The sequence below is a fragment of the Streptomyces sp. NBC_00012 genome, assembly GCF_045040875.1.
Classification (GTDB): Bacteria; Actinomycetota; Actinomycetes; order Streptomycetales; family Streptomycetaceae; genus Streptomyces.
This window is the reverse complement of record NZ_CP108309.1, coordinates 399,777-626,110: the sequence shown is the minus strand read 5'-3', so window position 1 is coordinate 626,110 and position 226,334 is coordinate 399,777. Positions and strand designations below refer to the sequence as shown.

The 226,334-nt window shown below is 69.2% G+C and carries 203 protein-coding genes, 31 pseudogenes, 1 riboswitch and 1 other annotated feature (1 of these 236 only partly in view); of the genes and pseudogenes, 120 read left to right on the top strand and 114 right to left on the bottom strand.

Annotated elements, in window-relative coordinates:
* From OHA19_RS03180 to OHA19_RS03170, 3 genes and pseudogenes are all read right to left on the bottom strand, one after another.
* Positions 1-312 carry the 5' portion of a TetR family transcriptional regulator gene (locus OHA19_RS03180; protein ID WP_405722210.1) on the bottom strand. It extends 243 nt beyond the left edge of the window, so the window shows 312 of its 555 coding nt (coding positions 1-312); its start codon is at positions 310-312; its stop codon lies beyond the left edge, outside the window.
* Positions 313-318: 6 nt separating this feature from the next.
* Positions 319-522: pseudogene (locus tag OHA19_RS03175) on the bottom strand (TetR family transcriptional regulator); the annotation flags it as partial.
* A 154-nt stretch (positions 523-676) separates the two neighbouring features.
* Positions 677-1,684: a GNAT family N-acetyltransferase gene (locus OHA19_RS03170; RefSeq protein WP_405720192.1), complete on the bottom strand. Its 1,008-nt coding sequence runs from the start codon at positions 1,682-1,684 to the stop codon at positions 677-679.
* A gap of 257 nt (positions 1,685-1,941) precedes the next feature.
* Between OHA19_RS03170 and OHA19_RS03165 the strand changes: the two genes are divergently transcribed.
* The 5 genes from OHA19_RS03165 to OHA19_RS03145 all read left to right on the top strand — a co-directional run bounded on the left by OHA19_RS03165 (position 1,942) and on the right by OHA19_RS03145 (position 6,548).
* Positions 1,942-3,114 (top strand): serine hydrolase domain-containing protein, encoded by a 1,173-nt coding sequence (locus OHA19_RS03165; RefSeq protein WP_405749318.1) that lies wholly within the window; start codon positions 1,942-1,944, stop codon positions 3,112-3,114.
* Positions 3,115-3,287: 173 nt separating this feature from the next.
* A complete protein-coding gene (locus tag OHA19_RS03160; RefSeq protein WP_405720196.1) occupies positions 3,288-3,764 on the top strand; it encodes a hypothetical protein in 477 nt (158 codons plus the stop codon).
* A 77-nt stretch (positions 3,765-3,841) separates the two neighbouring features.
* Positions 3,842-4,579: a class I SAM-dependent methyltransferase gene (locus OHA19_RS03155; RefSeq protein ID WP_405720198.1), complete on the top strand. Its 738-nt coding sequence runs from the start codon at positions 3,842-3,844 to the stop codon at positions 4,577-4,579.
* 244 nt (positions 4,580-4,823) lie between these two features.
* Positions 4,824-5,849: a hypothetical protein gene (locus tag OHA19_RS03150; protein ID WP_405720200.1), complete on the top strand. Its 1,026-nt coding sequence runs from the start codon at positions 4,824-4,826 to the stop codon at positions 5,847-5,849.
* Between the two features lie 240 nt (positions 5,850-6,089).
* Positions 6,090-6,548 carry a hypothetical protein gene (locus tag OHA19_RS03145; protein WP_405720202.1) on the top strand — a complete coding sequence of 153 codons (459 nt, stop codon included), beginning with the start codon at positions 6,090-6,092 and terminating at the stop codon, positions 6,546-6,548.
* 306 nt (positions 6,549-6,854) lie between these two features.
* Here OHA19_RS03145 and OHA19_RS03140 read toward each other — a convergent pair whose 3' ends face one another.
* The 5 genes from OHA19_RS03140 to OHA19_RS03120 all read right to left on the bottom strand — a co-directional run bounded on the left by OHA19_RS03140 (position 6,855) and on the right by OHA19_RS03120 (position 12,347).
* On the bottom strand, positions 6,855-7,040 hold the full coding sequence (locus OHA19_RS03140) for a hypothetical protein (protein WP_405720204.1): 186 nt from the start codon (positions 7,038-7,040) through the stop codon (positions 6,855-6,857).
* A gap of 469 nt (positions 7,041-7,509) precedes the next feature.
* The gene (locus tag OHA19_RS03135) at positions 7,510-8,658 is read right to left on the bottom strand and encodes an XdhC family protein (RefSeq protein ID WP_405720206.1); all 1,149 of its coding nucleotides are present in this window, start codon (positions 8,656-8,658) and stop codon (positions 7,510-7,512) included.
* The gene (locus OHA19_RS03130; RefSeq protein WP_405720208.1) at positions 8,651-10,813 is read right to left on the bottom strand and encodes a xanthine dehydrogenase family protein molybdopterin-binding subunit; all 2,163 of its coding nucleotides are present in this window, start codon (positions 10,811-10,813) and stop codon (positions 8,651-8,653) included. Before OHA19_RS03130 ends, OHA19_RS03135 begins: the two co-directional genes overlap by 8 nt.
* Positions 10,810-11,802, bottom strand: a complete 993-nt coding sequence (locus OHA19_RS03125; protein ID WP_405720210.1) for an FAD binding domain-containing protein — start codon at positions 11,800-11,802, stop codon at positions 10,810-10,812. Before OHA19_RS03125 ends, OHA19_RS03130 begins: the two co-directional genes overlap by 4 nt.
* Entirely contained in the window at positions 11,799-12,347 is a 549-nt protein-coding gene (locus tag OHA19_RS03120; RefSeq protein ID WP_405722084.1) for a (2Fe-2S)-binding protein, read from the bottom strand. The genes OHA19_RS03125 and OHA19_RS03120 overlap by 4 nt, the downstream gene beginning before the upstream one ends.
* Before the next feature lie 265 nt (positions 12,348-12,612).
* On the opposite strand from OHA19_RS03120, the gene OHA19_RS03115 reads away from it, so the two are divergent.
* From OHA19_RS03115 to OHA19_RS03095, 5 genes are all read left to right on the top strand, one after another.
* Positions 12,613-13,254, top strand: coding sequence for a TetR/AcrR family transcriptional regulator (locus OHA19_RS03115; protein ID WP_405722088.1), 642 nt, complete (start codon positions 12,613-12,615; stop codon positions 13,252-13,254).
* Between the two features lie 505 nt (positions 13,255-13,759).
* Positions 13,760-14,716, top strand: a complete 957-nt coding sequence (locus tag OHA19_RS03110) for an aminoglycoside phosphotransferase family protein (protein WP_405720212.1) — start codon at positions 13,760-13,762, stop codon at positions 14,714-14,716.
* Positions 14,679-14,891, top strand: coding sequence for a hypothetical protein (locus OHA19_RS03105; RefSeq protein WP_405720214.1), 213 nt, complete (start codon positions 14,679-14,681; stop codon positions 14,889-14,891). Before OHA19_RS03110 ends, OHA19_RS03105 begins: the two co-directional genes overlap by 38 nt.
* Positions 14,892-15,050: 159 nt before the next feature.
* Positions 15,051-15,584 carry a hypothetical protein gene (locus tag OHA19_RS03100; protein WP_405720216.1) on the top strand — a complete coding sequence of 178 codons (534 nt, stop codon included), beginning with the start codon at positions 15,051-15,053 and terminating at the stop codon, positions 15,582-15,584.
* A gap of 134 nt (positions 15,585-15,718) precedes the next feature.
* A complete protein-coding gene (locus OHA19_RS03095) occupies positions 15,719-16,060 on the top strand; it encodes a DUF5713 family protein (RefSeq protein WP_405720218.1) in 342 nt (113 codons plus the stop codon).
* Between the two features lie 169 nt (positions 16,061-16,229).
* On the opposite strand, the gene OHA19_RS03090 is transcribed toward OHA19_RS03095, so the two are convergent.
* Together OHA19_RS03090 and OHA19_RS03085 are read right to left on the bottom strand one after the other, a co-directional pair.
* Entirely contained in the window at positions 16,230-16,715 is a 486-nt protein-coding gene (locus tag OHA19_RS03090; protein WP_405720220.1) for an HIT family protein, read from the bottom strand.
* A 346-nt stretch (positions 16,716-17,061) separates the two neighbouring features.
* The gene (locus OHA19_RS03085; RefSeq protein ID WP_405720222.1) at positions 17,062-17,658 is read right to left on the bottom strand and encodes a CGNR zinc finger domain-containing protein; all 597 of its coding nucleotides are present in this window, start codon (positions 17,656-17,658) and stop codon (positions 17,062-17,064) included.
* Positions 17,659-17,696: 38 nt separating this feature from the next.
* On the opposite strand from OHA19_RS03085, the gene OHA19_RS03080 reads away from it, so the two are divergent.
* Positions 17,697-18,899 (top strand): MFS transporter, encoded by a 1,203-nt coding sequence (locus OHA19_RS03080; RefSeq protein ID WP_405722091.1) that lies wholly within the window; start codon positions 17,697-17,699, stop codon positions 18,897-18,899.
* A 186-nt stretch (positions 18,900-19,085) separates the two neighbouring features.
* Here the strand turns inward: OHA19_RS03080 and OHA19_RS03075 are convergent, their stop codons facing one another.
* The 3 genes from OHA19_RS03075 to OHA19_RS03065 form a co-directional block, all read right to left on the bottom strand.
* Entirely contained in the window at positions 19,086-19,889 is an 804-nt protein-coding gene (locus OHA19_RS03075) for a methyltransferase domain-containing protein (RefSeq protein ID WP_405720224.1), read from the bottom strand.
* A gap of 757 nt (positions 19,890-20,646) precedes the next feature.
* On the bottom strand, positions 20,647-20,817 hold the full coding sequence (locus OHA19_RS03070) for a hypothetical protein (RefSeq protein WP_405749316.1): 171 nt from the start codon (positions 20,815-20,817) through the stop codon (positions 20,647-20,649).
* A gap of 170 nt (positions 20,818-20,987) precedes the next feature.
* Positions 20,988-21,710, bottom strand: coding sequence for a helix-turn-helix transcriptional regulator (locus tag OHA19_RS03065; RefSeq protein ID WP_266366128.1), 723 nt, complete (start codon positions 21,708-21,710; stop codon positions 20,988-20,990).
* 109 nt (positions 21,711-21,819) lie between these two features.
* On the opposite strand from OHA19_RS03065, the gene OHA19_RS03060 reads away from it, so the two are divergent.
* Both OHA19_RS03060 and OHA19_RS03055 read left to right on the top strand, forming a co-directional pair.
* Positions 21,820-22,320, top strand: coding sequence for a GNAT family N-acetyltransferase (locus tag OHA19_RS03060; protein ID WP_266366130.1), 501 nt, complete (start codon positions 21,820-21,822; stop codon positions 22,318-22,320).
* Positions 22,321-22,327: 7 nt separating this feature from the next.
* The gene (locus OHA19_RS03055; protein WP_405720889.1) at positions 22,328-23,614 is read left to right on the top strand and encodes an ISAs1 family transposase; all 1,287 of its coding nucleotides are present in this window, start codon (positions 22,328-22,330) and stop codon (positions 23,612-23,614) included.
* Here the strand turns inward: OHA19_RS03055 and OHA19_RS03050 are convergent.
* On the bottom strand, positions 23,592-24,071 hold the full coding sequence (locus OHA19_RS03050) for a class I SAM-dependent methyltransferase (protein WP_405753209.1): 480 nt from the start codon (positions 24,069-24,071) through the stop codon (positions 23,592-23,594). The genes OHA19_RS03055 and OHA19_RS03050 overlap by 23 nt on opposite strands.
* Positions 24,072-24,374: 303 nt before the next feature.
* On the opposite strand from OHA19_RS03050, the gene OHA19_RS03045 reads away from it, so the two are divergent.
* Positions 24,375-25,019: a hypothetical protein gene (locus OHA19_RS03045; protein ID WP_405720228.1), complete on the top strand. Its 645-nt coding sequence runs from the start codon at positions 24,375-24,377 to the stop codon at positions 25,017-25,019.
* Positions 25,020-25,192: 173 nt separating this feature from the next.
* On the opposite strand, the gene OHA19_RS03040 is transcribed toward OHA19_RS03045, so the two are convergent.
* Entirely contained in the window at positions 25,193-25,771 is a 579-nt protein-coding gene (locus OHA19_RS03040) for a hypothetical protein (protein WP_405720230.1), read from the bottom strand.
* Positions 25,772-26,044: 273 nt separating this feature from the next.
* On the opposite strand from OHA19_RS03040, the gene OHA19_RS03035 reads away from it, so the two are divergent.
* Positions 26,045-26,644 (top strand): DinB family protein, encoded by a 600-nt coding sequence (locus OHA19_RS03035; RefSeq protein WP_405720232.1) that lies wholly within the window; start codon positions 26,045-26,047, stop codon positions 26,642-26,644.
* A gap of 153 nt (positions 26,645-26,797) precedes the next feature.
* Here the strand turns inward: OHA19_RS03035 and OHA19_RS03030 are convergent, their stop codons facing one another.
* The 4 genes from OHA19_RS03030 to OHA19_RS03015 form a co-directional block, all read right to left on the bottom strand.
* Complete coding sequence (locus OHA19_RS03030) at positions 26,798-29,209, bottom strand: glycoside hydrolase family 2 protein (protein ID WP_405720234.1); 2,412 nt, start codon at positions 29,207-29,209, stop codon at positions 26,798-26,800.
* A gap of 411 nt (positions 29,210-29,620) precedes the next feature.
* On the bottom strand, positions 29,621-30,655 hold the full coding sequence (locus OHA19_RS03025; RefSeq protein WP_405720236.1) for a LacI family DNA-binding transcriptional regulator: 1,035 nt from the start codon (positions 30,653-30,655) through the stop codon (positions 29,621-29,623).
* A 182-nt stretch (positions 30,656-30,837) separates the two neighbouring features.
* A complete protein-coding gene (locus tag OHA19_RS03020) occupies positions 30,838-32,109 on the bottom strand; it encodes a right-handed parallel beta-helix repeat-containing protein (RefSeq protein WP_405749314.1) in 1,272 nt (423 codons plus the stop codon).
* A gap of 611 nt (positions 32,110-32,720) precedes the next feature.
* The gene (locus tag OHA19_RS03015) at positions 32,721-33,518 is read right to left on the bottom strand and encodes an endonuclease/exonuclease/phosphatase family protein (protein WP_405749312.1); all 798 of its coding nucleotides are present in this window, start codon (positions 33,516-33,518) and stop codon (positions 32,721-32,723) included.
* A gap of 301 nt (positions 33,519-33,819) precedes the next feature.
* On the opposite strand from OHA19_RS03015, the gene OHA19_RS03010 reads away from it, so the two are divergent.
* The 5 genes from OHA19_RS03010 (at position 33,820) to OHA19_RS02990 (ending at position 39,950) form a co-directional block, all read left to right on the top strand.
* Positions 33,820-35,007, top strand: coding sequence for an ROK family transcriptional regulator (locus OHA19_RS03010; RefSeq protein ID WP_405720241.1), 1,188 nt, complete (start codon positions 33,820-33,822; stop codon positions 35,005-35,007).
* Positions 35,008-35,109: 102 nt separating this feature from the next.
* A complete protein-coding gene (locus OHA19_RS03005) occupies positions 35,110-36,447 on the top strand; it encodes an extracellular solute-binding protein (protein ID WP_405720243.1) in 1,338 nt (445 codons plus the stop codon).
* Complete coding sequence (locus tag OHA19_RS03000) at positions 36,434-37,453, top strand: carbohydrate ABC transporter permease (protein WP_405749310.1); 1,020 nt, start codon at positions 36,434-36,436, stop codon at positions 37,451-37,453. Before OHA19_RS03005 ends, OHA19_RS03000 begins: the two co-directional genes overlap by 14 nt.
* Before the next feature lie 2 nt (positions 37,454-37,455).
* Positions 37,456-38,310 (top strand): carbohydrate ABC transporter permease, encoded by an 855-nt coding sequence (locus OHA19_RS02995; protein WP_405720247.1) that lies wholly within the window; start codon positions 37,456-37,458, stop codon positions 38,308-38,310.
* Positions 38,311-38,318: 8 nt separating this feature from the next.
* Positions 38,319-39,950 (top strand): beta-N-acetylhexosaminidase, encoded by a 1,632-nt coding sequence (locus tag OHA19_RS02990; protein WP_405720249.1) that lies wholly within the window; start codon positions 38,319-38,321, stop codon positions 39,948-39,950.
* A gap of 130 nt (positions 39,951-40,080) precedes the next feature.
* Here the strand turns inward: OHA19_RS02990 and OHA19_RS02985 are convergent, their stop codons facing one another.
* The 3 genes from OHA19_RS02985 to OHA19_RS02975 form a co-directional block, all read right to left on the bottom strand.
* Positions 40,081-41,613, bottom strand: a complete 1,533-nt coding sequence (locus OHA19_RS02985) for an MFS transporter (protein ID WP_405720251.1) — start codon at positions 41,611-41,613, stop codon at positions 40,081-40,083.
* Positions 41,614-41,865: 252 nt separating this feature from the next.
* Positions 41,866-42,186, bottom strand: coding sequence for a hypothetical protein (locus OHA19_RS02980; RefSeq protein WP_405720253.1), 321 nt, complete (start codon positions 42,184-42,186; stop codon positions 41,866-41,868).
* A 27-nt stretch (positions 42,187-42,213) separates the two neighbouring features.
* On the bottom strand, positions 42,214-42,780 hold the full coding sequence (locus OHA19_RS02975) for a hypothetical protein (protein WP_405720255.1): 567 nt from the start codon (positions 42,778-42,780) through the stop codon (positions 42,214-42,216).
* Between the two features lie 253 nt (positions 42,781-43,033).
* Between OHA19_RS02975 and OHA19_RS02970 the strand changes: the two genes are divergently transcribed.
* Both OHA19_RS02970 and OHA19_RS02965 read left to right on the top strand, forming a co-directional pair.
* Positions 43,034-44,956 (top strand): serine/threonine protein kinase, encoded by a 1,923-nt coding sequence (locus OHA19_RS02970; RefSeq protein ID WP_405749308.1) that lies wholly within the window; start codon positions 43,034-43,036, stop codon positions 44,954-44,956.
* Between the two features lie 117 nt (positions 44,957-45,073).
* Positions 45,074-45,466 carry a VOC family protein gene (locus tag OHA19_RS02965; protein WP_405749306.1) on the top strand — a complete coding sequence of 131 codons (393 nt, stop codon included), beginning with the start codon at positions 45,074-45,076 and terminating at the stop codon, positions 45,464-45,466.
* A gap of 232 nt (positions 45,467-45,698) precedes the next feature.
* On the opposite strand, the gene OHA19_RS02960 is transcribed toward OHA19_RS02965, so the two are convergent.
* Positions 45,699-46,670, bottom strand: coding sequence for an SDR family NAD(P)-dependent oxidoreductase (locus OHA19_RS02960; RefSeq protein WP_405720261.1), 972 nt, complete (start codon positions 46,668-46,670; stop codon positions 45,699-45,701).
* A gap of 55 nt (positions 46,671-46,725) precedes the next feature.
* Here OHA19_RS02960 and OHA19_RS02955 point away from each other — a divergent pair, with 55 nt between their 5' ends.
* Positions 46,726-47,148 (top strand): MerR family transcriptional regulator, encoded by a 423-nt coding sequence (locus tag OHA19_RS02955; RefSeq protein ID WP_405720263.1) that lies wholly within the window; start codon positions 46,726-46,728, stop codon positions 47,146-47,148.
* A gap of 596 nt (positions 47,149-47,744) precedes the next feature.
* Here OHA19_RS02955 and OHA19_RS02950 read toward each other — a convergent pair.
* The 4 genes and pseudogenes from OHA19_RS02950 to OHA19_RS02935 all read right to left on the bottom strand — a co-directional run.
* Positions 47,745-48,589: pseudogene (locus tag OHA19_RS02950) on the bottom strand (PEP-utilizing enzyme); the annotation flags it as partial.
* Positions 48,590-49,003: 414 nt separating this feature from the next.
* Positions 49,004-49,747, bottom strand: coding sequence for a sulfite exporter TauE/SafE family protein (locus OHA19_RS02945; RefSeq protein WP_405720265.1), 744 nt, complete (start codon positions 49,745-49,747; stop codon positions 49,004-49,006).
* On the bottom strand, positions 49,744-50,109 hold the full coding sequence (locus tag OHA19_RS02940; protein ID WP_405720267.1) for a rhodanese-like domain-containing protein: 366 nt from the start codon (positions 50,107-50,109) through the stop codon (positions 49,744-49,746). Before OHA19_RS02940 ends, OHA19_RS02945 begins: the two co-directional genes overlap by 4 nt.
* 64 nt (positions 50,110-50,173) lie before the next feature.
* Positions 50,174-50,425: pseudogene (locus tag OHA19_RS02935) on the bottom strand (rhodanese-like domain-containing protein); the annotation flags it as partial.
* A gap of 173 nt (positions 50,426-50,598) precedes the next feature.
* Here OHA19_RS02935 and OHA19_RS02930 point away from each other — a divergent pair.
* The 6 genes and pseudogenes from OHA19_RS02930 to OHA19_RS02905 all read left to right on the top strand — a co-directional run bounded on the left by OHA19_RS02930 (position 50,599) and on the right by OHA19_RS02905 (position 57,339).
* Positions 50,599-50,998, top strand: a pseudogene (locus OHA19_RS02930) (DUF302 domain-containing protein).
* Between the two features lie 770 nt (positions 50,999-51,768).
* Positions 51,769-52,923, top strand: a complete 1,155-nt coding sequence (locus OHA19_RS02925; RefSeq protein WP_405720269.1) for an acyltransferase domain-containing protein — start codon at positions 51,769-51,771, stop codon at positions 52,921-52,923.
* A complete protein-coding gene (locus OHA19_RS02920) occupies positions 52,899-53,123 on the top strand; it encodes an acyl carrier protein (RefSeq protein WP_405720271.1) in 225 nt (74 codons plus the stop codon). The genes OHA19_RS02925 and OHA19_RS02920 overlap by 25 nt, the downstream gene beginning before the upstream one ends.
* Before the next feature lie 692 nt (positions 53,124-53,815).
* Positions 53,816-55,807: an SDR family NAD(P)-dependent oxidoreductase gene (locus OHA19_RS02915; protein ID WP_405753207.1), complete on the top strand. Its 1,992-nt coding sequence runs from the start codon at positions 53,816-53,818 to the stop codon at positions 55,805-55,807.
* Positions 55,780-56,552: pseudogene (locus OHA19_RS02910) on the top strand (SDR family NAD(P)-dependent oxidoreductase). Before OHA19_RS02915 ends, OHA19_RS02910 begins: the two are co-directional and overlap by 28 nt.
* Before the next feature lie 355 nt (positions 56,553-56,907).
* Positions 56,908-57,339, top strand: a complete 432-nt coding sequence (locus OHA19_RS02905) for a hypothetical protein (RefSeq protein WP_405749304.1) — start codon at positions 56,908-56,910, stop codon at positions 57,337-57,339.
* Between the two features lie 8 nt (positions 57,340-57,347).
* Here the strand turns inward: OHA19_RS02905 and OHA19_RS02900 are convergent.
* The 3 genes and pseudogenes from OHA19_RS02900 to OHA19_RS02890 form a co-directional block, all read right to left on the bottom strand.
* Positions 57,348-58,804: pseudogene (locus OHA19_RS02900) on the bottom strand (NF041680 family putative transposase).
* 140 nt (positions 58,805-58,944) lie between these two features.
* Positions 58,945-60,297 (bottom strand): MFS transporter, encoded by a 1,353-nt coding sequence (locus OHA19_RS02895; protein WP_405753205.1) that lies wholly within the window; start codon positions 60,295-60,297, stop codon positions 58,945-58,947.
* 100 nt (positions 60,298-60,397) lie between these two features.
* Positions 60,398-61,156, bottom strand: a complete 759-nt coding sequence (locus tag OHA19_RS02890) for a GntR family transcriptional regulator (protein ID WP_405720277.1) — start codon at positions 61,154-61,156, stop codon at positions 60,398-60,400.
* A gap of 609 nt (positions 61,157-61,765) precedes the next feature.
* Here OHA19_RS02890 and OHA19_RS02885 point away from each other — a divergent pair.
* The 4 genes from OHA19_RS02885 to OHA19_RS02870 all read left to right on the top strand — a co-directional run bounded on the left by OHA19_RS02885 (position 61,766) and on the right by OHA19_RS02870 (position 65,494).
* Positions 61,766-62,647 carry a GH25 family lysozyme gene (locus tag OHA19_RS02885; protein ID WP_405749302.1) on the top strand — a complete coding sequence of 294 codons (882 nt, stop codon included), beginning with the start codon at positions 61,766-61,768 and terminating at the stop codon, positions 62,645-62,647.
* A 163-nt stretch (positions 62,648-62,810) separates the two neighbouring features.
* Positions 62,811-63,953 carry a glycoside hydrolase family 3 N-terminal domain-containing protein gene (locus OHA19_RS02880; protein ID WP_405749300.1) on the top strand — a complete coding sequence of 381 codons (1,143 nt, stop codon included), beginning with the start codon at positions 62,811-62,813 and terminating at the stop codon, positions 63,951-63,953.
* 208 nt (positions 63,954-64,161) lie between these two features.
* The gene (locus OHA19_RS02875) at positions 64,162-64,698 is read left to right on the top strand and encodes a VOC family protein (protein WP_405720283.1); all 537 of its coding nucleotides are present in this window, start codon (positions 64,162-64,164) and stop codon (positions 64,696-64,698) included.
* A complete protein-coding gene (locus OHA19_RS02870; RefSeq protein ID WP_405749298.1) occupies positions 64,691-65,494 on the top strand; it encodes a MerR family transcriptional regulator in 804 nt (267 codons plus the stop codon). The genes OHA19_RS02875 and OHA19_RS02870 overlap by 8 nt, the downstream gene beginning before the upstream one ends.
* Positions 65,495-65,981: 487 nt before the next feature.
* Here OHA19_RS02870 and OHA19_RS02865 read toward each other — a convergent pair whose 3' ends face one another.
* Complete coding sequence (locus tag OHA19_RS02865; protein WP_405749296.1) at positions 65,982-67,226, bottom strand: MFS transporter; 1,245 nt, start codon at positions 67,224-67,226, stop codon at positions 65,982-65,984.
* A 126-nt stretch (positions 67,227-67,352) separates the two neighbouring features.
* Here OHA19_RS02865 and OHA19_RS02860 point away from each other — a divergent pair, with 126 nt between their 5' ends.
* The 3 genes from OHA19_RS02860 (at position 67,353) to OHA19_RS02850 (ending at position 70,347) form a co-directional block, all read left to right on the top strand.
* Entirely contained in the window at positions 67,353-68,288 is a 936-nt protein-coding gene (locus tag OHA19_RS02860) for a LysR family transcriptional regulator (RefSeq protein WP_405720289.1), read from the top strand.
* Positions 68,289-68,397: 109 nt separating this feature from the next.
* A complete protein-coding gene (locus OHA19_RS02855; RefSeq protein ID WP_405720291.1) occupies positions 68,398-69,036 on the top strand; it encodes a TetR/AcrR family transcriptional regulator in 639 nt (212 codons plus the stop codon).
* A 60-nt stretch (positions 69,037-69,096) separates the two neighbouring features.
* Positions 69,097-70,347 (top strand): NADH:flavin oxidoreductase/NADH oxidase family protein, encoded by a 1,251-nt coding sequence (locus OHA19_RS02850; RefSeq protein ID WP_405749292.1) that lies wholly within the window; start codon positions 69,097-69,099, stop codon positions 70,345-70,347.
* 451 nt (positions 70,348-70,798) lie between these two features.
* Here OHA19_RS02850 and OHA19_RS02845 read toward each other — a convergent pair whose 3' ends face one another.
* The 4 genes from OHA19_RS02845 to OHA19_RS02830 form a co-directional block, all read right to left on the bottom strand.
* Positions 70,799-71,371, bottom strand: a complete 573-nt coding sequence (locus OHA19_RS02845; RefSeq protein WP_405749290.1) for a GNAT family N-acetyltransferase — start codon at positions 71,369-71,371, stop codon at positions 70,799-70,801.
* 146 nt (positions 71,372-71,517) lie between these two features.
* On the bottom strand, positions 71,518-72,258 hold the full coding sequence (locus OHA19_RS02840; RefSeq protein ID WP_405720297.1) for a hypothetical protein: 741 nt from the start codon (positions 72,256-72,258) through the stop codon (positions 71,518-71,520).
* 255 nt (positions 72,259-72,513) lie between these two features.
* On the bottom strand, positions 72,514-72,705 hold the full coding sequence (locus tag OHA19_RS02835; RefSeq protein ID WP_405753203.1) for an RICIN domain-containing protein: 192 nt from the start codon (positions 72,703-72,705) through the stop codon (positions 72,514-72,516).
* Between the two features lie 614 nt (positions 72,706-73,319).
* The gene (locus OHA19_RS02830) at positions 73,320-73,577 is read right to left on the bottom strand and encodes a hypothetical protein (protein WP_405749288.1); all 258 of its coding nucleotides are present in this window, start codon (positions 73,575-73,577) and stop codon (positions 73,320-73,322) included.
* 287 nt (positions 73,578-73,864) lie between these two features.
* Here OHA19_RS02830 and OHA19_RS02825 point away from each other — a divergent pair, with 287 nt between their 5' ends.
* The gene (locus tag OHA19_RS02825; RefSeq protein WP_405720299.1) at positions 73,865-74,134 is read left to right on the top strand and encodes a hypothetical protein; all 270 of its coding nucleotides are present in this window, start codon (positions 73,865-73,867) and stop codon (positions 74,132-74,134) included.
* 83 nt (positions 74,135-74,217) lie between these two features.
* Here the strand turns inward: OHA19_RS02825 and OHA19_RS02820 are convergent, their stop codons facing one another.
* The 3 genes and pseudogenes from OHA19_RS02820 to OHA19_RS02810 all read right to left on the bottom strand — a co-directional run.
* Positions 74,218-74,724 (bottom strand): SMI1/KNR4 family protein, encoded by a 507-nt coding sequence (locus OHA19_RS02820; RefSeq protein ID WP_405720301.1) that lies wholly within the window; start codon positions 74,722-74,724, stop codon positions 74,218-74,220.
* Between the two features lie 83 nt (positions 74,725-74,807).
* On the bottom strand, positions 74,808-75,476 hold the full coding sequence (locus OHA19_RS02815; RefSeq protein WP_405720303.1) for a GDSL-type esterase/lipase family protein: 669 nt from the start codon (positions 75,474-75,476) through the stop codon (positions 74,808-74,810).
* A 202-nt stretch (positions 75,477-75,678) separates the two neighbouring features.
* A pseudogene (locus tag OHA19_RS02810) lies at positions 75,679-76,480 on the bottom strand (IS110 family transposase); the annotation flags it as partial.
* Positions 76,481-76,971: 491 nt separating this feature from the next.
* Between OHA19_RS02810 and OHA19_RS02805 the strand changes: the two are divergent.
* Both OHA19_RS02805 and OHA19_RS02800 read left to right on the top strand, forming a co-directional pair.
* A pseudogene (locus tag OHA19_RS02805) lies at positions 76,972-77,320 on the top strand (hypothetical protein); the annotation flags it as partial.
* Entirely contained in the window at positions 77,317-77,919 is a 603-nt protein-coding gene (locus tag OHA19_RS02800) for a GNAT family N-acetyltransferase (protein ID WP_405720305.1), read from the top strand. The pseudogene OHA19_RS02805 and the gene OHA19_RS02800, both read left to right, overlap by 4 nt.
* Positions 77,920-78,174: 255 nt before the next feature.
* Here OHA19_RS02800 and OHA19_RS02795 read toward each other — a convergent pair whose 3' ends face one another.
* Positions 78,175-78,978 carry an alpha/beta fold hydrolase gene (locus OHA19_RS02795; protein WP_405749285.1) on the bottom strand — a complete coding sequence of 268 codons (804 nt, stop codon included), beginning with the start codon at positions 78,976-78,978 and terminating at the stop codon, positions 78,175-78,177.
* Between the two features lie 589 nt (positions 78,979-79,567).
* Positions 79,568-80,527 (bottom strand): SDR family oxidoreductase, encoded by a 960-nt coding sequence (locus tag OHA19_RS02790; RefSeq protein ID WP_405749283.1) that lies wholly within the window; start codon positions 80,525-80,527, stop codon positions 79,568-79,570.
* Positions 80,528-80,598: 71 nt separating this feature from the next.
* On the opposite strand from OHA19_RS02790, the pseudogene OHA19_RS02785 reads away from it, so the two are divergent.
* A pseudogene (locus OHA19_RS02785) lies at positions 80,599-80,802 on the top strand (IS5/IS1182 family transposase); the annotation flags it as partial.
* A gap of 90 nt (positions 80,803-80,892) precedes the next feature.
* Here the strand turns inward: OHA19_RS02785 and OHA19_RS02780 are convergent.
* Positions 80,893-81,789, bottom strand: coding sequence for a hypothetical protein (locus tag OHA19_RS02780; protein WP_405720309.1), 897 nt, complete (start codon positions 81,787-81,789; stop codon positions 80,893-80,895).
* A gap of 200 nt (positions 81,790-81,989) precedes the next feature.
* On the opposite strand from OHA19_RS02780, the gene OHA19_RS02775 reads away from it, so the two are divergent.
* The 4 genes from OHA19_RS02775 (at position 81,990) to OHA19_RS02760 (ending at position 84,659) form a co-directional block, all read left to right on the top strand.
* On the top strand, positions 81,990-82,274 hold the full coding sequence (locus OHA19_RS02775; protein ID WP_405720311.1) for an epoxide hydrolase N-terminal domain-containing protein: 285 nt from the start codon (positions 81,990-81,992) through the stop codon (positions 82,272-82,274).
* A complete protein-coding gene (locus OHA19_RS02770; RefSeq protein WP_405749280.1) occupies positions 82,183-82,869 on the top strand; it encodes a hypothetical protein in 687 nt (228 codons plus the stop codon). Before OHA19_RS02775 ends, OHA19_RS02770 begins: the two co-directional genes overlap by 92 nt.
* A gap of 537 nt (positions 82,870-83,406) precedes the next feature.
* On the top strand, positions 83,407-83,973 hold the full coding sequence (locus OHA19_RS02765) for a YciI family protein (RefSeq protein WP_405749278.1): 567 nt from the start codon (positions 83,407-83,409) through the stop codon (positions 83,971-83,973).
* Positions 83,974-84,452: 479 nt separating this feature from the next.
* Positions 84,453-84,659 (top strand): hypothetical protein, encoded by a 207-nt coding sequence (locus OHA19_RS02760; protein WP_405720317.1) that lies wholly within the window; start codon positions 84,453-84,455, stop codon positions 84,657-84,659.
* Positions 84,660-84,906: 247 nt separating this feature from the next.
* On the opposite strand, the gene OHA19_RS02755 is transcribed toward OHA19_RS02760, so the two are convergent.
* From OHA19_RS02755 to OHA19_RS02745, 3 genes are all read right to left on the bottom strand, one after another.
* Complete coding sequence (locus OHA19_RS02755; RefSeq protein ID WP_405720319.1) at positions 84,907-85,572, bottom strand: nitroreductase; 666 nt, start codon at positions 85,570-85,572, stop codon at positions 84,907-84,909.
* Positions 85,573-86,138: 566 nt separating this feature from the next.
* The gene (locus OHA19_RS02750; RefSeq protein ID WP_405749275.1) at positions 86,139-86,480 is read right to left on the bottom strand and encodes a GNAT family N-acetyltransferase; all 342 of its coding nucleotides are present in this window, start codon (positions 86,478-86,480) and stop codon (positions 86,139-86,141) included.
* 38 nt (positions 86,481-86,518) lie between these two features.
* On the bottom strand, positions 86,519-87,508 hold the full coding sequence (locus tag OHA19_RS02745; protein ID WP_405749273.1) for a pirin family protein: 990 nt from the start codon (positions 87,506-87,508) through the stop codon (positions 86,519-86,521).
* A 134-nt stretch (positions 87,509-87,642) separates the two neighbouring features.
* On the opposite strand from OHA19_RS02745, the gene OHA19_RS02740 reads away from it, so the two are divergent.
* The 4 genes and pseudogenes from OHA19_RS02740 to OHA19_RS02725 all read left to right on the top strand — a co-directional run bounded on the left by OHA19_RS02740 (position 87,643) and on the right by OHA19_RS02725 (position 89,396).
* Positions 87,643-88,134: a carboxymuconolactone decarboxylase family protein gene (locus OHA19_RS02740; RefSeq protein ID WP_405722101.1), complete on the top strand. Its 492-nt coding sequence runs from the start codon at positions 87,643-87,645 to the stop codon at positions 88,132-88,134.
* A 269-nt stretch (positions 88,135-88,403) separates the two neighbouring features.
* On the top strand, positions 88,404-88,670 hold the full coding sequence (locus tag OHA19_RS02735; protein ID WP_405720325.1) for a transposase: 267 nt from the start codon (positions 88,404-88,406) through the stop codon (positions 88,668-88,670).
* 10 nt (positions 88,671-88,680) lie between these two features.
* Positions 88,681-88,809, top strand: a sequence feature (AL1L pseudoknot).
* Positions 88,717-89,016, top strand: a pseudogene (locus tag OHA19_RS02730) (IS3 family transposase); the annotation flags it as partial. Its footprint overlaps the feature before it by 93 nt.
* Entirely contained in the window at positions 88,971-89,396 is a 426-nt protein-coding gene (locus tag OHA19_RS02725) for a transposase (RefSeq protein ID WP_405753201.1), read from the top strand. The pseudogene OHA19_RS02730 and the gene OHA19_RS02725, both read left to right, overlap by 46 nt.
* Here the strand turns inward: OHA19_RS02725 and OHA19_RS02720 are convergent.
* Positions 89,344-90,117, bottom strand: a pseudogene (locus tag OHA19_RS02720) (IS30 family transposase); the annotation flags it as partial. The gene OHA19_RS02725 and the pseudogene OHA19_RS02720 sit on opposite strands and share 53 nt — an antisense overlap.
* Before the next feature lie 1,334 nt (positions 90,118-91,451).
* On the opposite strand from OHA19_RS02720, the gene OHA19_RS02715 reads away from it, so the two are divergent.
* Together OHA19_RS02715 and OHA19_RS02710 are read left to right on the top strand one after the other, a co-directional pair.
* Positions 91,452-94,046 carry an SdrD B-like domain-containing protein gene (locus tag OHA19_RS02715; RefSeq protein ID WP_405749269.1) on the top strand — a complete coding sequence of 865 codons (2,595 nt, stop codon included), beginning with the start codon at positions 91,452-91,454 and terminating at the stop codon, positions 94,044-94,046.
* A 123-nt stretch (positions 94,047-94,169) separates the two neighbouring features.
* Positions 94,170-94,994 (top strand): hypothetical protein, encoded by an 825-nt coding sequence (locus tag OHA19_RS02710; protein WP_405749266.1) that lies wholly within the window; start codon positions 94,170-94,172, stop codon positions 94,992-94,994.
* A gap of 108 nt (positions 94,995-95,102) precedes the next feature.
* On the opposite strand, the gene OHA19_RS02705 is transcribed toward OHA19_RS02710, so the two are convergent.
* Positions 95,103-96,470: a right-handed parallel beta-helix repeat-containing protein gene (locus tag OHA19_RS02705; RefSeq protein WP_405720331.1), complete on the bottom strand. Its 1,368-nt coding sequence runs from the start codon at positions 96,468-96,470 to the stop codon at positions 95,103-95,105.
* Between the two features lie 30 nt (positions 96,471-96,500).
* Between OHA19_RS02705 and OHA19_RS02700 the strand changes: the two genes are divergently transcribed.
* Positions 96,501-97,712: a Dyp-type peroxidase gene (locus OHA19_RS02700; RefSeq protein ID WP_405720333.1), complete on the top strand. Its 1,212-nt coding sequence runs from the start codon at positions 96,501-96,503 to the stop codon at positions 97,710-97,712.
* A 307-nt stretch (positions 97,713-98,019) separates the two neighbouring features.
* On the top strand, positions 98,020-99,699 hold the full coding sequence (locus tag OHA19_RS02695; protein ID WP_405753199.1) for a GAF domain-containing protein: 1,680 nt from the start codon (positions 98,020-98,022) through the stop codon (positions 99,697-99,699).
* A gap of 27 nt (positions 99,700-99,726) precedes the next feature.
* On the opposite strand, the gene OHA19_RS02690 is transcribed toward OHA19_RS02695, so the two are convergent.
* Positions 99,727-100,404 (bottom strand): response regulator, encoded by a 678-nt coding sequence (locus tag OHA19_RS02690; protein WP_405722110.1) that lies wholly within the window; start codon positions 100,402-100,404, stop codon positions 99,727-99,729.
* A 316-nt stretch (positions 100,405-100,720) separates the two neighbouring features.
* On the opposite strand from OHA19_RS02690, the gene OHA19_RS02685 reads away from it, so the two are divergent.
* Positions 100,721-102,052: a globin domain-containing protein gene (locus OHA19_RS02685; protein WP_405720335.1), complete on the top strand. Its 1,332-nt coding sequence runs from the start codon at positions 100,721-100,723 to the stop codon at positions 102,050-102,052.
* Here the strand turns inward: OHA19_RS02685 and OHA19_RS02680 are convergent.
* From OHA19_RS02680 to OHA19_RS02670, 3 genes are all read right to left on the bottom strand, one after another.
* Positions 102,003-102,647, bottom strand: coding sequence for a vitamin K epoxide reductase family protein (locus tag OHA19_RS02680; RefSeq protein ID WP_405749263.1), 645 nt, complete (start codon positions 102,645-102,647; stop codon positions 102,003-102,005). The genes OHA19_RS02685 and OHA19_RS02680 overlap by 50 nt on opposite strands.
* A complete protein-coding gene (locus OHA19_RS02675; protein WP_405722113.1) occupies positions 102,644-103,123 on the bottom strand; it encodes a hypothetical protein in 480 nt (159 codons plus the stop codon). Before OHA19_RS02675 ends, OHA19_RS02680 begins: the two co-directional genes overlap by 4 nt.
* 274 nt (positions 103,124-103,397) lie before the next feature.
* Positions 103,398-103,997: a TetR/AcrR family transcriptional regulator gene (locus OHA19_RS02670; protein ID WP_405720339.1), complete on the bottom strand. Its 600-nt coding sequence runs from the start codon at positions 103,995-103,997 to the stop codon at positions 103,398-103,400.
* Positions 103,998-104,108: 111 nt separating this feature from the next.
* Here OHA19_RS02670 and OHA19_RS02665 point away from each other — a divergent pair, with 111 nt between their 5' ends.
* Positions 104,109-105,161 (top strand): alpha/beta hydrolase, encoded by a 1,053-nt coding sequence (locus tag OHA19_RS02665; RefSeq protein ID WP_405749260.1) that lies wholly within the window; start codon positions 104,109-104,111, stop codon positions 105,159-105,161.
* Positions 105,162-105,190: 29 nt separating this feature from the next.
* On the opposite strand, the gene OHA19_RS02660 is transcribed toward OHA19_RS02665, so the two are convergent.
* From OHA19_RS02660 to OHA19_RS02625, 8 genes are all read right to left on the bottom strand, one after another.
* A complete protein-coding gene (locus tag OHA19_RS02660; RefSeq protein ID WP_405749257.1) occupies positions 105,191-105,349 on the bottom strand; it encodes a hypothetical protein in 159 nt (52 codons plus the stop codon).
* 393 nt (positions 105,350-105,742) lie between these two features.
* A complete protein-coding gene (locus OHA19_RS02655; RefSeq protein WP_405720345.1) occupies positions 105,743-106,609 on the bottom strand; it encodes an NAD-dependent epimerase/dehydratase family protein in 867 nt (288 codons plus the stop codon).
* 26 nt (positions 106,610-106,635) lie between these two features.
* A complete protein-coding gene (locus tag OHA19_RS02650) occupies positions 106,636-108,858 on the bottom strand; it encodes an FAD-dependent oxidoreductase (protein ID WP_405720347.1) in 2,223 nt (740 codons plus the stop codon).
* 12 nt (positions 108,859-108,870) lie between these two features.
* The gene (locus OHA19_RS02645; protein WP_405720349.1) at positions 108,871-111,162 is read right to left on the bottom strand and encodes a hypothetical protein; all 2,292 of its coding nucleotides are present in this window, start codon (positions 111,160-111,162) and stop codon (positions 108,871-108,873) included.
* Positions 111,163-111,266: 104 nt separating this feature from the next.
* Positions 111,267-112,145, bottom strand: coding sequence for a carbohydrate ABC transporter permease (locus OHA19_RS02640; protein ID WP_405749254.1), 879 nt, complete (start codon positions 112,143-112,145; stop codon positions 111,267-111,269).
* A complete protein-coding gene (locus tag OHA19_RS02635) occupies positions 112,142-113,089 on the bottom strand; it encodes a carbohydrate ABC transporter permease (RefSeq protein ID WP_405720353.1) in 948 nt (315 codons plus the stop codon). The genes OHA19_RS02640 and OHA19_RS02635 overlap by 4 nt, the downstream gene beginning before the upstream one ends.
* 7 nt (positions 113,090-113,096) lie before the next feature.
* The gene (locus OHA19_RS02630) at positions 113,097-114,437 is read right to left on the bottom strand and encodes an extracellular solute-binding protein (RefSeq protein ID WP_317865071.1); all 1,341 of its coding nucleotides are present in this window, start codon (positions 114,435-114,437) and stop codon (positions 113,097-113,099) included.
* A 123-nt stretch (positions 114,438-114,560) separates the two neighbouring features.
* A complete protein-coding gene (locus tag OHA19_RS02625) occupies positions 114,561-115,562 on the bottom strand; it encodes a LacI family DNA-binding transcriptional regulator (protein ID WP_329587198.1) in 1,002 nt (333 codons plus the stop codon).
* Positions 115,563-115,798: 236 nt separating this feature from the next.
* Between OHA19_RS02625 and OHA19_RS02620 the strand changes: the two genes are divergently transcribed.
* The 12 genes and pseudogenes from OHA19_RS02620 to OHA19_RS02565 form a co-directional block, all read left to right on the top strand.
* Entirely contained in the window at positions 115,799-116,941 is a 1,143-nt protein-coding gene (locus OHA19_RS02620; RefSeq protein ID WP_405720356.1) for a mandelate racemase/muconate lactonizing enzyme family protein, read from the top strand.
* A 239-nt stretch (positions 116,942-117,180) separates the two neighbouring features.
* Positions 117,181-119,331 (top strand): DUF6351 family protein, encoded by a 2,151-nt coding sequence (locus tag OHA19_RS02615; protein ID WP_405720358.1) that lies wholly within the window; start codon positions 117,181-117,183, stop codon positions 119,329-119,331.
* A gap of 290 nt (positions 119,332-119,621) precedes the next feature.
* Entirely contained in the window at positions 119,622-119,837 is a 216-nt protein-coding gene (locus OHA19_RS02610) for a hypothetical protein (RefSeq protein ID WP_405720360.1), read from the top strand.
* A gap of 463 nt (positions 119,838-120,300) precedes the next feature.
* Positions 120,301-121,167: a DUF4132 domain-containing protein gene (locus tag OHA19_RS02605; protein ID WP_405749252.1), complete on the top strand. Its 867-nt coding sequence runs from the start codon at positions 120,301-120,303 to the stop codon at positions 121,165-121,167.
* Positions 121,164-126,077, top strand: a complete 4,914-nt coding sequence (locus OHA19_RS02600; protein WP_405749250.1) for a DNA-binding protein — start codon at positions 121,164-121,166, stop codon at positions 126,075-126,077. The genes OHA19_RS02605 and OHA19_RS02600 overlap by 4 nt, the downstream gene beginning before the upstream one ends.
* A gap of 154 nt (positions 126,078-126,231) precedes the next feature.
* The gene (locus OHA19_RS02595; protein ID WP_405720366.1) at positions 126,232-127,386 is read left to right on the top strand and encodes an AAA family ATPase; all 1,155 of its coding nucleotides are present in this window, start codon (positions 126,232-126,234) and stop codon (positions 127,384-127,386) included.
* Positions 127,383-131,033: a DUF5682 family protein gene (locus OHA19_RS02590; protein ID WP_405720368.1), complete on the top strand. Its 3,651-nt coding sequence runs from the start codon at positions 127,383-127,385 to the stop codon at positions 131,031-131,033. The genes OHA19_RS02595 and OHA19_RS02590 overlap by 4 nt, the downstream gene beginning before the upstream one ends.
* A complete protein-coding gene (locus tag OHA19_RS02585) occupies positions 131,030-132,901 on the top strand; it encodes a hypothetical protein (protein WP_405749247.1) in 1,872 nt (623 codons plus the stop codon). The genes OHA19_RS02590 and OHA19_RS02585 overlap by 4 nt, the downstream gene beginning before the upstream one ends.
* 834 nt (positions 132,902-133,735) lie before the next feature.
* The gene (locus OHA19_RS02580) at positions 133,736-134,368 is read left to right on the top strand and encodes a dihydrofolate reductase family protein (RefSeq protein ID WP_405749244.1); all 633 of its coding nucleotides are present in this window, start codon (positions 133,736-133,738) and stop codon (positions 134,366-134,368) included.
* 743 nt (positions 134,369-135,111) lie between these two features.
* Positions 135,112-135,780, top strand: coding sequence for a DUF4232 domain-containing protein (locus tag OHA19_RS02575; RefSeq protein ID WP_405749241.1), 669 nt, complete (start codon positions 135,112-135,114; stop codon positions 135,778-135,780).
* A 205-nt stretch (positions 135,781-135,985) separates the two neighbouring features.
* On the top strand, positions 135,986-136,189 hold the full coding sequence (locus tag OHA19_RS02570) for a hypothetical protein (protein ID WP_405720376.1): 204 nt from the start codon (positions 135,986-135,988) through the stop codon (positions 136,187-136,189).
* Between the two features lie 226 nt (positions 136,190-136,415).
* A pseudogene (locus OHA19_RS02565) lies at positions 136,416-136,846 on the top strand (transposase); the annotation flags it as partial.
* Positions 136,847-137,808: 962 nt separating this feature from the next.
* Here the strand turns inward: OHA19_RS02565 and OHA19_RS02560 are convergent.
* Complete coding sequence (locus tag OHA19_RS02560) at positions 137,809-138,408, bottom strand: GPP34 family phosphoprotein (protein WP_405720378.1); 600 nt, start codon at positions 138,406-138,408, stop codon at positions 137,809-137,811.
* A 380-nt stretch (positions 138,409-138,788) separates the two neighbouring features.
* On the opposite strand from OHA19_RS02560, the gene OHA19_RS02555 reads away from it, so the two are divergent.
* Together OHA19_RS02555 and OHA19_RS02550 are read left to right on the top strand one after the other, a co-directional pair.
* Entirely contained in the window at positions 138,789-139,349 is a 561-nt protein-coding gene (locus OHA19_RS02555) for an NADPH-dependent FMN reductase (protein WP_405720380.1), read from the top strand.
* Positions 139,350-139,718: 369 nt separating this feature from the next.
* A complete protein-coding gene (locus OHA19_RS02550; RefSeq protein ID WP_405720382.1) occupies positions 139,719-139,934 on the top strand; it encodes an ester cyclase in 216 nt (71 codons plus the stop codon).
* Here OHA19_RS02550 and OHA19_RS02545 read toward each other — a convergent pair.
* Complete coding sequence (locus tag OHA19_RS02545; protein WP_405753197.1) at positions 139,907-140,395, bottom strand: hypothetical protein; 489 nt, start codon at positions 140,393-140,395, stop codon at positions 139,907-139,909. The two genes, OHA19_RS02550 and OHA19_RS02545, sit on opposite strands and share 28 nt — an antisense overlap.
* 424 nt (positions 140,396-140,819) lie before the next feature.
* Between OHA19_RS02545 and OHA19_RS02540 the strand changes: the two genes are divergently transcribed.
* Positions 140,820-141,548, top strand: coding sequence for an SDR family oxidoreductase (locus OHA19_RS02540; protein WP_405720384.1), 729 nt, complete (start codon positions 140,820-140,822; stop codon positions 141,546-141,548).
* Positions 141,549-141,897: 349 nt separating this feature from the next.
* A pseudogene (locus OHA19_RS02535) lies at positions 141,898-142,107 on the top strand (nitroreductase family protein); the annotation flags it as partial.
* Here the strand turns inward: OHA19_RS02535 and OHA19_RS02530 are convergent.
* Positions 142,076-142,251 (bottom strand): annotated as a pseudogene (locus OHA19_RS02530) (IS3 family transposase); the annotation flags it as partial. The pseudogenes OHA19_RS02535 and OHA19_RS02530 overlap by 32 nt on opposite strands.
* Before the next feature lie 770 nt (positions 142,252-143,021).
* Between OHA19_RS02530 and OHA19_RS02525 the strand changes: the two are divergent.
* The gene (locus OHA19_RS02525) at positions 143,022-143,453 is read left to right on the top strand and encodes a hypothetical protein (RefSeq protein ID WP_405749239.1); all 432 of its coding nucleotides are present in this window, start codon (positions 143,022-143,024) and stop codon (positions 143,451-143,453) included.
* Here the strand turns inward: OHA19_RS02525 and OHA19_RS02520 are convergent.
* Entirely contained in the window at positions 143,360-143,839 is a 480-nt protein-coding gene (locus OHA19_RS02520; protein WP_405753196.1) for a Pycsar system effector family protein, read from the bottom strand. The two genes, OHA19_RS02525 and OHA19_RS02520, sit on opposite strands and share 94 nt — an antisense overlap.
* A gap of 413 nt (positions 143,840-144,252) precedes the next feature.
* Positions 144,253-144,485: pseudogene (locus OHA19_RS02515) on the bottom strand (NAD(P)-binding protein); the annotation flags it as partial.
* 130 nt (positions 144,486-144,615) lie between these two features.
* On the opposite strand from OHA19_RS02515, the gene OHA19_RS02510 reads away from it, so the two are divergent.
* The 3 genes from OHA19_RS02510 to OHA19_RS02500 all read left to right on the top strand — a co-directional run bounded on the left by OHA19_RS02510 (position 144,616) and on the right by OHA19_RS02500 (position 147,465).
* Complete coding sequence (locus OHA19_RS02510) at positions 144,616-145,314, top strand: TetR/AcrR family transcriptional regulator (RefSeq protein ID WP_405720390.1); 699 nt, start codon at positions 144,616-144,618, stop codon at positions 145,312-145,314.
* A 55-nt stretch (positions 145,315-145,369) separates the two neighbouring features.
* Positions 145,370-146,893 carry an FAD-dependent monooxygenase gene (locus tag OHA19_RS02505; RefSeq protein WP_405720392.1) on the top strand — a complete coding sequence of 508 codons (1,524 nt, stop codon included), beginning with the start codon at positions 145,370-145,372 and terminating at the stop codon, positions 146,891-146,893.
* A 173-nt stretch (positions 146,894-147,066) separates the two neighbouring features.
* Positions 147,067-147,465, top strand: a complete 399-nt coding sequence (locus OHA19_RS02500) for a hypothetical protein (RefSeq protein ID WP_405720394.1) — start codon at positions 147,067-147,069, stop codon at positions 147,463-147,465.
* A gap of 125 nt (positions 147,466-147,590) precedes the next feature.
* On the opposite strand, the gene OHA19_RS02495 is transcribed toward OHA19_RS02500, so the two are convergent.
* The 4 genes from OHA19_RS02495 to OHA19_RS02480 all read right to left on the bottom strand — a co-directional run bounded on the left by OHA19_RS02495 (position 147,591) and on the right by OHA19_RS02480 (position 150,573).
* Positions 147,591-147,734 carry a hypothetical protein gene (locus tag OHA19_RS02495; protein ID WP_405720396.1) on the bottom strand — a complete coding sequence of 48 codons (144 nt, stop codon included), beginning with the start codon at positions 147,732-147,734 and terminating at the stop codon, positions 147,591-147,593.
* Entirely contained in the window at positions 147,731-147,877 is a 147-nt protein-coding gene (locus OHA19_RS02490; protein WP_405720398.1) for a hypothetical protein, read from the bottom strand. The genes OHA19_RS02495 and OHA19_RS02490 overlap by 4 nt, the downstream gene beginning before the upstream one ends.
* 483 nt (positions 147,878-148,360) lie before the next feature.
* A complete protein-coding gene (locus OHA19_RS02485) occupies positions 148,361-148,939 on the bottom strand; it encodes a hypothetical protein (protein ID WP_405749236.1) in 579 nt (192 codons plus the stop codon).
* Positions 148,940-149,568: 629 nt separating this feature from the next.
* A complete protein-coding gene (locus tag OHA19_RS02480; RefSeq protein WP_405749233.1) occupies positions 149,569-150,573 on the bottom strand; it encodes an SDR family NAD(P)-dependent oxidoreductase in 1,005 nt (334 codons plus the stop codon).
* A gap of 517 nt (positions 150,574-151,090) precedes the next feature.
* On the opposite strand from OHA19_RS02480, the gene OHA19_RS02475 reads away from it, so the two are divergent.
* The 4 genes from OHA19_RS02475 to OHA19_RS02460 all read left to right on the top strand — a co-directional run bounded on the left by OHA19_RS02475 (position 151,091) and on the right by OHA19_RS02460 (position 156,697).
* Positions 151,091-151,294, top strand: coding sequence for a hypothetical protein (locus tag OHA19_RS02475; RefSeq protein ID WP_405749230.1), 204 nt, complete (start codon positions 151,091-151,093; stop codon positions 151,292-151,294).
* A 389-nt stretch (positions 151,295-151,683) separates the two neighbouring features.
* Positions 151,684-152,898: an IS110 family transposase gene (locus OHA19_RS02470; RefSeq protein WP_405749227.1), complete on the top strand. Its 1,215-nt coding sequence runs from the start codon at positions 151,684-151,686 to the stop codon at positions 152,896-152,898.
* A 1,102-nt stretch (positions 152,899-154,000) separates the two neighbouring features.
* Positions 154,001-155,389: an alpha/beta hydrolase family protein gene (locus OHA19_RS02465; protein WP_405749224.1), complete on the top strand. Its 1,389-nt coding sequence runs from the start codon at positions 154,001-154,003 to the stop codon at positions 155,387-155,389.
* 333 nt (positions 155,390-155,722) lie between these two features.
* Positions 155,723-155,808, top strand: a riboswitch (ZMP/ZTP riboswitch).
* Positions 155,809-155,830: 22 nt separating this feature from the next.
* The gene (locus OHA19_RS02460) at positions 155,831-156,697 is read left to right on the top strand and encodes a bifunctional 5,10-methylenetetrahydrofolate dehydrogenase/5,10-methenyltetrahydrofolate cyclohydrolase (RefSeq protein ID WP_405722119.1); all 867 of its coding nucleotides are present in this window, start codon (positions 155,831-155,833) and stop codon (positions 156,695-156,697) included.
* 76 nt (positions 156,698-156,773) lie between these two features.
* Here the strand turns inward: OHA19_RS02460 and OHA19_RS02455 are convergent.
* Positions 156,774-156,923 (bottom strand): annotated as a pseudogene (locus OHA19_RS02455) (ATP-binding protein); the annotation flags it as partial.
* 145 nt (positions 156,924-157,068) lie between these two features.
* Here OHA19_RS02455 and OHA19_RS02450 point away from each other — a divergent pair.
* The 3 genes from OHA19_RS02450 to OHA19_RS02440 all read left to right on the top strand — a co-directional run bounded on the left by OHA19_RS02450 (position 157,069) and on the right by OHA19_RS02440 (position 159,461).
* Positions 157,069-158,133 (top strand): tyrosine-type recombinase/integrase, encoded by a 1,065-nt coding sequence (locus OHA19_RS02450; protein ID WP_405749222.1) that lies wholly within the window; start codon positions 157,069-157,071, stop codon positions 158,131-158,133.
* Positions 158,130-158,444: a helix-turn-helix transcriptional regulator gene (locus tag OHA19_RS02445; RefSeq protein WP_053706924.1), complete on the top strand. Its 315-nt coding sequence runs from the start codon at positions 158,130-158,132 to the stop codon at positions 158,442-158,444. The genes OHA19_RS02450 and OHA19_RS02445 overlap by 4 nt, the downstream gene beginning before the upstream one ends.
* A 579-nt stretch (positions 158,445-159,023) precedes the next feature.
* Complete coding sequence (locus OHA19_RS02440; protein WP_405720413.1) at positions 159,024-159,461, top strand: hypothetical protein; 438 nt, start codon at positions 159,024-159,026, stop codon at positions 159,459-159,461.
* Here the strand turns inward: OHA19_RS02440 and OHA19_RS02435 are convergent.
* Positions 159,409-159,528: pseudogene (locus tag OHA19_RS02435) on the bottom strand (ATP-binding protein); the annotation flags it as partial. The gene OHA19_RS02440 and the pseudogene OHA19_RS02435 overlap by 53 nt on opposite strands.
* Before the next feature lie 164 nt (positions 159,529-159,692).
* Here OHA19_RS02435 and OHA19_RS02430 point away from each other — a divergent pair.
* Complete coding sequence (locus OHA19_RS02430) at positions 159,693-160,178, top strand: hypothetical protein (RefSeq protein WP_405720416.1); 486 nt, start codon at positions 159,693-159,695, stop codon at positions 160,176-160,178.
* Between the two features lie 89 nt (positions 160,179-160,267).
* Here OHA19_RS02430 and OHA19_RS02425 read toward each other — a convergent pair whose 3' ends face one another.
* The 5 genes from OHA19_RS02425 to OHA19_RS02405 all read right to left on the bottom strand — a co-directional run bounded on the left by OHA19_RS02425 (position 160,268) and on the right by OHA19_RS02405 (position 164,907).
* Positions 160,268-160,651 carry a DUF6262 family protein gene (locus tag OHA19_RS02425; RefSeq protein ID WP_405749219.1) on the bottom strand — a complete coding sequence of 128 codons (384 nt, stop codon included), beginning with the start codon at positions 160,649-160,651 and terminating at the stop codon, positions 160,268-160,270.
* Positions 160,648-161,163, bottom strand: coding sequence for a hypothetical protein (locus tag OHA19_RS02420; RefSeq protein WP_405749216.1), 516 nt, complete (start codon positions 161,161-161,163; stop codon positions 160,648-160,650). Before OHA19_RS02420 ends, OHA19_RS02425 begins: the two co-directional genes overlap by 4 nt.
* Before the next feature lie 2 nt (positions 161,164-161,165).
* Positions 161,166-162,803, bottom strand: coding sequence for a hypothetical protein (locus OHA19_RS02415; RefSeq protein ID WP_405749214.1), 1,638 nt, complete (start codon positions 162,801-162,803; stop codon positions 161,166-161,168).
* Positions 162,800-164,149: a tyrosine-type recombinase/integrase gene (locus OHA19_RS02410; protein WP_405749211.1), complete on the bottom strand. Its 1,350-nt coding sequence runs from the start codon at positions 164,147-164,149 to the stop codon at positions 162,800-162,802. The genes OHA19_RS02415 and OHA19_RS02410 overlap by 4 nt, the downstream gene beginning before the upstream one ends.
* A gap of 77 nt (positions 164,150-164,226) precedes the next feature.
* On the bottom strand, positions 164,227-164,907 hold the full coding sequence (locus OHA19_RS02405; protein WP_405749208.1) for a GAP family protein: 681 nt from the start codon (positions 164,905-164,907) through the stop codon (positions 164,227-164,229).
* A gap of 380 nt (positions 164,908-165,287) precedes the next feature.
* On the opposite strand from OHA19_RS02405, the gene OHA19_RS02400 reads away from it, so the two are divergent.
* From OHA19_RS02400 to OHA19_RS02390, 3 genes are all read left to right on the top strand, one after another.
* Positions 165,288-165,878 (top strand): hypothetical protein, encoded by a 591-nt coding sequence (locus tag OHA19_RS02400; protein ID WP_405720430.1) that lies wholly within the window; start codon positions 165,288-165,290, stop codon positions 165,876-165,878.
* Between the two features lie 129 nt (positions 165,879-166,007).
* Complete coding sequence (locus OHA19_RS02395; RefSeq protein ID WP_405749206.1) at positions 166,008-167,357, top strand: Dyp-type peroxidase; 1,350 nt, start codon at positions 166,008-166,010, stop codon at positions 167,355-167,357.
* Positions 167,358-167,397: 40 nt separating this feature from the next.
* Positions 167,398-168,528, top strand: a complete 1,131-nt coding sequence (locus OHA19_RS02390; RefSeq protein ID WP_405720435.1) for a catalase family protein — start codon at positions 167,398-167,400, stop codon at positions 168,526-168,528.
* A gap of 221 nt (positions 168,529-168,749) precedes the next feature.
* Here the strand turns inward: OHA19_RS02390 and OHA19_RS02385 are convergent.
* Positions 168,750-168,821, bottom strand: a pseudogene (locus OHA19_RS02385) (ATP-binding protein); the annotation flags it as partial.
* Between the two features lie 126 nt (positions 168,822-168,947).
* On the opposite strand from OHA19_RS02385, the gene OHA19_RS02380 reads away from it, so the two are divergent.
* A complete protein-coding gene (locus tag OHA19_RS02380; protein ID WP_405749203.1) occupies positions 168,948-169,481 on the top strand; it encodes a GNAT family N-acetyltransferase in 534 nt (177 codons plus the stop codon).
* On the opposite strand, the gene OHA19_RS02375 is transcribed toward OHA19_RS02380, so the two are convergent.
* The 10 genes and pseudogenes from OHA19_RS02375 to OHA19_RS02330 form a co-directional block, all read right to left on the bottom strand.
* Positions 169,451-169,957 carry a DUF6262 family protein gene (locus OHA19_RS02375; protein ID WP_405749200.1) on the bottom strand — a complete coding sequence of 169 codons (507 nt, stop codon included), beginning with the start codon at positions 169,955-169,957 and terminating at the stop codon, positions 169,451-169,453. The two genes, OHA19_RS02380 and OHA19_RS02375, sit on opposite strands and share 31 nt — an antisense overlap.
* Complete coding sequence (locus OHA19_RS02370) at positions 169,954-170,691, bottom strand: tyrosine-type recombinase/integrase (protein WP_405753194.1); 738 nt, start codon at positions 170,689-170,691, stop codon at positions 169,954-169,956. The genes OHA19_RS02375 and OHA19_RS02370 overlap by 4 nt, the downstream gene beginning before the upstream one ends.
* Positions 170,692-171,478: 787 nt before the next feature.
* Complete coding sequence (locus OHA19_RS02365) at positions 171,479-171,619, bottom strand: hypothetical protein (RefSeq protein WP_405749197.1); 141 nt, start codon at positions 171,617-171,619, stop codon at positions 171,479-171,481.
* A gap of 296 nt (positions 171,620-171,915) precedes the next feature.
* Positions 171,916-173,196: a glycosyltransferase family 39 protein gene (locus OHA19_RS02360; protein ID WP_405720448.1), complete on the bottom strand. Its 1,281-nt coding sequence runs from the start codon at positions 173,194-173,196 to the stop codon at positions 171,916-171,918.
* On the bottom strand, positions 173,193-174,323 hold the full coding sequence (locus OHA19_RS02355; RefSeq protein ID WP_405753192.1) for a glycosyltransferase: 1,131 nt from the start codon (positions 174,321-174,323) through the stop codon (positions 173,193-173,195). The genes OHA19_RS02360 and OHA19_RS02355 overlap by 4 nt, the downstream gene beginning before the upstream one ends.
* A gap of 690 nt (positions 174,324-175,013) precedes the next feature.
* Positions 175,014-175,520 (bottom strand): SigE family RNA polymerase sigma factor, encoded by a 507-nt coding sequence (locus tag OHA19_RS02350; protein WP_405720451.1) that lies wholly within the window; start codon positions 175,518-175,520, stop codon positions 175,014-175,016.
* 286 nt (positions 175,521-175,806) lie between these two features.
* On the bottom strand, positions 175,807-176,322 hold the full coding sequence (locus tag OHA19_RS02345) for a hypothetical protein (RefSeq protein ID WP_405749195.1): 516 nt from the start codon (positions 176,320-176,322) through the stop codon (positions 175,807-175,809).
* A 163-nt stretch (positions 176,323-176,485) separates the two neighbouring features.
* A complete protein-coding gene (locus tag OHA19_RS02340) occupies positions 176,486-176,641 on the bottom strand; it encodes a hypothetical protein (protein WP_405720455.1) in 156 nt (51 codons plus the stop codon).
* Positions 176,638-176,757: pseudogene (locus tag OHA19_RS02335) on the bottom strand (DUF6207 family protein); the annotation flags it as partial. The gene OHA19_RS02340 and the pseudogene OHA19_RS02335, both read right to left, overlap by 4 nt.
* A gap of 395 nt (positions 176,758-177,152) precedes the next feature.
* Positions 177,153-177,794, bottom strand: a complete 642-nt coding sequence (locus OHA19_RS02330) for a TetR/AcrR family transcriptional regulator (RefSeq protein WP_405720458.1) — start codon at positions 177,792-177,794, stop codon at positions 177,153-177,155.
* A gap of 102 nt (positions 177,795-177,896) precedes the next feature.
* On the opposite strand from OHA19_RS02330, the gene OHA19_RS02325 reads away from it, so the two are divergent.
* Positions 177,897-178,565: a hypothetical protein gene (locus OHA19_RS02325; RefSeq protein WP_405720460.1), complete on the top strand. Its 669-nt coding sequence runs from the start codon at positions 177,897-177,899 to the stop codon at positions 178,563-178,565.
* A gap of 126 nt (positions 178,566-178,691) precedes the next feature.
* On the top strand, positions 178,692-179,462 hold the full coding sequence (locus OHA19_RS02320; protein ID WP_405720463.1) for an MIP/aquaporin family protein: 771 nt from the start codon (positions 178,692-178,694) through the stop codon (positions 179,460-179,462).
* Positions 179,463-179,647: 185 nt separating this feature from the next.
* Here OHA19_RS02320 and OHA19_RS02315 read toward each other — a convergent pair whose 3' ends face one another.
* From OHA19_RS02315 to OHA19_RS02300, 4 genes are all read right to left on the bottom strand, one after another.
* On the bottom strand, positions 179,648-180,133 hold the full coding sequence (locus OHA19_RS02315; RefSeq protein WP_405720466.1) for a hypothetical protein: 486 nt from the start codon (positions 180,131-180,133) through the stop codon (positions 179,648-179,650).
* Positions 180,134-180,298: 165 nt separating this feature from the next.
* Complete coding sequence (locus tag OHA19_RS02310; RefSeq protein ID WP_405720468.1) at positions 180,299-181,018, bottom strand: IS6 family transposase; 720 nt, start codon at positions 181,016-181,018, stop codon at positions 180,299-180,301.
* 239 nt (positions 181,019-181,257) lie between these two features.
* A complete protein-coding gene (locus tag OHA19_RS02305) occupies positions 181,258-182,745 on the bottom strand; it encodes a lipase family protein (RefSeq protein ID WP_405720471.1) in 1,488 nt (495 codons plus the stop codon).
* Between the two features lie 1,220 nt (positions 182,746-183,965).
* Positions 183,966-184,457: a hypothetical protein gene (locus OHA19_RS02300; RefSeq protein ID WP_405722213.1), complete on the bottom strand. Its 492-nt coding sequence runs from the start codon at positions 184,455-184,457 to the stop codon at positions 183,966-183,968.
* On the opposite strand from OHA19_RS02300, the gene OHA19_RS02295 reads away from it, so the two are divergent.
* The 3 genes and pseudogenes from OHA19_RS02295 to OHA19_RS02285 form a co-directional block, all read left to right on the top strand.
* Complete coding sequence (locus tag OHA19_RS02295; protein ID WP_405722125.1) at positions 184,449-184,865, top strand: diguanylate cyclase domain-containing protein; 417 nt, start codon at positions 184,449-184,451, stop codon at positions 184,863-184,865. The genes OHA19_RS02300 and OHA19_RS02295 overlap by 9 nt on opposite strands.
* Positions 184,862-185,011, top strand: coding sequence for a hypothetical protein (locus OHA19_RS02290; RefSeq protein WP_405722216.1), 150 nt, complete (start codon positions 184,862-184,864; stop codon positions 185,009-185,011). The genes OHA19_RS02295 and OHA19_RS02290 overlap by 4 nt, the downstream gene beginning before the upstream one ends.
* Positions 185,012-185,038: 27 nt before the next feature.
* Positions 185,039-185,163 (top strand): annotated as a pseudogene (locus tag OHA19_RS02285) (site-specific integrase); the annotation flags it as partial.
* A gap of 72 nt (positions 185,164-185,235) precedes the next feature.
* On the opposite strand, the gene OHA19_RS02280 reads toward OHA19_RS02285, so the two are convergent.
* Positions 185,236-185,871, bottom strand: a complete 636-nt coding sequence (locus tag OHA19_RS02280; RefSeq protein WP_405749192.1) for a TetR/AcrR family transcriptional regulator — start codon at positions 185,869-185,871, stop codon at positions 185,236-185,238.
* A gap of 124 nt (positions 185,872-185,995) precedes the next feature.
* Here OHA19_RS02280 and OHA19_RS02275 point away from each other — a divergent pair, with 124 nt between their 5' ends.
* From OHA19_RS02275 to OHA19_RS02265, 3 genes and pseudogenes are all read left to right on the top strand, one after another.
* Positions 185,996-187,426 carry an amidase gene (locus tag OHA19_RS02275; protein ID WP_405720476.1) on the top strand — a complete coding sequence of 477 codons (1,431 nt, stop codon included), beginning with the start codon at positions 185,996-185,998 and terminating at the stop codon, positions 187,424-187,426.
* Between the two features lie 180 nt (positions 187,427-187,606).
* Positions 187,607-187,744: a hypothetical protein gene (locus tag OHA19_RS02270; RefSeq protein ID WP_405753378.1), complete on the top strand. Its 138-nt coding sequence runs from the start codon at positions 187,607-187,609 to the stop codon at positions 187,742-187,744.
* Positions 187,726-188,169 (top strand): annotated as a pseudogene (locus tag OHA19_RS02265) (transcriptional regulator); the annotation flags it as partial. The gene OHA19_RS02270 and the pseudogene OHA19_RS02265, both read left to right, overlap by 19 nt.
* Positions 188,170-188,207: 38 nt before the next feature.
* Here OHA19_RS02265 and OHA19_RS02260 read toward each other — a convergent pair.
* Entirely contained in the window at positions 188,208-188,588 is a 381-nt protein-coding gene (locus OHA19_RS02260) for a hypothetical protein (protein ID WP_405749189.1), read from the bottom strand.
* Between the two features lie 213 nt (positions 188,589-188,801).
* Here OHA19_RS02260 and OHA19_RS02255 point away from each other — a divergent pair, with 213 nt between their 5' ends.
* Positions 188,802-189,659 (top strand): hypothetical protein, encoded by an 858-nt coding sequence (locus tag OHA19_RS02255; RefSeq protein ID WP_405720485.1) that lies wholly within the window; start codon positions 188,802-188,804, stop codon positions 189,657-189,659.
* 793 nt (positions 189,660-190,452) lie between these two features.
* On the opposite strand, the pseudogene OHA19_RS02250 reads toward OHA19_RS02255, so the two are convergent.
* Positions 190,453-190,926 (bottom strand): annotated as a pseudogene (locus tag OHA19_RS02250) (IS30 family transposase); the annotation flags it as partial.
* Between OHA19_RS02250 and OHA19_RS02245 the strand changes: the two are divergent.
* The 3 genes and pseudogenes from OHA19_RS02245 (at position 190,907) to OHA19_RS02235 (ending at position 192,526) form a co-directional block, all read left to right on the top strand.
* Positions 190,907-191,347, top strand: coding sequence for a YcaO-like family protein (locus OHA19_RS02245; protein WP_405749186.1), 441 nt, complete (start codon positions 190,907-190,909; stop codon positions 191,345-191,347). The pseudogene OHA19_RS02250 and the gene OHA19_RS02245 overlap by 20 nt on opposite strands.
* Positions 191,348-191,445: 98 nt before the next feature.
* Positions 191,446-191,777, top strand: a pseudogene (locus tag OHA19_RS02240) (TfuA-like protein); the annotation flags it as partial.
* A 611-nt stretch (positions 191,778-192,388) separates the two neighbouring features.
* Positions 192,389-192,526: a hypothetical protein gene (locus OHA19_RS02235; RefSeq protein ID WP_405722219.1), complete on the top strand. Its 138-nt coding sequence runs from the start codon at positions 192,389-192,391 to the stop codon at positions 192,524-192,526.
* A 136-nt stretch (positions 192,527-192,662) separates the two neighbouring features.
* Here OHA19_RS02235 and OHA19_RS02230 read toward each other — a convergent pair whose 3' ends face one another.
* Positions 192,663-193,862 (bottom strand): MFS transporter, encoded by a 1,200-nt coding sequence (locus OHA19_RS02230; RefSeq protein ID WP_405749184.1) that lies wholly within the window; start codon positions 193,860-193,862, stop codon positions 192,663-192,665.
* 358 nt (positions 193,863-194,220) lie between these two features.
* Positions 194,221-194,802, bottom strand: a complete 582-nt coding sequence (locus OHA19_RS02225) for a hypothetical protein (protein ID WP_405720490.1) — start codon at positions 194,800-194,802, stop codon at positions 194,221-194,223.
* A gap of 52 nt (positions 194,803-194,854) precedes the next feature.
* Between OHA19_RS02225 and OHA19_RS02220 the strand changes: the two genes are divergently transcribed.
* Positions 194,855-195,058: a hypothetical protein gene (locus OHA19_RS02220; protein ID WP_405722224.1), complete on the top strand. Its 204-nt coding sequence runs from the start codon at positions 194,855-194,857 to the stop codon at positions 195,056-195,058.
* Here OHA19_RS02220 and OHA19_RS02215 read toward each other — a convergent pair.
* A pseudogene (locus tag OHA19_RS02215) lies at positions 194,983-195,230 on the bottom strand (transposase family protein); the annotation flags it as partial. The gene OHA19_RS02220 and the pseudogene OHA19_RS02215 overlap by 76 nt on opposite strands.
* Before the next feature lie 99 nt (positions 195,231-195,329).
* Between OHA19_RS02215 and OHA19_RS02210 the strand changes: the two are divergent.
* Positions 195,330-195,761, top strand: a complete 432-nt coding sequence (locus OHA19_RS02210; protein WP_405720493.1) for a hypothetical protein — start codon at positions 195,330-195,332, stop codon at positions 195,759-195,761.
* Between the two features lie 7 nt (positions 195,762-195,768).
* On the opposite strand, the gene trxB is transcribed toward OHA19_RS02210, so the two are convergent.
* Together trxB and OHA19_RS02200 are read right to left on the bottom strand one after the other, a co-directional pair.
* Entirely contained in the window at positions 195,769-196,743 is a 975-nt protein-coding gene (trxB, locus tag OHA19_RS02205) for a thioredoxin-disulfide reductase (protein ID WP_405720496.1), read from the bottom strand.
* Positions 196,740-197,162, bottom strand: coding sequence for an arsenate reductase ArsC (locus OHA19_RS02200; protein WP_405722128.1), 423 nt, complete (start codon positions 197,160-197,162; stop codon positions 196,740-196,742). The genes trxB and OHA19_RS02200 overlap by 4 nt, the downstream gene beginning before the upstream one ends.
* A gap of 94 nt (positions 197,163-197,256) precedes the next feature.
* Between OHA19_RS02200 and OHA19_RS02195 the strand changes: the two genes are divergently transcribed.
* The 6 genes and pseudogenes from OHA19_RS02195 (at position 197,257) to OHA19_RS02170 (ending at position 200,297) form a co-directional block, all read left to right on the top strand.
* Complete coding sequence (locus OHA19_RS02195) at positions 197,257-197,565, top strand: ArsR/SmtB family transcription factor (RefSeq protein ID WP_405720499.1); 309 nt, start codon at positions 197,257-197,259, stop codon at positions 197,563-197,565.
* Positions 197,562-198,689: an ACR3 family arsenite efflux transporter gene (arsB, locus tag OHA19_RS02190; protein ID WP_405720502.1), complete on the top strand. Its 1,128-nt coding sequence runs from the start codon at positions 197,562-197,564 to the stop codon at positions 198,687-198,689. The genes OHA19_RS02195 and arsB overlap by 4 nt, the downstream gene beginning before the upstream one ends.
* Positions 198,689-198,910, top strand: coding sequence for a DUF2180 family protein (locus OHA19_RS02185; RefSeq protein WP_405720505.1), 222 nt, complete (start codon positions 198,689-198,691; stop codon positions 198,908-198,910). Before arsB ends, OHA19_RS02185 begins: the two co-directional genes overlap by 1 nt.
* Positions 198,911-198,915: 5 nt before the next feature.
* Positions 198,916-199,383: pseudogene (locus OHA19_RS02180) on the top strand (FAD-dependent oxidoreductase); the annotation flags it as partial.
* 271 nt (positions 199,384-199,654) lie between these two features.
* Positions 199,655-199,957 (top strand): annotated as a pseudogene (locus OHA19_RS02175) (pyridine nucleotide-disulfide oxidoreductase); the annotation flags it as partial.
* A gap of 22 nt (positions 199,958-199,979) precedes the next feature.
* A complete protein-coding gene (locus OHA19_RS02170) occupies positions 199,980-200,297 on the top strand; it encodes a hypothetical protein (RefSeq protein ID WP_405720508.1) in 318 nt (105 codons plus the stop codon).
* A gap of 192 nt (positions 200,298-200,489) precedes the next feature.
* On the opposite strand, the gene OHA19_RS02165 is transcribed toward OHA19_RS02170, so the two are convergent.
* Entirely contained in the window at positions 200,490-201,170 is a 681-nt protein-coding gene (locus OHA19_RS02165; protein WP_405720511.1) for an NAD(P)-binding domain-containing protein, read from the bottom strand.
* 60 nt (positions 201,171-201,230) lie between these two features.
* Complete coding sequence (locus OHA19_RS02160; RefSeq protein WP_405720514.1) at positions 201,231-201,377, bottom strand: NAD(P)-binding protein; 147 nt, start codon at positions 201,375-201,377, stop codon at positions 201,231-201,233.
* A gap of 145 nt (positions 201,378-201,522) precedes the next feature.
* On the opposite strand from OHA19_RS02160, the pseudogene OHA19_RS02155 reads away from it, so the two are divergent.
* Both OHA19_RS02155 and OHA19_RS02150 read left to right on the top strand, forming a co-directional pair.
* Positions 201,523-201,585: pseudogene (locus OHA19_RS02155) on the top strand (transcriptional regulator); the annotation flags it as partial.
* Positions 201,586-201,621: 36 nt separating this feature from the next.
* On the top strand, positions 201,622-201,744 hold the full coding sequence (locus tag OHA19_RS02150; RefSeq protein ID WP_405720517.1) for a hypothetical protein: 123 nt from the start codon (positions 201,622-201,624) through the stop codon (positions 201,742-201,744).
* 21 nt (positions 201,745-201,765) lie between these two features.
* On the opposite strand, the gene OHA19_RS02145 is transcribed toward OHA19_RS02150, so the two are convergent.
* Positions 201,766-202,131: an ArsR/SmtB family transcription factor gene (locus OHA19_RS02145; protein WP_405720520.1), complete on the bottom strand. Its 366-nt coding sequence runs from the start codon at positions 202,129-202,131 to the stop codon at positions 201,766-201,768.
* Positions 202,132-202,235: 104 nt separating this feature from the next.
* Between OHA19_RS02145 and OHA19_RS02140 the strand changes: the two genes are divergently transcribed.
* The 4 genes and pseudogenes from OHA19_RS02140 to OHA19_RS02125 all read left to right on the top strand — a co-directional run bounded on the left by OHA19_RS02140 (position 202,236) and on the right by OHA19_RS02125 (position 206,158).
* Positions 202,236-203,630 carry an FAD-dependent oxidoreductase gene (locus OHA19_RS02140; protein WP_405720522.1) on the top strand — a complete coding sequence of 465 codons (1,395 nt, stop codon included), beginning with the start codon at positions 202,236-202,238 and terminating at the stop codon, positions 203,628-203,630.
* Between the two features lie 64 nt (positions 203,631-203,694).
* Positions 203,695-203,837 (top strand): annotated as a pseudogene (locus OHA19_RS02135) (VOC family protein); the annotation flags it as partial.
* 28 nt (positions 203,838-203,865) lie between these two features.
* On the top strand, positions 203,866-205,215 hold the full coding sequence (locus OHA19_RS02130; RefSeq protein WP_405749182.1) for an IS630 family transposase: 1,350 nt from the start codon (positions 203,866-203,868) through the stop codon (positions 205,213-205,215).
* A 100-nt stretch (positions 205,216-205,315) separates the two neighbouring features.
* Positions 205,316-206,158, top strand: coding sequence for an IS5 family transposase (locus OHA19_RS02125; protein WP_405749179.1), 843 nt, complete (start codon positions 205,316-205,318; stop codon positions 206,156-206,158).
* A gap of 219 nt (positions 206,159-206,377) precedes the next feature.
* Here the strand turns inward: OHA19_RS02125 and OHA19_RS02120 are convergent, their stop codons facing one another.
* Complete coding sequence (locus OHA19_RS02120; RefSeq protein WP_405720534.1) at positions 206,378-207,079, bottom strand: hypothetical protein; 702 nt, start codon at positions 207,077-207,079, stop codon at positions 206,378-206,380.
* A gap of 278 nt (positions 207,080-207,357) precedes the next feature.
* The gene (locus OHA19_RS02115) at positions 207,358-208,080 is read right to left on the bottom strand and encodes a helix-turn-helix transcriptional regulator (protein ID WP_266366128.1); all 723 of its coding nucleotides are present in this window, start codon (positions 208,078-208,080) and stop codon (positions 207,358-207,360) included.
* Between the two features lie 109 nt (positions 208,081-208,189).
* Between OHA19_RS02115 and OHA19_RS02110 the strand changes: the two genes are divergently transcribed.
* The 3 genes and pseudogenes from OHA19_RS02110 to OHA19_RS02100 form a co-directional block, all read left to right on the top strand.
* Positions 208,190-208,690 carry a GNAT family N-acetyltransferase gene (locus OHA19_RS02110; RefSeq protein WP_266366130.1) on the top strand — a complete coding sequence of 167 codons (501 nt, stop codon included), beginning with the start codon at positions 208,190-208,192 and terminating at the stop codon, positions 208,688-208,690.
* Between the two features lie 7 nt (positions 208,691-208,697).
* Complete coding sequence (locus OHA19_RS02105) at positions 208,698-209,984, top strand: ISAs1 family transposase (protein WP_405720889.1); 1,287 nt, start codon at positions 208,698-208,700, stop codon at positions 209,982-209,984.
* 262 nt (positions 209,985-210,246) lie between these two features.
* Positions 210,247-210,678 (top strand): annotated as a pseudogene (locus OHA19_RS02100) (MFS transporter); the annotation flags it as partial.
* Positions 210,679-210,920: 242 nt separating this feature from the next.
* Here the strand turns inward: OHA19_RS02100 and OHA19_RS02095 are convergent.
* The 3 genes from OHA19_RS02095 to OHA19_RS02085 all read right to left on the bottom strand — a co-directional run bounded on the left by OHA19_RS02095 (position 210,921) and on the right by OHA19_RS02085 (position 213,602).
* Entirely contained in the window at positions 210,921-211,400 is a 480-nt protein-coding gene (locus OHA19_RS02095) for a hypothetical protein (RefSeq protein WP_405720537.1), read from the bottom strand.
* Positions 211,397-212,329 (bottom strand): hypothetical protein, encoded by a 933-nt coding sequence (locus tag OHA19_RS02090; RefSeq protein WP_405720540.1) that lies wholly within the window; start codon positions 212,327-212,329, stop codon positions 211,397-211,399. Before OHA19_RS02090 ends, OHA19_RS02095 begins: the two co-directional genes overlap by 4 nt.
* 439 nt (positions 212,330-212,768) lie before the next feature.
* On the bottom strand, positions 212,769-213,602 hold the full coding sequence (locus OHA19_RS02085) for a helix-turn-helix transcriptional regulator (RefSeq protein ID WP_405749176.1): 834 nt from the start codon (positions 213,600-213,602) through the stop codon (positions 212,769-212,771).
* 117 nt (positions 213,603-213,719) lie between these two features.
* Here OHA19_RS02085 and OHA19_RS02080 point away from each other — a divergent pair, with 117 nt between their 5' ends.
* Entirely contained in the window at positions 213,720-214,784 is a 1,065-nt protein-coding gene (locus tag OHA19_RS02080; protein ID WP_405720546.1) for an aldo/keto reductase, read from the top strand.
* A gap of 153 nt (positions 214,785-214,937) precedes the next feature.
* On the opposite strand, the gene OHA19_RS02075 is transcribed toward OHA19_RS02080, so the two are convergent.
* The 7 genes and pseudogenes from OHA19_RS02075 to OHA19_RS02045 all read right to left on the bottom strand — a co-directional run bounded on the left by OHA19_RS02075 (position 214,938) and on the right by OHA19_RS02045 (position 221,358).
* Entirely contained in the window at positions 214,938-215,366 is a 429-nt protein-coding gene (locus tag OHA19_RS02075) for a hypothetical protein (RefSeq protein WP_405749173.1), read from the bottom strand.
* Between the two features lie 32 nt (positions 215,367-215,398).
* Positions 215,399-215,785, bottom strand: a complete 387-nt coding sequence (locus OHA19_RS02070; RefSeq protein WP_405720552.1) for a hypothetical protein — start codon at positions 215,783-215,785, stop codon at positions 215,399-215,401.
* Positions 215,786-216,095: 310 nt separating this feature from the next.
* Positions 216,096-217,503 (bottom strand): annotated as a pseudogene (locus OHA19_RS02065) (IS1380 family transposase).
* A gap of 115 nt (positions 217,504-217,618) precedes the next feature.
* A complete protein-coding gene (locus tag OHA19_RS02060; RefSeq protein WP_405749171.1) occupies positions 217,619-218,194 on the bottom strand; it encodes a GNAT family N-acetyltransferase in 576 nt (191 codons plus the stop codon).
* Positions 218,195-218,528: 334 nt separating this feature from the next.
* Positions 218,529-219,248 carry an IS6 family transposase gene (locus OHA19_RS02055; protein WP_405720558.1) on the bottom strand — a complete coding sequence of 240 codons (720 nt, stop codon included), beginning with the start codon at positions 219,246-219,248 and terminating at the stop codon, positions 218,529-218,531.
* Positions 219,249-219,281: 33 nt separating this feature from the next.
* Positions 219,282-220,043: a dienelactone hydrolase family protein gene (locus OHA19_RS02050; RefSeq protein WP_405720561.1), complete on the bottom strand. Its 762-nt coding sequence runs from the start codon at positions 220,041-220,043 to the stop codon at positions 219,282-219,284.
* A 406-nt stretch (positions 220,044-220,449) separates the two neighbouring features.
* Positions 220,450-221,358: an NADP-dependent oxidoreductase gene (locus OHA19_RS02045; RefSeq protein WP_405720564.1), complete on the bottom strand. Its 909-nt coding sequence runs from the start codon at positions 221,356-221,358 to the stop codon at positions 220,450-220,452.
* A 70-nt stretch (positions 221,359-221,428) separates the two neighbouring features.
* Here OHA19_RS02045 and OHA19_RS02040 point away from each other — a divergent pair, with 70 nt between their 5' ends.
* Together OHA19_RS02040 and OHA19_RS02035 are read left to right on the top strand one after the other, a co-directional pair.
* Complete coding sequence (locus tag OHA19_RS02040; protein WP_405749168.1) at positions 221,429-222,019, top strand: TetR/AcrR family transcriptional regulator; 591 nt, start codon at positions 221,429-221,431, stop codon at positions 222,017-222,019.
* Positions 222,020-222,684: 665 nt separating this feature from the next.
* The gene (locus OHA19_RS02035; RefSeq protein WP_405720569.1) at positions 222,685-222,954 is read left to right on the top strand and encodes a hypothetical protein; all 270 of its coding nucleotides are present in this window, start codon (positions 222,685-222,687) and stop codon (positions 222,952-222,954) included.
* 198 nt (positions 222,955-223,152) lie between these two features.
* Here OHA19_RS02035 and OHA19_RS02030 read toward each other — a convergent pair whose 3' ends face one another.
* Positions 223,153-223,812 (bottom strand): transposase, encoded by a 660-nt coding sequence (locus OHA19_RS02030; RefSeq protein WP_405720572.1) that lies wholly within the window; start codon positions 223,810-223,812, stop codon positions 223,153-223,155.
* A gap of 364 nt (positions 223,813-224,176) precedes the next feature.
* Positions 224,177-224,560, bottom strand: a complete 384-nt coding sequence (locus OHA19_RS02025; RefSeq protein ID WP_266726502.1) for a hypothetical protein — start codon at positions 224,558-224,560, stop codon at positions 224,177-224,179.
* A 208-nt stretch (positions 224,561-224,768) separates the two neighbouring features.
* Between OHA19_RS02025 and OHA19_RS02020 the strand changes: the two genes are divergently transcribed.
* Positions 224,769-225,899, top strand: a complete 1,131-nt coding sequence (locus OHA19_RS02020; protein ID WP_405720575.1) for an IS110 family transposase — start codon at positions 224,769-224,771, stop codon at positions 225,897-225,899.
* A 46-nt stretch (positions 225,900-225,945) separates the two neighbouring features.
* Positions 225,946-226,080: pseudogene (locus tag OHA19_RS02015) on the top strand (IS30 family transposase); the annotation flags it as partial.
* Between the last annotated feature and the right edge of the window lie 254 nt (positions 226,081-226,334).

The window sequence follows — 226,334 nt, the reverse complement described above, 5'->3', positions numbered from 1 at the left end:
CAGGGACTTCGCCGCTGTCGAGATCACCGCGTACCGCGGGTCCGCCTGATCCGGCCACAGCTCCCGGATCTCTGGGTTGGTCGCGGTCGCGGCGCGGACCATCTCGTCGATGGCCGCGACGTGTTCGAGTGTCCGGCGGGTGGCGGTGGTCAGTGCGGTCAGTGCGTTCTCAGCGGTAGGCGCGGACATGACCTCCGCGAACCATGGTCGGTCCATGGTCGGCACGGGTTCGTCGTCGCCCGCGATCGCGACATCGACGAGTTCCTTGAGCAGCGAGGGCTTGTTCCGGAAGACGAAGTAGATCGTCTGCACCGCCACGCCTGCCCGGTCGGCGATCTCCTGCAGTTTGGGCGCCCCGTAGCCCTGTTCGACGAAGAGTGCGCCAGCCGCCTCGATGATCCGCCGCCGCGTCTCCTGTGCCTTCTTGCCCGGCGGCGAACAGGGGTGCGTTGAACGCCCAGCGCAAGTCCGACACCGGACGGAGGGCCCGGGGCCGCCCCGGGCCGGTCGAGAGCGAGGCACGCGCTCATGTCGGAATCCCGGCCGCCGGCACTCGGGTGCCCGCAGGGGGTGTCGGGACGGACGAGGAGTTGGACCAGGCTGTCCTGCGAGGTATCGCTGAAGAAGCCGGGCTGTCGACCGCTTTTGTGGTCCGGCAGGCCGCCGTGGAGGACAATCATGCCGGATCGGGCGGACCGATCGGCTTGCGGTAGCGGACGTGTTCGTTCTGGCGTCGGAACCCTACGCTTTCGTAGAGGTCGTAGGAGCGGTGCGGATTCGCGGTCCCCGTGTACAACCGGGCCGTCCCTGCGCCGTGCTCGCGAAGACAGCGCAACCCGTCCAGGAGCAGGGCCCGCCCAAGGCCCCGACGCCTTGACTCTGCCCGGACACTCAGTTCCTCGACTTCTCCCACATCGGGGTCGTGCCGACGTACGGAGCACAGCGCGACACCGGCCATACGTTCTCCCACCCAAGCAGCCCGCCAACAGGTCGGCCTGGCCGTGGCGAGGAAGCTCTCGAACGTCCAGCTCTCTGTGAAGGCGGCATCCGCGTACGAATCGACGACCGTCCCCCAGGCCGCACGATAGCTGCTCGCATCGACCGCACCGACTCGGATGCCGGCCGGCAGCGGCTTGCCGTCGGGTAGCTGCCGGAGGTCGGCCAGCTCCAGCTCGACCAGGCTGAACACACGCCGGTAGCCGTTTTCGAGCAGCAGCGCCGTCGCATCCTGTGCAGTGGCCATGGCATTCGCGCCGAACACAGCCGTGCCTGCGGTTCCGTGCTGCCGTACGAGTCGGCGGACGCGGTTCTCGGCCCGGTCGAGCATGACCGAGCCGATTCCCTGGCCGCGGTGCTCGGGCAGCAGATATCCGCGGTGCAGGTACAACCACGTTCCGTCCCGCTCCTGCCACCACCTGATCGACGAGTAGCCGACGACGCCGCCGTGGTACTCGACCAGGACCTGGTTCTCGGAGGGGCCGTCGAGCTTGGAAGCGACCTCGCCGAGCTCGGCTGCCGTCGGGAGTCCTTCCACGACCGATCGGGCATCGATCCCATCCCGCTGTGCGCACCCCAGCCGCACGGCGGCCATCGCGCCATGGTCGGCGTGGCCGCGATACGGCCGGAAGGCGTAGCCGGGCAAGCGCTCCAGCGGTACGCGACCACCGCCGCTTCTCACGTCCACATCAAGACCCCTGTCACGTCGGATGTGCGGTGGCATCGATCACGGAAGCTTAGGCCGCTCCGATCGGACGGCAGAACCTGACTTTCCGCAGTGTGATCGTTCGTAGGGACTCGACCGGCGAGGCACGGGTTCGGCCGCTGCCGTTCTTCCGGTTCGAGAGTGGGCGTCAGTGTGAGGGAGGATTCAGGGAGTGCCCGGGGACCGCTCCGGGGCGTACCTGATGTCCGGACGTGTGGCCGCTTGACAGCATGCAGGACATGGAATCAACAGGATTGACACGAAGGACCGTTGTGGGTGCCGCCCTGTCGGGGACGGCAGCGCTGCTCGCCACCGCGGCGTTGCCCTCTGCCCGTGCCACCGCCTCGTCCGGAGTGCTCCCGCCGCTGGACCACACCGCCCTGCAAGCGGCGATCGATGATCTGGAGCACCCGCCGTCAACCGCGGCCCAGTTACGAGTCGGCGGACCGGCCGGTCGCTGGTACGGCACCTCGGGCGTGGCCGATGTCAGGACACGGCGGCCGGTGAAGGCAGGGGACAAGTTCCGGATCGGCAGCATCACCAAGGCCTTTGTCGCCACAGTGCTGCTGCAACTGGTGGAGGAGGGCCGGGTCGAGCTGGACGCACCGGTGACGCGTCTCCTGCCGGGGTGGCTGCCTGCCGACTTCTCGGCTGTCACCGTGGCTCAACTGCTGAACCACACCAGCGGGCTGCCCGACCACGTCGGCATCCCCGAGCCGGAGACCGCGGAGGAGGTGTTCCGCCACCGCTTCGATCACTGGACGCCGCAAAAGTGGGTGGCGACGGCGACGCACGGGCCGCTGAAGTTCACCCCTGGCACCCGACAGGAGTACCGCGGCATCAACTACACACTGGCCGCACTGATCATCGACACGGTGACCGGCCGCCCCTACCGGGAAGCAGTCGAGGCCCGCATCCTTGGCCCGCTCGGGCTGGAGCACACCGTCGTGCCCGGCGACGACCCGCGTATCCGCGGACCCCATGTGCACGGCTACCTGACCATGGCCGACGGCCGCCTCCGGGACATCACGACGTACGACCAGTCCTCCAGCCGGGGCGAAGGCGACATGATCTCCACCACGAGCGACATCGATCGCCTGCTCGTCGCGCTGTTCTCCGGCGAACTGCTCCCCCCGGAGCTGCTCCGGTTGATGTTCACGCTACCGCCGGCCGATGTGCGGATGCTCGACGGGTCGCCCGCCCGCTACAGCTCAGGGCTGCAACAGGCCACTGTCAACGGCACCACGTTCTGGGGCAAGACGGGGGAGACGTACGGGTACAAGAACGCCGCGTTCTCCACCCGTGACCAGCGGCGCCGCTTCGTGCTCGCTCACCAGCCGACGACCCCGCGCAACGGCGAGGAGACCCAGATGGTTGCCAGGGTCGCCGACCTGCTCACCCGAAACCCCTGACCCGCCTTCCCCAGCACCGGCGTCCGGGCTGCCTGAGGTTCTTGCGGCTTCTTCGCCGCTCATGGCGCCGGTGCTGAGGTTTCGCCGAGGACGCACATCGGGCGCACCCCCTGTCCCTGTCCCTGCCCCGGTCCGGGATCGCCATGTCGGTCTGCCTCTGTAGGGTGCGTCGCGTGAGTGACATCTATGAGCTGGCGGTATCGGTCGATCTGCGGGACGAGCTCTCCGAGCCGGAGCTTGTGGAACTGCGCTGGCACCTGGGAATCGGGCCGCGGCCGGAGCGCCTGTCGATCGTCACCGACTTCCCGGTCGTGGTGGAGGACGAGGCGGGTGAGCCGGTGATCGAGGATGAACCTCGTCCCCTGCTGGCCGGCAGTGGCGCGGCCTGGCGGATCGGTGGTGTGCTCTGCTCGGCACTGGCCGGCCGGGCGGACCTGCCGAGGAAGGGGTGGTCACTGGCCTCCCGGCAGGAAATCCACCCCGACGAATTCGAGAAGGCCGGCGAGTTGCTCTGCTGGCTGGCCGGGCGCGTCCACGACACCCACCGGCAGCTGGACGGCGTTGTTTCGATCGGCCACTTGAGGTTCCATGAATCCTTGATGCCGGAAGAGCTGCAGGTCGCGAACGGGCAGATCGTGTGGCCGGTCTGACGGCCCCTACTGTGTGTCGCCCGGCGGAGACGTAATCGGGTGGCCGCCCACCGCCGGACCGGCATAGCTTCGGCCGTATGGCTGACGAGAGCTTCACGCATACCCGGCTCGCCTCGATCTACGATGCGCTCGAAGCCGATCGGGGTGACCTGGACGCCTACGTCCGTCTCGCCGAGCAGATCGGGGCCCGTCAGGTCCTGGACATCGGCTGCGGGACAGGAGTCCTTGCGCTCCTGCTGGCCGATCGCGGCATCGAGGTCGTGGGTGTCGATCCGGCCACTGCGTCCATCGATGTGGCCCGGGGCAAGCCGGGCAGTGAACGGGTGCGCTGGATCGCCGGCGACGCGGCAGCACTTCCGCCACTGCAGGTCGACCTCGTGACCATGACGGCGAACGTCGCCCAGGCCATCGTCGACCCACAGGTGTGGCGGATGACCCTGCGGAGGGCGTACGAAGCACTGCGGCCCGGCGGGACCCTGGTGTTCGAGACGCGGGATCCGGCCCGGCGTGCCTGGGAGGAGTGGAATCGCGAGGCCTCGTACGGCGTGACCGGGATACGGGGAGTCGGCGGGGTCGAGAGCTGGGTCCAACTGCTCGATGTGAGCGGGCCGTTGGTGACCTTCCGCTGGACCTTCGTGTTCGCTGCGGACGGGCAGGTGTTGACGTCGGATTCGACGTTGCGATTCCGCGAGCGGCGGGAGGTCGAGACGGAACTGGCCGCACAGGGCTTCGTGGTGCAGGACGTCCGCGACGCTCCCGACCGGCCGGGCCGCGAGTTCGTCTTCCTCGCCCGGCGGCCCGGGGCCGATTGCTGACCGGCTGCGTACCGCACGCCCCGGGCCTGTCGTTCGGACCGGATCACTCCCCGAAGTCGCCCCTGCGGTATCCAATCTCCCACCGTGCGGGTCAGCCCCGCCTACGGGCGGGCCGCCGTGCAGATGGTGTGCTCCGTACTGCTCAAAGCGCGCGGCGGCGACCATTTCGGGTACGGCGGGTGTCGGCCCCGGGCCACGGATGATAGGCAGGGCGCTTGATCGATACGGGGGAGGACGACGCCCGATGAGGACAATGCGCCGGATCGCGCTGTACGCCGCACTGCCGCTGGTTCTGCTGCTCGCGGCCGGCTACGGCTGGTACCGGATGAGCGACACCGGCAGACAGTGGCGGTACGAGGACCGGCTTGCCACGTACTGCGAGGGCCTGCTTCCGGTCGCCGAATCGGCCGCCCTGACCTCGTATTCCATCGACCCCGGGCTGCCGGGGGACAGTACGGGCGGTATGGATCACGACCGCTGGAACGTGTGTGGGGTGGCGGACACCCGGCTGATGGTCGCCCTGATTCCGTACGACGCGATCCGTAACCCCCACGTCTCAGGTGCGCCGCTCTCGAGGCTGCGCGTCGGGAGTTCCGGCCATCTGCCCGTAGCCATCGGTGGCGGCTGGCAGGGGCACACCGATTTCCGTGACACCGGCATCGTGCTCGACTGCACCAACCGGCCCGCCTCCCTCGTGGTGAGCGTGAGTGCCGACGAGTCGCACGAGAACGCCAGGGAGACCCGGCAGATCGCCCGGCTGGCCACGGTCACCGCAGAGCGGGCCGCCGAGCGGTGGTCCTGCAAGGCCCCGCATGGCGCCGGGGTGCCGCCCATCCCCTTGCCATCCGAGTTCCCGGCGCGCGGGAACTCCTCGGGCACCTGTGCCGGGGTGCCCGTCCCGGGTGACGACTCCGTCGACTGGCACCGTGAGACCACCGCTGCCGGCACCGCCCTCCTGGAGATCTGCGCACTCGGCGAGACCAAGGCGCGGAACGAGGAGCTCTACTGGTTCGAAGCCTCGTTCGGGCCGTACGCGCAGAGCCTGCGGACCTCCGACGACGAAACCAGCGGCTACCACGACGACGCCGGCGCCGATCGTCACAGCGCCTGGGCGAGCGCCGAATGCGGCACGGGTCCGCGCGCCCTCTTCGCCGTCAACGACACCGAGTACGCGGCCCCGACGCGCGGCTACCTCCGCACAGCACTGCGTGCCTTTGCCGAACGTGCGGCGCAGCGCCATGGTTGCACAGACCTGAAACTGCCCTCCTGACGGCGCGGAACGGCGGTCGGCGGCCAGGACGAGTCCGACGAGCCCGGGTGCTTGCCCAGAGGTGACCAGATTTGGCCGTAGCATGTCAAGAATCATGGTGATGCGCCTTGTTGCTTCAAGGTCGTCGTGCCTCAATGGGGAAGGCGATCGGGCCTGACGAATCGTCAGGTAATTGCCGCATTCCGGCGCGGCACGTCGACTCAACGCGCCGGCAGTCCCCCCACATGAAGGGCAAACACCATGAGGCATGGCATACGGCGACTCGGGTTCTGTTCCGCCCTCGCCGCGGGCACGCTCGCGCTGGCACCCACGGCCGAAGCGGTCACCCCCACCACCGCGACCATCAACTTCGACTGTGGACTCTACGGCTCGGGCAGCGCGACCCTCACCGCCACCCAGAGCGGCACGACCGCGACCATCAACGTCTCGACGTCCGCCATCACGGCACCGATCAGCGTCGGGGCGAACACGGTCAAGTCAACGCTCACACTCACCAACAAAGGCTCGGGAGCGGTGACGTTCACCGGGAACTCCAACCCCGCCATACCCGCCGGAAGCCCGGTGTCGACGGGTCCGCTCAAGGGGACCGTGGCCTCGGGGGACAGCCTGGCGGCCCAGTCCCTCAAGGTCGTGGTCTTCGGGATCACCGCGACCTGCAACGCTACGTCCGCTCAGTCGCCCGGGCCGTTCGTGTTCTGAGCCGGCCGTTGCGCACCGAGTGAAGTGCCGGGCTGAGACAGCTGCGGTCCGGTCGGCCCGTGTCCCCGCCTGCGGGCGGGTGGCGCGGGCCATCCTTGTGATCGCGAGCCGTTACGAACACCGCCCTCCACCATCGTGTGGGACGGCCATGGTTCCCGAGGGATTCGCCGGGTTCGGCCCCGAGCCGGCCACGGGAGCCGTGCCCGCGGGAGGGCGGCCCGGTCCGGATCGAGGCCGGTGAGACGTCGGGCGTGGCCGTGCTCACGTACTGCTTGCCGTGGTCGTGTGGTGATTCGCCCTGTAGCCTCACCCGGGCCGCTTGCCACGTGCGCGCAGGGCCGCCTCCAGTCGTGCGATGTCCTCGGCGTCCTTGGGTCGCCGAGGGCGTGACGGATCCCAGAGCGGGGTCATCCGCTTGATCTCGATCTGGGCTTGCGGAGCGACGATCGCGCACTGCAGACCGCCGATATGTCCCGGCTCGGAATCGAGCATTGCATCGGGCCAGGGTGCACCGGCCCATGGACCCCCGGCGACCACGACAGGCAATCTCCACGGACGCGGCGATCAGGCGGAGTTGTCGACCTGTACGTCCCATGTCCATGGGCGACCAGGCTACGCGGTAGCAGGCAGGCAGCGCTCCGTCTCGACGAAGCCGGACCTCCGCGGGCACCGCGGACCGTCGTCACAGCGCGACCGAAGCGGGCGCACCGGACGAGAGCTCCCCCGATGCGATCAGCGGCATACATGAACTCCCCGCGCCGTTCGCCGTCAGCACGCCGGCTGCAGCAGGGGCGTTCCGGACCCGGCGCTCCACGGCGCAGCGTCGGGCTGAGCGGAAGCGACCACTGAGAGGAGCTCAGGGATGCGCCGACTCGGGGGAGGGGGCCCGGACGCGCCCCGAACGGAATCTGCGACCGCGCCACCTGGACGCCCCGGCCACCGAGCCACCCACCCCGTCAGATCATGCTGCCGCCCGAGAGCCGGAATCGCCCGCCTTTTTCCCGTCCACGTCATGGTGAATCGACGTATCCGATCCGGTGAGTGGAACACCCGTCCCGCCACGGCGCGCCGCGACGATCTCCGCAGCGATCGACAGTGCGGTCTCCTCGGGGGTACGGGCACCGAGGTCGAGGCCGATGGGGGAGCGCAGGCGGGCCAACTCCTGTTCGGTGACGCCCACTTCGCGCAGGCGACGGTCGCGGTCCTGGTGGGTTCGGCGCGATCCCATCGCGCCGACGAACGCGACCGGCAGCCGCAAGGCCGCCTCCAGGAGCGGTACGTCGAACTTGGCATCATGAGTGAGCACGCACAGGACGGTCCGTGCGTCGGTCGTGGTGCGCCGGAGGTAGCGGTGCGGCCAGTCGACCACCAGATCGTCGGCCTCGGGGAAGCGGACGCGAGTGGCGAAGACCGGCCGGGCGTCGCACACGGTCACGTGGTAGCCGAGGAACTTGCCTGCCCGGACCAGCGCCGTCGCGAAGTCCACGGCGCCGAACACGATCATCCGGGGCGGCGGCACCCTCGACTCGACGAACAGCGTCAAGCCGCCCGGGCAGTGCGACCCGTCCTGCGCGATGTCGACGGTTCCGGTGCGGCCGGTGTCCAGCATCGCTCGGGCCTCCTCCGCCGCCGTTCGGTCCAGTCCCGGTTCTCCGCCGAGGCTGCCCCCGTACGATCCGTCCGGGCGGACGAGCAGCGCCCGGCCGAGCAGTTCCGCCGGGCCCCGGGCCACCCGGACGAGTGCCGCCGCCTCTCCTCGGTCCGCGGCCGACACCCCCGCCCGGAACACCGAGGAGTCCGCGCGCACCGGCGTGACCAGGACGTCGATGACGCCGCCGCAGGTGAGCCCCACCGCGAAGGCGTCCTCGTCGTCGTACCCGAAGCGCTCGCGTACCGTGCGCCCGTCCTGGAGCGCCCGTACGCACAGGTCGTACACCGCGCCTTCCACGCAACCGCCGGAGACGGAACCGATGGCCGTGCCCTCACCGTCGACGGCCAGGGCGGCGCCGGGACCGCGTGGCGCGCTGCCGCTGACGGCCACGACAGTGGCGACGGCGAATTCCCGGCCCTCCTCGAACCACCGGCTCAGCCCCTCGGCGATGTCAAGCACCCCGGGCTCCGTCCTCCGCCCGGCGCCGGGCCTCTTCCGCCGCACGCAGCATGCGGTCCGGACGGATCGGCAGCTCCCGGTGGCGTACGCCGGTCGCATGCCACACCGCGTTGGCGATCGCGGCGGCGACTCCCACGATGCCGATCTCGCCGATGCCTTTGATGCCGATCGGATCGCCCGGGACGGGGTCGTCCACCCAGTCGGCCTCGATGAGCGGCACGTCGGCGTGTGCGGCGACGTGATAGCCGGCGAGGTCGGCGCCGACATGGCCGCCCGAGGCCGGGTCCCTGATGGCCTCCTCGTGGAGAGCCATGGAAAGCCCCCAGGTCATTCCGCCCACGAACTGGCTGCGGGCGGTGAGCCGATTGACGATGGTGCCCGCGGCGTAGATGCCGAGAAGCCGTCGTACGCGAACCTCGCCGGTGTCCACATCCACCGCGACCTCGGCGAACTGCGCGCCGAAGGAGTGGCGCTCCTGCTCGGGGAGAGCGCCGATGGCCTCGGCCGTGTTCGACCGGGCGGTGATTCCCTCCGGCGGAATGCCACCCCCCAGCGCCAGACGCTCCCGCACCTCGTCCGCGGCGATCGTCACCGCCCACGCCCAGGAGCGCGTTCCCGTCGAGCCGCCGGCGATCATCGCCGGGCCGAGGTCGCTGTCCGCGATGCGTACCCGCACGGAGTCCGGGGCCACCCCCAGCGTGTCCGCGGCGACCAGGGCCATCGCGGTCCGAGCCCCGGTCCCGACATCCGCGGCGTTGATCCGTACGGTGAAGGTGCCGTCCGGTTCGGCGGTCACGGCCGCGGTGGACGGCCCGACCCCCGAGGGGTAGGTGGCCGCCGCCGTTCCCGTCCCGAGCAGCCAGCGCCCCTCACGACGCAGCCCGGGACGGGGATCACGGTCCGCCCAGCCGAACCTGCGGGCTCCCTCCTCGAAACAGGCGAGTACATTGCGGCTGCTGAAAGGCAGCCCGGACACCGGACCCGTCTCGGGTTCGTTGCGTGCGCGGAGCGCGATCGGGTCCACGCCGCACTTCTCGGCCAGCTCATCGATGGCCGATTCGAGGGCGAAGGACCCGGGCGCCTCGCCCGGCGCGCGCATCCATGTGGGGGTCGGCACGTCGAGGCGTACGAGCTGGTGAAGGGTGTGGTGCGCGTCGGCGTCGTACAGCACGCGCCCCAGAACGGCGCTCGACTCGATGAATTCGTACACGGTCGACGTGAGGCTCTGTGCCTGGTGGTCGAAGGCACGCAGCCGGCCGTCCGCGTCGGCACCGAGTCTGATCCGCTGCGCCGTGGGGCTGCGGTACCCGATGAGCGAGAACATCTGGCGGCGGGTCAGCACCACACGGACCGGACGATGGAGGATGGTCGTGGCCATCACGGCCGCCACTTGATGCGGACTCAGGCCCTTCGACCCGAAGGCGCCCCCGACGTGTTCGGACCGTACCCGCACGGACGCCGGATCTAGAGAGAAGAGCTGCGCCAGCTCGCTCGCCACCCAGCTGCTGCCCTGGTTGGAGTCGATGACGTCGAGCCGGCCGCCGTCCCAGCGGGCCGTGGCCGCATGCGGCTCCATCGGGTTGTGGTGCTCCTCCGGAGTGGTGTACTCCGCGTCCACGACGACGGCGGAGGCGGCGAGTTGAGCCTCGACGTCCCCCTTCTCCGTCTCGGGCTGCACCATCGGGGTGCTCTCGGGCGTGTAGGCATCCGAACGGTCGTTGTGGAACGCGACATCGTGCGGCTCCACGTCGTACTCGACCACCAGGGCCTCGGCAGCCTCCCTGGCCTGTTCGGACGTCTCGGCCACCACCAGCGCCACCGGCCAGCCCGCGAAGGGCACGCGGTCGTGCTGGAAGATCCCGAGGATCGGGTTCGGCCGCCCCAGCATGCCCATGTACCCGGTGTCGACGCGCGGCGCGTTTTTGTGGTGCAGCACGGTCAGGACACCGGGCATGGCCAGGACGGCACCGTCCTCCACCGAGCGGATCCGGCCACGGGCCACGGTCGACAACACCAGCCAGCCGTGGGCGAGTTCGGCGAAGGGCACCTCTCCGGCGTAGCGGGCCGCCCCGGTCACCTTGTCGCGGCCTTCCAACCGGGTGTGGGCGGAGCCGATGGCTCCGGTCACGGCGGCGACCCCGGTCGTCGTGGTCATCGGGAGGCCTCCTCGGTGAGCTCGGTCAGCACGGCCACGATGAGGTTGCGCATCAGGGTCACCTTGTATCCGTTGTCGGGAAGGGCCTCGGCGGCCGCCAGCTCGGCATCCGCCGCGGCGGCGAACGCCTCCGCGCTCGCCGGTCCGCCGGTCAGCGCTCGCTCGGCCGTGCGGGCCCGCCAAGGCCTCGAAGCGACGGCCCCGAGTGCGAGACGAACCTCGCGTACCACCCCGTCCTGGACATCGAGCGCGCCGGCGATCGAGCCGATCGCGAAGGCGAACGAGGCGCGCTCGCGCACCTTCCGGTACCGAGAGAGGGCGGCGACCGGCGCGGGCGGCAGTGTGACGCCGGTGATCAACGCGCCGGGCGGAAGACCGGTCTCGATGTGCGGCGTTTCGCCCACGGGCGAATAGAAACCGTCGATCGCCGACTCACCCGGACCGTCGGCCGTTTCGTAGGAGACGACGGCGTCGAAGGCGGCGAGCGCGACCGCCATGTCCGAGGGATGCGTGGCGATGCAGTGCTCGGACGCGCCGAGGATCGCGTGGTTGTGGTGCTCACCGCTGATGGCGGGACAACCGCTCCCGGGGGAGCGCTTGTTGCAGGGCCTGCTGATGTCGGTGAAATAGCCGCAACGGGTCCGTTGGAGCAGATTCCCGCCAACCGTGGCCATGTTGCGCAGTTGCCCGGAAGCGCCTGCCAGCACGGCCTGCGCCAACGCCGGGTAGTGGCGCCGAACGTCGGGGTGGGCCGCGAGATCGCTGTTGGTGACGGTCGCCCCGATCCACAGCCCTCCGTCGTGGTCCGACTCGATCCTGTCGAGGGGGAGGTCACGTAAGTCGACGAGGAGTGCGGGCCGCTCCGCACCGGTCTTCATCAGGTCCACGAGGTTGGTGCCACCGCCCAGGAAGCGGGCGTCGGGGTCGGAACCGATCAGTGAGACCGCTCCGGCGACATCAAAGGCTCGCGCGTAGCCGAACTCCCTCACGCCACTGCCTCCTTGTCCTGGACCTCGGCCGCCTGCGCCACTGCCTGGACGATGGAAACGTAGGCGCCGCAGCGGCACAGATTGCCGCTCATGCGCTCGCGGATCTCCTCGGGGCTGAGCGCGGGCACTCCCGCCTCCGGCCGGACATCGTCGGTCACGGCGCTCGGCCAGCCCGCCGCGTGCTCCTCGATCACAGCGATGGCCGAGCAGATCTGCCCGGGTGTGCAGTAACCGCACTGAAATCCATCGAGGTCGAGAAAGGCCTGCTGCACAGGATGGAGCTGCTCGCCATCGGCCACGCCTTCGATGGTGGTGATGGCACGCCCCTCGGCCGCGACCGCGAGCTGAAGGCAGGAAACAGCCCGGCGCCCATCGAGCAGCACCGTGCAGGCACCGCATTGGCCCTGGTCACAGCCCTTCTTGGAGCCGGTCAGGTCGAGATGCTCGCGCAGGGCGTCGAGCAGGGTGGTGCGATGGTCGACGGGCAGTGTGTACTTCTCGCCATTGATGTTCAGGGTGATGGCACTGGACGTCGATGGAGTCATGATCAGCCTTCTTTCGCATTGCTGATGCGCGTCGAACGAGACGATCCCGGTGGGCAATACGGGAGGGAGAGGGCGATGAGGATGAATGAACCGTTGACGGTGGGCGCAGGTCAGCCACACCGGCCGGATCTGCCGCTAAGGTGAATCCAAGCGGACAGTCGTCCACTTGTCGTCGAACCTAGCGGACAGCTGTCCGCTCAGCAAGGCCGGACTCGGCTGCCCTTTCCGGGAGGAGAGAAGAGTGCCGGACGAAGCACGGGGTGAGATGCGTGACGAACTACGGGGCGGGATACGGGACGAGAAGGGCGCGACCCTGCGCCCGGACGCGCAACGGAACCGTGAGCGCATCCTGGAAGTCGCACTGGCCGAGCTGACGAGAGCGGCGGACGCCCCGCTGAGCACCATCGCGAAGAAGGCATGTGTCGGGCAGGGAACGTTCTACCGCAACTTTCCCAATCGCGAGGCCCTCGTCCTGGAGGTCTACCGCTTCGAGATGCAGCAGGTCGCAGACACTGCGGCCCAGCTGCTCGGTACTCGCGCACCTGACCGGGCCCTGAGGGAGTGGATGGACCGTCTCGCCCAGTACGCCATGGCCAAGGCCGGCCTGGCCGACGCGTTGCGCAAGTCCACCAGCAACTGCGGCAGCAGCCTGGCCCAACTGGGGCACGGCCCGGTGACCAATGCGGTCACACTGCTGCTGGCGGCGAACGAGGAGGCCGGCACCATCCGTTCGGGGCTGACTCCCGACGACTTCCTGCTTGCCATCGCCGGGCTCTGGCAGATCGACCCGCACAGCGACTGGCAGCCGCGCGCCACACGCCTCCTTGACCTGGTGATGGACGGCCTGCGGGCAGGGGCACCCGGAGCTGGGGGCCGCGCGCTGGATGGGCCGGAAGCGTACGGATGAGAGGGAAGCGTACGGATGAGAGGGAAGCGAACTGATGAGAGGGAAGCGGACTGATCCGGGCGGGTGATCCGTGCAACGGACTGACCGCACCGGCCGGATCCCCTTCGTTCAACGCCCGGTGTGTCCGTGAGGGTTGAGGCTGGAGCGTGCCTTCTGGTGACGAAGTTGCGGCAGTGGCCGTGCTGGAGTACCGGTCACAGCGGCCGATGGACTTCGAACGGCTGGCCGGGGAGTTGCGCAAGGCCCTGGAGAGCGTTCAGGCAACGGATGGCCCGCAGTGTGCCCGACCTGCTGGACTACGGGCAGATCAAGGCCACGGCAACCGGGATCCTGATGATCGCGGCCGAACGCTGGGCCGCGGCAAACGGGCCGGCAGTCACCGCCGGGGCCTTCCGCACCGCGCACGGCTCCCGCGGTGTGACCGGATGCCGACGGCCTCCGTGCCGGGAGGGGGGAGTGCGCCACCGACCCCGTTCCATACTCGGCGGGTGCGTAGGGTGCGGGGGTGATCGAGATACCAGAGGCGTTCTCAAGGAGCACGATCGAGCGCGAGGGAGAGGCTGGAGCGGTCTGGCTCGCCGGACTGCCGGGGACCGTGGAAGAGCTGCTGGACTGCTGGGAATGCGTGCTGGACGGCGAGGTCATGCATGGGGGCGTCGGGATCATTGTTCCGGTGCGACGGCGGGCAGAGGGAGTGGCCGCGATGAAGGTGTCCTTCCCCCACCCCGGCAACGTCAACGAACCGGATGCCTTCGCGGCCTGGGGCGGACGCGGAGCCGTGCTGCTGCACGAGCGCGCCGACGAGCACTTCGCGATGCTGCTGGAGCGTGCCCGGTCGTCGACCCTGGCGGAGCTCGAGGACGAGGACGAGGTGGTGAGGGTCGCAGGGCGGATCAGCCATGCACTGGCCATCCCCGCGCCTCCCGGACTTCCGCGGCTGCGGGACCAGGCTGATGTCTGGGTGGCCCAACTCCACCAGGATGCCCAGGAGCTGGCGCATTCACTGCCCCGGTACGTGGTGGACGCGGCCGTGGCGACCGCCCAGGAATTGGGCCACGATCAGCCGGACACCCTCGTCCACGGCGACCTGCACGCCCGCAACATCCTGCGCGCCGACCGTGAGCCGTGGCTGGCGGTCGACCCCAAGGGGTACGCAGGAGACCCCGCATACGACAGCGGGACCCTTCTCAAATCGCGGGCGCTGACGCTCGTCGAAGCGAGCGACCTGCGGAAGGCGGTGTTCCGCACCTTGCACGTCTTTGCCGAGGCAGCCGAAGTCGATCGCGAACGTGCCCGGCGCTGGGCCCAGTTCCATGCAGTCCAGGCCGCGTTCTGGGGCCGCCGCCACGGATTTCGAAGGGCGCGGAAAGGACCACGGCTGAACTGGCTCACGCAATTCGCGGACTCTCTGGCGGAGTTGCTGGTTGATTCCGCACCAGGCCCACCCGGAGCGCATCGCTGAGGTCTCCGAGCGCCACCGGACCGTCCTCGCCGAGGAGGCGCGCGGCCGGGGGATGACGCTGTTCGAATACGTCGGCCGGGTGGGCGGGATGCCCAAGTCCGAGGCGCACGTGTATCGCGACCGGGTCCGGTCGGGCAGCGGCGGACCGCTCCTGACCGCCGCGTATGACGCTTAGCTGTCGGCGAGGATGGCGGGGACGGAGATGCAGTCCCTGCAATGCGGCTGGGGACCCGGCGAACCGGACGGGGGGATCTGACCGGAGGGCGCGGTGTCATCGGACGTCGGTTGGTAACTTTGGTTGCGCATTCGCTATTCGGTAACTTAAGTTGTCGTCATGATGTCACCAGAGATCACTCCTGCGGAAGAGGCGGCGCTCGACAGGGCACTTCTGGACGCCCTCAGCCCACTTGCCTCGGCGATGCGCGCCCGGGCGACCGGACTTCCTGAAGAACGCATGTGGGATGCCGACCCCATCGACGTGACGCTCTCGGTCCTCACCGCCTGGAAGGTGGTGGACGCGGAGGTCAAGCGATTGACGGCAATCGCGGCAGGGACCGCCGGCTCCTACGGTGCGAGCTACGAGCAGTTGGGTGCTGCTTGGGGCATCACCCGGCAGGGTGCCCGCAAGAAATGGCCCGAAGCCATCGAAAGGCCGACCTCCAGGGCGGCGGAGTCGAGCTTTGTCGAGCTGTGTGGTGGCAGTGCCGAAGTGTCCCGGGATCCGTCATCGGGTGGCTGGAAGTGGGCCGGACAGGGAGCCGATGGAACACGCGATGAGGCTGACAGCACCTCGCACTACGCAACGAAGGAAGAGGCCGCCGCCCACGCAGGCGCCTTCTTGAAGGAGCATGCCACCGACGGGAGGTAGCGCAGCGCGTGCTCACGACAGGCTGCACCGGGGGAGCGGTCGGCCTGCAGGCCGCCACCGACCGAGCTCGCGCCTTCCTTGTCAGTGGTGTCGTGCATGATCGGAACGTTGGCTCTTCGAGGAGATGGGGCACCATGCCGATCATGAACCAGCAGGTGGCTGAACACGCCTTCCTGCAGCCGCTGTACGCGGACGACTACTTTCCGGATCACGTCCTCGACAAGGGTACGGCGATACTGCTGAGGCTCTGTGAGCGGATCGAGGCGGAGCAGCCGGCGGATCTCCAGGCCCTCTACGTGCTCACGGAGGCGGCGACGGAGCAGTTCAATCTACTGGAGGCCGAGTTCGAGGCGGCAGGCAGTGAGATCGAGACCGTCGCGCGTGAGGAGATAGCCGAGGACTTCTGGTTCGTGGCGTCGGCCTACGGGTTCTCAAACGCAGATGCGGAGGAGCTGATCGCCGCCAGGGATTGGTGAGTGGTAAATAACAAATGGGAGGTTGGGGCGGTCAGCCACGGCGGGCCCGAGCACGGCAGCCGGGTTTTCTCCGGTTGCCGACCCGACCCGACCAGGGCACTTGCGAGGTCACCCGTCCCGCAGCCGCCCTTGGCGACCGACGATCGTCGGGATCCGTCAGCCTCCGACCTCAACGCTGCAAGGCGTCAAGTGCAACGAGACCGCTGCGGACAGCAGCAGATGCCTCGTCGAGCTGCTCACGCTGATGAATACGCCAGTCGGAGTGAATACGAAACGGATCGCCGGCGAAGCGGGGGATGACGTGAAGGTGCACATGGAAAACCTCCTGGAACGCGGCTTCGCCGTCCGCGAGAAGCAGGTTGACGCCCTCGCACCGCAAACCTGACCGGCGCAACGCCCGCCCGAGCCGGTGCGCCACCTTCCAGACCTGGACGCCGGCGTCCTCCTGGAGATCCTCCAGCCCCACCGCGTGCGTTCTGGGAACGACCAACAAGTGACCTGGGTTGACGGGCCGGAGATCCATGAAGGCGACCACCGACTCATCTTCGTGAACGATGCTGGCATCCGCCTGCCCGCGCACTATCGCGCAGAAGATACATCCGTCGCCCGCCACGAGCCGCCCCTTACGCTCCGAGTACCTGGTGCCGATCACCACATCAGAAGTGTCGTTCGAGCGCGAGCGGATTCCAGGATCGGTCCCTCTCGACCTCGACCGAGGCGGGAGGGGAACACTCACCACGCCGTCCGTGCTCGCGGCGCTATGCCCATCGTGCTGGTTTCACTCCCCCCGACGCACCTGAGTCGGGCAGCCACGTGCATGGCGCTGTCTATGGCGACGCGGATCTGGCCGGGGCCTGGCTCGGCTACGGGCACATCGGTGATCTCGATCGAGTCGGGCCCGTTCGGGATGCGGACGACGCTGCCCGATATGACGCTTCGCTGCGCACCGAACAGCGCGCGATGGAGCGTGCCGCCCGGACGGGCCGAAGGCGGGTGGTCTTCTACTCGGTCTCGTCCGACTGCTTGCCGGAGCGGGAACGTCGGTGGGCTGAGACGCGTTCGCGGGTTGCGCACCGGCGGGAGCAGTAGCGGCGTTCGGGACCGCTGCCCTGCGTGATGAAGACGTTCCGGCAGCTGGGGGATGAGCAGATCCTGCCGGGCGGACGTTGGTGGTCCCAGACGAGAACGGCCAGGGCCATGCAGGACGAGGCGAGGAGCCACTCGTTCCAGGGGGCATCGTCGTCGTGGTCGAGATGAGGGTGCCAGGGAGAGCTGCCGCCGTGCGAAGTCAGACGGAGAGGCCCGGTGTGTTCCTCCAGGAGTCGGTTGATGTGGCCGGCCGCACCGTCGGCGGTTTCGGCGCCGAAGACTTCCCGCAGCAGGGTGGCCGCCGCACGCATCGCGGCGAGATCGCGCGTGCTGAGTTCGATGTGGCCTGTCTCGCCGTACGCGCGGAGCACATCGGTGACATCGTCCGGGTCGGGGTGGTCGGCATCGAGAGCATTGATCAGTGCGGCGGCCCGTCGAGCCACTGTCAGTACGGAGTGCCGGGTGGACCAGTCGCCGATGTTGGAGGACACATGTGCAATGTAACGCATATTGCAAGGTTTTGAGTTACCTCAGTAACGTTTTTCTCATGGAATCGCGTTACTCACTCCGCTGCTACCTCGCAGGAGCGGTGGCGGCTCGTGCCGGGGACGAGATGTCGGGCCCGGCGTTGATGCTGGCCGGATTCTCACTGGCCGGATCGACCACTGATGCGTCGTCGCTGCTCGCGGCCGTCACGATCTCCGCCGCCGTGGGAGGGCCGCTGCTCGGGGCTCTCCTCGACAGAGCGGAGCGACCGGGGCGCTGGTTGGCCGGAGCCCTCGTCCTGTACGGGGCAGGCCTGGCGGCGATCCTCGTGGGGCTCGGCCGGTTGCCGTTCCCTGCCACCATCCTGATCGCAGTTCTGACAGGGCTGTCGGGGCCGGCCCTGTCGGGCGGATGGACGGCCCAGTTGCCCCGGGTGGTGCCGGTCGAAGGCCTGCCTCGTGCGAACGCGCTCGATGCCATGACGTTCAGTGCGGCGAGTCTGGCCGGTCCGGTCCTCGCGGGCAGCCTGGCGGAGGCGCTGGGAGCGCCGATGGCTGTGGTGGTTTCCGCAGGGCTCATCGGCTTGGCGCTGCCCGCTGCCTGGATGCTCCCGGCCCGTCCCGGTCGAGGGCGGGACATTCGGGCGAGCTCGGTGATCAGCGACCTCGCTACCGGGATTCGGGTCGTCATCAGGAGACCGGCGCTGGCCCGCGCGACCCTCACATCGGTCGTCTCCTGCGTGGCACAAGGCATGCTGACGGCCTGCACGGTGCTTCTGGGCGAGCGTGTCCTCGGCGGAGCCGGTCGCGGCGCGATGGTGTTCTCCTGTGCGGCGGTCTCCGCCCTCGTCGCCAATGCCGTACTTACGAGGCTTCCGCGATCACTCGCCCCCGACACGATCATCTGGGCCGGTGCCCTTGTCCAGGCTGCCGCGTTGGCCCTGGCCACATCGGTGCAACCAGCGCTGCTGATAGTGGCCGTGCTGATGATCGGGTGCGCTGAAGGACCCCAACTCGCCGCCCTGTTCGCAGTCCGTCACCGGGAGGCACCGGAACATCTGCGTGGCCAGATCTTCACCACCGGAGCCAGCTTGAAGATCACCGGATTCGCCCTGGGAGCTTTGGCTGTCGGACCGGTCGCGGCCTGGTCCCTTCGTGGCGCCTTGGCGCTCGCGGCGAGCGTGGCGATCCTTGCGGCACTGGCGTTCTTCGTGATCCCGTCGACGACATCCGGCTCGTCAGCGGACCGTGCGATATCGAGTTGAGCACGGCCGAACGGTCGTCTGCCACTCACATCACCGGGTCGGTGGGCCTTGCATGCGGTGAACCTCGCCGGAGAGCGCAGCAACGCCCGGCGGCCCGCATGCGATCTGGTGATCGTTCTCCGGTCGGGCCGGCCAGTGGCCCGGTGGGCTGGAACCCGAGGCACGCATTATTGCGATCGAGCAGGTCTACGGACGTCGCCCCCACGCGGAGATCATGGGAGCGGTCGCAAGATCGAGGCGCCCGGTGGCGACATTCGTCAGGTGGTGGTCGATCTCCTCGTCGGTGGCAAGCCCTTCCGCCACCAGGCGGCTGCGGATCTGCCGCACGGTCGCAGCCTCGAGGACGGCGCAGGCCGGCGAGGTGATCGGGAAGTAGGCGTCGGCCCGAACGTCCTCGAGACCGGCCGCGCGCAGCAGTCGGGGGAGGGTGCGCCCGTACGCGAGGTCCGCGCCGCGTGCCGCCATCAGACTGCGGAATCCGGATCGAAGCCGGTTCGCGAGCCGCTGCTCGGGACCGGACTCGTCCGGACACAACAGTGGCTGCAATCCCGGGTCGGCGTCCTCCAGGAGCAGCCGGCCGCCGGGCCGCAGTGCCTGGACCATCCGGCGCAGCGCCTCGGCGCGATCCGTGACATGGACCAGGACCAGGCGGGCGTGGACGAGGTCGAAGCCGCCGGGCGGCGGTGGGTCGACCGCCACGTCGTGCCGCAACACCTCGATCACGCCACCGTTGACATCTCGGGTCCACGACACGTCGATGTCGGTGGCGACCACCGCACCTGCCGGGCCGACCCGCTCGGCCAGGCCGAGCGGCACGGACGGCGAGCCGGCGCCGACCTCCCAGCACCGCATGCCGGCGGTGATCCCGAGCTGGTCGACATGTCGGAACGTCACCGGATCGAACAACTCGCTGAGGGCGCCGAAACGGACCCCTGCCTCCGATTGCTGGTTGTCCAGCAGGTAGCCGTGATCCGTGTCTTGTTCAGCCATGTGGTGATTCTGGCAGAACAGCAGTCGGGCCCCGGCCGCCTGCTGTCCTGCTCGTCGTACCGATCGTGCTCGCCGCGCACGGGAGTCCGGGAGTGCCCACGATCCGCAGGAGTACGTGCTCCTCTCGCCTCGTACGCACACCTCGACACCCGTCCCACTGGTGCTCGGCGCGGTCCCCGGAGGGCGCATCGGCAGCCAGAATACGGGCAGGGGGAGAGCCGTGGACGCGGATCCGGCTAACAGCGCGCCACGACGAGCAGATTGGCGACTTTCTCCATCGGCACGACGAATCGGCCAGCAGCGACAGCCTGCGTGCCCGGTCCCTTCCCGGCGACGAGAGACCGGCGGCCTCCCGACGTGCCGTCACCACGTTCCGCGCGTCCGCCACGTCCTTGGGGGCCCGATGACGCTCGTGGTACGCCTGCCCCAGACGTCCGAGGGCGAGGATCCGGCCCGCCGGGTCCTCGGGCGCTGTTCGAAGAGCCCACAGAACGCGGTCGATCGCCCGGTCGAGAGGGCTGAGGTCGGTGCCGTCCGAGAGGGAGATCAACCTGTCGGCGGACTCGACCGCCCAGCGCAGGCGGTGGGCGCCGTTCGTCGCGAGGATCCCGACGGTTTCCGCCACCTCGGTCGGGCAACTTGTGGTGACCGCCCTGCTCCGCTGGTCGAACCACGCGTTGTTCGTACGCAGCCGCGGAGCCGTACATCGACGAGGACTGCCGGAGCCGTCGCTCGCGCCTGTCCGGTTGCCGAGGTGCTACTGCTCGCCGTACCGACGCGCGAGATGGACAGTGATGTCGGCGACGATCTCGACCGTCTCGGGCAGAACCTGCTTGATCCGACTGAATACCCGCCCTCGTTCCGAGGCCGGCAGTACCAGATATGCAGAGACGGTCGAGAGCTGACCGATGTATTCGTGAGCGCTCATCGTCAAGCGCCTTTCCAACACCGTCTGTTGAATATCGGTGAACCATTCGGACCGCCGGAGCTCCGTACCGGGCCACTGCATTTCGCACCCCGCAGGCAGGGCCCCGGGGAGAGTCCTGTTCGCCCGGCTTGATCACGCGTCGGTGTGGCCCGGTCAGGTCCGGTTCAGGATCAGAGTTCAGCTGGTGGCAGGCCGAGGTGGTCGTGCAGTGCCCGGCGGCCGGCGGGTGTCACGAGGAGGGCGCGGGTGGTGCCGATGCGCGTCATCCACCCGGTGGCGAGTGCGTGGGCGGACAGGGCGGCGCCCACAGCGCCGGCCAGGTGGGGACGGCGCTCGGTCCAGTCGAGGCATGCGCGCACCGGTGGCCGGCGTGAGCCAGCGGGTACCGTGATGCCGACCTCGGCAAGCCAGAGGGCGCCCTTGCCAGTCAGGCCCGGCTCAGGTCCCCACTCCAGGAGTCCGCGTTCGACCATCGCGTCGGTGATGGCCAGAGCGGTGGTTCCGGCCAAATGGTCGTAGCACAGCCGGGCGCGGGCCAGTGCCTGCTGCCGGCCGGAGGCCGACAGCGAGCGTGGTGGGGCGCTGTGCTTCGGGGCCAGCGCGGCAAGGCTCTCGATCAGTTCGACCACTCTGCGGTCGGCCACCCGTACGTAGCGGTGGCGTCCGTGCCGCTCCTCGACGAGGAGCCCGCCGTTTACGAGCAGGTTCAGGTGCGAGGTCGCAGTGGACGGCGCGACTCCGGCATAGCGCGCGAGCTCGTTCGCCGTCCAGGCCCGGCCGTCGAGCAGCGCGAGGCAGAAGGCGGCCCGGGTGCCGTCGGCCAGCAGTCTGGCCACGCCCGCCAGGTCCACACCCACATCCTGGCCTGCGCGCTGAATGTCCACGGTGCCCATTGTCGCCGACGTCCCTTCGACGTCCGTCGAAGCGTCCCCGTCCTAGCGTCGGCCCGTGCGCCGGGCTCACCGGCCCCGCACCCGCATCCGCTCACGTACTGGAGCAACCATGCCTGCGTCCGACACTGCCGTCACCGTTTCCCGCCAGCCCGCCCCCCAGCCGGACTGCATGCTCACCGACGCCCCCAACCCGGAGGACGCCGCGGCAATCTCCGGCGCGCTGGACCGCTTCAACATCGAACACACGGGAATCGCCGACCGCAGACCTCTGGCTGTCCTGGTCCGTGATCCCGATACCCACCAGGTGGTCGGCGGACTGACCGGGCGTACCTCGCTCGGGCTGTTCTTCCTCGACCTCTTCTACCTGCCGACCCGGCTGCGTGGCAGCGGGCTGGGAACAGAGATCCTCCGGCAGGCCGAGGACGAGGCTCGTGCCCGTGGCTGCCGCACGGCCGTGCTCTACACCATCACCTTCCAGGCCCCCGGCTTCTACCAGAAACACGGGTGGAAGCGGCTGGGAGAGGTGCCCTGCGATCCGCCGGGCACCAGCCGCGTCTTCATGACCAAAGAACTCACCGCATCGACTGGTGAACCAGTCCGGTCCCGGTAAGGTCGCCGTGCTCGTTGCACCATCATCTGTTCCGTCCGCTATGCACCTGCCACAGGCCGCGTCCGGGGCGTCACGGCCCGAGGCGGTGGTGCCGTCCGGTCTGCTCGCCGCACTGTCCCTGGTGCCCGATCCGAGGAATCCGCGCGGCGTGCGGTTCCGGCTGGCAACGCTGCTCGCGGTCGGCGTGTGTGCACTCACCAGCGCCGGACACAACTCCCTGACCGCCATTGCCGAGTGGGTACGCCGCTGCGACCAGGATGTACTGGCCCGGCTGGGCTGCCCCTTCGATCCCTTTACCGGCCGGTTCAAGGCTCCGGGCGAGCGCACCCTGCGCGATGTATTCGCCCGCGTCGACCCCGCGCTACTCACCGCCGCCGGTTTCACCAGACTCACCACACTCCAGGCCCGCCCGGTGACCGCGACCGGCCCGGACGGGATCGTCGAGCGCGAACAGCGCCGCGCCCACCGGATCGCCCAGAACGAGACGGACCCGCCGCAACCGCGTCGTGCGGCCTTCGCCGTGGACGGCAAATGCCTGCGCGGAGCGGTCCGCGCGGACGGCAGCCGTGTCTTCGTCCTGTCCGCAGTGCGCCACCACGATGCGTTGACTGCTGCTCTGCGCGAGATCAGTGCGAAGACGAACGAGATACCCGAGTTCGCTCCGCTGCTGGACACCCTCGATGGTCAGGACCTGACCGGCTCCGTCGTCACCGTCGACGCCCTGCACGCCCAGACGAGCCACGCTCGCTACCTCGTCGAGGACCGACAGGCCCACTACCTGCTGTCGGTGAAGAACAACCAGCCCACCCTGGCCCGTCAGTTGACCAAACTGCCCTGGAAGCAGGTACCGGTCCTCGAGCAGTCCCGCGACCGCGGACACGGCCGTGAGGAGGTCCGCGAGGTGAAGGTGGTGAGCGTGAACGGTCTGCTGTTTCCCCACGCCCGCCAGGTTGTTCGCATCCACCGCAAACGCCGCCGAATCGGCACATCGAAGTGGCAGACCGAGACCGTCTACGCCGTCACCGATCTCGCGGCCCACCAGGCGTCTCCCGCTGAGATCGCTGCCTGGGCGCGCGGCCACTGGATCATCGAGAACACCGTCCACTGGACCAAAGACGTGACCTTCGCCGAAGACGCCAGTCAGATCCGCCGGCATCGCACCCCCGCCGTCATGAGCGCACTGCGCGACCTTGCCCGCGCCACCCTCCACCGCTCCGGATGGGCCAACATCGCCAGCGGCCGACGAGCCCACACGCACCCCGCAGCCACGCTCACCCTCCACGGGATTCCATGATCAAACCGGGCGAACGGGACTCTCCCCGGGGCCCTGACCCCGCAGGTGTCCCGTCCGGCGACGGGACTTCATCACTCTCCAGAAACGGTGCTCGTGCCGCGCGCACAGTCTCCTCCACCACCGGATCAGCAAGCCGGATGGGTCCCCCGAACGAGGCGAACACAGCACCTGGTTCCAGCAGAGCGGCCACGCGTGACCACCGACCCTCCGGGACCGTCCAATGCAGCGCTGCCGCGGCATAGACCAGCCCGTACTTCTCACCCGGTCGCAAGTCCTCGAACGCGGCCTGCACTGTCCTGACGCTTGCTGGAACGTGTTTGCGCAGCTCGTCGAGCATGGCCCCGTCAGGCTCGGTCGCTGTGACCACGACCCCCTGCTGAGCGAACAGGCGGGTTGCCTTGCCTGTCCCCGCGCCGATCTCGAGGGCTGTCCGGACAGGGTGACCCGCGTACGCCATCACCATGTCGAAGAGCTCCACGGCATACCCCGGCCGAAACCGTTCGTACGCTTCCGCCACCGCTCCGAAGCTCTGTGCGCGACCAGACATGCCGAGCATCCTGACACGATTCGTACCGTCAGCGGCCGGCTTTCGCGGGTTGCCCGCATTGCAACCGGGGCGACGCGGCACGGCCCGAACCTGACTCGGACGATTCCCCCCGGACCATTCCCCGGCTCGGCAGCGATTCATAACCCTGCCACACCCCGCCACGTCGAACACGGTTGCTGCGGTGCGGGTCGGCCGGAACCGTGGACTCCGGACATGACTGAAGTGCCGCATCCGCCGCCACTGCCGAGCCGGTGGCGGGCCACGCAGTCCGGTATCGCCTACGCGCCGCAGGATCTCGCGGATCTCCGCAGGAGCCGCCGCCGCGCAGCTCTGCTGAGCGTGATCCTGGTGTTGCCGACGCTTTTCGGAGTCATCGCTTGCGTCAGCGCGGTGGCGCACTGGGGTCAGGAATACATCGAGGTCTCCGGCCGCTTCGGTGCGACATCGACCTACCGTCCCGTCATCGTGCTGGCCGGTGGCCTCGTTCTGCTGATCGCCGCCGGCTTCGGAGTGGGTGGCGCGCGGGTCGTGGGCCGGCCACGGAAGCCGTCAGCCGAGCTGACACCGGATGTGGTGCGTTCGAATTGGCTCGGAACCGTGGAGGTGCCCTGGAGCGACGTGGTCGGGGTCCAGGTGTCCAACGGGCCGCACCTACGGCTCGCCCAACCCGCGAGTACGTACCGTGTGGCAGGGAGACCGCGCCGCGAGGACAACGAGACTCGGCTCCGTCTCTATGCGCCGGTGAACGATGCCCTTCCGATCGTGGAATGGTTGTGGGCTCATCCTGAAACGCGCGCGACGGCCCTCACTCCAGGCACAGGTCTACTGCTTGCCGAGCACGACGGCGCCGGTTCGTGACCGAGCTGGACAGGCCCGGGCAGGGTTCCGGGCAACACCGGGCCCTGGGCCGGACAGCCCGCGACCTCGGCCAAGGAGCCTGCTGACGCCCGCGGCGCATACCGGGCCGGGACTCTCCCTCGCACGAGGGGCAGAGCCGCCGACCGGGATGGCCTGGTCGGCCTGGCGCCGGTTCAATCGGATCCGGTTGTCGTTCTCCGAGCCCCGGCCTCAGCCCCGGCCCGAGCCCGCGTCCGCTCCCGCGACCACGTACCCGCACCCACCAACAGAGCCGTTCCCAACGCGTACGCCGGCAGCCAACGTGTCGTCGTCGATGCGAGGCAGTCGGCCACGGCCTGGCGGCTCTGCATCTGCTGCGCAAGGGCCAGTGCGTCGTCGTCACGGCCGGCCAGGTTCCCCAGAGCGGCCTGCGTCCGCAGACTCTCGTACCGGCCCGACTCCACGCACCCGTGCCGGGTGCCCGGCATCGGAAACAGCCAGTCCCAGCGCTGCAGTGCCGGTGTCAGCGTCAGCGCCACGCACAGACCGACCACCAGCGAGAACACCGTCAGGATCCATCCGTAGGCAGCTCGCCGGTTCGGCGTCCACGCCGGCACACGGCCGAAGGACAGGACCACCGCGAGAAGCGTTACGCCGAGATAGGTGGAGAACCACTCCCACGAGCCCTCCGCAAGCGAGAACGCCAGCACCACGGCAAGGGCGGTCCCGAGCACACCCGCATCGCCGGCCGTCCGCTCCCCGCCCCCGACCACGGAGCTCCGGACACCTCGACGGCTGCGCCCATTCACACGCTCTCTCCTGCCTGGCTCCGGAGCGCCAGCCTCCCGTAATCGCCCGTTGCCCCCTTCGACACCACAGCGGTACGCCTCCGAGCCCACCCGAACGGCACAGCCGCCGATCCATCCGGAGTGCCTCTCTGCCCTCCTGCTCCTTGTCGACAGAGGCCGGCCAGAGGTATGGCGCGTCACTCCCTGGACGGCTCCTGCTTCGCCCGACTGTCAGAGCTGGGTGCGAGACTGCCCGACATGATCGAACCGAATCCGAAAGCGGACCTGCTCCGTTACCTGCAGGACGGGCGCGACGCCCTGTTGTGGAAGCTCGACGGGCTCTCGGAGTACGAAATCCGTCGCCCGCTGACCTCCACGGGCACGAATCTGTTGGGGCTGGTCAAACATATCGCCGGCGTGGAACTGGGTTACTTCGGCGACACGTTCGGGCGGCCGTTCTTCGACGAGAAGCCGCCGCCGTGGTGGTACACGGAGGATGCGGAACCCAACTCGGACATGTGGGCCACGGCAGACGAGTCGCGCGAAGAGATCGTCGGGCTCTATCACCAGGCGTGGGAGCACTCCAACAGTACGATCGAGACGCTGACGCTCGACACGGTCGGTCATGTCCCGTGGTGGCCGAGGGAACGACGCGAGGTGACGCTGCACCACATCCTGGTGCGCGTGATATCCGATACCCAGCGGCACGCAGGCCACGCCGACATCGTGCGCGAGCTCATCGACGGAAGTGCCGGGTATTCGCAGGGCAACGAGAACCTGCCACCGGGCGATCAGGCATGGTGGGCGAACCACCGGCGCCGGCTGGAGGGCGTGGCGCGAGAAGCCGGTAACAGCTGACGCGGTTCAACTCCGGAGCACCGCCGCCTCATCGTGCACAGCGCACAGGGCAAGGCAATGTCTTCCGAGGGGTCGGACGAACACGTGGCCACCGGGCTCCGCGTTGTCCGGCCCCTCGGACCGGCTGCCTCCCGGCCCGACGGACGATGACGCTTACTCCCCTCCCACGCTGAACAGGGCATCACGCGCGGTGGCCACGTCGAAGTCGGTCCAGCCCCTGACGCTGATTCGTGCCTCCTCGCCGGGGAGCAGCGTGATCAGGCCGCGGTCCGCCACGGCGTCGGGCCCCAGCCGGTCGGCCTGGAGCAGGAGGTCGCGCACCAGAGTGCGGGCCGTGACGACGATGTCGACTGCGTCGCTTCCGGTCTCGGAACGGGTCTCGGTATCGAGGCGGACGTCGTACTGCGGCACCGGGTAGCTGAACTCCTTGTCGAGTACGGGGAAGTACACCGCTCGAAGACCGTCGGCATCGGCCACGAGGAACTCCCTGGAGGAACCCCCTTCAGGCAGCAGCGGGTACGGAACGGCCAGTCGGGTGACCGTCCGCGGGCCCGCTTGCAACTCCAAGGACACCTCGTGCAGTACGGCTCCCTCCGCGTCCAGCCGACGCAGGAGCACCGTCGTGCGCCAGGCGGAGCCGGACTGATTGTCGAGGGCGACTACGGGGCCGTCACCTGTGGGGACGAGGGAGAGTAACCGGTCCGCGTAGAGCCGCCGCAGCTCGTGGTAGAGCGGCTTGAGCCGACCGTCGCCGTCGACGGCCGCCCACGAACTGACCGGCCAGCAGTCGTTGAGCTGCCAGACCACGGTGCCGGCACAGACCGGCCAACTCGCCCGCCAGTGCTCGACACCTGCGGCGACGGCGCGCGCCTGGACGACCTGAGCCAGGTAGTGCCACCGGTCGAAGTCGCCCTCGGTCAGCCCGAAGTGACGATCGATTCCCCGATTCAGTTTGGCGTTGCCGTCCTCCGCCTTCTGGTGGTGCAACATGCCGGGGGAGTCTGGGGCGAGCCGCTCGCCAGGCAGCGCGCGGCGGAGCGTCGCGAGGGCGGGGGGAGCCTGCCAGCCGAACTCGGCGCAGAAGCGGGGGATGTCTGCCCGGTACTCGGCGTAGTCCTGACGGTTCCACACCTCCCACGAATGGTGGGTGCCGTGCCGGGGATCGTTGGGGTGGTGATCCCATGAACCGGACCAGGGACTGCCCGCCGTGTACGGGCGGGTCGGGTCCAGCTCGGCGACGATCCTGGGCAGCATGCCGAGGTAGTAGCCCTCGCCCCAGGAATTGCCTGCCAGCGGCTGCTCCCAGTCCCAGTCCCGGAACCCCCAGAGGTTCTCGTTGTTGCCGTTCCACAACACCAGACTCGCGTGCGGCATCAGTCGGATAACGTTGTCGCGCGCCTCGGCCTCGACCTCCCCGCGCAGTGGCTGCTCCTCCGGATAGGCGGCGCAGGCGAAGGTAAAGTCCTGCCAGACCATGAGACCCAGCTCGTCGCACACGTCGTAGAACACGTGGTCCTCGTAGATGCCTCCGCCCCAGACACGGACCAGGTCGACGTTGGCCTCGGCGGCCTGGGACAGTCGTGTCCGGTAGCGCTCGGGCGTGACCCGGGAGGGCAGGACGTCGTCGGGGATCCAGTTGACCCCGCGCGCGAAGATCCGTACCCCGTTGACGACGAAGGTGAAGCCGGTGCCGTGGGCGTCCGCAGAGCGGTCGACTTCGACCGTGCGGAAACCGATGCGGCCTGTCCAGCCGTCGAGCCGGTCACCCCGATCGTCGAGCAGCGTCACGTCGAGGTCGTACAGCGGCTGTTCGCCGTATCCCCGTGGCCACCACAGCGCGGCGTCCTCCACGTCCAGGCACAGCACCGCGCTGTGGCCTTCGAATGCGATCTCTGCCTCGGTGCCGCCGACGGCGGCCCGTAGCGTCAGCCGACGGCTGGCGCCGTTCGCGGTGCGCTCCGTGCGCACCCGCAGCTCGACGCGGCCGGTGGAGCCGTCGACCGAGACCAGAGGACGGACCTCGGCGAGGCGGGCGGTGGACCAGCGCTCAAGGCGTACCGGACGCCACATGCCGGCGGTCACGACGGTCGGGCCCCAGTCCCAGCCGAAGCTGCACGCCATCTTCCGGATGTACTGGAAGGGCTCCGGGTAGGCGTTCGGGCGCTCTGCGGTCAGTGAGCGGACGCGGGCCGCCTCGTCATAGGCCGACGCGAATCGCACTTCGAGCCGTCCGGTACGCCCCGTGACGTCGAAGCGGTGGACACGGTGCATGTTGCGCGTGGTGCCGAGACTTTCGCCGGCGAGGAAGACCTCGGCGGCGGTGTCGAGTCCCTCGAAGACCAGGTCGGCCCGCTCGTGCTCGCTGCTGTAGTGCAGATCGGCCACGTAGGACCACGCCCGCCTTCCCACCCAGGCGATCTCGGTCTCGTTGTGGCCGATGAAAGGATCGGGAATGACCTGGGCGGCGAGCAGATCGGTGTGGACGCAGCCGGGGACGCGGGCAGGCAGCAGCGCTTCTGCGTGGCGCAGGCTCCAGCCCTCGCTCAGCTGGGTGACGTCCTTCATGGTGTGCGACTCCAATCGCCTGGCAGCTGATGGATGCGATTACGGGGCGACGAACTGACCTGTGATCACCGTATGTCCATGAACCGGTGAAGCTTCGGCCGATTCACGCGCCGTTGCCAACAGGACGCCCAGTCCATGACTTGCGCGACCCTTGACGGGTAGCAGTTACGGAGGGACACCGCCCGATGAACTTGAACTTTACCGGTTCAGCTCTGGCTGGCATAGGGCCGCCGTCAGGTGGAGTTCCTGCAGTTCCGCCAACTCAGGTGGTCTGCCTGCCGCTTCGATGCGGGATCGCACCGGCTCCCCGCGAAGCGAGGGACCGTTGCCCGGCCCGGGGTCCGGCACAGAGTGCGGGGCTGGGGACCGTACTGCCGCACGAGCCCCGAACCTCGATCCCCGAACCCCCGGTCAACCGGGGTGCGACACGCTGCCCGGTGGCGGGCCGGTACTGCCCCGGGGGACGAAGCCGGCGCATCCCACGAGGATGTCCCCCACCTCGTCACCGGCGACGAGGGACAGGAGCGCGCTCGCCGCGCGTGCGCCGTAGGCCGGAATGTCGCGGGTGACCACTGAGAGCACGGGGCGGACCACCTGGGTGAGCGGTGACTCGTCCCACGCCACGATCGAGACGTCGGCGGGGACGGAGAGGTTCAGTTCCTGGGCCACCGAGAGCGCCGCGACGGCCATGATGTCGTTGTCGAAGACGATCGCAGTGGGGCGCCGGGGCGAGATCATCAGGCTCCGTGCCGCGCGCGCGCCGTCTTCGCCCGTGTAGTCGGTGTGGATCACGGTGGCCTCGGGGGTCCCGGTCTCCCGGCAGGCCGTGCTCAGGGCCGCGTCCCGCACCGCAGTGTGCGCCAGTCCGGCAGGCCCGGCCACGCGTGCGATCCGGCGATGGCCGAGCGCTGCCAGGTAGCGGACGATCTCATCGACGCTCGCGCCGTCGTCCGACCAGATCGCGGGGAGCCTGCCCGTGGAGTGGGGCGGCCCGATGGCGACCGCGGGCAGGCCAAGGGCCTTGATGGCGGGAGGGCGGGGGTCATCGGTCTGCAGGTCCATCAGGAGGACGCCGTCGATCCGCCTTTCGCCCCACCAGCGCCGGCACAGTTCGATCTCGCTCTCCTGCGAGGAGACCATCTGCAGCATCAGTGCGTACGACCGCTCGACGAGGACGCTCTCCACCCCACTGATGAACTCCATGAAGAACGGCTCGACGCCCAGTGTCCGGGCCGGTCGCCGCACAGCGAGGCCCACCGCCTGTGCCCGACCACCCGTGAGGGCGCGGGCAGCACTGTTGGGACGCCAGCCCAACTCCTCGGCGATGTTCTTGATCGACGCGCGAGTGGTCTCGGAGACGCCCGGCAGATCGTTGAGCGCGTACGAGACCGCCACCTTGGAGACACCGGCGCGGCGTGCGATGTCCGCCATGGTCGGCCGTTTCACACACCGCTCCTGTTCTGCGCCGCGTTGGTTGTCGTGGGGGAGAGCCCGGGGAGACCCTATCGCCCGACCGGGCCGTATCGAGTGGTGGTGCGGTGCCCGGTGGACGAATCGAATCCGGTTGCCGGGCTTCGGCCGGGCGGCCTTTCGGTGATTCTCGCTGGAGGACGCCCGGCCGGAAGCTGCTATGAGGCGTCGGCGGTGGTTGTCGGCAGGAGCGGCTCGATGGTTCCGCGGCCCTGATCGGCGCCCATGTTGGGCGGGTTGCCGACCGGGTTTCCGTACAGATCCCGGTTCGGAGAGCCCGGCACGGGAGTGCCCGCGCGCAGGGCGGGGGAGCCGGAGCGCAGGCGCAGGCCCAGGGGCAGGGCGCCGGTGGGGTCGGAGAGCAGCGGGTCGGCGCTGGTGCCGCCGGGGTTCGCGGGCGCGCCGACCGTGTTCACGAGGGTGTTGTGGTTGAGGGTGACGCCGCCGCTCTTCAGGTTGAAGGAGGCGGTGCCGGAGCCTTCCTTGACCACGATGTTGTTCGTGAAGGAGATTTCGTGCCTGTCGGTGGTGTTCTCGTTGACGACGGTCTGACTGACGCCTTCGCCGATGTAGATCGTGTTGTTGTGGAAGCGGACGTCGTCGAAGGAGCCGCGGCAGGTCTCGATGGAGCGGAAGTGGTCGTTGCGGCTGATGTTGTAGCGGATGACCGCGTTGCCGAGCTTGCCGGTGGCGGTGCAGACGAGGAAGAATCCGCCGGCGTTGTCGTGGCTGACGTTGTACTGGAAGACGGTGCCGAAGGTGCCTTCGTCGACGTCGTACGCCATGCCGTCGCGGGTGGTCTCGCCGCCGGACACCTCGTTGTACTGGAAGACGGTGTTGTCGGCGTTCCACGGCCACATGCCCGCGTTGTAGCCGGCCGAGCGGCGCTGGAAGCCGTCGAGGCGGTTGTGCTCGACCAGGGTTCTGTCGGTCGCGGTGATGACGATGCCGTCGCCGCCGAGGTCCTCGAGGGTGTTGCCGCGCGCCACGACGCGGGTGGAGGGCAGGTAGGCGGGCCCGTTCGGGTCGTAGTCGCCGTGCACCGGGCGGTTGTTCCAGGTGGAGGCGAAGTAGATGCCTTCACGGTCGACGGTGCGGACGGTGTTGCCGGAGACGACGACGTCGTCGAACCTGGTCGGCTTCTTCGAGCCCGTGACGGAGAAGAGGATGCCCGCCGAGCCCTCGGTGCCCTTGGTGTCGTCGCCGAGGATGTCGTGGATGTCGAGGCCGGTGAGCCGGTAGTGGGTGCCGGTGCCGAAGTCGTCCAACTGGACCCGGACGCCACGCTTGTTGCGCCCGGGGTTGCCGGAGTTGGTGATCTCCAGGTCCTTCGCCTCGACCCACTGGGTGTTCTTCAGCAGCAGCGTCTCGGCATTGCCGCCGCCGTCGATCACGGGCTTGGCGCCAGAGCCGTACGCCCCGATCACCATGGGCTTGCCCTCCCGCCCCGAACCGTTCGGGGCAAGGGTTCCGGTACAGCTGCTGCCGCGCTTGAGCAGGATCGAGCTGCCGGTCCTCAGGTCCAGGCGGTTGACCTGGTCCAGGGTCCCCCAGGGCTGGCTGCGGGAGCCGTTCTCCTTTCCGGACGCGGCCCCGCAGTCGACGTACTGGACCTGCCGGGAACTGTCCCGGGGGGGCGTCCGACGCCGAGGCGGCCGGTGCCGTGGTTGCTGTCAGTGCGATGGCGACGAGCGCCGCACCTGCCGCGCATACGGCCTTGGAGCGGCATGGCAAGGGTACGTTCATCTGTCTCCGCTTTCCTATGGCTGTTTCCCTGCCGCTCGAAAGCGGCCGGCGGGGTGTGTGTTCGGTTCGCATGGAGAGGTTCGCGTGGAGAGGCGTCGCACGGTCGGCGAGCAGCCGCTGGAGGTCGGACGACGCGGGGCGCCGGCCGGGAGGCAGAGAGGGAACCGTCACCGGCTCCGGGCGTCAATCCTTGAGCCCAGTCCTCGAGGTCAACCCCCGAAGTCAGTCCTCGAACAGGGGCTTTCGGTGGCCTCCCGGCCGCTCTGGATGTGCTGCGGTGGCAGGTCGGCCCGCGCTACCGGATGCTGAGTTCGACCCGCACCGGCCGGTGGTCGGAGACCGTCACGTCCAGGACCTGGGCCCGCCGGGCCTCGACGCCCGGTGAGGTGAACACGTAGTCGATCCGCTCCTGCGGATTCCTCGAGTCGTACGTGAACCCGTCCCCCTTCCCGGCCACCGGCCAGGTGTCGGTCAGCCGCTCGGTCACCGAGGCGATCTCCGCGCTGTCCGGCGTCGCGTTGAGGTCGCCCACCAGCACCGTGGGAAGACGAGAGCCGTTCACGATCGCGTTGATCGCCGCCACCTGCGTACGCCGCTCGGCCTGCGAAGTGTGCTCCAGATGCGTGTTCAGGAAGCGCAGCTTCTTGCCCCGCACCATGAGGTCGGCCTCCAGCAGACCCCGCTGCTCACCCGTCTCCGAACGAGGGAGGAGCGTGTTGTGGGAGTTCACGATCGGGAAGCGCGACAGGATCGCCGTCCCGTACCGACGTCGGAGATTGCCAGGCTTCTCCGGGTCCAGGTCCAGGTTCGCTCCGAAGGCCAGATGAAGGTCCAGTCGCTCCGCGAGCCACTCCGCCTGATCGACGAAGTCGCTGCGCGATGCGAAGTGCCGGTCCACCTCCTGCAGGCCGATCACATCGGCCCCCGACTGCCTTACTGCCTGGGCGACATGATTCAGATTCAGAACATCGTCCGGATCCGCGCCGTGGTGCATGTTGAACGTCATCACCGTCACATCGCGTCCGGGCACCGCTGCCCGGGACGCCGACGCCGAAGCTGTCCCGGCAGCGGTCAGAGCCGCCGCCGCGGTCATCGCCGCCACCATGATCAACGCGCATCTGTCCCACACACGAGACACACCACACCTCCGAATCACACAGAAAATGAACACCAACTCACGGTGTTCCGAAGGTGGCTGAACATAACCGCGCTCAGTCAAACACTCAACCGGTGAATTCTTACGATTTGCCCGGTATATAGGGGAATGGTGCGATGGTCGTGTATGGGTGGTGCAAATTTTGGTCGCGCGGATCTCTTGACGTCATGGCCCCTCGCCCCGAACATATCCAAAGTCCTTTAATTAAAGGGGCTTTACTTACCCGGAGGCGAACTCTGTGGCCGAGCCGTTCCTGCCGCCGACCGACCCCCGCCGCCGTGCCGAACGCGGGCTGGCGCGGGTGTCCGCCCGTCGGCAGCCGCCCGAGCGCACCAAGGCGAGCACGCTGGACAGCAGGATCCACAACCGCGCGCTGGTCCTCGCGACGCTGTACCACCAGGGCGCGATGAGCAGATCGGAGCTCGCTCGGACCCTGGGCCTCACCGCCCCCACGGTGTCCGCGCTCATAGCCGAGCTGGAGGCCGACGGGCTCGTCGTCGACACCGGTCCCCGCAAGGGCGGTCGGCTCGGCAAGCCGGCGAGCGTGATGCGGATCGACGAAGACGCAGCCCACATCCTCACCCTGGACCTGTCGGGCAGCGAGTACTTCAGCGGCGCGGTCCTCAACCTCCGCGGTGATGTGGTCCGGCGTGCCCGCGTGCGGTACGGAGACATCGTCGGCGAACCTGCCATCGAACTGGTATTTGAGCTCGTCGGCGAGCTGATGGACCTCGCGCCACGGCGCATACTCGGCATCGGGGTCGGCTCGCCCGGCATCGTCGGCGACGCCGGAGTCATCCATCACGCGGCCCACCTGGGCTGGAGCGAACTGCCGCTCGCCGCACAGCTCTCCGAGCGGTTCGGTGTGCCGGCCTATGTCGGCAACGACGTGAACATCGCCGCACTCGCCGTGCTGCACTTCCGGAACGCCAAGACACAGAACCTCATGGTCATCACGATCGAGCACGGTGTGGGCGCGGGCCTGATCGTGGGCGGAGAACTCGTCGAGGGCGAGCAGTTCGCCGCCGGCGAGATCGGGCACGTAACCGTCGACGAGGACGGCGATCCTTGCATCTGCGGACATCGAGGATGCCTGGAACCACTGATCGACGCGGCCGAACTGCGCAGGCGTCTGGCCGGTCGTGACCCGTCCGAACACGACGCCGTACTCGCCGATGCGGGCCGGGCACTGGGCACCGTCCTCGCCCCGATCAGCAGCGTGCTCAACCTCAACGAGATCGCCCTGCTGGGACCGCCGGACCTCGTGGAGGGCCCCTTCCTCGACTCCGCGGCCGCGGTGATTCGGGCACGCACATACGCACCCATCAGTGCGTCGCTGACCATGCGGTCGTTCGCCGGCGACTCGGACCTCATCCTGCTCGGCGGGGCCAGCATCGTCCTCTCCGGCGAGCTGGGCGTGTGGTGAGACCCGAATCCGTGCCCGGCCACCGGCCTCGCTCCATACTCCCCGGAACCCGCTCCCGCCGGAGTCCCTTTCTCCCAGACCCCCTTTTCTCCAGGAGTTTCCATGACACGTAAAGGCATGCGGTACAGCGCACTCGTGGCCGTCACCCTCACTGCGGCCCTCGGCGCGAGTGCCTGTTCGGGGTCGGCGGGCCGAGGACCGGGCGGCGACACGAAGCCCCGGGCGGTCCCCATGGTCAAGGGCGAGGGCAAGACCCTGACCGTGTGGGTGATGGACGGCGACTACTCCGACGCCACGCTCAAGGCGATGAACGACCGGTTCGGCCGGCAGACCGGCGCCAAGGTGAAGGTGGAGGTCCAGAACTGGGACGGCATCACCACCAAGATCACTACTGCGCTCGCGACCTCGACCCCGCCGGACGTCATCGACATAGGCAACACGCAGGTGGCGAGCTTCGCCGCCAGCGGAGGGCTGATGGACCTCACCCCGTACACCAAGGATCTCAGGCAGGGCCAGTCCTGGCTGGCTGGCCTCGAGGAGCCCGCGACAGTGGATGGAGGACTGTACGCCGTGCCCTCGTTCGCCGGCGCCCGTGCGGTGATCTACAACAAGAAGATCTGGGCCGAGGCGGGGGTGACGACCGTCCCCACCACCTTCGGTGAACTGACCAGTGCCCTGCGCAAGATACGTGCCGGAAACCCGGCTCCCGACTTCTCGCCCTTCTACCTGCCGGGCCGGTACTGGCACACCGGTGTGCAGTTCGTGTGGGACGCGGGCGGCGACATCGCGTCCAAGAAGGGCTCCACCTGGAAGGGGACGCTCGGCACCGAAGCGGCACAGCGCGGCCTGAACGAGTACAAGCAGTTCCAGAACGAGTTCTCCGCACCGTCCACCCGCACCATCGACACGCTCAACCCCGACCAGACCCGGGTCTTCGCGGACGGCAAGGCGTCGGCGATGAGCGCGACCAACGCCACGATCGCCCTCATCAAGAAGGCCAACCCCGCCTTCAAGGAATCCGACCTCGGGACCTTCCCGTTCCCGGGCAGCTCCGGCAAGTCCCAGCCCGTGATGCTCGGCGGCTCCGACTGGGGCATCGCCGCCAAGAGCGCAAACTCGGACCTCGCCCTGCAGTGGGTGAAGATCGCGACCGCGCCCGACGTGCAGAAGCGGTGGATCGCCGGCCACGACGGCTGGATCCCGAACAGCACGGGGGCGGTCAAGGCCGCCCGCGGCGAGGCCGATCCCCTGTTCCGGGGGTTCTTCGACGCGGCCCTGCGGTCCAAGGCCACCCCGGCCGCCGCCGACTGGGCGGCAGTGGAAGGAAACAAGGACATCGACAAGGTGTTCTCCTCCATCGCCTCCGGGACCGGCACTGCGAAGCAGGCGGCCGAGACATTCGACGAGACGGCGGGCAAGGTGCTCAATGCCCAGCACTGAGCAGACCGTCCGGGGCAACCCGAAGGCGGCCTTCCCACCCTCCACGACCGGGCACGCGGCCGATGCTCTGCCGAGGCGCCCCGGTGGTGCCGGAAGACGCACCGCATCCGCACGGCACCGCGGACCTTGGGTGGCGTGGTGGCTGCTGACCCCCGCCGGGCTGGTGATGCTGGCCGTAACCGTCGCGCCGATCGCCTTCCTCGTCTACGCCTCGTTCACCGACTACGACCAACGCTCCCTGTTCACCGGCGCGTTCGATGTCGTCGGCACCCGGCAGTACACCGACCTCCTGTCACAGTCGGACTTCTGGGACGCCCTGACCCGGACCGTCGTCTTCACCGCCGCGATGGTGGCGGGAAGCATCAGCGTGGGAGCAGGCGTCGCGCAGCTCCTCACCCGGCTCGGGGCGGCCATGCGCATGACCGTCACCATCGTCCTCATCCTCGCCTGGGCGATGCCGACGGTCGCGTCCTCCCTCGTGTGGAAGTGGCTCTTCCAGCCCGGATACGGCGTGGTCAACTGGCTGCTCACACAGACCGGTCTGTTCGGCGACATGACCAATGCCGACTGGTCCAACAGCGCGCCCCTGGCCTATCTGTCCATCTGGCTGCTCATCGTCTGGCAGGCCGTGCCGTTCATCGCGCTCACCCTGTATGCGGCGCTGAGCCAGATGCCGGTCGAGTTGCAGGAGGCCGCCCGGCTCGACGGGGCCGGCGAGTGGCGCCTGTGGTGGTCGGTCACCCTCCCGTTCCTCCGGCCGACACTGACATTGGTGACCCTGATGTCGGTGATCTGGGACTTCAATGTCTTCAACCAGATCTGGCTCGTCTCGGCCGGAGGACCCGACTCCGCCACGACCACGCTGGGAGTGTTCGCCTACCGGACCGCCTTCGTGGCCTTCCGCGTCGGCCAGGGCGCGGCGCTCTCCGTCGTCACGACCATCATGCTGCTCGCCGTCACCGCCATGTACATCCGACGCCTGCTGCGCTCCGGGGAGGACCTGTGACCATGCTCCGCACACGCGGTGCCCGCTCCACCGCGGCCCGGGGCCGGGTGCTCAGCAACAGCATCGCGATCGCGTTCTGTCTCGTATGGCTGTTCCCGGTCTACTGGATGGTCAACACCGCGCTCAAGCCCCGCTCCGAGGCGATGACGGCGACGCCGAAGTTCTGGCCGGCCTCGCCCACCCTGCACAACTTCGATGTCGCGCTCAACCGGACGGGGTTCTGGACGAACCTGTGGAACAGCCTGCTCGTGGTCGGCGGAACAGTGGTGGTCGCCGTTGTGCTCGGCATGTTCGCGGCAGCCGCGGTCTCGCGGTTCCGGTTCCGGGGCCGGCGCACCGTCATGGTGGCGATCCTCGTGGCGCAGATGCTGCCGGGGACAGCCCTGCTCATCCCCACGTTCCTGGTCTTCAACGAGGCCGGGCTGCTGGGCACCTACACGGGCCTGATACTTGCCTACCTCGCGCTGGCACTGCCGTTCTCGATCTGGGTGATGCGGGGATTCTTCGCGGCCATTCCCGTCGAGATCGAGGAATCCGCCCGCCTCGACGGGGCCTCGACCTGGCAAGTCCTCTGGAAGATTCTCTTCCCGCTGGTGCTGCCGGGCGTGATCGCGTCGAGCATCTTCGCGTTCATCGCCGCCTGGAACGACTACCTGATCGCCTACACGTTCATGAAGGACCGGGGCCAGTACACCCTGCCGGTGTGGCTGGCATCCTTCACCAACCCCGCCAGCGGTACCGACTACAGCGCGCAGATGGCCGGTTCGGTCATTTTCTCCCTCCCGGTCGTCGTGTTCTTCCTCCTCATTCAACGCAAGTTGGTCTCCGGCATGTCGGCCGGAGCGGTGAAAGGATGACCCGCCCGATGCTTCTCCCTCGCCCCGCATCAATGCACCCCGGGACCGGCGAGTTCGTCCTCGACGCTTCGACCGGGATCACCGCCGCGCCGGAGCTGCGCACCACGGCCCGCTGGCTGCAGTCGGTCCTGCGGCCCTCCACCGGCCTGGACCTGCCGCTTGTGCCACCTTCGTCTCCTCGGTCCGAGGCGCGACACGTGATCGACCTGAGGCTGGGCGAGGACCTCGGCCCGGAGGCGTACCGGCTCCGGGCGACCTCCGACGGCATCGTCATCGAGGGCGGCGACCGTGCCGGCGCCTTCTACGGATGCCAGAGCCTGCTGCAGTCGCTGCCCGCCGAGGTCCATCGCCGGTCCGAGGTGACCGGGGTGCGGTGGGTGGTGCCCGCCGTACGCATCGAGGACGCACCGCGGTTCGCCTGGCGCGGCACGATGCTGGACGTGGCACGGCACTTCATGCCCAAGCACGACGTGCTGCGTTTCGTCGACCTGATGGCCATGCACCGTCTCAACACACTGCATCTGCACCTCACCGACGACCAGGGCTGGCGGGTGGAGATCCTGCGCCACCCGAGACTCACGGAGGTCGGCGCGTGGCGGCGCGAGTCCCAGCTCGGTGCGTCCCCCGACGCACCCGGGGACGGGCGGCCGCACGGCGGCTTCTACACCCAGGACGACATCCGGGAGATCGTCGGCTACGCGGCACAGCGGCACATCACCGTCGTCCCCGAGATCGACGTGCCCGGGCACTCCCAGGCCGCGATCGCGGCCTGTCCCGAACTGGGAGTCGGCGGTGAGCAGTCGGAAGTCTGGACGCGGTGGGGAGTCAACCCCCGCGTCCTCAACGCCGAGGAGTCGACCGTCGACTTCTTCCGGGACGTCCTCGACGAGATCATGGATCTCTTCCCCGGCCCGGTCGTCGGAGTGGGCGGCGACGAATGCCCCACGACCGAGTGGAGCGAGGACGGGCGCACACAGGAATTGATGCGCGAACGCGGGCTGCGCCACGAGAACGAGCTGCGGTCCTGGTTCGTGCGGCAACTCGGCTCGCACGTCACCTCGCGCGGTCGACGGCTCCTCGGCTGGGACGACCTGCTGGAGGACGAGGTACCGGCAGGAACCGTGGTCGCCTCGTGGCGCGGCATGACCGGCGCGGTCACCGCGGCGCGCAGGGGCCTGCAGGTGATCGCCTGCCCGGACGACCAGGTGTATCTCGACTACCGGCAGTCCGACCGGTCCGACGAGCCGATCCCCGTGGCCGTGCCCGTCACGGTGGAAACGGCGTACGCATTCGACCCGGTGCCGCCCGAGCTGACGGACGCGGAGCGCGCGCACGTCCTGGGCGGCCAGGCCAACATCTGGACCGAGCACATGGACTCGCCACGGACCGTCGACTACTTCGCGTTCCCTCGCCTGTGCGCAGTCGCCGAGGCGTTGTGGACCACCGGTGACCGCCGGTACGAGGAGTTCCGTGGCCGCCTGGACCACCATCTGGCCCGTCTGGACGCCGTCGGGGTCGAGTACCGCCGCGAGACCGGCCCCCTGCCGTGGCAGACCCGTCCGGGCATCGAGGGACGACCGTCGACCCTCGCCGAGCGGGAGGCATTCATCGACGAGCTCGTGGCCGACATCAAGTCCTAGCTAGTCACGCGGACATCAAGTCCCGGCCAGACGGACATCGAGTCCTGGGCACGCGCTGTCACGGGGCGGTCGGACCACTGGCGATGGCCGGAACGTCCTGTTCCGGCCATCGCCAGTGATCACGGACCGGTCAGTGGGCGTTCTCGGTGGGCCGGATGTCTCGCGGGATCCAGGCCCAGGCCGCCGCGGCGGCGATCAGGGCCAGGACCGACCCGACGGCGAAGGCCGGGGTCATGCCGTGGGTGAAGGCGCCGGCGACCTGTTCCAGGAGCGAGGCGCCGTGGGCGCCGCCGATTTCCTGGGCGGTATGGGCTCCCTCGCCGACCGAGTTGTGTGCCGCGGCCGGCGCGGAGGCGGGCAGGCTGCTTCGGTACAGGGCTCCGGCCAGGGAGCCGAGGGAGGCCACGCCGAGGGCGGCGCCGAGTTCGTAGCAGGTCTCCTCGATGGCTGCCGCACCGCTGACGTGCTCGTTGGGAGTGGCAGCCATCAGGGTGACCGAAGCCACTGTCGTGGCGAGGCCGGCGCCGAAACCGATCAGCGCGAGGGCGGCCGCCATGACGGGGTAGCCGAGGTGGTCGTCACCGTCCTGGGCCAGCCAGGGCAGGACCAGCCCGGCGGCCATCAGGGCCAGACCGGACGCCATGACATGGCGGATCGGAAGGGTGCGCATGAGGGCCGGGGCGAGCAGCGAGGTGATCATCAGGGCCAGCGGCGCGGGCAGCACCCGCAGGCCCGCCTGGAGAGGCGAGTAGCCCTGCGCGTACTGGAACCACTGGGTGAGCAGGAACAACACCGCACCGAGTGCGACCATGCCCAGGAAGAGGACCGTCGCCGAGACGCTGAAGGCACGGCTGGCGAACAGGCGCACATGCAGCAGAGGGTGTGCCAGGCGCAACTGGCGGCGCACGAACAGCGTCAGGACGAAGGCGGCCAGCGCCAGCATCAGCCAGGGCAGGGGCGCGGTGATCCCACTCTTGCCCAGCTGCTTGATTCCGGCGGCCAGGGCGACCATGCCGATGACGGACTGGGCGACACCGGTCCAGTCCCAGCGTCCGGCGCGCGGCGCGAACGATTCGGGCAACAGCCAGGCGCCGAGGGTGATGACGGTCAGCGCGATGGGGATGTTGAGCAGGAAGGCCGACTGCCAGCCGTAGTCCTCGACCAGGAGGCCTCCCACGACCGGGCCCAGCGCCATACCGCCTCCCATGACCGCCGCCCACACCGCATACGCGAGCGCTCGCTCGCGGGCGTCGGTGAAGACGTGCCGAAGGATCGACAGCGTGGTCGGCATGATCGCGGCACCTCCGACACCGAGCAGTGCGCGGGCGGCGATCACATGCCACGCCTCGGTCGCGGCCACCGCGGCCAGCGAGGCCGCGGCGAACAGTGCGAATCCGATCAGCAGGAGCCGCTTGCGCCCCCATCGGTCGCCCAGTGCGCCGGCGGTCACCAGCAGTCCGGACAGGGCCAGCGCGTACACATCGATGATCCACAACTGCTCCACGGCGCCCGGCTGAAGATCGGCGACCAGTGAGGGGAATGCGACGTTGAGGATCGTGGTGTCCATGGCAATCAGCAGCAGGCTGCCGGAGAGGATCGCCAGGACGACCCAGCGGCGCGCGTGCACACGGTCTGCGACCGGGGCCACGGCGGGGCGGGACATTGAGACTCCAGTAGGTTGAGTAAGACGTTTGAGTCTTAAATGAGACATCAATGTATCACCGCGTGTCTGTGTATTCCATTCGGTGAGTCAGGGCGATGCCGGAGGACGTCCGCTTGTCGGCACAAGGTCATGGCCGCGGACGGGGGACACGGGCGCGGTTGAGTCCGCGGACAGGGGCACGGGCGTGGTCAGGTGGAAAGTGCAGGCCGCTCTGCACGGGGACGCGGATCACGCATTGCCCGCACTGCTCTGTCAGGCTTCGGGAGGGGCGATGTGCACCCCGGGCAAGATCTGTAGGACGTCGGAACCGGAGCCGCGTCGTGCAGCCCCGGCCACGTGCTGATGGGCGCGGACGACCGTGGAGTCGGCGGCGGCGTCCCGGCCGCGGAAGCCCTCGGCGTCGGCCCGGGGCCGGTGGACGGCTGAGCGCTCCTCGCAGGTGCCGCCCGCTGCCCATCTCCGCAGCCGGTCGCGGACGCCTTCCCGTGACCCGAAGCGGTCGGGCGGTCCATCCGTGGTGCTCCGGTGCGGTGCTCGAAACGTGATCGTGTAGATCAGCTGCGGGTGATCCACGCACAGGTCATCCGAAAGGGACAGCCCTCAGATCGGCGCCGATTCCACTCTGCCGGTGGCCCTGCCGCCGATGTGTCCTGCGAGCCATTCGACGCGGCGCTCGCTGCCGTCGGCGCCATCTGTGTGCACGTGAACGGTGTGGTCCTGCGACGGCTCATCCTGATACAGGTCTCGGGAGCCGACCGTGAGGGTGAGGTAGGCGTACTTCTGAGAAACAGCCTCCAACTCCGCCTCCGGCACCTCGGGCCATGCATTCAGATCCCAGCGGACGGCCGCTGAAGTACCGGCCACGGCGGAGATGAATGGTTCGGCACGGTCCATCGGCCGACACCAGTCGAACACCCTTATCGGCAGGCATGCCGCCGGATCGTCGCCAGTTTCCGAAGATCCGTGCTCCTTGCCCTCCGCAGCCCACCATTCGAGGTCGGGCAGCACGTCCTGAACCCGTCTCAAGGCCTCCGGTGAGTGGATCGTCGCCTCGAAGTCGACCTCGGCGCCGGTGACGTCGGCGACCGCCAGGAGAGCTCGAACGGCCTGAATCGCCTTATCCAGCTCGGCTGTGATGAAGATGGCGGCCGCTACGGAGTTGCTCATGGACGAAGCCTTGCATGAACCGGAGGAACATCGTCATGGGGGGGATCACACCCCTCACGTCTGCTGCAGCCCGCCGTTCGTCGGCCGGGTCCACCTCGCGCGTGCGGAGAGTGACAGCGATGGCCGGCTGTCCGGCCGAACGGCTGACAGTCGATCAAGAGTGCCCTACCGTCATCCCGTGTACACGCTATCGCCTGAGGATCCCTCACACATCGGGCCGTACTTGCTCATCGGCCGCCTCGGAGCCGGTGGCATGGGGCGGGTGTACCTGGCCCGTTCCGAGGGCGGCCGCACCGTGGCGGTCAAGGTGGTACACGACGGTTTCGTACACAGCCCGGAGTTCCGGCGACGGTTCGCCCAGGAGGTCGAGTCCGCGCGCAAGGTCGGCGGGAGCTGGACCGCACCGGTGCTCGATGCGGACACCGAAGGTCCGGTGCCCTGGGTCGCCACCGGATACATCCCGGGCCCCGACCTGCACACCGTGGTGTCGGGGGAGTACGGGCCGCTGCCACTGGCATCGGTTCTCGCCCTGGCCAACGGGCTCGCCCGGGCACTCGGTGACATCCACGACGCCGGTCTGGTCCACCGCGACCTGAAGCCGTCCAACGTCCTGCTCACCGTCGACGGGCCGCGCGTCATCGACTTCGGCATCGCGCGTGCTTCGGTGACCCCGGTCGACGGCTTCCTCACCAGGACCGGAGCCGTGATCGGATCGCCGGGCTTCATGTCGCCCGAGCAGGTCCGGGGCGAACGGCGGCTCGGCCCGGCCTCGGACGTCTTCTGCCTGGGTACGGTCCTCCACTACGCCGCCACCGGCCGGACCCCGTTCGGTGCCCTGAACCGTGGCGCCCACGCGCTGATGTTCCGGATCGTCGAGGAGGAGGCGGACCTGACGGGACTGCAGTCCCCGCTGGCCGAACTGGTGCGGGACTGCCTGGACAAGGACCCCCGGAACAGGCCTGCGACGGGTGAGATCGCCGACCGCACCGAGCCCTGGTCCTCCGACGCCCGTCCCGCCTGGCTGCCTGCCGAACTGCTCGCCAGGCTCGGCTCCCAGGCGGGGCGCCTCCTGGACCAGGACGCCCCTGGACGGGTGGTCACGCCGGCGGTGGTGCTGCAATCAGAGGCGGAGCCCGAAGCGAAGGGGGAATCCGAGCTCGAATGGGAGCCGGAAGCGGAGGCAATACCAAGTCCGGAACCGGACTCCGAGCCGGACTCCGAGCCGGACTCCGAGCCGGACTCCGTCCCGGACCTCGGCCCCGTTTCGCAGCCGCAGTCGGAGACGGAGTTGGAGCCGGGCCCGCAGGACGGGACGACGCCCGGGGTGGCAGCGCAGCACCCTCGGAGACCGGAGCGGCTGCGGCGGGGGATCGCGCTTGCCGCAGGACTGCTCGTCCTCACCGGCGCGGGCGTGGTGCTCGCTCCGATGCTGGGCGAAGGCGACACGAAGGGAGACGGCGATCGCACGCCGGGGCGGACGACCTCGGCCACGCCGTCCGCCCGTAACACTTCCGGTTTCGTGGGGACCTGGTCGGGCGAGGTGACGGACAGTGCGGAGAAGGGCGGCATTCGGTTCGTCCGTTTCACGATCGAGAAGAGGACCACAGGCACGTGGGACAGGGCGAATTTCGTCCTGCAATACCCTGAGCGGGTCTGCCTCGGAGAGATCAGCGCCATGGTTGTCGAGGGCCGCCGCACAGCAGTGACGCACCAGGATCTGGACGCGACCGACATGGACCAGGGGCCCTCCTGCTCACCGGACACCCAGACGCTCACCCTCAAGGGCGAAGCTCTGGAGTGGCGCGCCGGAGACAGCAAGGCCCTTCTGCGCAAGGACCCCCCAGCACATCCGAGCAAGAAGATCCTGCAGACGTACGTGGGATCTTGGACGACGTCGGACACCAACCCGCCGATGAGTCTCCATATCCGCGACCTGGAGCCGGGAGCGGAGCTCGAGTTCTCCGCGGGCGAGGGCAGCCGGTGGTGCGGTGTGACGGCCGTCGCCACCGTGGTCGCTCAGGACAGGCTCTTTGCCGCGGTGAAGGCACCCACGCAGCCGGACATGGGCATCTGCCACGGCCACGGCACCTTCGACATCCGTCCCGCCGGGCAGGACCGCATGCGGATTCTCACCCGGCGCGGCGCCCCCTACGTCTTCACCCGGACCGCGACCTAGGCTGTGTCCGTACCTTCGGGATCTTCCCGACAACAGAGCCCGCGTTGTCGCCACCGGCCATCACCGCACCTTCAGCCGAACCCCGACCAGCATGGCGAGGCCAGTAGGTTGGGGCCCATGTTCGCTCTGCATCCGCGCGTACTTGCCGGGAACTATCCAGCTGCATTCGCCTTCTACGCAGGCGTATTGCCCGAACTGACGGGGTACGTGCTCGCGTGCGGTGACGCGACGTCCGGGTACGCCAGTTGGGACGCGCCCGAGGGGGCCACCGCATTCGCCGTGATCCAGCGGGATGTGTTCGTGAGCGAGGTTCCGCCGGCTCCTCCGGAGGGCGGCGCGACCCTCGTGGTGCCCGTCGTGGACGCGGCGGCGGTGGACGCGGCGGTCGCGCTGTGCCGACGGCATGGCGGGGTTCTGGTGGCGCCGGCCCGGGACCTGCCGGGGTGGGGGCTGCGGGCGGCCCACCTGTGCGACCCGGACGGGAACCTGCTGGAGATCCAGGCGTACTGAGCGCCGCTCGGCGGCTCGCAGCCCACCGGCGGTTCTCCGCACGGGTGTCGGGGCCGAGTCGGTCGGCATCCGATGACACCGCTCTTGTCATCAGTTGTGGCGAGGTGTGTTGTCTGTGCGGTTGGGTTGTGCGGTGTCGAGATGTTTCGGCGGCAGCGTGCGAGACCGGGCGAGTGCGGCAGAGTTCAACAGCCGCCGCGCAGACTCCAGCGCGGCTGTGCGGAGCGAGGGTTCATCGGGTGATCGGCTTCGCGCCGGTCGCGGCGAGAGACAGGTCCCAGAGCCGGGCGGCCTCGTCGGGGTCGGTGGCGTACGTGCGCACGCCGCCGTCATCCATGGGCCGGCCAGGGGCGGAGACGCGGGCGACGTCACAGTCCTCGAGGTAGAGCCCGCCGCGGCCGTCGAGGAGCGGGGATGTGGCAGCCCACAGGCCGGTGGCGGCACCCTGGGAGGCGGTCTTGAAGCCGGCGCCGACCACGTTGCCGTGCTCGTCCACCCACCCGCGGTCGATCTGCTCCTGGAGCGTCATCTCCCGCTGGAGACCGGTGATGATCCTGCCTGGATGGAGGGCGAACGCCTGGACGCCGTCGTTGTGCCCGAGGGCGTCGAGGTGCACGGCGAACAGGGCGTTGGCGGTCTTGGACTGGCCGTAGGCCAGCCACTTGTCGTAGCCGGAACGGAAGTGCGGATCGTGCCAGCGGATGCCGGTCAGGGCATGTCCGGCGGAGCTGTTGACGACGACGCGCGCGCCGCCCGCGGCGGCCAGGAGCGGGTAGAGCTCGCAGGTGAGGGTGAAGTGACCGAAGTGGTTGGCGGTGAGCTGGCCTTCCCAGCCGGGCCCGACGCGCCGCTCGGGGGTGGCCATGACTCCGGCGACGGCCATCAGGAGGTCGATCCGGTCGAGACGGTCGCTGATGCGCGCGGCGGCTGAGCGGACGCTGCCGAGATCGGCCAGGTCCATGGGGATGACCTCGCAGCCCTCCACATCCTGGTGAGCGGCACGGGCGACGTGGGGACGGCGGGCGGGAACGATGACCCGGGCCCCGGCGGCCGTCAGAGCCCGAGTGGTCTCCAGGCCGAGCCCGGAGTAGCCCCCGGTCACCACAGCGGTCATACCGGAGAGGTCACGGCCCGTCACTATGTCCTTGGCGGTGGTGACGGCGGAGAAGGGCGAACCGAGCGGCTGCTGATCAGTAATGGTCATGCCGCTGACGCTACGATCTAGAGCTAGGTCTAGATCAAGTCCAGGAGTGGGAGGCATGACGATGACCGAAGCTGCCGCTCAGTCGCTGAGCATCGGCGAGGTGGCCCAGCGGACCGGCCTGAGCGTGCACGCCCTGCGCTTCTACGAGCGAGAGGGCCTGCTCGCCAGACCGGTCCAGCGCACATCGGGCGGCAGGCGCCGCTACACATCCTTCGATGTCGACTGGCTGCTGATCTGTGTCAAGCTCCGAGAATCCGGTATGCCGCTCGCCGACCTCAAACACTTCGCCGAACTGGTACGCCACGGACCGGGCAACGAGGCAGAACGACTGCGACTGCTCGACGCCCATCGACAGCGCGTCGACGCCCAGATCCGGGCGCTGGAGGAGTGCCGATCCCTCATCGCCTGGAAGGCCGGTGTCTACGCCGAGCACCTCGCCCGCGGCGAAGCCGGCGGGCTCTGGGACCCGACGGCCTGAGGCAAGCACGGACAGCCGCGCAGTGTGCCCCGTGACAACAATGACTCCGAGGTCGAGCCGTCGAACCGGTCCCACTCCCTGGAGTCGTTGCCCGTGATGAGGCTCCGCTCCCGCGTTCGTCCGCCGAGGCACCGCCTCCGAGCCCGTCGGCCGGATCGGTGCCCCTCGCCCTGTGGTCCGGCCTGATGCTGCAGTGGCTGGTGGAGCCGGAACACGACACGCACCGTCCACTGCTGACACGGTCGCCGAACTGCACTGCCTGGCAAAGGAATTGTGAACGGGGGCTCCGGCCCGCGACTCCTCACCCTGGGGATTCGAGGCCAGGCTCCTGGGTGGGCGGTTCGCCCGGAGGTGCAGGCTCACGTTGCCGATGCCGCTGACCCACGCCTCGGGGACCAGGAAGTCGGCCAGTTCGGTCAGGTGTCGCCGGAGTCGGCCGCGAGTATCTTGCCCACGCCTGTTGACCGGGCGACGCCGTGGACTGCCACGCAGATGCCGAAGACACGGCCGTAACCGGTCCAGCCGTTGACGCGGCCACGGTTGTTGCTGATCTGTAGCGGCCTCCCGGTTGGTGTCCGTTCACCCGGTGCGGTCGGTCAACGCAGAATTTCGACGTACCCGTCGGTTCCGTGCACGCGGATCCGCTGTCCGTCCCGGATCAGCCGGGTGGCCCGTTCCACGCCCACGACGGCCGGCAAGCTGTACTCCCGGGCGATCACTGAGCCATGGGTCATCAGCCCGCCCACCTCGGTCACCAGGCCCGCGATTCCGATGAACAGGGGCGACCAGCTGGGATCCGTGCAGGCCGTGACCAGGATGTCGCCCGCCTCAAGATCGGCCTCCGCCATGTCGAGGATGACGCGGGCTCTTCCCTCGACGGTCCCGGCGGAAACCGGAAGGCCGACCAGGGCACCCGCCGGCACGTCCTCGCGCCGGTACGCCCCGGTGACGGCCTCGCCATCCGAAGTGAGCACCCGGGGCGGTATGAGGGCGTGGTACGACCGGAACGCGTCCTTGCGCCGCTGGATGAGCTGAACATCCACCTGATCCGAGCGCACGGCGTCGCGGAACTCCTGGAACGTGAGGTAGAAGACGTCCTCCTTCTCGGGAAGCACGCCGGCCTGCACGAGGCGCTCCGCCTCTGCCAGCAATGCCTGCTTGTACACGAAGTAGCGGCTGACGACGCCGTACTTCGGGTACTCCCGGTACCCGATGAAGGTTCGGACCCGGTCGATCATCCGCTTGGCCTCGTCGGCCTTCAGGTTCCCGTCAGGCAGGGCCCGCAAGCGGGACAACACGTCCTGTTCCTTCCTCAGCGCCGCCCGCCGGCCCTCCTCGAAGCGTCGCTCGGCGGCACCCGGCCCGAATTCCTGACGTTGTCGAGGATCACCGGCACGAGCGTGGTGGGGCGCTCGCGCCAACGCGGCCGCGTGATCTCCGAGCGCCCGAGGTCACATCGTCGGCGCGAGCACGGGCCGGCCGTCGCGGCGTCGCTTGTACGTCGACAACGACACGCGCACGGTGTGCCCCTTGTTTCCGCAGGTAGTGGCCTTGGCCGACGATTCTGCGCCACCACCCGGGCCTTGCCGCAAGCCCCCCGGTGGGCAATATGTTGAGAGTGGCGGGGAGAGCGGTCTCCTTGCCTTTCTCTTTTGCTGTCCGCCTCTTTTTGCTGTCTGCTGGAATTGACAGGCACCTCGTGAAGCGGTGGCGCGCCGCGTACGGCAGGCGGCGGTGGCTCAGGCGAGGCCGACCGCAGTGGTGCCCTCCACTTGCCCGTCGGCCGGGGCGAGATTCGCGCCCGGCCGGGAAAGCCTTTCCTCTCTCCGGCCTGACCTCCTGGCGGCTCGCTTGCTCAGGCGACCGCGTCGACGAGCATCAGGCCCGCCACTCCCAGCAGAACGAAAGCGAAGAGCTTCTGCAGGGTCACGCCGGTGATCTTCGCCGCAAGCCGTTTGCCGTCCCAGGCGCCGAGGATCGCGGCTCCGGCGAACGGGGCGATCACCTCCCATCGCAGGTCGTCACCCGTGCCTGTCCGTGCGGTGAGTGCGGCCAGGGAATTGACGGTGATCACGAGGAGGCTGGTGCCCACGGCCTGCTTCATGCGCAGACCGAGGACACTTACCAGGGCGGGGACGGCGAGGAATCCGCCGCCCACGCCGAGGAAGCCGGTCACGGCACCGAGTCCGGCACCCGCTCCGACCGCTGTGACGGACCGTATCCGGTCCGGCGGTTCGGTGCGGGAGGGGCGCAGCATCCGCAGCGCGGCCAACGCGGCGATGACCGCGAACGCCGCAGTGAGAGCTACCTCCGGGAGGTGGCCGGCGGCCGCACCGGCGAGGAACGCCGGTATGACGCCGGCCGCTGCGAACAAGGTGCCCGTCTTCCATGCCACGTTGCGGTCGCGGGCATGGGCGTAAAGGGCGGAGGCCGAGGTGGCGGTGACGATGATCAGGCTGGCGGTGGTGGCCGATGCCGGTGAGAAGCCGAGCAGATAGATCAGAGCCGGTACGGCGAGGACGCTGCCTCCGCCGCCGAGGGCACCGAGGGCGAGACCGATGACGGCCCCGGCGACGAGGGCCAGAACGAGGGTGCTCACGCTATCGAGCCGCAGTTCCCGCGTTCGTCGACGACCGGGTGTCCGGCGGCGGCCCACGCGTTCATGCCGCCCTTGACGTCCACTGCATCCGCTCCCCGCTCGGTGAGGAGCTTTGCCGCGCGCTGCGAGCGCTGCCCGCTGCGGCAGATCACCACCAGAGGACGGCCCTGCGCCGCTGCCGGCAGCGCGGCGCCCGCGACCAGGTCGGTCAGCGGTGCGTGCACCGCGTCAGGGGCGTGGCCGGCCTTCCACTCCGGCTTCTCCCGCACGTCCAGCAGGACGGCTTCGGGCCGGTCGCCCGTGGTGCGGGTGCGCGCCTGGTCGATGGACAGGCGCTGTTCTTTTTTACGGAAGGGGAACATTGTCGATGTCACCTTTCTTGTTCGGGTGAGATCAGGCCCGGTTCGGGCCGGGTGCACTTCGGGTTCAGCAGCCGGTGACGATGGCCGGCCCGGCCTCGATGGCCGCACCGGAGCCGACGTCCGCTGCGGCGACGTGCCGTCCGGCTGCGTCCGGCAGCGGGGCGGTGATACCGGCTCGCGTACCGCCCGCGCAGTGCACCCGGACCGTGCCGACGGGCACCTCGCCGATGCGGCGGTGCGGCTGGTGGATCGGGATGAGGACCGAGCCTTCGATCCAGCCGTCCGTGCGTTCGGATTCATGGCGGACGTCCAGCACCGCGTACGCGGTGTGGTGCGGTGGAGGCGCTCCTTTCGAGTGAAATTACCCCCCGGGGTATGTTGTACACACTAACACTCTTACCCCCGGGGGTATGTTCGGAGTGTGGCGGCCGCCACGCGTGACCGTGCCCGCCGGTGGCGCAGGCAACGAGAGGAATGAGGTGGGACACCATGCCCTACGACAGCACTGTGAGGCTGGCCGGTTCCTTCGAGGAGATCACGAGGGCCGTCCGGCAGGCCCTGGCTGATCAGGGCTTCGGTGTCCTGACCGAGATCGACGTTCAGGCCACGCTCAAAGCCAGGCTCGATCACGACATGGAGCCGTACCTGATCCTCGGCGCCTGCAACCCGCCGCTGGCCCACCGCGCGCTGGAGGCCGATCGCTCGATCGGGCTTCTGCTCCCCTGCAACGTCGTGGTCCGTGCCGACGCCGACGGGGTGATCGTGCAGGCCATCGACCCCGGCACCATGGTCACCCTCACCGGCCTCGATGCCATGGCGCCCGTCGCGGAGGAGGCCGCCCGCCGCCCTTGACGCGGCCCTCGCCTCGCTCAAGGAGACCCACGCCTGATCACGCTGTCCGCTCCGCGGTGTGTCGCGTGCTGAGGAGTACGCGCCGCATCTGTACCGGCTGCCGTGCGGCGCCTCGCTGCCGTGCGACGCCTGGGTCGAGACGGACGGAGGCGGGCGGTGGAACTCCGGCCGCGTCCTGTGTGAAGCCGCGGCTTCCGCTGGGCTGACCCGCGTGCGCGCTGTCGGGATACGGCTCGCTGAACAGGCTCCAGGGGCTGCCCTGCTTCTTTCCCGCCAGGTCCCGGCTCGCCGCCGCCGCGGGGTGCGGCGGGCGTTCCCGCCCGGCTTCCGGTCCAGGCTTCGGTGCTGCGTGAATCCTCGTGGCCAGACGGCTGCCGGGGGCGCTCGGAGGTAGTGAGCGGGGTCGCGGCCGCGCGTTCGGCGAGCTGATTGTGGTTCCGACCGCTATCTCGTCACTCGTTTGGGTGACGACTGTGGGTGTCCTCGATCGTACGCTCAGTTGCGTGTGCATCGGGCGGGGAATCGCCCTGGCTCTATTGCCTGTTCCATTACTTGCCCTGGCTTCGCCTGGTTCTTGTTCCGGCGGCCACAACACACCCGCTTGCACATGTCCCGTTGTACGCCCCGGGCGGGAACGGTCGGCGCCCCGAGGGCGGGGTTGCCGGCGGTGGTGCCTTCGCCCCTCTTCCCCCGTCCCGTGACGTCGGCCGCTGCCCGCTGCCCGCTGCCCGCACAGGGTGGATGAAGCGGGTCCCAAGTCCCTCCCAAGTATCGCTCTGTGCAGAGGAGTTGCTTTGGTCGAGCGCTGTGCTTTCGTGTTTCCGGGGCAGGGGGGCTTACCTGCCCGCCGTTCTTGCCCGGCTCGCCCTTGATGAACCGCTCGTCGAGGAGACACTGCACCGTCTGGACGCCACGGCCGTCCGCCTCGGGCGGGGCGCCCCCTCCCGGCTTCTGCTCGACGAACGGGCGCCGACACTTTCCGAGCTGGTGGACGAAGCCCCGGCGGACCTGCACACGGCGCTGTTCGCCGCCGAGATGGTGCTGTTCCGAATACTGACAGAACGTCACGGAATGCTTCCCGACGTGCTGCTGGGGCACAGCTTCGGAGAGTTGGTTGCCCTGACCGCCGCTGGCGTGTACGGGCTGGAGGAAGGCATGGAACTGGTGGCCGCCCGCGACGAGGCGTTCGCCGCCTGCCCGCCGGAGCGTGGCGGAATGCTGGCACTGGAGACATCCGCCTCCCGGGCCGAGGGACTGCTGGTGGGTCTCGGGGAATGGGAGGTGGCCCTGGCCGCGGACAACAGTCCCCGTCAGTGCGTGGTGTCCGGCCCCGCCGAGCCCCTGGGCAGGGTACGGCGAGCCGCCGAGGCGATAGGCGTCAGGGCGACCGCGTTACGCGTCCCGTACGCCTTTCATCACCGCGTATTGGCCGCGGTGGCAGGCGACTTCACCCGTCGGGCGGCCTCGCTGCGGCCCGGCGCGACGCGGCACCTGCTGCACTCGGCGATCCTGGGGAGGCAGGTGGACGACACCGACGCGGTGGCGGACCTGGTCGCCGCCCACCTGGTGCGGCCCACACGGTTCACCAGCGCGGTCCGTCTGCTCCACGCGCAGGGCGTGGGAGTGTTCGTGGAGTGCGGACCCCGCGGTGTGCTGAGCGATCTCGTGATGGCGACGGTGCCGGACGTACGGGTTGTCGCGCCGCTGCGCCGCCGGGTGAGCGGACTGGAGCTGGCCGACGCACTGAGCGGCCTGACGAAGGCTGCCACGGCGTCCGCGGTCACCGGGGCCGGGGGCGCCCCGAGGCAGCGGGCGCCGCCGGGTCCGTTCCCGGTTCGGACGCCGGCAGCGAGGCTGAGGATGCTTCACCCGGAACGGAGGCGTTCCCGGACCGGCGGTCCGTCGTGGCCACGCTGCGGTCCCTGTACGCGGCGGCGTTGGGGTATCCGCCCGAGGTCCTGACCGGCCATGCCGATCTGGAAGCGGATCTGGGGGTGGACTCGATCAAGCAGACCGAACTGTTCGCCCGAGCCGCCGAACACTTCGGGCGCACCCTGCCGGCGGACGGCTCCCGCCTGACCAGCTACACCACACTGGACTCGCTCGCCGGGCTGTTGAGGACACTGCCCGCGGACGGCACGAACGCGGAGGTGCCGGCATGAGCGGCCGCTCGGACATGTCCGCAGCACGGGACCTCGACGGGAAGATCGCCCTGGTCACCGGGGGCGGCAAGGTGGTGGGCGCGGCCATCAGCCGTGAACTGGCCCGGCACGGAGCCCTCGTGGTGGTCAATGCCTTCCACTCGCCGCAGGCCGCCGAGGAGACCGTCGCGTCGATCCGTTCCGCCGGTGGCCGGGCGGAGATGCTGCGGGCCAGTTCGCCGAGGTGCGCATACCCGCACCCACCGCCGAGGGCGTCGACCGGGCCCAGCTCATGGCTCTGCAGGCCGTTGCCGCCCTCGTCCCCCCGGACGCCCGCCCTGGTGGGAGGGGCTGGGGGAGACCTGCGGGGTCTTCGCCGCCCACACCGGTGTTCCCGCGGGGTCGCCCGACATGACGGTCCGCTGCCACGCCGCTTCGCTGGCCGAGGCGGTGGGGCACCCGCTGCCCCGCGGACTCGACCGTGCCGCGCTGCGGAACGCCACCTCGGCGTTCCTCGACGCGGTGCGCGAACGGACCGGCCCCGGGGAGGACACTCTGGCCGGGCTGATGCCGAACGTGATCCCCGCCCGGGTCGCCGCCCTGCACGACCTGCACGGTCCTACGATGACCCTCGACTCCGGGCTCACCTCGGGCGCAGCGCACTCGGGGCCGCCGCCGCGCATCTGCGGCGCGGGGAACTGGAGTTGGCACTGGTGCTGGGCGTCAACGGCGTCACCGGGCCTCTGCTCACCCGCCTGTACGGCATCGACGGTTCCCGGAAGCCGGCGGAAGGGGCTTTCACCCTGGTGCTCACCCGGGCCTCCGTCTCCCGAGCCCGTGGCTGGCCCCTCCTCGCCGCCCTCGACACCCTGTTGAACCGGCTGCCCACCGGGCGCCACGAACCGGACGGGTGGAGCTACCTGGGAGCCGACGACCTGGTGGCTGCCCTACGGCACCTCGTCGCCCGAGACCCGGTGCCCGCATCGGCGGCCCCGACATCGGCGGTTTCGACCCGGCCCGACGAAAGCGCCCCGGCCCACGCCACCCGGCGGCACACCCTGAGCTGGGAGGCGGCCGGACGGTGCGGCACCGGTGCACGGCCGCTGCCGGCCCGCACCCTGGTGATCACCGGCCCCCGGTGCGCGCGCGCTCTGTGCGCCATTGTCGAGGCCGGCGTCCACTGCCGCCTGCTCGCCGTCGACGGGGACAAGGACCCGCAGCAGGCCGTCGGCCGCGTCCTGCGCGACAACCCGGAGGGGTTCCGGCATCTACGGGTCGTCGCCGATCTGCACTCCGCGCCTGCCTGGCCCGCCCCGCCCGCCGCCGACGTACTGGCCTTGCAGGAGGCGGCGTTCTGGGCCGTACGTCAGTCTCGCGACCGGATCGCCGCGGGCGGTACGGTCGCGGTAGGGGTGACCGCGCCGTTCGTCGGAGCGGAAGCCGCCCCGCATGCCCACCTGTTCACCGGCTTCGTCAAGTCCCTGGCCTGGGAACTGACCGGCTGCACCGTGCGCGCGGTGGTCGGCGACAGCAGCGAACCGCCGGCCGTACTGGCCGCTCTGGAGGACGAACTCGCCCGTCCGGCCGATGGGTTGCCCGTGGTCCGCCATCGCGGGAACACCCGCTTCGTCCAGCGGCTCACCGAGAACGACCCTCCCGTAACGGGCGAAGACCTGCCGCTCGCTCCCCGGGCGGTGGTCGTGGCGACGGGCGGCGCCCGCGGCATCACCGCCGCGTGCCTGCTCGCCCTCGCACGTGATGTGCCTCTGCGGCTCCGCCTGGTGGGGTCCAGCCGTCCCGACGAAGCACCGCACGACCTGCTGCACACCCCCGACCGGGAGCTGCCGGCGGCGCGCGCCCGCTACATCACCGACCAGCGCACCCGGACGCCGCGGCGTCCGGTGGGCGAGATCAGCGCCGCCTTCGACCGCCTCCTGCACGCCCGTGAGTCCGCGCTGACACTCAGGGCCCTGAGCGAATCGTGCGGCGCCGGCCAGGTCCACTTCCACACCTGCGATGTCACGGACGCGAACGCTGTACGTGCCCTGGCCGACGCCGTCCGCGACCAGGAGGGCCACGTCGACCTGCTCGTCAACGGCGCAGGGCTGCACCATCCGGGCGACATCACCCGCAAGACCCTGCCCGGCATGCGCCGTATCCGCGACGTCAAGCTGTCCGGCTACCACCATCTGCGCGCCGCGTTCACCGGCGCTCTCACCCCGCGCCTGTGGTGCAACTTCGGCTCGGTCACCGGCGTGGCCGCCGCCCACTGCGGCCCCGTGACCGTGGCCGCACTGCTCGCAGCACCCCGGGACGGCGTCCGGATCGGCATCGACATCGAGCACCTGGCCTCCCCTCCGCCACCGCACCTGCTGCGCTACGCCCTTCGCCCGCGCGAGGGCGCCGCGCTGGCCGAACGGCCCGCGACCGTGCAGAAGGAAGAGTTCCTCACGCTGTGGACGGCCAAGGAAGCCATCGCCAAGGCCCTGGGCTGGTCCCTGCTGCGTGCCCTCGTCGATGTGGAGATCACCCTGTGCCCCCGGCTCTCCCTGGCCCGGCTGGGGCAGGACCCGGCCCCTCTCGGCTGGCACTTGCTGCCCCTGAGCCTGCCCGGAACACCCCACACGGTCACGCTCGTCACCCATCACCGGTCACACCGCCCACGACGGGAGAGCACATGGACCTCACCGGCAAGACCGCACTGATCACCGGAGCCACCCGCGGCATCGGCCTGGCCATCGCCCACACCCTCCACGCCCACGGCGCCCGGCTCGTCATCACCGGCCGGTCCGAGGACAGCGGCCGAGCAGCCGTCGACCGGCTGGACGCCGGAGACGACGTCACCCTGTGCGTGGCCGACGCCACGACCGGGCCGAAGCCGAACGCGCGGTGGACGAGACGGTGGACCGCTACGGCCACCTCGACATCGTCGTCAACAACGTCGGTGGCGCCGCCGACTTCGCCACCGTCGCCGACATCAGCGACGACACCTGGCACCACACCCTCGCTCTCAACCTCGACTCCGCCCTCTACACCACCCGCCACGCCCTGACCCACTTGATCCCACAACGCTCCGGTCGCGTCATCAACATCTCCTCCATGGAAGGCCGCGACCCGGATCCCGGACTCTGCGCCTACGCCGCAGCCAAGCACGCGCTGATCGGGCTCACTCGGGTCCTGGCCAAAGAAGCGGGCCCGTACGGAGTCACCGCCAACTGCGTATGCCCCGGTGCGGTCGAGACCGACTGGTTCACCGAACAGGGACCCCGGGCCGCGCGCGTTCTCGGCACCGACTACCACGGCCTGGTCCGCCACTTCACCGCCCGCACCGCCACCGGCCGCCTGACCCGGCCGGAGGAGTTCGCCGCCGCCGTACTGCTCCTCGCCTCCCACGCCGGTTCCGGCATCACAGGCGCGTGCATCCCCGTCGACGGAGGTGCCACCGTGTGAAGCCCTCCCGGGCGGAGGTGTGCAGTTGTCACGTCTTCGTGGTCGTTACGGCGCAGCCGTTGCGGTTCCCGGGCAGCGCCCGTCCTTCCGCGACGACGAGTCCGCTGTCGGCGTCGACGACCACTCCACGCAGCACCTCGCCCGTTCTGCCTATGCTGCTGCGATGGGTCGGGATCTCACATTGTTCATGGCGGACTGGGAGCAGTTGGGGGCCGTGCCTGTCGAGAGCCGGGCCGAGGCACTGGACGACGCGATGTGGCCACCGGAGACCGACATCGACTACTCAGTGAGGTACGGACCGGCCGGTGGCTGGCTGTGGCCCCCGGACCGGGGGTCTGCGTGGTGTGCCGAGTACGTGTTCTTCACCACCACCGGCGCCTATCGCGAGCATGGCCGCGCGGGCGCCGCGTGGGCCGACATGCGTCCCCTCGTCGACGCATCCGCGCGCGACGCGATGGACACCTTTCTCGGCGGTCTGATCTGGGACGCGGATCCGGCCGATGATCCTGTGTTGACCGGTGGTGGAGGATTTTTCCCTCCGGTCACCGACCGCCTGCACCCGCACATCCTGCTGGTGTGCCCGCCCGGGGGAGTGACCCGCAAGGCCCGCGCGTGGAATCGCGTGGAGCCTCACCTCAAGGAGATGCGTGAGCCGTTCGCCGCCGAGTGCGAGGGCTGGGCAGGCCGCCCGGACACCTTCGAAGATTTCGCCGCGCTTCTGAGCGAATGGGGCGACGTGACGGTGGAGTCTGCCCGCCGGGGCTGGGGACTGGTGGGTCTGCCCTAGCTTGATCTTTAACCTGTGCGGCGTGGACGTGGGGTCGTTGGCTTCTTCGTTCGTCGCTTTGCGGGGGCCGTTTTGCCGACCGTGTGCACGTCGTGGCGTGGGGTTGGCCGGGTGTTCTTGCGGCCGGGTGGCCGGCCTGGGCCGGGGTGGGAGGATTTCGGTGCTCCGGCGGGACAGGCTGCCTTGGGGCGGAGGTGCCGGTAATCGCGGCGGACTCGTGCGGGGGTGAGTCTGTCGGGCGGGCTCGGTTTCTCCCACGGCCGCCGGAGGTCGGCTGCCAGCGGGCGGGCCAGACGTAGCTGGGTGAAGACGGCGAGGATCAGCCAGGTCCAGCGGTCGGCTGCTTCGGGGGTGCGGATCTTGGGGCAGGTCCAGCCCAGGGTCTGCTTGAAGAGGCGGAAGGTGTGCTCGATGTCGAAGCGCCGCAGGAATGCCTGCCAGAGCAGGTCGACCTGGGTGGCGGTGGCGTCGGTGCCCGACCACCACAGCCACACCGGCTTCGGTGTCGCGCCGCTGGGCAGGTGCTCGACCTGCAGGCGGATCACGGTCCCCTCGATGACCGGCAGGGAGCCCAGCTGGGCGGTCCAGGCCGAGCGGTGGGTCAGTCTCGGGTGGAGCCGGTCCCAGGCCCGTGCGGTGGCGGTGCCGTAGAGACGGGTTGCGGTCACCGTCTGCGCGTCGGGTGTGTTCCAGGTGGTCGGGTCGCCGAAGACGAACTCGCCGCCGTGGCGGGGCGGGCGGCCCCGGGCGCCGGGCTCGCGGGGCGGGACTGCACGGCGCAGGACGCGGTCCGAACGCATCCGGCCCAGCACCTGCACCGGCAGATCCTTCAGCAGGAAGGCCAGCCGTGGCACGTCGTATCCGGCGTCCACCACGATCAGAACGTCCGGATCGCCGTCCTTCCACTGCCCGGCCGCCATCAGCCGCTCGACGAGCTCACGCATCTGCCCGGCCGTGACCGTGGCAGCATCATCCCCGGGGCCAGACGCAGCGCGTCCAGCGGCGCCGTCCACGAACTGCGGCCCGTCTCCAGTGCGCAGATCACCGAGTACGGCCAGCCGGGCACGGGAATGTGCTGGTCCTTGCCCCGCCCGTAGGTGTGACACAGGATCCGCTGCGGTGAGGTGTGCGCGCTGGGCCGCAGCCAGCAGGTGATATCGGCGGCCAGGACCAGCCGGCCGTCCGCCGATCGCGGCAGAGGCACCGCGGTCAGGGCCCGCCGAAGCCGGGCCACATCGACCTCGCCCGCGGCCAGAGCGTCGTAGAGCCCACCATGCCCGCGACGATGCTCGCCCACCAGCGACAGCTCCACCAGCGACCGGACCGGACCATCGGCGCACAACACGGCGTCCGCGAGCTCGAACAACGCATCCGCCCGCCTGGTCAGACAGGAATAGAACTCACCCCGGAAGCGTGACAGTTCCGCAAACGGATCCTGCCGTAAGACGCGATGCGACAGACTCATTCCCACGGCCTTCGTGCTGAGTGTTGTGTGTTCCTTGGTCGGATCACATGCTCAGACGAAGGCCGCCTGCACGTACGGCAGTTACCGGTCCGAGTGATCAAGTACGAGGACTCGTTCGGGCCCCGAGGTTAAAGATCAAGCTAAGGGCTGTCGCTTTGCACCGGCGGAACGCCACGCTCGCTTACCGGAGGGCGTGACGCCCGCGTCTCGGGACGGTGAAGGGGAGAGCATCTCGACGCACGGCCTCGGGGGGTGCCCTCCTCGGGCAACGCGCGCATGGCACGAAGCGGTGAAAGGAAGTTCGGGAGGAAGCTCAGTGTCATGCCGCCCGCGCCGAGCCACAGTGTGGCCGTCGCCCCGAGCGTGGAGCCCGAGAATCCACCCAGAAGCCCGCCCAGGGGAAGGCTGCCCCCGGACACGAACCGGACGGTCGCGCTCATCCGGCCCAGGAGACGGTCCGGTGTGAGGGCCTGCTGGAAACTGGACTGGGCCACGACGCGGACGACCCCGCCCAGCGAGAGAGCCGCGAGTCCGACCGCCGCCGCGTACACGCTCCAGCCGGGCCGCGCCAACGGCATCAGGGCCGTCAATGGGCAGGTGACCAAGGGGGCGAGCCATACGACCGGACCCTGCCCGAGCAGCTTCGAGAGCCTGGCCGCCACCAGGGCCCCCAGCAACGCGCCACAACCCATTCCCGACAGAACGAGCCCGATACCGAAGGACCCGAGGTCCAACTCCCTTCTCAGGAAGACCAACAACATCGTCTGGTACGTGACCAGGGAGAGGTTGAACATCGCATCGCCCATCATGGTCGCGCGCAGGACGGGATGCCCGAGGACGAACTTCAGCCCTTCACCGATGTCCCGACGCAACCGAGGGTGCTCGCTCGGCACCGGCTTCTCTTCGGGTTTCCGGATGCGGAACGCGAGAAGACCCGATGCGGCCATTCCCACCGAACTCACCAGGAGCGTCGCGGGCGCGCCCGCCCAACCGACCAGCGGGCCCGCTGCCGCGGGTCCACCGATACTGGTCACCGAGCGTATCGCCGAGAGCTTCGAGTTCCCTTCGACAAGGTTCCCGCGTCCCACCAGATGCGGCAGACAACTTACGTGGGCGACGTCGAAGAACACCGTCAGCACCCCATGGGCCAACGCGACCGAGCAGAGCCACGGAATCGTCAGAAGACCGGCCCACCACGCCACCGGTATCGTCAGGAGGATCAGCGACCTCGCGACATCGGTGCAGATCATCACCGACCGCTTCCGCATGCGGTCCACCCATGCCCCTGCCGGCAGCCCGACCAGGAGCGAGCCCGCGGTGGTCGTCGCGGTCAGCAACCCCACCTGGAATTCGTCCGCTTCCAATGCCACGATCGCGACCAGGGGCAGCGCGAGAAAAATGATGCGGTCGCCCAGCTGACCGAGTGCCGTGGCGGCGAACAGACGCCCGAAGTCCGGATCGCGCAGGAGCCCGAGTCGGGAAGACACTGACATACACATCACCCACTGTCGAATGCTGCCGAATTCGGAATATCGCTCCATCAGGTGCGCCGTCGGACGCCTCCAGGGGGGGTGCTTTCGCCGGACGCGACGGCTACGGCCGGTCGACCCCGAACTCATAGGCCACCTCCCGGCGCACGTCGGGAACGATGATGTCGGCGGTCTCCACCGGACGTCCGTCGGTGTCGTGGATGATCCGTTCGATCCGGAGCACCAGGTCTCCGACGCCGATCCCCAACAGGTTCGCCTGCACCCGGGTGGCACGGGCCGGGCGTGGCAACTCGACCACGGTCTCGACGACCACACCGATGGAACGCATCCGCTCGACCACTCCCTTTCCGGCGAAGGGCCCCGACTCGGGCAGCATGACCGGCGTTCCGTCCGTGATGGCCATCGGCTCCCACGATTCGGAGAGCTGGACGGGCTGCCCGTCGGCGAGGAACTCGTAGTGCGTGTGGACGCAGAGGTCCTCGGGACCGATGGCCAGCCGCGCGGCGATCGCCCCGGGGGCGGGGACGCGCACCTGACTGTGCGAATCCCAGGCCCCGGCCCTGCCCCGCTCCTTCATGCCGGCGAGGGAAGGGGGTCCGCCCCGGCGCCCGAGGTGTCGCGAACGCACCATCCGCAGGCGCTCGCGCGGCGTGCGGACGAAGGTGCCCGAGCCCGCGCGCCCTTCGAGGAGCCCCGCGATGATCAGGCCGTCCACGGCCCGTTGCACGACATTGCGCCCGACCCCGTACTCCTCGGCGAGCCGCGCCCGGGACGGCAGCCGCTTCCCGACTTCCCACTCTCCCGCGAGAACCCGTGCGCGCAGCGCGTCGGCCACGGTGAGGTACGGGGTCTCTCGGGGCATGGGCGACTCTCCGGTTTCTCGACGGTGCGGCAGCCGGTGGTCCGGGGCGGCGTTGGCAAGCTACTGCACCGGGCGAAAGCTACTGGAGCAGCAATACGCTCGGTGCGCGGACGGCCGAGGGTGCTCGTGCGATGCGAATCCGACGGACGGCGAACGGGTATCCGCCGGATGCTTCCGCCCCCGCCGGGCCTCTGCCCGGCCGCTCCCCGCCACTTGTAAAAATTCTGTCGACGTCGATCCGTTTTCGCAGCTCACCGGAGCGCAGATCGGTCTAGACCACTAACGAAGCGGAAACCCACTTACCCCACGCGTGTTTCTGTGGCTCACTATGGCATGTCCGCATCAAGTAGACGCGCGTAGATCGCTCTGTGGAAGCGCGCAGCCAAGTCCTCTTGGCCGGACGCACAACCCCGCTTCACCGGCCCACCGGCACAACGCAACGCATGCACGTCCACGGTACGCAGGGGCCGCCTGCTCGCCCCTGCCGACCCCGCACACCGGCCTTTCTGTTTGTCGCGCCGCCCTCCCACCGGGCGCGCCGAGATCCACCGCACCGAAGCACCGCTCGGCACCACTGAATCTCACCCCTCGACCAAGCAGGAGGAAACCTTGTTCTCCCGGATCCTTTCCGCCAAGTCCGCGCAGAAGAGACTCACGGCGGCCGGTGTCGTCGGCGTGAGCGCCGCGCTGACTCTCAGTCTGATGTCGGGCACCGCCTCCGCGATGCCGCTGCCTTCCGACAGTGCCGTGCCGCAGGGCAAGGGCTACATGGGCGTGGGCTACGTCCAGGACAGCAAGGACTTCAAGCCGGACACCCGGCAGCTGAACCTCGAAAAGACGCCGGACGCAGGACTTCTGGCGAGCCCCGCGGGTGTGGACGTCTCCAGCTGGCAGGGCGGCATCAACTGGGGCTCGGTTCGCGGCGCGGGCATCGAGTTCGCCTGGATGAAGGCGACCGAGGGCACCTCGTACAAGGACCCCAAGTTCAGCGCCAATTACCTGGGCGCCTACAACGCGGGCGTGATCCGGGGCGCGTACCACTTCGCGCGGCCGGACGTGTCCGGTGGCGCGGCACAGGCGGACTTCTTCGCCAGCAACGGTGGCGCCTGGTCCCGCGACAACCTGACGCTTCCGGGCGTGCTGGACATCGAGGGCAGTTGCTACGGCAAGTCGGCCGCGGCGATGCAGTCGTGGATCCTCGACTTCTACAACAGGTACAAGGCCCGCACCGGCCGTGATGTCGTGATCTACACCAGCGCGAGCTGGTGGAACTCCTGCACCGGCGGCTGGAGCGGCATGTCCACCAGGAGCCCGCTGTGGGTGGCCCACTGGACCACCGGCAGCCCGACCATCCCGAGCGGCTTCCCGTACTGGACCGTCTGGCAGTACACCTCCACCGGCTCGGTGAGCGGCATCTCCGGGAACGTCGACCGCGACTACTTCGGCGGTGACCGCTCCCGCCTGCTGGCCCTGGCCAACAACACCCCCTGACGGCGCGACCGGGCGCACAGTGACCAGCTCTGGGGGTTCGTGACCCCGGTGTGATCGGTTCCACGGGTCGGAGAGCCCCCGGATCCGGGCGTCACCGCCCCTCCGGAGGGCTCCCCGTCCCGGCACGGGCCGGGCACGACGACAGCTCGCGAAGGAGAAAGTCATGAGCTCGACACCACAGCCCCTCAGCAGGCGCGGCGCTCTGCTCGCCGGAACGGCGGCCCTGGTCGGAGGGCTGGGGCCGGCGGGCCGTACGGACGCGGCCGCACGGATTCCCAAAAGGTCGCACGTCCCCCTGAACGCCCTGACCCCGGCCCAGCGCGCCGGACAGTGCGTCATCCACTCCTACCCGGGACTCGAGCCCCCGGCCCGGCTGATGGACGCGATCAGGGAGGGCCGTACGGCCGGGGTGATCTTCTTCGCGGAGAACATCAAGAACCTGAGCCAGATCGAGGGCGTCGTCCAGGAGATGAACGAGGCGCATGCCTCCGCCCCCGTCAACGCCCCGCTGCTCCTGATGACCGACCAGGAGGGCGGCATGGTGCGCCGCCTGCCCGGCGAGCCCGTGCTGTCCGCGAAGGACGTCGGCGCCTCCGCGGACCCGGAGGGACAGTCGGAGCTCACCGGCAGCGGTGCGGGCTCGAACCTCGCGGGCGTCGGTATGAACGTCAACCTGGCGCCGGTGCTCGACGTGTACCGCACGGCCGGTGACTTCACCGACCAGTATGAGCGTTCGTACAGCAAGGACCCGGCGGCGGTCGCCACCTGCGGCTCGGCCTTCATCACCGCGCAGCAGGATGCCGCGGTGGCCGCCACCGCCAAGCACTTCCCCGGCCTCGGCCCCGCCTCCGCGGACCAGAACACCGACCTGGGCCCCGTCACCCTCACCACATCCGCGTCGACCCTGCGTGGCGTCGACGAGGTGCCGTACCGGGCGGCGATCTCCGCCGGGACGAAGCTGGTCATGCTCTCCTGGGCCGTCTACCCGGCGCTGGACGCGGACAGGCCCGCCGGCCTGTCCCCGATCGTGGTCGGCGAACTGCGGAACCGGCTCGGCTTCCAGGGCGTGACGGTCACCGATGCCCTGGAGGCCGGAGCCCTCCGGGACTACGGAAGTACGGCGGAGCGCGCCGTACTGGCCACCGGGGCGGGCATGGACCTGATCCTCTGCTCGGCCCGCGACGCCGACCAGGGGGGCGAGGCCGTGGTCGCGCTGAGCGAGGCCCTGGCGGACGGCACTCTCGACGGTGCGAGCTTCGACGCGGGCGCCAGGCGTGTCAACGCCCTTCGCGGCAGCCTGTCCTGACCCGGCACAGCACACATACAGGTCGAGGGGAACGGCATACGCGCCGCACGCGACGGCCGCGCTTCAGCACGGTGAGCCTGCTGGTGCACGCCGTCGCCGGGCGCGCCCCGTTCAGCGGCGGCACGACGCCGGTCGCATCGTTGCGCCAGGGCGAGATCCACGGACCCGGCTTGACCCTCACGTTGCGTGAGGCCGGAAAGTGGGGCGCATGAGCGATTACTACAACGCGTTTGAGACGAGTCCCGTGCCTGCTCCCGGCCCGGATGCGGTTCCGCCGGAGCCGTTCCGCGGCATCTATGGAATGCCCGCTTTCGTGACGATCCCCACGAATGATCTGGCGGCATCGCTGGACTTCTGGATTCGTGGGCTCGGGTTCTTCGAGCTGTTCAGTATCCCCGGCACGCTCGTGCATCTGCGCCGGTGGGCGTTCCAGGACGTACTCCTCGTCTCGGCGGCGAGCGTACCGGAGCAGCCACCTGCAATGAGCGTCAGTTTCTCGTGTGTGCTCAGCCAGCTCGACTCCCTCGTCGAGGCCTGTCGTGCGGCGCGCCCGGACTCGGTCGACGGTCCACGGGACACTCCCTGGAACACCCGCGATGTGGAGGTGATCACCCCCGAGAACGCACGGGTCGTTCTCACTGCGGCGAAGCCCTTTGATCCGGCCAGTCAGGAGGCGCGGAACCTCGAAGCCATCGGGATCACCCCACCGGGCGCCGGTCGCGGCGACAATGGGGAACATGCCTGATGCCACTGACGCCGATGGCCTGACCGTCGGTCAGGTCTCGACGCGCCTGGGCTTGACGGTCCGCGCGCTGCACCACTGGGACGAGATCGGTCTCGCACGACCGTCGCTGCGCACGGCTGCCGGATACCGGCTCTACACCGCCGGTGATCTGGAACGCCTGCACCGCGTTGTCGTCTACCGCGAGCTCGGCCTCGGCCTGGACAGGATTCGAGCCATCCTGGACGACTCGACCGCAGATGTGCCCGGCGCATTGCGTGCGCAGCGCGCCCACGTCGCTGAGCGGATCGACCGCCTCCAGCAACTCGGCGCCGGACTGGACCGGATGATCGATGCCCACGACCGAGGCCTGCTGCTGACCGTGGAGCAGCAGGTCGAGGTCTTCGGCCCCCAGTGGAACCCGGACTGGCCCGCCCAAGCCCGTCAGCGCTACGGCGACACGGCGCAATGGCTGCAGTACGCCGAACGCTCAGCCTCTCGCGGCCCGGAGGAATGGCAGGCCATCGCCGACGCCGTCGCCGGCCTCGACCGCGCCCTCGGGGACGCGATGGAGGCCGGTGTCACACCCGGTAGCCCAGAAGCCGATCAACTTGTCGAGCGGCACCGCGAAGTCTTCGCTTCGTACTTTCCCCTCACCCGGCAGATGCAGGTCTGTCTCGGCCGCATGTATGAGACCGATCCGGGATTCGCTGCCCACTACGACGGCATCCGCGCCGGCCTTGCCACATGGTTCCGCCGCATCGTCGACGCCAGCGCACGCGCCCACGGCATCGACCCCGACACCGTGACCTGGCAGTAGAGCGCGGGTCCCGAAGCCGACTTCCGCCGCGCCGCCGAACTGCGGGCACGCCGATGTGACCGCACCTGCGGGTCGTCCTCGGGCCACTGCGTACCCTCCCGACCGGCGTTGCCTGCCGCCGTACAGCAATCGCACCGCGCCCCGACCTCCTCAACTACCGGAGGGTTCCGCCTCGTTCGGAGGACCGGCCGGGGCGCGTGGGGTCCGTCGCGTTCGTGGCTGCGGGGACAGCGTCGTCCGATTTCCAGTCGCGCGATGCCGAAGCTGGAGCAGCCATGGTCTCCTGGCAATGCCCGACCGCTTCGGACTCGAGCTGGTGAACCGCACGGCGCATCGGCTCCGGCATCGGGTTGTGCTCACGGCCGCACGCAAGTGCCGCGACCAGGAGGATTTGCGGGGTCGGGACGGCGCATCCGTACGGCACTGGGCGGTAGCAGGAACCAGGTCCGGCTGTGGCCTGCGGAGTTCAGTGGCGAATTGCGGTGCCTCATGAGTGGCTGCGGGACGGTCCCGGCTCGTGCTGCGGCGTCTGGGCGTAGTGGGGGAGCAAGAGCGGGGTGGCCAGGATGAGCAGTCCCGCGACCGTGAGAGCGGCGCGTGGGCTGGTGACGTCGGCGAGCAGGCCGGCGAGCGCGGTGAGGACGGCGATGGACGCCTGCTGGCCGATCGACCAGGCCGACAGGGTTCGGGCGACGAGATGCTTGGGGGTGTGTTCGAGCCGGTAGGTGGCGAGCACCGGGGTGTACAGACTCATGTTGATGATGATCGCCAGCTCGACGGCTATCACGGTGATGAGGCCGACGATGCCGGGACGGACGAAGGCCAGGCCGATCAGCCAGATGGCGCGCAGGGTGCCGACGGTCCGGAAGACCGCGTGCTGGCCGTAGCGGGCCACGACACGGCGCGCCAGCCGGGAGCCGATGAGTCCGCCGACACAGGGAGCGGCGAAGGCGAGGCCGTACTGCCAGGGTGGGAATCCGAGCTGGCGAAGAAGGAGCACGGCCAGCAACGGCTCGGTGGCCATGATCAGACCGGCGACGAGCATTTGGTTGAGGTAGAGCGCCCGCAACACGGGATGGCCCATGATGTGTCGCCAGCCGTCAAGCAGTGCGCTCGCCCGGGCCGGGCTTCTGCCGGTTGTCTGCGGCGCTTCTTCCCGGCCGCGGATCGCGGCGATGCTCAGTGCGGACAGCAGGTAGCTGAGCGCGTCGACCACCACCGTGGTGACCGGTCCGAACAGGCCGATCGCCGCCCCGCCGAGCGGCGGTCCGACCGCGATGGAGCTCCAGTTCGTGGATTCGAATCGCGCGTTGGCCACAAGCAGGTCATCCGGCCGGACGAGGGCCTTGAGAAAGGCGCCACTCGCCGCGTTGAAGACGATCTTGGCTGCGGCGACCACGGCTGAGATCACGAGCAGTTGTATGAAACTGAGCCAACCGAAGGCATAGGCGACCGGGATCGTCGCCATCGCCGCGAACCGGGTCAGGTCCATCGCGATCATGACCGGTCGCTTGCGCCGAAACTCCACCCACGGCGCGAGTGGCAGCGCGATGAGCGCGCCCACCGCGGGCCCCGCCGCGGACAACGCGGAGACCTCAGCGGGACTGGCGTGCAACGCCAGCACGGAGATCAGCGGCAATGCGCCGAACCCCAGCCCGGAGCCATAGGCGCTCGCCGCATATGCCGTCCACAGCCAGCCGAACTGCCGGCCCAACGGCCTCCTGCCCACCATGCGCAGCGCTCCCACCCGAACAAACCGAAGTCGACCTGTGAGAGCTAAGCGAGCTGCACAACGGCAGGTCAAACAACTGTACTGCGGATCATTCACAACCATCCGTTGTTCACTATGGTGGAGCGCGTGGATCCCGAAGCAGTACGTACTTTCGTCGCCGTTGCGGAAGCGGGCCAGTTCCAGAAGGCCGCTGCCGACCTGTCGATCACCCAGCAGGCTGTCTCCAAACGCATCGCCACGCTGGAGCGCAGCCTCGGCGTGCGGTTGTTCACCCGCGCCCCCCGCGGCGCCGAGCTCACCATCGATGGGCAGGCGTTCCTGCCCCACGCGCGCGAGCTGCTGCGCGTCGCCGAGCGCGCGGTCGCGTCCGTGCGCCCCGTCCGCCGTCCGCTGCGCGTCGACGTGATCGCTTCGCGCAGCGCGCAGTCGGGCCTGATGCGCGGCTTCCATCGCGTGTACCCCGAGATCGATCTCGACGTGGTGATGCTGTTCGACATCGAGACGGCCGTCACCGCCATCCGCTCTGGTGCGATCGACGCGTCCTTCCGCGCCGTCGCCCCGCCTGGCCAGCCCCTTCCCGAGGACATCGAGTCCGTACGGGTGCTCGACGAACCGCTCCAGCTCCTCACCGGCCCCGCCCACGCGCTGGCGGGTGCCCGATCGGTAACCGTCGCTCGGCTCGCCGGGCACCGGATCTGGATGCCCGGCATCGTCCCCGGTACCGAGTGGGGCGCCTACTACGAGGACCTCGTCGCCGAGTTCGGCCTCACCATCGAGGCGACCGGCCCCAACTTCGGCTCCGACGCGCTCCTCGACACCATCGCCGACACCCCGGCCCTTGCCACCTTCATGGGCGAGCACACCCGCCTCATCTGGCCCGCCGGCCACGGCCTGCGCCGCATCCCGGTGACCGACCCGATGCCCGTCTACCCGCACTCGCTCCTCTGGCACCGTGACAACCCCCACCCGGCGCTGACCACGCTGCGTGCTCATCTGGCAGCCACCGCGGCCGGCCACGACGCCGCCGGGACCTGGGTACCGGGCTGGGCGATTTCGCACTGAACGGCCCCCGCCCGCGCGGCCGGCCCCGCCGGGCTCAGGGGGGTCGACCGAGGTCATCGCAGGGGGTGAGCGGACTGGTCGCATTATGTCGACCGGTATAGTCAGTCCCATGAGCGATGACACGCCCAAGGGCTCTGGAGCCGAGGCCGATTCGCCTCGCGAGCGGATGCTGAACAGTGCGACCGAGCTGTTCCAGCGCAACGGCGTGGCCGCCACGGCGCTGTCGGACATCGTGGAGCGTAGCGGTGCGCCGCGCGGGTCGCTGTATCACTACTTCCCGGAGGGAAAGTCGCAGATCGCGGCCGAGGCGACCGCGCGGGCGGGCCGACAGCTCGGGGCGGTGGTCAGCCTGCTGACCGCCACCCACGCCCCGGTGGAGACGATCCGGCTGATGGTGGGCCACTTCCGACAGCAGCTGATCGACAGCGACTACACGGCCGGATGCCCGGCGGCGCCCGGCGCCCTCGAGGGTGGCGCCGGCGGCTCCGAGGCGCGGCGCGCGGCGGGCGAGGCCTTCACGACGTGGGAGGCCACGGTTTCCGCCGCGTTCTGGCAGCGCGGGCTCGCGGCGGGTGAGGCGGATGCGCTGGCCACGCTGGTGATCTCGGCAATCGAGGGAGCGCTGGTCCTGGGCAAGGCCCAGCAGAGCGCGCGTGCTCTGGACAGGGTCGAGCGGGCCCTGATCGCCCACGTGGAGAGCCTGCTGCCCGGGGCGGGACCGGATACGGCGATCGCCATAGAAGGTTGACACGGATCTGCTGGAGAGCTCTAGGCTGCCTTCTATACCGACCGTCATAGGAGAAGGCTCATGCTTGTGGAACTCAGTACGCCGCTGACGCTGCCCAGCGGCGCCGTCCTGTCGAACCGGATCGCGAAATCCGCGCTCAGTGAGGCGCTCGGCGACCGCGTGCAGGCGCCGACACAGGACCTGGTCCGGCTCTACGGTCGCTGGGCCGGCTCCGGGGCAGGCCTGCTGATCACCGGCAATGTGATGGTGGACCGCCGGGCCCTGGGCGAGCCCGGCAACATCGCGGTCGAGGACGAAGGGCACACGGATCTCCTGCGCGAGTGGGCTGCGGCCGCCACTGCAGATGGCGCGCAGGCGTGGGTTCAGCTCAACCACCCCGGCCGCCAGGCCCCGCGGGGACTCAACCGGGAGGCGGTCGCGCCCTCGAAGATCGCCGTCACCGGTGCGCCCGGGGTGTTCGGCAAGCCGCGTGCGCTGGCCTCGGGCGAGATCGAAGAGATCATCCACCGTTTCACCACCGCGGCTCGCATCGTGGTGGACGCAGGGTTCACCGGCGTGCAGATCCACGCCGCTCACGGGTACTTGATCAGCCAGTTCCTGTCCCCACTGACCAACAAGCGCACCGATGAGTGGGGAGGCACCCCGGCCAACCGGCGCCGGCTCCTGCTGGAAATCGTCGCCTCAGTACGTGCCGAGCTCGGCCCGCGGACCCCGATCGGGGTGAAGCTCAATTCGGCCGACTTCCAACGCGGCGGGATGACGGAGGACGAGTCGACCGAGGTGGTCCTCGCCCTGGCCGGACAAGGCGTCGACCTGTTGGAGATCTCCGGCGGGAACTACGAGTCCACCGCATTCATGGGTGCCGTCGACGACGGCGTCAAGGCATCGACGCGGGCGCGCGAGGCGTACTTCCTCGACTACGCCGAGCGCGTGCGCAGGTCCCTCACCGACAGCGGTGCCGAGCTGCCGCTCATGGTCACCGGAGGGTTCCGCACCCGTTCGGGCATGAGCGAGGCCATCGGCGGAGGAGCGGTCGACGTCATCGGACTCGGCCGACCACTGATCATGGAACCGGAACTTCCCCGCCGCCTGCTCGCCGGCGAGGCGGGAGCGAAGCCGGTGAAGCCCCGCCGCCTGCGTATCAAGCACCTGGAAGGCATGGGCGAGCTCATGTGGTTCGGCGTCCAGCTGCGCCGCATCGGCAGAGGTAAGGAGCCCGACCCCCAACGCCACCCACTGCGCAACATTCCGCACTACCTGCGCACCACCGGCCTCATCGGCAGACCGGCGCGCCGCGGCCTCGTCGGCTGAGCGCTCAGTGTCATCGCTCGGATCCAGCGAGTCGAGCAGGTGATCCATGCCGCACCCGAAGGTCCCCTGGGAGGTGGTTGGGGAGCCCGTTCTCGCCCCAGCAGCGCGACTCCGACCGGCCCTGGTTTGCTGGTGGACGGTGAAGATCGGGCACTGCGCGGTGCCCCCGGAGGGCGGACCGGATCGGGACCACCTCGGCGGCACAAACACCTCCCCTGGCACCGGCCGGCCGCCGGCGCCGCCCCGCCATAACTGCGCGGTGCCTTCGTGGTCGAGAGCTGGGTAGGTGGTGCAGTAGCCGGAGAGTGCAGGTCCGTGGCGCACTGTGCTGTCGGGACCGAGGCCGACGGGACGGCTCGCGGTGACGAGCTGACCGGTAGCGGTGTGCCGTCGGGCAACACCGCGAAAGAGCCGAGGTGTTCACGCGAAAGAGCCGAGGTGTTCAACTGGGTCAGACAGTAGGAGACCAGACCTTGAACGAATACAGGCCCGCCACCGCGAGGGTTTGCTCCGCGTCATGCGCCTTGAAGGTGCCCACGCGCTGGAAGCCGAGACAGGTGGCGAGCTTGAGGGCACGCTCGTTGGCCGTCTGAGTCACCACCAGGACCGGCTGGTCGGGCAGCTCGCAGGCGGCGGCGCTCAACATGGCCGTGGCGGCCTCGAATGCCAGCCCCGCACCCCAACTCCCACGCCGGAGCAGATAGCTCAGCTCCAGCTCCCCACCTTCCTCGGTGACGTGTCCGGGAAGGTCGGCGGGGCGGCGGTCCAGTACGAGTGTCCCGATGAACCGGCCGGTTTCCTTGTCGGCGATGACGTAGGTACCGGGCTTGCTCGCGATGGCACTGATGCCGTTCTCATCGAAGTACTGCTCGACGACTCTACGGGGCCGAGGGCCGCCGAGGCACGCACGGACCTGCGGATCGGTTTGGAGCTCGATGAGGCCGTCGATGTCGGTGTCGTGCGCCTTTCGCAGCCGGAGACGATCCGTGGTGATCTCGACGGCAGACAGCGTGGATGCGTTCATGAGATCCATTGTTCCGGCTCATCGCGTCGAGCCACGACATCGCCTCGACAAGGTCCGTCCATCGGCGCAGCGCCTTGACCACCATCGTGATGCCGGAGGTCTCCAGCACATCTGGCCCTCCTCGCCTCGACCGCGCTTCATGCAAGTCATCGGGAGCCCGGCCAGGGGTAGCCGAGCTGATCAGCGAACTCCTTCGAACCACCGCAGACCTCGGCGACCTCGCGGGGGTCCCCAGCAGTGAGACGCGCCTCAAGACGCTCGACTTGGTCAGCCGGGTCGTCTCCGGAGACCGGAAGGGTCATTCTGAACTGAAGCCAGGGACGGCCTTCCCCGATCGCGGAACGGCTGGGGTGGAACAGGAAGATGTTGATCCGGTCAGGTTCCCAGTGCCAAGCCGAGACGCCTCCCAGTTCGCATTCCCAGGTCCCAGGCCGGCCGACCTGCTCCCGGAGCCTTGCCTCCAAGAGCCGGGCGACTGTTCGGGCCGGCCACTCCCAGCCGTGGTCTGTCGAAGCCCGGCGGACCTCCGCCTCGTACTGGTCCACGTCGAATCGAAGCTCAGGGAGATCGACATCACCTTCGTCAGGATTGCGCCAGCCGCTCCAGATCACGTGCTGTCCTTCGCGCCTGATGGTCACGTAGACGGCGCCGCAGCATCCTTCTGTGCACTCGGCCTCGGCAAGCCGAACCTCACGGGGGATGTTCGTCGCGTGAAGCGGCGTATCCGGCCCCAGGAGATACCGAGGGTCAACTGCTGGGCCTTCGTCGAACACTTCGGCCAGGATGTCCCGTCCGTTGATGATCGGTCGGCATTCCACGGTGCCCTGATGGCTCCCCAGCGGTGGTACGACGATGCGGAGGGCCAGCAGACGAGGTTGTGTGGTCATTGGCTGATGGTCTCGGAGTCAGTGGCAGTTGTCCTGTGTTTTTCCGTCGGTCGGCACAGGAGGTCCTGGCGAAGACGGCCCAGCGGACGGCGGCGTCGGGGTGGATACCGAGGAGGCCGACCAGAATGGATGCGAGCAGGGCGCCGCAGAGCGTGTCGACGTTGTTGGCCGCGGCTCTCACGGACCGGACCCGGCCAGCACGGTGGCATCTGGAGTGCCGCGGCACCAGGCCCCGCTCGATTTGTCGCCGTTCTTTCAGGACAGTTTGGTGAAGGCCCACGTCTGGACTGCGGTGGAGGATTCCGACTGCTGGGTGAGCAGTGCCCCGTTCGTGGTGGACGCGGCGGTGAGCAGCAGTCCGCTGGACTTGCTCGTCAGCTTGCGGCCGCCGGTCACGGGAGTCGTGGTCCAGCGCTGGTTCGCGGCGCCGCTGCATGCCCACTGGATGATGGCGGCACCCGCCCGCGTGGAGTTGGCTTCGACATCGGCACAGGCCGCTCTGCACGTTCTTCAGGGTGTACGTGCCATCGGTGTTGGCCGCGACGTTCCACTTCTGGTTGTCACCGCTGTTCCAGAATCAGCCGACCAGCTGCGTGCCCTGGGTCGGCGAGTGCGCCGGCACGTCGATCGACTGAGTGCCGGCGGAAATCCGGTTGATCCCGGCCGCCGGTCCTGTCGGCTTGACGCATGTCGTGGACGACTGGTGGGCGCCCCGGTCGGGTACGCAGTCGGCCGGGACGGCGTTGCCGAAGTAGTCACGCCCGCCCGCATCCGGCGCTTCGGATCGGTCGTCACCTTGGGGGCATCGATCGCCGAGTGATCCTGAGTGATCTGGCCGCACGCGTGGCGAACTACGAGCGAAATTCTGCCCGTTGGCGCCTTCGCGGGAGCGGCCACCGGCGGCGGTCACCCGGCACGGTGGGACCGGCCAGCGAACGTCGCGGCGGCGCGGACGTGTCCGATCAGGCGGCCCCTCCGGCCTGCGCGGCGCCGTCACCAAAACCGGCATCGTCCACCACGGCTACTGAGCCGCACGGGACGAGTGGAGGTCGCAAGGCGCTTCACGAGTACCGGACAGCGGTGCCGTACCCCTGATAGACCGTCCGGGTCTCGATCGACTCGCCGGACAAGAAACCCACCCTCGTGTGCGTGTCTGAGGCTGCTACGAACCGCACCGCAATGACCGCGTCGGCCGCCTGGCTCGCGGCTATCGCCTCAAGGTTGGAATATGCGTCGGCAAGATTCCCGGCCTGAGCCCCCCAGATGATCCAACTCAGCGCTATCTCACGCCCCGTCAGCGGTGAATCAGTAGTGGTCATAGGAACTGGTTGGCTCTGTCTCCCCATCGCATCAGTGTGGCGGGTAGCGCAACGGGTGCCAACTCATATGAATCCAGGACGACGGCGGTCACTCCGAGGCCAGGGGCCGCGGAACCCTTGCCCTCGGGCCGAAGCCATCAGCGTCCCGCGGAAGGGCGCTATACCTCCGGTGGCGGTCCCTGCCACACCGTATTTCTCACCCCCCAACACCGAGTAGTGCCTACGGAAACATGGGCTACGGTCGAATCGATGCAGATAGCAATGAAGGAATAAGGACGGTGACCGCCATGAGCCGCACCACGCAGGCGTACCGCATCCCTGAATGGGAACACCCCGCCGAAGTCGTCGGACGCATCCAGAACAACGTCGACATCTTCCCCTTCAGCGAGGTCGAGGAAGCGTACAAGGCACTGCACGACGGCACCCTCCACGGCCGTGCGGTCGTCACTTTCGACGACTGGACCGGGCAGCGCCCGGGGCGCGTGACCGTGTCTCGCCAAATCCGACGTTTCGCCTTGCGTCCGGGAACAGACACGATGCGCACGATCCAGGCTTGAGTGGCCTGAGCCACTTGCTCGACATCCCGCTTGTGCCGGGTCAGGCGGGTTGGGCGGGTTGGGACGGCTGATGTGATGTGCGTTCATGGGCCCGTCAGCCAATCGATGTACCAGGTGCGGAACCCGGAACTCACCGGTACAAAGCCGCCCCAGTCTGGGTCGATCCGCCAGATTTCGCCCGTGTGCGGGCCGTTCAGGACCAGTCGGATGAAGATGCCGCAGCCCTCATCGGCCAGCATGAGCGTGCCCGAGGTCAGCGCATCGGTCGGTACGCCGATCCGGCCGGGCAGGCGTTCGGTGAGGGGGAACGGCCCGGCGAGACGACGCTGCAGCCGGTCTTCCTCCCACTCGTTGTCCGCGGCCCACTCCTCGCCGGCCTCCCGGCGTGGAGTGGTCAACGGCATCAGCCCGTGGCCGGGCCCGGCCGGGCCATTGCCCACCTCCGAGACGAAGGACCGGTACTCCACCGGCAGATCAATGCCGTGAGACTCCTCGAATGCCCGGATCTCCGTTTCCGGCAACCGGGGCGCCAACGCGTACCGATGCGTGCGCGCCCCGAAGCGGGCCCACTCCGGGTCCCGTGCCGCCATCTTCCGTACCTGCGCCTCGGTGTTCCGGGCCGTCGTATTCCCCGCCCGCGATTGCCGGTGTTGTGGGCGATCACGAGGCTCGGTCACGCGACCAGGCACAGCCAGGCCGCCGCGAGTGCGGCGTGACCGGCCGGTGTCGGGTGTACGCCGTCCTCGGCCCAGTACTCCGGCCCGGTCGTCGCGGCGAGCTCGGCGAACATACCGTCGGCGGCGAGCAGAAGCGCGTTGTACTTGAGGGCGAGCCTGCGCACGACCTGGATCTTCGGGTCCAGATCGGTGCGCCATTCCTTTCGCTCTTCCTCGCCGATGAGCGCGACACCGGCACCGGCCTCGACGACGCCGTGGATCGGCAGCAGGAACGGCTCGATGAGGATCAGCTCTGTGCCTGCCTCGGCAAGGGGCGCGAGCAGGCGGTCATAACCCGCTTCGAACTCCTCTACGGAGATCACGTACCCCTTCGGGTCCAGTGTGTGCCAGCCCATGTCGTTGACCCCGACGAGGATCGACACCACGTCCGGGCTCGCGTCGAGCACGTCCGCCTGCCAGCGGGCTTCGAGGTCCATCACTTTGTTGCCGCCGATCCCGGTGTTCAGCCAGTTCACGGGCCGGTCCGGGTGCCGCAAGCCCCACTCGCCCGCAACGCGCAGCGGGTAGCCGAACCCGAGACCGTCTTCGCTCTCCAGCCGTTGGCAGTCGGTGATCGAATCGCCGGTGAACATCACGGTGCTCCCCGGCCGGACAGTGATCGTCATATGCGCTCCTTGAATTCGGGTGAGGAGAGAAAGCGGAAATCCACAGCCGGATGGGCACCCGGCAGGACCTCTCGAAAGGTGCCAGACGCCACCGACACCGGACCGACAGCCCCGACATGCCACCGACACCACGGCTCCGCCGTCCGATCGCGCCTGGTCAAAGTCCCGGAGCAGCCACGCAGGGCTACGCGCCACCTGGCCCGTGTTCGCGGAACACCGTCTCGGCCTGGCTGGCGAGTTCGTCGGCCGCGATGCAGGCGGCGTCGAGCTGCCGCAGCAGGCCGAGGAGCTGGGCGCCCATGGCGTCCTCGACCTCGGGCGGCTGGTGGGCGTACTCACCCCGCAGCACGCCTTTGATGCGTTCTGCGGCGGCCGCGATGCCTCGGCTGCGGCCGGCGCGCGCCAGGGCGGCGCGCAGTTGCGCGATGGTCAGCTTGGCGCCCCTGGCCGGGGTCGGGGCGATGCGCAGGATCTCGCGTGCCTCGGGCCTGGTCAGTGGGTTCGTCCAGGTGGCGAAGGCGTCCAGGGCAGCCGGGTAGTACTCGCGCAGCAGGGAGCGGACCTGATTGGACATGTGCTGCCGGTTCCACTGTGCGTCTTGCTGGGCGCGCGCCAGGACCGCCACCGTTCTGGCCTGCGGAGTGTCGGCTGGGATCGGCCGGTGCACGTGCCTGTCAGTGCGCAGGATGTTCGCCAGGATCAGGGCGTCGCCGGGGTCGGACTTCTTGCGCGAGACGCCGTGGCGGTCTCTGTACCGGGATGCTGCCATGGGGTTGATCGCGTAGACCTTGCGTCCGCCCTGGTTGAGCAGAGCGACAAGCAGACCGCGGTTGGTCTCGATGCAGACCGGGATCGGATCGTCCGGGCCGTCGCCGTAGTCGGCGAGCAGCTCCGAGAGGATCTTGTAGCCCTCGGCATCGTCCGTGATGCGACGCTTCGCCAGCATCGTTGATCACGGCGACATCATGGTGCGACTCGGCCCAGTCGATCCCGCAGTAGATCACCCTCTATTCCCCCTGCCCATGTGTCGTTGTCAGTGCTGGTGAGAGCACATGCGGAACCGCGCGTCGCGCTAATCACAGGCATCGAGTGCCGACATCTCAGAAGACTTCTCGCGGCGCCAGCGCACCGCACGGGCCCCTGTCTATTCCCCAGGGCTCGACGGCCCGGCACTTTCAACGGGTCACCGTGCGGTGTGCTCACACCACGAGGTCAACGAGCGCCACCGTGCGATGGTCACATGTACGCCAACCGCCCCTCATGTGACCACCCCACCACGTGCCAGACAGCCCGCCGCTCTACGGCGAGGCATCGGACGCCAGCTATACGACAGGCGTGACGGTCCAGCACTCGAACAGTCCGGCCGGGAGCAACGTCCCGAACCAGAGCCGTTAGCTACTGATCAGCTATGCGAGTAAAACGCACAGCTGAATTGATCACGGGCGTTGTCGGCACGGGGGTCTTGATCAAAGATGAAACCCCGTACCTACTCCCTTCCCGCGCTATCGATGTGCATCTCCGCCGCCGAGGTATCCGGCCGTCGTCCCACAGCCCGCCGACCGGATCGGCCACCCACCGCTTGCGGCGAGGCCGTGCAGGAGCCCGCCCACCCGGCTTCGTCCCGAGACATGCAAGGAGCGCAATACTTTGAGCGCTGCATCGCCCGCCTAGAGCAGTGGCGCGGCCTGGTCCTGCGAACCGACAAGCTCGCGCGCATGTATCAGGTCGCACCCCACCTCACTGCCTCCTGTCCGGATTCGCGGATGACCGAGCACGGAGTCGAGCCGCTGAGCGGAGAAATCCGGTGGCCCAGGCTTGAAGTCATCCCTAGCATCCGCCTATGACCGAGGACATCAGTACCGCAGGCAACGACCATGACTCAGAGGCTGAAAGGGAACTTTCCTGGCGGGCCGAGTCTGTCGGCCTCGCGGCACTCGACACGGATGACGCCGAGCTCATGCACGGTTGGCGATCCGATCCCGTGACCGCCCACCAAATGGGCATCTGGCCGCGCTCACTCACCGCTGTGCGCGAGCGCATCGAGCGCTACATCGACGACGACGATCGCGACGACTTCCTCATCCTCCTGCCCGACAGCACCCCGGTCGGCCACGTTGCACTGAGCGGCCAGAACATTGTCGACGGCACAGCTCAGGTCGAGCTGATGCTCGCTGCTCAGCATCGCGGACACGGCCACGGCACCGCCGCTCTCGACGCCCTGGTGGATCTCGCATTCGGCGAACTCCCGATGTATCGGCTCGCGGCAGAAACCCACACTGACAACAGCCCAGCACTCGCCGTCCTTGCCAAGTCCGGCTTCACCAAGGAAGGGATCAGCCGTGCAGCCTGTCTCCATCGCGGTCGCCGCTACGACCTCGCCGTGCTCTCACTGCTCCGTCCCGAATGGGAAGAACTGAACCGTCCTCGCGCCTGGGACGCCTGACCCGGCAGAGCACCTAACAGGACAGTATCCAGATGTCCAGGACACCGGTTTTCGCGTCAGCAACGGCGCTGGCCAATTCGTTCGGGCTCGGCGGACACAACGTCACTTTTGTTCTCACCAAGTGACGACGAGACCTTGACTGCCGCTGGGCGGCATTGGCCCTCGGGCCAGTTTGCCGCCCACTCGTGATGTCGTGTCGTGGCTCAGACCGGCCTGACTATCGGGCAGGCCGGTCACGACATCACGAGTTCAGCCTCAGTCGGCGAACTCGTGGAGGAAATAGGAGAGCAGGTTGTGCAAAGTCCCGGGTTGTTCCAGGTGCAGGTCGTGGCCGGTTCTGGGAATGCTGACGGCCACGGTGGTGGGTCGCCGGCGGAGCATGTCGTCGGCTTCCTGCGGAGGGATGATGCTGTCCTGGGCCAGGACGACCAGGGTCGGGCACGTGACCTGCTCCCACTCGTCCCGGTAGGAACGCCGGGCGTTCTCCGCCAACGAGCGGACCATCACGTCCCGATCGAAGTGTGGCCACCAGCCACCGTCTCGTTCTTCCAGGCCGGCCGCCCAGCCTTCACCGATCAGGCCGCCGCCGAGGAACTGGGCGGCGGCCTCGCGAGAGGTGAACGGTATCGGCCACGAGTCGAGCCATCGGCCGACCTCGGCGGGAGCATCCGGGTTCGCGCCGCCTGGGCCGGCGTCGATGAGCACGAGTGCGCGGGCCCACTCGGGATGTGCGGCGGCGGTGAGCATGGCCGTGTGCCCGCCCAGTGACTGGCCGACCAGGACGGGCCGTCGCAACTCCAGCTGATCGATGACGGTGATGACATCGGTGACATAGGCAGCGCGAGAGACGTCTTGTGGGCGGCGTTCGCTGGCGCCGTGCCCGCGTTGGTCGACCGCGACGACTCGATACCTGGGGCTCAGACGCCGGGCTGTTGCATCCCACTCACCCGCGTGGCCGGCCAGACCGTGCAGCAGCATGACGGGCTGTCCCGGCCCACCCCAGTCTCGGCAGACAAGTCGGACACCGTCTCGCGTCACTGTGCGTTCGGACCAGGACATGTGGGTCTCCAGAGGATCGGCTGACCGTGATCATGCCGCAACAGACTCCGGGCCTTCGGTCGAGTGGCCGCGTTCGAAGCGGGCTCCGACCCTCGCCAGAGCGACGAGGTGGGGTACGTCCACAGAGCGTCAGAGGGTCTGGGTGGACTCGACGAGCTCCGGACACCGTCGCCAGGGCTTCCGTGCGGCAGCCGGCCCCTTGGTGACCTTCGTCCGCAGCCGGACAGTCGCGAAGGCCGACTCGTCACCGTGACCACCTGCGCCGCATCCGCAGCACCCCTGTCCACCCCCTCTCTCGAACAGCTTGGTCACCGTCTGAAGGATTGCGATCCGGCGGAGCAAGCCGCTCGCGACCAGGCCCTGCCTGCTCGTTCGCAGGCGGGCCGGGAGCATCGAATACCGCCGGCACTGCTGGTACACCTTCGGCGCGGGAGGGAAATGCCGCGACGAGACCGTGCTGTGCCTCGGGCGGACCCGCGCCGACCACTACGTCGCAGCGAGTTCGGGCGGCTGGTCGCGGCAAGCGCTCAGTGTCCGCTTCCGGGAGCGCGCGGAGCCCCGCAGGATCGTACGGCGCGGCGCCGGAGGATCAGCGGTAGTCATCGACCGGTTTGTTCATCCCGCCGTGCGTGATGTCCTCGAAGTACGCCCAGCAGTCCGGCCGGCTGCCGTCGACGTCCCGTACGTCGTAGGTCCTGGCGAGCTCGGCGCTGGAGGTGGACTTCCCGTTCCAGCGGGCAGCCCGGTCCGGGTCGGCGGCGAGCGCGGCGACCGCGCGGGCGAGGTAGTGCGGCGATTCGGCGATCGCGAAGGCCGGTTCCTGGGCGACGGCGTCGCGCCAGTTGTCCTCGCTCACGCCGAAGTGGGCGAGCATCTGTTCCGAACGCAGGAAGCCCGGCGTGACGGCGACCGCCGTGCCTCCGTACTCCGCCAGTTCCTCGCCCAGCCCGAAGGCGATCCGGATCGGTGCGTTCTTCGCGAGGTCGTAGTAGAGGTTCTCGCGGTAACGGCGGTTGGAGACCGCAGTGCCGTCGGTGACCTCCACGTGCAGGGGCGCATCGGAGCGGACCAGGAGCGGGAGGGCGAGTGCTGCGGTGATCACGTGCGAGCGCACCCCGAGTTCCAGGATGCGCAGGCCGTCGGCGAGTGGTGTCTCCCAGCTCTTCTTGCCGAAGACGGAGCCGATGAGCAGGTGCTCGCCGCCCCACAGATCGTTGACCAGGATGTCGAGCCGTCCCTGTTCGCGATCGATCCGGTCGACGAGGGCACGTACCCGGTCCTCGTCCAGGTGATCGGTGGGGACGGCGATGCCGGTACCGCCGGCCGCTGTGACCAGTTCCGCGGTCTCCTCGATGGTTTCCGTGGTCCGGCCGACCTCGCTGGTGTGCTCGCGGGTGGTGCGACCGGTGACGTAGACGGTGGCTCCGGCGCGGCCGAGTTCGACGGCGAGGGCGCGGCCGGCGCCGCGGGTGGCCCCGGCCACGAGCGCGATCCGGCCGGTGAGCGGGCCGTCCTGGCCGGGGTGTTGGGTGTTCCTGTCCTTGTCCATGACACCACGGTGCACGTTAAAGGCGACATCTCATGTCGTCTTTTCTTCCTGGAGTGTTCCCGCTCTGCGGAATCGGCGTCCGCGTCGCCCGCAAAGGAATCGAATCCGGCGAACGACTCGGACGCCGCAGACGGGTCATCGAACGCGCCATGTCCGAGCTGACCGGCTCCCGCAGACTCAACCACCGCTACGGACGCCGACCCCGCAACTACCCGGCCTTCCTCGGCCTCGCCGGGGCACTGTGCTGCCACACGCGAGTTCCCCGCCTCACCACATCGGACGCCGTCTTGTTTCCAGACCGAATCGCCGAATCGTCCGGGAGCCGCCGCAGGCCTCCTCTCCTCGCCGACAAGGCCCGGGAACGGTCAGTGCCGATCGGCCGGGACGGCCGCCCGCAGCTCGCCGCCGACGTTCTGCGGGGCGCCCCGGCCGTCCGCGATGAACCGCAGGATGTCGTCGGCCAGCTGCTGGGGGTGGGCGGTCTTCAGGGTCGTGCTCAGGGTCTCGTGGGTGTCGTAGAGCGTGGAGCCGTCGGGCAGAGTCCGGCCGTCCGAATCCCTGATGATCGACCATTCCGAGTCGCCACGGTGGAAGTTGTACGCCTCGTCGTCACCGACGATCGTGACGTCACAGCCACACCCGAACCCTTCGTCGCTCTCCGGGTCGTAATCGCCGTCCTCGTGACGGGTGTTCAGCGTCACTGCCCCATCGTGCTGCCCGGCGAGCAGGGACGCTACGGCCACCACGGTCCGGTGGGCGTCAGCGGGCACCGGAGCGGAGCCGGGGGAGGTGTGCAGGGCGCGCACGGTGGTGGAGGCGTGCCGGGCGACCAGGCCGTGGATCGTGCCGGACACCGACCGCAGCGTCTCCAGAGCATCGCTCAGGTTCGCAGGCTGCCCGGGGCCGGCCAGGGCGGGCAGCTCGGCCTCGCCGCGCTCGACGATCCGGCCGACACCGCGCGAGAGCTCCTGGAGGGCGTCGGCGCTGTACTGGAGCTGGACGAAGAGTGCCGAGGCGACCGTGGCGGCCTCCTGCGGGGTGTAGAGGGACCAGGGGCTCGAAAGGGCCTGTGCCGAGGCCCCAGCGGTCTCCGCCGCAGCACAGGCCATCTCCACCGAGTCCTCGGGGTCGTTCATGCCGAACTCGACCGCGGTGCGTACCTCCGAAACGAGGTCATTGCATTCATCGGCGGCCTGCTCGTACAGGGCGTCCCAGGGGGTGTTGTCGTCGAGGTCGGCCGTCGAGGCCTGATTGATGAGCATGCCCGAATCCTCCCAGACTTCGATGCAGGGCTGCCGCATGGGAAGACGGCCAGGCGGCCACCTGTGCAACGCCGCCCCGAGGCGGACGTGGAAATGTGCTTGCCGCGTCGCTGCCCGCACCTCTCGAAGTGGCCCGGCTCGCCGCCCAACCGCCCAACAAGCCGACGACACCGCTCGCCCACTCAGTAAGGGACCATGCCATGACCGCTCCGCACGCCTTCCCTCTGGAGCCCACCCCGATCCATGTGCCCGACGAGGTCCTCGACGACCTGCGCGCCCGTCTCGCATTGACCCGTCCGCCGCTGGACGAGGGAAATGGGGACTGGTCCTACGGCGTCCCGGACAGTTATCTCCGTGAGCTGGTCGCCTACTGGCGGGAGGGGGCACACCCTGATGACCGAGACCCTGGGATACGAGAAGTACGCCGCAGGGGGCTGCGACATCGGCGGGATCGTCTCCAGCCAGCTCGGCCACAAATACGCTGACGAGCTGTACGGCGTCCACATCGGCTCCGGGCTGCCGCTCGACTTCTTCACCGGCCCCCGCGCCTGGGACTTCGCCCGGAATCGGCCCCTCACCGACGATCAGCCCGCCGACGTCCGCGCCCGCGTCATCGAGCTGGACCACCGCTCGGCGTCCCACCTCGCCGTGCACATGCTCGACGGTGCAACCCTGGCCCACGGGCTGAGCGACTCACCCGCCGGACTGCTCGCGTGGTTGCTGGAGCGTTGGAACGCCTGGAGCGAAAACGGCGGTGACATCGAGTCCGTCTTCACCAAGGACGACCTGCTCACCCACGCCACGATCTACTGGGTGAACAACTCAGTCGCCACGTCGATGCGTTACTACGCCAACGCCAACGCCAACGCCAACGCCAACCGCTACCCCTGGGCCCCCGCCCACGACCGCACTCCGGTCGTGCAGGCTCCGGTCGGCCTGACCTTCGTCACGTACGAGAATCCGCCCGGCATTCACACCGCCGACGAGCGCGTCCGGGCGTTCAAGACCAGCCCGCAGGCCGATTGGTTCAACCACGTCAACGTCAACGCCCACGACCACGGCGGCCACTTCATCCCCTGAGAGAACCCCGACGCCTGGGTGAGCGACCTGCGCCGTACCTTCCGCGGCCGCAGGCCCTGAACACCCCTACGCGCTCGTCCGGCCATGCGGCAGGCCGAACGGCTGCCTGGCGGGCGGTGCGCGTCGGCTGACCGGCCCGCACCACCTGTCGCGCCGCCTGCCTGAGCCGGCCTCCCCAGGGGACTCCGCTCGCCGCGACACCCCGGTTCGCCGCTGTGCTGCTGGTCGAGACCCCCGACGACGAACTGGCGGTCCGCGTACTGAGCTGCGGTCACGCGTCGCCGCTGCCGCCGCAACACCGCCCGAAGCGAATGTGAACTCTCGCGGTCACCGCACGTCCCGCTTCTTGTATGAAGAGCGACGGCGTTCTCGGTAGCGGCGCCGCGTCCCTCCCACAGCGGGCAGCGTGGACACGGCGTCGAAACCGCCGCAGGCCGTCAGCAACTCCGAGGACACATGGCTCGCTGAAGTGCTGAATCACGGTCACCCGTTGATGGCTGCAAGGACCTGTCCCGAGCGCTCCGGTACCGTCTAGGCATGCCGTTCTACGTTCATGCGCAAGACAAGCCGGGGGTCGCCGACCAGTTGCTCGAGTTCGCCGAGGAGCACTGGTCCTACATGGACCGGTTCGACGGCCGGTTGATACTCCGCGGCCCCACCCTTTCCGACGACGGTGAGGAGCACACGGGAAGCGTCCACATCGTCGATTTCGCCGACCGCGCCGCCGCGGAGCGGTTCGCGACGGAGGAGCCGTACTGGAGGGCTGGTCTCTACCAGGACTTCACGGCCGTTCCGGCGGTGGTGCTGCTACGCCGCGAGCCGGCGGCGGATGCCCCGTACACGCTCATCACTGCCCAGTGGCCCCCGCATGCCCGCACCCCGGGCGACGCCGAGCAGCGGCTGCTGGGTGCGGAGCCGGACGGCCGGCTGAGCTTCGTTGCTGTCCTGGTCGACGATGACCACGACAGCACGACGGGCGTGGTCGCGGCGGTGCGATCGCTTCCGGACGAGGCGCAGAGCCTGGTCCAGGAGTTGGCAGACCGGCTCGCCGGTGGACCCACGCCTCTCACGGCCCAGCGCTGGCAGCGTGGCGGACGCAACTGAGGGGCCGCGGCGAGAGTGGATCCCGGCGCGATGTACCCGAGCGGTACAGCCCCTGGGGCCGGGTCTGCGCCCCGGCGCGGGACGGCGGGTGGTCCGCTGCCTGCGGTCCACAGGTTCCCCTGTTCGGACGACTCGTGCGGACGGCGGAAGCCTGTCGAGCAGATGCCGTGGCTGACCAGGTGGCACAGCAGGTGGTTCCGGACCGTCGCGTGGCTGTCGCGCACCCAGTTCGAGGGCAAGCCTCGCCCGACTGGCCACCGATGGGAGGACGAACCCCGCGACAGGCGTCGAGCTGTTCGTCAGCCCCACGCGGTCGAATGACACCTGCGCGAGGTGCTCGCCAAGCTCGACGTCACATCGCGGAATACGCTTCGCGGAGCGAGCGCTGGTCGGCGCCTGACCACCAGCCGGCTCGTCCCGAAGGCTGACTCACGGTCATCCCCGCCGCCCTCGGTGGTCTGGGCACGGCCGCGTTCTGGATGCCGGTGCTGCTGAGCTGGTTCGGAGTGGGTGGCACCGCCGGGTTCAGCGGTGGCGGCTGGGAGAGACTGGCCCGTCTCTGCGTCGCCCCGGGGCTGCTGTGGGGACCGCTCGTCCTGGTCCTGACATACGCCCACTACGTACGCCGCTGCCGCCCCGTCGTACAGCACGCCCCCACACCCCACCGAGGTCTGCGGGGCTGGTAGCGCGTACCCGGCGGGCGTGACCGCCCAGTGCGAGGACGGGGCCCACAGCCCTTCGGTTGCGGGACGTGCGCGAAGACAGCCACTACCCGCCGAGCTCTCGGCTGCGTTCGAGCGGGGGAGACCCTGCTCCTCGCCGAGTTGTCGGGGACGCCTGGATACATCCAGTATTCGGGCGTCCCTCCGCGTGATGCACCGCGTCCGACGCCGCACACCGATCCGCCAGGGATTACGGGACAGACCTTGGCAGTCACCCTCCGATGAAGCTCACTGTTTCTGTCACGTCCACCCGTCCAGTACGCAGATGTGGCACGCCCTCCTTCTCGAATCCGACTGCGACACCGCAGAACAGTGCGAGCCCGTCATCGGCTCCGACTGTCTGGGCGACAGTCTTGCGATACATCGTCCACATCACCTGGGGGCAGCTGTGCAGCCCTTCCGCCCGCAGCAACAGCATGACCGTCTGCAGGTACATCCCTGCGTCTCCCCACTGCCCGGGACCCATCGCACGGTCGAGGTAGCAGAACAGCACAACTGGTGCCCCGAACGCCTCCGCGTTCAAGGTGGCGATCTTTCTGGGCCTCTCGGGGTCGTCGCGTTCGATGCCCAGAGCTGCGTAACGCTGGGCGGCCGCGGCGGAGAAACGGTCCACATACGGTGAGGTCAGGTCGGCCGGGTACATCGGGTACTCCCGCTCATCGCCCGGGTCTCCGGCCAGTGCCCTGGCCGTCGCGCGCCTCTTCAATTCGGCCAAGGGCTCACCGGTTACGACGTACACATGCCACGGCTGGAGGTTGCCGCTCGACGGAGCTCGGGTGGCTGCAGACAGTACTCGTTCGAGTGTCTCCATGGGTACCGGCTCATCTCTGAACGCCCGCACGGCCCGGCGGCTGTCCACGGCTTCGTACACATCCACGCTCTCTCGCCCTCTCGCTCAACGACAAACCATCTCAACCGTATTCAACGGTCAGAGCCGTCCATGGAGCGGTGCGGGGGGTGGTACAGGAAGCGCAGCACCGTCGAGCGGGTGATCAACCGGCTGAAGAAACCCCCGTGCGGTTGCCACTGGATACGCCGAACACGCCCACGTCTACGTCGGCGCCGCTACCGCCGCAGCCCTCATGATCTGGCTCCGCCGGTGATCGCCAGGGCAGTGCCCAAGGGTGGGCGTGCCGAGAGGCGCGGTCCGGCGGACACCACCGGGCTGTCCCGCCGGCCGGGAGGGGGCCCCTGCCCACACCCGGTCCCGTTGGGTGCAGCCGGTGGCGGCGATGGTCTTCATGAGCTCCGGGGAAAAGGGCGGGCGCCACCGGTCGAGGAAGATCGAGACCAGTGGGCACCTGTGGTCGGTGCGCCAGGTCAGGCAGCTACGAAGTGCTCGGCACCGGTACGAGTGGTGTGCAGGTCCGGTCCCCTTGGCCGAGGACGATCTCCTCACCCATCACCGCCTGAGGAGGCCCTGCTGCGCCCGCCCGTCACCGGCTACGGCTTCTTGACCCCGAGCCACTGAAGGATCTCGGGGGTCACGGGGTCGGTGATGTCGGCGAACTCGTCATGCTTCTTGAGGTACTTGGCTACGTAGGGGCAGACCGGAACGATGCGCATGCCGCTCTCGCGCACGTCGTTGAGGGCCTCCGTCACGAGAATCGAGGCCAGACCCTGGCCGGCGAACGCGTCGTCGATCTCAGTGTGGTAGAAGACCCGCTGTCCGTCCCGGTCGCGGTAGACGGTGAAACCGGCGGTCGCGCCGTCCACCTGGATCACGTACCGGTGCCTCGCGTCGATTCGCTCCACGACGGGAGCGGAGGCGTTCTGTGTCGTCATGGTGTTTCCAGTCCTTGAGACGGGGTGGGGGCGGGGGATCAGTGGCGTGGCGGGTTCCCGCGCGGCTGGATGGTGGCGTTCGGCAGAGTGGGGGCGGGGAGGCGGTCACCGGGGTACCCATCGACGGCACCGAAGCGCTCGGAAGTTCTCTCCCAGTCCTCGCGGGCCCGGACGATGTCCTCGTGGCTGCGGCCGATGAAGTTCCACCACATGACGATCTCCTCCTCGAACGGTGTGCCGCCCAGCAGTAGCAGCCGTGCCGTGTCTTCGGAGGTATTGGTGAGCGTCAAGGTGTGGGCGCCGGGGCCTACGTATCCCAACTCCGCTCGGAGCAACGGTGTTTCACCCAGGCGGATGCTGCCCTGATCGACGAGGACACCGTGCTCGAAGCCGGTGTCCACGGTGAGGGTGACTGTCGCGTGCGGGTCGATGAGGATTTCGGCACCGAGCAGCGGGGTGAACGTCCGCACGGGTGACTCAGTGCCGGCGAGTGTTCCGAGGAAGACCCGGGCCTCGCCCCCTGCCAGGCGGACGGGATCGGGGACGTAATGCTGGAAATCGCGCCCCGTATGCCGGTGCTCCTCGGGCAGGGCCACCCACAGCTGGGCGCCGTGCAGGATCGTGGTCCGCGGGGTCGAGACCTCCGTGTGGCTGATTCCGTGCCCACCCGTCATGAGGTTGAGCTCGCCGGGGCGCACGAAGGCGTGGCTGCCCATGCTGTCGCGGTGCTCGATCTCACCGCTGAAGAGCCAGGAGACGGTCTGCAGTCCGGTGTGGGGGTGGGGCGCAACATCCATGCCGCCCGTCTCGGCGACGTTGTCGGGGCCGTAGTGGTCGGCGAAACACCAGGCGCCGATCAGCGTGCGGCTCCGCTGCGGCAGAGTGCGCCGCACCGTCATCGCCCGCGGTCCGCCCAACGGGACGTCGCGTGCGTTCAGCACCTCGACCCGCGGTGTTTCTGTGCCGTGCCCGTCGTCCACCGAGGCCGCGCAGCGCACCTCGGTCGGGTCCGTCTCAGCGTTGCTCATTTCCCAGCGCCCCCTGAACCATGCTTGTTGGATATTCAACTATCATGGTTTGATCTTAGGGCACCACCGCCCGAAGCGTACGACAAGAGCAGGCGGACCGGCGTGGCCGGAAGGAGACCGGAGTGAGCGACGCGATGACGGCACCGGAGGATCGACGGGTCTTCGTCGACAAGCAGTCCCCCAAGGCGTACCACGCCCTGGTCCAGACCTCCGAGGCGGTCCGCGCGACCGCCGCCGACGCAGGCCTGGACCGTGTCCTGGTGGAACTGGTCAACCTCCGCGTCTCACAGCTCAACGGCTGCGCCTACTGCCTCGACGTGCACACGAGGGCGGCGCTCCGTGCGGGCGAGTCCACCCAGCGGCTCGGAGTGCTCGCGGCCTGGCGGGACACGGAGGTGTTCACGCCCAGAGAACGCGCGGCGCTCGCCCTGGCGGAAGCGACCACCGATCCCGCGGACGCCGCCGCGCAGGAGGCTGCCTACGGTGCCGCCCGTGCGGTGTTCGGTGACGACGAGATCTCCGCGGTGATATGGGTGGCGATCACGATCAACGCCTTCAACCGGGTCTCCATCCTGAGCAAGCATCCCGTACGCCGGGCACCCGGAACGGCTGTCCCGGGACGCTGACACCCTCGCGGCAGGGCGGCGTCCGGGGTCATGACGCGATGGAACGCATTCATCGGACAGTCATGTCGCGGTTGCCGGTACTGCTCCCATCGGCGACGACGGAACGACCGTGGGGAAGCGGCATAGGCTCGGTAGACCGTTGTGTGAGCTTGTCGGCACGGCATCGTTTCGCCGGTCATGGGGGTGGCGGCAACCGCTACCGCCTGAGGAGGGTCTTTGAATCGCCCCGGGTTTGATGGAGATATCGAAGACCCGGAAGGATGCCGTTCGTGGCTGCTCCCCGTAAGTACCCCGACGAACTGCGTGAACGCGCGACGCGTCTGGCGGTCGAGGCCCGCAAGGACCCGGCCGGCCGGGCCGGTGCGATCAGGCGCATCGCCGACCAGTTGGACGTGCATCCCGAGGCTCTGCGGGGGTGGGTCAAGCGGGCCGAGACCGACGAGGGCATCGTGCCCGGGACCACCAGCGCCGAGGCCGCCCGGATCGCCGAGCTGGAGCGGGAGGTGAAGAACTGCGGCGGGCGAACGCGATATTGAAGTCCGCCTCGGCTTTCTTCGCCGCGGAGCTGGACCGTCCACTGCGATGAAGGTCGCCTACATCGACCAGCACAAGGATCTGTTCGGCGTCCAGCCGATCTGCGACGTCCTCGCCGAGACGGACGCGCCGATCGCGCCGAGCACCTACTACGCCGCCCACCACCGCCTGCCGTCGGCCCGCAGCCGGCGCGACGAAGAACTCACCGAGGAGATACGCCGCATCCACACCGACAACTACGGTGTCTACGGGGCCCGGAAAGTCCATGCCGCCCTGGTCCGCGAGAACTTCACGGTGGCCCGCTGCACGGTCGAACGCCTCATGCGCCGGGCCGGGCTGCGCGGGGTGATCCGGGCCAAGAGCCCGCGCACCACCCGCCCCGCTCCCGAGACCGACCGGCCCGCCGACCTGGTCGAGCGGCAGTTCACCGCCACACCGCCCCGAACCAGCTCTGGGTCGCGGACATCACCTACATCAAGACGTTCTCCGGCTGGGTCTATGCCGCCTTCGTCATCGACGTCTTCTCCCGCATGGTCGCCGGCTGGCAGGTCGCCACATCCCTCTACACCGAACTCGCCCTGGACGCCTTGGAGATGGCTATCTGGAGACGTCGTCACGCGGGCGGCGATCTGGCCGGTCTGGTCCATCACTCCGATCGCGGCGTGCAGCCCGGACTCAATCGGTTGTCGCAACACCGGCTTCTTGAGTCAAGAGTAGGTGTTCGTTGAGGGCTTCAGCGGGTGTCTTCCATCCGAGGGTTTTGCGGGGGCGGCTGTTGAGGGCGAGTGCAACGGCTGCGAGGTCGTCTGTCTGCCATCGGGACAAGTCCGTGCCCTTCGGAAAGTACTGCCGCAGCAACCCATTCGTATTCTCGTTCGTGCCGCGTTGCCACGGGCTGTGCGGGTCCGCGAAGTAGATTTCGAGGCCGGTGTCGACGCGGAGCCGGGCATGCTGTGCCAGTTCTTTGCCGCGGTCCCAGGTCAACGAGCGACGCAGCTGCTCGGGCAGCGTGGTGATCGTGGAGGCGATCGCGTCCCTGACGGCCTCGGCACCCAGACCGGCCAGCGCCGGCCCGTTCTTCACCCTCGGCCCGGTGCCAAAGCCTTCCATCCGGGGCAGGTGCAGCAGCATGGTAAACCGGGTCGTGCGCTCGACCAGAGTGCCGATCGCGGACTTGCCGGTGCCGATGATGAGGTCGCCTTCCCAGTGTCCCGGGACTGCCCGGTCCTCGGCCTCGGCCGGTCGTTGGCTGATCATCACCTCGGGGGTGACGTGCCCGTTCGCCCGCCGTCGGGCTCGGACGCGGGGAACCCGCAGCGCACGCCCGGTACGCAGACAGCCGACCAGCTCACGCTTGAGGGCTCCACGTCCTTGGATGTAAAGCGCCTGGTAGATCGCCTCGTGCGAGATGCGCATGGACTCATCATCGGGGGCCCCGTCCTCAAGTCGAGCTCATCTTCTGCTGACCGCCGTGGGCCGTCTCCCGCTGGAGACGAGGAGCACCTGCGGGACAGCCTTCAGGCCGTGGCCGTAGATGCATTCGGCCGCGGCGGCAACGCGGTCCTCGCACGGAGGGTCGGGAAGAGTGAGCCCTGTGGAGTATCGGCTCCGTGCGCTCGTGAGGACGGCCCAACTGCGCGTCATGGCCTGGGTGAGGTGCTCCACGACCTCCGCGAACGGGGGACAGAGGCCACTCACTGCTCTCCACGCTCTCCACGGCGAAGCTGCCGACGGCTGGCCGGTCAGAAGTGAGGATGAAGGACCGCACTTCCGTGCGTAGCTCCCGGCGTCCCGGAGGAGTGCGTCCGGAAATGACGTCGGTGCGTGCCAGCCTGATGGTGTAGAGGAGGGTGCAGTGCGCGCCCTGTACTGGCCTGCAATCCGGGCCGGGAAACTCGGCACAAGGCGCTACGAGTGCGCTGGCCTCATCCAGGGGGCGGCAGGATGTGCCAGTACAGGTCACGGTGGCCCGCTGGCCGGATGCGCCTCACACGCTCGAAGAGACCCGTGCCCCGCCGCATGCGCTGGCTGCTAATGCCGCCGTGCTCACTGGTAGTTGTGCGCCGCGGCGGGAGGATGGGGACAGACGGAGCGGGGTGGGCCGCCCGCCTGTGCGCAAGCACCGATCCCCTTTCGGGGCGCGTGCCGAGGCCGGGCAGGCCGTCACCCGGTAGGGGAGGAGCATGAAACCGCTGGTCGGCATTGTGTCGCAGGGTGAGATCGCGCCACCGATGCCCCTTGCACCGCATCGCACTTGCCATCGGCGCCGCACGGAACCGGACTTCGTTCCAGTTGGCTGCTCGTTAGACGGTGTCGTACGGACAGTGCGGCCGGCGGTGCGCACGTTCGGTCAGGAAGCGCGCAGCCACCACGAGTGGGAGCGGTATGCGTACGGTCCGGTGCGACGGATACGAGCCCTGTTCGCCACCTCGCCGGCCGCCCGTGACGCGCTCGGAGGCCGTTGCCTGAAAGATCAGCGGGGGATAAGTTCGCCATTCTTCCACGATCTTGCCTAAAGCCCTTCTAAGATCGCTGGCAAGGCGGTTCTCCGCATCTCTATGTACTCCCTCACAAACAGGGCATCAGGCCCTTCTGGACGCTGAGAGCAGGGGATGACACCTACGAATGAACAAGCGAAGGGAGCCGCGCCCGAGCCGCGTCGGCGACGGCCGGGCATGCTCGGTCGCCGCACCGTCGGCTGCCTGGCAGCGCTCGCCTTGGGAATCGGCAGTGGCTCGTTAGCCGTGGCGCCTGCGGCGCACTCGCAGACGGAGGACGGGTCCGTGACGGTCCGGGTGATCCGGGCCGTGGACAACAGCGGAGTATGGACACCTGCACTGGAACCGGGCATCGCGGGTGTCAAAGTAACCCTCACCGACGACGTTGGGACAGGCGTCGAGGGGGTCACGGCGGCCGACGGCACCGTGACACTGACTCCGGCGGAAAGCAGGGCCACCAGCGGCAAGTACCGGGTGCAGGTGGTGAATCCGAAGCCGGGCGCACTGTTCCCGGCCTTCGCCTCTCGCCAGGGACTGGACGGCGCGCCCAACCGGCTGAGCAGCAATGAGGAGTTCGTCGACCTCTCCGGCGGGAAGAGCGTGGCGTACACCACCGGGTTGTGGAGTCCGGGTGATTACTGCCAGAAGAACGCGCCGCTGATGACGACCTGTCAGCCCGCTGCGCGTGAGGGCGGGGCTCAGCGCACGCTGGTCTCCTTCCCGTACGACGCACGCGGCCAGGACGGCGTCGACGTCAACGTCACGAACGTCGCCACCGACGCCGAGACCGGAACGTTGTTCGGCATCGCGTGGAACAAGGCCGACAAGCGGGCGTTCTCCTCAGCGGTGGCCAAACGCACCACGGACTACGGTCCCGGTGGCGCCGGGGGGATCTACGTGAGCGACCTCGCGCACAAGAAGACCACGCTGTTCACCGTCGTCCCGGACGCGGGGAAGACGACGCACGGGTCGGGTACCGACGACGCCTTCCTTGCCGTACCGGGCAAGGAGAGCCTGGGCGGCATCAAGGTCACCGATGACGGCAAGGACCTGTTTGTCGTCAACCTCAACAACCGCAAGCTCTACCGCTACGACGCCACGGCGGCGACCGCATCGGCGCCGAAGGCCGTCTACACCATCCCGGACCCGGGCTGTCCGGCGACCGGGGACTGGCGCCCCTTCGGCCTCGGCCTGCAGGACGGCGTCGGCTACCTCGGCGGTGTGTGCTCCGGCGAGTCCACCGGGAAGCTCTCGGACCTGCGCGCGGTGGTCATGCCTTTCGACCTCGCCACCGGAGAGTTCCGCAAGGCGGTGCTGGACCAGCCGCTGGACTACCCGCGTGAGTCCACGGTCGGCGGTGGTCCGTGCGACGGCGCGGGCTGGTTCCCCTGGACCAACACCTTCCCGACCTCCCAGAACGGACAGGCCTGCCAGGGCTATCTTGCCCAACCCGAACCGGAGTTGGGCGAGATCGGGTTCGAGGCCGACGGCTCCATGCTGCTGGCCTTCCGTGACCGCTTCGGCGACCGTGCCCCGGCCGGTCCCACACCCAACACACCCGCCAACGTCCTGTCGGGCGGCGACCTGAACAAGGCGTGCCTGGCGGGCGGGGTGTACGTGATGGACACCAACAACGGCTGCGGACTCTCCCCCCGGGGCACCCGCTTCTTCGACAACAGCCGGATGGGCTCCCACCACAACGCGTCGTTCGCCGGCATGGCGCTCTCCAAGGTCGAGGACACCATCGCGACCGCCGGCTTCGACCCCAACAGCACCGCCTTCGGGTACGGCACCGCCTTCGTCCAGCGCGACGGCAAGCAGGACCCGAAGGGCGGTCTGCGCCTCAACCCGTCGGGAAGCATCGCCCCGTTCGGCAAGGGCGCCTCGATGGGTGACCTGGAGGTGCTCTGCGACCAGGCACCGCTGCAGATCGGCAACAGGGTCTGGTACGACCCCGAGCGCAAGGGGATCCAGGGCCCGGGCCAGCGCCCGGTCGTGGGCGCGACCGTCAACCTGTACGACGAGTCGGGCAAGCTCGTGGGGACGACCGCGACGACGTCGCGTGGCGAGTACTACTTCGACGACTCCAACGTCACCGGAGGTCTCCGGCCGAAGACCAAGTACACCATCCGCCTCGACAAACCGGCCGACTACGCCAAGGGCGGTCCGCTCCACCAGTGGGTGCCCACGGACGCGGATGTCGGGGACAACCACTTCATCGACTCCAAGGGCATCGTCCCGCGCGACGCACGCTTCCCGGAACGGGCGTTGACCACCGGCGGGCCCGGAGAGAACGACCACACATACGATTTCGGCTTCCGACAACAGGAAGGCGTGCTGCGCCTGGTCAAACACGACCAGGACGGCAGAGCGCTGGCCCGGGCGAAATTCCAGCTGTGGAAGGAGACGAACGGCTCCGACGAGCTGCAGACCACCGGTGCGGAGCCGGACACGAAGGTCGGCAAGCCCTGTATGACCGGGACCGACGGCATCTGCCGCGGCAACGGTGCACCGGGCACGTACTACTGGCAGGAGGTCAGCCCGCCCGCGGGATACGCCGTACCGGACGTGCCCGTGTCCGGGCCACTGGTGCTGACCTCCGACAACCTCGACGACGCGGCCTCGGTGACAGCGGTCAACCGACGGCTTCCCGCCACCGAGCCGACACCGACACCGACGGTACCGAGCACGCCAGGCAAACCGGGTTCGCCGGGGGCTCCGGGCGCACCGGGTGCACCCGGCCACACCCCCAACTCGGGCCTGGCGTCCACCGGCACGAGCCAGGTGGTCCCGCTGGCCCTGGCCGGGTGCGCCGCGCTCACCGTCCTCGGTGCGGCACTGGTCGTACTGATGCGCCGGCGAAGGGCACAGCACCGCTGAGGGGCGTCCCTGAGCGGTGCGACCGGCACCGGTGACCGTCCGGGCCGGTTCGGGCGGGTTCGCGGACCAGCGGTTCGCGAACCCGCCCTCCTGTGTGACCGACCGATGAGAGAAGGCGACCGCATGGCTCGGAAGAGGAAGACCGACGGCCGTACGCCGCGTCGGGCCCTCTGGTTGAGAACACTGATCGCGATCACGGCGTGCGGCGCAGCAGTGGGCGGCCTGGCTGCCTACCGGGCCTACTCGGACGACGACACCACCACCGAGCGGCCGGTGACGATGGAGGAGGCGTCCAGGCTGGCGCTGTCGCGGCTGAACCTGTACCAGGCCAGTCCCGTGGCGGTGACCCTGACCGCCGCCGAGGGCGGCGGAGTGGAGGTGTGGGTCAAGGGGGTCGTGGACTACCGGAACCACCGGGCCGTGGGGAGCTACCGAGTCACCGGATCCTCCGGCACTTCCGGGTCCGCCACCGGGCAGCTCGACCACGGGCTGATCGTCTGGGACACCGGCGGCCTCGGCCTGGCCCCCGCGCCCAAGGGCGCCAACGGACCGCCATGGCAGCAGGCCGAGCACATCCCGCGCTCGGGCTGGTCCGCGCGCTCCTACACGGCCGACCCCCTGGACGCCGGGCTCCAACTGCTGATCGGACTCGGCGCGGACCGCCCCGACAACCCGCTGCTGCTCGCACAGTCCGGGGCTCGTCGGCTGGGGCGTGATCGCATCGACGGCCGCAGCTACGACCGGTTTGCAGGACCGCGGGCCCAGGGCGCCACGCCCGGTGCGGGTCCCGACGGCGGACGGTCGCCGCTGACGTACTGGGTCGACGGTGACGGCGGCCTGCGGCGGGTGACGATGCGGATGCCGGGCCTGGGGACTCCGACCACCGTGGAGTTCTCCGGGCGCGAGGGCCGCGCGAAGCTCCCCGGGGCGCCGTGGGGCACCGGCTGACATCTCGGTGCCGGTGGGCCCCGGCTCGCGCGGTTGCCGACGGCCCTCCTCGACCCGCCCTTCGGGGTGGCACGGTGAACGGGGGCCGCGGCCACCGCGGCGACGTGCTCAGTGTGTGCGCGGCACGGCGTTCACGTCCTTCGGGAGCGGATACGCGGCCGCGTCGACGGCCCCCGGCAGACCGGTCGCCGGGCTGCCGGGGGCCGTCGGGTCCGGCATGGACGGCTGGGCGGGCGGGGCCGGTACCCGGCTGAACGGGACGCCGGGCGGCGCCTGCACCGGCGCGGTCCGGCCGGTGGGCAGCGCGCCCCGGCCGCGGGTGCCGCAGCCCGCGCGCCCCTCCAGGCCGCTCGGGCTCTGGGTGCCGGGCCGGTTGCCCTCGAAACAGTTGCCGGGGTCGGCCGAGGCCAGCACGAGGTCGATGCCGTTGCCGGTGGCGCGGTTGCCTTCGACGCGATTGCCGCTCGCCGGATGCCCCGGCGGGTCGGTGACGACCACTCCGGCCGCCCGGTTGCCCCGTACCAGGTTGCGCTGGACGAGGTTCGCGGTGCCGCCGCCGATGCCGATACCGATGCCGAAGCCCCCGTCCGCCTGCTCGGGCGTGTCGGCGGCGTTGTTGTCGGCGACCACATTGCCCGCGATCACCGCGCCGTGCTGGGGGGCGAGGGCCTCCAGGTCGTTGGAGTTGACGGTGACGCCGACCCGGTTGCGGGCGATCCGATTGCCCAGCACCGACAGGCTGTCCGAGGCGTTGGTCAGTTCGATGCCGACCGCGTTGCGTTCCACGGTGTTGCCGCGGACGACGGTGCCACAGGGCTTGCACTGGCCGACGTAGATGCCGGAGTCGGCGTGCCCCGAGGTGTAGGAGTCCTCGATCACGCCGTCGCGCGCGTCAAAGGCGTAGATGCCGTACAGGCCGTTGTTGTACGCCGTGACCCGGGTCGCGCGGAAGCCCCGGACGGCAGGGAAGCGGGTGGTGTCCAGCGGGTCGTATGCGGAGCCGCCGGCGCCGCGCTGCTGCAACCGCTCGTCGGTGACGCCGGTGAACAGTACGCCGTTGGCGAGGTAGCCGTGCACCGTGAGGTTCTCGACCACCGAGCCGGCGCCGGTCACGGTGATGCCGTTGGCCAGACGCAGACCGCCGTCGAAGACCACCTTGTTGCGATCCGTTCCGCGCAGCACCAAGCGGGGCTTGGTGACGCGCACGCTCTCCCGGTACACGCCCGGGCCGATCAGCACCGTCTCGCCCTCACGAGCGGTGTCCACCGCCTGCTGCACCGAGGGGAAATCCTGCGGAACGCGCAGCACGCTGCCCGCCGGATGCCGCGCATCGCCGGACGTCGAGCCCGTACCGGAGCATCCGGTGGCCGCCAGTGCGACCGTGACGACCACTGCCGACAGTCGCAGCGCCGCCCGGAACACCGCCGTCGGGACGAGCGAGCGGTTCAACGAGCGTTCTGGAGACAGGGTTTGCATGGCAGATGTTTTATCGTCTCCAATAGGCCTATGCCCACCGAACAGGGAAATGCGCAGGATCCGTCCCGACCCGCGGCAACCGGTTTCGGTCGGCGTCGGGCACTGCTCGCAGCCGGAGCGGTTCTCGCCGCCGGGGTCGGCGCGGCAGCCGACGAACTGGCGGGAGACGACGGGACAGTCGGCCCTGCCACCGCCGGCGCACCGCCGGCCGAGGCCGCGATTCCCTTCCACGGCGCCCGACAGGCAGGTATTACGGCGCCCCAGCAACCGGCGACCCACCTGCTCTCGTTCGACCTCCCGCAGACTTCGGCCGCCACCGACCGGAAAACCCTTCGCCGTGTCCTCGGCGCGCTGACCAGCACGCTCGCCACCGCAGCATCCGACGCCCCGCCGGACCCGCGGCTCCAAGGCGGTGGCGCGACCCGGCTCACCTCCCTGGTCGGCATCAGCCCCGCTCTCGCCGCTCGCCTCGACCTCAACGTCCCCGCCTCACTACGGGATTTACCGCTGTTCCCCGGCGACCGCCTCGACCCGCGCCGCAGCAACGGCGATCTTCTGGTCCAACTGTGCGCAGCCGACCGCTGGACGCTCACGGTCGTCGCCGAACTCGTCGGCGGGGCCGCACACGCCGCAGGCGCCGTGCCTCGCTGGTCCCAGTCCGGCTTCCTGCCCCACACACCCCCGGGTACCACCCCGCGCAACTTGTTCGGCTCCAAGGACGGCACCGCCAACCCCGATCACGCGGCGGCCGAACAGTGGGTCTGGGGCCCTCCCGGAGCCCACGAGGACGGCACCGTGCTGGTCTACCGCAGGATCCGCATGGACGTCACCGGCTACGCGGCTCTCTCCGAGAGCCGGCGCGACCGGGTGATAGGCCGCCGCGCCCGCGACGGCGTCGCGCTCAGCGGCACCGCCGAGCACGACGAGCCGGACATCTACGCCAAGAACCCCGACGGTTCCTACGTCATCCCCGCCACCGCCCACGTGCGTCTCGCCAGCCCCCGCTTCGACGGCGGTGCGCGTATGCTCCGCCGCAGCTACAGCTACGACGACGGCCCGGCCGACCGCGGCCTTCTCTTCTGTGCCTTCATGCGCGACTCCGCCCAGTTCACTCGCGTCCAGGACCGCCTGGCCACCCGCGACGCCCTCACCCCGTTCCTCCAGCACCGGGCCTCGGCCGTGGCCTACGTCCTGCCCGGCGCCTCATCCGCCGGGTCTCTGGGCGAACAGCTCTGGACATGAGGTCCTGATCCTGGTCCGCGCCGTTCGCTACTCCTCCTCGGCGGTTCCGGCCCTACCTGCCGGGGCGTCGGGGAGCCGACCGGCCTCACCGGGCCGGCTACGCACGGCCGGAACCGCCCTGCGGCTGCCGTAGGCTGACCGTCCGTGGACCGGTCCCAGCCCTGCGGTGATCCGGTGAGCGATTTCCCGGCATACGGCACACGGATCCTGAGAGCGGCGCCCGATGACAGAGACAGCACCCCGGGCCCTGCCCGACTCCCCATGTGCCGGCCCGGCGGCCTGGCCCCAGCCCAGCCGGCCGGACCGGATGCGCAGTCTGCTGGATGCCGTGATGAGCCTTGGGCGGGGCCTGGAACTGCCCGAGGTGCTCCGCGGGATCGTGGAGGCCGCGGTGACCCTGACCGACGCGGAGTACGGGGCGCTCGGCATCGTCGGGGACGGGCAGAAGCTGCTGGAGTTCCTGCCGGTCGGCATATCGGAGCAGCTCGCCGCCGTGATCGGCCAGACACCGTGCGGGCGCGGGATCCTCGGTGAGCTGATCCAGCACCCGGAACCGCTTCGGCTCACCGATCTCAGCAGTCATCCGCGCAGCTTCGGTTTTCCGCCCCACCATCCCCCGATGCGCACCTTCCTCGGGGTGCCGGTGCGGGTGCGGGACGAGGTGTTCGGCAATCTCTACCTCACCGAGAAGCGGGGCGGGGTGAGCTTCGACGCCGACGACGAGGCGGTGCTGACCACTCTGTCGATCGCGGCCGGGGTCGCCATCGACAACGCCCGCATGTACGACGAGAGCCGTCGCCGGGAGCGGCGGCTGGAGGCGCTGGGCGAGATCACCCGAACCCTGCTCTCGGGGACGGACGCCGACGAGGTCCTGCACCTGATCGCCGAGCGGGCGATGGAGGTGGCGGGGGCCGACCGGGCTGCGATCCTGCTGCCGACACCCCCCGCACCCCGCTCCGGGGCGTCGGAGGCCTCCGGGGCCGAGGCACGTCTGACCGTTGCCGTCGCCCACGGCAGGGACTCCGAGTGCGTCAAGGGGCTGTCCGTACCCGCGCGGGGTTCACTGGCCGGACTCGCCGCCCGTACCGGGACCCCGGTGCACTGTGCCGATGTGCGTACCGATCCCCGGGCCCACCCGTTCGGCGACGGTACCGAGGACGATCTGGGTCCGGTGGTGACGGTGCCGTTGCGGGTCGACGCGGAGACCAGGGGCGCCCTGCGCCTGGGACGGCCGGAGGACCGCCCACCGTTCGACGACACCGAGGTCGCCCTCGTCTCGGGCTTCGCCGACCAGGCGGCCATCGCCCTGGAACTGGCCCGCAGGCGGGCCGAGTCCGAGGAACTCGCCGTCATGCACGACCGGGACCGGATCGCCCGCGATCTGCACGATCTGGCGATCCAGCGTCTCTTCGCGACCGGGATGACCCTGCAGAGCACCACGCGTGCCATCGCGGACCGGCCGGACGCGGCCGAGCGGGTCAGCCGGGCGGTGGACGATCTGGACACCACGATCCGGATCATCCGATCCACCATCTTCGATCTGCGGACGGCGGACGGTCCGGACCGCGGCGGGCTGCGGCACCGGATGGCGGAGACCGTTCGCACAGCGGCCCACGCCCTCGGTTTCCGGCCCTCCCTACGGATCGACGGGCCGGTGGACACCACGGTCCCGGACGAGCTGGCCGAACATGTGGTGGCGGTCGCCGCCGAGGCGGTGTCCAACGCCTCCCGCCATGCCCGTGCCACGCGTATCGGCATCGTGCTGTCGGCCGACGACGCGGTGACCCTGACCGTCACCGACAACGGCATCGGAATCCGGACCCGGGACGGTGCCACGGCCGCGGCCGGGACAGGGGCCGCGGCCGAGCGCCCCGGAGGGCTGGCCAACATGCGTACACGGGCGGAACTGTGCGGTGGCACCCTGGCCGTCGAACGGCCGGCGGACGGCGGCACCCGGATCATCTGGCGTGCACCGCTCCACGACTGACGCCCGGGACCGGCCTCCGAGTACCCGTCAGCCTCTCGGGGCCCGGGGCCGACCCTGGCGGTCCTTGACCCGGCCGACGAGCATCGCGGCCTGGATCCGGCGGCCCACGCCCAGTTTGGCGAGGATCGAGGAGATGCGGTTCTTGACGGTCTTCTCGGCCAGGAAGAGGCGTTCCGCGATCTCGCGGTTGGTGAGTCCCTCGCCGATGAGATCGAGGATCTGCCGTTCCCTGGGCGTGAGTCCGTCCAGTTCCGATCCCTCCGACGCCTCGGCAGAGGGCCGCTCGGTGCCCCGCAGCCGCTCCATCACGCGGGCGGTCGTCCGCGGATCGAGCATCGAGGTGCCCGACGCGACCCTGCGTACGGCGGTGATCAGATCGGCTCCGTTGATCTGCTTGAGCACGTACCCCGCGGCGCCCGCCATGATGGCGTCGAACAGCGCCTCGTCGTCGTCGAACGACGTCAGCATCAGGCAGGCAAGTTCGGGCATCAGCGCGCGCAGCTCCCGGCACACCTCGATGCCGGCGTGATCACCGCCCCGGTCGTCGCCGAGGCGTACGTCCAGCACGGCGACCTGCGGTCTGCTGGCCGGTACCCGGGCCAGCGCCTCCCGGGCGTCGGATGCCTCGCCGACGACCTCGATGTCGTCCTCGGCCTCCAGCAGATCGCGTACGCCGCGCCGGACGACCTCGTGGTCGTCGAGGATGAAGACGCGGACGGGGGCCGCGGACCGGGGCGATTCCGTGCTCGTCGGGGTCGTGTTCCGGGGGGTGTTCGCGAACTCATTCACCACATGCTCGATCGGTTCGGGGAGAGGGCCGGAAACAGTATGTGCCCGTCCGCGGGGCTGTTCCCGCCGGGGTCCGACAGCACGGAAAACGGTGCCCGAACAGGGCCGAAAGGCCCTGTGGCCAGGGGCCGGTCAGCGGGTGGAGCGCGGTGCCATACTGACGCCGCCAAGATCGACCGGGCCCCTTCCTTCCCGGCCACCCCACTGTGCTGCAACGAGGAGCAACCGGCCCATGAACACCCCGAGCGAGGACTACCACGCACTGCTCGCACGGCATGACGCGATGCGGCTTCGGCGACGCATCCTGGCCCCGTCCGGCAGCCGTGCCGGGGAGTGGAGCGCAAAGGCCCCGCAGGCGTACGACGGAACGGCCGACCAGCTGCTGATCGGCGACTCGCTGCTCCTGGTGAACCCGCTGGATGAGCTGATCGCCGAGCTGTACCGGACCCTGTTCGAGCGGCACCCGTATCTGCGGTCGCTGTTCCCCGAGTCGATGGCCTTCCAACAGGCCCATCTCGCCGGGATCTTCCGCTATCTGATCGGGAATCTGCACCGTACGGACGAAATGATCCGCGTCTTCGGACAGTTGGGGCGCGATCACCGCAAGCTCGGTGTGCGCCCCGCGCACTTCGAGGCCTTCGAGGCGGCGCTGATCGAGGCGCTGCGCGTGCGCGCGGGCGCCAGGTGGACCCACGCGCTGGAACAGGCCTGGCTGCGGATGCTGCGGCTGGCCGTCTCGGCGATGGTCAGGGGCGCGGACGAGGCGATCGCCGAACCGCCCAGCTGGGAGGCGACGGTGACCTCGCACGAACTGCGCACCCCCGATCTCGCGGTACTGCGGGTACGGCCCCATCAGCCCTACGCCTTCGAGGCCGGGCAGTACACGTACCTGGAGTCGCCGCTGCTGGAGCAGGCCTGGCGTCCGTACTACCTGGCCCGCGCCCCGCATCCGGACGGTGAACTGGAGTTTCACGTACGGGCCCGGGGTGCCGACGGGGTGAGCGATGCTCTGGTGCACGGTACGCGGGAGGGCGGCGCCGTCCGGCTCAGCGCCCCGCGCGGCGCACTGGCCCTGCCGGATCACCTTCCGGCCGCGGACCTCTTGCTGATTGCCTCCGGTACGGGCTGGGCCCCGATGAAGGCGCTGCTCCAGCGGATCGACGACGACCGCTCCCGCGCACACCGGGTACGGCTGCTGCTGGGTCCCGTAGGGGAGACGGCGACGGCCGGGGAGGTGTACGACGCGGCGTATCTGGAGGCGTCGAGGCGCAAGCGCCCCTGGCTGACCGTCATCGCAGCCGACGCGGCGAACACCCGCTTCGCGGGTGCCGGGCTGCGGGCCCTGAACGGAATACTGCCCCCGCGGCCCGGGGCCGCCGCCCGGCAGCACGCCTTTCTGGCCCTGGCCCCCGAGGCCGTCACGACCGGGCAGGCGCAGGCCGTCGCCGCTCGGCTGGCCGCCGCCGGAGTACCGGCCGAGCAGATCCGTCATGACGCCACCGGCCTGGTCGCGGTCACAGAAATGTCTGCCAGTACGACCAGAACCGGATTGCTATCAGCATGACGATGGCCAGACACCAGGTCACCGGCACCACGAGGGGGAACTCCAGCACCGCCGCGACCAGGAAGCGCGGCGCGGGCAGGACGCCGTGGCGAAGATTGTGCACCGTGGTGTGCCAGAACATGAAGACGGTGGCCACCCACACGAGCACGCACCACAGACAGAGTGCGCCGATCTCGAACAACGCCTGGGTCATCAGCCACATGCAGAAGCCGGCACCGAACAGCGTGCCCAGGTTCAGTCCCCACCAGTACCAGCGCCGGTAGCGCGCACCCGCGAGCAGGCCCGCGCCGGTCCCCAGCACCGTCCCGAAGGCGACCAGCCCGATGAGCGGGTTGGGAAAGCCGAAAGCCGACGCCTGCTCGCTGCGCATCACGCTGGTGCAGGACACCACGGGGCTCAGCGAGCAGGCGGGCACGAAGCCGGGGTCGGCGAGCAGTTCGAACTTGTCGATCGTGATGACGAACGAGCCGAGCAGCCCGAGCGCGGCGGTGACGACCAGCACCCACCCGAACTCCCGCCGCGCCCCGGCGCATTCCCGTTCGCCAGCCTCGGGACCTTCAGCCACCTTCCCCGCACCGCGCTCCGACAGCTTCATGCCTGCCCCCGTACGGAACCGTCCGGCCAGACGACCTCCACCCGGATTCCTCGCGCACGTGCGAAGGCGACCAGGTGCGCGGTGGCGTCCCGGCCGTCCGACGGCGATCCGTCCCACACAGCGAGCACGGTCCGACAGGTCGCCACCAGTCGTTCATCGGCGCCGACACATGCGTCGCGGTCGGCCGGATCGAAGGGCAGCAGCCGTACCTGTTCGGCCAGGACCAGCAGTTCGCCCGCGGCCGACCGGTCCCGCTCGGGCAGCACGGCGGGGACCGCGCCCTGCGCCGGCAGCAGCACCGTCAGCTTCCGCCCGGCCTCCCGGGCGGCCCGCCCGAACACCAACGGCAGCCCCGCGCCGACCCGTACAAGGGCGGCGGCGCCTTCCGCCAAGCGGTCCAGCCGCGCTCTCAGTTCGGCTTCCACCAGCTCCAGGGTTCTGTTGCCGATGTCCCTGTGCCCGACTACTGCGATCACCATGTTTCCCTCCTCGCGCACCCGCGGCGTGCGATGCATCGCAGTGAACCCCTCGGAGGCCGTGCACCACCAGGGCCGATCGGCCCTGCCGAACTGCCGGAGCCGCCGCCTCCGATGCCCGAGCTACCGGAGCCGGAGCGAGAGCCGAACCGGAGCCCGTGCGCCTCGCGTCCGGTGATCGACTTGGGGACGCCGGCCGGTTCGGTGCCGCGAGCGCACACCTCGACAGCCCTGGCGATGGCGGCGTTGAGCTTCTTGCGCTGGTGGCAGCCCCCTAACTCCTCCCCCTCAGACCGTCCAGCACCAAGTCCGTCAAGCGCTCCGGCAGGTCCGGCTCGATCGGGCGGTGGCCGAGCAGAGAGCGGGTCTGGAGCGGGGAGCAGAGCAGTTCCAGCGCCAGGGCCGCGTCCGTGCCCGCCGGGAGTTCCCCGCGTTCGACGGCCCGGCTGACGATCGCGCCGGCCTGGTCGAGGCGGGACTCCCAGAAGGTCCGCCAAGCTTCGGCGAGGTCCGGGTCGTCGGAGCTGAGCGATGCCGCCCGGGCAACGGAGCGGCCGGTCGGGGTGGCCAGGTACTCGGCCAGCGCGCGGGCGAAGGCGGCCAGGTCGGTGCGGACGGCTCCGGTGTCGGGGACGGGGATGCCCTCGTCACTCCCGGCCAGCATGGCGTCCAGCACGAGCCTCTCTCGGCTGCCCCAACGCCGGTACACCGTGGTCTCGTTGACCCCGGCACGGGCCGCGACCTCGGCGATGCTGAGCCGGGCGATGCCCTCCTCGGCCAGCACCTCCATGGCGGCTGCCAGAACGGCCTGGCGGACGCGTGTGGCGCGGCCTCCCGGGCGGCGGCGGATCGGCTCCGGTTCTTCCTCAGTCATGTGTCGATCACCTCGACCATCACTTTAACGCAGGGTGGCTTGCGTTAAGTGCTGCCCAGGTGCATAGTCGCTAACGCAAGAGTTCCTGCTTTAAGTACAGGAGGCGTCACCATGCCCTTCACCTGGCCCCTGGACCCCCAGGACCTGTTCGTCGAGCGTTACCCGCAGATGACCCTCGGCCTCCCCGTCGACGAGGTGGACGCGGTCCGCGCCGCCGTCACCGAGATGTGGCCCGACCGGCCCGGCGGCTGGGTGTACGAGTGGTCCGCCCTCGCCGCCCGGCACGCCGAGGCCGGGCGCCACCGCCTGGCCGCGCAGGCGTACGGCTGGGCCAAGTTCCCCTCACTGGCCGACGACCCGAAGCGCACCGCGCTCGCCCGCCAGATCGAGCAGCACACCCTCGCCGCCCCCGGCTTCCCGGTGGAGTTCGAGCGCCGCACGCTCACCGTCCCGTACCGCGGCGGCGAGGCCACCCTGCCGATCCACCTGACAGCCGCCCCCGGCCTCCCCGCCGACGCGCCGGTCGTGCTGGCCAGCGGCGGGGTGGACTCCTGGAAGACCGACCTGCACGGCATGTGGGAGCAGCTCGCGCTCGCGCTGCCGGTACGGCTGCTGCTGTTCGACATCGTCGGCACCGGCGAGACCGCCCACCTCCCGATGACCCCGGACGGCGGGGCCGAGGTGATTGCCGGACTGGTCTCCTTCGCCCGCACGATCGGCAACGGAAAGGTCGGCCACTTCGGCATCTCGATGGGCGGTTACTACTCCGCCCGGACCGGACTGACCGGGGCGGTGGACGCCTCTGTGGTGCTCGGCGGCCCGGTGGAACGCTCCTTCGCTCCGGACCGCGGCTTCGCCTTCGGCATGGACGGCATCGTCGGCAACGCCCTCGGCTTCGACGCCATGCCGAGCACGGCCGAGCGCGAGGAGGCCTTCGCGGCCTTCGACCTGCGCCCGCTGCTGGACCAGGACGCCAATGGGCCGATGCTGGTGGTCAACGGCACCGAGGACGTCCACGTCCCACTGGACGACACCCTGGTGTTCGAAGGCCGCCGGGACACCCGGGTCGAACTGATCCCGGACACCGGCCACTGCGCCATCTCGCGCTTCGGCGAGGCGATGTCCTTGATCGCCCCCTGGCTGAAGGAAACACTGATCGGCTGATCCGACGGCCCTGCCGCGACACGGAGCCGTCAACCCGCGTCGATGCAGGTCTGGGGCAGGTCTTCGGCGGGGGCATCGTCGGCAAGGCCGGCCGGTGCATGGACCCCGCCGAGCCGGACCCCGGGTGAGTCGGACCGGAGTTCGTCGACGGCCTGGGAGAAGCGCCGGCTGAGAGGGGGGTGCCGCACCCGAGAATCTTGCCCGAGCGGCTCGACGCGATGTAGCAGCTTCGGAGGAGCCCGGCCGCTCCGCGCCCGAGGATCACGCACTCGGGCGCTCCTGCGGCGGCTCGAGCACGAAGGCCCACCTGGCCGACGACAGCCGGGCCCGGCCCGTCCATCCATGCCACCGCCGGCCAGGCCGGCGAGCGGGTGGCGGGCCGGCGTGCAGGCGCAGCATGCCGAGGCTCTCGCAGGCGGGTCGTGCCGATGACAGAGGCGGCCGATCTCACCGGCCGCCGTCTGCCTTCGCCCGTCCGGCGACGATCGGCGGAGTCGTCGCGGATGTCACTCGGCACGTCCCTCGCCCCCGGAAAACGTCCTGCTCTCTCCGTCCGCGGCGGTTCGGCGGCCGTCGTGATCTCAACTCGGCGGAACCGCCCCGTGACCGAGAAGATTCCGTGCCGTGAACCCCAGCAGCCTGCGCGCGGCCGAGGTGTCGACCGGCGCCGTGCGACCCGGCAGCGGGCGCCGCAGCACGGTGGTGGGGTGGTAGCGGCGCAGCAGTTCCTCCGTCGGGTGGGGCACGATGATCTCCGGGGCACAGAGGTGGACCGTGTGCGCCGCAGGGCCGGGTACGTCCAGGGCCAGCAGCGCGGCCCTCGCCGCGTCATGGACCTCCAGGTACGTCCACAGATCCCTTGCTCCCGCGGCCGGGTCGGCCGTGAGCCGGGCGGCGTGCGCGAGCAGCCGTTCCTCGAAGCCGCCCACGTACGGATAACGCAGGCACACCACACTCATCCCGTGCCGCCGCGCCATCATCTGCGCTGTCAGCTCGTCGACCTGTTTGGAGAGGCCGTAGGGATCGGCCACCTGGGAGGCCATCGCCTCGTCGACCGGTGCGTACGGCGGATGCGGATCCTCGACGTCCGTCCAGGGCAGGCCCGTGACACCCCAGGAACTCGCCACCGCCGCATGCCGGATCCCGGCCCGGCCGGCCTCCTCCAGGACGGTGAAGGTGGAGAGGCTGTTGCCCGCGAAGACCTCGAACGCGGTGTTGCGTGCGGGAGTCGGGATCGCCGCCAGATGGATGACCGCGTCGGCGCCCTCCAGAGCCGCCCGCACGGTCTTCGCGTCGGCGGCGTCACCGGTCACGACCAGGCGCGCCGCGAGATCACCGGGGTCGTCGAGGACCAGGGCGTTCACTTCGATCCCGCGCTCGGCGAGCAGCGCGAGGACCGCACGCCCGATCCGTCCGGCGGCCCCGGTGACCATCACTCTTGCGGCCATCCAGTCACTCTCCTGCGTCGGTGCTGCTACTCGTATGCGCGCACGGCGACGATGTGCGCCGACGCCGCTCCGTTGGTGGCTTCGACGACGACCCGGATCGCCGATGTGGTGACCGGTTCCGCCGGCGTGTGCGTCTCGCGCCGCCGCCGATTCTGCGCCGCACGGGCGATGACGCGCCAGGTGCCTTCAGTATCCAGTGCCTCGACGCGGTAGTCGCGAAGGAGGGTGGGGAGGGTGTCGAAGGGCGTGCGGTGGTGGTGCAGGTTGATCAGGTCCTCGTTGACGTCGTCGTCGGCGATGACCTCGATCCGGCCCAGGGCGACCGGTTCGGGCCAGGCCAGTTCGAGCCAGGGGGAAGGGTCGTCCGCCAGTGGTGCGGAGACCCACATGTGCGGTCCCGCGTACGGGCGGGCATAGCCGTCGGTGGTCTTGGCGGGGGAGTAGGCCGCGGTCTCTCCCGTACGGAAGCAGAATGTGCGGCGCAGCAGTCCCGTGTCCGTCCACTCGCGCAGCGGCTGCGGCGATTCGTCCGACGGGCGCAGCGGGACGCGTGTGAGGCACAGGACGCCGGGGGTCGGACGGTCGGAGCGGTGCAGGGCGAGGGCGTCGTTGGCGCGGACGACCAGGAAGGCGTTGCGCGGGGTTTCGGGAGACCAGTCCAGGCCCGTTTTGAGCCACTGCCGGGCACCGGCGGCGACCGGGACGGTGACGGAGGTGACGAGGCGGCGCGGGACGTAGTTCTGGCCGAGTTCGGGATCGTACAGATCGATCACGATCTCGGTGTCGCGGTCGGCGTCGATGAGCAGCTCCACCCCGGAGAGATCCGGGTCCGCGGGCAGGACGAGTCCGGCGTCCGCCGCGAGCGGCCACAGCTCGTCGGAGTCCTCGACCGCCAGGCCGCTCAAGGTGGACGACGCGGTGGCCGTCGACCGCAGGGCCAGGTCCTCCGGGTCCGTCGATGCGAGGCCGATGAGCGAGGCGTCCTGGCGCAGCAGCGCCCTGTGTAGTTCGGGTACGGGGAGTTCGCGCGGGGTGACATCCCCGGTGGCGCAGAGTGCCGCCGCCGTGCCGACCGCCTGGCCGATCGTGGCGCAGGTCGCCATGACGCGGGTCGAGCCGAAGGCGACGTGGCTGGCGGAGATGTTGCGCCCGGCGAAGAGCAGGTTGGTCGTGTTCACCGAGTACAGGCTGCGGTAGGGGATGTGGTAGATCCCGTCCGCGTAGCGCTGCTTGGCGCCGTCCCCGTCGGAGTACATGCCCTTCGGTGGATGCAGGTCGATGGACCAGCCGCCGAACGCGACCCGGTCGTCGAACTCGGTCTGGCCGAGGATGTCGCCCTGGTGCAGGACGTAGTCGCCGAGGAAGCGGCGGTACTCGCGCTTGCCGGGGACCGAGCCCACCCACTCCAGGGTCATGTTGGCGGCGTCGAACTCGCCGGAGTTCTTGATGTGGTCCCAGATGCCGTGGATGACCGCCCACAGCTCGTCGCGGATGCGTTCGTTGTCGTGGACGGTGTCGAGCTCGCCGCCGAACTCGATCCACCAGTACGCGCATCCGTTGTCACCGGACTTGATGATGCGGCGCTGCGGGATGGTGGTTCGGGTGATGTCCTTGGCGAAGTTCGGCGGCACGAACTTGACCGGGTGACCGGCGTCCTTCGTGTAGAAGAGGAGGGTCGATCCCAGGGTGATGTCGTCGGCCGTCTCCGGAGCCCATGACTCGTCGTACTCGGCGCGCGATTCCCGGCCGATGCGGTGGTGGGCGCCGGCCAGGTGGCCGATCAGGCCGTCTCCCGTGCAGTCGAGGAAGAGGGGGCTCTCGAAACGTATCCGCCGCTCCGAGCCCATCATCCAGCCGGTGACCGAGGTGATCCGCCGGGCCTCGTCCGGGCCCTCGGCGTCGACCTCGCGCACATCGGTGTTGAGGTAGAGCGTGATGCCGGGCTCGGCGCGCACGGCGTCCAGGACCACGGCGTCCCAGTAGTAGGGGTTGCCGTCCGGGTTGCGGAACTGGTTCTCCACGAGCAACTCGCCCATGATGCCGCCCTCGCGGGCATGGTGATTCTTGCCGTGGCCGGTCGCGCCGCACACCCAGACCCGGACCTCGCTGCTCGCGTTGCCACCGAGCACCGGCCGGTTGTTGATGAGTGCCACGGTACGGCCCAGCCGGGCGGCGGCTATCGCCGCGCAGACCCCGGCCAGGCCGCCGCCGACGACGGTGATGTCGTGCCGTGCGGTTTCATTCCTCATGTCGTACGTCACTTACTTCCAGTCGGGATTGGCGGCGAGGCCGTAGTAGATGCGCGGGGCACCGTCGAGGGTGAGGGTGACCTTGCCGTTGGAGGCTTTCAGGGAGCGCTCCTGGCCGATGCAGTTGAGCTCCCGCACCGTGCCGTCGACCGTCCCCGCGTGGGCCACGACCGGGGTCCTGGTCGTCCAGGTGTCGATCCAGGGCTCGGGCGACGCGAACCAAGGGTCCTCGCCGTGCTCGGAGTTGAGGATGTATCCGTCCTTGCGGCTCCAGATGACCGACACAGGTCCGCCGGGAGTGGTGAAGAGGAGTCCCTTGATGTCCTGGTCCGCGAAGGCGAGATGCCGGACGAACTCGGCCTCGTCCAGGACCCGGGCGGCGGTCGCGAACGCGAGGAGCGAGGGCTTGGCGCTGGTGTCGCGGTTCATCAGGCCGTAGTGGTACTCGGGGTTGGCCGGGTCGGCCTCCTGCGGGTGGTAGAGCACCGAGTCGTGCAGCTGGTACCAGTTGACGGCGCGTACGTTCTCGGACTTGGCGAGCGCGAGCGTGAGCAGTGTGTTCTCGGCGGCGTGCCGGTAGGTGTCGCTCCACCACGCGTTGGGCCGGGTCGGCGCGTACGCCTCGGTGAGCCACAGCTCCTTGTCGCCGCCGTACTCCTGAAGGACCTGGTTCGCCTTGCGCAGCGCGCCGAGGAAGTTCCAGTACGTGCCGGACGATCCTTGCGTCCACTCCTCGGACGGCGGCGCGAAGTCGGGCGTGAAGTTGCCGCGACCGGGGTGGAAGGCGAAGGCGTCGATGAGGTCCCAGCCGCCCGCGGCACGGAAGTTCTCGGTCCATACGTAGTCCATGCCGCCGAGGCCGGCGTTCATGACCTTCATCCGCGAGCCCGCCGCGTCGAGGCGCGTGGTGACCTGGCGCAGACCGTCCCGGACATAGGCGTCGGCGCCGCGGCCCGACATCCAGGGCTGGTTGACCTCGTTGCTCACCTCGAAGTACGCGGCCTCGGCGTCCAGGGCCTTGGCGACATTCGTGTCGGCCCAGGCCGCGATCTGCTCCGGACTGCCGCCCACGGGGATGCCGCTCAGCTCCACGTTGTGCCCGATGCCGTTCGCGTCCAGGGTCGCGGTGTCGATGCCCGGGGCGCCCGCGTAGGCGATGCGGATCCACTTGATGCCGAGCGTCCTGACCAGCCCGAGTACGGCGTCCTTGTCGGGTTCGAGCAGCCAGGGGTAGTTGGCGAGGCCGAACATCGACTCCTTGCCCGCCTTGTACGCGAACTCCGGGAGCACGCTCAGATTCGTGCGGGCCAGCGCACTGTCATTGCCGCTGACCACCTCCACCCCGGTGAACACGATGTTCTGCGAGGGCGCTTTCATAGGAAAGGAGGCGTTCCAGGCGGCGCCCGCCGCGAGGCTCCTGCAGAGCGTTCCTCCGGCGATCCTCCTGCCGCCGAAGTCCCGTGCCCACCAGGTGAGCGTCACCTTCCGGTCCGTGGCGGAGCCGTTGACGACCTGCGCCTTGAGCGTCATCGTCTGCCCGGCTGCCTTGTAGAGGTTGAACGGCTGGTCGGTCCACACCTCCACACTGAGCGGGCGCTCGGCGGCGAGCGCTCCCGCCGCGCGCGGCCGCAGATCGCCGAGGACCAGATCGGCCTCGGTGACCGCGGTGCCCGCGCCGGTCGAGGTGCCGGGGGAGTGGACCCATGTGGCGTTCGTGTTCGCTGGGTTGGTGGACGGGAGGCAGAAGAAGCCCTTCGATTCCGGCCACGTCTCCACGTACGCGCCGCCCGCGTTCACCTCGTACGGAATGCCGCCCCGGGCGTCCTTCTCCCAGACGGTCAGTGCTTCGTACGACTCCGCCGCGCTCGCTCCGTACACCGTGCGGGAGAACATGAAGCCGGCCGGTGTGAGCGTGCCGGCGCCGCCGACCTCCCACTTCATGTGTGCCTTGCGAGGGGTGACGTCGAAGGTGCCGCGCACCGTGACTCCGGACGCGCCGCTCCCCATCGTGTACGTGACCTGGATCGCGGGCCGCCCGTCCGGGAGCGTGATCCGGGCGGGGGTGCCGCCGAAGGTGCGCTGCTGGCCGAGCGCGGTGTCCTTGATCATGAAGTGGCTGAGCAGGATGCGGTCGGTGCCCGCGCCGTCCCGCACGAGGACGCTGCCGTCGCCACGGCCGACCAGGGTGATGCCGTCGGCCTCGATGGTGACCGGCTCCGCGGCGTACGCGGGAACGGTCGGCAACAGTGCGGCGCCGGTGGCGACGGCCGTGCCCTGGATGAATCTGCGCCGGGCGACTGACATGGAGGTGCCCTTCTCTTGGTCGGGGTGTTCCGGATGCTCCGGAGATTGCGAAGCGGAAGGTGCGGTGGGGGAAGCCGGGGTCCAGCCGTCGGCTCCGGTGGGATTCAGCCCTTGACCCCGGTGAAGCCGAGCCCGGCGACGATGTACTTCTGGCAGACGACGAAGACGAGCACCGGCGGGGCGACGGCGAGCACCATCGTGGCGATCAGCTGGTCCTGCGGAGCCTGCGTGGCGAGTTGGGCCAGTGCGACGCTGATCGGCTGCCTCTCGGGGTCGGTGATGGCCACCAGCGGCCAGATGAAGTCCTTCCAGGAGTGCATTACTGCGAGCAGACTGATCACGGCGAGCACCGGCTTGCTCATGGGCAGCACGATCTTGGTGAGCAGCTGCCGGGTACTTGCCCCGTCGACCCGCGCCGCGTCGAACAGCTCCTTCGGCAGGGCGTCGAAGAACTGCTTGGCGAGCAGCACCGTGAAGGCGTTCGTGCCGGCCGGCAGCCAGATCGCCCAGTAGGTGTCGCCCAGGTTGAGGTGGAGGAACGGCACATCGATCACGGTCATGAAGAGGCTGACCATGTTCACCGTGTACGGCACGAACATCGTGGCGAGGATCGCCCCGTAGACGACCTTGCCGAACTTCGGCCTGAGCACCGAAAGGGCGAAGCCCGCCGTGGCCGAGACGAAGAGCTGCACGAACCACGATCCGCCGACCACCAGGAAGGTGTTCATCAGATAGCGGCCGACACTCAGATCGGTGTACGCCGTCGAGAAGTTGCCCAGGGCCGGCCGGTCCGGCCAGAGGGCCAGCGGCTGAGTCGTGAGCTCGGTGGGCGGGGAGACCGCGCCCTTGACCATCCAGTACAGCGGTCCGATGCCGATGAGCAGCAGCAGGATCAGGGTGAACACCTGGACGGAGCGCACCGCCGCGCGTACGGCGGGGCGTTGGCGGTCGTTGGTGGAGACGAAGGTGGTGAGCGTGGTCATGACGTGCTCCAGCTGCGGGTGGCCCGCAGATAGACCGCGGAGAGCAGGGCGAGGGCGAGCACCATCAGGAAGGAGAGCGCGGCGGCCTGGCCGTACTCGCCGTCCTGGAAGGCGTACCGGAAGATCAGCAGCAGGACCGTGAGGGTGGAGTTCTCGGGCCCGCCGCCGGTGAAGACATACGGCTCGGTGAAGACCTGCACCGTGTTGATCAGCTGGACCAGCAGCAACAGCCCGATGACAGAACGCAGCTGAGGCAGCATCACATGCCAGATCCGTCGCCAGATCCCGGCGCCGTCCATCTCGGCGGCCTCATAGAGTTCGCCGGGGATGCCGACCATCGCCGCGAGGTAGATCAGGACGGCGCCGCCCATGCCCGCCCAGGTGGACTCCAGGACCAGCGAGAGCATGGCGCTGTCGGAGGACTCCAGCCACGAGTACGGGCCGAGCCCGACCTTGCCGAGGGCGTTGTTGAAGAGCCCGCTCCCGGGATCGTAGAACCACTTCCAGAGCAGGATCGCCACGACCGGCGGGATGACCACCGGCAGATACACCAGGAAGCGGTAGACGCCCGCGCCCCGCCGCACCGTCGACATGATCGCGGCCAGGACCAGCGGCGCCGGGAAACCGATCAGCAGGCCGAGGGCCACGAAGAACAGGGTGTTTCCGACGGCGGTCCCGAGCAGCGGATCGTCGAACAGGGCACGGAAGTTGTCCAGGCCGATCCAGACGGCGGGATCGACGAGGTTGGTTTTCTGGAAGCTGAGCAGCAGGCTGCGCGCGATCGGCCACCAGGCGAAGAGGCCGAAGATCAGCAGCGCGGGGACGAGGAACAGCCAGGCGGTGAACTGTTTGCGGGCGCCGGTGCCACGCCGCCGGGGCAGGGTTCGCGGCACGGGCTCCTTGGACACGGCGGCCGGGCGCCGGGACGGAGTGAGCAGAGCCATGGGCCGGCTACTTCTGGTCCGCGGCGAGCTTGGCATTGACGTCCTTCTCGGCCGAGGCCAGCAGGGCGTCGATGTCGGCGTCGCGCTTGGTGAGCACTGCCTGGACCACCGGGTCGAGCACGGTGTACAGCTTCTGTGCCTGGTACGGCGGCTCCGGCTTCAGCTTCAGCGTGGAGAGGCCGTCGGTGTACGGCTTGAAGTGCTGAAGTTTCACATTGACGTACGGCTTGATCGCGGCGTCGATCTCGGTCTGCCGCTTCCTGTCGAAGACCGGCAGCGTCGGCACGCCCACCGCGGACTTCGGGTCGGCGGAGAGCGCCTTGGCCTGCTCGGCGGCGATGTCGGTGCTGTACTGCGGCTTGGCGTAGGCGAAGGTCAGCCACTCCACGGCCGCTGCCGCGTGCTTCTTGTCGGCGGACTTCGGGACCATGTAGATGTCGCCGCCGGTGAGTGTCGCGTCGCCGCCGGACTGCGGCATCGGGGCCACTCCGAAGGCGTCGGTGTTCTCCATGCCGAACTGCATCTTCGCCAGCCGGTACGTCCCCGGGCTGCCCATGAACATGCCGATCTGCCCGGCCGAGAACTGCTTGATCACGTCGTTCTGATTGTTGAGCAGGGTCTTGCCGAGCGAGTCGTCCTTCCAGCGCATGTCCTTGAGCAGCTGCAACGCCTGCTTCGTCGGCTCCCCGGTGAGCGTGGCGGTGTACTTGCCACCCTGCTCCTTCTGCAGCTCGCCACCGAAGGCGTACGACAGCATCGTCAGCTGCCAGCCGCCCTGGTTGTCCTTGGACTCGTGGACGAACCCCGCCTTGCCGGTCCGGTCGCTGATCCTCTTGGCGGCGGTACGGACCTCCGCCCAGGTGGTCGGCGGGCGGTCGGGGTCCAGGCCGGCCTTCTCGAAGAGCTCGCGGTTGTAGACCAGTCCCTGGGCGTACGGATTCTGCGGTACGCCGTACACGTCGCCGGCGCTGTCGGTCAGCGGCTGGAGCACCTGGGGGTTGAACTCCTTGAAGTGCTTCCACTCCTTGAGCTGCCCGGTGATCGGCTGCACCTGCTTCTGCTGGATGAGCCGCTGCGGCTCGGTCAGCGGCACCTTGATGACGTCCTCGACATTGCCGCCGGACAGCTTCGCGGAGAACGTCAGCGGGTCGAAGACCGTGGTCGAACCCTTGACCTTGATGCCCGGGTTGGCCTTCTCGAAGTCGGCCACCTGCTTCTTGAACAGGGCGACCCCCGGCTTGTCGGTGGCCGGCGGCATGCCCTGCACCCGCAGTACGAGATCGCCGTCCCCGCCGGCGCTGCTCGGAGTGAGGGAGGAACAGCCCGCGAGGGTCGCGGTCAGCGCCATGCAGCCAAGTATGGCCGCACAGCGGAAGTTTCTGGGCATAACGGCTCCAAGAAGGGCAGGAGTGGGCTCGGTGCGGTGTTGTGCAGTGCTTCGGTCGTTGTGGTGGTGTGCGCCGCGGGTGGGTCAGTGGGCGGGCGCGGGGCCCGTCGAGGCGCGGGGGATCAGGCGGGAGCCGATCTCCACGATGGGGGAGGCGGCATCGAGTCCCGGTCCGGTGCGGCCTGTTGTGTTCGCGATCGTCTCGATCAGGAGGTCCCCCGCACGCGTGGCGATCTCTTCGGGGTCGATCCGGATCGTGGTGAGGCTGGGGGTGGAGACGGAGGCGAGCAGTGTGTCGTCGATGCCGATGACGCTGACGTCGCGCGGGACGCTCACGCCGAGGTTGGCCATCTGGTGCAGCACGCCCAGGGCGACCACGTCGTTGTGGGCGATCACGGCCGTCGCCTCGTGGGCGGCGACGAGGGTGGCGGCGTGCACGCCCGTCTCGAACCGCGGCTCGTACGGCCCGAGCTCGGACAGGGAGAGGTCGAGCGCTTCGAAGGACTCCTGGATGGACTTGCCGCGGCTCAGCTCGGCACGGGACGCGTTGATGAAGACGCAGCGCCGGTGACCGTACGCCTTCAGCTGTTCGGCGGCCTGCGCGATGCCGGCGGCCAGTGAGATCCGGACCTCGGGGATGCCCGGTACGTGACGGTTCACCACCACCAGCGGCATCCGGCCCGCGAGTTCGTGGAGCCGGTCCTCGGTGAGGGTGGAAGCCCACAAAATCAGGCCGTCGACCCGCTTCGACACGGCCGCGATGGCCGCCATTTCGTCGGCTTCGCGCTCGTCGCTGTCGGCGACCAGAACCGTGTAGCCCAGGTGCCGGGCGCGGGCCTGCATCGCCTTGATGATCGGCGGGAAGAACGGGTTGGCGATGTCCGGGACGATCAGGCCGAGCGTTCCGGTGCCGCTGCCGCGCAGTGAACGGGCCGCCGGGTTGGGAGAGTAGCCGAGCTCGGCCGCGGCGTCGAGAATGCGCTGCCGGGTCGTCGGCTGCACCTGGTCGGGTGCGGTGAACGCACGGGACACCGTCGACACCGAGACGCCCGCGGCGCTCGCCACCTCCCGGATCGTTACTGCCACGGGTGGGCCTCCTCGTCGTTCTGAGCCGGGGGATCCCGGTCCTCTCGCATCTGGATCCTGCGAATGCGGTTGATGTTTGCGAACGTTCCCGGTGCGTGTCAAGACGTGTGTCAGGAGTATTTCGCCGAGGAAAACCTTCTGCATGCATGGGTCTTGCCCTGCGGCCGAACTGCTGTCAATGATGTGTTCTCAAGAACGGCGCTGAAATTGCGGGAACGTTTTCATAGAGGAGTGGCATGAAGATCACCGGCCTGGAAGTGCTGACTCTCCCCGACCACGGCGACAGCATGATGCTGGTCGTGGTCGACACCGACGAGGGTATCCACGGTCTGGGCGAGGTCGGCATCAGGTCGCGTCAACGAGCGGTCGCGGGTGGTCTCGACCACCTCGCGGAGCTGATCGTCGGCGAGGACCCACGACGCATCGAGCACCTCTGGCAGGTGATGTTCCGGCGCGGGTTCTTCCCCGCCGATCGCATACTCGGGGCCGCCATCGCGGCGGTGGACGTGGCCCTCTGGGACATCCGCGGCAAGGCGCTCGGCGTACCGGTGCACGAACTCCTCGGCGGCCGGGTGCGTGACCACGTACCCGCCTATGTGCATGTCGGCGACGGCTACGACGACCGCGAGTGGTTCCTGGACCGCTGCCGCGGCCTGGTCGCCGAGGGCTGGCGCCATCTGCGGTTCGCCTCTCCGCACGACGCCGACGGCACGCTCGACGCCCGCCGCTGCCTGCGCGACTCGGTCGGCCTCTTCCACGAGGTCCGGGACGCGGTCGGCGACGAGGTGGAGCTGATCCTCGACGTCCATACCCGCCTGGATCCGCCGGAGGCGCTGACCCTGTGCCGGGAGATCGAGGCGGCCCGCCCGTTCTTCGTCGAGGACCCGCTGCGCTGTGAGAACCCGGACAGCTACCGCATGCTGCGGGCCCGCACAGGCGTACCACTGGCCGCGGGTGAACAGTACGGCTCCAAATGGGAGTTCAGGACACTCATCGAGAGCGACCTCATCGATTATGTGCGCGTGGACGTCGGGGTGGCCGCGGGCCTGACCGAGGCGAAGAAGATCGCGGCGATGGCGGAGGCCCACCACATCAAGCTCGCCACCCACAACCCACTCGGCCCGGTCACCGCCGCCTCCTCGCTCCAACTCAATCTGGCCTGCCCCAATGTGGCACTCCAGGAGCACCAGACCGACCCCGAGCCTGCCATCGCCGCGCTCTTCACCGCGCGACCGACGATCCTGCCGGGGAGGGTGGAGCTGAGCGAGCTGCCCGGCATCGGCGTCGACATCGACCGGGAGGCGGCGCGCCGGTACCAGGCCGTGGCGTCCGAGCGCCCGCACCTGCGCGCGGCGGACGGAGCGTTCACCAACTGGTAGCCGGGCAGGGCCGGTCGGCCGTGCGGGCGGGCCCCCGCGGAATCGACGGCGTACAACCCTGGTGTTCCCTCCGGTACCGAACAGGACGCCGGTCAGGGAGCGGGCCGCTTCCGGCTACTGGCCGGGAAGCCGCACACCGGGACAACGGGACATTCGCGTCACCGTCCCTGCGGGCCCACGGCCCGCGTCCGCACACTGAGCACGAATTTCCGACTCCAGGAAGTGAGGCGAGTTCTGTCGTGTCGTTCAGAGGAGCCGCGAGGCCGGTCCGACTGGGCCTTGCCGGCATGGCGTTCATGGGCGTGCTGGTAGGCGCGTCGGCGACGCCGGCCGGCAGCCAGGAACGCGAGAAACTGCAGGTGACGGCCGTGTCGTCGCGGCCCGGCGTGGTGTCGGGAGACGACGCCCTGATACGTGTCGAGGTGCCCGCCTCCATAGCGGCCGACAAGGTCCGGGTCGAGGTGGACGGCCGGGACGTGACCTCGAGCTTCCGGCCCTCCGGCGAGAGCGCGCTGATGGGTGTGGTGAAGGAGCTGTCCAAGGGCGACAACAGGCTCACGGCCAGGGCTCAGGGCGCGGACGCCGGACAGCTCACCCTGAAGAACCACCCCATCACGGGGCCGGTTTTCGCCGGGCCGCACGAGCAGCCGTTCGTCTGCGACACTGCCGAGTTCAAGACGGTCACCGGTGGCACTCTCGGGCAGCCGGTCGACGCGGACTGCTCGGTCGAGACCCGCGTCGATTACATGTATCGCACCACGGCCGGCAAGTTCGTTCCGCTGCCCGACGAGGACGTACGTCCCGCCGACCTGGCGACCGCCACGACGAGTGCGGGCACGAAGGTGCCGTATATCGTCCGCGTGGAGACCGGCACCATCAACCGCGGCATCTACGAGACGGCCGTGCTGCACGACCCGATGTCCGGTACCCCCGACCCGCTGCAGCGCGGACCGGGCTGGAACGGGCGCCTGGTGTACGGCTTCGGCGGGGGTTGTAACGGCGGCTGGTACGTCCAGGGCCGCAACACCGTGGGCATCATGAATGACACGTATCTGAGCAAGGGCTACGGCGTCGCATCGTCCACGCTGAACGTCTTCGGCAACAACTGCAACGACCTGCTGGCCGCCGAGACCATGAGCATGGTCAAGGAACGCTTCGTGGAGACGTACGGCGACCCGGCCTTCACCATCGGAAACGGGTGCTCCGGCGGCTCGTACCAGACCCACCAGATCGCCGACAACTACCCGGGCCTGCTGGACGGCATCCTCTCCGGCTGCAGCTTCCCCGACGTCGGCTTCGGGACGATTCAGACGCTCAGTGACGCCCAGCTCCTGAACCACTACTTCAAGAATGTCGCGCCGGACGCGTTCACCAAGGAGCAGCAGAGGGCGGTCTCCGGGTTCGGGAAGTGGGAGAGCATCGGCAGCCTGGCCCGCGCCGGCGGCCGTATCGACCCTACGGTGTTCTGTCCGCCCCAGCTGCCCGAGGGACAGCGCTACGACCCCGACACCAACCCGGACGGTGCCCGTTGTGACGTCTACAGCCACACCGTGAACGTCTACGGTGAGGTACCGGAGACCGGGAAGGCGCGCAGGCCGCTCGACAACACCGGCATCCAGTACGGACTTGAGGCCCTGAACAAGGGGACCATCGACATGGACCAGTTCATTGACCTGAACCGGCGCATCGGTGGCCTCGACGACGACGCCAAGCCCGCCGCGGAGCGCACCGTCGCCGATCTCAAGGCGGTTCGGACGGCCTACCGCACCGGTCGCATGCTGAACGGCGGAGCCGGCCTCGCCGACGTTCCGATCATCGACTACCGCGACTACACGGACGACGCGCCGACCGGCGACATGCACATGCGCTTCCATTCCTTCTCCACCCGGGCGCGCTTGGACAAGGCCAACGGCACCCACGCCAACCAGGTCATGCTCACCCGTTCCAACGGGCACGGGTTCACTCTCGCCGGGATGCTGTCCGACATGGATCAGTGGCTCACCGGCATCAAGGGAGACCCCGGCAACGACGCCCCCATCGAGAAGATCGTCCGCCACAAGCCGGAGGGTCTCACGGACGCCTGCTGGACTCGTGGCATCGGTGCGAAGAAGATCGCGGAGCCCCAGGTCGAGGGCATCGACAACACCGAGTGCAACACCCTCTACCCGGTGTGGACATCGCCGCGGATGGTCGCCGGAGCCGATGTGGCCAACGACATCGTGAAGTGCCGCAAACGTCCCGTGGTCCGCTCCGACTACCGAGTGCCGGTGACCGAAGGTCAGTTCAACGACCTGAAGGCGATCTTCCCGAACGGTGTCTGCGACTGGTCCAGGCCCGGGGCGGGTCAGCAGGGCCTCGCCGGTACATGGCTCTCCTTCGACCGGACGTGACAGGATCGTCGCAGGTGAGCCGGAACGGGGGCAGGCGCGACCTCCCGCTTTGATGCCAGTGGTGGTGAGTTCTCGCGTTCATCCAGGGCAGCACCTGATTCCGGTCCGCTGAACCATCGTCACCTTCCTCTCTTCCCCCACTCTTTGTCATCAGTGAGGGAGGAGAGGATCGGGGTGGCGGCTTTCCCAGCCCCGGCAGGCCGTGTCCAGCGCCCCGGCCGGGGCGCTGGACACGGCCTGCCGGGGTGCCGACGGTAGCGGCCGTCGGCCCAGGCCTTGCGGATGCCGCGGTGTTCGGCGGCGACCTGGTCGAGGAGTTGGTTGACGGCCACGGATCCTGCACGTTCGCCGCGGTGACGGGCACCACGAGCAGGAGGCCGATGGTGGTGGCGACGATGCTCCGCTCGGGGAGCGAACTGGTGGCTCGGTGCGCCCTGGAACCGGCCGTCCTGCGCGCGCTGCTGAGGCGGGACGGCAGGTGGTGGACCGTGGCGGGCACGGAGTGAGGCCTGGCCATGTACGCGAAGTTCATTGTGCTCCTGCTGCCCGTTTCGCTCCTGGCGGCCCCGGCTTCTGGCAGCCCCGGCTCCGGACGGGCCCGCGTGAGGTCTTTCGCGACAGGAAGCTGTACGGCGTGGCCGCGCCGGTGTTGGTCCTCGGCGCGCTGAACCTCGGGCGTAGAGCGTGCCGTGAAGCGGGCCCGCCGCACGGAGGGCCGACGTCCTGCTCGCAGCCGGGCACAGCATCCTGCTGACGTTCCGTCGGCCGCACCGCCTCCCGCCGTCGGCCGCGGCGCCTGCCGTCCCCGGCAGCACCAAGATCCCTGCCAGACCGTCGCGAGGGCACCGCGGACCGACCTGCGTTGTCAGTGACCCTAGTTAGTCTCTCTTCATATCGCAGTTCAGGGGCTTCGTGGCCCTTGTTTCGGGCTGCGCTGACATCTGATGGACAGGCGGAGGGGCACGGCTCATGGCGTGGCTGGCAGCGGGTGAGGGGTACGAGATCACCCTCGAGGACGGGCGTGCGGTTGCACGGCGTGTCGGGGGGCGGCAGTTGAAGGCGCTGCCGAAGGCATTGCGCGACAGTCCCGAGGTCGACCGGTTGAGGCAGCTGGCCGAGTGGCTGGACCGGCACGCGGCCTCGTGTGTGGCTCAGGTGGATGCCTGGATGGTGTCGTCACTTCCGGTTCCGACCGAGCTGATCGCCCGGGTCTGGCCGGACGAGGCGTGGCAGGAGGCGCTCCGTGACATGGCCGTCGTGGGCGATGATCCGGACGAGGTCGGCTTCCTGCGGGACGTCACCGGTGACGGGGAGCTCAAGGTGGTCGACCTCGACGGTGAGACCGTGCGGCTGTCGCCGCGCACTGTGGCGCTTCCCCACCCCGTGCTCCTGCCGGACCTGGACGACGTACGGGACTTCGCGGCCGACCTCGGCATCACCCAGAAGGTGGAGCAGATCCACCGGGCGACCTGGGCCAGGCCGGACGGGGCGGATGCCGGGTGTTCGGGGACGGCGACGGAGGTACGGGACTACGCGGGCGGGAAGTTCGCCTCGCGGTTCGGCCTCGCGGCGCGCGCCACGGGCCTCGGCTACCGGGTGTCCGGTGGCTACGCCACGTGCAAGGTGCGTGACGGGGGCCGCAGCACGGAGGCGTCGGTGTGGATCGGCGAGCCGTACTGGGACGGGGAGTCGGAGACCGGCGGGCTGAGCTGGCACGACGAGGACGGCCGCGCGGTGCGGCTGGCCGAGGTCGGGCCGGTGGCCTGGTCCGAGGGGATGCGCATGGCCGCTGCGCTGTACGCCGGCCGCACGATCGAAGAGGGTGGGGACGCGTGACCGGGACGGTTGGGAACGACAACAAGGAGCTGCTCGCGGCAGGAGCGGTCCTCCCGGCCGACGCGCGGGGTGCGGGCCCTTCAGCGGTTGAGCTGACCGCGCGGACCTATCGCCACGCGGTGCTCGGCGAGGATCGGGTCGTCGTGCGGCTGGCCGCGGCCGAACTGGGCCGCGCCGAGGACCTCGCCGCCGGCTTCCTCGGACTCGAGCCGCAGGGCGAGCCGGCCGTGGTCGGTCTCGGTCGGCGCCAGGAACTCGGCTTTCCCGAGTGGGTGCTGGTGCACCACCCCGAGGACGGGCACCACGCCCTGGCGGTCGTGCCGGAGCTGGACCGGCTGGCCCGGCAGGCCAGGACCAAGCCCAAGGCCGCCCTGGACGCCTGCCACGAGCTGGCCGGGCGGCTCGCCTCGGCCGTCCCGCACTTCCTGCCCGTCTTCTACGAGCAGGCCGCGCGGGTCTTCCTCGGCATCGAGAACAGCACATATGCCGGCCAGCTGTTCGGCCGTGCCCGCACGAGCGAAGCACAGCACGGGCTGACGGTCGACGAGGACCGGCTCGACGCCGTGTTCCTGGAGTTCGCCCTGGCCGGCGCGCTGCCGGTGAAGGTCCTGGCCGGTTACGGCAAGGACCTGTCGGCCCGGCTCACGCCCGTCGAGGCGTACGAGCGGTTCCGGCGGCTGTGCGTGCGCCGGACCGCCGGCGGTCTCGCGCCGTCCGCCCAGGCCGCGGTGGAGCTGAAGCGGCTCGCCCGCGCCGCGTCCCTGTCCGGCAACGAGGCGGAGCAGGACTACCTCGCCGAGCTGCTTCCGCTGCCGGCCACCTTGCGGGCCGCCGCCGGTTGGTGGAAATCGCACCGCGGCGCGCTGGTCGCGCTGGCCCGGCGCGTTCCGTCCGTGCGGGGCACGCTGCTGTCGATGACCCCGCCCGGGGACAACGGGGAGATGACCGAGCTGTGGCTGGGGATCCTCGCGGAGTCGGGGGCCGACGCCGGTCTCGCGGACGCCGACCTGCCGCAGGAGGAGCGGTGCTCCGACGGCGCGGCGGGCTGGCTGGAGCGCTTCCACGGCGCCCGGCACCGGGGTTGGGGGCCGCGCCCGACGCCGCCCGCCCTGCTGGAGCTGGTCCAGCGGGCGGCCGGCCGGCTGCGTGCCGATCTGGCGGCGCGGTCCGAGGACAAGCGGTTCCTGCGGATCGGCGTCGAGGACGTGAACCTGCTGGACCTCCTGCTCTCGCTGGAGATCGCGGTCGCAGACCCCGAGGAGAAGTCCGCCCACCGCCAGCGCGGCAACGCCCTGAACCTGTCGGACTGGGCGCGCGGCGAGGAGCCGCGGGACCTGGTCGCGCTGGCAGCCGACCCGCGCTTCCGGCCCGCCTTCGGGCACGGGGCGAACAGCTACAACAGCGAGTCCTCCGGTGCGGACGTGATGCGGCGGCTGGCCGCCTCGCCCGGCGGCCGCGTGATGCTCACCGAGTGGATGCGCGAGGTGGCCGCCTCGTCGGCGGCGGCCGGGCTGCCCGGACTGCCGAAGGCGATCGAGCGGCTTTCGTGGCTGCCCTCCGAGGCTCTCGCGCTCGCGCCGCAGGAGGTCTCGGACGCGGCCGGTGCCGATCTCGGCGAGGCCGTGGCGCGCACGCTTCGGGGCGGTCTGTGGGAGGAGCTGCGCTGGCCGGTGTGGGAGGAGGCGCTGACGGAGCTGGCGCCCGGGCGCCACACCACCGAGGGCCTGATGGTCGTCGAGGCCTGGCCGTACCTGATCGTGGCCAACGCGACGCAGGTGCGCGTCATCGACGCCGACTCCACCGTTCTCGTGCACGATCTGCGGGTGCCCACCACGTCCGTGCGGCGGACGGGCTTCCACTACGTGGACGGTGCGCTGCTGGTGTTCTGGAGCACGTACGGTCGCGGTGAGCCGCAGGGCTACTGGCACACCGCGCCCGACACGGTGTTCGCTCTCGCCGGCGCCGACTCCTGGGCCATGCGTTCGGATCACCTCAGCCTGCAGCTGCCCGGCGGCGGCCGCGCCACCGGCGGCGGGGTCCTCCACAACGGCGACACGAAGCTGCCCGAGGAGCGCGCGCTGCTGTCCGACGGCACGTCGTACTGGGTGTGGCAGGACAGGGATGGGGAGGACAAGGGCGGCTGGCTCGAGTACGACCCGGTGGGCGGCGCGTACGGCCGGCGCTCGCAGCCCGGTTTCCTCGCCGACGCGCTGCTGCGGCACACCCCCGGGGCCGAGTTGGCGGCCGACTCGTGCCGGCTGCGGCCCGCCCCGGCGGTGGCGGGTTCGGCCCAGGGGACGTCGGCGGACGGGCTCCTCGGCTGGCGTGTCGTGCGGCTGCCCGACGGCGGCCACCACGGCGAGGACACCACCGGACGGTTCGTCACCCTTCCGAAGGGCGCCGGCAGGCCGGTCGGCGCGCTTACGTTCCCCGGCGACGACCGGCCCCGGGCACTGACCCAGCAGTGGCGCGAGCTGTCGCTCAGCGACCCGGAGGGCACGGTCACGACGTCGGCCCAGTGCGACCACCGCAACGAGCTGTACGGGACCGCGGCTCAGGCCCTGCCGCCGCTGCCGTACCTGTACATGTTGCGCGCGCGTGATCCGCAGGGGTCGGCGGCGCTGCGGGGCGCCGACGCGGAGTCGGCCGGCGTCCTGCTGAAGGCGGCCGTGCTCGCGGAGCGGGTGGCGGACCTGCCCGAGCTGGTGAGCGCCGCGCTGCCGCAGGTCTCGGCACCCGAGCTGATCGCCGGCGTGGTGAAGGTGCTGCGCTTCGCGGTGCGGCAGCAGAAGGCGCTGGACGCCGTGGCCGCAAGGCTCGACGCCGCCGCCGAGCCCACGGAGGTCCGGGCCCAGGGACCGAGCGACCACGTGCTCTCCAAGGCGCTGCACGGCATCGTCGATACCGGCTACTACCGCTACGGCGCGGACACCGACGTGACCCACCGATACCTGGAGGCTCTGGTGTCCGTGCGCACGGACACCGCAGCCACGGCGCTGCCGGGCCGGCTGCACTTCGATCTGCCGTCGCTGCCCTACTCGGGACTGCCGTTCGTCTCGCTCCTGGACGAGCCGGCCGCGATCGCCTACCGGGCCGTCGCGCCCGGCAGCGACCCGGCACACCGGGCAGCCCTGCTCGATGTCCTCGGCCGGGTGGACGCGCTGGGGCTGGCCTCGACGGCGGCCTCGGCCGGCCATTGGCGCCGGGTCCTGGTCCGCCTGGCGACGCCCCACCTGCACATGCCGGACGGCCAGCGGCACAACGTCGCGCACCGCAGCGTGCTGCCCCTGGGCGGCGGTGCTGCGCTCGGTATCACGGAGCACAACTCCGGCGTCGACGACGGGTGGGAGTTCGGCGCACTGTTCCACGACCCGAGCGGCCGTTTCGAGGTGCCTGGCCCCTACACCGTGAGCGGTGACGCGCCGGTGGGCGACCGGGTGCGCGGCGCCGACTGGCTGACCGGCTTCCTCGGGGAGGCGCGGTCCCGTGAGGAAGTGCCCTTCCTGCCGGAGGCCGCCGACGAGTTCAGCCGCCTCACCGGTGTGTCCCGGGCGCTGGCCCGGATCGTTCTCGCGGGCATGCCCGACGTGGACAGCTGGGAGAACAACTTCCTGCCGACCGAGCTGCGCAAGGCGCTCGGGCTGAAGGTGGCCGAGGCGGGACACGCCCGCGACGAACTGCGCGCGCTCCCGGTCGAGGTACGCAGGGCGGTGCTCGGGGCGCTCCTGCCCGACGACCCGGCACGGCTGTGGAGCGAGGGCCCGGACGTGGCGTCGGCGGCCGCCGTGTGGATCGAGAAGGTGGGACGGCGCAGGCAGGTGCCCGACTGGCTGGCGGCGGAGGCTGCGCGCGCCGCACGCAGCGGCTGGCCCGTGCACCGGGCGCTCCCGGCGCTGCTGGAACCGGCGTCGTCGCCGGAGCTCGGCGTCGACGTGACGTGGCGCATCGAGGGCGATCGCCCGGCGACGGCGTCGCCCGCCGATGCGCCGTTCACCTCGGCGGTGCTGGTCGGCTCGATGAGCCTGATGGCCTGGCTGGCCCACCGGCTGCCCGCCGGCGATCCGGTACGGGCGGTGCTGCCGAGCGCGCTGAGCGCCGTGCGGCAGCGTCTGGCGGCGCCCGAACTGCTGCTCTCCGCCGGGCACTACACGAGCCTCGCGGACTTCCGGAAGGTGGCCGGCGCCCCGACGGAGACGGCACCGGACCACGAGCGGTACGGCGCGGTGCTCATGGCCACGCAGGACGGCCAGCCCCAGCCGGCGATACGGCCCGCCCTGCTGGACTCCACCGGCTCCGACCCGTACCTGGTGGCACTGCGCGGCGCCGATCAGCAGCAGACCGGAGTCGAGACGGCCCTGCGCCGGGCGCACGACCCGGTGTTCGCACGGCTGCTGGCCGACCCGGGCGTGCCCGCGGCCGGCTCGGCGGACGACGAGGGCCTGTGGTGGCCGCAGGATCCGTCTCGTTCGGTGCCCGAACGGGTGGCCGAGGTCGCCGAGGCGCGCGGTCTGACCGCCGACGCGGCGACGCTGTATCTGATGCTGCTGGCCATGCCCGACCCGACGGACCGCAACACCGCGCGATGGACAGGATGGAAGCCGGCCCGTCTCAAGGCGGCGCGGGCCGAAGTGGCCGAGACCGACCTGGTGGTGTCGGCCGTACGGGCCCGGGCGGGACGCTCTCTGTTCTTGCCGGGCGCCTGGGCGGAGCAGTCGGCGCCCGTTCTGCCCGTCGAGCAGTGGAAGCTGCCGATGTACGGGGCGACCACGGGCGGCGGGCCGGTGCTGGGCGCCCTGGTGCCGACCGAACCGGTCGCGGAGCTGTTCGCCCGGGCCTGGCAGCGGATCCTCGACGGCGACCTCCCACGCTTCGAGGAGCTGAAGGTGCGGCGTACGAGGCGCCGCCGCTGAGGCTCCGTCACTGTGACGCCGCCGAGCGGCACCTGAGCCGTCGCTGACCGGCCACCCGTCGTCAGCACGGCGCGGCGCGCCCGCCCCTGGGTGCGCCGCGCCGTTTCCCCGACCCGTACGCAACACCCGTCGAACCATGACGAAGGAAACCCGCATGACTGTCACCGAACAGACCGCACCCGTCCGGCAGGGCCAGCCGGCCGAGGAGCGCCACGCCGCCGAACTCGCCTTCCTCGCCGCCCAGGACCCCGGCCCGCGCCCGCCAGGCTGGGCCCTCACCCCTCGCGCGGTGGTCACGTTCGTCTGCGGCAGCGACGGCGTGGATCTCGCTCTGCCCCGGCGTCGCGCCGGTCTGCCGTCGAAGCTGGTGATCGCCCCGAAGTTCGTCGGCGAGCGCGCGCTGGTCGAACGCTGTGTGGTCACCCTCGCCGGAGAGCGCGGGCTGCTGCTCACCGGTGAGCCCGGTACGGCCAAGTCGATGCTGTCGGAGCTGCTCGCGGCCGCCGTCAGTGGGACCAGCGCCCTGACGGTGCAGGGCACGGCGGGCACCACCGAGGACGCGTTCCGCTACGGCTGGAACTACGCCCTGCTGCTCGCCCAGGGCCCCTCCCCGCAGGCCCTGGTGGACTCTCCGGTCCTCGCCGCCATGCGGGCCGGACGGGTGGTGCGGGTCGAGGAGATCACCCGCTGCCTGCCCGAGGTCCAGGACGCCCTCGTCTCCATCCTGTCGGATCGGCGGATCAGCGTGCCCGAGCTGACAGCCACCGAGGACGCGGTCGTCCGCGCCGCCCCCGGCTTCACCGTCATCGCCACCGCCAACCTGCGCGACCGGGGCGTCTCCGAGATGTCGGCCGCGCTGAAGCGCCGTTTCAACTTCGAGACCGTCGACCCGATTGCCGACGCCGACGCCGAGGCGGTCCTGATCCGCCACCAGGCTGTTGCCGCCGTGCAGCGGGCGGGCGCGGCCTTCGCCGTCGATGACGCCGTCCTCGATGCCCTCGTCACCGCCTTCCGCGACCTGCGCACCGGCCGCTCCACCGAGGGCTGGGACGTGGAGCGGCCAGGCACGGTCATGTCCACCGCCGAGGCCGTCCAGGTGGCGGCGTCGCTCGGGGTCGCGGCCGCCTACCTGCCCGGCGAGGACGTGCTCGACCTGCTGCCGGGACATTTGCTCGGCGTGGTCCGCAAGGACGACCCGGCCGACCACGCACGGCTGCTGGGCTACTGGGACGGCCCGGTGCGCCGCCGCGCCGAGAACGGCTCGGCGATGTGGCGTCGGCTCTGGGACCTGCGCGGGAGCCTGCGTTGAGGACCGTCGATCCACGCACGGCCGTGGACGCACTGGCCGCATCGCGTGCGCCGTACCTGCTGGGAGTGCGCCACCACAGTCCGGCGCTGGCCGCGGTGGTACCCGCCCTGCTGGAAGAGGCGCGGGCCGAGGTGGTCTGCGTCGAGCTGCCGACCGACTTCCAGCCCTGGCTGGAACACCTGGCGCACCCCGAAACCGTCGCCCCGGTCGCCCTGGCCGGGGCGGGCGACGGGGAACGACTTTCGTTCTACCCGTTCGCGGACTTCTCACCTGAGCTCGCCGCGGTCCGCTGGGCCAGAAGCCGCGGGGTGGAGGTCGTGTGCTGCGACCTTCCCCTCGGCGACCCGCGCTGGTCGGCGGAGGCACTCGGGCCGGTGCGCGAGCCGGACGGGAGCGAGGCCGTACGTCCGGAGGCCGATGCGCCCTTGGGGGCCACGGGTGCCGCGGGTGTGCTCGATGCCGGTCCTGACCCTGCCCCCGGAGACGGGACGACGCGGGCGCGGCGCTCGTACGCCGAGGCGCTCGCCGCCGCCGGGACCGGCCGGGACGGTGACGACCTGTGGGACCGCGCGGTGGAGGTGCTGGCTCCGGGGTGCGCCCCGGACGCGGTGCGCCGAGCCGCACTGGGCGTGGGCTGGGCCCTGCGCGCCGACGCCGCCGTACCCGCCGCCGACCTGGCGCGGGAGGAACGGATGCGGCAGATGATCGCCTCTGCCTCGGTGGACGGGCGCCGGGTGGCAGCCGTGATCGGTGCCTTCCACGCACCCGCGCTTCTCGCGTCCACGGAGGCGGAGGTCGGGGCCGGGACGGCGGGCGTCTCCGGCGTCACGGGGCGGGCGGCCGCCCCGGCCGGGGAGGGCTCGGCGGTGACCTCCCTCGTGCCGTACTCCTTCGACCTGCTCGACTCCCGGTCCGGCTACCCGGCCGGAATCCGCGACCCGTTGTGGCAACAGGCGGTGCTCACCGCCGCCGGAGATCCGGAACGCATCCGGGAGGCGGCTGCCGACGCGGTGACCGGCCTGTGCCGCGAGATGCGCCGCAGCGGTCACACCGCGGGGACCGGCGAGGCCGCCGAGACGTTGCGCCTGGCCTGCGACCTGGCCGCCCTGCGCGCACTGCCCGCGCCCGGGCGCGGCGAACTCCTGGAGGCCGTCACCACTGTCCTCGGCCAGGGCGAACCCCTCGGCCGGGGCCGGGCCCTGGCCCGCGCGCTGGAGGCCGTGTTCGTCGGCACCGCACGCGGCCGGATCAGCCCGCACGCGCCCCGGTCCGGTCTCGGCCCCTCGGTCGAGGCCGAGCTCGCGGAACTGCGGCTGCCCCGACCGGACGACCCCGACCGCCGCGACCTGCGCCTCGACCCGCTCCGCTCGCCGCTGGACGGCCGCCGCGAAGTGCTGCTCCAGCGACTGCTGGTGATCGGCGCCTCGTACGGCGAACCCCTGGACGTGTCGAGCACGGGCGACGGCACCGCGCTCGGCACCAAGTGGCGTCTGACGTGGACGCCGTCCGTGCCCGCGCGCCTCGACCTCGCGGGCGTGCGCGGGGTGACCGCGGCCCAGGCCGCCGCCGGCACGCTCGCCGCGACCGCGCGCCACGAGGATGCCGAGGGCGGCCCCACCCCGGCCCGGATCCTCACCGGGCTGACCGCCGCCGCGCGCTGCGACCTGCCCGAACTGGTCGACGCGCGCCTGTACGAGGCCTCCGCCGTGCTGCCCGACAGCGCCGACCTGCCCGAGCTCCTCCAGGCACTGGACCTGTTGGAGGGACTGCGGCGCGGCCACTACCCCGGCACGACGCAGGACGCCCGCACGACGGCCGGCGCGCTCACGGAGGAACTCCTCGAGGCCGCGGTCCGGTCCCTGCCCGGCCTCGCCGGGAGCGACAGCGGCGCCGACGCCGGGGCACTGGTGGCGCTGGCGGACCGGACGGCCGCCCGTCACCTGGGCCTGCGACTGGACCGGGCGCTAGCCGAGCTGGCTGCCGAGGGCTCCCCACTCATCCAGGGCGCGGCCCTGGCCGTACGCGTGCTGCTCGACCTGGACGACGCGGCCGGACTGGGCGAGCGTACGGCCGGCTGGATCGACGGGGCCACGGCTCCGGACACGCGCCGGGTGCTGGCGAAGCGTCTTGCCGGGCTGCTCACCGCCGCCGGCCCCCTGCTCCAGGCATCGCCGGACGCGCTCGCCCCGCTCATGGACCGGGTTGACGCGCTGACCGACCAGGACTTCCTCGACCGGCTCCCGGCGCTGCGCGGCGGCTTCGACACGCTGGCCCCGGCCGCGCGCGACAGGCTGCTCACCACCGTGACGGAGCGGCTCGGCGACCGGCTCGACCTGTCACTCGACGCCCCGCCCGAGCTGCTCGCCCTGTGGGCGGCGGCCGACGTGGCCGGATCGGCAGCGCTGAAGGCCCTGGGCCTGCCGGGCGCGGACGCCGACGCAGGAACGGACTCGGGCTCGGCCGACGACCCCCGCCCCGTACCCCCACCCGCAGCGGACAGCGCCGCCGCGGACGACGCGGACCGACGGATCGGCCGTGCCGACCGCTGGCGGCTGCTGCTCGGCCGCCACAAAGAACGGCTCACCGGCGACGCGCGCCGCTACGCCCACGCCCTGGACGAGCTCTACGGGCGCGGGCGCGGCGAAGGCGCCCAGGACCTGGACGGCGGCGCACCAGGTCAAGGCGGCGGTCAGGACCCGTCCTTCCCCACCGCGCGGGAGTGGGCGCAGGAGCTGGAGGCCCTCTTCGGCACCGACGTACGCGAGGAGGTCCTCGCGGAGGCCGCCTACGCGGGTCGCACCGACGTGCTCGCACAGCTCGATCCGGCGTCGGTACGCCCGTCGGTGGAGCTGCTCGGTTCGGTGCTCTCCCTCGCCGGAGGCATGCCCGAGGCCCAACTCGCCCGGCTGCGTCCGCTGGTGAAGCGGCTCGTCGACGAGCTGTCCCGGGAGCTGGCCACCCGCCTGCGCCCGGCGCTCACCGGTCTGGCCACCCCGCGCCCGACCCGGCGGCCCGGTGGGCGCCTCGACCTCGCCCGTACCCTGCGGGCCAATCTCGCCCACACCCGACGGACGGAGGACGGACGGCTCGTCGTCGTACCGGAGCGCCCGCTGTTCAGCACACGGGTGAGCAAGGAGGCGGACTGGCGCCTGGTCCTCGTCGTCGATGTCTCCGGCTCGATGGAGACGTCGGTGATCTGGTCGGCGCTGACGGCCGCGGTCCTCGGCGGGGTTCCGACCCTGTCCACGCACTTCCTGGCCTTCTCCACGCAGGTGATCGACCTGACCGACCGGGTCGAGGATCCGCTGTCGCTGCTGCTGGAGGTCCGGGTCGGCGGCGGTACGCACATCGCGGCCGGTCTCGCGCACGCGCGTTCGCTGCTCACCGTGCCGAGCCGCACGCTCGTCGTCGTGGTCAGCGACTTCGAGGAGGGTGCACCGCTCGGCGGGCTGCTGGGCGAGGTGCGTGCCCTGGCGTCCTCCGGCGCCCACCTGCTGGGCTGCGCGGCGCTCGACGACACCGGCACGCCGCGCTACTCGGTCTCCGTGGCGCGCCAACTCGTCGCGGCCGGTATGCCGGTGGCCGCCCTCAGCCCGCTCGAACTCGCCCGCTGGGTGGGCGACCGCCTCCGTGGAGAACCCCGTTGAGCACCCAACTCCTGCCTCCCGTCGCTCCCGAAGTCCTCGCCGACGCCGTGGAGCAGCTCAGCGCACGGCTGCGCAAGAAGCTCGACGCGGCGATCTCGGGCTGCGCCGGCCAGGCCTCCGCCACGGCCGACAGTGCGGTCGAGGTCCACTTCGGCGAGGACGCCGCGGTCACGCTGCGCCCGGGCCCGTCCGGCACGGTCACGAACGCGGAACAGGCCGTGTGCACCTGCCTGTTGGCCCCGCGTTGCCTGCACCGGGCCGCGGTCCTGGGTGCGGCACCCATCGCCGATGGGGAGGGCGACGCGGCCGGGGGTGACGACTCGGGTACGGGTAGGACCGCAGGCTCGGGCACAGCCTCCGAAACGGGCGCGGGGCCCGAAGAGGCCGCAACCACCGCCCCCACCGCCGACTTCGCGGCCACGGCGGTGGCGCCGGCCGCCCTCACCACGGCGCAAGTCCGTGCCGCCACGGCGCTGTGGGACGCCGCCGCCGAGGCCCTGTCCGCCGGTGTCACGGCGAGCGGAGCCGTGGTGCAGGCCGAGCTGCTCCGTGCCGCCCACACCGCGCGGCTGGCCGGGCTGCCGCGGGCCGAAGCGGCCGCGCTGCGCGTCGTACGGAGCCTGAGGGCCGCGCGGGAGCGGAGCGAGGGACAACGTCTCGCCGACCTCACCGGAGCTTTCCGTGAGCTGCTGGCCGACACCGCCCTGCTTGCCTCCGGGTCGGCCGGCACGGAAGCGGCGGGCTCCGCGCGCCGGGTCTACGAACAGGGCGGCAGCCTGCGGGTGTACGGCCTGTGCCGGGAGCCGGTGCTGTCCGCGACGGGGTACGGCGGAGTGACCACGCACCTGGTCGCTGCGGACGGCGCCGGTTACACGGTGTCCGACGTGCGCCCCGGTGGCCTCGCCCGCGTGAAGGGCGCGGGGTCCGCGTCCGTGGCGCTCGGCGGCGCCGTCCTCGACCACGCCGGGCTGGCGCGGGGGGGCCTGCGGATCGTCGGCGCGACCGTCTCCGTGGACGGGCGGCTCGGGGCAGGGCGGGGGGTCAGCGCGACGCCACTGCGCGGGGTGGAGTGGTCCGAGGAACCTGCCGCCGCCCTCTTCACCCGACCGGTGCAGGAGGCGATGGCCGCCGTGCTCGCCGACGGCGCGCCCGAGGCGGCCGATCCCGGCAGTACGGCGCCGAGTCTGCTGGGCTGCGACGTCGAAGTGATCGGTGCGGCGGGCGACTCCGTCGTCGTCCGCGTCGCCGGTGAGGGACCGCTGCTGCGGCTCAGCCCCGCACACCCCCACCCGGGGCTGCCGCACGCCGCCAACCTGCGCCGGATCGCCGAACACCCGGGGATGGCCCTGCGTGTGCTCGGCCGTCCCGACCTGGACCGGGCGGCGACGCTCCGGTCGCTCGCGGTCGGACCGGTACCGGGGGCGTCCGCCACGCTGCGGCTGCCGGACACGTGGATGGGCCGTGCCGACCTGGGCTACGACCGGCTTCAGGGCGAGCACTTCCCCCGCGAGACGGCGGGACCCGTGGCCTGCGGGCCGGTCACCGCAGGCCCCGACCCGCTGGCGGAGGCACCGCTGTGGCGTGTCCGGCGCCTGTTGGAGACGGGCGTCGCGGGCGGACGCCGTGCCGTGGCTGAGGCAGGCCGCGGGACGGACGCGGCTGCGCTCTCCGCCCGCCTGACCCGGGCGGAACTCGGCGTAGCGGCCCACCTCGCACAGGCCCTGACAACGGAGGCGGGCCGCCGCCCCCGGGACACCTTCGGCCGCCTGACCGACCCCTCGGCCGACGCCTACGCGAGGGCCTGGCTCGCCTCGGCCGTGCACCTGGCGGCTGCGGAACGCTCGCTGGTGGCCGCGTCCTGGTCGTGACCTACCGCTGAGTCCACCGGGCCGCCTGGGCCGCCCGGTGGACTCTTGCGGTCCCGGGCCACGCTCCTTCCGGCGCTCCGCACCACCACGTGCGGCAGCCTGTCTGCGAGCTCCTCCACCGAGCCGCTCCCGAACCACCGGTCCGGCATCCTGCTACCGGTGTTCGACGCCCACCGCGGGTCGTGTGCCCGCGCGGCGGCCCCATGGCAGCATCCGACCGTGCCGACACGGAGCGTAAGCATCTCCAACAGTTTGGTCGACCTCGAATCCCCGGCCGTCTCGCGACCCGGCGCCATGCGCCTCGGCAGCGCGGGCAGGGCCGACGGCCACGACCGGCCTGACCGCATACGCGCCCCTCGGGATCACCTGTCCCGACGGCTGATCCTCCAGCACATCCCCGCCTCCCTCGCGAGGCTGGAGCCCCGGGCGCACTCACCCGACGGCGCGACGCCGCATCGGCCCGAAGACCGCCCCCGGACGCTGCTGGGCACCGGGCCTCGTCCGTGTACTCACCACCAGTACAGGTCGAGACCTTCTCGGCGTCGGCCGAGCGGTCATGGTGAGCGCAGTGGTGAGCAGTGCGGGAGCAAGGTGAGTGCAGCCGACCGAACTCACCATGAGCTGGCCGCGTACTGAGGCGCGGGAACAGATCGGAGCGGGTCTCGACACCCGGTCACGACCGCAGGTGTCCCCGCGCGCGGAGAGCAGACGGCCGCGGCGTCGGCGCGCTCCCGGGGTCCGCCCGACTGGGTGAGCCGGGTTCGCGGCGATGAGTTTGCGGGCACCCACAGGTCTACCCCTTGACGAGACCGATCGATCCACCGGGAGCAACCCATGGGCCTCATCCACATCGCAATGTTCGCGACCCTCGACCTCGTCGGGCAAGCGCCCGGCGGCCCCGACGAGGACCCCATCGGGTTCCCGTTCGGCGGCTGGCAGGCGCCCCTGCTGGACGAGCTCACCGGCGCCCAGATCGCGGCCGCGTACGAAGGCACGGACGCCCTCCTGCTCGGCCGGCGGACGTACGACATCTTCTCCGCCTACTGGCCGCACCAGGAGGACGAGTTCGGCACGCTCTTCAACAGCATCCCGAAGTACGTGGCCTCCCGCGGCAAGCCCGACCTCTCGTGGGCCGGGTCCACGCAGCTCGGCCCGAACCTGGCCGACGCGGTGCGTGAGATCCGCGAGCGGCACGAGCACGTGAAGGTCGTCGGGAGCCTGAACCTCGTGCAGACACTCCTGCGCGAGAAGCTCTTCGACCGTCTCGACCTCTGGCTGCATCCCATCGTGCTCGGTGTCGGGAAGAAGGTGTTCGACGACGGCGCGGTGCCCACCAACGTCATCCTCCTGGAACCACCGACGGCCGGCCCGAAGGGCACCGTGCACCTGCGGTACGGGCTTGCCGAGGGGACGCCCGCCACGGGCGACATGACCGCACCCGATCGCGGCGCCGGAAGCGACGCCTGAAGGAACCGGAACCGGCACAGCAGTCGTCACGCCGGGTCGGGGCCGCCAAGGGTGGACGAGCAGGAAAGCCGACGCCGGCGCGCAGCCGACAACAGCCTCGGTACCTCACCCTCACCGGACGCGGTGGTCGGAGACAGCTGTTCACGGGGTGATGCCGCGGAACCGGGCCACGACCCGCCGCAGGGGGAGCGGCGGAGTGGCGAACGCCGGTCCGGAGGCCGGGCCCGCGGCACCGGACGCTTCTCCGGTCCGGACTCCGGCGTCGGCTCGACTGGGTGAAAGGGATCGTGGCCGGCCCCCACGTCGATGGCACGCTACCGCCCAAGGGCCTGCCCGGCGCCCTCGATCCGCGGCGCATCGGAGCCTTCGGCTCGTCAAGAGACGGCACCGCCATCGTGCTACTCACAGATCAGACCGGCCCTGATGCAATTCCGCCCTGGTGCAGACCACGCTTCCTTGTCTGGGGTGGACCGGGCTGATTCGCTCGGTCTCACGGGGTGTTGAGCGTGGATGGCCGGGCGCTGGCGATTGGACAAGTCGTAAGGATTAGCTGGTAACTGGGTGAGGATTACCTGGTCAGAGGAGTGAGAGCTCCCACTGGTGACCGTACGACGACGCCTTGGCGGACCGCAGGGTCAATACGCCTGTGACAGAACGAAGACGTCGCGGAGGATCGCCTGTGACTCGGTGTGAGATACAAATACTTCCGACCACATGCACCGCGTTACTCCTGGGGGAACACCGTGAAGTACACCCGCGTTACTGCTCTCGCCGCCATCGGCGTCGCCGCTACCCTCTCGCTCACCGCCTGTGGCAGCGACAGTTCCGGGAAGGACTCGTCCTCCAGGGACTCTTCACCCTCGTCTTCTTCGTCCTCGGGCGGTGGCTCGAAGTCGGAGGGCGGCTCGGGCTCCGGCGGCTCGGGGGCTAGCAACGCGAAGTCGGGCTCCGGTGAGGACACCGGGGCAGAGGCAGCTGCGAACGGCGCGACGAAGACCGGCGGCAAGGTCACGTTCTGCAAGACGGAGGACCTGGCCATCGACGCCCGCGACGCCGCGCCGGACAAGGACTCCGGCAGGATCGACATCACCATGATCAACCGGGGTTCGACCACCTGCTCGGCGACGGGCTTCGCGGGCGTCGACATCAAGGACGCCGACAACACTTCGAACCCCATCGAGCGCGGCCACGCCCAGCCGCGTGTCACCATCCTGAAGCCCGGTGACGCCGCTGTCTTCGACCTCGCCTACGACATCGACAACACCGGCGACAGCCTCGCGTCCCCGACCAACATCCTGGTGACGCCCCCGAACGAGACCCACACCGTGAGCCTGAGGTGGCCCGCGGGCGCGGGGGACATCAAGGGCGCCTACACCGACGTTGAGGTCTACCCCACGCACACGACCAAGTAGGGGTGGTGCGCGCAGCCAGCCCCGGTGGCCAATCGCCGGATCCGGTAAGGATCTTGGCCATCCAGCGTGTATCCAGCCCGTGTCAGCGACGCTTGGCATGCCCCCTTCGCAGCCGGTTCTGAGCTTGATTCTCATGGTCGGGCCTGCTTCAGAGGTTGGCCGTATCGGATCTCGTCTCCGAAGGCTCGTTCGGCACAATGGTCGTGTGACGAACAATGAGAACGTCGGAGCGCCGTCCATCAGCACAGGCTTGGTTGTAGGCATGCTGATCGGCATCGCAGTCGGGCTCGTGCTCGGGCTGGCTGTCTTCGACAATATGGCGGTCGGCCTGGTGCTCGGCAGTGGCGCAGGTGGGGTCCTCGGTGTCACTTTCCCGGCGGCGCGGCGCTCGCAGCGCCAGTCTTCATAACCTCTACAAAGCGGCCTGGCTCGGAGTGCTGTGCTTGAGCTGCCGGAGCCAGCTGGGTACCTGGCTGTCGTCGGTGTCGCCTGGCGTTGCCGCAGATCAGCTTGCCCTTTCCTCGAACGGCGGAAAGCGATCGTCCGTCCGAGGATTTCCCGGACGTGAACACGGCCTTCGCCTGACCCTGTGCTCCGACCAAAGAGGCACCTGACCAGCACGAAGGCCGTGGGGAATGAGTCTGCGGCACCATGTTGCCCGGCGGGAAGCGTTCGCAGTGGCGTCATGCTTCCGGGGCGACTTCTTCGACTGTCTGACAGTGCGCGGGGGACACGCTGTTCGAGCTGACTGACGCATTTGCTGCGCGCGGACGGGCCGGTGACCACACCGGTGGACCGCACGCTGATGGCCGAGCACCGGCGCGGGCACGACGCGCTGAACAGTGGGCACGTGGATTTGCCACGGCTGTGGCAGGTGCTGGCCGGGCTGCCGCAGCCCGGGGCCGACGACGCGCACCTGGTCCTGGCGGCGGATGTCACCCACTGGCTGCGGCCGGATGTTCCGTGCAGTGCGGACCGGTCGTTCTGCCACGTCTACGGCCGCAGCGGACGCTCGTCGGACCAGTTCGTGCCCACCTGGCCCTACTCGTTCGTCGCCGCGCTGGAGGACCAGGTGGTTCGCTCGCAGGCTCGGCGTCACACCGGGACGAGGTGACCGCCGCGTACACACCGGAGCTGTGTGCCGCCGCCATCGACGAACTCAACCAGAGGCCCTCAGCCCCTGCGCAGCGGGCATGCGCCCCACTCTGTACGTCCGCCGCCGGGAGTCTTTCCGGAGCCGGGCGTAGCGTGAGATGACAGATTCATAACCTGGACTCAGCGTAGTGCGATGCGGCGAGCGGTCCTGAGCACGGACTTCAGTAGGCCGCGGACCCAGCCTGATTACGAGGCCGCCGCCGAGGATGCCAGCACCGGCATTGTTCTCGTCCGCAACGCCCACCGAGTTTGTCAGGTACTGAGAGACGAAAGGTCACTCATGCCTCGATCCATGCGCGCGCTCGTGGCCGGAAAGGTCGGCGAGCCTGCCGATGTCCTGCGGCTGGAATCCCGGCCTGTTCCCACGCCCAAAGCCGGCCAGGCGTTGATCCGTGGGCCCTGGGCCCGGATGATACCGAGGGATTGAAGGTCGGCGAGCGTGTGGTGGTCGCTGCGGTCCCGGCGGTACCCGGGCCCCAGGTGGCCGGTACTTGGCAGGAATACCTTGTTGCCGATACGCGAAGGCTCCTGCCGGTCCCCGACCATCTGAGAGACTCCAGCGCCTGTCAACTCGCCGTCAACCCGTTGACCGCGCTGCTCCTCCTGACGCGCGAACTCGACGTACAGCCGGGCGATTGGCTGTTGCAGACCGCCGCGGGCTCCACCGTCGGCCGGCTCGTCATTCAGCTGGCCAGGCATCTGGGGATTCGCACGATCAATGTCGTGCGGCGACGAGGGGTCAAGGAGATCAAATTGCTCGGTGGTGACGAGGTCATCTGCACGGAGGACGAGGACCTGTTGCAGCGTGTGGCTGAGGCAGCAGGACCGGCCCGCGTGCGCCGGACGCGACCGCGCCCCGAAGATGGGCTCGGTTCACGGTCCGCGCCAGAGGTTGGCAAAGGCCGCGTTCTCGATGTTCCGCCTCTGGCGTACGGCCTCCAGTTCCATCACCGCGTCGTGAACGGCGGCCACCACGGTCGTCACCGCCTCGTCATCGAGGCCGGTCTCATCGTCGGATCGGGCGTCGTCGATGCCCACGACCGAGGCGAGGGCGGCCAGGACGGGTTCCTTCTCGTTCCAGCGGTCGGCTGCACGGCGGCGCGCAGGCGTATCGACCGGTTCCACGCGTTCCGAGCCGAAGGGCAGCCGGCCGCTTCGTTGCGGCTTCAACTCACCGTTCTCCTCCAGGGTGGCCTGGTACGCGGCCGAGAGGTCCCGGCCCCGGCGCCACAGCCAGTCCTCGATCCGCTCGTAGGGTGCCTGCCGGGTGAGTGCTGCTGCGGCCTCGCCCATGAACCGGTCGTCCAGCGTCGGCGGTCCGCCCGGCACGATGCGGTCTCCGTCCACGGCGACCGCACCCGCACCGATGAGATCGATCAGCTCGGCTCCCGCGAGTGCGAGGGACAGGTCGCCCTGTCCCACGGAATGCTTCAGGTCCATGGCGATGATGAACAGGTCTTTCGCCGTGGTCATGAACGGCTCCCCTCGGAGACATCGGCAATGGCGCGTCCCCACCGACCGGGCACGTGTCCGAGGCCGGCCCGGTGGCGGGGTGACTGTCATGACCAGTATCGCCCCGTCCCAGCGGTCGAAGCCCTTTCGGGAGACGGCGGGAGTTTCTGCCGACGAGGTCAGAACCGTGGATCCTCGCCGTGCTGGATCCCCGAGCGGCTTCGTCCGTCCGTCCGCTGAGCGGCTGAGAACGGTCGAAAGGAAAAAGATCATCAGGCGTGACTGCTGAGTGGCGCGCCTGTCCGGTCTTTGAAGAAGTTGATCAGTTCGCGGCTCAGCAGCTGCGGCTGCTCCTCCGTGTACTTGTTGGGCTGCTCCGCATCCGAACGGACGGAATCTCCATGACCAAGACCGGCATCATCCTCGGAAGCGCCCGCCCCGGACGCAACGGCGAGGCCGTCGCACGCTGGGTGTACGAGAACACCGCCCACCGCAGCGACGCCGAGTTCGAACTCGTCGACCTGGCCGACTACAAGCTGCCGCTGCTCGGCGAGGTCCACCCGCCGGCCATGGGCCGGTACGCCCAGCCACACACCTGCGTCTGGGCACAGAAGATCGCGTCGTTCGACAGCTTCGTGATCGTCACGCCCGAGTACAACCGCTCGGTGCCCGGCGCTCTCAAGAACGCTATCGACTTCCTGCACGCCGAGTGGCTCTACAAGGCCGTCGGATTCGTGAGCTACGGCTCGGCCGGAGGAACGCGTGCCGTCGAGCACCTGCGCCTGATCGCCGGCGAACTCCAGATGGCCGACGTGCGCTCCCAGGTTGCCCTCTCCCTGTTCAACGACTTCGAAAACTTCACCGACTTCAAGCCCCTCGACATCCAGCGCGACACCCTCGCCACCACGCTCGACCAGGTCATCGCCTGGACCAACGCCCTCGCACCCCTCCGCACCCGCTGACCCGCCCAGCGGCACCAGCAACGCCTCACCCATCAGGAGTCCAGATGACCAGCAGCAAGCTCAACGAAGCCGCCTCGACCGCAGCCGCCCCGGCAGACGCGCAATGATCGGAACCCTCGCCGGCCTCGGCGCCGGAGCGGTACTCGCCACCGCCGCTCCGGCCCACGCCGCCCCCGGCCACCGGAGCTCCCATCACTCGCCACGGCAGGTCGCGGCGGCGTTCTACGCCAGCTACAACGGGGACCTGGCCGCGGGCGGTACATCTCCAAAGACCTCGTGCTCCACGGATTTTGCGGGCCCAACGAGCGTTCGGCCCGGGTAGCAGGCGACCTCGAGCTCAAGGCGTCGCTGTCCGGATACCGCCTGGACATGTTCGACCAAATCACCGAGGGCCCCAAGGTCGTCACCCGCTGGAGTCTGGGCGGCATTCACACCGGAACGGTCCTGGGCATCCCGCCGTCCGGCCGCGAGGTCCACCTCAGCGGCATCCCCATCGACCGCATCGCGGGCGGCCAGTCCGTCGAGCACTGGCCGGAAGGAAACTTCGGCCGCTTCCTTCAGATCCTCCGCGGCGAGGATGCCTGACATTCCGCCACCAGCCCCGCACCGCGCCCATAAGGGCGCAGGCGATCCCCTCCGAATCCATCAGGAGCACCACAATGAACAAGCCCATAGGCCGACGCGCCGTGGTCGGCGGCGCGCTCGCCGGCAGCATCCTGGCACTCGCGTCCGCCATCCCCGCCACCGCTGCGACCGGATCCAGCCCCAAGCGCACCGTGCAGGCCCTCGCCTGTGTCGCTTTCCAAGCAGGGGCCGTGATTCCGTCGGGCCGCCCGCTGTGGGCCGGACCGGGCGGCCAGGGATTCGTCTGCGGTCCCTGTCACGAGGCCGGCGATCAGCCGGCCGGTGGCGGGGGAGAGCATGTTGCGGCCCGTCGCGGGGAAGACGCCGGGCCGGCCCGGGGCCGGGCCGAGCATTTGGCGGACCACCTGGCGGGTCTCGTCGGCGCGGCCCTCGCCCATGAGCCAACGGGGCGACTCGGGGATGCCGAAGCGCAGCAGCAGGATCAGGGCCGAGGGGACAGCGCTGCGGGCCGGCGCCGGTCGTCACGGCCGGAGCTCATCATCAGCCAGCCGACGGCGTACGCTGCCGCGGCACCGACCGACCACATGGCCACCACGACGACGAGCAGCGGGCCGCGGGACGTACGGGGTGCGAACCCGGAGCCGATGGTGCCGCCGGTCCTGCCGCCCCCAGGACGAGCTCCCCCTTCTGCGGCATGCCGATCGGGTTCGAAGACGTCACGGCAGGTGACGTCCGCATGGGCCGGGCGCCCTCCGGCGAGACGGTCACCTTAGTGGACGGTCTGTCACAACCCGTTCCTCAGCCGATCAGGCCGCCGTCTCCTGCCGCGCCCACACAGTGGCTCATATGCCATATTTCGTACGTAAACTCGACGAAAGGCATGTCATGAAGTTCGCAGTCATCGGCGGTACCGGCCTGATCGGGTCGCAGGTCGTCAAGAACCTGAACAACGCCGGACACGAGGCGGTACCGCACTCGCAGTCCACCGGAGTCGACGTCATCACCGGCCAGGGCCTGGACCAGGCGGTGACGGGAGCCGACGTCGTCATCAACCTCACGAACTCCCCGACCTTCGACGAAGCCTCCCCGGCCTTCTTCCGGACCTCGATGGACAACCTTCTCGCCGCGGCTCACAAGGGCGGCGTCGGCCACTTCGTCATCCTCTCGATCGTCGGCACGGACCAGGTCCCGGAGCTGGACTACTACCGGGCCAAGGCGCTCCAGGAGAACATCCTCGCGGCCGGACCGATCCCCTACTCGATCGTCCGGGCCACACAGTTCATGGAGTTCATGGAGGCCGTCCTGTCCTGGACCACCGACGGCGACACCGTCCGGCTGCCCCCCACACCGATCCAGCCGATCGCCGCCAAGGACGTGGCCGCAGCAGTGGCGGAGGCCGCCGCGGCCGCCCCGCTGAACGGCAGGCGCAACATCGCAGGCCCCGAGATCTTCCTCCTGGACGAACTGGGCCGGATCACCCTCTCCCACAACGGCGACAACCGCACCGTCGTCACCGACCCCACCGCCGGCATGTTCGCCGCCGTCAAGGGCGACGTCCTCACCGACAAGAACGCCCACCTCGCCCCCACCCGCTACACCGACTGGCTCTCCTGACCCGCTCGCGCCCCCTCCGGCACGCAGACCGAACAGAACCAGCCCCAACCTGTCGTGGGTGACGCCACGTACTCCCCCCAGGGGCCAGGCGTGGTCTATGCGGCCTCACGCAGCCAGGGCATCTACCACGCTGGGCGCCCGATTCGCCCGTTGTCGTGACGGCGCGATGAATCTCTGAGGTTGAGCAGGCCGAGCCATGGGTCGCCGGGACAGACGGTCCCGTGCCCGGTTCGCGCACCTTCGCACTGGGAGAACAGCCTCGCGTACGGAGGGTGCCGCTTTGTCGCACCCCAAGGTTGCCGACTGTCCATGAACAGACACGCGGAGCAGATGAGGGAGGCAGATGACCTTGGACGTCTACGAGGCGGTCACGAGCCGACGGGCGGTACGCGGGTTCACCGACCAGGACGTGCCGAGGGAGGTGCTGGAACGTGTGCTGTCCGCCGCGGCATGGGCACCGTCCGGGTCGAACCTACAGCCCTGGCGCGCCTACGTGCTGACTGGCCGGCCGCTGGCCGAGCTCAAGAGGCGCGTCGGCGGGCCAGTTTCTCAACCGGACTCTGCCCGGCCTCGCCCTCATGGCGCTCGGATGTGTGTCGGACGGTGTCCTTGCGGACCCATGTGCGCAGGGTCTCTCCCCGGTGACCCCGAGCTCGGCGGCCACCGCTGCGTACGTGCGCTTGCCGTCGGCGGCTCGGTACAACGCGACGGCGTCCTTCCGAAACTACTCCGGATACGGAGACTGGCGTCCCACCTGGACATCCCTTCCTGGACCTTCAAGATCCATTGTCAGGGTGTCCACTCCAAAAGAGCAGCCTCAAGCTGGTCCAGCCCTGGTTTCGTCCGTTGGCTCACTGCCGACTACCCCGACCTCGCACACCTCACCCCGCCCCTTCTACGGCCCGCAGGCCAGGTGGAGGCGAAGTACATCGGCGGCTTGTACGGCAAAGGCGAGCCCGCGCTGCGCGAGCACGGTCGACGCTGAGCGAGGACGTGGTCGCGGCACGGATGGCGCTGAAGCACGCACACGAGCCCGGCCGAGGCGTAGCCATGCCCGGCCGCGGTATGCCCGACCTGGACAAGAACAGGGCCTTGGCTGAGTGGCTGGAGTGGCAGCTCCGCCAGGTCAGGGGCCGCAACGGAATCGACCCCGCCCCAGCGGGGATGTTCCACTTCTCTGTTTGATCAGAACGTCGTCCCCGCTCCTGCCGGGCAACAGAACGTCCCCACTTGGCTTCACAGCGGGCGGGGGCGCAGTCGCCGCTGGCCGGTCCTCTGCTGAGCCGCCGATCACTGCCGGTACACGCCTGAGGGGACATCGTTCCTGCGCGGGCCGTGTCGGCATCCGTCGGTTTCTTCGTGGTGGGGTGCGGTGGCGGCGCCGGGGAATTGCGGTGATCCTGGCAGGAGAAAGTGGCTGTCTCGCACGGGCCAAGTGTGTCGGTGGCCGCGCTGTGAAGGGAGGTGACGGCCATGACAGCGATGCCGAACAAGACACCGCCGGGGCACATGGGGTCCGGCAGTGCGAAGGTCGACGGTGCGTCCCAGGTAGCCGGGGCCCTGCTGATGCTCAGCGGGCCGCTCAGCATTCTCGTGGGTGCGTCCGGTATCGCAGAGGACAACCTGTTCGCCGCCTCGACCCGGTACGCCTACCGGTTCGATCTCACTGCCTGGGGCGTGATCCACCTCGTGGTCGGTGTGGCGCTCGTGGTCGCCGGCCTGGCGATCCTGACGAACAAGAGCTGGGGCCGCGGGGCCGGTGTAGCGGTGGCGGGGATCAGCCTGATCACGCAGTTCATGTTCGTTCCGTACTACCCGGCGTGGGCCATTCCCGTCATGGCAATTGACCTCGTGATCCTCTTTGCACTGACGAGGTTCCAGGTGGGAGCCGACGACAGTCGGTGAACCCGAGGCGGGGCGGTCACGATCTCGATCCGGGCGCGGGGACGGGTGGACCAAGAGGCCGCTTCGTTCCTTGCGATCACTCCCCGAGGACGTAGTGGCGGCCCGTCGTGCCGGGCGCGCCCACAGCGCGGTACTGGCAGCGGCCAACGCGAGCAGGGCGAGCGCGGCGAGGATGAGCGGACTGCATGCCGCAGGTAGCCGCATCTACGGACCACGACGCCGGACAGGACCCGGATGCGGGCGGCTCGGGTGTCTTCTTCCAAGCAGGCGCGGATCTCGTCGTCGTCGAGCTGCGCCCAGTACGGGAAGGAAGTCCGGTCGCTGCCGCTGAGCCGGGGCATGACGACCAGGAGTAGCAGTACAGCGGCAGTGCCCAGAGCGAGCACGGCGAGCGTGCCCAAGACCTGGGTCGACAGTGGCAGTTCCTTGGCGACGAGGCTGGCGCTTCCGGCGAGCACGGCACCGTTGAAGGCCAGCAGTATAGAGGCCTTGGTATCCGTGCGGGTGGAAGCGCGCGGGTTCGCGAATTCCTGGACGCGTAAGGGCGGGAACTGGGGTGTGGATCTGGTGTTGGCCAGTCACTCTCGTGCGAGTTCGGACGCCACCACCGAGGAATCCGAATGACGTCGCGCGTGGTGCTGACCTAGCGTTCGCCCATGACCTCCCCGGACGACGGCATAGACGACAAGCCCGGCGTAACCATCCGCTCGCTGGACAACGGTGGCCGTCGGGGTGCGGCTCAGCGGACAGGAGCCGTTCGACGAAGGCTGCGTGCAGTGCAGGACACGGCCGTCCTGCCCAGAGCGCGCATCGCCTGGCGCCCCTCCAAAACGATGGCGCGGAATTCCGTCATCAGCCGGGCCGCCTCGATGGCGCGCTGCCCGTTGTAGTCGTGGATTTCGAGCATCCCGCCCTGCGCCCGCGCCTCGGGGCTTCCGCCTCGTAGACCTCTACCGGTATGCCGTGGACGTGCAGGACGTGGGCCAGCGTGAGTCCGCCGAGCCCGGCTCCGATGATCGTGACGTGGTGCATGACGTCCCTTGCTCTTGCGGTCGGCGCGGCCGACCAACACGTTGGTGCACTGTTTTAAAGTGGGACCGTGCGCCACTTTGGTACGGCGCACCAATTTGGATCGCTGCACCAAATGTGGCACCATCGAGGTATGACGACGCGAGCGCGCCGACCACGGCGGCGCAACCAGGTGCTCTCCCGGGAGCAGATCATCGACACTGCGGTCGAGATGCTCGATGCGGGCGGCGAGAGCGCGCTGACCATCCGGGCGCTGACCGAACGACTGTCCACCGGTTCCGGGGCGATCTACTACCACGTGGGCACCCGTGACGAGCTGCTCGACACGGCGACGGAAACCGTGATCGGCGCGGCGCTGGCAACCCGGCCCGCCGGGGCTGCGGCCACGCCCGGGGACGAGATCCATGTCGTCGCGCTGGCCCTGTTCGACGCGATCGCCGCACATCAGTGGCTCGCCACGCGGCTGACCCTCCAGATCATCCGGAATCCGGTCGGCCCGGTGACGGTGGGGATCTTCGAGCGGATCGGCGGACAGGTGGGCGCCCTGGGCGTACCGCGAGCCTCCTGGTTCGACGCGGCCTCGACGCTCGTGCACTACATCCTCGGAGCCGTCAGCCAGAACGCCCGCATCGAGGGGGACACCTCAGGGATCGACCCCGACGGAGACCGCGACGAGTTCTTCGACGCGGCGTCGACGGCATGGCAAGGGCTCGGCCCGGAGGCTTACCCGTTCATGCATGCCATCGCCGGCCAGATGAGAGAGCACGACGACCGCGAGCAGTTCCTCACCGGCATCGCCGTCATCCTCGACGGCCTCACCCATCTGCGCTGACCCGGCCGATCTGGCCGGATGACCCCATCCTTCGTTTCTCGAAAGGACACCGCTCATGCATGACGTCGTGATCGCGGGCGGCGGCCCGGTCGGGCTGTTCCTGGCCGGCGAGCTGGCCCTGTCCGGCTGCTCGGTTCTGGTCCTTGAGCGGGACCCGGAACTCACCTCGCCCCTGAAGGCGTTCCCACTCGGGCTGCGGGGCCTGAACGCCGAGTCGGCCGAGACGTTCTACCGCCGCGGCCTCCTGGAAGCGATGGCGAAGGCTTCGGGAGTCAACCCGCAGAAGGTGGGCGCGGATCCAGAAGCGGTCGAGGCGCCCGACCCTCGTGAGCTGAGCCATTTCGCGGGCATGACGCTCGACGCGGCCGACATAGACACAGCCGCCCTCCCGCCCCGGCTGCCCAGCCCGGCGACGGAGGGATTCATGACGAGCCTGGAAGCGGTCGGATCGGTGCTGTCCGAACAGGCCACCGCGCTCGGAGTCGAGATCATCCGGAATGCTCCCGTCACGGCCGTGACGCAGGACACCGAATCCGTCCTCGTCACGGCAGGCGGCCAGGAGTACCAGGCGCGCTGGCTGGTGGGCTGCGACGGCGGGCGCAGCGCCGTACGTCGGCTCGCCGGCTTCGACTTCGTCGGCACCGAGCCGCTGTTCACCGGATACGCCGCCAAGGTCACCTTCGCCGACCCCGAGCAGCTGCCTATCGGGTTCAACCTGACGCCGAACGGCATGTACCTGCGTACGCCCCTCGAAGGGCACCTGGGCATGATGGACTTCGACGGCGGCACCTTCGACCGCTCCCAGCCGCTGACCCGCGAACACCTCCAGACGGTCCTGCGCCGTATCAGCGGCACCGACGTGACACTGAGCGAGGTCCATCTCGCCTCCAGCTTCACCGACCGCGCGATGCAGACGACGACGTTTCGCGAGGGCCGTGTGCTGCTCGCCGGGGACGCAGCACACATCCACTCGCCCCTGGGCGGCCAGGGCCTCAACCTCGGCATCGGCGACGCCGCCAACCTCGGCTGGAAGCTCGCCGCCACCGTGCGCGGCTCCGCTCCCGAGAGCCTGCTCGACACCTACACCACCGAGCGGCACCCCGTCGGCGCCGCCGTGCTCGACTGGTCCCGCGCCCAGGTCGCGACCATGAAGCCGGGCCCCAACGCCCCCGCGCTGCGTCAACTCGTCCACGATCTGATGAGCACCACCGACGGAACGACCCACGTGTACCGAAAGACCTCGGGGCTGTTCAACCGCTACGACCTGGGCAGCGAACAGCCCCTCATCGGCCGCACCGCCCCGGACTTCCGCTTCGAGGACGGCACCCGACTCGGCGAACTGCTGCGCCAGGGGCAGGGAGTTGTGCTCGACTTCAGCACCGACCGTGCGCTGCAGGTCGCGGCCAAGGGGTGGGCAGGCCGGATCCACTACGCGGCTGGCTCGGCGCGCAACGGCCTCGGGCTGGGTGCCGCGCTGATTCGGCCCGACGGCGTCGTGGCCTGGGCGAGCGAGCCCGCCCCGGATCGCGAAGCGTTCGAGCAGGCGGCTGCCCAGTGGTTCGGCGCGCCGCAGAGCTAGAACGAACGGCGGTTCCCCGGCCCCGTTCCAGACGCGGTGCCGTTCACCCGCTGCGGATCGACCTCCCCTGCGACGGAGCATCGGTCTGGAAGCGCAAGACCGCGAACGAGGCCAAGGCCGGGTCCGCGGGCCTGTGGCGGCCGTCCCCGGCACACCGGGAGTACGCCCGTGCCGTGCACCGGACCCTCGTGGCCGAGCCGGATCACCCGCCGCTGCTGGACGGGGTTGACGGCCCCACATGGATCCAGCGCATCGTTCGTTTCCCTCATGCCCAGTCCACCGTGCTCGCCATGTCAGCACAGCGCGCGTACGACGTGGTGAGCCCGGCCTCGGACCCACTCGGGGCAGCGGTCGACGCGGTCGCCCACACGGGGATGGACTCGGTGGCGGACATCGCCGAGGACCTGGAACACGCCTGGGCTTCCCGCCCGCCGGACCAGCCGGTCACCGACTGGGAGTTCGCCCACCTCCCCCGCCCCGTCCGGGAACAGATCCGCGCGGTCAAGGAGTTCACCCTGAGACTCACCACCGTGCTCCTGGACCTGTGGCACCCCCGGGCCTGCAGTTCGTGAGCGAGGTGTTCGGACGCCCGGGGTCAGGTCTGCTGCTGTCCAGCAGGTGGGGTCGAGAGACCGTCCAGACGGGGTCGTCCCGGTAGTTCACGCCGAAAAAACAACGCTAAGGCCTGAGTCGCAGGTCAGGGCGCGGGTTCCATTGAGGATGCGGCCGTCTGCTCGTCGTGCTCACGCAGCATGCGCATGACGGTGGCGGGCGAAGGGTGTCGGCCCTTCTTCGTGCCGGTGGTGATGACGAGTCTCTTCGCGATGTCGCGCAGGCTCATCTACTGGTCGCGCATGTGGAGGCCATGGACAGCATGTCTTCGTCGGTGACGCCCGCGCCGCCGATGGTCTTGCCGCGCTTGCGGGCGGACTCGTGGCCTTCGAGAGTGCGGTCGCGGATGTACGCGCGCTCCATGCCCGACATGCGCGCTCCATGCCCGACATGGCCGCCAGCACAGTGAACACGATGCCGGAGGGGTCGTGCGAGCCCTTCAGCTCTCCGGTGAGGAACTCCAGGCCGACGTCGCTCGCCTCCAGCGAGCATGGCGAGTTCGATGCCGCGGCCGAGTCGTTTGTGCTCGTGGACGACGAGGGTGACGGCCACGCCGGAGGAGCGGTTCTCCCCGGCCAGTTTCACAGTTGCCGTCGGGCCGCCCGTCGCTGACCCACCTAGAAAAGCGGGAGGGAAGAGGAACCGTGGGCCCTCCAAGCTGCCGTGGCCGCTGCGCGGAAGACGATCTCCCGCCCCCTGGGACCATGCCGCCCGTGCGCTCTGTGCAGGGCCGGCGTGACCGTGGTGGAGACCTGCTGGCGCCGCTCCGACTGGTGCGCCCCTCCGGCGCGCACCGGAGGGGCGGGGTATGGAAAGGCAAAGACTTGACGCGGTTCGGCCTCGTCTCGGCTGCTCTCAGTGGCGTGGGCGGCTGAACCAGGCCACGCCGTCCTTCTGAACCATGAAGAAGATCAGCAGAACTCCGGCGGCCAGCTCTGCGAGGGCTGTCATGACGATGGCGGCGGGGGCGCTGCTGGCAGTCAGGCCGAGAGCGAAGGTTCCGACCACGCAGAGCCAGGCGCCATAGACGATTGTGCCAATGCGGAGGGCGTTGCCGCCCTTGCCGAATCGCGCGGCGAGAACGAGCGCGATGACGGCGTAGTTGACACTCCAAAGCATCCCGGACTGCGCGACCACCGGCTGCGCTGCCGCCTCCTGCTCCGCCTCGTGCACAGCGGGGGCCATGAACCCTGAAGACCCCCTGTAAGGATCGAGAGCGCTCTGCGCTGCCTCGGCCTGAGCGAGCGCAGCCAGGCCCAAAATGATCAGGAAGCCCGCCAGCAGGAACAAGACGGTGCGAGCCGCCTTGGCAAGCAGCAACTGGGCGCTGCGGACGTTCTCGTTGCCTGTCCCGTCTTGAGGACGGGCCATGGTCTGGTCATACATCGCGGCTACCTCAGCGGCTTCTTCCCGCGTCAAGCGCTGGAGGCTCATTCTTCACCTCCACCCCTTGCGATGCCGGACGGGTTCGTAGAACTACCTTGGCCCACGATGACGTGCATCGTTTCATCTGCAGGCCCCGTCCGCAGGTAGATCTGACTGTCCGCAGGAGCCCTCGTTGTCAGGTCTACGAGCCGATGACGCCGCTGATGCTCACGCAGCGCCGAATACGCGAGCATGAGCATCGCCGCGGGCACCAGCACAGACATTGGCAGTCGCAGCATGAGCGGCCAGACAGCGAGGCTGCACAGCCGATCGAGGTCAGCGGTAGGTGTGAACGCCTCATGCTTAACTAATCGGGACGGCAGCCCAGTTGTCTGCCCCTGGCGCCACCGAAACTTTCTGTGACGACTCAGCCCAGTTGGCTGCCCAATCGTGTGCAGCCATGATGTCGCAGCCGACCGCGCCCCGCTGACCTGTGACAGCGAACCTGGACCGATTGCCACTGAATCTGGACCAGTGCGTGGTTTTTGACCCCGAAGATGGACCGTCGCAGGCCAGCGCGCTGCGAACTTTCGCCGAAGCGGTGGCCCGGCGTTCTGCCGGTTCCCAAGCGACTGTCCTGTCTCACGAGTCTTGACCGTTTGCCAAACGATCTTGACTGCTTGTCCGATCTCATCCGGTCAGGCGTCTACTCCGCCGCGCTCAGTCGCTGGGCCTTCAGGCGCACCGAAACTCGTCGGTGCGGTGAACGCCAGGTCGGTGCCAGTCAGGTCGCAGCTGGCCGCCCACAGGCGTGTCGCGGACGTGGTGTCGGCGAGGTGTTTCCAGAGCGGTTCGATCCTGGGCATACCGCGCAGCCCGAAGAGTCGGGGGCTCCACATCTGGCCGCCGCGGACGCCCGGGTCGAGCACGGCCTGAACAGCAGGCCATGCGGCAGCGTCCTTGCCCTGGACGAGAAGGCCGAGTGGCAGATGCCGCAGCCGCTCGGCGGCGGTCCGGACATGCAATGGCGGGCGCGAGGGAGTGAGGGAGTCGAGCGCGCCGCCGGGATGAACGACCACGCTCAGCGTCGTGCTGCCGGCGGCACGCAGGCGGCGGTCGAGTTCGACAGCGAAGAGCATCTGGGCCAACTTCGACCGGGCATAAGCACGCTTGGGCTGGTAGTCGTGCGTGCTCTGGAGGTTGTCGAGGTCCAGGCGTTCGGACTTGGCGGCGAAGCTGCCGGTGGTGACGATCCGACTCCCCGGGGTTGCCGTGAGCAGGGGGGCCAGGTGGTGGGTCAGTGCGAAGTGCCCCAGGTGATTGGTCGCCAGCATCAGCTCGTGGCCGGCCGGGGTTTCGCGGCGCGGTGGATGGTCGAGCGCCACGCCGGCGTTGTGGACGACGGCGTCGAGGCGATCCAGTCCGAGCGCGTCCACGGATGCCTTGAGCGAATCGAGATCGGCCAGGTCCAGGGACAGGTGCTTTATCTTGGCGCCGGGCACGCGCGAGCTGATGGAAGCGATTGCGTCTTCGGCCTTTGCCCTGTCGCGACTACCGAGAACGACCATGGCCCCGGTGGCGGCGAGCTGCTCGACGACGAAATACCCGATGCCTGCGTTGCCGCCGGTGACCAGGAAGCTCTTTCCCTCGGCGCGAGGCAGCCGGTGGACGTCCCACTGCGGGACCTGGGGTACGGAGGGCATGGCGGGCTCCCGGATGCTCGGAATGGTCTGGAGGGGGGCGGGGCCGCACATTCACAGCTGGCCACGCCCAGTTCCCACGGTCCCGGGCGGCGCCTACATCCCGCCGACAGGTCGCTGTCCCCGCCGACAGCTGACCGACACTGCGCGGGTCCAGCGCGGCAACGGCCGCAGCTTTCCCCACCGAACAAGAACAAGTGACAGAAACCCGCTGGCCGTCAGGATCATCCTCGTCGGTGAGGGCCCGCACCACCCGCCATCCCACGGAGCAGCGGCGCATCGACCTTGGCCTGCGGCGGTCCATCTTCGGTGTCACAAGCTGTGTTCGGTTCAACTTCGATGGCAATCGATCCAGGTTCGATGGCACGGGACACCCGCTCAGCGCCGGGGCCAGTGTCTCGCTATGAGGTCTACGAGCCTCACAGCCCGTTTCTCCAGGTAGACGGGGTGAGCTGCGAGGTGTGAGGTGCCGTGTTCCGTGCGTCCTGGTCCGGCCCGCAGCCCGGAGGACGATGAAGCCATGGGCGAGCACGACCAGTACCAGGACGACGTCACCGAACCAGCACGAGCGCCGCTCAGCGCGGCCCGCGCCCGGGTCATGACGGCCGGGCTGCGCGAGGCGATGGACGACGTCCAGCGCTCCGCGGCGGTGCTCGCCGTCCGGATCCGTGACGCGTACGCCGCCGGCGTCTGGCTTACCCTCGGCCATGCCTCGTGGGAGTAGTACTGCCAGGCTGAGTTCGGTATCTCCCGCGCGCAGGCGTACCTGCTCCGCCCGTGCCCTGACCGCGATCCACGACGCGGCCGCCGCTGGCACCGAGACGTCTCGCACGCGAGACACCGGCCCCCCCCGTTATCTTTTTCGCGGTCCTGCAATGGGGCCGTTGGCCTCCGGGCCCGGTATGACTGTGTCCCCTCTGTCGAAGCGATGACCTGGGGGGTGGTGTCGCCGGGTCCGTGGGGTGCCGTCGGAGACGCTGATGAGAGGTCCGGCCACCGCCTGGCCCGGTGCAATGCCGGGCAGCTCGCGGGCGGGCAGGTCTGCATAACGTGGATGCGCGAGCACGGTGCCACCGCCGAGGCCGGCAAGGTCAACCACTTGGGAGGGGTGCGATGTTCGACACCGGCGATGTGGGCGTCTTCCTGGGCATGGACGTCGGCAAGAGTGCCCATCACGGCCACGGGCTGACCCCGGCCGGGAAGAAGGTCTTCGACAAGCCGATGCCCAACAGCGAACCGAAACTGCGGGCCGTCCTCGACAAGCTGACCGCGAAGTTCGGCACCGTGCTGGTGATTGTCGACCGGCCCGCCTCGATCGGTGCTCTGCCCCTGACCGTCGCCCGGGACGCGGGCTGCCAGGTCGCCTACCTGCCCGGACTCGCGATGCGGCGGATCGCCGATCCGTATCCCGGCGAGGCGAAGACCGACGCGAAGGACGCGGCGGTGATCGCGGACGCCGCCCGGACGATGCCCCACACCCTGCGCTCGCTGGAGCTGACCGACGAGATCACCGCCGAGCTCACCGTCCTGACCGGCTTCGACCAGGACCTCGCCGCGGAAGCCACCCGCACCAGCAACCGGATACGCGGCCTGCTCACCCAGTTCCACCCCAGCCTCGAGCGCGTCCTGGGCCCGCGACTGGACCACCGGGCCGTCACCTGGCTCCTCGAACGATACGGATCCCCGGCCGCCCTGAGGAAAGCCGGCCGCCGCAGACTCGTCGAACTCATCCGGCCCAAGGCCCCGCGGATGGCACAGAGGCCGATCGACGACGTCTTCGACGCCCTCGACGAACAGACCGTCATCGTTCCCGGCACGGGCACCCTCGACATCGTGATCCCGCCCCTGGCCGCCTCGCTCGCAGCGGTCCACGACCAGCGCAGAGCGCTCGAAGCCCAGATCACCACCCTGTTGGAGGCCCACCCTCTTCACCCGGTCCTGACCTCGATGCCCGGAGTCGGAGTCAGGACCGCCGCCGTCCTGCTGGTCACGGTCGGCGACGGCACCGGGTTCCCCAGCGCAGCCCACCTCGCCTCCTACGCCGGCCTCGCCCCCACAACCAAGTCGTCCGGGACCTCGATCCACGGCGAACACGCACCACGAGGAGGAAACCGGCAGCTCAAACGCGCGATGTTCCTCTCCGCCTTCGCCTGCATGAACGCAGACCCCGCCTCCCGCACCTACTACGACCGCCAACGCGCCCGCGGCAAGACCCACGCCCAAGCACTCCTCCGCCTCGCCCGCCAACGCATCAGCGTCCTGTTCGCCATGCTCCGCGACGGCACCTTCTACGAGTCCAAAGCCCCCACCGCCATCCTGGCCGCATAACCACCCCAAAAGCCCGCACACCCGGCACCGCGTCCTTGACGAAGGACATAGAGGCCCCCCCCGCAACGACGACATCGCCCTGCTCCTCATCCGGCCTCAACAAGACGGCCGCTGACACCAAAGACCCGCCCGGCCCGGCGGGGCTCCTGTCTGCGTCCGTCGGGCCACTTCATGGTGTGCAGAACCAAGGCGTCGTCGCGGATGAGGATCAGGGGCGGCGGGCGAGGCCGGCGCATACCGGGTCCCAGAGAACGGCGGGCCGGAACCGGAGAAGGTAGAGCGCCTGGCGGTGCAGCAGCACGCCGCTCTCGCCCTGCCGGGCGGCGTGCTCGACGGTGGCGTGCAGGCGGACGAAGAACGCCGCCCGGTCGCCCGTAGCCAGTTACGGGGAAGGGACGAACGGCCCGAGACAGGGCCTGGGTAAACGTCCGGCGAGGGCCCGGCGGTGTGGTCCCGTTCAGCGTCCAGGCCAGCATGTGCGCGGTTTCCCGGGTGTGCACCCACCCGGCCAGTGGACGCGGTCCGCGTCCAGCCACCGCATCAGGCATGCATCCGCACCGAGCGCGGGCAACCGCCGCCCCAGCTTCAGTAGCGCCCCAGCTCTCATGTTCGCCAGTGGGCGCCGCCCTGACTCCCAGCCCTGCAACTGTCGACGGGCGCAGCACGAAGCCCGTGATCGCTCCTGCCGATGTCCGTCGCAGCATGCCCTTACCGGTCTGCTTCGCGGCCGCCCTGCGCACCGAAACCCATACTCACGGTCAGTCCTACCGCCGAATCCCGTCCCTCCGTAGGGTCGGCATGCGGCCAGCACAAGGCGATCGGGCGCACCGGCGGACATCCAGTGCTCAAGGGGCCTCGAAGACGGGTTCTTGAGCGGTTTCTGGGGCACCAGTCCTTGCCCGTAAGCCCACGCTGACACGATCACAGCGCAGATCCGGGGGTTATCCCCACCTCTAGAGGGGGCCCATCCACCTCGACGCCCGGTGTGTTGGCAACGAGGATCTGGATCTCCAAGGACTCGCACGTCACGGCTGCTTGCCGACCGGAAACCCGGGGGATTGAGATGAGACTCACACGTGGGCTCTGCCCTCGCAGACTGCTGTTGCTGCTGTCGGCAGTCTGCGTTGCCCTGGTGCTGCTGTCACCGACGGCTGCAGCCGCTCCGACAGACGACCGAACCACCGCGGTTGAGGTGTCGTTCACCGGCGTGGACGGCGAGCGCCTGAACGGGACAGTGTTAAGCCCCACGGCAGGTGCCAGGGATCGGCCCGCGCTGGTGATGGTGCCAGGTGCGGGTCCAGGCGGCCGGTCGGAGTTACGGACTGCGGCCGAGTCGTATGCCCGGCACGGCATCGTGACCCTGATCTACGACAAACGCACCACCGGGTACTCCACTCTGCACCGCGACTATTCTCTCCTCGCCGATGACGCGCTTGCTGCGCTCCGCCTGCTGCGCGAACGGCCCGGAGTCGACCGGACCAGGACCGGGATGTGGGGACTGTCCGAGGGTGCGTGGGTCGTGTCGTTGACAGCGAGCCGGTCGGCGGAAGTGTCGTTCGTGATCACCGCGGGGGCGGTCGGCATGGAACCTGCCCGGCAGCAGGCATGGGCCTACAGCGAGTACCTGGCTCATGCGGGTGTCTCCGGCTCGCTTCCGCACACCATGCAGGGCCCCTTCACCCGGCAGCTCGTCGGCGCGGGCCTGTTCCCGGAGGCCGACTACGACCCGGTGCCGACGTGGCAGCGCGTCCGCCAGCCCGTGCTGGCCGAATGGGGCACCCTCGACCGCGAGGCCGCCCCGCAGGAGAGCTCTCGGATCATCGCCCACGCACTGCGTCGGGGCGGCAACAGGAATTACGTCATCCGCTTCGTGCCGGGCGTGCGGCACAACCTCAACGCGACCCGCGACCACGGCTTCGACCGAATCTCCCGACTGCCTCCGGACTACTCGGACTTCGAAGCGGCATGGATCGAGAGGCTGAGCCGCGAACAGCCGCCCACAAGCATCGGCCCGGCGCCGCACCAGCAGCGGCAGACCCGGGCCCTGCCATCGCCAGTCTGGTACGACGCAGGCCAAGTCCAGCTGGCGGCCCTCTGTGTCCTCGCGATCGGTTTCGCCGGGTATCCGCTGTGCGCGCTCATTCGCCGCGTCGGCAAGGGGCGCGGTCGGCGGGTTCCGTCGCTGCGCGCCGCACGGTGGCTTTCCGGGACAGGTCTTGCGGCGCTCGTGGGGATGCCCGTCTATCTACTCTTCCTCGCGCTCACCGCCGCTGGTGTCACCGGTCCTGCCCTTCTGGGGCGCACGCTGCCCTGGCTCGCCCTGCAGCTCCTGGCCGTCGCAGTAGTGGGGGCGACCGTGTGGACGGGGGTGTCGTGGTGGCACAGGCAAGGGAGGGCCGGGCGAACCGAGACTGTCCGCCTCGGTCTTCTCTTCTTGGCGGGGTTGGTCTTCGTGCCGTGGGGGATGTACTGGGGGCTTCTCGTCCTCTGACCGTTCTCGACCTTATCGAGAGGTGGGCGTCAGGGCATACAGAAGTGGAGGCCGATCATCAACAGCCCCAGAACCGCGACCGCCAAGACCGGCTCCCAGATCACCCACATCGCCCAGGGCAGCGTGTGCCGCCGTCGTGGCGGCGGGGAGGCGTGGCTTCGTTCACTTCCAGCAGCAGCATTTGCTTGTGAGTTCGGGAGGCATCTGGTGCGTGGGCGCGTCAGAAATGTTCACGAGAATGACGTCAACGCAGAGGGGCGGAGGTTCGTAAGTCGTTTCCTGGTCGAGGACGCTGATTGGTGCCTGGTGAGGATGCGGCGTCTACTAGAGTGCGGTGTGGGCCGTGACTGGCGCTGAGGTGGAGAACCACCGGGGAGCGGTCTGACGAGATGTCGTTGCCGTGCGCCTGGGCGAGTGGTCAGCAACGCCTGGAGGGCAATGATGTCCGCGACTCAGACGGCCCAGCTCATGGACGGCACCGGTCTCGCCAAACGTATCGTCGAAGAGGCTGCTGCCAAGGCTGCGGAGATCTCACGGCGCACGGGTACCAGTCCCTGTTTGGCGACGGTGCTGGTGGGAGAGGATCCCGCGTCGGTCACGTATGTCCGCATGAAGCGGGCACGGTGCGCGAAGGCAGGCATCGAGTCCCGGTACATCGGTCTGTCGGCCGCCACCACGACCGCCGAACTGATCGGCACCCTCGCTGGCCTGTCCGGTGATCCGGAAGTCCACGGAATCCTGCTTCAACATCCTTGCGGCCCGCACATCGACGAGCGAGCGGCGTTCGAGGCCATTGTCCCGGAGAAGGATGTCGACGGGGTCACGATGCATTCCTTCGCCGCGATGAGCTTCGCGCTGCCGGGCTTCGTGTCCTGCACTCCCGGCGGGATCATGCGGCTGCTGGAGGCGTACGACGTAGAACTTGCCGGCAAGCATGCCGTCGTAGTGGGCCGCAGTGCGATTCTCGGCAAACCGGTTGGGATGCTCCTTCTCGCGAAGGATGCAACGGTGACGTACTGCCACTCGCGCACAGCGGACCTGTCAGCGATCGTCCGGGAAGCGGACGTCGTGGTAGCGGCCGTGGGACGGCCCCGGCTGATCCGAGGTGAGGACATCAAGCCCGGTGCAGTGGTGATCGACGCCGGTTACAACCCGGGCAACGTCGGCGACGTGGACTTCGACACCGCCCGCACCCGCGCACGTCTGATCACTCCCGTGCCCGGCGGCGTCGGACCGATGACCATTGCCGTCCTGCTCGCGCAGACCGTGGAAGCCGCCGCGAACCCACTCGGAATCCGGGAGCACTGAAGTTCTTCGCCCAGAACTGGAGACCGTGTGTAGGGTCGGCTGTCCTTTCCGTCACGGAGGCGGGTCCACAGATCTGTCAGCTGGCCGCGGCAGGTTCTTCGGCGCGGGCCCTGGTGCTGGCGAGGCGGTAGGAGTCGGTGCCGGTCTCGATGATGGTGCCGTTGAAGGTGAGGCGGTCGACGATGGCCGCACAGAGGCGGGGGTCCGTGAACGTCTTGGTCCAGCCATCTGGGGCTGGCACATGTTCCTTCTCGTGGATCGCCGCTACCACCGGCCCGTATCCATCTTCTGCGGGCCTCGTTGGTCTTCGTGGTGGTGCCCGGATTCTCCAGGTGCTGCCTTGATCGGTCAGGTGCGAGGAAGGTGTGTCGGTGGCATCCCAGTTGAGGGTGGTCCAGGGTGGTGCCGTCCTGCTGGATCCGGTGACCGCCGATCCGTGGGAGTTCCAGGCCGATTGCGTCGAGGCGTTCGTCGCCTCATGGCGGGCCCGTGGGTTCAGTCCGGTGACGGTTGAGAACGACATCGGCCTGCTGGAGCGGACGCTCAGTGCGCTGGGCCGGCCCGCCTGGGACGTCACTCCCGAAGACATCGACCGTGTCGTCGGTGACCTGGCTCTTGCCGGGCGGGCTGCCTCGACCCGGCGCGAGTATGTGCAGATCTTCAAGGGCTTCCACCGGTTCCTGCAGGTCCGCAAGGCCGTCGAGATCGAAGCCGGGTTCGGCGTCCGTCTGGTCTGCCCGGTCGATGAGTTCAACGCGTCCCGGCATGTCGGCGATGACTCCCCGGCCCAGTTGCCGCCACCGACCCCCGAGCGGGTCGCGGAGTTCTTCGAGTTCCTCAAGGCCCGGATCGCCACGGCCCGCAAGTACGCGCCCGCCGCTCGGGACTACGCGATGTTCCGAACGCTCTATCACGCCGGCCTGCGCTCGGAAGAGGCGTCGCTTCTGGACCGCCCGGACCTCCACTTCACGCGGGGCCCGTTCGGGAAACTCCATGTCCGGTTCGGCAAAGGCGCCCGCACCTCCGGGCCCCGGCCGCGCTGGGTGCCGATGCTGGACGGCCTCGACCTTGTCCTGCACTGGTTCCTCGACGACGTCCGCGGGAAGTTCCCCGACTCACCGGTGCTGTTTGCGGACGAGTCCGGAGGCAGTCTGCACCGCGGGACGATCCGCAACCGTTTGCGCTATCTGATGGAACTCGAAGGCCGCCCTGCAACCGACCGTTTCAGTCCGCATGCTCTGCGGAGGGCCTGCGCGACCCATAACTACGAGCGTGGTGTGGACTTGGTGGCAATCCAGCAGCTCCTTGGTCACTGGACCGTCAGCTCAACCATGAGATACGTCCGTCCCTCCGCGACGTTCATCGAGGATGCCTATCGCCGCGCGGTGACCACCACGCTCGGCGAGCTGACCGCCGAGGGGGACAGCTCCGCATGAAGATCCGATGGCGCCTGCGGATGGCCGCCGCCCAGCGCGAGGTCTGGACCGGCACCCAGCTGCAGCGGCTGCTAGCCGAACGTGCCGGGCTGCAAATGTCCTCCGCCTCGGTGTCTGCACTGTTCAGCAAAGAGCCCTCCCAGGTGAAGATGTCCACTCTGATCGCGTTGTGCACCGCGCTGGACTGCACCCCCAACGACCTCTTCGAGGTCGACACCACCCCCGTCGAACGTCCCGCGGCCCCGATTCGGCCGGTCGCTGACCTGCCGAAGGCAGTGTCCGCGCGGGGCCGTTCGATGCCTCCTCTTTGACCCGGAGAGGGCGGCATCGTGGGCGTTAAACAGAGCGACTGCACCGGCTGCGGAGCACCGGTCGGCTTCATCGACAGGCGCTACTGCTGCCGCTGCACTGCCCGGCAGAAGGAAGCCGCGGCCCGTGCCACTTGTCCCCGGTGCGGACAACAGCGCGTCATCCAGGCGGACACAGGCCGGTGCATCACCCGCTCTCGGGTATGCACCGGATGCGGGCACCCGGTGCGGAGCAAATCCTCCGCTCTCTGCCGCACTTGCCTGCGGAAGTCCGAACGCGACGCCGCCAAGGATCCATGCCCTCGTTGCGGCCGGCCCGGATATCTGCGCGAGGACACCGGCTGGTGCGGGCACTGCTCGCGTCCCCGGCAGGCCAAACAGCCGCCTCAGGCCTGTGAGCAATGCGGCAGAGTACGGAAGCACGCAGGGCTTGGACTGTGCTCGGCCTGCTGGCAGCGTCACCCCGATCGCCCCTTCGTCCCGGCCGAACACCTCATTGCCGAACTCGACAATCCCCCCGACTGGCTGCAGGACTTCACGACAGATCTCGCCGCAAAGTACTCCGTCGGCCGGGCCTGCACGATGATCACTTCCCTCGGGCGGCTTCTTCGGGACGGCCAGCCCAACCTCCCCCAGTCCGTACTCGAACGCTCCCGCCGCCCGGGTCGTTCGATGGGCTCCCTCGCCCGTGCCCTGGAAACCTTCTTCACCAGTCGCGGTCTGGCCATGGCCACCGACCAGGCCGAGCGGCTCGCGGCCGGCCGCCGACAACGCCGGGTCCTTGCGGTCCCCGGCCCCCTGCGACCTTCCGTGGAGGCCTTCTCCGACTTCATGATCCGCTCGCGTGAGCGATCCCGGCGTGCCGGAACGCTGCCCCGCACCGACGGCACCATCGAAGCCGCACTGGCCATCGTGCGTGACCTCGCCCTGTTCCTCGCCAGCAAGCGCGGCAAGCAGGACTGGGCACTGACTTGCCGGTGCCGGAGTCGCCGATCAGACAGAGCGGCTGGCTCTTCTTGATCCACTCGCAGCTGGCCAGGGTGTGGATGGTCGCCGCGTCGATGTTGGGGTTGGCGTCGAAGTCGAAGGCCTCCGCTTATCTGGGGTAGTGGCGAAGGATTCTTACAAAGCTGCTGTTCGGGACGCTGCGGACGCGTCGGGAAGGCGGTTGAGCGCGCCCTCCGCCCAGGTTGCCTGCTCTTGGAGGTAATCCGCTGTCCTGTTGGAGTGGTGCTTCCATAGGATCGCGTCATGACTGCCGATGCCCCGCTCACCCGAGAGTCGTTCCGGCGCCTCCACCCGATTAGCACGCCCCGGCCGGTGTCTCAGTTGCCGGATCGTGTCTGGACTGACGAGGACTGGGACCGGATCCAGCGCGGATATCGAGCCCGGGACATGGATGAGAAGTGGAACGTCTTCGTTGAAGGCGATGTCCTTTTCATGCACCGGAGTTGGACCGGTCACGGCGTCTATGAGGTGTCCTTTGCCCCCGCGGCTGGTCGTGGGAGGAGGATCGCCTCTGCTGTGGTCGAGGCCGATGGGGAGCGCTATCGGAGCATGGGCGACGAGTACGACTGTCTGATGATGGAGCTGATCATCAGCGCGATCGTCCTTGGTGAGCCCGCCGCCGAACTCCGCGCTGGCCTTGTTGAGTTGACTGCCAGGGCTTCGGGAAGGAGCGATCTTCCCTCGGGTGTGGTGGAGCACAGTGCTCTGGGATTGCGCTCTGGATCGTAAGTTCTGCAGCCCGGAGAGTGCTGTCACAGCCCTGGGCCGTGTGACTGGATCACGCGTTGCCAGCGCAGGATCTCGCCGTGTGCGGCCAGTCACTGTTCGAGTTCTTGGACGCGCTCGCGGTGAGTGGTGCGCTCACGACGAAGGGTTTCGGTAAGGGAATGGATGACCGTGCCGTCGTCGGCTGAGGGCGCCTGAGGGGCAGGTCGGTCCTCGGTCCGTTGCTGGCCGCGCAGGGCTTCGATGCGTTTGCGCAGGTCGGTGTGGGCATAGAGGAAGTCCAGGCTGACACCAGCCCTGCGGGCGACGGCCCGGAAATTAATCTCCTCGCCCTCCTTGATCAGCTTTCGGATGCCCGCCTCCGCTCGTTGGACGGCCTGCTTGTGTTTGTCCTGGGCGGCCTGTCGCAGGGCGGCGATCCGCCGGTCAGCAGGAGGCACGGTTTCCGGGGCCGTTTCATCCGGCCGTTTGTTCATGAGCGTGATGCCCCTTTGTGGTCCGAGGCGCCGGCGGCGTCCTGGTAGCCCGTGCGACCGAGCACGCCGGCGCCGCGGACGGCGGTTGTGCTGTCGGCTGGCTGGGCTTCGAGGGCGGTGATCTCCAGCTGCATGCTGCGGATCTCCGCATTGCGCTGTTCCAGCCAGACGTTGGCCAGGCTCATCGGCTCGCCGTACCGCTCGGTGTGGCGGGCCTGCCGGGCGGTGACCAGGGACTGGGTCTCGGCGAGCTGACGCTGGATGTCCGGTAGGAAGGTGCGGTCGGTTGCGAAGTGGTCGCAGCTGTGGCATGCGTTTCCCTTGTCGCAGGACCGGGTGGGCGGCAGCAGGCAGTAACCGTTGGGCAGCATGCGGTCGGTGCGGCGATCGAGCTGCACGAGGTCGAGCATGTCGCGGCGGTCCATTCCGATCTCGCGCCCGTCGCGCCCGACCTTGGCCAGGGCGAGGAACTCGCGCTCGGCAGTGCTCGCACGGGTCGCTGCGTACCGCATCGTCATCTCCGGGGGGCGTTGATGAGCGTGGTGGCCTTCGTGTGGCGGAGCCGGTGGCTTCGTGAGTAGAGGAGGAGCTCGCCGCGCGAGTCGCGCATGTCCAGGTGGTGGCTGAAGTCCTTCAGGACGTGGTTGTAGTTGCTGGTCTCCCAGGACTTGGCGCCGTGCCGGTTGCCGGTGGTCGTCGGGAACAGGTAGCGGATGGTCTCGGCGGGGCCCAGGTGCCAGTGCTCACGCACCCATGCCTGTTGTTCCCGGATGATCTCGACCACGTCGCGGCCGACGAGGAGGGTGTTCGGCGCCGCGTCGATTTTCGTCTGCTGGTAGCGGAGCCGCGCGGCCATCCCGCCCTCCGGAACGGCGGCGGCGTCCAGGCCGGGGATGTCGGACAGCGGCTCGAAGTCCATCATCAGCACTTCGCTGGCCCTGCGTCCAGTCATGGCCTGGATGAGCCAAGCCCGCATGACTGCAGGATGTCCGAGCCCGGCCAGCTCAACCTGGCAGGCGTCGCGGACGACGGTGCGGGTCCGCTCGGCCGGCAGGCCGAGGGGCTCGATGTGGGTGAGCATGCTGCTGAGGTCGGTGTCGTTGATGTAGTTGCGTTCATCGGCCTCGCGGACCTCGCGCTGACGGGGCCGGTCGGCGGGGCGGAACATGCGGGCATGGCTGTCGGTGAGCGCCAGCCACCGCGCATCGTCCAGGGCTTCGGCGGCCTCGGTGCGGCAGTCGGTCATGACCCGGTAGAACAGGTCGACCGTCTGCAGGTTCTTGTTGATCGTCCTCGGCTGGAGGCTGCCGCCGACCTCGGCTCGGCCCGGTGTCTCGCGCTGCCAGTTGTGCAGGAAGGTGCCGAAGTCGAGCGCGAGTGCGCGCAGACTCCGCTCGGAGCCGTCCACCAAGGCGGGGTGGTCGATTCCGTGCTCGGTCACGAACGCGGCGAAGCGTGCCGTGTTCACTCGGTGCTGCATCACTGTCGACCAGGTGAGCTGCCCGGATTCCATCTGCAGCCGTAGGTAGAACTTGGTCCCCTCCCGCAGCCAGGGAGGGGTGATGTCGCCCCAGCGGACGGCGGTGTTGGCGCGTGGTTCGTGTTCGCGCCGCGGGATGCGTGGGTCCAGCCGCAGCGACCAGATGTCGTGGCGCCACCAGTTGACCTCGCTGGCGTACTGCCGCAGTAGCCGTTCCAGCATGCCGCGCAGGGCGTGCTCGGCTCGGATCCGGTGCCCGGGGGCGGGCATCCGGCCTCGGTCGGCATGGAATCTCCGGGCCCAGGCGGTCATCCACTCGGCCAGCGACCGGTCGGCGAAAGAGGCTACGTGCGCGTGGCGTGCGATGACGTCGGCGGCGGTGGCCGCCCAGCGGTTCCACTCGCTGGCGTGGGCCTGCCGTTCACCGGTGCGCGCGCAGGTGGCCAGCCACCATCCGACCTCGCGGCGCACGACCAGCGGCAGGGCGGTGATGTCCAGCCGGACCTGCCGCGATCCGCGCATGAACACCCCGGCCAGCCGAGGGCCCCGCCCATCGAAGAGTGGCCCGGCGAACACCGGGTCCAAGCCGTCGATCAGCGCGGCGCTCTGTGCGAACTGGTCCGTTCCGGTCGAACCGCCGGCAGGAACTGACGGGAGGTGGTGGTCCGTCATGCCGAACTTCCTTCCAGAACAAGCCAGTTGGTGGTGAAAGACTTCCAGTTCGCCAGGGTCTTCAGCTCGGAGTCTTCGGTGACCCAGCCGTAGAGGGTCAGCGTGGTCTGCACATCGGCGTGGCCCATTCGCCGCATTACCACGTGCTCGTGAGCCCCGGACAGCAGCAGCGCAGTCGCGTGGGTATGGCGCCACCAGTGCGGCGTCCAGGCGGACGGAACGGCCTTCCCCAGTCGGCGCTTGAGGCTGTCGACCAGGTCGTAGACGGTCTCCGGCCGCAGCGGTGCGAGCCACTCACCGCGACGCAGGTTGACGAACACCCACCAGTTCTCCAGGTCCACCGCCCGGTGGGCGTCGGCGTCGCACAGTTCCCACACGTACTCGCTGTGCAGACGCCCCAGGTCGTCGCTGATGTAGATGCGGCGGAACCGGCCGCTCTTCACTCGCACCCCGGCCGGGTGGTCTTGCCGCGGCACGACCTCGACGAACGGGGTCCTGCCCCGGCCGACGTGCCAGTCGCAGTGCTTGAGCGACAGGCACTCGCCCCGCCGCATCCCGGTCTCACTCAGCGTCGCGAACAGCAGCCGGTCGCGTGCCGATCCCGACCACTGCCCTGAGCCGGCGTCGAAGCGCGCGCACCCGTCGAGGATGGCCTCGGCCTGGGCTGGCGTGAGCACCGGTGCCGGTCCCCGATTGCGGGGGCGGACGCGCACCGCCGGGCTCGCATGGTCATTGCCACGGTCCAGGTGAGCCAACGCGCCAATGTATCGGCTACGGGCCCGGCGACCACCGACGCGGTAGAGCCGTCCGGCGACTGCCACTCCGTGCACATCCGCGTGATACCGGTAGAACGACAGCACCGCCGCCACCCGCAGCCTCACCGTCGACTCCGCCACCTCACCCCGGCCGGCACCGGTACCTGGCAAGCGGTGCACTTCGACCGGATCGCCGGTACGCAGCACCGTCAGGAATGGCAGGAACGACGGTAGCGTCACCTCGTCCCACGCCAGCCCGGCCGCCTCCCACCTCGCGCTCAGCGACGCGGCGTAGGAACGCAGGGTGTGAGGCGACGCATCCCGGCCGACGCGCAAGAACTCCAAGAACTCCTGCTCGAAGGCAGCGACCTCACAGCCCTGCCCGAGTAGGACAGGCGGAGCGAGAACAGGTAGCAGGTCACCAGCTCGCAGGCCAGGCGCACGGTCACGTCGCCGAAGTCGACCTCCGCCTCGTGACCCGGCGGACACATCGGTGCCATGCTCCTGGACGAGCCGGTGAAAGATCCGCGTGATCGTATGGCGCTGCTTGCGCGGCGCGTCGAGGTCCGTCCGCAGCATCTCGTCGATCACCTACTCGCGAATAAAGCCATCCGCTGCCCTGCCGAGGGCCAAAGTGCCTTCTCTCTCGGCTCGGGACTCCTTGGCTGCTATGAGGAGGCGAGGATGGAGATGCCGTCTCCGAGAAGCTTCAGCCCGAGGACGAAGAACAGGACGGCCATCACAGCGATGTTGTGCTGGGCTGCCCACTCTTTCCAATTGCCGAGCGTGGTCTTGGCCCGTTCTCCCCCGAGGAGGAAAACGCCCAGCGGGGCCAGCAGGCCGAGGGTGGCGATCAGGACGAAGATCGCCAGCGATGCGATCTGCTGTCCGACCGGCAGTCCGGCCGAGCCGATCGCGGCGCCCGCAGCGATGGTCAGCGGGGCGTTCTTGGCGTTGAGCGCGGCCAGTGCCAGTCCGAGTGCGAATACCTTGACCGGTGTGAGACGGTCGATCGCGCCCATCCACTTCGGCAGCTGGGCTTGCGAGGGATCTTTCGGGCGCCGATGCCATTGCCGGGCACCGAAGAGGACGAGGAACAAGCCCAGAGCGAGCTTGAGGGCTCCCACCCAGGTAGCCGGGTGATTGTGGGCCGAGGCACCTGCGGGGGAAGCGATCACCAGCATCACCACACCCAGCGCCGAGAGTCCCAGGACCCAGCCGACGGTGAAGAGAACTCCGTTGAGACGTCCCCGAGGCGTGGCGAGTATGAGGATGATTGCGATGATCGGGAGCGGGCTCACCGCGACTGCGGCCGCGAAACCCAGCACGTCACCGAGAACTCCGCCCATGGTTGCCTCCGTGTGGCGATCCGGTGAAGCGATCAGCTGCGACACGGTCTTCACGGCCGCGCGGAAGTGACGGCCCGAGAATGGTGATGAAGACGTACGCGGCACGTCCCACCCAATTCCATCTTCCTGCGTCTGGCCGAATCTGTCTCCGGGAGGCTCTCGTGACACGAGGACCTCCCGACATCGGCCTGCCGCACAGGGCTGACCGGGATCCCGCAGGGGCTTCTCGACCGAGCGTCCGTCCCAGGTGACCACAACGACCGCGGGCCGAGATGCGGGGCAGCCCAGTCTCAGGAACCATCGAATATGTGAGGGCGATGGCGCCTGTCATCCGAGCGCTTGGCGATCCTCGCGCCGATCCGTGGCAGGAGGACCTCGCGATGACTGCGACGACAGGTGCAACCTCGTCGGCTCACCATGAGCACCCGGGCAGGATGGACGGGGTCTGTAACGAGTTCACCGTTTTTACCAAGATCAAGCCGGGCGAGGCCGATGCACTGCGCGAGGATCTCACTTGGCTTGGCGATGCGGCGAATGACGAGAATGTCCATGCGGCGCTGCGCCAGATCGGCACGCTGCATGACGCACGGCACGTCATTTTCGACAACGACACCAGGTTCATGTTCGCCAGCGTCTTTGACGGCTCCTGGGACACCTACATCGACGACTTCGCCAAGACGGTGGTCGGGGCCCGCTTCGACAAGGTCTTCTCGCACAGCGAAGGGTTCCCCGGCATCAAAGATCCAGGGGTCAAGGACTGGTTCCTCGCCCACCAGGAGCCCGCGGGGGTCTTCGTCAGCGCCTACCCCGATCTGACCGTTCAGCAGATCTACAAGGACCAGCGCGTGGACGACGCGTTCCAGGAGGTGCTGGACACCCCCGAGTTCCGGTCGGCGCTGGACAACCCGGCCAACGCGGAATTGGTGGCCACACCAGCCTTCCAGAAGCTGCTGGAGGAAGCCTCGGCCTGAACCCGTACAGCCCAGGACCCGGACATGACCGACCCTTGGACCCGACCCAACGTTGGACCGCGTCGACGAGCGCGGGTCGGCTGCTGCGGGGCTGCCCAGGCAGAGACCGATGTGGAGGCACAAGCGATCATGAACACTGCGGACAGCGGCGCGGCCGGCGTGCGCGTCGAGATCGACGACGTCCAGAGCGGAGCGCTGCGTCCACGGCCCGTGCCCTACGTGGGGAAGTACCTTTTCCTGCGCGTCGATGACCGCCATGCCGGGCGCGCCCTGCTGCGACGGCTGCTTCCGGTGACCCCGGGTGGTCTGCCCGGCGCGGACCGGAGCCAGGATGCCTGGGTGTCCGTGGCGTTCACTTATCAGGGGCTGAGGGCCCTGGGGGTGCCCCAGGAGTCGCTGGACAGCTTTCCGCGGGCGTTTCGGGAGGGCATGGCCGCGCGGGCGGAGCTGATCGGTGACGTGGGCGAGAGTGCCCCGGCCCACTGGGAGGCACCGTTCGGAACGGGCGATGTTCATATCGCGTTGAGCGCCCTGTCCTCCGATGCGGCGCAGCTGGGCAAGGAGCTGGAGCGGGCTCGTGTCGCCTTCGCGGACACGCCCGGTGTCCAGGTGATCTGGCAGCAGGAGGTCCGCCAGCTCCCGACCGGACGTACCACCTTCGGCTTCCGTGACGGCATCAGCCATCCGAACATCGAGGGCGTCGGGCTGCCCGGCTCCAACCCGCAGGAAGTCCCCATCAAGGCTGGCGAGTTCATCCTCGGCTACCCTGACGAAACTGGCAGCCCGCCGCCCATGCCCAGCCCCGATGTGCTGGGCCGCAATGGCACCTACGCGGCCGTGCGCAAGGCCCACACCAACGTGGCGGCCTGGCGCCGGTATCTGCGCGAGAACAGCTCCGGCGCCGAGCAGGAGGCACTCCTGGCGGCAAAGATGGTGGGACGCTGGCCGAGCGGAGCACCACTGGCACTGGCGCCGGAGCACGATGACCCGGAGCTGGCCGCCGATCCGCACCGAGTCAACAACTTCCTGTACCGGGAGAACGACGACCGCGGCTACCGGTGCCCCGCCGGTGCGCACATCCGGCGCACCAACCCCCGCGATTCCACCATCATCGGCGACGCACGGATGCACCGCCTCATCCGCCGCGGTACCACCTACGGCCCGCCGCTGCCGGAGGGTGTGCTGGAGGACGACGGCGCCGAGCGTGGTCTGGTCGGAGTGTTCCTGGGCGCCCATCTCGAACGACAGTTCGAGTTCATCAAGGCTGAGTGGATCAACGACGGCAACTTCATCGGCTACCCCGGCGAGAAGGACGCGGTAGCCGGGCATCACGGCGGAACCGGCACCCTCACCATCCCGGAGAAGCCGGTTCGGCGTCGTCTGAAGAATCTGCCCAGTTTCGTGGTCACTCGAGGCGGTGAGTACTGCTTCGTGCCGGGGCTGCGCGCCTTGCGCTGGCTCGCGGAGCTGGAGGACTGAGGACGGTTACCACCACGGTCTTCGAGGAGGGTTCGACACCATGGCAGCACAGTTCGTCCGCTATACGCCTGACGTTGAAGCCGACGATCCGGACTTCGACCGCAACCTGCAGACGGTGATCGGCAAGACCGAGAGCTACATCGCCGACTCCGTCGAAGCCGGTGGTACCGGCCGGGCCCTGCGTGACGCCCATGCCAAGGGCTACGGGCTGGTCCGGGGGAGAATAGAGATCTTGGACGGGCTGCCTCCCGAGTACGCCCAGGGCATCTACGCAACTCCGGGAGCCCACGATGCGCTCATCCGCTTCTCCAACGGCTCGCCCCACGCCGGAGCCGACGCACGACTGGGCGCCGCCACCGGACTGGCACTGAAGATCTTCGACATCCCCGGCCCGACCCTGCTGGAAGACGAACCGGACACAGGCACATTCGACTATGCCAACATCAACGGACCGATCTTCTTCTGCAACACGGTCGAGCACTACCTGTTCATCCAGGAATTGTTCCTGAACGCCCCGGCCTACTTCTCCCAGGGCCGACCCGGAGCACATCGATTCTTCACCGAGTTCGTGACCGGGAAGGGAACGCTGGATCAGGACAACTGGGCGTGGGACGAGTTCCTGGCTTTCCTGCGCCTGTCGAAAACCCCCCCGGCGAACGTACTGCTGTCGAGCTACTGGACGATGGGGGCGGTCCGGCACGGGGACTACATCGCCAAGGTGCGCATCACCCCCGACCCGGACTTCGCCGCCGCGGTGGTCCGGCGCGACATCGACCCGGCCTCCGCGCAGGAGGTCTTCCGACCGGCCCTGCAGGCCGAACTGCAGGAACGGCCCTACGCCTTCGACATCCAGGTCCAGCTCTGCACCGACCTGGAGCGCATGCCGGTGGAGGACACGACCGTGGAGTGGCCCGAAAAGCTCTCGCCGTCCGTCACCGTGGCGAAGCTGCGGCTGCCGCGACAGGACATCTCCGGCCCGGAAAACCTGGAGAAGATGGACGCGCTGTCCTTCACACCCTGGCGGGTCACTGCCGAGCATGCACCCCTGGGAAACATCATGCGGGTCCGCAAAGAGGTCTACCGGCGCTCCTCCATCGCGCGCCACAAACTCAACCAGCAGCCGCGCACAGAGCCCCGCAGCGCCGACGAGGTACTCGGCCCGGCCCAATGAAGCCGACCTATATGGCGGCAAGCACACGGAGGTATCCACACCGCCCACGGCACCCCACCCTCCCCGTTCGCGAACGTGGCAACCTCCCGCCCCAGGGCGGCAACGCCCGCCCCAGCACTTCCTGCCCGACCCCGTACAACCGGGCCAGAACCTCCCGCCCCGCCACGTCCAGCACAACCTCGCCATCCGCCCGCACACCCCCGCCCTCATGCCGGGGCTGCGAACCACGCGACCGTCCCGGCATCGACGGCGGCTTGTCCGAGGGCTTCGCGGAAGTGCGATTTTCCGGTCCCGGGCGTTATCGCTGGTTTGATTGCTGATACCGCTCAACATGGCTGGCCATGACGTTCCTTCGATCGATGTGAGGTGGCCTGAGGAACTCGTTTGCCGAGACGCCCAGCTGCGTTGAGAATCGCTTGGTGAGTGATCATGTGCAGGCAGACTTTTCCGTCAAACCCACGCTTGTTGGGGAGAGGGTGCTCCTGCGCCCGTTCCTCATGGACCAGGACGCGTCCGTGCTTCGCTCGTTGCTCCAGGATCCGGAGGTGGGCCGCCTGACCGGCAGCAGCCATGGATCGGCAGATCGTGAGCCTTGGGACGAGGCCGCTGAGGAACGGATGCATGCGTGGTATGGCACCCGCCACGAGCAAGCGGACCGGCTGGACCTGGCCGTCGTCGAGCGGGCGACCGGCGCCTGCGTGGGCGAGGCGGTGCTCAACGAGTGGGACAGCGGCAATCACAGCTGCAACTTCCGGATCGCGCTGGCTGCGGCGGGCCAAGGCCGGGGGTTCGGGACCGAAGCGGCGCGGTTGATCGTCGGTTATGGGTTCGTCGTGGAGGGCGTCCGACGCGACGCGCTGCTGTATGACGGTGCGTGGGTGGACGACATCGTGATGTCGATCCTCGCTCCCGAATGGGAGCGTCACTGTGGCCATCCGAAGGCTGCCCAGTGATGACGCCGTATTCTGCTGGGCAGGGCATCAGCAGGGTCCGATGACTCGGGCTTGTGGCGGTGGGGTGTCTCCGCCGCGGCGGGCGAGTTCGCGGCGGAGGTCGAGGTTCTCGCCGTGGGCCTGTTCGAGCGCGTCCCGCAGTGCCTGTACTTCTTCTCGGTGCCGCTTCTTGAGGCGGTGATCTGGCCGGTCAGCGCGAGGACGAGGGTGCTTTGCTCGTCGGCCGGAGAGGCCGGTGCGGGGGCAAGACGGGCTTGGGCCCGGAGTCGTTCGATGCGTCCTCGCAGGTCGGGGTGGTTATAGAGGAAGGCGTGGGAGACACCGGCCTCGCGCTGGACGGTCTGGAAGGTGATCGGCTCACTGCGTTTGACCAGGGTGCGGATCGCCTTCTCTGCCGCGTCGGTCTTGGCCTGGGACTTGGCCTTCGCGGCGGCGGCAAGGGTCTGGGTGCGTTTGGCGCGAGCGTCGTCGGTCATGGCCGGGTCCTTCGGTGGCGGTCGAGGTCGAGGGTGAGAGGGACGGGGCCGGTGGGGGCTGTGCCGCAGCCGGTGCCCTGGACCGCGCGTCCCGGCTTGGAGCGGATGGTGTCCAGCAGCTTCGTGAGGGCCGCGTGTTCGGCTCTGCGTTGCATCAGCCAGACGTTGTCCTTGGGCATCGGGCGGCCGTGCCGTTCCTGGAACGCGGTGGTGCTGCGGTTGATCAGGGCCTCGGTCTCGGTCAACTGCCGCTGAAGTGCGGTCTGGTGGGAGGCGTCGGTGACGAAGACCGAGCAGGTCAGGCAGGCGTTTCCCTTGTCGCAGGTCTGTAGGGGCGGCAGCAGGCACCAGTCGTGGGGCAGGAACCGGTCGGCACGGTCGAACAGGTGGAGGCTGTCGTGGTCGTCGCGGGAGAAAGCCACCTGCGTGCCGTCTGCGCGGAGTATCGCGGTGGCCAGGAACGCCTGCTCGGCGTGTTCCTGGCGGGCGGCGACGTAGTGCATCGTCATCGACGGGGTGGCGCGTCCGGCATAGCGCATCAACACGCGGACGGGCAGGCCGAGTTCGGCGAGTCGGGTCAGCTTGGTGTGGCGGAAGCGGTGGGTGTGGCTGAGCCCGACGGGCTTGCCCTTGCTGTCGGTGATCTTCACGAGCTTGCTGAACTCGCGGAGCATCCAGTTGTAGGTGCCCGAAGGGTAGGGCTTGTCGCCCTGGCGGTTGCCGGTCCGCTGCAGGAAAAGGTGGCGCGGGGTGATGCCGGGGAAGTGGTCGCGGACCCAGTGTCGTTGTTCCTCGATGACCGCGACGACCTCGGCGTCGACGAGGATGTTGTCCGGCGCGATGTCGATCTTGCTCTGTGCGTAGTGGAAGCAAAGGCCGCCTCACACCCAGCCGCGAAGCCCAGCTCACCGCCCTCGACCCGCACGGCCCCGACTGGCACCGCAGATACCACCTGATCAAGCGCCACATCGAAGCCGGACACGACCCGGCCACGCCGCGACACGGTGATCGACGGCGTGAAGGCCGGCAGCTGGCTGCACCGTCAGTTCACCACCTGGCACGAACTCAACTCCGGCCCGCGCGACCTTCTCACCAGCCTCGGCCTGACCGCCGATCAAGTCCTACTGAGGCAAACGCCGAGAACACCCGGCACATCCCGTACCAGGAATCGCCGCTCCTTCGAGCAGACAGCGCTGCTGCTGCGCGCCTTCGTGGAGCGTCACGGCCGCCCACCCGGGGCCAGGGAATGGACCGAGGTCGACGGCGAACGCGTCGTGATCGGCCCGTGGCTGTGCAAGACCCGCACCCAACAGAAAGCAGGACGGCGAGGAGGCCCCCCAAGCGCGGACCGGATCCGGTCGGCCCGAGAGCCATGTCCGTGGAGGGGCCGTCCGTCCAGGAGCTGAGCGAAAGGGAGTGGCCCGGCACCGCAGAGTGCCAGTCCGGGGATCTGCCGTTGAGGGCCCCTGCTTTCTGTGCCAAGAGTGGGAGTTCCACACTTCACCCGGTGCTGGAGGCGGGTTACCACTGGCAGTGGACCTGGGTGTCGTGGTTCTTGTCGCCCGGCCCGAGAACCAGCACGGCGCCGAGCTTCCGGCAGGCATTCATGAGCCCGCGGTGATCGGCCTTCTTGCCCACGTGGCGGCCGTTGATCCAGGTCACGTCGACCGCGCGGCCCGCGCTATGGGGCGGGTGTCCTGACGTCGGATTCGGCAAGGGGTCAGCCAGGCGGTGCAGTAGGCGACGACCCACAGCCCCAGGCGCGTGAACAGTAGAGCCGGAGCACCCGGAGGTCCGTGAGGGCCAGCCGGTCGAGCAGTTGGCGCTGCTCGGGGCGCCGGTGGGGTTCCGTACGGGACCTGGATCGCGTGCAGGATCACGGTGTGCCGGACTCGAGGCTGACTGCTTGGCGGTGGGCAGGGTCGTGGCCATCGGGCATCCATTCCTGGGTCTGTCGGTTACGGGACGCCGAGTTCGAAAAGGCCGTAGCCCGCGTATGAGCCGGAAGCCAGGGCCGCGATGCCGAGGAGCATGAGCTGGTGGGTCAGGCTGAGGCGGCGCAGGGCGAGGGCGAACGGGAGAAAGAGCGGGAAGAGGGGGAGCAGATAACGGGAGACGTTGCCGAATATCTGCTGGCTGCCCAGGACGAGGACGAGGGTGAGAACGGTGTAGACCATCAGGACGGCCGGGGGACGCAGCCGGATCAGCAGCGGGAGCAGTGCGAGCGCGAGCAGGACGACGCCGACGCCGATCATGTCCGCGAAGGGCCAGGCGGAGAGATAGTCGGAGTGGCCCACCGGGACGGATGTGAGGACGTCAAGGGTGTGCCGACCGTAGTCCCACTCGTGGGCCCAGGCACCGGACTGAAGCCTGAAGTAGCCGCCGTAGTTGCCCATCTGGTGACCCACCCAGCCGAGATAGGCGAGGAGGCCGAGCGGGGCGACGGCCATCGCGGCCACCGGACGCAGGATGCCGTCCCGGCGACGGTAGAGCGCGAGCAGGGCCGCGACGGCGACGGCGGCGATCAGCGCCACGGCGGTGGGCCGGTTGAGCCCAGCCACGCAGGTGAGGAGACCGGCGGTGAGCCAGCGGCGGCTCAGGACGGCATGGCAGGCCCAGACGGCCAGGGCCACGTAGAGGGAGTCGGAGTAGACCGCCCACTCTACGCCGGAACCGGGCCAGACGGCCCAGAGTCCGGCCGCGGCCAGCCCGGCTCGTCTGCCGCCGAGGCGTTCGATGACGGCGTAGATGCCCAGGGCGGCGGCCAGGGCGGCGACGACGGAGACCAGCAGGCCGGCGCCGTACAGGCCGAGGCCGGTGAGCTCGGAGACCAGCCGCATCAGCGCCGGGTAGAGCGGGAAGAACGCCGCCGAGTTCCCTTCGAGGGTGATCGGGCCGGTGGCGCCGGGGATCGAAACCAGCTGAGGGTCGTACCCGTGCGCGGCGATCTGCTGGTACCACCAGCCGTCCCAGCTGGCCAGGACGTCCCACGGGTGGGCGCCGCCGCCGAAGCGCAGGTTCTTCGTGCGGTAGTCCCCGGCGGAGTGCAGCAGCCACATGAACGCGGCGAAGCCGATGAACTTGAGCGTGCCGTAGACGGCCAGTACGGGGCCGTACTGCTCGGCTGTGCGGCGCAGCCGACGCCGGCGGGCGGGGCCCGTGGTGGCGGGCTGCTGCGACAGCCTCGCGTTCCAGCTCAGGGTGCCGGTCGCGGTCGTACGGGCGGTGGTCCTGATCATGCGCGGAATACCCACGCTCGGAAGAACAGGAACCGCACCAGTGTCGCGGCCAGGTTGGCGGCGAGGAGTACGGCGAGTTCGATGGCCTGCCCGGCCGAGGGCACCGCGTGGTGCAGGGCGGCGAGCGATCCGCCGGTGAGCGACAGACCGATCAGGAGGACGGCCAGGCCCCTGCTCTGGTGGCGCAGCACACCGCCACGGCCACGGAGGCCGAAGGCGAGCCGCCTGTTCACGGCCGTGTTGGCGACGGCGCAGACCAGCAGCGCGAGTGCGTTGGCGGCCTGGGAGCCGGCCATTGGGCGCAGCCATGCGTAGAGAAGCAGATATACGAGGGTGCTGACGGCTCCTACGGCGGCGAAGCACAGGAGTTGGGTGGCGAGCCCGCCCCGCGCGGCGGCGCCACCGTCGCGGAGCGATCTGCCAGGCGGCAGCGTGCCCCGCGCCAGTGCCCCGCCGATCCTGGCGATGCCGCGCAGGTCGGCCAGTGCCGTGGCGAGGATGTCGACCCGGGTGTCGGGATCGTCCACCCAGTCGACCGGCACCTCATGGATGCGCAGCCCGGCACGCTCGGCGATCACCAGCAGTTCGGTGTCGAAGAACCACTCCGAGTCCTTTACGAGGGGCAGCAGTTGCTCGGCCACATCACGCCGCACCGCCTTGAATCCGCACTGCGCGTCTGAGAAGCGCACGGCGAGGACGGAGCGCAGGAGGGCGTTGTAGCAACGCGAGGTGATCTCTCGCTTGGGGCCGCGCACCACCCGGGAACCGGGAGCCAGGCGGGTGCCGATGGCGATATCGGAGTGGCCGGAGAGCAGCGGGGCCACGAGCGGCAGCAACGCCGTCAGCTCCGTGGACAGATCCACGTCCATGTACGCGAGTACGGGGGCCGACGAGAGCGACCAGGCTGTACGCAGCGCCCGGCCGCGCCCTTTCTCGGCCAGCCGAAGCCACTGTGCTTCGGGCAGTTCGTCTGCCAGCCGAGCGGCGATCCGCGGGGTGCTGTCCGTACTGGCGTTGTCGGCGATGGTGATACGGAACGGGTAGGGGAAGGTCTCGCACAGGTGCGCGTGGAGCCGCCGCACGCTCGGCTCCAGATCTCTCTCCTCATTGAACACGGGTATGACCATGTCCAGGACGGGCTCCGGATGGTGTGTCGCCACTGATGCGCGGTGCGGCAGCCGGCTCAGGTTCTTCAGGGCAACTGAACCTTGATCTATCACGTTTGATCCTCTTTGTGACTTGGTGCGGGGCAGGCCGAAGACACTTGGGGCGACGGTGTGTTACGGCGTTACGGCGTTACGGAGTGACGAGCGAGGACGAGGCGGTCAACGGCTGGTTCCGCGCGGTCGCCGTACCCGAAGGCGGGGCCGAGGTCGAGGGTGGCGATGCGCCCTCCGTGCTTCCCGGCGCAGTCTCGGTGGCCGTGGCCGTACTCCCGGTCGTGGCCGGCGGCGCGGTTGTGGCGGTCCCGTCAGGGGGTGCGGGGGCGGTGGAGGTGCCCGAGGGGGAGGGCGCGCTCGGGGACACGTCAGGTATTGCGGGCGGGGCGGAGGTCGGCAGGCTCGTCGTGGGCTGTGGGCCGGGGTGGCTGGGCTCGACCCGGGTCGCATGGCCGGGCAGCAGGGACAGCCCGACACTGAGGCCGACGACGGCCAGGACGGAGCCGACTGCCCTCCGTGCGGCGCGTCTCCGATGGCGGACACGTGCTCTTGCCCAGAGACGTTCCCGGTGCTTCGGCTCGAACGGTGCGGGCGCCGTCTCGGTGTCGCGCATCATCTGTGCCAGCTGCCGTTCGAAGTGATCCATGGGGTTCTCCTTCACCGCACCGGCTCGTTCACATTGCCCAGGAGCTGCCTCAGCCGGGCCACTCCGCGTGCGGCATGGGACCGAGCCGTGCCCACCGGGCACCCGAGCACCTCCGCCACCTGCCCCTCGGGCAGGTCCTGGTAATAGCGCAGCACCACCGCCACCCTCTGCTTCGGCGACAACTGGGCCAGCGCGGCCTCCAGCCGGGAACGCTCCACCACGTCCGCTGACACATCGCCGACAACAGCCGTCTCGGGCAGCTGCTCGACGGGGCGTTCACCCCACCAACGCCGCTGTCCCGAGCGTGCCGCCGCACGCATCATCACCTTGCGGACGTACGGCTCCGGTGCCTCGTCCGCGACCTTGGGCCAGACGAACCAGAGCTTGACCAAGGACTCCTGCAACAAGTCCTCGGCCCGATGCCGATCGCCTCCGACGAGCAGACGGGCCAGGTGGATCAGCACCGACCACCGGGCAGCCACGAACTCGTCGAACGCACGGGCTCGACTCTGCTCCATCCACACTGTCCCTGTTCTCGCCGGTCGCCTACACCCTGTAGAAGGCACTGGGAGGCGGCCCACGATGCACCTGCGGACCATGATCTGGATCACAGGGCATAGCGACGACAAGCCCCTTCGGCCGTAGGAGGTTCCCGTATCTCCAGGTGGGAGGACGGCCCGGTCGTCCACGAAGCGGTGTCGGCAACAGCCGCCGAGCAGCTCGAGGCCCCAGGCAATGCGAGCCGCATCGTAGCCACGGCCGTATACACCGAAAGCCACCCACCAGGCATCGCCCGCGCGTCAGCTATGTTCGGTGGCCATGGAGGTCGAAGGTCTCCCGCATCATTTGATCGATGGCTCCGCGCCGTCCGGTCAGGGAATCGAAGAGGTCGGCGAGCAGCCACAACACGAAGCCGTGCACCAGAGCCTCCTCCGGCGGAATCTGTCCGAACCGGTCACGCCACGCCACGGTGTCCATGCCCATCGCAGCGGCCATGAGGACGCCGGTGACCATCGGCACCTGAGCCGGGTCGGCCATCTCGAACGTGGGGAGTTTGCGGATCACAGCGGGGATCAGATCGCTGAGCGGATCAAGCCGACCCTCGCCACCGGATTGTTCGGCGATCAGGTATCCGGTCAGCACACCCACCAAGAAAACCGTGCCCCGGGACACCTCCTCACGCCCGTACGCGTCCACCGCAGCCTTGACCCGCCGCTGCGCCTCCTGGCGGTCCTTGGCGGAAGTCCGCTTCTCCAGGACCCGATATGAGTCCCACGCCGCACGGATCGCCTCATCCACAACTACGCCGTCACTGGTCATGGAGCGACCGTAAGCGAGACAACGCGCTGCCCGGGATCCCCTTTGAGGAATCCGCCGGCCTCGCGGCTGCGGCTGCAGCGTTGGCCTACGTCGGTCCTCCAGCCGCCGCACCGAGCCGGTGCAGCGCGCATCCCTCGCAAGCGCGCATCCCTCGCAAAGTAGCTCACCAGGAGCCGAGAGGGCGTTCGGCGCCGAGCTGGACCTCGGAGGACATCGAGCACGCGCCGGGTGTCAGGGAGATGGCCACGAGGGCGAGTATCCGCAGGGCGTCACGGGTGAGTGTGGGGCGAACCTGGCGAGCGGTGGAGTGGCCTGTCATGGTGCCGGGCGCCGGATATCGGCATACACGCGCACCCGCACCCCTGGCGTCCCGGGTTCGCTGCGCACGGGGGTGATGCCGGAGGCGGCCCACCGCTGTTCCAGCTCGGCCACGACAGCGTGGGCTGTCTATCCCCAGCACGAACAATGCCGTGCGGCTGGAGGAGTTCCCCGACTTCGTCCAGGAGATCCGCGGCCACCGCCCCTTCCCCTGGTAGACCGCCTGCCTCCACCAGGTCGCCGGTACCGGCACATGGCCGGACCTCGACATCCCCACCGGCCTCGGCAAGACCAGCATCATCATGTCTGCGCACGTCCCGGTGATATCGGCTTTGACCACCGTGTACATGTTCGCGATGAGGTCGAATTTCATCGGCTGACCATCCGCGTCCAGTCGTGCGGTGGCCGGGGGCGCCCGCCCGTCGGCGGACTCGGCACTGTCGCGGTGCACCGCAACGAACGGGGTCGCCTGGTGGGGGGAGGCTCTCGTGCTCCGGGCCGTTCCGGCGGGCTCAGTCGGTCGTGTTCGGGCGGTCGGCGGCGGTGACGAGGTCGGCGAAGGTGAGCGGTTCGCCCGGGGCAGGGGCGGGCGCCGGGGCAGCCTGCGTGGTCAGGCCGTCGAGGGCGAGGTCGAGATGGCGGTGCAGCAGCGTGCCGTCCGCGTCGAGCCGGGAGAGACCACCGGGCAGGGGGCGGGACAGCCGGATCGACAGGAGGATCAGGTCCCCCGCCCCCACCTCGGGGCGCAGCCGACCGGATTCGTGCGCCGCGCGGATCAGGTCGTCGAGCGCCCTCGATGTGCGGGTCCGGCCTTCGATCAACTCCTGGTCGACAACGAGCCGTTCGAGCAGCACCGGGATCACTGCGCCCATCCGGAGGCCGGCTGCCGCGTGGACGAAGCGCCGCACCGCGTCGTACGCGTCACCCTCCTCCCGCGCCGCCTGGTGGGCCGCGGCCTCAAGGCGTGAGAGCAGGTCACCGGTGAGATCACGCACGAGTGCCTCGCGGTCGGCGTAGCGACGGTAGAGCGTGGCCGGCCCCACACCCGCCCGGCGCACGATCAGGTCCAGCGGGGCGTCCAGGCCCCGCTCCAGGAACACATCGCGGGCGGCATCCAGGATCCGTCGTCTGCTGCGTTCGGCGTCCGCCCGCATGAGATCCACCTTCCATCAATGAAGCGGAGAATTTCTCTCCGTCTATGCTAGCGTGCCGTAGGCGGAGAAAATTTCTCCGCTTCGCTCGAAAGGGGCTTCGCCATGAACACTGGCGCGTTGAATGTCCGCACTGTCATCGACGGTGTCGAGTACGGGGACGAGGCCGTTCGGCAGTGGGAGCTGGACCGTTCACGGGCGGCGCTCACCCTGCTGAAGCAGCGGATCGGGGACGAGCGGATGCGGGAACTCCTCGCCCCCGATCTCGCCGCGTCAGACGCGGTGATGGCACCGCTTCCGAACGGGTCCGGAGGAGCCTGGCGGTCGGCCGTCACCGAAATGACAGTCGCCGGGATCGACGTGGACCGGTTCCTCACCTGGTGGCAGGGCCGGCTCGCGGGCGGTGACCGGTCCGCGCTGCTCTCCGCCAACCCCGAGCACTACCTCGCCGACTCCAGCGGCGGAGTGGTCGAGATCATCGAGACCATAGGATCCGGCCCCCTCCGGTTCTTCCTCACCTTCCACGACGGCGTCGAAATCGCGGACGAGGGCCACGAGGAGTACCCCGTACGCATCGGCGGCACCGGACGCCTCGGTGACGGCACGGAGATCGCCCGCGTCATGCATGAGTTCGGCGACGGCCCCGACGGCTTGCGCATCCGTCTGACCATCCAGTTCCCGGCCAACGCCCCTGAGCACGTCTTCGTCGGACATCAGTGGCACTTCGCCTGCGAGTTCACCAACTGGCTGGAAGGCGCGCACGCCCAGGCGTGAGCTCCTTCCGCACGCAGGCGGGGATCCCCTGACGGTCAGGGGATCCCCGCCGCCAAGAGGGATCCCGCGCCCCGGGCTCTCCTCGGCGCGGCCCGGCGAACAGCGATCCTCGATAGGACCATTTCCATGACAACCACAACTCCGGCCGTGCCGGCGCAGGCCGACCCGCCCACCACCGCAGAATCCGGCATCCTGCGTCGCGCAGCCTGCGAATTCGGCCTCACCGGCCTTCTGCTGTTCTTCGTCGTCACCGGCGTGCGCTGGCTTATCGCACCCGACTCACCGATCTCCGTCCATGACATCCACTACGCTCTCGCCATCCTTGGCGTCACCATCGGGGTGCTTCTCATGGTGTTCATGACGTCTCCACCCGGCCGGCGGTCCGGCGGACACCTCAACCCCTCCGTCACCATCGCGCTGTGGCGGCTCGGCGCCTTCCCGGCCCGCGCCGTCGTCCCGTACGTCACGGCCCAACTGGCCGGTTCCGTCGCGGGAACGGCGCTCGGCCGACTTGTCTGGGGACCGGCAGTCTCCCGTGTCCCCGTCGGCTACGCGACCGTCCACGCCGACCCGGCATGGGACGCCACCGCGATCTTCACGGCGGAGACCGGAGTCCTCGTCCTGCTGACCATGATGCTCTCCGTGCTCCTGGCACACCCGGCCGGCCGCAGACTGCTCCCCTGCGCGGTGGGCCTCGCCACCGCGGTCATCATCGCGACGTTCGGTCCCCTCAGCGGCGGATCGGCCAACCCGGCACGGCAGTTCGGTCCGGCGCTCCTGGCCCAGGACACCACCCACCTGTGGATCTACCTGCTCGCTCCGGTGCTCGGCGCGGTGCTGGGAGCAGCCCTCGTGGCTCTGGCCAAACCCCTGACCGCACAGCGGCCCCGGTGCTGACAGGGAGGGAAATCACCAATCGGCTATCGCGGCGGACCGGAACGCCGGCCCACGCCGGTGTCCGGATCTCGCCGTCCCGGGGCGGCCGGGGCAGACGCATCTCGTCTGGTTCCGCCTTGGCTTCGAGCATGCTGACGGCGGGCGGGCGGGAGACGAGCGACGTCTATGCCACGAGCCCCGCCGCGCTACCCGCCCGGCCGGGCAACCTCCTCAGGTACCCCAAACCGTTCATGGAGTTCTTCGGCAAAACGCGTCCGGTAGATGCCGTGGGCGATGGTCCAGGGAGACTGGTAGCCCCTGTGCTCCGGGTTCGAGACATCCTCGTCCCACGGCACTACGCAGTCTGGAAGCAGCCGCGCACGGCCCAGATACATCTGCGCGGCCTCTTCCAACCGCACTTCTCCTGCGATCACCGAGCTCCATAGCCCGCAGCCCTGCCCGACCACCCACATGCACAGATCTTCGGTGCTGTCTTCGGACCAGACGGCCCCATCCACGCTCACGCCTTCCGAGAAGTCGGCCAGCGAATCAGCCGCGGACTCGTACGCGAGCGTGAAGGCTTCAAGGACTTCCCGCGGCTGGGACTCCAACCACAATTCAAGGGCAGACAGGCGCGGTCGTGTCGCTTCCAGGACTTCCCAGAACCAATCAGGAACATGATCCGATCCCATTTCGGCTCCCGTGTCGATGGCTGCAGTACCCGCCCGACCGTACAACGGGATGGAGTCCCCTGGACACTCCCAGACTTCACCGTCGGCGAATGGCGCTCTCCATCCGCGCAGTCACCGGATTACAGTCAGGCGCTTACAGGACGAAGAGGCGGAGTCAGGGTGTTGTCACGTTGGTGGGGTGTTGATCGGTTGAGGGTGCGTCAGGGCGTGTGGGGGTTGGGCGGGGGCCTGGGTCACGCTGCGGTGGTCGGGGGCGGTCCTCCGGTGCCGGCGTGGCCGGAAGTGGGGTGAGATGCCGCTGAACGCGGCCAGGAATCTCTGAGCTCCTCCGACGCTGCGGAAGCCTTTCATGGCGCGTTCGCGCTGCCTCGTTGGCTGGTGGGAGTTCTCGGCCCGGTTGTTCAGGCCTTTGTGGGAGCGGTGCTCGACCGAGGGCATCACCTCGCGGTGAGCGGCGCCGTAGGAACGGAGCTTGTCCGTGACGATCACCCTCGGCGCGGCCCCGATTCCTTTGAGGAGCCGACGGAAGAAGCGCCTGGCCGCGGCCTTGCGCTGGTTCTGGACGAGGATGTCCAGCACGTTGCCGTCCTGGTCGACCGCGCGCCAGAGGTACTTCTGCTCGCCGTTGATCGTGATGAAGACCTCGTCAAGATGCCACTTGTCGCCGGGACGGGGACATCGGCGGCGCAGCGCGTTGGCGTAGGGCTGCCCGAACTTCAGACACCACCGGCTGATCGTCTCGTAGGACACGATGCAGCCGCGCTGCAGCATCAGCTCCTCCACCTCACGGAATGACAACGGGAAGCGGAAGTACAGCCACACGCAGTGGGAGATCACCTCGACCGGGTACCGGTGCCCCTTGTACGACGGTGGCGTACTGTCCACGGACAACCCCCTCCACCATGATCAACCCGAAAAATCATCCCACCCGGCCAGCCAACGTGACAATGCCGTCGACCGCGTTCTCGCCGCCGTCGGCCAGTTGCTGGGCGAGCGTGCGGCCCAGGCCGCGGCCGCCCTTCGATGGTGAAGCGGCGTTCGGGCCACTGGGCTCACGGACGCGATGTGGTCCCGGACCGCGGGGCGACCGCTGTCCGGGACCAGTGAGCTGACCGACTCCGGTGTCACCCGGTGTAGGTGAACTCGTCGGCTGGACTGGTGGGGGACGAGTAGCCGTTCACGGTCACGGTGATGTCCACGGTCGTGCTCGTAGCCTTGCCCGACGGGGGTGCTTTGGCGACGATCTTGTCCGAGTCGACCTGGACGGATGGCGAGGCGTTCTTCCCGAAATACACGGAGGCGCCTTTCGCGAAGCCCGCGCCGGAGATAGTGACCGAGTCGTTGGCCTTGCCCCTGTCCGGTGTGATGCCGGTGACCACCACGGGTTCGGGCCCGCCGTAGGCGAACTGCCCGAGTGGGACTGCCGGGGAGGTGCCGAGGGGGTTGGTGACATACACGTTGACGATGCCGGTCCCGTCGGGCACCTCGGCAGTGATGGTGCCGTCAGGGTTGAACGTGGGTGGTTTCTGGCACGGGACGGGGCCGAAGTCGACGTTGCAGTCCTTGCTGAAGTCGCGGCCCTTGATAGTGACCTGTGTGCCCGATGCGCCGAAGCTGGGGATCACGCCGGTCACCACCGGCGGCCCGGAGAGGACGGGCGCGTCCAGCAGTCTGAGGTAGGTGGAGTTGGCATGCTGAAATGCGACCTGGCCCAGGAAATCCTCAACCGAGGCCTTGACCAAATTGTCGTCGCGGACCATGTAGTCGGTGTTCTTGCTGACGGCAGTGCCCGGCTGGACGTAGACATTGTTCCCGCGCAGAGCTGCGATCGACCCGAGGAGCACCTTCACCTCGAGAGTGGCCGCTGGTCCGGGATCCGGGTACCAGCTCTCCGCGGTGGGGAGACCGGCCCAGGCCAGCGGCACCGCGTCGTAGGCGTTGACGTAGCGCTGGTTCATGCTCCCGAACTGGGAGGTGAGGTAGTCGGCGAAGCTCTGCAGACCGGCGGTGGGTGCCGCGAAGGTGACCACCCCGAACTGAGGCTGGCTTTGCTGCCAGGTCTGCGCCTTCAGGTACAGCGCGACCATGTTTGCGATGCAACCACCCAGGCTGTGACCGATTACGTAGACCGTCGGCTGCGGAATCCCCGTCAAGAGGCCGGCGAGCGCCTGCACGAGATTGGAGCTGGCGCTGAGCGAACGCATGTCGACGACCTGAGTGAAGGCGTCCATCGCCCCCTTCGACACGGAGATGGGGGACGTCGACCCGCTGGCGGTGAACGGCACCACCGTGCCGACGTCGAGGTCTTCGAGAATGTCGGTCACGCTGGCGATTGTCCCGCGGACGACCACGGCAAACTGGTTCGAGCCGTCGTTGTTCTTGGCGATGTACGCCATGTTCGCGTTGTCCGGGCTCAGCGCGAGCCACGTCGGTGTCCAGTTTTTCGTCAGGGGGGAGTTGGAGAACTGCCGGGAGATGCCGAGCTTGATCCGCTCGGTCTGGGCTTGCAGGGTCTCCCCCGACGGACGCGGAGTCGCTCCAGTTGCCGCGATGGCGGCCAGGGTCATGGCCACCTGAGGCGTGATCGGAGTGGCCTGTTGTGCCGCCGCCATGCTCGCTCCTTAAGTCTTCACTCATCGTCATGCATCTCCATTTCAATGTATTCGCATACTCAGTACCCTGACGGATGTCAGGCCATTTGTGTTCTCTAGTTCACTGGAATGGGGTCCGACTAAAGCGGAACCGTAGTGAAAGGCTTCAAGGATCTGTTTTCCCTACAACCTCGTCGTCGCGGTTGTAGATGTCCGTCGGCAACGTCCAGGAACTCGCTCCCGGAGCGTGCCCCGGACCGTTTCTGAGCCCGGTCGCGTGGTCCATTTCCGCATGACCCATTAAAGATGGGGGCGGGACCTCCCGGCGGGGTCCCGCCCTCCCTGGTGCATGCGACGGGCTGAGCTCGAGGCTCAGACGAACGAGTCTGCGCAGGGTGTCAGGGACGTACGCGTCGCAGCGGGCCTCGTGCTGGGCAGCAGCCAGTTCGGTGTCGCGGCTGTGGGCGGCATCCGGGCTGACGTCGGTGGTGAGGGTCGGGCGACAGCGGCGGCGAGGCGCTCGATCCACGGCTGGGCGGCTTCCTCGCGGCGGGCGCAGGGAGGACGGCCAGTACCCACGCCTTCATGCCGCTGGTGGTGCGCGGGTTGCCGCACATGCTCCAGATCTCGTACCGCTCGCGCATGGCCTCGGGGCCGACGGCCCACCGCGCGGCGCACCCGGGGATCTCCTCGATGGTGTCCAGGGCGTTCACCGCGGCGTGCAAGACGCCCGGGATCAGCGTGCGGGTGGCGCCGTCGTTCACGCGACCGCCAAGGGCGTGGAGCGCACCTTCGGGTCGATCAACTCCCTGTTCTGCCGGCCTGGCTACACCGGCTCCGACGTCACCCGCCGCGGCAGAGACATCGAACGCGAAGCGTGCTGCACCGTCGCCCAGCTGCAGGGCCTCCTCGACGAATGGCTGGCGGCGCCCTGGGCTTCTGGAAGGCCCTCGCGGAAGTGTTCCCCGCCACCCGAGAGCAAAGGTGTTGGACCAAGGTCACCCGCGGCGCCGGCTCCCGCACCGCCGCCCTGGCCATCGTCTTCAAGCTGCTTCGGGAGATGTCCCAGTCGATCTGGCCGGCCGCGTTCGCTGCGGCCTGGACCTGCTGGAGCAGGCGCTCCCACGACGGAATTCTGCACCGGGTGCGGACTGGTGGGATTCAAATCCCCTCCCGCCCCGCATCCTCCTCCGTGCGGGGCGCGTCTGTGCAACCGGGCCCCTTCGGCGGGCGCCTAAGCATTACGAGTCGCTATCGAAGGGTTCATCACTCCAGCGGAACCACGCATGCCCTCCTTCGATGTGCAGCAGAAACTCCGGAACAGGGCCGGAGGGCGCAGTCAGCGAGACGGTCTCTCGGATCTCGTCGTAGACCTCCTCCCACTCGGCCCAGTGCTCGTCGTCATCGAACTCCATCAGCTCGAGCTCGCGGTCGAACAGAGGCTGGACTCCGACGAATGCGGGACCGGGCGTGAATCGCCCCGAGAGCCACGGAAAGTCGGCCTCCTCGACCAAGATCTCCCCAACCAACTCCTGCTGGTCTCGGCGCTGCACAAGCCAAACCTCGCCCACGAGCCTCACGCTCCGCCCTCCCTCGACGAGTCCTGCCCCCATTGCGGAGCAGACTGTCACATGCCTGTGACAGCCGATGCCGCGGTCAGCTCTACGAGCGAGCAAGATCGTCTCGTAGTTCGGAAAAGCAAGTTCAAGGCCATCAATGACGGCATGGGCCATGCGGCCGGGGACACCGTCCTCGCCGCGATCGGCGCCCGGCTCACCGCCTGGGCGGGCTCGCGCGCGTCCGTCGGTCGGCTCGGGGGCGATGAGTTCGCCGTGGTCCTGGAGCTGCCCGCCGACAGCCGCGCGCACCGTCTGGAGCAGCTGGTCCGGATGCTGCACATCCCGGTCACCCTGGACGACGGCCGCACCGTCGACGTCGCCGCCGCGGTCGGCGCCGCGTCCCCGGACGTTCTCGGCACCCGCGGCCTGACCGCGTTGCAGAGGGCGGCCGGCGCTGCGCTGTACGACGGCAAGCACTCCGGCCGTGCCCACCTCGCCACCGCCGCGCACGCCATGGTCCCGTCCATCAACGGGCGCCGGGCGGGCAGGCCGGGGACGGCCGTGTGGGGACGAGCCGCATGAGCACCACGGCGCTCCCCGAGGGCGACTGGATCCGCGGCATCACCATCCGCCAGCCCTGGGCCACCTGCATCCTCGTCGGGAAGAACGTGGAGAACAGGCCCAAGCACTGGCTTATGGACAGCTCGGTGGCTCGTCATGGGTTCTGATCTGGCGCTTTGCGTGGCGGACATGTCCGTGACGGGTTGGGCCGGCCGCTGATTCCGGTCGCGGACGACGAGATCGGCGAGGCTGCCCTGGAACTGCTGTGGGGCACTTCTGCGGTGAACACCTGGACTCCCGCCGGGTGTCGGTGCTGTCCGCCCCGGTGACAGCCGACGCTGACCGTAGGCGGCCCGATTCGCCTGTCGCTTCCCGCCTCACTTGGTCCGGTTCATGGAAGTGGGGAGTCCGGGGAGGGGGTGTGCGTGACCGGTTGCTCCCAGAGGCGGGCCAGGTGCGTGTGGAGGACGTCGTGTGCTTCGTGTGGGGTGAGGTGGCCGATGAGGACGTGCGCGGTGAGGCCGTCCGCGAGGGCGAGGAGGGTGCGGGCCTCGAGTTGCGGATCGAGGCGCACGGCGCGGTCGGCGCCCTCGCCGGCTTCCGAGATGAGGCGGGTGAACGCCTCCTGCAGGGTTGCGTAGTTCGCCGTCAGAGTCCTGGCGAGCGCCTTGCTCACAGCCGCCTGCGCGACGAAGGCGAGCCAGACCCTGGCCTCGGCGCGGTGCTCTTCCCGGAGCAGTGAGATCTCGGCGGCCGCGTGCCCCAGCGCGGTGCCAGCCGACTGGGCCGGGCTCCTGAGGAGGCGGGCCTGTACGCGCTCGCTGATCCGCTCGCTGATGTGCCCGAGAGCGAACACGAGCATCTCTTCCTTGGTGCGGAAGCACCGCTGAACTGCGCCCATCGACACCTGTGCGCGGGCAGCGACATCGCGAAGGGTCACGCCCTCCAGCCCGTGTTCGTCGGCGAGGTGGCACACGGCCTCGGCGATGAGGCGGCGTCGGCTCACATGATCCACCTGCCTGGGCATGTCCGATCGCCTCCCATTTTCACAGCGCTCCGCTTCGCAGCTCAGTTTATGCGATGCGCACGTATCGGGTCCGGGATACGGTTCCGATGCAAGCGCATTGGTACTGGGTGAGGAAGGTAAAGCCATGCAGGACGCCCTGTGGAAGATGCCGGCCACCGTGCAGGCGGAGGCTGTGCGCAGCGCAGAAGTCTCGGCCGTCGAACTGGTCGACAGTCACCTGGATCGCATCGCCGAGATCAACCCGCAGGTGAACGCGGTCACGCAGCTCCTGGCGGAGCGGGCACGTGAGGCCGCGGCGCAGACGGACCGTCGGCGGGCCGCCGGTGAAACGCTGGGGCCCCTCGCGGGGGTGCCCTTCACGGTGAAGGAGAGCACCGCCATCGAAGGCGTGCCGACTACGTTCGGCACGGAGCGCTTCCGCGATCTGGTGGCGTCGGCCGACGCGCCCCCGGTGGCACGGCTCCGCGCAGCCGGGGCCATCCCCATCGGGCACAGCAACATCCCCACCCTGATCCTGGCGGGGGTGCACACGCGCAGCGAGCTGTTCGGCGACACGGTCAACCCGTGGGACAGCAGCCGGACCCCGGGCGGCTCCAGCGGGGGCGACGCGGTGGCCGTTGCCACGGGCATGGCGGCGCTCGGGCTCGGCAACGACTCCGGCGGGTCGGTGCGCGTCCCGGCCCAGTTCTGCGGTGTGGCCGGGCTGAAGCCGTCCACGGGCCGGTTCCCCGCCGACCACCGCGTTCTCGGCCCGGACGACCCCGGCCCGGCGTCCCAGATGCTGGTCACTGACGGCCCGCTGGCCCGGAGCGTGGGCGACCTACGGCTTGCCTACGAAGTGCTGGCCGGCACCGATCCGCGAGACCCGCGGGCCGTGCCGGTGCCCGCATACGGCGAACCGCTCCCCGGACGCATGAAGGTCGCGGTCGTGCCGGACCCCGGCGGGCACGGCGTCCACCTCACGATTCACGGAGCCGTTGCGACCGCGGCCGACGCACTGCGCGACGCCGGGTACGACGTGCGCGAAGTGCAGGACGTGCCGCGGATGGACGAGGCCCTCGAGGCATACGGCCGGATCGCCGTGACCGAGTTCGCCCCGACCTGGCCGGTGGTGCGCAAGCTGCTCGGCAAGGGCGGGGACCGCTATATCGAGATGATGATGGAGCAGACCCCGCCCGCGAGCGCGGCCGAATTCATGAAGTTGATGAGCACCTGGATGAACATCCGCCGCTCATGGGCCGAATTCCTCGACGAATACCCGCTGTTGCTCGGTCCGGTCTTCACCGAGCCACCGGTCGAGCCCGGACTGGAGTCGCGGGACAGGGCGGGCCGGGACCGGGTCGGGTCAGGAATGCGCCTGTGCACCGTGACCAGCTTCGTGGGCGTACCCGGTGTGGCCGTACCGACCGGGACGGTCGACGGGCTCCCCTGCGGAGTACAGATCATCGGGCGCGCGTTCCGGGAGGACCTGTGCCTGGGCGCGGCCCAGGCGATCGAGGACCGGCTCGGAGTTCTCACACCGGTCGACCCGCGAGTGGGAGGCCGGGCTGATTGAGCCCTTGGGCCATAGAGGGCGCACGCGGCAACCCCCGTACCCCTCACGCCCCGTCCCGGCGGCCTGGCTGAAACGGACCCGTTCGCCACAAACCGCTTTCAACGGCAGCCCGAGATCGCGGTACTTGTAAAGACGCCCGAGGCTCCAACAACGATCGGTGCCCGGAAAACAACAACCGGAATGGACACCATGAACCCCACCGAGGACCATTCGCCCTCCTGCCGCGACTTGGTCGGTCTCCTCGCCCAGACCGGCCGGCGCGCCGCCTACGCGGCCCTCGCCCTCGGCCTGATGGCCCCGCCCGCCTGCACTACCTGACGAAGACCGACCACAGCCTTGCTGCGGCCAAGGACGCCGGCCTGACGGTGACCGACCGGACGCTGCGGGCGTGGCTGGAGGGCACGCGCCGGCCGTCGAAGGCCAGCCTGGAACGCATCGACGCCGCCTACCGGACGGTACGCCGCCGCAATGTGGCCCGGCATCTTCTGGCCCGTCTCAACCGCGAAGGGCGCGGGACCAGGGTGGAGTTCCATCCGCTGAACCAGTCGCAGGTGGCCGGGCCCCTGCAACGGGTGGTGGAGTACCGCACGATGAACGTCCGCCGCTGGGACCGCATCGTCGAAGCCTGGGCAACCGGCGACCACCAGGGCCTCGACGACGAGTGGACCACCGATGTCCTGCCCGACCTCGGTTTTCAGTGGGGCCGGTACGAGTACGTCACCAACATAGGCTTCGCCGCCTGATCCCCCCGAGTCCCCGACTGCCCGCCCGCTCCCGGGGCCTACGGCCTGGGGCGGCGCTGTGCGTACGAGGCGGCAGAGTTGTTGAGCGAGGTCTTGTCCCGGGTGCGCAGCAGGGCGATGGCGTCGTCGACGCGGCCCTGGCGTTCACGGATCGTGGCGAGCAGTCCGATCGCCATGTCGGGGTCGAGGCCACGGCAGCACCACGGGCTGTCGCACCGATGCTCGTCCGGGATCTGGGCCGCGAGCAGCTCCGCCGCCTCGTCGTCCCGGCCGGCGCCGTCCGCGACGTCGACCAGGGCCGCGGCGATGAACCGGTCCTGAACGTGCGGCCGCAGCAGGCGGAATGCCTCGTCGTCCCGGCCGTGCCGGGCGAGCAGCCGAGAGTGGAACTCCAGCGCCAGCGGGTGCCCGTCCTCCATACGTGATCGGGACAGCGCAATCGCCTCGTCGGTCCGCCCCCAGCTCTCCAGCAGGTCCGCCGTGGTCCAAGTGGCCGTTCACCAGCCCGTAGCAAGGTATGGGGCGAGCATCTCCAGCGCCTCAGCCCGTCGGCCCTGTTCACCGAGCAGCCGCGCCCACTCCCGCGCGCAGAACCACTCCCCATGGCCGGCCCAGAACTCCACCATCTCGGCATGGCCGAGTTCGAGAAGCCGGGAGACCAGATGCGGCGGGATGCAGCCAGACTGCGTCCGGGCCCGATAGTCAAGATCAGCAGCGTCCACAGCGACGTACCGAGCCCCTCCCACCAGAGTTCGAGCAGCTCGGACTCCTTGGTGAGGATCCGGTCGAGCGCCTCCACCGCCAGGGGCCGCAGACCCGCCGAGAGCGCGGGCAGGGGCTCCTTCGGGGCGTACGAGTGGTCACTGGGTCACCCCCGGGCGCTGCGCCGCGAGCAGCGCACTGACAACGGCCTGTCGGTGCCGTGTGCTTGGATCGCCGCCATGACGAAGGACGACGACATCCAGCAGACCCCGGAGGGCTCCGCCGAGCTGTGGATCGGGGCGGTGCCCTCCCTCGGGCCCGGTGGGCGTGATGTGTTTCTGGGGCTCGGTTCGCACGCCGACGAGCCCGGAGCCCGGCTGGCGCGGCTTCTTCTCGACCGGGGGCACGAGGGTGAGGAGGGCGTTTTCTATCTGCTGCCGGAGGATCTGGCCGCCCGCTACGAGCGGACCGGTGACCGGCTCGCGGTGACGCTCCTCGCCCGCCGGGACGTCCTCGCCCACAGCCTCCGGGCGTGCCCGGAGGAGGGGCGCATACTGCCCGGAGCGCTGCCCTCCGATCCGCTCGACGCCGACCGGGTCGTCCTGTTCCGCCGCGAGCTGACCACCGGCTTCGTCCCCGTCGAGCAGGGCGGGGAGTTCCAGCCGGTCCTCCTCGTCGACCACACCGCCGGTCCGGATGCCGGGCCCGAGGAGCTGATCGCCCTGTTCGAGGAGGGCGAGGCGGGCATCGCCGTACTCAACGCGGAACTGCTGCCGGACCGGGCCTGACGTTCCAGTGCAGGACGGTTCGGTCGGGCCGAAACGTCCCGTCGGTAGCGTGCCGAACGCAGCCCGCCGGCGGCGAACCGGCCCCGCCAGGTGCGCCCGTGTCGACGTGCATGCGCGTCCGCGCGGCTATCCGGGCGTTGGAGCGCCCGCGACCCGCCAGCAGCACGATGGCTGCCCGCTGCCGGGCCTGATGCGGGGCCTCGTGGCCGTAGGCCATCTTCTTCAGCCGGTGGCGCTCGCAGGCGCGCCAGACCCGCTACCCGCTGGCCCGCGACTTCAGCCGGGTGTCCGTGGCCGGGTCGACCACGGACCGCGGTCGACCCGACCATCTGGCCCGACCACGAGCCGGGCCAGGATCACGGCCCCGGCCCGGGTCACCCCTGAACCGGTCCGGGGCCCGCTGGGCACCGGACCGACGACGAGCACGGCCAGAAGGACAGAGTCGACACCGCGCCCGCGCCGGGCGCGGCGGTGCGTGGGATCCGGGCTGGCCCGGCCGGGCGCACTGGTACCGGCGCGCGCGACCCTGGAGGTATGGCCCGCATACGTTTCTGCGACTGGGGCCCGGCTGCCCAAGGGGGCGTCGGCCCGTCGGCGGTACTGCGACGACGTCTGCCGGGCCCAGGCGTACCGGGACCGGCAGATCGCCGACCGGATCTGGGGCTTCGGGCTGATCCTCGCCGAGGCGGAATCGATCGGGGACACCGGCCTGATCCGGTTGCTGACCTGCCCCCCTGTAAGGCGCACGCTTAACGCCAGAACCCGCACATGGGTTCCCGTGCACCGCCCGGACTCAATCGGTTGTCGCAACACCGGCTTCTTGAGTCAAGAGTAGGTGTTCGTTGAGGGCTTCAGCGGGTGTCTTCCATCCGAGGGTTTTGCGGGGGCGGCTGTTGAGGGCGAGTGCAACGGCTGCGAGGTCGTCTGTCTGCCATCGGGACAAGTCCGTGCCCTTCGGAAAGTACTGCCGCAGCAACCCATTCGTATTCTCGTTCGTGCCGCGTTGCCACGGGCTGTGCGGGTCCGCGAAGTAGATTTCGAGGCCGGTGTCGACGCGGAGCCGGGCATGCTGTGCCAGTTCTTTGCCGCGGTCCCAGGTCAACGAGCGACGCAGCTGCTCGGGCAGCGTGGTGATCGTGGAGGCGATCGCGTCCCTGACGGCCTCGGCACCCAGACCGGCCAGCGCCGGCCCGTTCTTCACCCTCGGCCCGGTGCCAAAGCCTTCCATCCGGGGCAGGTGCAGCAGCATGGTAAACCGGGTCGTGCGCCAGCCAGCCCTGCTGGTCTCCGGCTCCGGCGCCCACCTGGACCCCCACGTGGCCCTGTCCCGGGCGATCACGGAAGCGGCTCAGTCCCGGCTCACCCAGATCACCGGCAGCCGGGAAGACATCCACCCGGCCGCGTACCGGCCCGCCGTCCACCGCCGCCCTCAGCCCGCCGCGGGCCCCTGCGCCGGGAGGGCAGAGGTCGCCGCGCAGCACACCACCGAGTTCGCCACGGACGACGGCGAGGCCGAGCACCTGGCGGCCCGCATCCAGGCCGTCACCGGTCATTCCCCGCTCGTGGTGGACCTCACCCACGGACTCCACCAGCGGCGAGAGTTCGCCGTCGTCAAGGTGCTGGCCCCGGCCCTGCGGTGCGACCGCCCGGCACATCATCCCCGACCGACCCAAAAGGCAGCCGCGTGACCATTCATGTCTTCTCCGGGCCCACCGTGCCCGCCGCACGCGTCCGCGAGATCCTCCCCGACGCCGTGCCGCACCCCCCGGTCCGGCACGGCGATCTGATGCGGCTCGGCGCCGGACCCGGCGACACCGTGCTGATCAGCGATGGACTCTGGCACCAGAGCGCCCCGGTGCGGCACAAGGAGATCCTGGCGCTGCTGGCCGAAGGCGTCGCCGTAGTCGGCGCCGCCAGCATGGGGCCCTGCGGGCCGCCGAGCTCGCCCCGTACGGCATGGTCGGCGTCGGGCGCATCTTCGAGGACTTCCGCAGCGGCGCCCTGGACGCGGACGACGAAGTCGCCGTGCTCCACACCGACGACGGTCGCCCGCTGTCCGAAGCCCTCGTGAATCTGCGGGCCGCCCTGACCCGGGCCGCCGCCGACGGGCAGCTGGACGACACCGAAGCGGACCGGCTCGCCGACCTGGCCCGCTCCCTCCCCTATACCTCCCGGTCCTGGATCGCGCTGGGCCGCCTCGCGGCTGGGGAGGGGCTGGGGCCCGCGTTCAGCCGGGCGGACACCTGGCGCCGCATGCATCCCTGCGACGCCAAGCGGGAGGATGCCGAGCGGGCTTTTGCCCTGGTTGCCGCCGGTCTGCCCCCGGCTCCCGGCGTCGGGGCGTGGGCGGGAGAACCGTGGCAGACCAGCTTCGTCCGGTACTGGCAGGCGGCCTTCCGGCCGGGTGCGGTGACACGCGGGCAGAGCGTGAGCTTCCTCGCCCTCCTGCACCATCAGCAGCTGTACGACCCAGGGTTCCCGGGCCGGTGGCGGGCGCGAGTCCTGGCCGCCATCGCGCATGAGACGGGCGACGACGTGGGCCGCCCGGTACGGTCCGCGGCGGTGCAGCGGTCCGCCCTACGGTTCGTCGCCGCGGCAGGCATGGAGGTAGCCAGCCTGCCGGCGACCAGCTCGCCCACTGGCTCACCAAAGAGGAGGCGAGCCAGTTCCCGCCCGAGGAAGCGCTGGTGCGGTTCGTGGTTCGCTCCGCCCGCCTGGATGGGGCTTGGATGGTGTGGTCCGCCACGGTGGCCGAAGCGGGCGACCTGCTCGGTTCCGTTCCCCTGGCGGCTGAAGCCGTGGCCGCCGCGTTCGCCCTCAACGCTGAGATCGAGGCGGCCGCCCCCACCACACCACGGCCCACCTGAGCGCCGACCGCGTCGCCGCTCATCTCACGCAGTGCTGGGGGCTTCCCGAGGGATGCGGCCGGGCCGTGCTCGACGCGGCGGCCCGGGACCGGGCGTTCCGCGATTTCGCCGGCGCCCTCGAGGTGGCCCGAGCGTTCTACCTCTCCGCCCGCACCGTGGTCACGGCCCCGTCGGCATCCTTGGTCTCCTCCGGTACGAGGCAGAGCCCCCGGACCTGAGCGATGGCCAGCGGCACGACGGCGGCGGCCGTGATGATCAGGGCGCCCGTCGCCAGGGTCGTACGGAGCCCGAACAGCTGGGCGGCGGGACCGGCAAGGAGATAGCCGAAGGGCACGGGCAGGATCTGTCCGAGCGTCGAGCAGGACAGGGTCCGGCTCAGCCGGTCCGCCGGAATCCTCTCCTGCACCAGCGAAGCCCACACGGTCATGCTGACCGCCAGCCCCGTGCCCGCCACCCCCGTGGCGACCACGAGCACGGGCAGCGGCACGGCCGCCGCCATCGCCGCCAGCGGCACCGCCATCGACCCGGTGCCCGCGCAGACGACGACTCCGACCTGGCGCGGCTTCCACATCAGGGCGAGAGCCGCCCCGGCCACCAGCCCGGCGGTGAAGCCGGAGACCACCACACCCCACGGGGCGGCGCCGCCGAGCACCTGCTTGCCGTACACCGGGCCGAGAAGCTGGTAGCCGACCAGCCACACGGGAACGATCACGGTGGCCTGGCAGACCTTCACCCACAGCCAGCGGCGGGAACGGAAGTCATCCCACCCCTCACGCAGATCGGCGGTAAACCCGGTCCGGACCTTCACGTTCTTGGACTTGAGGCTGATCCGGGAGAAGAGCAGGGCCGAGGCAGCGAACGTCACAGCGTCCCATCCGAGGGCCCATCCAGGGCCGACCACGGCGACCAGGACCCCGCCCAGGACAGGCCCCGCCACCTTCACCATGTTCTGGCCGATCTTCAGCAGAGCGTTGGCCGCGTGCCGAAGATCGGCCGGGACCACCTCCACGACGATGCCCCCGGCCGCCGGGGTGAAGAAGGCTCCCGCCGCCCCGCATACGGCCGACATCGCCACCAGATGCCAGACCCGGGCCGTGCCCGAGGCCAGCAACAACACCGCCGCCGCCTCCGCGACCGCACAGACGACGTTGGACCACACCATGACCCGATCCCTGGGCAGCCGGTCCGCGACGACCCCGCCGACGAGCAACAGCAGGATCTGCGGCACGACGCTCGCCGCGAGAACCGCGCCCAGCGCACCAGGGCCACCGCCGATCCGGAGGACCGCGAAAGCCAGACCGATGGGCGCCACTGCCGAGCCCGTCCAGGACAGCACGCGAGCAGTGAAGTGCAGCCGATACGATCTGATGGCCAGCGGGGCGCCTGCCTCCCGGACTCGGGCCGCCCAGCTGATACGTGGGACGGGTCCCGCTGAATTCCGGTCGTGCAGACGCGCCTTACGCAAGATCCAACTCCGCCCAGAGAAAACGAAATCCCGGCAGCGAGACGCCACCGGGAAGATCCGTTTCGACTCTAGAGCAACCCGAAGATCGTCTGTCGCAGACGCACCAACAGGGAGAGGGAGTGGCCCGGCACCGCAGGGTGCCGGGCCGGGGATCTGCCGTTGGGGCCCCTGGTTCCTGCACCACACAGGAGCGGGTGTTTCACGGGTCACCCGGTGTGCTGGAGGCGGATTACCACTGGCAGTGGACGTGGGTGTCGTGGTTCTTGTCACCCGGCCCGAGGACCAGTGTGGCGCCGAGCTTCCGGCAGGCATTCATGAGCCCGCGGTGATCGGCCCTCTTGCCCACGTGGCGGCCGTTGATCCAGGTCACGTCGACCGCGCGGCCCGCGTAGTGCTTGGAGGTACGGCTGTGCCTCCCGCCGACGAACTCGGAGATCTCGAACTTGTAGTGGTACTGGGTGCCGAGCTTCAGGACACCGTTGAGCATCCGTGTGTCGAGCGCGACCCGCGCACCCTTCTTGTGGCCCCACGGGCTGGTCTTGGCCAGGCGTCCGTTGGAGACGTCGACCAGATTCTGCTGCGGGAGAGATACCTTGTCGGTACCGCTCACGTGTGCCTTGGCGTAGGTGATGCCCTTTGCGTTCAGGACAGAACGGGCCAGCCGGGCCGACTCGCTTGCCGGCTTCGCGGGTGCGTGATGCCGGGCTGCTTGCCCGTGCCGCCCGGGAGAGGGATCCGCCGTCGCGGCCTGCCCAGCAGAAAGAGCGATGGCTGAGACCGTCACAGCGGCGCAGACAGCGAGACGATTCATGGATGGATCCTCATTCCTCTGTGGGTGGCAGAACTGATCAAGAGGAAAGCAGGTGACCAGACGGTCTCTGGTCGTCCAGCGGGATTCCCACCTGATCGGGGTACATCTGCGTCAACATCCCGTCGCACACGGGAGGCCACCCGCGCGTGAGCTGCTCGCCCAGGGCGGCCAGAGCGCGCCGATGCTGTCGGCCGCCGATTTGGACACCCCGAACAACGGGGCGAGCTGCCTCAGCGTCAGGTTCGTGCGCCAGTAGGCCGCGACCAGCAGGACTCGGTCCTTCAGCGGCAGGCTCCATGGCCGGCCAGGTCGCACGGCGTCGGCTCCCTCGCGATGCAATACCGTCATCAATTTGCGGAAGTCGTGCGGGCTCAGCCCGGTGAACGGGGCTATCCAGACGGCTCCGCCGTCGTGATCACACCAGCCACGGTGAGATCGTCCCATCTCGATCACGCTGCGGGGGCGCCAGCCTCTGATGGGGCACATCTCGGTCGTCCGGACGGATTTGGCATGAGAGCCTCACGCCCGTGGCTACTGAAACTGAGGTGGGAGAGCTGTTGCACCAGCGCGGCTGGCGGACGGCGTTCACGGTCACTGAAATGGTGAACGCATGGGCTGCCCTGGTGAGCGTTATCGAGCGCGGCTACGGCGACGACATCTACGAGTACACCAACGACCTCTACTGCCGAAACTGGCTGCACGAGGCATGGCTCCTGCTGGACGAACACGTCGTCCAGCTCTGGACCCCGCGGATCAAAGCTCTGGACGACCAGTACAAAGCCGTGACCATCGACGACGACGGCCAAGCACTCGATCAGTTCCACAGGCTGCCCGGACCCGACCTGTGGTGGTGGCGGCGCCACCCCCGCATCCTCACCGGAGACCTCGGGCGTTCGCTTCGCTCGGCCGGTGCCATCGGCGCCGTCCGGGGCTGCCCGGACGGGCCCGCGCCGCGGTGAGACTCGGTCAGACCGGGACTGCGGCAGTTTCCGGTTCGGCCTGGGTTGTGTTGAGGGCGGCGAGGTAGCGCTCGGCGTCGAGGGCGGCGGCGGCGCCGGTGCCGGCGGCGGTGATGGCCTGGCGGTAGGTGTGGTCGACGACGTCGCCGGCGGCGAAGACGCCGGGGAGGTTCGTGGGGGTGGAGGGTGCTTCCACTGTGATGTAGCCGTCGTTGTCCAGGTTGATCTGGCCGATGAAGAGTTCGGTGCGCGGGTCGTGGCCGATGGCGATGAACAGCCCCGTCACGTCGAGGTCGTGGGTGGCACCGGTGAAGGTGTCGCGCAGAACGACACCGGCGAGCATGCCGTTCTCTTCCTTGATCTCGGCGACTTCGGTGTCGAAGGCGAAGGAGATCTTGTCGTCGGAGAAGGCGCGGCTCTGCATGACTTTCGAGGCGCGCAGGGCGGAGCGGCGGTGGACGACGGTCACGGATTTGGCGAAGCGGGTGAGGAAGGTGGCTTCCTCCATGGCGGTGTCGCCGCTGCCGACCACGGCGATATCACGGTCGCGGAAGAAGAATCCGTCGCAGGTGGCGCACCAGGACACGCCCCGGCCGGACAGCTCGTCCTCCTTCGGCAGGCCGAGCTTGCGGTAGCCGGAGCCGGTCGCGACGATCACCGTCTTCGCGCGGCGGACGGTGCCGGCCGAGTCGGTGAGCAGTTTGACGGGGCCGGTGAGGTCGACGGTGGTGATGTCGTCGTCGATCATCTCGGTGCCGAACTTCTCGGCCTGGGCCCGCATGTTCTCCATGAGGTCGGGGCCGTCGATGCCGTCGGGGAAGCCGGGGAAGTTCTCGACCTCGGTGGTGGTGGTCAGGGAGCCGCCGACGAAGATGCTGCTGCCGAACAGTACGGGCCCCAGCTGGGCGCGGGCGGTGTAGAGGGCGGCGGTGTATCCGGCGGGGCTGGAGCCGATGATGACGACGTCGCGTATGTCGCTCACGCCGTGGCCTCCGGGGCGATCTCGGCGATCAGGCCCTCGACCAGGGTCTTGATCTCGTCGCGGATGGGGCGGACCGCTTCGACGCCCTGTCCGGCCGGGTCGTCGAGCTTCCAGTCCAGGTAGCGCTTGCCGGGGAAGACCGGGCAGGTGTCACCGCAGCCCATGGTGATGCACACGTCGGACTCGCGGACAGCGTCGATCGTGAGGATCTTCGGGGTCTCGGCGGAGATGTCGATGCCGACCTCGGCCATCGCTTCGACGGCGGCGGGGTTCACAGTCTTCCCGGGGTTGGAGCCGGCGGAGCGGACCTCGACGCGGTCCCCGGCCAGGTGGGTCAGCCAGGCGGCGGCCATCTGGGAGCGGCCGGCGTTGTGGACGCAGACGAACAGGACGGACGGCTTGCCGGAGGACTCGGCCATGTTGATCGTTCTCTCTCGTCGCATGGCGGCACCAGCCGCTAATGACTTCAGCCCCCGCTGGTATCAGCAGGCAATGATGTGAAAGTATCAGTACATGCTGACTTCAGTCGATCCTGATCTGATCCGGGTGCTGGGCGATCCGCTCCGCCTCCGGATCGTGACCCTGCTGGCCCGCGAGACGCTGTGTACGACGCACCTGGTCGAGGAGACCGGCGCGAAGCAGACCAACCTGTCCAACCACCTGAAGGTGCTGCGCGAGGCCGGAGTGGTGGAGACGGAACCGTGCGGCCGCTTCACCTACTACAAGCTGCGTCCCGAGGTCCTGGCCGGCCTCTCCGAGCAGTTCGCCGCTCTGGCCGAGTCCGCACGTACCGCTGGCGAGAACAAGAGGGCCTGCCCGTGACCACCGAGCGCACCACGAAGGCCCCCGCCGCAGACCAGGCTGGGGGAGGAGACGTCTCGATCGTCAGGAAGCTCTCCACGCTCGACCGCTATCTCGCGGTGTGGATCCTGCTCGCCATGGCCATCGGCCTGGGCCTGGGGCGCCTGATCCCGGGGATGAACGACGCGCTCGCGAAGATCGAGATCGGCGGTATCTCCCTGCCGATCGCACTCGGCCTGCTTGTGATGATGTGCCCGGTCCTGGCCAAGGTCCGCTACGACAAGCTCGACACAGTCACCGGCGACCGCAAGCTGATGGTGTCCTCGCTGGTCATCAACTGGATTGTCGGCCCGGCGGTCATGTTCGCGCTGGCGTGGATCTTCCTGCCGGACCTGCCCGAGTACCGCACCGGCTTGATCATCGTCGGCCTGGCCCGCTGCATCGCCATGGTCATCATCTGGAACGACCTCGCCTGCGGCGACCGCGAAGCAGCCGCCGTACTCGTGGCACTGAACTCCGTGTTCCAGGTCATCGCGTTCGGTCTGCTGGGCTGGTTCTACCTCGACCTGCTGCCCAGGTGGCTGAACCTCGGAGACGGCCAGGGCCTGGACGTCTCCGTATGGCACATCGCGCTGAATGTCATCGTGTTCCTCGGCGTCCCGCTGCTGGCCGGATTCCTCACCCGCCGCATCGGCGAGCAGAAGATGGGCCGCGAGAACTATGAGGCGAAGTTCCTGCCGAGGATCGGCCCCTGGGCGCTGTACGGGCTGCTCTTCACGATCGTCATCCTGTTCGCCCTGCAGGGGAAGACGATCAACTCGCAGCCCCTGGACGTGGTCCGGATCGCACTGCCGCTGCTCGTCTACTTCGCGATCATGTTCTTCGGCGCCTTCTTGCTCGGCAAGGCCCTCGGACTGGCCTACGACCGCACGGCCACCCTGGCGTTCACCGCGGCAGGCAACAACTTTGAACTCGCCATCGCCGTCGCCATCGCGACCTTCGGCGTCACCTCCGGCCAGGCCCTCTCCGGCGTCGTCGGACCGCTCATCGAGGTACCCGTCCTGATCGGCCTGGTCTACGTCGCGCTCGCCTGGCGCAAGAAGTTCACGCCCGAAGCACTCACCACCCCGGGAAGGGGCGACTGATGCACTGCCTCGACTGTCGCACCACGGGAACGAGCAGCACCACCATCGGCGTCTGCCAGGGCTGTGGAGCCGGAGTCTGCGAGGCTCATGCCCGCATCGCGACCCGGAGCGTGCGTCGGGGCAGTCCGATCGGCACCCCCGGTGAGGCCGAAGCACGGACGGTGCTGTGCCCGGTGTGTGCCGCAGCCGAGGCACCGGCCGCATCGGCTCTGACCCTGTGACCGGCATGGTGGACGTCGTGGTGATCGGCGGCGGGCAGGCAGGGCTCGCCGCCGACTACCACCTGCGCCGAAAGAAGCTGGACTTCGTGATCCTCGACGCCCAGGAAGAGCCGGGCGGCGGCTGGCAGTACACCTGGGACTCGCTGCGCCTGTTCTCCCCGGCCGCGTTCTCCTCCCTGCCCGGCCGCCTCATGCCCGCCCAGCCCGGCCAGGAGTACCCGGACGCCGAGCACGTGGTGCAGTACCTGGCCGACTACGAAGACCGCTACGCACTGCCTGTTCACCGCCCGGTCCGCGTCCGGGCGGTGTGTCGGGACGGGGACCGTCTACGGGTGGAGACGGACTCCGGCGACTGGTCGGCGCGGGCGGTCATCTCCGCGACCGGGACCTGGTGGCGCCCCTTCCTCCCGGCCGTCCCCGGCCAGGAGGTCTTCACCGGCCGTCAGATCCACACCACCGGATACCGCAGCCTGGCCTTATCGACCACTCGCGAAGTCACTTCTCGACGGCTTTGGGAGGCGCTCGCCATGCCCGGACCTCGATATTGACGAGTACGGGAGTCGCCTCTGACCGAGGCCTTCCTGTCGGCAACGGAGCCACACCACTGCGTCACCCGACCCCGTAGCCAGCGTCTTTGTCTTTGACCCGTCCCGATGCCGAGGCGTACGGCTCCGGCCGACGCCGCGGAGTGCCGTCCATTTCATCGATATCCCGGCCCGCCACCAGGCGTTTACGCCTCCCGAGAAGGCCCAGCCGATGTTCGAGCGGCTCGTGGCCGACGGCATCCGGTGGAGCGACGGAACGTCCGCCCAGGCAGACGCGGTGATCTGGTGCACCGGCTTCCGACCCGCCCTCTCCCACCTCGCCTCGCTGGGCCTGCGCGGGACTCGCGGCCACATCGCCACCGACGGCACCCGAGCGGTCGGCGAGCCACGGCTGCACCTGCTCGGCTACGGCGACTGGACAGGGCCGACCTCCGCCACCCTCATCGGCGTGGGACGCCCCGCACGCGACACCGTCCAGCAGATCACCGAGCTACTGGCCTGAGTGCCTGCGGCATGCTGAAGGCATGCGGATCGAGGTCGTGGTCGTGAAGGAATGCCCGAACGAACAACTTGCTGTTGGCCGGTTGCGGCAGGCGCTGGAGGCGGCCGGGCTGGACGCGGCCGATGTCGTCACGCGGGTGGTCACCGACCAGGCCGAGGCCGAACGCATCTGCTTCACCGGCTCCCCGACCATCCTTATCAACGGTGAAGACCCGTTCGCGGAAGCCGGACGGACGTGGGGGATGGCTTGCCGTCTCTACCGCACGCCCGAAGGCTTGGACGGCGCTCCCAGCATCAGCCAGCTGCAACAGGCGCTTACGACCGCCTCCCACCACTCCTGATCCCGGTTCACCCAGCCAGCGCGGTACGCACGCGCTTCAGGACGTGCCCGGCATCCCGGCCGACGCCGCGCAGGGTTTTGGAGGAGAAACTGCGCTGGAACTCCATGCCGACGAAGCCGAGACCCGGGACCGCGGTGGAGAGGCCGCCCTGATGCAGCGGCGCGCTGTTGGTGTCCAGGGCGCCCGATCCGGTCAGGTAGGGGGAAGGCGAGGCGGTATCCGGTGGCGAGCAGGACAGCGCCGACCTCCTCCTTCGTTCCGTCGGCCCACACGACGCCGTCGGCCGTGAACCGGCTGAACATGTCGCGTCGGTCGACGCCGTGCTGGTCCAGGGCGGTGCGGTAGTGGCCGTCGTCGAGCACGGAGACGGGCACCTTCGCCAGCAGCCGCCGGATCGGTGCGACGTCGAGGCGGGTGTGCTTGAGCCACCAGTGCAGGTCCCGGCCCAGCGGGCGCTGGGGTGTCCATCCGATCGGGCGCCGGGTGGCCAGGGTGGTGTCGGCGAGCGGGGCCGAGTTCGGCGGCGATCTGGATCGCGGAATTGCCCCCGCCGACTACGACGACTCTCTGCCCGGCGAATGCGCCGGGGCTGCGGTAGTCGGAGGCGTGCAGCACCCGGCCGCCGAAGTCCGCCTGTCCGGGAACGTCCGGAACGAAGGGTGCGCCGTAGTCACCGGTCGCGGTGATGACCGCCCGCGCGGTGAATTCCCGCCCGTCCTCGGCCCGCACGGACCAGGTGCCGTCCTGGCGTGTCACGGAGGTGACGGTTGTCGAGGTGCGGATGTCGGCGGGCAGATGGTCGGCGTAGTCGCGCAGGTAGTCCACCACTTCGTCCCGCCGCGGGTAGCGGTCCGCCTCGCCGGGGAAGCGCATCCCGGGCAGGGGCGAGTACTGGGCCGGGGAGAACAGGGTGAGGCTGTCGTAGTACCTGGGTCAGGACCCGCCCGGCTCCTCGGCCCCCTCCAGCACCAGAATGCGGGTGAAGCCGTGGCGCGGGGCGAGGGCCGCGGTGGCCAGGCCGGACTGCCCGGCACCGATGACGATGAGATCGGCATGCTCCATGAAAACGTGGCCCTTCATGTGAGTCGTTATTTCGGGAAGTGGCGAAATGTTGAGGGTGCGGTGACAGAGAACAGCGTTGAGACGTCCGCGGTGGATCCGGCGACGGCCGACTTCCTCAAGGCCCTGGCCAGTGAGACTCGTCAGAAGGTGATGCAGCAGTTCACTGGCGGGATGGCTGACGGTCGGCGAGATCGCGGAGCGGTGCGCACTGAAGCCGTCGACCGCGTCGGAGCATCTGAGCCTGCTGCGTCGCGGCGGCCTGGTGGTCTCCCGAAAGGATGGCAAGCAGGTCTTCTACCGGGCCGACGGTGCCACCATGGCGAAGCGCCTCTCCGCACTCCAGGCGTACCTGGCGCTCTGCTGCCCGCCCGACCGCACCGGCTGACCCGCCGGCGCGGGCCGTTGGTCAGGAGCGCAGGTCGAGCATGGCGGACATGGCCGCCACGACGGACGGCGCGACCTGGTAGTACACCCAGGTCCCGCGCCGCTCGGAGGTCAGCAGGCCGGCCTCGCGCAGCTTCTTCAGGTGGTGGGAGACGGTCGGCTGGGAGACACCGACGTCGGAGATGTCGCACACGCACGCCTCGCCGCCCGGGTGCGAGGCGACCTTGGAGAACAGACGCAGCCGCACCGGGTCCGACAGGGCCTTGAACATCGCGGCCATCTTCTCCGCATCGTCCTGCGACAGCTCCCCGGCGGTGATCGGAGGGCAGCACGGCACCACAGTCCCCGCGTCCAGGACCGGCGACCCCACAACCTCTGACTTTGACATGTGTCTATGTTGACACTCGTCGATACCTGGTGGCAAGCTCCGGATATCGACAGCAATCGAAGCAGCTGCCGGACCAGCCGCCTGACTCGGAGGACATCACCGTCATGACCACCACTGCAGACCTGCCGGTCGTCGTCATCGGCGCCGGCCCCGCCGGGCTGGCAGCCGCTGCCCACCTGGTCGACCGCGGCATCGAACCACTGGTGCTGGAAGCCGGAGACGCCGCTGGAGCGACGGTGCGCGAGTGGTCCCACGTGCGGCTGTTCTCCACTTGGGGCGAGATCGTCGACCCGGCCGCCGAGAAGCTCCTGGCCCCGACCGGCTGGACCAAGCCGGACGCGGCCATTTGCCCGTCCGGCGGGGACTGGGCCGACCTTTACCTCCAGCCCCTCGCCGACGTACTCGGAGACCGTGTCCGCACCAGCGCCCGGGTGACCGGCGTCTCCCGCACCGGCCGCGACCGCATCGTCGACGCCGACCGCGAGACACAGCCCTTCGTCGTCCACGTTGCCTACGCTGACGGCCGCGAGGAACGCCTCTTCGCCCGCGCGGTCATCGACGCCTCCGGCACCTGGACCACCCCCAGCCCGGCAGGGGCCAGTGGCCTGCCCGCCCTCGGCGAAAAGACCGCGGCCGCCCGCATCACCTACCGCGTCCCCGACCTCAAGGACCCGGCCGTCCGCGCCCGCTACGCCGGCAAGCGCACCGCCGTCATCGGCTCCGGCGCCTCCGCGTTCACCGCCCTGGCCACCCTCGCCGACCTCGCGAGGGACGAGCCCGGCACACACGCGGTATGGATCCTGCGCCGAGGCATCAGCGGATCCACGTTCGGCGGCGGCACCGCCGACCAGCTCCCCGCCCGCGGCGCCCTCGGCCTGGCTGCGAAGGCTGCCGTCGACAACGGCCACGCCGACGCGGTCACCGGCTTCCGCACCGAAGCCATCCAACGCGACACCGACGGCCGCCTGATCCTGACCGGCGAGGACGGACGCCGTCTCGACCCGGTCGACGAGGTGATCGTTCTGACCGGCTTCCGCCCCGACCTGTCCTTCCTCTCCGAGATCCGCCTCGGCCTCGACGAACGCCTCCAGGCCCCCGTCGAGCTCGCCCCGCTCATCGACCCCAACCAGCACTCCTGCGGCACCGTCTACCCCCACGGCCACCGCGAACTCTCCCACCCCGAACCCGGCATCTACCTGGTCGGCATGAAGTCCTACGGCCGCGCCCCGACCTTCCTGGCCATGACCGGCTACGAGCAGGTCCGCTCCGTCACCGCCGCCGTCGCCGGTGACACCGAATCCGCCGACCGCGTCGAACTCACCCTCCCCGAAACCGGAGTCTGCGGCGGCGCCGGACTCTTCGACGACCCGGCAACCGACCAGGCCGACGCCGGAGGCTGCTGCGCCACTCCGGCGCCCGCTCCCGTACAGATCGGCGTCGGCACCTCTCTGCCGCTCGCAACCGCCGAGGAACCGCCGTCGTCCGGCAGCTGCTGCTGACCTCACCCCAGCGCCCCGGCCCCCGACGGCCGGGGGGTTCCCACCCTGTGTCAGGAGGAACGTCATGTCCCGCGTACAGCTCGCACTGCGCGTCCCCGACCTTCCCGCCTCGATCACCTTCTACAGCAAGCTTTTTGGCACCGAGCCGGCCAAACTGCACGGCGGCTACGCCAACTTCGCCATCACCACCCCCCGCTCAAACTCGTCCCCGTTCGATTGACAGACCCCTGTTTTTATGTCGCATCGAGGCCCTCGTGCTATCGAAGTCTTGCTGTCCGCTGAGGAGCGTGCGGAGTTGCTGCGCTGGGCGGGTGGTGGGGTGCCGGCCCGTGTGGCGGAGCGGGCACGGATCATTCTGGCCTGTGCGGACGGGGCGTCAAGTATCGCTGTGGCGGCGGACTGTGGGGTGTCCGCGGAGACGGTGCGCAAGTGGCGTTCGCGGTTCGTGGCCCGGCGGGTGGCGGGCTTGGTGGATGAGCCGCGGCCGGGCCGGCGCAAGCCGGACCTGGTGCTCAGCGGAGCCGAGCGGGCGGAGCTGACGCGCTGGGCGCGGCGGGCGAAGACCGCGCAGTTCCTGGCCCTGCGCGCGAAGATCGTGCTGCGGTGCGCGGAGGGCGGGACGAACAAGGAGGTCGCGGCCGAACTCGGCGTCGCCCACGCGACGGTGAACCGCTGGCGCTCCAGGTTCATCACCCTGCGCCTGGACGGGCTGACGGACGAGCCCCGCCCCGGCAGGCCGCCCTCGGTCCTGCTCGACCAGGTCGAGGACGTACTCGTGGCGACTCTGGAGTCCGTCCCGGGCAAGGACACGCACTGGTCGCGTGCCTCGATGGCGAAGCACAGTGGGCTGTCGAAATCGACCGTCGGGCGGATCTGGAAGAGGTTCGACCTCAAGCCCCACCTGCAGGACTCCTTCAAGCTGTCCACCGACCCGCAGTTCGTCGCCAAGGTCGTCGACGTCGTCGGCCTCTACCACCATCCGCCGGAGAAGGCAGTGGTTCTCTGCGTCGACGAGAAGAGCCAGATCCAGGCACTGGACCGCTCGCAGCCGGTACTGCCGATGATGCCGGGCATGCCCGAACGCCGCACCCACGACTACTACCGGCACGGGATCACCAACCTGTTCGCCGCCTTCAACATCGCCGACGGCACTGTCATATCGGAACTGCACCGCCGCCATCGCGCCATCGAGTTCAAGAAGTTCCTGATCCGGATCGACAAGGCCGTGCCCACCGGACTCGACGTCCACCTGGTCTGTGACAATTACGCCACCCACAACACCGCCGAGATCAAGACGTGGCTGGGTAAACACCCCCGCTTCCACGTCCACTTCACCCCGACCGGCTCGTCCTGGATGAACCAGGTCGAGCTCTGGTTCGGCCTGCTGACCGACAAACTCATCCGCCGCGGCGTCCACACCTCCGTGACAGCCCTGGAGAAGGACATCACCGCCTGGATCGACACCTGGAACGAGAACCCGAAGCCGTTCACCTGGACCAAGACAGCCGACGAGATCCTCAAATCCCTCGCCGACTACCTCACCAAAATCAGCCCATCCAGCACCGAAAACCAGCAGCAGACTTAGAAGCCGCGCGGATAGGCGCGTTGGGGATACCGGGCAGGAAGGTGGGTCGCGGCCTTGGTGATCATGGGGTGGTGACGTTCCGTGATTGCTGGGGGTGTTTGTGCCTGTCCTGCCGTCCTGGCTGACCGAGCCGTTGTGGGAGCAGTTCGCGGCGTTGCTGCCCGAGCGGCCGGTCTACGATCCGGCTCATCCGCTGGGCTGTCACCGGCGGCGTATCAGTGACTGGGTCGTCTTCGACAAGTTGCTGCAGCTGCTGCGGTTCGGCTGTTCCTACCAGGCGATTGCCGACACCACATGTTCGGCCACCACGATCCGCACCCGCCGCGATGAGTGGATCCGGCTGGGTGTCTTTGCCCGGCTGAGGCAGCTCGCGCTTCAGGCGTACGACCGGATCGTGGGGCTGGTCCTGAACCAGGTCGCCGTCGACGGCTGCATCACCAAAGCCCCGGGCGGTGGTGAGGTCGCGGGGCGCTCGCCGGTTGACCGGGGCAAGCAGGGCCTGAAACGCTCCGGCATGGTGGACGGCTACGGCATCCCCCTGGGTCGTGTCCTGGCCGGGGCCAACCGCCACGACTCACCACTCCTGACTCCAACCCTGGACCTCCTAAACGGTCTCGGGCCTCTGCCTGAGCAGATCACCGTCCACCTCGACGCCGGCTACAACAGCGACAACACCCGTACCCTGCTGGCCGGGCGCGGCCTGCACGGCCGCATCGCTCACAAGGGCGAGAAAGCCCCTGTCCAGGCGAGTCGGCGGTGGCATGTGGAGCGGACACATGCCTGGCAGAACGCCTTCCATCGCCTGGCCCGCTGCTTTGAGCGCCGCGCCGTGGTCGCCGACGCGTTCTTCGACCTCATCGACACCATCATCACCGTCCGCAGTCTGATCCGCCGGGCATGGACCACCCAGCGCTGGCACACCCGACCCCACCACCGCCCTTGAACCGCCGACGTTGGCACGCCCCTGGGGTGTCGTCCACGCGGCAGCCCCCAGGGGCGTACCGTGCGGGACGTGGTCAGCGGGGGGGGGGGGCAGCACTACAACTTTGCAGCATGGCAGGAGTGGTCGCCGGAAGACGTGGTGGCATGTTGGACGATGGTGGACGCGAGCCGGGGTCTGGCGGCGAGCAAGCCCGGCCCCACCCGGCTCGGCGGTGGAGGCTCAGTTGTCGCGTGTTGCCGTAGTGCGCAGCGGTAGACCTGCGTTGACACGCCGCTTCAGCTCGCTGAAGTCGTCGAAACCGTCCACGTAGGTGATCGCGTTGCCGTTGTTGTCATGGTCGTCGAACACGCGCAGCAGGTCGCGGTCGAAATGCTCCAGTATGCGGAGGTCGGCCAGGCCGATCACGGCCGGTGGGGTCGCGATCTCAAGGCGCGGCTCGCCGATCACCGCGTTGGCGATGAGCGCGCCACCGATGGTGAAGTGATGTTCTTCGCCATAGAAGAGCCGGGCATGGACGTCGCCGCCGATGTAGGCGGAGCAGTCGTTGTAATCACCGATGAGCCGGTCGGTGCTCAGGTCGCCGTGGACCTCGAGCCAGCCGGCGGTCACGATGTCGCGTGCCCGCATGTTGCCGGTCACCAGCAAAAACGACTCGGGATCGTCGCCATCGCCGTACACGCCGCCGACAACCAGATCGCCGAGTACAACCAAGAGGTAGACGCCCTCCTGTGCCAGGTCGAGGTCGCCGGGTATGTGCAGGTCGCCATCGACAAACCCGATATCGGCGGTGTAGTCGTCGATCTGGTCGAGCGCCGCGGTCACATGCTTGATCTTGTAGTCGTTGTGGGACAGGCTGATTGCCGTGATGACCTCGGCTCGGGAGACCTGATTCTTCTTGTAGCTACGCACGTTGGCAATCATGGCCAGGACACTACCTTCGTGTAATTGGTGTCGAGTTCTGTCGAAGTGCATCTGTCAGATGGCGAGCCGCTGAGTTGGCCTCTTCGAAGCCGCACCGGCATGGTAAATGCCCTCACTGACACGACCGCTCCGGCCCGACACTCCGCGGCGAAATGCCGTAGCGCAATAGGTACTTCTACCGATACCGCCGATCTGGAGGCACCACAGGGCCCCGGGGAGAGTCCTGTTCGCCCGGCTTGATCACGCGTCGGTGTGGCCCGGTCAGGTCCGGTTCAGGATCAGAGTTCAGCTGGTGGCAGGCCGAGGTGGTCGTGCAGTGCCCGGCGGCCGGCGGGTGTCACGAGGAGGGCGCGGGTGGTGCCGATGCGCGTCATCCACCCGGTGGCGAGTGCGTGGGCGGACAGGGCGGCGCCCACAGCGCCGGCCAGGTGGGGACGGCGCTCGGTCCAGTCGAGGCATGCGCGCACCGGTGGCCGGCGTGAGCCAGCGGGTACCGTGATGCCGACCTCGGCAAGCCAGAGGGCGCCCTTGCCAGTCAGGCCCGGCTCAGGTCCCCACTCCAGGAGTCCGCGTTCGACCATCGCGTCGGTGATGGCCAGAGCGGTGGTTCCGGCCAAATGGTCGTAGCACAGCCGGGCGCGGGCCAGTGCCTGCTGCCGGCCGGAGGCCGACAGCGAGCGTGGTGGGGCGCTGTGCTTCGGGGCCAGCGCGGCAAGGCTCTCGATCAGTTCGACCACTCTGCGGTCGGCCACCCGTACGTAGCGGTGGCGTCCGTGCCGCTCCTCGACGAGGAGCCCGCCGTTTACGAGCAGGTTCAGGTGCGAGGTCGCAGTGGACGGCGCGACTCCGGCATAGCGCGCGAGCTCGTTCGCCGTCCAGGCCCGGCCGTCGAGCAGCGCGAGGCAGAAGGCGGCCCGGGTGCCGTCGGCCAGCAGTCTGGCCACGCCCGCCAGGTCCACACCCACATCCTGGCCTGCGCGCTGAATGTCCACGGTGCCCATTGTCGCCGACGTCCCTTCGACGTCCGTCGAAGCGTCCCCGTCCTAGCGTCGGCCCGTGCGCCGGGCTCACCGGCCCCGCACCCGCATCCGCTCACGTACTGGAGCAACCATGCCTGCGTCCGACACTGCCGTCACCGTTTCCCGCCAGCCCGCCCCCCAGCCGGACTGCATGCTCACCGACGCCCCCAACCCGGAGGACGCCGCGGCAATCTCCGGCGCGCTGGACCGCTTCAACATCGAACACACGGGAATCGCCGACCGCAGACCTCTGGCTGTCCTGGTCCGTGATCCCGATACCCACCAGGTGGTCGGCGGACTGACCGGGCGTACCTCGCTCGGGCTGTTCTTCCTCGACCTCTTCTACCTGCCGACCCGGCTGCGTGGCAGCGGGCTGGGAACAGAGATCCTCCGGCAGGCCGAGGACGAGGCTCGTGCCCGTGGCTGCCGCACGGCCGTGCTCTACACCATCACCTTCCAGGCCCCCGGCTTCTACCAGAAACACGGGTGGAAGCGGCTGGGAGAGGTGCCCTGCGATCCGCCGGGCACCAGCCGCGTCTTCATGACCAAAGAACTCACCGCATCGACTGGTGAACCAGTCCGGTCCCGGTAAGGTCGCCGTGCTCGTTGCACCATCATCTGTTCCGTCCGCTATGCACCTGCCACAGGCCGCGTCCGGGGCGTCACGGCCCGAGGCGGTGGTGCCGTCCGGTCTGCTCGCCGCACTGTCCCTGGTGCCCGATCCGAGGAATCCGCGCGGCGTGCGGTTCCGGCTGGCAACGCTGCTCGCGGTCGGCGTGTGTGCACTCACCAGCGCCGGACACAACTCCCTGACCGCCATTGCCGAGTGGGTACGCCGCTGCGACCAGGATGTACTGGCCCGGCTGGGCTGCCCCTTCGATCCCTTTACCGGCCGGTTCAAGGCTCCGGGCGAGCGCACCCTGCGCGATGTATTCGCCCGCGTCGACCCCGCGCTACTCACCGCCGCCGGTTTCACCAGACTCACCACACTCCAGGCCCGCCCGGTGACCGCGACCGGCCCGGACGGGATCGTCGAGCGCGAACAGCGCCGCGCCCACCGGATCGCCCAGAACGAGACGGACCCGCCGCAACCGCGTCGTGCGGCCTTCGCCGTGGACGGCAAATGCCTGCGCGGAGCGGTCCGCGCGGACGGCAGCCGTGTCTTCGTCCTGTCCGCAGTGCGCCACCACGATGCGTTGACTGCTGCTCTGCGCGAGATCAGTGCGAAGACGAACGAGATACCCGAGTTCGCTCCGCTGCTGGACACCCTCGATGGTCAGGACCTGACCGGCTCCGTCGTCACCGTCGACGCCCTGCACGCCCAGACGAGCCACGCTCGCTACCTCGTCGAGGACCGACAGGCCCACTACCTGCTGTCGGTGAAGAACAACCAGCCCACCCTGGCCCGTCAGTTGACCAAACTGCCCTGGAAGCAGGTACCGGTCCTCGAGCAGTCCCGCGACCGCGGACACGGCCGTGAGGAGGTCCGCGAGGTGAAGGTGGTGAGCGTGAACGGTCTGCTGTTTCCCCACGCCCGCCAGGTTGTTCGCATCCACCGCAAACGCCGCCGAATCGGCACATCGAAGTGGCAGACCGAGACCGTCTACGCCGTCACCGATCTCGCGGCCCACCAGGCGTCTCCCGCTGAGATCGCTGCCTGGGCGCGCGGCCACTGGATCATCGAGAACACCGTCCACTGGACCAAAGACGTGACCTTCGCCGAAGACGCCAGTCAGATCCGCCGGCATCGCACCCCCGCCGTCATGAGCGCACTGCGCGACCTTGCCCGCGCCACCCTCCACCGCTCCGGATGGGCCAACATCGCCAGCGGCCGACGAGCCCACACGCACCCCGCAGCCACGCTCACCCTCCACGGGATTCCATGATCAAACCGGGCGAACGGGACTCTCCCCGGGGCCCTGGGAGGCACCACCGTACCTGTAGCAACAATCACAGTCCGTAGCAGCCGCTCCGCCTCAGCATGACCTGGCCAAAACGCCCAACCGCCCCTATCCGCGCGGGTTGTTAAGACCACCTTTTCTGGCGCATCACACTAGTGTGATGCGCCGGAGATCCGTCGTTAGTTCCTGTATGAGTGATTCTTCGGGTGTGCCCGCACCGCGTCGTGGTCCGAAGCTGGAACCGTTGCGGGTGGTGGTTCTCACCGGGTTCCTGCTGGCCGGGGCACCGAGGTTCCTGATCCTCGCCTTCGATGCCCCGTTGGGGGTGGTACTGGCCGTCTTCGCGGTCAGTGGGTTCGGTGCCGGCTTCGTCAACCCAGTGCTGGGAGCCGTCCTCGTCGAGCGGGTGCCGCGCCGGATGCTGGGCCGGGTCAACGCGCTCGGTGACTCGTTGGCCTGGGCCGGTATCCCTCTCGGCGGGCTGCTCGCAGGGGCGGCGGTGACCGCTGTCGGACTCGTGCCAGTGCTGCTCGCCTGCGGCGCCGCGTACTTCCTCACCACGAATCTGGCTGGACTGCGGCCGGAATGGCGCGAGATAGACCGTACGCGTGGGCGGGGTGTCCTGAAGCCGCACTCCGAGGAAGACGCCTCACAAGACAGCGCGAATGTAGTGGCATGACCCTCCCGGAGGAAGGGTGTACGACATCGATTTTCGGCTGCGCCTCGATGAACCTCGCGTTCCCCGCCAAGATGTTCTCCGCCCGGAAGTAGCCCTGATCGACCTGGACCAAGCGGTGAAGCCCTCCATGTGGGAGTCAGCGTCGGTACCCGATCTCAACGCAGCACTGTTCTCCCTGGCCAAAGGCATAGGGGCACCTCCCCGCCGGAGAGGAGGTGCGGCAGTCCTTCCGGCGGCAGCATTCAACGCGTCACAGGGAGGGAGGCCACGGTGCCGCCCTGACGGAGAGCTTCGCGCAGGGTGGCGTTCTCCGCTTCGAGTCCGGCGTTCCGCAGGCTCAGCGTCTGGATGTGGTTGGCGTAGGCGGCGATGGTGGCGCGTGCTTCCCGCTGCTCGGCCGCGTGTTGGGAGCGCAGCGTGCGGTCCGCCTTCTTGAGGCGGGCGATGTCCGCCGTCAGGGTGTCGGTCTGCGGTCGGGGCGCGTCCGGTGTCCGGAGCAGTCCGGTGATGATCTTCGCCAGGGGTGAGCGGTAGTAGGTGGCGCGCGAGATGCCCGCTTCCGTGCACAGAGTGGAGACAGTCAGGGCGCCGCTGGTGTGTTCGGGGTTGCCGGTCACGATCCGCTCGAAGGCGTGCACGACAGCCTGGTCGGTGCCCGGCCGCACGGGAATGCCGGCGTGTTCGAGGGCGTGCCGCAGCCGCATTGCGGCGGGGTCATTCATGCGTCGGGGCTTTCGGTGGAGGTGGGTTCTGCGATGGCGTGGTCGAGTTCGGCGATGTGGGTGGTCAGCGCAGCCGTCTGGAGGCGGGACAGTCCCGCCGGGGCGTCGAGCGGGCGCTGGGCCTGGGCACGGGCGGTGGTCAGGCGGGGCAGGTGGACGCTGGAGCGGCGGGCATTGGGACAGGTCAGGCACATGGTCAGCAGCGGCAGGGGCCGCCCCGTGTGCTGGGCCCTCTCCGCGCAGAGGGCGGAGGAGGGCTGGTAGAAGCAGTCGTTGAGGACGCCGGGGTGAAGGGTCTTCGTCAGGTGCTGGAGCATGGTGCGCAGCCGGGCGGGGCTGGCAGTGATGCCGGGCAGGTCGCCCAGCTCCCGGCGGATCCGGGCGAACTCGGCGTTCACGCGGCCGGCGGCGCCTCCGCTGGTGCGGTGGCCGTCGTTCCAGTCGCGGTACAGGTCCTCGACGTAGTCCAGCTGGGCGACGGCGCGTTCGGCGGCGACCTCGGCGGCAAACCCGGAGGCCGAGGTGCCCGCGTAACCTTCGAACAGGGCCAGTTCGGCGTGCTGGTACTGCCGGGCGCCTGCGACGACGCCGAACGGCTGGTGCGCGAGGTGCCAGGCGAGGGCGCGGCGGAACTGCTGGGTACTCAACCGCCAGGGCATGGGTTCCTCCTCCCCTTCCTCACCCTCCGGTTCATCGTGAGCGGGCGTGTCGTTATCCGGCGCCGGTGTGACCGTGTGGAGCGGCACGTAAGGGGCGTCCGGGGTGCTGAACAGCTCGTTGAGGTGGTCACGGAAGTCGTTCAGGCGCCTGTTGACCGAGCCGAACAAGACAAGGCTATTGCTGGTCATGCCCTTGTGGCCGAACAGGTGGGTCGGGTCGTCGTTGACGGTGGCGAGAAGCGTGACGGCCTGGTGGACGATGTCGAGCACGACCCATTCGGCTTCCTCGCCGGTGAGCTTGCGGCCCTTGAGGGTGTAAGGGTGCGCTGGTGGTCCTCGCGATAGACGACATCGCGTACCCAGTGACTCCTGTTTTCCACCGTCCAGTGCCAGCGAACCAGACCGGATGGTTTCCGGCGTTGCCTGATCGGCGGTCAGGCTGGTGACCTCGTGCACAATCTCCTTGGACAGCCGGTTGCCAAGGTGGTCGAAGGTGTCTCGGCGGATCCGGAACACTTGTGCCGCAACCAGGAAATGTGATGCCCTCGGCGGGCGCGATCCAGATCGCCCGACGCACGACCCTGCGCCTACTACGGTCCTCGGTGGCATGATGTTCGCTGCCCGGCGCGGCCGGTCCGTCATCCCGGCATGCTTTCGGCCCGGATCTTACCGATGGACTCCGAAGGCACGCCGGAATGACGGTTCGACGTCACCGTGCGCACAACCGGTCCAATGCCGACTGGCTCTCATCGTCCGCGGCGCGGCAGATCATCAACCGCTGGTCCGGATCTTGGAGGGGCATAAGCACTTCGAAGTGCACGGCGATCACACCGGCGCCCGGATGCCGCATCACCTTGTGTCCGCGGCCGTTGACCTTCACGTCTCGCTCGGCCCACAATCGCGCGAATTCCTCGTTACGGGTGCTGCATTCGGTGATGAGGTCGGTCAACGCCTGGTCCTCCGGGTGCGCGGCCCACGCTGCGCGCAGGTGGGCGATTCCCTCCCGCACGACGCGCTCGCGGTCGACATAGAGCTCGCGTATTTCCGGGTGTACCAAGCACAGCCGCATCGCATTGCGCTGCGCCGGCGGCAGGGTTTCGAAATCCAGCAGCAGCCTCGCCATTTCGCTGTTCCAGGCCAGGATGTCGTAGCGGTGGTTCATCAGCATGGCCGGCAGTGGCGACAGGTCGGCGACCAGCCGGGCCAGCGGCGGCGCCGCAGTGGTGGCGGGCTTGTCGGCGTTGCGGGGGCGCTGCTGGGCCAGGCTGAAGAGGTAGGCGCGTTCGTCGGGGGCCAGGCGCAGCGCCCGGGCCAGCGCCTCCACCACGTTCGCTGAGGGCCGCAGTCCCCGGGCCTGTTCCAGCCGCACGATGTAGTCGATGCTGACCCCGGCCAGTTCGGCGACCTCTTCGCGGCGCAGTCCTGGGGTCCGCCGGGCCTGCTGACGCGACGGCAGGCCGAAATCGTCCGGGTTCAGGCGTTCGCGCCGGGTCCGCAGGAATGCGGCCAGCTCCTGTGTCGTGTCCACGGTGCGGGTCGTCATGTTCGGCCCAACAGACAGGGTAGGACTGGTGTTCCCAGGAACTTCTTTCCCTTATCCCCGGCTCGCGGCGGTCACAGACTTGTGCTCGACAACGGATCACAAGCACAGGAGGACACGATGACGCTCACCCTCGACACCTACCGGCTGCTCGGCCGCTCCGGGCTGCGGGTCTCACCGCTGGCGCTGGGCGCGGCGACCTTCGGCACCGAGTGGGGCTGGGGCGCCGAGCAGGACGAGGCGCGCAAGCTGTTCGACCTCTACGTCGAGCGCGGCGGCAACTTCATCGACACCGCCAACACCTACACCAATGGCAGCTCTGAGCGCTTGCTGGGTGAATTCACCCGCGACAACCGCGAAAGCCTGGTGCTGGCAACGAAATACACCACGCTGCGCCGGCCCGGCGACCCGAATTCCGGGGGCCCTCACCGCAAGAGCCTTTTCGCGTCGGTGGAAGCCAGTCTGCGGCAGCTGAATACGGACTACATCGATCTGCTGTACCTGCACGTGTGGGATTTCACGACACCGGTCGGGGAGATCCTGCGCGGCATGGACGATCTGGTCCGGCAGGGCAAGGTCTTGTACGTGGCGATCTCCAACGCCCCGGCCTGGCAGGTGTCGCGCATGCAGGCGATCGCCGACCTGCGCGGCTGGTCGCCGCTGGTCGCGCTGCAGATCGAATACAACCTGATCGAGCGTACCGGGGAACGTGACCTGATCCCCATGGCACGCGAGATGGGGTTGGGCGTGGTGCCGTACTCGCCACTGGCCGGCGGGGTGCTCACCGGCAAGTACAGCCGCGACGACCTGACCGCGGCGAACGCCGCGGTCGACGACGGCACCCGTAAGAATTTCAACATCGCCAACGGCGGGCTGACCGAACGCAACTTGGACATCGCTGATGTCGTGAAGGAGGTCGCCGCGGAGCTGGGCCGCACAACCGCCCAGGTCGGGTTGGCCTGGACCCTGCAGAACCCGGACGTGACGGCATCGCTCATCGGAGCCCGCACTCTCGCGCAACTGGAGGACAATCTGGGTGCCCTGGAGGTCGACTTCACGGCCTCCCAACTGGCCCGCCTCGACGAGGCCAGCGCGATCGAACTCGGCTTCCCGCACGACATGCTCGCCAGCGACAGGATGCGCGCGGTGACCCACGGCGACCTGAAGGTCGAAACCCTCCGCTGATACCCGATATCGGGCCCCGAGGGCAGCACTGCTACCCCCGTCGAGGTGATCATCGGCAGACCTCTGCCGTGGATATGGGTCGTGATTCCTCTGACGAATCCGTTCCAGTTATGCTCCGGTTTGGCAGTATTGCTGGTCGCGCAGTGCTCAGGTTCATACGCTGATTGCTTTTTCCGGGATGCCGTGGCGGCCCAGCTTTTGGGTCATGCCGTGCGTCGAGATCGGCTTGCCCGGGAGCATGCCCGGGAAGAGCCACCGAGGACCTGGGTGGGCTCGTGAGAGCTGTGGCCGCAGCTGGGGCTGTTCGGCGAGGCGCCGAAGGAGTTCGGCGAGTCGTGGAGGCAACAGGACGGGGTGGCGGCCCAGGACCAGGTGGGCGTGCTTGTCGCCGAACTTGAGGTGCTCTGGCGTCAGATGGCAGAGGTGTTCGGTGGACGGACCAAACAGCAGGGTGATCGCACCGGCAGCCCGGACGTCCGTAGGCAGGGCAGCATCGGTCAGACAGCGCTGGAGGAGCGGCCAGCGATCGTCCTCGTCGAGCAGGCCCTGAGGTTCCTGCCGTGGGATGGAGGGGACGGCCAATCCGAGGGTGAGCCGACGGCTCGTGGTCCACTTCAGGAAGTATCGGACCAGGTAGCGGCGTTGGCTGACAGCTCCAGCGATCCAGTCGTCGATGTGTTCCTGGGTGAGGTCGGTGAGGGCGGCCAGGTCGCGTTGGTCGATCCAGGCCAGGAAGTCCAGGGCGGCGCTGACGCGTCGCCGCAGGTCGCGGTCGGCGGAGGCGGGATGGTGGCGGCCCGTTGGCGGGCGCGTCGGAGCAGGAACCAGTTCAGGAACGGGCGGGCGACATTGGCGTGCGCGGCCGGCTTGTCCGCGAGTTCGTGCTCCAGCCAGCCGGGGATGCGTTCGAGGTCTTCGTGCCGCTCGTCCAAGGTGCCGGTGTGGACGAGGAGTTGGCGGATATAGCGCTGGTTCCGGCTGGGTGGGAGCTCGTCCAGCAAGTCGTGGGTGAGCTCGTGCCCTTCGGCCGCCAGTCGGGCGAGGAGCTTGGTGTTCGGGCTCTCCTTGATCCACTGGATGGCGGGGAACGGTGAGGGAGCGTTCGCCAGCGCGGACGCGAGCGGTTCCAGTTGCGGGGCGATCGCACCGTCGGGGCCGGCCAGCAGGGCGTTGACCCCCTCGGCGAGGACGCAGTGAGCGCATCGTCCGCGGCTGTGGGGGTTCCCGGCTCGACCGCACCGCTTGCACGTGTAGTCGGCGGCGAAGCCGACGCAGGGGGCGGCTCCGGTTGAGCCCTGTCGGGCGAAGTTTTCAGGTACGTAGGACTGCTTCGGGCGGTGCGTGGACGGCGGCGAACAACTGCGTCCATGGGTCCTGCCAGGGCCATCGCTGCGGCAGGTGCAGCGTCAGGCGCCGGGCGGAGCGGGCGATCCTGGCAGGGACACGGACGAGGTGAGCGCGCAAGGTGGCGGTGGTGGCCTTGGCGTGGAAGGCCGAGGCCAGGGTGCCTGCGGCCCGCAGCAGGTTGTAAGCCATGGCCCACAGGGTCAGCCAGGCGGCGTTGGCCTGGAAGTGCCCCGAGGGAAGGTGGGCCAGGGCAGAGGCTTTACTGTCGGCAATGACCTGCTCGACGACGGCGTGGTGGCGGTGTTCCCGCTCGGCCTGGAGCATCGGCGCAGGGTTGTCGATGAAGAACGGGCGGTAGCGCCGGACGGGGAACAGTTCGCCCTGCTCGCCGACGGTGGCGGGTTTGGCGAGGTCGCGAACCCGGCGCACGATCAGTCGGGCGGTAACCCGCTCTGCCTTCTTTCTGCCGGTGAAGGCGGTGTAGGCGGGGATCTCGGCGACCTCCGCGTCGAAGATGAGTTCACCGGTTTCGGGGTCGGGCACGGCGGTGGGGTAGGTGATCTGCTGCCATGCGGTTTCGGGGACAGCCAGGACGGCCCGTTTGATGGAGGGGTTCATGCCGGTGGTGATCGAGAAGTGGGCTCCGGCCCGGTGGCAGGCGGCGATCACTCCGGCGTTGTAGAACTGCGAGTCGGCCCGCAGGATGCGCATGCTGGTGCAGCCCGCCTCGACGGCGGTGGCCAGGGCCTCGCTCACGAATTTCGGGGCGCCTCGGGAGTCTGCGGCTTTGACCCTGGCGCATCCGCACGGTGGCGATCACTGGGCGGGAGTGTGGGGTGCAGACCGTGGCGAGGAGGGGGTGCAGGGTGCGGATGCCCTTGAACCGGCCGTACTCGGCGCCCTGCTTGGTCCGGCCGTAGACGCGTTTGTGGGTGGAGTCGACATCGATGAACGCCTTCTTCCGGGCGCCGGGCAGCAGCGGAGTGTGCGCGGCCAGCGCGGCCAGGAACGCGCGGTGCACAGCGTGGAGTTGAAGCGCATGACCGTGGGTGAACGCACGCAGGAACGTGCCCAGCGTGGACGGGGCGCGAATACCGCCGAACAGGGCCGGCATCGCCCCGTGCCGCAGGACGTCCAGGTCGTCGATGTTGTCCGCACCCGCGACCATCCCGGCCACGATGCTGGTGACCTTGGCATCCGCTGCGGCCCCCGCACCGTTCCTCGCTCCGGTCAGCTTCACCTTCGCAGCCACCAGTCGCGACAGGCCGCACCGCTCGGCCAGCCGCATCACCGGGACCAGCCCGGCATGCGCGATCAGATTCGAGTCATCGAACGCGGCGGACACCGCTGAAGCGGTATGGGAAGATCGCATCTCGCGGGTGTCCTCTTGCTCTGCGGACGTGGAACCGTAGGAAGTCCCATCGTCCCAGCTCAGAGGACATCCGTGTCTCCATGTCCAAGCGCTGGACCGGCTACCGGCCAGCGGATCAGTTGAGGAAGAGGCTCATGTACAGTGCCGTCTCCCCCTCGGACTCGGTACCGCGGTAGAGGGAAGTGTCCAGACCGCAGAAGGTGAACCCCATCCGCTGATAGGCGCGGATGGCCGGAGCGTTGATGTTCGTCACTTCCAGCCACACGTGCCCGGCACTGCATTCCCGGGCCCAGCCGAAGGCATAACTCATGAGTGTCCGCCCGATTCCCCGGCCCTGGTACGGCCCAGCCACCTCGATATCGGCAATGATCAGCCGCCGGTTCCAGGGCTCATACGTCGTATCGACATAGCCGCATACGAGTTCGCCATCCAGCGCGACAAACCGCCGCTTGCCCTCCGATGTCTCATCGGCGGCCTCGGGCCCGTCGTCGGGGAAGACCTTGTGAATCGGCGGGTCCAGTCGGACGGGCCGAAAGGTGAACCCGCCCTCGGAACCGACCACTTCGAAGACGGCATCCGAGCTGAACTCGCCCGTGATGACGGCGGACTTGTCTCTCTCGCTCTCCGCCACGCGATAGGTGATTGCCTCCGCCGCCTCACGTTCGGCTGAGCTACGGTCAGGTGAGGTCATTTCCTCACGATACCGGTCTGGTGCACCACGGTGGTCAGCCCAACCCGCCAGCCGGACCACCGGCAACAGACCCGCGTCCGCAGTCAGATTCGCTCCGTCGAACCAGACAGAAACCGCCGAAGCAGGTATTGCAGCTAACCCTCGTCGACAACCGCGGCCGGCCTCCCTGACGGGAGGCCGGCCGCAGCCGTTCCGGGTCCGGCAGCCAGGTCCCAGTGCCGGCCGAACCAACGCCCGTTCTCGTCCAGCCACCGCAGAGGCGTTGTCACGTTGGTGCGGTGTTGATCGATTGAGGGCGCGTCAGGGTGTGTAGGGGTCGGGTGGGGGGCCTGGCTTACCCTGCGGTGGGCAGGGTGGTGGCGCCGGTGATCTCGTCCCGGATGGCGAAGCGGGTGGTCATCTCGGTGTGGTATTCGGTGGCGGTCATCAGGTGGCGGCGTGGTCGGAAGTGGGGCGAGATACCGCTGAACGCGGCCAGGAACCGCTGGGCTCCGCCGACGGAGCGGAAGCCCTTCATCGCGCGTTCGCGCTGCCGGGTAGGCTGGTGGGAGTTCTCCGCCCGGTTGTTCAGGCCCTTGTGGGCGCAGTGTTCTACGGAGGGCATGACCTCGCGGTGGGCCGCGCCGTAGGAGCGGAGCTTGTCGGTGACGATCACCCTCGGCACCGAGCAGGTCTTCTTGAGCAGTTTGTGGAAGAACCGCCTGGCCGCGGTCTTGTCCCTTCGGCCCTGGACCAAAATGTCGAGCACGTTGCCATCGGCGTCGACGGCCCGCCACAGGTACTTCAGCTCACCGTTGATCCTGAGGAAGACCTCGTCCAGGTGCCACTTGTCGCCCGGCTGCACACGCCGGCGGCCCAGGCCGTTGGCGTGGGCCTGCCCGAACTTCGTACACCAGCGGCGGACCGTCTCGTGGGAGACGAGCACGCCGCGTTCGAGCATCAGCTCCTCGACCTCGCGGAACGACAGCGGGAAGCGGAAGTACAGCCACACGCAGTGCGCGATGATCTCCACCGGGTACCGGTGCCCCTTGTACGACGGCGGTGCGCTGTCCACGGACGCCCCCTCCCAGCATGACCAACCCGAAGATCATCCCACCCGGTCAGTCAACGTGACAGTGCCGTTGCCCAGGGTGCGGTCCAGGAGAGGGAGCAGATGGTCCCAGTGGCGCTTCAGCCCGGAGGCGCTGAAGGCGTCGGTGTCGGACATGGTGAAGCCGTGGATCGTGCCGGGGTAGATCTCGGAGGTGTAGCTGACACCTGCGGCGTCCAGAGCCTGGTTGAGCTCGCCGAGGGCCTCGGGCGTCATGTCGCCTTCGGCGTGGCCGAGGTGGACCTGGGCGATGAGCTTGGAGAAGAGGTCGGGCCCATCGACGCCCACGGGGCCGTGGAATGCGGCGACGGCTGCCACCTGGCCAGGGTGGGCCGCAGCGGTGCGCATCGCCAAGAGGCCGCCTATGCAGTAGCCAGTCACCGCGACCGGACCAGCGCCGACCTCTGGCTGGGCTGTGAGGAACCTGATGTAGGCGTCGGCGTCGCTCAGAACACGTTCGGCGGTGTGCGCCTCGATCAAGGGCATCAGCTGGGCGAAGATCGCGGGCCGGACCTCTTCTCCGATGTGCTCGGGAAGCTCGACCACCGGTGCCGGGCCGTGCCGGTAGAAGAGGTTGGGGACGAGCACGTAGTACCCGTGTCCGGCCAGTTCGCGGGCCATCTCCCGCAGCACGGGCCGGATGCCGAAGCCGTCCGCGTACATCAGCACCCCCGGATGCTGCTCGCCACGGTCGGGGAAGGTGGCGAATGCATCGGCCTGGCCGGCCGCGGTGGGAATCTGCAACGTCTTGGTGGGCATGAATTCTCCTGTCGTGGTTGATGTGTCGAGCCTGTGATCAACACGACGGAGGCGGAGCCCGCGCAGCAGCGCAAGATCCTCGATCGAGCAGCGGGCCCGCACTGGCCCGTACGGTGCTCAGGAGAGCACCGGGTCACCAATCCGTGTGTGGCGCAATGCCGTCCCGGTAGTCATCCCCACAACATAGTCCACAGCCCTGATCATCCGGTGCGACAACATGACTACGTGCAGGAGTGGAGCGCAACGGCCGCCACGCTCGCAGAAATGAGTCATTGTGCGAACCGCATGCTGTGAGCACCAGCTCGAAGACCTGCAGCCATCCCTGCCCGGCGGACTCGGCGACGGGCAGCGCGCTCACCACCGCCAAGGTCAGCTTGCCGGGCCGTGCAACCGTGCAGGAACCGGCTCAGACGACAACGACCCGGCGCCCGCGTGTGTGACCGGCCTGGCTGTCGATGTGTGCGGCCGCGGCCTCGGCGAGCGTGTACGACTTCTCGACCGGGATGTGGAGCTTTCCCCGCGAGATGAGGCCGGCGGCCTCGGCGAGCGCATCCGGCACGTTCCCGGTCACGCCTGAGAAGCGGACACCGAGCTCCGGCGCACCGAGATCGGCGATGGAGATCACCTTCTGCGGGTCCCCGGTCAGCTCGACGAGTTCGCGGATCACGCCCGAGCCGGCCAGGTCGAGGGCCGCGTCGACCCGGCCGAGCTGCCGCACCCGTTCGGCCCAGCCCTCCCCGTACGTCGTCGCGAGGGCGCCCAGGCTCCGCAGATGGTCCTGGTTCGCGGCCCCGGCGGTGCCGATCACCGTGATGCCGCGGTCGCGGGCGATCTGCAGCACCGCCGACCCGACTCCCCCGGACGCACCGCTGACCAGCAGTGTCTGTCCGGGCCGCACACCGACCTCACGGATGATCCGCAGCGCGGTCTCCACCACGGAGGGGTACCCGGCCGCCTCTTCGAACGTCAGACCCTCGGGCATACGGGCCCAGGCTCGCAGTACGGCGAACTCGGCGTAGGTGCTCGACCCTCTGCCGAACACGTGGTCGCCGACCTCTACCCCTTCAACGCCCTCGCCGACCTCGTCCACCACCCCGGAGGCGTCCTGTCCCACTCCGGCGGGCAACTCGTTCGATTGGTGCGCCGGAGTGCGCTCTTTCTGGAACTGGCCCTCGCGGATCCTCCAGTCGACGGGGTTCACCCCCGCCACCCGCACGGCGACGCGTATCTGGCCGGGGCCCGCGTGGGGCTCCTCGGCGTCTATGAGTTGCAGAACATCCGGACCGCCGAACTCGGCGAAGCTCACCTTCTTCATGCGATGGACCGTAACACTAACGGTTAGTGTTTTGAAACAACTTCAGCTTCGTACCTGATAGCGTGAAGGCATGACGACCGTGCCCCCGGGACGTCGCGAGCGCAAGAAGGCCGCGACCCGCCAGAAGATCGCTGATACCGCCCTGCGGCTCTTCCTGGAACGCGGGTACGACGCGGTGGGCATCCGCGACGTGGCCGCCGAGGCCGACGTGGCCGTCACCACGCTCTTCTCCCACTTCGCCTCCAAAGAGGCCCTGGTGTTCGAGCGGGACGAGGACTTCGAGCAACGCCTCGCGCAGGCGGTCACCGGCCGCGCGCCACACGAACCGCTCATCCCCGTACTACGCCGCGAGATCCACGCCCTGGTGCGACATTGCACGGCGGACAGCGCCGCCCCGATCTGGCGCATGATCGACGAATCACCCGCCCTGCGGAAATACGAGGAGTCGATGAGGCTGCGCCACGCCGAGACGCTGGCAACAGCCATCGCCGCCGATCCCGAACTGTCACAGACCGCAACGGCGAGCCGGACGATCGCGAGGTTCGTGATCGACGCCTATTCGCTGGCCCGTGAAGCGGCCGAACCGGAGGCCGCGGTGGACGAGATCTTTTGGATGATCGAGGCAGCCTGGGAGGCCACCTGCCCTTCTCGACGTACGTGAGGAACTGTTCCTCCAGGTAGGGCAGGTGCCGGGGCGAGCTGAGACAAGTCACCGAACGCTGGGATTCAACTTCCATCCACTCGAGCAACTGGTTCACGTTGTCCCGGGTGAGGAGCTTCAGCTTGCCATCGGGACGGTCTTGACTTCCGAGACACCGTGGTCGGCGCGCTTGGCCGTGGACCAGCTCCAACGGCAATCCGTTGCGCTCCGCTCAGCCTTGGAAAGCCGCTCTCCGCTGGCGCCTGCTCTGGACATCGGTCTGTCCGAACACGTGATCAGCCAGGTTGTGGCCGACCGCGAGCACCGCCCATACGGCACCGAATGTCGCGAGCGTCGCGACCTGCTCAATCGAGTTCACCGGGTACCCCCGGCAACCGCGTTGGTGCAGAGAAAATCGACGTAGGGGGCGCCACTGCCGTCGAAATCTGCGGCTGGTTCAGCGTTGTCGGCGCTGCGGTCTCGGTAGATGCGGCGGCCGATCTCCACCGGTTCCCCGTTGGTTCACTGACCTACGGGTGAGGGTCCGATGCCGTACTTCCCTGTGATTTCCTTGCCGTTCTCGATCGGTCGGTGGATCTCCTGGGCCTTTGTGAGGTCGGTCAGGGCGTCGTTCAGGGTGGATCCGGTGGCGCCAGTGACGGTGGAGAGCGGTTCTGAAGCAGGCCGTGTCGGGGAAGTACGACCGGTGGTTCAGTGACGGCACGTACGTGGTGTGGAGCAAGTCGGCAGGTGCGGGCGAGAACGAGGAAACGATTCCGCCGAGTACATACCAGGCGCGGGGCAGCATGAAGGACTGCTACTGGGAGCGGACAACGAAGTCGGGGGACATCATCGACAACAATCTCGCGACGTCGGCCAGGGAGATCACGGTGACGGTCCGGGCGTCGGACGGGCAGTTCACGTCGGAGCGCTGCGCGGTGGAGCCGGTGAAATAGCGATCCGCGCCTCGTGGAACCCCTACCGAATCATGACCGGGGCGGCTAGCCTCCTTCCCTCCGTACGCCGAAAGACCACCAAGAGAGGACAGTATGTCCATTCGTTCTCGGGTCACAGCCGTCGCCACATCTGTGGCGCTGGCCAGCGCAGGAATGCTCGGCCCGGAAGATTTCAAGTCCAGTGAGACGGTCGTGACGCTATGAGGTTTGTGGTGCGGGTTCCCTGCGTTTGGCCGGGTCGTTGATCCAGGCCGTCTGGGGTATCTCGGGTGGTCTGGGGCGGCGGCCGAAGCGTTCGGGGTGGCGGGCGTATGCCTCGGCGAGGGTGACCGCGCGCTGGTCGCGGACTTCCTCGGCGGTCCCGAAGTGGACGGAGGCTGGTGTGTGCCAGCCGATACCCGAGTGCCGGTGCTCATGGTTGTAATACGCGATGAACGCGTCGAACCACTCGCGGGCGTGGGCCAGCGAATCGAACCGTTCGGGATAATCCGACATGTACTTCGTGGTCTTGAACTGGGCCTCGCTGTAAGGGTCGTCGTTGGAGACCTTCGGCCTCGAGTGCGACCGCGTCACGCCCAGATCGATCAGTAGTTGGGAGACCTTCTTCGACGTCATCGAGGTGCCGCGGTCCGCGTGCACGGTCTGGGGCACGATGCCGTTGCGGGCGATGGTCTCGCGGATCAGCTCCTCGGCCCGCACGGCTGATTCGGCTCGCTCGACGGTGTGGCCGACGATATACCGGCTGAAGATGTCGATGATCACGTAGGCGTGATACCAGACGCCCTTGGCCGGCCCGGCCGCCTTGGTGATGTCCCAGGTGAACACCTGCGAGGGCCCGGTGGCGACCAGCTCGGGCACGCCTTGGCGGGATGGGTGGCCTGCCGTCGGCGCTCACCGGACTGATCCTGCTCGCGCAGGATCCGGTACATCGTCGAGACGGAGCAGTGATAGCGCCCGGCATCCAGCTCGCGGGCCCAGATCTGCGCGGGCGCCAGCTCGGCGTACTCGTCGCCGTTCATCAACTCGAGTACCGCAGAACGCTCTTCGGCCGTCAGGGCCGACGGCTGCATCTGCGGGGCACGTGTTCTGCGTGGTGGTGGGGGCCGGAGCCGACGGTAATGCGTGGCGCGGGAGCGGCCGGTCAGCCGACAGGCGGCCGTGATGCCCAGCTGAACCTCGACGCTGGTGAACGCCTCGTCCACGACAGGGCCGGCGGCAGGCTTCAGTCCGCGCTCTCGGAGATCATTTCCAAGAGCGCGGAAGCTTTTCCCATCACCTCGAGTGCGGCCTTGTTCCGTGCCAGGTCCCTCTGCAACCGCTCCACCTGCTGCCGCAGCTTTTCGTTCTCCACCTCCGCGGCGGACTTCTTCGCACGGGCCGGGCTGGTCCGGCGGTCGACCAGGTTTTCCAGGGCCCCGGCATCCCGGGCGGCCCGCCACTCCTTGACATGCGAGTGGTAGAGCCGTTCCCTGCGCAGGACCGCACCCTTCTCGTTCCTGGGCGCGGCGTCGTACTCGGCGACGATTCGCAGCTTGTACTCCGAGGTGAAAGTGCGGCGCTTCGGCCTCGGCGCCGGCTCGGACCCGACGGGCTCTGTACTGGGCATAAGGGACGGTTCTCCTGTCGTGCCCTCTCAGGCTAACCCCGCAGAACGGGATGTCTCACCCAAGGCTGACAGAGAGGGGTCGCCCTGCCCGGTGCCCGTTCGCGGCTTGACTCAACAGAGGCATGACCATCGGCTACCCCACGTTTCTCGAAGTCGGGATGTCAGCTGCGGATTCCACTGACCCGACATCCGAGGAAGGGGACTGCCGATGCTGATCGGCATCGATCCGCACAAGTCCACGCACACAGCCACGGCTGTCGATCCCGGAACCAATCGTGATCACGCCTCGATCCGAATCGATGCGACGCTCCAGGAATACCAGCGCATGCTGGACTGGGCTCGTCAGTGGCCAGAGCGGCGATGGGCTATCGAAAACGCCAGGGGCCTGGGACTCCACCTGACCTCATGGCTGCTCGCCCGGGGAGAACAGGTCGTCGACGTTCCGCCCAGCGCCACCGCACGGGTCCGCCAGCTCTCCCGCGGCGCAGGCCGCAAGAACGACCGCATCGACGCCGCCGCAGCAGCATGCGTCGCCGCTCTCCAAGGCGACGCGAGGCCGGTGCAGCCTGAGAGTTCAACGGATGCGCTGGCGCTGCTGGACGAGCGGCGCAGCAATCTCGCCCAGGCCAGAGTCCGCGCGGTGAACCAGCTCCACGCTCTGCTGCGTGCTCTCCTGCCCGGAGGGGCACCGCGCGACCTCTCCGCCGCCAAGGCCGAGCAGTTGCTGGAGTCTGTCGTCCCTGTCGGTCCGGCCGAGCTCACCCGCCATACCCTCGCCGTCGATCTGATCGCCGAGGTCCGGACCTGGGACATGAAGCTGAAGGACAACGCCAAGGCCATGGCCTCGCTGGTCACCGAGTCCGAGAGCAGACTGACCGACACACCAGGGATCGGGGCCGTGACCGCGGCCCGTCTCCTGGGCCGGACTGGGAACCCCAACCGCTTCCCGACCGCGAGTGCTTTCGCTCAGTACGCCGGCACGGCTCCCATCGAGATCGCCAGCGCCGACCGCGCACGCCACCGCCTGTCCAGGCGTGGCGACCGCCAGCTCAACGCAGCACTCCACACCGTGGCCATCACGCAGATCCGCATGCCCGGCACGCGGGGCCACGCCTATTACCAGGCCAAACTCGCTGAAGGCAAGACATCCCGGGAAGCGCAACGCTGCCTCAAACGCCGCCTGGCCGATCACGTCTGGCGCACGATGGTCGTTGATGAGCGCCGCCGCGCGCTGTTGACGGGCCCGGGAGGACAACTGGGGGCGGCTACAGAATCCAGCGCGGCCGGTCCAACCCGTCGGCCGGCTCTTCGGACAAGTCACTTCCCGGACCCGCCATAGTCGAGCCTACGCCACCACACCAACCAGCTTGACAAACACAGAGGCACCCAAGATCACCGACCCCTCGGTTCACACCCGCGACCACCTCCATGCCGTCGCCGCCGAACTCAACGGCCGCCCACGCAAAACGCTCGACTGGGAAACCCCAGCCGAGCGCCTGCATAAACTACTCGCGGCCTGACCAAAACGACCACGTGTTGCGACGATCCCTAGAGACCGCCAGCGGTCCCGGGCCCGACGCTTACGACCGATCAATACCGGGCGATGAGCCAGGCGATGACCAGGCCTGTGGCGAAGTCGCCGAGCCGGTACGCCACGCCGCACATGAAACTTGTATGGACGCTCTGTCCACGGCTGACCAGCCATTTCCGCAGGTGGCGGGCGATTGGTCCACGTCTCCTGTCCACATCGAAGCTGGGCTCAAGGGGTGGTTTC

Bases quoted from the DNA above. Each gene is read 5' to 3' on its own strand.
- OHA19_RS03165 (WP_405749318.1), top strand. From the start codon at position 1,942: ATGGAATCAACAGGATTGACACGAAGGACCGTTGTGGGTGCCGCCCTG.
- OHA19_RS03155 (WP_405720198.1), top strand. From the start codon at position 3,842: ATGGCTGACGAGAGCTTCACGCATACCCGGCTCGCCTCGATCTACGAT.
- OHA19_RS03150 (WP_405720200.1), top strand. From the start codon at position 4,824: ATGAGGACAATGCGCCGGATCGCGCTGTACGCCGCACTGCCGCTGGTT.
- OHA19_RS03145 (WP_405720202.1), top strand. From the start codon at position 6,090: ATGAGGCATGGCATACGGCGACTCGGGTTCTGTTCCGCCCTCGCCGCG.
- OHA19_RS03140 (WP_405720204.1), bottom strand. From the start codon at position 7,040: ATGCTCGATTCCGAGCCGGGACATATCGGCGGTCTGCAGTGCGCGATC.
- OHA19_RS03130 (WP_405720208.1), bottom strand. From the start codon at position 10,813: ATGACCACGACGACCGGGGTCGCCGCCGTGACCGGAGCCATCGGCTCC.
- OHA19_RS03120 (WP_405722084.1), bottom strand. From the start codon at position 12,347: ATGACTCCATCGACGTCCAGTGCCATCACCCTGAACATCAATGGCGAG.
- OHA19_RS03115 (WP_405722088.1), top strand. From the start codon at position 12,613: ATGCGTGACGAACTACGGGGCGGGATACGGGACGAGAAGGGCGCGACC.
- OHA19_RS03100 (WP_405720216.1), top strand. From the start codon at position 15,051: ATGATGTCACCAGAGATCACTCCTGCGGAAGAGGCGGCGCTCGACAGG.
- OHA19_RS03095 (WP_405720218.1), top strand. From the start codon at position 15,719: ATGCCGATCATGAACCAGCAGGTGGCTGAACACGCCTTCCTGCAGCCG.
- OHA19_RS03085 (WP_405720222.1), bottom strand. From the start codon at position 17,658: ATGCGTTACATTGCACATGTGTCCTCCAACATCGGCGACTGGTCCACC.
- OHA19_RS03080 (WP_405722091.1), top strand. From the start codon at position 17,697: ATGGAATCGCGTTACTCACTCCGCTGCTACCTCGCAGGAGCGGTGGCG.
- OHA19_RS03075 (WP_405720224.1), bottom strand. From the start codon at position 19,889: ATGGCTGAACAAGACACGGATCACGGCTACCTGCTGGACAACCAGCAA.
- OHA19_RS03070 (WP_405749316.1), bottom strand. From the start codon at position 20,817: ATGAGCGCTCACGAATACATCGGTCAGCTCTCGACCGTCTCTGCATAT.
- OHA19_RS03065 (WP_266366128.1), bottom strand. From the start codon at position 21,710: ATGGGCACCGTGGACATTCAGCGCGCAGGCCAGGATGTGGGTGTGGAC.
- OHA19_RS03060 (WP_266366130.1), top strand. From the start codon at position 21,820: ATGCCTGCGTCCGACACTGCCGTCACCGTTTCCCGCCAGCCCGCCCCC.
- OHA19_RS03050 (WP_405753209.1), bottom strand. From the start codon at position 24,071: ATGGCGTACGCGGGTCACCCTGTCCGGACAGCCCTCGAGATCGGCGCG.
- OHA19_RS03045 (WP_405720228.1), top strand. From the start codon at position 24,375: ATGACTGAAGTGCCGCATCCGCCGCCACTGCCGAGCCGGTGGCGGGCC.
- OHA19_RS03035 (WP_405720232.1), top strand. From the start codon at position 26,045: ATGATCGAACCGAATCCGAAAGCGGACCTGCTCCGTTACCTGCAGGAC.
- OHA19_RS03030 (WP_405720234.1), bottom strand. From the start codon at position 29,209: ATGAAGGACGTCACCCAGCTGAGCGAGGGCTGGAGCCTGCGCCACGCA.
- OHA19_RS03020 (WP_405749314.1), bottom strand. From the start codon at position 32,109: ATGGTGATCGGGGCGTACGGCTCTGGCGCCAAGCCCGTGATCGACGGC.
- OHA19_RS03015 (WP_405749312.1), bottom strand. From the start codon at position 33,518: ATGACCGCGGCGGCGGCTCTGACCGCTGCCGGGACAGCTTCGGCGTCG.
- OHA19_RS03005 (WP_405720243.1), top strand. From the start codon at position 35,110: ATGACACGTAAAGGCATGCGGTACAGCGCACTCGTGGCCGTCACCCTC.
- OHA19_RS03000 (WP_405749310.1), top strand. From the start codon at position 36,434: ATGCCCAGCACTGAGCAGACCGTCCGGGGCAACCCGAAGGCGGCCTTC.
- OHA19_RS02995 (WP_405720247.1), top strand. From the start codon at position 37,456: ATGCTCCGCACACGCGGTGCCCGCTCCACCGCGGCCCGGGGCCGGGTG.
- OHA19_RS02990 (WP_405720249.1), top strand. From the start codon at position 38,319: ATGCTTCTCCCTCGCCCCGCATCAATGCACCCCGGGACCGGCGAGTTC.
- OHA19_RS02985 (WP_405720251.1), bottom strand. From the start codon at position 41,613: ATGTCCCGCCCCGCCGTGGCCCCGGTCGCAGACCGTGTGCACGCGCGC.
- OHA19_RS02975 (WP_405720255.1), bottom strand. From the start codon at position 42,780: ATGAGCAACTCCGTAGCGGCCGCCATCTTCATCACAGCCGAGCTGGAT.
- OHA19_RS02970 (WP_405749308.1), top strand. From the start codon at position 43,034: ATGGGGCGGGTGTACCTGGCCCGTTCCGAGGGCGGCCGCACCGTGGCG.
- OHA19_RS02965 (WP_405749306.1), top strand. From the start codon at position 45,074: ATGTTCGCTCTGCATCCGCGCGTACTTGCCGGGAACTATCCAGCTGCA.
- OHA19_RS02960 (WP_405720261.1), bottom strand. From the start codon at position 46,670: ATGACCATTACTGATCAGCAGCCGCTCGGTTCGCCCTTCTCCGCCGTC.
- OHA19_RS02955 (WP_405720263.1), top strand. From the start codon at position 46,726: ATGACGATGACCGAAGCTGCCGCTCAGTCGCTGAGCATCGGCGAGGTG.
- OHA19_RS02940 (WP_405720267.1), bottom strand. From the start codon at position 50,109: ATGTTCCCCTTCCGTAAAAAAGAACAGCGCCTGTCCATCGACCAGGCG.
- OHA19_RS02895 (WP_405753205.1), bottom strand. From the start codon at position 60,297: ATGTCAGTGTCTTCCCGACTCGGGCTCCTGCGCGATCCGGACTTCGGG.
- OHA19_RS02890 (WP_405720277.1), bottom strand. From the start codon at position 61,156: ATGCCCCGAGAGACCCCGTACCTCACCGTGGCCGACGCGCTGCGCGCA.
- OHA19_RS02880 (WP_405749300.1), top strand. From the start codon at position 62,811: ATGAGCTCGACACCACAGCCCCTCAGCAGGCGCGGCGCTCTGCTCGCC.
- OHA19_RS02875 (WP_405720283.1), top strand. From the start codon at position 64,162: ATGAGCGATTACTACAACGCGTTTGAGACGAGTCCCGTGCCTGCTCCC.
- OHA19_RS02870 (WP_405749298.1), top strand. From the start codon at position 64,691: ATGCCTGATGCCACTGACGCCGATGGCCTGACCGTCGGTCAGGTCTCG.
- OHA19_RS02865 (WP_405749296.1), bottom strand. From the start codon at position 67,226: ATGGTGGGCAGGAGGCCGTTGGGCCGGCAGTTCGGCTGGCTGTGGACG.
- OHA19_RS02855 (WP_405720291.1), top strand. From the start codon at position 68,398: ATGAGCGATGACACGCCCAAGGGCTCTGGAGCCGAGGCCGATTCGCCT.
- OHA19_RS02850 (WP_405749292.1), top strand. From the start codon at position 69,097: ATGCTTGTGGAACTCAGTACGCCGCTGACGCTGCCCAGCGGCGCCGTC.
- OHA19_RS02845 (WP_405749290.1), bottom strand. From the start codon at position 71,371: ATGAACGCATCCACGCTGTCTGCCGTCGAGATCACCACGGATCGTCTC.
- OHA19_RS02840 (WP_405720297.1), bottom strand. From the start codon at position 72,258: ATGACCACACAACCTCGTCTGCTGGCCCTCCGCATCGTCGTACCACCG.
- OHA19_RS02830 (WP_405749288.1), bottom strand. From the start codon at position 73,577: ATGACCACTACTGATTCACCGCTGACGGGGCGTGAGATAGCGCTGAGT.
- OHA19_RS02825 (WP_405720299.1), top strand. From the start codon at position 73,865: ATGAGCCGCACCACGCAGGCGTACCGCATCCCTGAATGGGAACACCCC.
- OHA19_RS02820 (WP_405720301.1), bottom strand. From the start codon at position 74,724: ATGGCGGCACGGGACCCGGAGTGGGCCCGCTTCGGGGCGCGCACGCAT.
- OHA19_RS02815 (WP_405720303.1), bottom strand. From the start codon at position 75,476: ATGACGATCACTGTCCGGCCGGGGAGCACCGTGATGTTCACCGGCGAT.
- OHA19_RS02800 (WP_405720305.1), top strand. From the start codon at position 77,317: ATGACCGAGGACATCAGTACCGCAGGCAACGACCATGACTCAGAGGCT.
- OHA19_RS02795 (WP_405749285.1), bottom strand. From the start codon at position 78,978: ATGTCCTGGTCCGAACGCACAGTGACGCGAGACGGTGTCCGACTTGTC.
- OHA19_RS02790 (WP_405749283.1), bottom strand. From the start codon at position 80,527: ATGGACAAGGACAGGAACACCCAACACCCCGGCCAGGACGGCCCGCTC.
- OHA19_RS02780 (WP_405720309.1), bottom strand. From the start codon at position 81,789: ATGCTCATCAATCAGGCCTCGACGGCCGACCTCGACGACAACACCCCC.
- OHA19_RS02775 (WP_405720311.1), top strand. From the start codon at position 81,990: ATGACCGCTCCGCACGCCTTCCCTCTGGAGCCCACCCCGATCCATGTG.
- OHA19_RS02770 (WP_405749280.1), top strand. From the start codon at position 82,183: ATGACCGAGACCCTGGGATACGAGAAGTACGCCGCAGGGGGCTGCGAC.
- OHA19_RS02765 (WP_405749278.1), top strand. From the start codon at position 83,407: ATGCCGTTCTACGTTCATGCGCAAGACAAGCCGGGGGTCGCCGACCAG.
- OHA19_RS02760 (WP_405720317.1), top strand. From the start codon at position 84,453: ATGCCGGTGCTGCTGAGCTGGTTCGGAGTGGGTGGCACCGCCGGGTTC.
- OHA19_RS02750 (WP_405749275.1), bottom strand. From the start codon at position 86,480: ATGACGACACAGAACGCCTCCGCTCCCGTCGTGGAGCGAATCGACGCG.
- OHA19_RS02745 (WP_405749273.1), bottom strand. From the start codon at position 87,508: ATGAGCAACGCTGAGACGGACCCGACCGAGGTGCGCTGCGCGGCCTCG.
- OHA19_RS02740 (WP_405722101.1), top strand. From the start codon at position 87,643: ATGACGGCACCGGAGGATCGACGGGTCTTCGTCGACAAGCAGTCCCCC.
- OHA19_RS02710 (WP_405749266.1), top strand. From the start codon at position 94,170: ATGGCTCGGAAGAGGAAGACCGACGGCCGTACGCCGCGTCGGGCCCTC.
- OHA19_RS02705 (WP_405720331.1), bottom strand. From the start codon at position 96,470: ATGCAAACCCTGTCTCCAGAACGCTCGTTGAACCGCTCGCTCGTCCCG.
- OHA19_RS02700 (WP_405720333.1), top strand. From the start codon at position 96,501: ATGCCCACCGAACAGGGAAATGCGCAGGATCCGTCCCGACCCGCGGCA.
- OHA19_RS02695 (WP_405753199.1), top strand. From the start codon at position 98,020: ATGCGCAGTCTGCTGGATGCCGTGATGAGCCTTGGGCGGGGCCTGGAA.
- OHA19_RS02685 (WP_405720335.1), top strand. From the start codon at position 100,721: ATGAACACCCCGAGCGAGGACTACCACGCACTGCTCGCACGGCATGAC.
- OHA19_RS02680 (WP_405749263.1), bottom strand. From the start codon at position 102,647: ATGAAGCTGTCGGAGCGCGGTGCGGGGAAGGTGGCTGAAGGTCCCGAG.
- OHA19_RS02670 (WP_405720339.1), bottom strand. From the start codon at position 103,997: ATGACTGAGGAAGAACCGGAGCCGATCCGCCGCCGCCCGGGAGGCCGC.
- OHA19_RS02665 (WP_405749260.1), top strand. From the start codon at position 104,109: ATGCCCTTCACCTGGCCCCTGGACCCCCAGGACCTGTTCGTCGAGCGT.
- OHA19_RS02655 (WP_405720345.1), bottom strand. From the start codon at position 106,609: ATGGCCGCAAGAGTGATGGTCACCGGGGCCGCCGGACGGATCGGGCGT.
- OHA19_RS02650 (WP_405720347.1), bottom strand. From the start codon at position 108,858: ATGAGGAATGAAACCGCACGGCACGACATCACCGTCGTCGGCGGCGGC.
- OHA19_RS02645 (WP_405720349.1), bottom strand. From the start codon at position 111,162: ATGTCAGTCGCCCGGCGCAGATTCATCCAGGGCACGGCCGTCGCCACC.
- OHA19_RS02640 (WP_405749254.1), bottom strand. From the start codon at position 112,145: ATGACCACGCTCACCACCTTCGTCTCCACCAACGACCGCCAACGCCCC.
- OHA19_RS02635 (WP_405720353.1), bottom strand. From the start codon at position 113,089: ATGGCTCTGCTCACTCCGTCCCGGCGCCCGGCCGCCGTGTCCAAGGAG.
- OHA19_RS02630 (WP_317865071.1), bottom strand. From the start codon at position 114,437: ATGGCGCTGACCGCGACCCTCGCGGGCTGTTCCTCCCTCACTCCGAGC.
- OHA19_RS02620 (WP_405720356.1), top strand. From the start codon at position 115,799: ATGAAGATCACCGGCCTGGAAGTGCTGACTCTCCCCGACCACGGCGAC.
- OHA19_RS02605 (WP_405749252.1), top strand. From the start codon at position 120,301: ATGGCGTGGCTGGCAGCGGGTGAGGGGTACGAGATCACCCTCGAGGAC.
- OHA19_RS02595 (WP_405720366.1), top strand. From the start codon at position 126,232: ATGACTGTCACCGAACAGACCGCACCCGTCCGGCAGGGCCAGCCGGCC.
- OHA19_RS02580 (WP_405749244.1), top strand. From the start codon at position 133,736: ATGGGCCTCATCCACATCGCAATGTTCGCGACCCTCGACCTCGTCGGG.
- OHA19_RS02560 (WP_405720378.1), bottom strand. From the start codon at position 138,408: ATGACCACGGCGAAAGACCTGTTCATCATCGCCATGGACCTGAAGCAT.
- OHA19_RS02555 (WP_405720380.1), top strand. From the start codon at position 138,789: ATGACCAAGACCGGCATCATCCTCGGAAGCGCCCGCCCCGGACGCAAC.
- OHA19_RS02550 (WP_405720382.1), top strand. From the start codon at position 139,719: ATGTTCGACCAAATCACCGAGGGCCCCAAGGTCGTCACCCGCTGGAGT.
- OHA19_RS02540 (WP_405720384.1), top strand. From the start codon at position 140,820: ATGAAGTTCGCAGTCATCGGCGGTACCGGCCTGATCGGGTCGCAGGTC.
- OHA19_RS02525 (WP_405749239.1), top strand. From the start codon at position 143,022: ATGACAGCGATGCCGAACAAGACACCGCCGGGGCACATGGGGTCCGGC.
- OHA19_RS02510 (WP_405720390.1), top strand. From the start codon at position 144,616: ATGACGACGCGAGCGCGCCGACCACGGCGGCGCAACCAGGTGCTCTCC.
- OHA19_RS02505 (WP_405720392.1), top strand. From the start codon at position 145,370: ATGCATGACGTCGTGATCGCGGGCGGCGGCCCGGTCGGGCTGTTCCTG.
- OHA19_RS02495 (WP_405720396.1), bottom strand. From the start codon at position 147,734: ATGAGCCTGCGCGACATCGCGAAGAGACTCGTCATCACCACCGGCACG.
- OHA19_RS02490 (WP_405720398.1), bottom strand. From the start codon at position 147,877: ATGTCGGGCATGGAGCGCGCGTACATCCGCGACCGCACTCTCGAAGGC.
- OHA19_RS02485 (WP_405749236.1), bottom strand. From the start codon at position 148,939: ATGAGCCTCCAGCGCTTGACGCGGGAAGAAGCCGCTGAGGTAGCCGCG.
- OHA19_RS02480 (WP_405749233.1), bottom strand. From the start codon at position 150,573: ATGCCCTCCGTACCCCAGGTCCCGCAGTGGGACGTCCACCGGCTGCCT.
- OHA19_RS02475 (WP_405749230.1), top strand. From the start codon at position 151,091: ATGGGCGAGCACGACCAGTACCAGGACGACGTCACCGAACCAGCACGA.
- OHA19_RS02470 (WP_405749227.1), top strand. From the start codon at position 151,684: ATGTTCGACACCGGCGATGTGGGCGTCTTCCTGGGCATGGACGTCGGC.
- OHA19_RS02460 (WP_405722119.1), top strand. From the start codon at position 155,831: ATGTCCGCGACTCAGACGGCCCAGCTCATGGACGGCACCGGTCTCGCC.
- OHA19_RS02445 (WP_053706924.1), top strand. From the start codon at position 158,130: ATGAAGATCCGATGGCGCCTGCGGATGGCCGCCGCCCAGCGCGAGGTC.
- OHA19_RS02440 (WP_405720413.1), top strand. From the start codon at position 159,024: ATGATCACTTCCCTCGGGCGGCTTCTTCGGGACGGCCAGCCCAACCTC.
- OHA19_RS02430 (WP_405720416.1), top strand. From the start codon at position 159,693: ATGACTGCCGATGCCCCGCTCACCCGAGAGTCGTTCCGGCGCCTCCAC.
- OHA19_RS02425 (WP_405749219.1), bottom strand. From the start codon at position 160,651: ATGAACAAACGGCCGGATGAAACGGCCCCGGAAACCGTGCCTCCTGCT.
- OHA19_RS02420 (WP_405749216.1), bottom strand. From the start codon at position 161,163: ATGCGGTACGCAGCGACCCGTGCGAGCACTGCCGAGCGCGAGTTCCTC.
- OHA19_RS02415 (WP_405749214.1), bottom strand. From the start codon at position 162,803: ATGACGGACCACCACCTCCCGTCAGTTCCTGCCGGCGGTTCGACCGGA.
- OHA19_RS02405 (WP_405749208.1), bottom strand. From the start codon at position 164,907: ATGGGCGGAGTTCTCGGTGACGTGCTGGGTTTCGCGGCCGCAGTCGCG.
- OHA19_RS02400 (WP_405720430.1), top strand. From the start codon at position 165,288: ATGACTGCGACGACAGGTGCAACCTCGTCGGCTCACCATGAGCACCCG.
- OHA19_RS02395 (WP_405749206.1), top strand. From the start codon at position 166,008: ATGAACACTGCGGACAGCGGCGCGGCCGGCGTGCGCGTCGAGATCGAC.
- OHA19_RS02390 (WP_405720435.1), top strand. From the start codon at position 167,398: ATGGCAGCACAGTTCGTCCGCTATACGCCTGACGTTGAAGCCGACGAT.
- OHA19_RS02375 (WP_405749200.1), bottom strand. From the start codon at position 169,957: ATGACCGACGACGCTCGCGCCAAACGCACCCAGACCCTTGCCGCCGCC.
- OHA19_RS02360 (WP_405720448.1), bottom strand. From the start codon at position 173,196: ATGATCAGGACCACCGCCCGTACGACCGCGACCGGCACCCTGAGCTGG.
- OHA19_RS02355 (WP_405753192.1), bottom strand. From the start codon at position 174,323: ATGGTCATACCCGTGTTCAATGAGGAGAGAGATCTGGAGCCGAGCGTG.
- OHA19_RS02350 (WP_405720451.1), bottom strand. From the start codon at position 175,520: ATGGAGCAGAGTCGAGCCCGTGCGTTCGACGAGTTCGTGGCTGCCCGG.
- OHA19_RS02345 (WP_405749195.1), bottom strand. From the start codon at position 176,322: ATGACCAGTGACGGCGTAGTTGTGGATGAGGCGATCCGTGCGGCGTGG.
- OHA19_RS02340 (WP_405720455.1), bottom strand. From the start codon at position 176,641: ATGACAGGCCACTCCACCGCTCGCCAGGTTCGCCCCACACTCACCCGT.
- OHA19_RS02330 (WP_405720458.1), bottom strand. From the start codon at position 177,794: ATGCGGGCGGACGCCGAACGCAGCAGACGACGGATCCTGGATGCCGCC.
- OHA19_RS02325 (WP_405720460.1), top strand. From the start codon at position 177,897: ATGAACACTGGCGCGTTGAATGTCCGCACTGTCATCGACGGTGTCGAG.
- OHA19_RS02320 (WP_405720463.1), top strand. From the start codon at position 178,692: ATGACAACCACAACTCCGGCCGTGCCGGCGCAGGCCGACCCGCCCACC.
- OHA19_RS02315 (WP_405720466.1), bottom strand. From the start codon at position 180,133: ATGGGATCGGATCATGTTCCTGATTGGTTCTGGGAAGTCCTGGAAGCG.
- OHA19_RS02305 (WP_405720471.1), bottom strand. From the start codon at position 182,745: ATGGCGGCGGCACAACAGGCCACTCCGATCACGCCTCAGGTGGCCATG.
- OHA19_RS02295 (WP_405722125.1), top strand. From the start codon at position 184,449: ATGGGCCATGCGGCCGGGGACACCGTCCTCGCCGCGATCGGCGCCCGG.
- OHA19_RS02300 (WP_405722213.1), bottom strand. From the start codon at position 184,457: ATGGCCCATGCCGTCATTGATGGCCTTGAACTTGCTTTTCCGAACTAC.
- OHA19_RS02290 (WP_405722216.1), top strand. From the start codon at position 184,862: ATGAGCACCACGGCGCTCCCCGAGGGCGACTGGATCCGCGGCATCACC.
- OHA19_RS02280 (WP_405749192.1), bottom strand. From the start codon at position 185,871: ATGCCCAGGCAGGTGGATCATGTGAGCCGACGCCGCCTCATCGCCGAG.
- OHA19_RS02275 (WP_405720476.1), top strand. From the start codon at position 185,996: ATGCAGGACGCCCTGTGGAAGATGCCGGCCACCGTGCAGGCGGAGGCT.
- OHA19_RS02270 (WP_405753378.1), top strand. From the start codon at position 187,607: ATGGACACCATGAACCCCACCGAGGACCATTCGCCCTCCTGCCGCGAC.
- OHA19_RS02260 (WP_405749189.1), bottom strand. From the start codon at position 188,588: ATGGAGGACGGGCACCCGCTGGCGCTGGAGTTCCACTCTCGGCTGCTC.
- OHA19_RS02255 (WP_405720485.1), top strand. From the start codon at position 188,802: ATGGCCGAGTTCGAGAAGCCGGGAGACCAGATGCGGCGGGATGCAGCC.
- OHA19_RS02245 (WP_405749186.1), top strand. From the start codon at position 190,907: ATGGTAAACCGGGTCGTGCGCCAGCCAGCCCTGCTGGTCTCCGGCTCC.
- OHA19_RS02235 (WP_405722219.1), top strand. From the start codon at position 192,389: ATGGTGTGGTCCGCCACGGTGGCCGAAGCGGGCGACCTGCTCGGTTCC.
- OHA19_RS02225 (WP_405720490.1), bottom strand. From the start codon at position 194,802: ATGAATCGTCTCGCTGTCTGCGCCGCTGTGACGGTCTCAGCCATCGCT.
- OHA19_RS02200 (WP_405722128.1), bottom strand. From the start codon at position 197,162: ATGGCCGAGTCCTCCGGCAAGCCGTCCGTCCTGTTCGTCTGCGTCCAC.
- OHA19_RS02195 (WP_405720499.1), top strand. From the start codon at position 197,257: ATGCTGACTTCAGTCGATCCTGATCTGATCCGGGTGCTGGGCGATCCG.
- OHA19_RS02185 (WP_405720505.1), top strand. From the start codon at position 198,689: ATGCACTGCCTCGACTGTCGCACCACGGGAACGAGCAGCACCACCATC.
- OHA19_RS02170 (WP_405720508.1), top strand. From the start codon at position 199,980: ATGCGGATCGAGGTCGTGGTCGTGAAGGAATGCCCGAACGAACAACTT.
- OHA19_RS02165 (WP_405720511.1), bottom strand. From the start codon at position 201,170: ATGCGCTTCCCCGGCGAGGCGGACCGCTACCCGCGGCGGGACGAAGTG.
- OHA19_RS02160 (WP_405720514.1), bottom strand. From the start codon at position 201,377: ATGAAGGGCCACGTTTTCATGGAGCATGCCGATCTCATCGTCATCGGT.
- OHA19_RS02145 (WP_405720520.1), bottom strand. From the start codon at position 202,131: ATGTCAAAGTCAGAGGTTGTGGGGTCGCCGGTCCTGGACGCGGGGACT.
- OHA19_RS02140 (WP_405720522.1), top strand. From the start codon at position 202,236: ATGACCACCACTGCAGACCTGCCGGTCGTCGTCATCGGCGCCGGCCCC.
- OHA19_RS02130 (WP_405749182.1), top strand. From the start codon at position 203,866: ATGTCGCATCGAGGCCCTCGTGCTATCGAAGTCTTGCTGTCCGCTGAG.
- OHA19_RS02120 (WP_405720534.1), bottom strand. From the start codon at position 207,079: ATGATTGCCAACGTGCGTAGCTACAAGAAGAATCAGGTCTCCCGAGCC.
- OHA19_RS02115 (WP_266366128.1), bottom strand. From the start codon at position 208,080: ATGGGCACCGTGGACATTCAGCGCGCAGGCCAGGATGTGGGTGTGGAC.
- OHA19_RS02110 (WP_266366130.1), top strand. From the start codon at position 208,190: ATGCCTGCGTCCGACACTGCCGTCACCGTTTCCCGCCAGCCCGCCCCC.
- OHA19_RS02095 (WP_405720537.1), bottom strand. From the start codon at position 211,400: ATGAATGACCCCGCCGCAATGCGGCTGCGGCACGCCCTCGAACACGCC.
- OHA19_RS02085 (WP_405749176.1), bottom strand. From the start codon at position 213,602: ATGACGACCCGCACCGTGGACACGACACAGGAGCTGGCCGCATTCCTG.
- OHA19_RS02080 (WP_405720546.1), top strand. From the start codon at position 213,720: ATGACGCTCACCCTCGACACCTACCGGCTGCTCGGCCGCTCCGGGCTG.
- OHA19_RS02060 (WP_405749171.1), bottom strand. From the start codon at position 218,194: ATGACCTCACCTGACCGTAGCTCAGCCGAACGTGAGGCGGCGGAGGCA.
- OHA19_RS02050 (WP_405720561.1), bottom strand. From the start codon at position 220,043: ATGCCCACCAAGACGTTGCAGATTCCCACCGCGGCCGGCCAGGCCGAT.
- OHA19_RS02045 (WP_405720564.1), bottom strand. From the start codon at position 221,358: ATGAAGAAGGTGAGCTTCGCCGAGTTCGGCGGTCCGGATGTTCTGCAA.
- OHA19_RS02040 (WP_405749168.1), top strand. From the start codon at position 221,429: ATGACGACCGTGCCCCCGGGACGTCGCGAGCGCAAGAAGGCCGCGACC.
- OHA19_RS02025 (WP_266726502.1), bottom strand. From the start codon at position 224,560: ATGCCCAGTACAGAGCCCGTCGGGTCCGAGCCGGCGCCGAGGCCGAAG.
- OHA19_RS02020 (WP_405720575.1), top strand. From the start codon at position 224,769: ATGCTGATCGGCATCGATCCGCACAAGTCCACGCACACAGCCACGGCT.